General features: G+C 73.5%; 195 protein-coding genes, 1 other RNA gene, 5 pseudogenes and 3 riboswitches (2 of these 204 running past the window's edge). Of the genes and pseudogenes, 111 read left to right on the top strand and 90 right to left on the bottom strand.

Features of this window, described 5'->3' with window-relative positions; translation table 11 throughout:
* A protein-coding gene (locus tag ACFC0B_RS09920; RefSeq protein WP_376084354.1) for an alcohol dehydrogenase catalytic domain-containing protein crosses the window boundary here: on the top strand, positions 1-643 show its 3' portion. The gene continues 473 nt to the left of window position 1, outside the view; only the last 643 of its 1116 coding nucleotides appear in the window; its start codon lies beyond the left edge, outside the window; the stop codon is at positions 641-643.
* A gap of 80 nt (positions 644-723) precedes the next feature.
* On the opposite strand, the gene ACFC0B_RS09915 is transcribed toward ACFC0B_RS09920, so the two are convergent.
* The 4 genes from ACFC0B_RS09915 to ACFC0B_RS09900 form a co-directional block, all read right to left on the bottom strand.
* On the bottom strand, positions 724-906 hold the full coding sequence (locus tag ACFC0B_RS09915) for a hypothetical protein (RefSeq protein ID WP_376084353.1): 183 nt from the start codon (positions 904-906) through the stop codon (positions 724-726).
* Between the two features lie 354 nt (positions 907-1260).
* On the bottom strand, positions 1261-1404 hold the full coding sequence (locus ACFC0B_RS09910) for a VenA family class IV lanthipeptide (RefSeq protein ID WP_376084351.1): 144 nt from the start codon (positions 1402-1404) through the stop codon (positions 1261-1263).
* A 171-nt stretch (positions 1405-1575) separates the two neighbouring features.
* Complete coding sequence (locus ACFC0B_RS09905; protein WP_376084349.1) at positions 1576-3591, bottom strand: alpha/beta fold hydrolase; 2016 nt, start codon at positions 3589-3591, stop codon at positions 1576-1578.
* Positions 3588-7238 carry a lanthionine synthetase LanC family protein gene (locus ACFC0B_RS09900; protein WP_376084347.1) on the bottom strand — a complete coding sequence of 1217 codons (3651 nt, stop codon included), beginning with the start codon at positions 7236-7238 and terminating at the stop codon, positions 3588-3590. Before ACFC0B_RS09900 ends, ACFC0B_RS09905 begins: the two co-directional genes overlap by 4 nt.
* A gap of 659 nt (positions 7239-7897) precedes the next feature.
* Between ACFC0B_RS09900 and ACFC0B_RS09895 the strand changes: the two genes are divergently transcribed.
* Genes ACFC0B_RS09895 through ACFC0B_RS09885 form a run of 3 tightly spaced genes read left to right on the top strand, consistent with a single transcriptional unit; the run spans position 7898 to position 10654 of the window.
* Positions 7898-8734 carry a Nif3-like dinuclear metal center hexameric protein gene (locus tag ACFC0B_RS09895; RefSeq protein ID WP_376084345.1) on the top strand — a complete coding sequence of 279 codons (837 nt, stop codon included), beginning with the start codon at positions 7898-7900 and terminating at the stop codon, positions 8732-8734.
* Between the two features lie 23 nt (positions 8735-8757).
* A complete protein-coding gene (locus ACFC0B_RS09890; RefSeq protein ID WP_376084343.1) occupies positions 8758-9501 on the top strand; it encodes a zinc ribbon domain-containing protein in 744 nt (247 codons plus the stop codon).
* A 4-nt stretch (positions 9502-9505) separates the two neighbouring features.
* Positions 9506-10654, top strand: coding sequence for a bifunctional RNase H/acid phosphatase (locus tag ACFC0B_RS09885; protein WP_376084341.1), 1149 nt, complete (start codon positions 9506-9508; stop codon positions 10652-10654).
* A 69-nt stretch (positions 10655-10723) separates the two neighbouring features.
* Here ACFC0B_RS09885 and yaaA read toward each other — a convergent pair whose 3' ends face one another.
* Complete coding sequence (yaaA, locus tag ACFC0B_RS09880; RefSeq protein WP_376084339.1) at positions 10724-11509, bottom strand: peroxide stress protein YaaA; 786 nt, start codon at positions 11507-11509, stop codon at positions 10724-10726.
* A gap of 223 nt (positions 11510-11732) precedes the next feature.
* Between yaaA and ACFC0B_RS09875 the strand changes: the two genes are divergently transcribed.
* Positions 11733-13250: an MFS transporter gene (locus ACFC0B_RS09875; RefSeq protein ID WP_376084337.1), complete on the top strand. Its 1518-nt coding sequence runs from the start codon at positions 11733-11735 to the stop codon at positions 13248-13250.
* 13 nt (positions 13251-13263) lie between these two features.
* An RNA gene (gene rnpB, locus ACFC0B_RS09870) (RNase P RNA component class A) lies at positions 13264-13662 on the top strand.
* Between the two features lie 70 nt (positions 13663-13732).
* Here the strand turns inward: rnpB and ACFC0B_RS09865 are convergent.
* Together ACFC0B_RS09865 and ACFC0B_RS09860 are read right to left on the bottom strand one after the other, a co-directional pair.
* Positions 13733-13990, bottom strand: coding sequence for a Prokaryotic metallothionein (locus tag ACFC0B_RS09865; protein ID WP_376084335.1), 258 nt, complete (start codon positions 13988-13990; stop codon positions 13733-13735).
* A 117-nt stretch (positions 13991-14107) separates the two neighbouring features.
* Positions 14108-14515: an ACT domain-containing protein gene (locus ACFC0B_RS09860; RefSeq protein ID WP_376084333.1), complete on the bottom strand. Its 408-nt coding sequence runs from the start codon at positions 14513-14515 to the stop codon at positions 14108-14110.
* A gap of 249 nt (positions 14516-14764) precedes the next feature.
* Here ACFC0B_RS09860 and ACFC0B_RS09855 point away from each other — a divergent pair, with 249 nt between their 5' ends.
* On the top strand, positions 14765-15355 hold the full coding sequence (locus ACFC0B_RS09855; RefSeq protein ID WP_376084332.1) for a PadR family transcriptional regulator: 591 nt from the start codon (positions 14765-14767) through the stop codon (positions 15353-15355).
* A gap of 33 nt (positions 15356-15388) precedes the next feature.
* Here ACFC0B_RS09855 and ACFC0B_RS09850 read toward each other — a convergent pair whose 3' ends face one another.
* A complete protein-coding gene (locus ACFC0B_RS09850; protein ID WP_376084331.1) occupies positions 15389-15586 on the bottom strand; it encodes a hypothetical protein in 198 nt (65 codons plus the stop codon).
* A gap of 29 nt (positions 15587-15615) precedes the next feature.
* Positions 15616-15846 (bottom strand): hypothetical protein, encoded by a 231-nt coding sequence (locus ACFC0B_RS09845; protein ID WP_376084330.1) that lies wholly within the window; start codon positions 15844-15846, stop codon positions 15616-15618.
* A 412-nt stretch (positions 15847-16258) separates the two neighbouring features.
* Between ACFC0B_RS09845 and ACFC0B_RS09840 the strand changes: the two genes are divergently transcribed.
* On the top strand, positions 16259-16960 hold the full coding sequence (locus ACFC0B_RS09840) for a bifunctional DNA primase/polymerase (RefSeq protein ID WP_376084329.1): 702 nt from the start codon (positions 16259-16261) through the stop codon (positions 16958-16960).
* A 24-nt stretch (positions 16961-16984) separates the two neighbouring features.
* On the opposite strand, the gene map is transcribed toward ACFC0B_RS09840, so the two are convergent.
* Entirely contained in the window at positions 16985-17830 is an 846-nt protein-coding gene (gene map, locus ACFC0B_RS09835) for a type I methionyl aminopeptidase (protein WP_376084327.1), read from the bottom strand.
* A gap of 169 nt (positions 17831-17999) precedes the next feature.
* Here map and ACFC0B_RS09830 point away from each other — a divergent pair, with 169 nt between their 5' ends.
* Complete coding sequence (locus ACFC0B_RS09830; protein WP_376084325.1) at positions 18000-18233, top strand: hypothetical protein; 234 nt, start codon at positions 18000-18002, stop codon at positions 18231-18233.
* 4 nt (positions 18234-18237) lie between these two features.
* Here ACFC0B_RS09830 and ACFC0B_RS09825 read toward each other — a convergent pair whose 3' ends face one another.
* Positions 18238-19599: an MFS transporter gene (locus tag ACFC0B_RS09825; protein WP_376084324.1), complete on the bottom strand. Its 1362-nt coding sequence runs from the start codon at positions 19597-19599 to the stop codon at positions 18238-18240.
* An 87-nt stretch (positions 19600-19686) separates the two neighbouring features.
* Positions 19687-20319 (bottom strand): hypothetical protein, encoded by a 633-nt coding sequence (locus ACFC0B_RS09820; protein ID WP_376084323.1) that lies wholly within the window; start codon positions 20317-20319, stop codon positions 19687-19689.
* Positions 20320-20365: 46 nt separating this feature from the next.
* Between ACFC0B_RS09820 and npdG the strand changes: the two genes are divergently transcribed.
* Positions 20366-21058, top strand: coding sequence for an NADPH-dependent F420 reductase (npdG, locus tag ACFC0B_RS09815; RefSeq protein ID WP_376084321.1), 693 nt, complete (start codon positions 20366-20368; stop codon positions 21056-21058).
* Positions 21059-21154: 96 nt separating this feature from the next.
* Positions 21155-21340 carry a hypothetical protein gene (locus ACFC0B_RS09810; RefSeq protein ID WP_376084320.1) on the top strand — a complete coding sequence of 62 codons (186 nt, stop codon included), beginning with the start codon at positions 21155-21157 and terminating at the stop codon, positions 21338-21340.
* Positions 21341-21346: 6 nt separating this feature from the next.
* Here the strand turns inward: ACFC0B_RS09810 and ACFC0B_RS09805 are convergent, their stop codons facing one another.
* Entirely contained in the window at positions 21347-22162 is an 816-nt protein-coding gene (locus ACFC0B_RS09805; RefSeq protein ID WP_376084318.1) for a site-2 protease family protein, read from the bottom strand.
* A 214-nt stretch (positions 22163-22376) separates the two neighbouring features.
* On the opposite strand from ACFC0B_RS09805, the gene ACFC0B_RS09800 reads away from it, so the two are divergent.
* The gene (locus tag ACFC0B_RS09800; protein WP_376084316.1) at positions 22377-25766 is read left to right on the top strand and encodes a BTAD domain-containing putative transcriptional regulator; all 3390 of its coding nucleotides are present in this window, start codon (positions 22377-22379) and stop codon (positions 25764-25766) included.
* 69 nt (positions 25767-25835) lie between these two features.
* On the opposite strand, the gene ACFC0B_RS09795 is transcribed toward ACFC0B_RS09800, so the two are convergent.
* The 3 genes from ACFC0B_RS09795 to panB all read right to left on the bottom strand — a co-directional run bounded on the left by ACFC0B_RS09795 (position 25836) and on the right by panB (position 28751).
* Positions 25836-26648 (bottom strand): ABC transporter permease, encoded by an 813-nt coding sequence (locus tag ACFC0B_RS09795; protein ID WP_376084314.1) that lies wholly within the window; start codon positions 26646-26648, stop codon positions 25836-25838.
* Positions 26645-27673, bottom strand: coding sequence for an ATP-binding cassette domain-containing protein (locus ACFC0B_RS09790; protein WP_376084312.1), 1029 nt, complete (start codon positions 27671-27673; stop codon positions 26645-26647). Before ACFC0B_RS09790 ends, ACFC0B_RS09795 begins: the two co-directional genes overlap by 4 nt.
* Positions 27674-27878: 205 nt before the next feature.
* Positions 27879-28751, bottom strand: a complete 873-nt coding sequence (gene panB / locus ACFC0B_RS09785; RefSeq protein ID WP_376084311.1) for a 3-methyl-2-oxobutanoate hydroxymethyltransferase — start codon at positions 28749-28751, stop codon at positions 27879-27881.
* Positions 28752-29110: 359 nt separating this feature from the next.
* On the opposite strand from panB, the gene ACFC0B_RS09780 reads away from it, so the two are divergent.
* The 3 genes from ACFC0B_RS09780 to ACFC0B_RS09770 all read left to right on the top strand — a co-directional run bounded on the left by ACFC0B_RS09780 (position 29111) and on the right by ACFC0B_RS09770 (position 32799).
* Positions 29111-30751: an MFS transporter gene (locus ACFC0B_RS09780; protein ID WP_376084309.1), complete on the top strand. Its 1641-nt coding sequence runs from the start codon at positions 29111-29113 to the stop codon at positions 30749-30751.
* Between the two features lie 121 nt (positions 30752-30872).
* Entirely contained in the window at positions 30873-31511 is a 639-nt protein-coding gene (locus tag ACFC0B_RS09775) for a TetR/AcrR family transcriptional regulator (protein WP_376084307.1), read from the top strand.
* 238 nt (positions 31512-31749) lie between these two features.
* The gene (locus ACFC0B_RS09770; RefSeq protein WP_376084305.1) at positions 31750-32799 is read left to right on the top strand and encodes an endonuclease/exonuclease/phosphatase family protein; all 1050 of its coding nucleotides are present in this window, start codon (positions 31750-31752) and stop codon (positions 32797-32799) included.
* A 24-nt stretch (positions 32800-32823) separates the two neighbouring features.
* On the opposite strand, the gene ACFC0B_RS09765 is transcribed toward ACFC0B_RS09770, so the two are convergent.
* Positions 32824-34578 carry an NAD+ synthase gene (locus tag ACFC0B_RS09765; RefSeq protein WP_376084304.1) on the bottom strand — a complete coding sequence of 585 codons (1755 nt, stop codon included), beginning with the start codon at positions 34576-34578 and terminating at the stop codon, positions 32824-32826.
* A 97-nt stretch (positions 34579-34675) separates the two neighbouring features.
* On the opposite strand from ACFC0B_RS09765, the gene ACFC0B_RS09760 reads away from it, so the two are divergent.
* From ACFC0B_RS09760 to glnA (ACFC0B_RS09750), 3 genes are all read left to right on the top strand, one after another.
* Positions 34676-34954, top strand: coding sequence for a type II toxin-antitoxin system Phd/YefM family antitoxin (locus ACFC0B_RS09760; RefSeq protein ID WP_376084302.1), 279 nt, complete (start codon positions 34676-34678; stop codon positions 34952-34954).
* Complete coding sequence (locus ACFC0B_RS09755) at positions 34954-35370, top strand: type II toxin-antitoxin system VapC family toxin (protein ID WP_376084300.1); 417 nt, start codon at positions 34954-34956, stop codon at positions 35368-35370. The genes ACFC0B_RS09760 and ACFC0B_RS09755 overlap by 1 nt, the downstream gene beginning before the upstream one ends.
* Positions 35371-35454: 84 nt before the next feature.
* Complete coding sequence (glnA, locus tag ACFC0B_RS09750) at positions 35455-36816, top strand: type I glutamate--ammonia ligase (protein ID WP_376084298.1); 1362 nt, start codon at positions 35455-35457, stop codon at positions 36814-36816.
* A gap of 76 nt (positions 36817-36892) precedes the next feature.
* On the opposite strand, the pseudogene ACFC0B_RS09745 reads toward glnA (ACFC0B_RS09750), so the two are convergent.
* Positions 36893-37276 (bottom strand): annotated as a pseudogene (locus ACFC0B_RS09745) (tyrosine-type recombinase/integrase); the annotation flags it as partial.
* Between the two features lie 5 nt (positions 37277-37281).
* Between ACFC0B_RS09745 and ACFC0B_RS09740 the strand changes: the two are divergent.
* Positions 37282-37935 (top strand): annotated as a pseudogene (locus ACFC0B_RS09740) (XRE family transcriptional regulator); the annotation flags it as partial.
* A complete protein-coding gene (locus tag ACFC0B_RS09735; RefSeq protein ID WP_376084296.1) occupies positions 37932-38405 on the top strand; it encodes an NUDIX domain-containing protein in 474 nt (157 codons plus the stop codon). The pseudogene ACFC0B_RS09740 and the gene ACFC0B_RS09735, both read left to right, overlap by 4 nt.
* Here the strand turns inward: ACFC0B_RS09735 and ACFC0B_RS09730 are convergent.
* The 4 genes from ACFC0B_RS09730 to ACFC0B_RS09715 form a co-directional block, all read right to left on the bottom strand.
* Positions 38402-38947: an HD domain-containing protein gene (locus ACFC0B_RS09730; RefSeq protein ID WP_376084294.1), complete on the bottom strand. Its 546-nt coding sequence runs from the start codon at positions 38945-38947 to the stop codon at positions 38402-38404. The two genes, ACFC0B_RS09735 and ACFC0B_RS09730, sit on opposite strands and share 4 nt — an antisense overlap.
* 28 nt (positions 38948-38975) lie before the next feature.
* Positions 38976-39410, bottom strand: a complete 435-nt coding sequence (locus tag ACFC0B_RS09725; protein ID WP_376084292.1) for a GntR family transcriptional regulator — start codon at positions 39408-39410, stop codon at positions 38976-38978.
* Between the two features lie 433 nt (positions 39411-39843).
* On the bottom strand, positions 39844-40440 hold the full coding sequence (locus ACFC0B_RS09720) for a hypothetical protein (protein ID WP_376084289.1): 597 nt from the start codon (positions 40438-40440) through the stop codon (positions 39844-39846).
* Positions 40441-40442: 2 nt separating this feature from the next.
* Positions 40443-41630, bottom strand: coding sequence for an AAA family ATPase (locus ACFC0B_RS09715; protein WP_376084288.1), 1188 nt, complete (start codon positions 41628-41630; stop codon positions 40443-40445).
* Between the two features lie 427 nt (positions 41631-42057).
* Here ACFC0B_RS09715 and ACFC0B_RS09710 point away from each other — a divergent pair.
* Together ACFC0B_RS09710 and ACFC0B_RS09705 are read left to right on the top strand one after the other, a co-directional pair.
* Positions 42058-42144: pseudogene (locus ACFC0B_RS09710) on the top strand (glutamine synthetase); the annotation flags it as partial.
* 175 nt (positions 42145-42319) lie between these two features.
* Positions 42320-43534: a hypothetical protein gene (locus ACFC0B_RS09705; RefSeq protein WP_376084286.1), complete on the top strand. Its 1215-nt coding sequence runs from the start codon at positions 42320-42322 to the stop codon at positions 43532-43534.
* Here ACFC0B_RS09705 and ACFC0B_RS09700 read toward each other — a convergent pair.
* The gene (locus ACFC0B_RS09700) at positions 43501-44646 is read right to left on the bottom strand and encodes an acyltransferase family protein (protein WP_376084284.1); all 1146 of its coding nucleotides are present in this window, start codon (positions 44644-44646) and stop codon (positions 43501-43503) included. The two genes, ACFC0B_RS09705 and ACFC0B_RS09700, sit on opposite strands and share 34 nt — an antisense overlap.
* A gap of 170 nt (positions 44647-44816) precedes the next feature.
* Between ACFC0B_RS09700 and ACFC0B_RS09695 the strand changes: the two genes are divergently transcribed.
* On the top strand, positions 44817-47849 hold the full coding sequence (locus ACFC0B_RS09695) for a bifunctional [glutamine synthetase] adenylyltransferase/[glutamine synthetase]-adenylyl-L-tyrosine phosphorylase (protein ID WP_376084282.1): 3033 nt from the start codon (positions 44817-44819) through the stop codon (positions 47847-47849).
* 112 nt (positions 47850-47961) lie between these two features.
* On the opposite strand, the gene ACFC0B_RS09690 is transcribed toward ACFC0B_RS09695, so the two are convergent.
* Positions 47962-48873 (bottom strand): phosphatase PAP2 family protein, encoded by a 912-nt coding sequence (locus ACFC0B_RS09690; RefSeq protein ID WP_376084280.1) that lies wholly within the window; start codon positions 48871-48873, stop codon positions 47962-47964.
* Positions 48874-49204: 331 nt separating this feature from the next.
* On the opposite strand from ACFC0B_RS09690, the gene pulA reads away from it, so the two are divergent.
* From pulA to ACFC0B_RS09675, 3 genes are all read left to right on the top strand, one after another.
* On the top strand, positions 49205-54709 hold the full coding sequence (gene pulA / locus ACFC0B_RS09685; RefSeq protein ID WP_376084278.1) for a pullulanase-type alpha-1,6-glucosidase: 5505 nt from the start codon (positions 49205-49207) through the stop codon (positions 54707-54709).
* 581 nt (positions 54710-55290) lie between these two features.
* A complete protein-coding gene (locus ACFC0B_RS09680; RefSeq protein WP_376084276.1) occupies positions 55291-57627 on the top strand; it encodes a M4 family metallopeptidase in 2337 nt (778 codons plus the stop codon).
* A 160-nt stretch (positions 57628-57787) separates the two neighbouring features.
* Positions 57788-57946, top strand: coding sequence for a hypothetical protein (locus ACFC0B_RS09675; RefSeq protein ID WP_376084274.1), 159 nt, complete (start codon positions 57788-57790; stop codon positions 57944-57946).
* 24 nt (positions 57947-57970) lie between these two features.
* Here ACFC0B_RS09675 and ACFC0B_RS09670 read toward each other — a convergent pair whose 3' ends face one another.
* Positions 57971-58714: an SDR family oxidoreductase gene (locus tag ACFC0B_RS09670; RefSeq protein ID WP_376084272.1), complete on the bottom strand. Its 744-nt coding sequence runs from the start codon at positions 58712-58714 to the stop codon at positions 57971-57973.
* Positions 58715-59247: 533 nt separating this feature from the next.
* Here ACFC0B_RS09670 and ACFC0B_RS09665 point away from each other — a divergent pair.
* The gene (locus tag ACFC0B_RS09665) at positions 59248-60378 is read left to right on the top strand and encodes an alpha/beta hydrolase (protein WP_376084270.1); all 1131 of its coding nucleotides are present in this window, start codon (positions 59248-59250) and stop codon (positions 60376-60378) included.
* Positions 60379-60408: 30 nt separating this feature from the next.
* Here ACFC0B_RS09665 and ACFC0B_RS09660 read toward each other — a convergent pair whose 3' ends face one another.
* Positions 60409-61281, bottom strand: a complete 873-nt coding sequence (locus tag ACFC0B_RS09660) for a hypothetical protein (RefSeq protein WP_376084268.1) — start codon at positions 61279-61281, stop codon at positions 60409-60411.
* 36 nt (positions 61282-61317) lie between these two features.
* Positions 61318-61851, bottom strand: coding sequence for a sigma-70 family RNA polymerase sigma factor (locus ACFC0B_RS09655; protein ID WP_376084266.1), 534 nt, complete (start codon positions 61849-61851; stop codon positions 61318-61320).
* A gap of 257 nt (positions 61852-62108) precedes the next feature.
* Here ACFC0B_RS09655 and ACFC0B_RS09650 point away from each other — a divergent pair, with 257 nt between their 5' ends.
* Positions 62109-62873, top strand: a complete 765-nt coding sequence (locus ACFC0B_RS09650; RefSeq protein WP_376084264.1) for a hemerythrin domain-containing protein — start codon at positions 62109-62111, stop codon at positions 62871-62873.
* Between the two features lie 81 nt (positions 62874-62954).
* Here the strand turns inward: ACFC0B_RS09650 and ACFC0B_RS09645 are convergent, their stop codons facing one another.
* Positions 62955-64502 (bottom strand): FAD-dependent monooxygenase, encoded by a 1548-nt coding sequence (locus ACFC0B_RS09645; protein WP_376084262.1) that lies wholly within the window; start codon positions 64500-64502, stop codon positions 62955-62957.
* Positions 64503-64611: 109 nt separating this feature from the next.
* Here ACFC0B_RS09645 and ACFC0B_RS09640 point away from each other — a divergent pair, with 109 nt between their 5' ends.
* On the top strand, positions 64612-65268 hold the full coding sequence (locus tag ACFC0B_RS09640; protein WP_376084260.1) for a TetR/AcrR family transcriptional regulator C-terminal domain-containing protein: 657 nt from the start codon (positions 64612-64614) through the stop codon (positions 65266-65268).
* Between the two features lie 117 nt (positions 65269-65385).
* On the top strand, positions 65386-65823 hold the full coding sequence (locus tag ACFC0B_RS09635) for a hypothetical protein (RefSeq protein ID WP_376084258.1): 438 nt from the start codon (positions 65386-65388) through the stop codon (positions 65821-65823).
* A gap of 78 nt (positions 65824-65901) precedes the next feature.
* Here the strand turns inward: ACFC0B_RS09635 and ACFC0B_RS09630 are convergent, their stop codons facing one another.
* The gene (locus ACFC0B_RS09630; protein ID WP_376084256.1) at positions 65902-66504 is read right to left on the bottom strand and encodes a DUF6891 domain-containing protein; all 603 of its coding nucleotides are present in this window, start codon (positions 66502-66504) and stop codon (positions 65902-65904) included.
* Positions 66505-66630: 126 nt separating this feature from the next.
* Between ACFC0B_RS09630 and ACFC0B_RS09625 the strand changes: the two genes are divergently transcribed.
* The gene (locus ACFC0B_RS09625) at positions 66631-67593 is read left to right on the top strand and encodes a DUF1152 domain-containing protein (RefSeq protein WP_376084254.1); all 963 of its coding nucleotides are present in this window, start codon (positions 66631-66633) and stop codon (positions 67591-67593) included.
* A 59-nt stretch (positions 67594-67652) separates the two neighbouring features.
* On the opposite strand, the gene ACFC0B_RS09620 is transcribed toward ACFC0B_RS09625, so the two are convergent.
* Genes ACFC0B_RS09620 through ACFC0B_RS09610 form a run of 3 tightly spaced genes read right to left on the bottom strand, consistent with a single transcriptional unit; the run spans position 67653 to position 70290 of the window.
* Complete coding sequence (locus ACFC0B_RS09620) at positions 67653-68198, bottom strand: FHA domain-containing protein (RefSeq protein ID WP_376084252.1); 546 nt, start codon at positions 68196-68198, stop codon at positions 67653-67655.
* Positions 68195-69697, bottom strand: a complete 1503-nt coding sequence (locus ACFC0B_RS09615; protein WP_376084250.1) for a hypothetical protein — start codon at positions 69695-69697, stop codon at positions 68195-68197. The genes ACFC0B_RS09620 and ACFC0B_RS09615 overlap by 4 nt, the downstream gene beginning before the upstream one ends.
* 29 nt (positions 69698-69726) lie before the next feature.
* Complete coding sequence (locus ACFC0B_RS09610) at positions 69727-70290, bottom strand: DUF1697 domain-containing protein (RefSeq protein ID WP_376084248.1); 564 nt, start codon at positions 70288-70290, stop codon at positions 69727-69729.
* Positions 70291-70358: 68 nt separating this feature from the next.
* Here ACFC0B_RS09610 and ACFC0B_RS09605 point away from each other — a divergent pair, with 68 nt between their 5' ends.
* Positions 70359-70829, top strand: coding sequence for a pyridoxamine 5'-phosphate oxidase family protein (locus ACFC0B_RS09605; protein ID WP_376084246.1), 471 nt, complete (start codon positions 70359-70361; stop codon positions 70827-70829).
* Between the two features lie 9 nt (positions 70830-70838).
* Here the strand turns inward: ACFC0B_RS09605 and ACFC0B_RS09600 are convergent, their stop codons facing one another.
* Complete coding sequence (locus ACFC0B_RS09600) at positions 70839-71195, bottom strand: ArsC/Spx/MgsR family protein (RefSeq protein ID WP_376084244.1); 357 nt, start codon at positions 71193-71195, stop codon at positions 70839-70841.
* Between the two features lie 154 nt (positions 71196-71349).
* Between ACFC0B_RS09600 and ACFC0B_RS09595 the strand changes: the two genes are divergently transcribed.
* Entirely contained in the window at positions 71350-72567 is a 1218-nt protein-coding gene (locus ACFC0B_RS09595) for a cytochrome P450 (protein WP_376084242.1), read from the top strand.
* Here ACFC0B_RS09595 and ACFC0B_RS09590 read toward each other — a convergent pair.
* Positions 72554-73207 (bottom strand): exonuclease, encoded by a 654-nt coding sequence (locus tag ACFC0B_RS09590; RefSeq protein WP_376084240.1) that lies wholly within the window; start codon positions 73205-73207, stop codon positions 72554-72556. The two genes, ACFC0B_RS09595 and ACFC0B_RS09590, sit on opposite strands and share 14 nt — an antisense overlap.
* A gap of 83 nt (positions 73208-73290) precedes the next feature.
* Positions 73291-76041 (bottom strand): LuxR C-terminal-related transcriptional regulator, encoded by a 2751-nt coding sequence (locus ACFC0B_RS09585; protein WP_376084239.1) that lies wholly within the window; start codon positions 76039-76041, stop codon positions 73291-73293.
* Positions 76042-76158: 117 nt separating this feature from the next.
* Between ACFC0B_RS09585 and ACFC0B_RS09580 the strand changes: the two genes are divergently transcribed.
* The 3 genes from ACFC0B_RS09580 (at position 76159) to ACFC0B_RS09570 (ending at position 77823) form a co-directional block, all read left to right on the top strand.
* A complete protein-coding gene (locus tag ACFC0B_RS09580; RefSeq protein WP_376084237.1) occupies positions 76159-76608 on the top strand; it encodes a pyridoxamine 5'-phosphate oxidase family protein in 450 nt (149 codons plus the stop codon).
* A gap of 66 nt (positions 76609-76674) precedes the next feature.
* Positions 76675-77127, top strand: a complete 453-nt coding sequence (locus ACFC0B_RS09575) for an iron chaperone (RefSeq protein WP_376084236.1) — start codon at positions 76675-76677, stop codon at positions 77125-77127.
* Positions 77128-77352: 225 nt separating this feature from the next.
* On the top strand, positions 77353-77823 hold the full coding sequence (locus tag ACFC0B_RS09570; RefSeq protein WP_376084235.1) for a hypothetical protein: 471 nt from the start codon (positions 77353-77355) through the stop codon (positions 77821-77823).
* A 186-nt stretch (positions 77824-78009) separates the two neighbouring features.
* Here the strand turns inward: ACFC0B_RS09570 and ACFC0B_RS09565 are convergent, their stop codons facing one another.
* The 3 genes from ACFC0B_RS09565 to ACFC0B_RS09555 form a co-directional block, all read right to left on the bottom strand.
* Positions 78010-78225, bottom strand: a complete 216-nt coding sequence (locus tag ACFC0B_RS09565; RefSeq protein ID WP_376084233.1) for a helix-turn-helix domain-containing protein — start codon at positions 78223-78225, stop codon at positions 78010-78012.
* Between the two features lie 29 nt (positions 78226-78254).
* Positions 78255-79013, bottom strand: coding sequence for a hypothetical protein (locus tag ACFC0B_RS09560; RefSeq protein WP_376084231.1), 759 nt, complete (start codon positions 79011-79013; stop codon positions 78255-78257).
* A 200-nt stretch (positions 79014-79213) separates the two neighbouring features.
* Positions 79214-79369, bottom strand: a complete 156-nt coding sequence (locus ACFC0B_RS09555) for a hypothetical protein (RefSeq protein WP_376084230.1) — start codon at positions 79367-79369, stop codon at positions 79214-79216.
* Positions 79370-79606: 237 nt separating this feature from the next.
* On the opposite strand from ACFC0B_RS09555, the gene ACFC0B_RS09550 reads away from it, so the two are divergent.
* Positions 79607-82357: a tetratricopeptide repeat protein gene (locus ACFC0B_RS09550; RefSeq protein WP_376084228.1), complete on the top strand. Its 2751-nt coding sequence runs from the start codon at positions 79607-79609 to the stop codon at positions 82355-82357.
* Between the two features lie 19 nt (positions 82358-82376).
* On the opposite strand, the gene ACFC0B_RS09545 is transcribed toward ACFC0B_RS09550, so the two are convergent.
* A complete protein-coding gene (locus tag ACFC0B_RS09545; protein WP_376084226.1) occupies positions 82377-83288 on the bottom strand; it encodes a serine/threonine-protein kinase in 912 nt (303 codons plus the stop codon).
* Between the two features lie 87 nt (positions 83289-83375).
* On the opposite strand from ACFC0B_RS09545, the gene ACFC0B_RS09540 reads away from it, so the two are divergent.
* From ACFC0B_RS09540 to ACFC0B_RS09525, 4 genes are read left to right on the top strand one after another with little or no spacing between them, the layout of a single operon-like run.
* Positions 83376-84947 (top strand): PD-(D/E)XK nuclease family protein, encoded by a 1572-nt coding sequence (locus ACFC0B_RS09540; RefSeq protein WP_376084225.1) that lies wholly within the window; start codon positions 83376-83378, stop codon positions 84945-84947.
* A complete protein-coding gene (locus ACFC0B_RS09535) occupies positions 84944-86017 on the top strand; it encodes a hypothetical protein (RefSeq protein WP_376084223.1) in 1074 nt (357 codons plus the stop codon). Before ACFC0B_RS09540 ends, ACFC0B_RS09535 begins: the two co-directional genes overlap by 4 nt.
* Before the next feature lie 12 nt (positions 86018-86029).
* Entirely contained in the window at positions 86030-89509 is a 3480-nt protein-coding gene (locus ACFC0B_RS09530; RefSeq protein WP_376084221.1) for a hypothetical protein, read from the top strand.
* A gap of 48 nt (positions 89510-89557) precedes the next feature.
* Positions 89558-92173: a pPIWI_RE module domain-containing protein gene (locus ACFC0B_RS09525; RefSeq protein ID WP_376084219.1), complete on the top strand. Its 2616-nt coding sequence runs from the start codon at positions 89558-89560 to the stop codon at positions 92171-92173.
* Positions 92174-92297: 124 nt separating this feature from the next.
* Here ACFC0B_RS09525 and glnA (ACFC0B_RS09520) read toward each other — a convergent pair whose 3' ends face one another.
* Entirely contained in the window at positions 92298-93710 is a 1413-nt protein-coding gene (glnA, locus tag ACFC0B_RS09520) for a type I glutamate--ammonia ligase (protein ID WP_376084217.1), read from the bottom strand.
* A gap of 280 nt (positions 93711-93990) precedes the next feature.
* On the opposite strand from glnA (ACFC0B_RS09520), the gene ACFC0B_RS09515 reads away from it, so the two are divergent.
* Entirely contained in the window at positions 93991-94458 is a 468-nt protein-coding gene (locus tag ACFC0B_RS09515; protein WP_376084215.1) for an RDD family protein, read from the top strand.
* A gap of 141 nt (positions 94459-94599) precedes the next feature.
* Here ACFC0B_RS09515 and ACFC0B_RS09510 read toward each other — a convergent pair whose 3' ends face one another.
* The 6 genes from ACFC0B_RS09510 to ACFC0B_RS09485 form a co-directional block, all read right to left on the bottom strand.
* Positions 94600-95298 (bottom strand): DUF4191 domain-containing protein, encoded by a 699-nt coding sequence (locus ACFC0B_RS09510; protein ID WP_376084213.1) that lies wholly within the window; start codon positions 95296-95298, stop codon positions 94600-94602.
* Positions 95299-95368: 70 nt separating this feature from the next.
* The gene (locus ACFC0B_RS09505; RefSeq protein ID WP_376084211.1) at positions 95369-95593 is read right to left on the bottom strand and encodes a hypothetical protein; all 225 of its coding nucleotides are present in this window, start codon (positions 95591-95593) and stop codon (positions 95369-95371) included.
* Positions 95594-95789: 196 nt separating this feature from the next.
* Positions 95790-96743, bottom strand: a complete 954-nt coding sequence (lipA, locus tag ACFC0B_RS09500; protein WP_355361863.1) for a lipoyl synthase — start codon at positions 96741-96743, stop codon at positions 95790-95792.
* A gap of 203 nt (positions 96744-96946) precedes the next feature.
* A complete protein-coding gene (gene lipB, locus ACFC0B_RS09495; RefSeq protein WP_376084399.1) occupies positions 96947-97717 on the bottom strand; it encodes a lipoyl(octanoyl) transferase LipB in 771 nt (256 codons plus the stop codon).
* 162 nt (positions 97718-97879) lie between these two features.
* Positions 97880-99820, bottom strand: a complete 1941-nt coding sequence (locus ACFC0B_RS09490; RefSeq protein WP_376084397.1) for a helix-turn-helix domain-containing protein — start codon at positions 99818-99820, stop codon at positions 97880-97882.
* Positions 99821-99947: 127 nt separating this feature from the next.
* Positions 99948-101342 carry an MFS transporter gene (locus ACFC0B_RS09485; RefSeq protein WP_376084209.1) on the bottom strand — a complete coding sequence of 465 codons (1395 nt, stop codon included), beginning with the start codon at positions 101340-101342 and terminating at the stop codon, positions 99948-99950.
* A gap of 489 nt (positions 101343-101831) precedes the next feature.
* Here ACFC0B_RS09485 and ACFC0B_RS09480 point away from each other — a divergent pair, with 489 nt between their 5' ends.
* The gene (locus ACFC0B_RS09480; RefSeq protein ID WP_376084207.1) at positions 101832-103649 is read left to right on the top strand and encodes a regulator; all 1818 of its coding nucleotides are present in this window, start codon (positions 101832-101834) and stop codon (positions 103647-103649) included.
* Between the two features lie 13 nt (positions 103650-103662).
* On the opposite strand, the gene ACFC0B_RS09475 is transcribed toward ACFC0B_RS09480, so the two are convergent.
* From ACFC0B_RS09475 to ACFC0B_RS09465, 3 genes are all read right to left on the bottom strand, one after another.
* Positions 103663-104895, bottom strand: a complete 1233-nt coding sequence (locus ACFC0B_RS09475; protein WP_376084205.1) for a cation:proton antiporter — start codon at positions 104893-104895, stop codon at positions 103663-103665.
* Between the two features lie 124 nt (positions 104896-105019).
* Entirely contained in the window at positions 105020-106348 is a 1329-nt protein-coding gene (locus tag ACFC0B_RS09470) for an FAD-dependent oxidoreductase (protein ID WP_376084203.1), read from the bottom strand.
* Positions 106349-106762: 414 nt separating this feature from the next.
* Positions 106763-107668 carry a TIGR01777 family oxidoreductase gene (locus ACFC0B_RS09465; protein WP_376084201.1) on the bottom strand — a complete coding sequence of 302 codons (906 nt, stop codon included), beginning with the start codon at positions 107666-107668 and terminating at the stop codon, positions 106763-106765.
* Between the two features lie 107 nt (positions 107669-107775).
* Here ACFC0B_RS09465 and ACFC0B_RS09460 point away from each other — a divergent pair, with 107 nt between their 5' ends.
* Positions 107776-108276, top strand: a complete 501-nt coding sequence (locus ACFC0B_RS09460) for a GNAT family N-acetyltransferase (RefSeq protein ID WP_376084199.1) — start codon at positions 107776-107778, stop codon at positions 108274-108276.
* Between the two features lie 128 nt (positions 108277-108404).
* A complete protein-coding gene (locus ACFC0B_RS09455; protein WP_376084197.1) occupies positions 108405-109448 on the top strand; it encodes a DUF2510 domain-containing protein in 1044 nt (347 codons plus the stop codon).
* A 31-nt stretch (positions 109449-109479) separates the two neighbouring features.
* Here ACFC0B_RS09455 and ACFC0B_RS09450 read toward each other — a convergent pair whose 3' ends face one another.
* The 7 genes from ACFC0B_RS09450 to cobU form a co-directional block, all read right to left on the bottom strand.
* Positions 109480-109995, bottom strand: a complete 516-nt coding sequence (locus ACFC0B_RS09450; RefSeq protein WP_376084195.1) for a DUF4240 domain-containing protein — start codon at positions 109993-109995, stop codon at positions 109480-109482.
* A 180-nt stretch (positions 109996-110175) separates the two neighbouring features.
* Positions 110176-111987, bottom strand: a complete 1812-nt coding sequence (gene sucB / locus ACFC0B_RS09445; protein WP_376084193.1) for a 2-oxoglutarate dehydrogenase, E2 component, dihydrolipoamide succinyltransferase — start codon at positions 111985-111987, stop codon at positions 110176-110178.
* A gap of 57 nt (positions 111988-112044) precedes the next feature.
* Positions 112045-113451, bottom strand: coding sequence for a dihydrolipoyl dehydrogenase (lpdA, locus tag ACFC0B_RS09440; protein ID WP_376084191.1), 1407 nt, complete (start codon positions 113449-113451; stop codon positions 112045-112047).
* Between the two features lie 389 nt (positions 113452-113840).
* Entirely contained in the window at positions 113841-115349 is a 1509-nt protein-coding gene (locus ACFC0B_RS09435; protein WP_376084189.1) for a leucyl aminopeptidase, read from the bottom strand.
* A gap of 298 nt (positions 115350-115647) precedes the next feature.
* The gene (locus ACFC0B_RS09430; RefSeq protein WP_376084187.1) at positions 115648-116427 is read right to left on the bottom strand and encodes an adenosylcobinamide-GDP ribazoletransferase; all 780 of its coding nucleotides are present in this window, start codon (positions 116425-116427) and stop codon (positions 115648-115650) included.
* 80 nt (positions 116428-116507) lie between these two features.
* The gene (locus ACFC0B_RS09425; protein ID WP_376084185.1) at positions 116508-117623 is read right to left on the bottom strand and encodes a nicotinate-nucleotide--dimethylbenzimidazole phosphoribosyltransferase; all 1116 of its coding nucleotides are present in this window, start codon (positions 117621-117623) and stop codon (positions 116508-116510) included.
* Between the two features lie 124 nt (positions 117624-117747).
* Positions 117748-118320: a bifunctional adenosylcobinamide kinase/adenosylcobinamide-phosphate guanylyltransferase gene (gene cobU, locus ACFC0B_RS09420; protein ID WP_376084183.1), complete on the bottom strand. Its 573-nt coding sequence runs from the start codon at positions 118318-118320 to the stop codon at positions 117748-117750.
* A gap of 106 nt (positions 118321-118426) precedes the next feature.
* Here cobU and ACFC0B_RS09415 point away from each other — a divergent pair, with 106 nt between their 5' ends.
* Entirely contained in the window at positions 118427-118630 is a 204-nt protein-coding gene (locus tag ACFC0B_RS09415; protein ID WP_376084181.1) for a hypothetical protein, read from the top strand.
* A gap of 40 nt (positions 118631-118670) precedes the next feature.
* Here ACFC0B_RS09415 and ACFC0B_RS09410 read toward each other — a convergent pair whose 3' ends face one another.
* Positions 118671-119450 carry a class I SAM-dependent methyltransferase gene (locus tag ACFC0B_RS09410; RefSeq protein WP_376084395.1) on the bottom strand — a complete coding sequence of 260 codons (780 nt, stop codon included), beginning with the start codon at positions 119448-119450 and terminating at the stop codon, positions 118671-118673.
* Positions 119451-119605: 155 nt separating this feature from the next.
* Positions 119606-120205, bottom strand: coding sequence for a DUF3043 domain-containing protein (locus ACFC0B_RS09405; RefSeq protein WP_376084179.1), 600 nt, complete (start codon positions 120203-120205; stop codon positions 119606-119608).
* A gap of 299 nt (positions 120206-120504) precedes the next feature.
* Between ACFC0B_RS09405 and ACFC0B_RS09400 the strand changes: the two genes are divergently transcribed.
* Both ACFC0B_RS09400 and ACFC0B_RS09395 read left to right on the top strand, forming a co-directional pair.
* Positions 120505-121314, top strand: coding sequence for a PspA/IM30 family protein (locus ACFC0B_RS09400; protein WP_376084177.1), 810 nt, complete (start codon positions 120505-120507; stop codon positions 121312-121314).
* Between the two features lie 58 nt (positions 121315-121372).
* Positions 121373-121666, top strand: coding sequence for a hypothetical protein (locus tag ACFC0B_RS09395; protein ID WP_376084176.1), 294 nt, complete (start codon positions 121373-121375; stop codon positions 121664-121666).
* A gap of 91 nt (positions 121667-121757) precedes the next feature.
* Here ACFC0B_RS09395 and nadA read toward each other — a convergent pair whose 3' ends face one another.
* Entirely contained in the window at positions 121758-122942 is a 1185-nt protein-coding gene (gene nadA / locus ACFC0B_RS09390) for a quinolinate synthase NadA (RefSeq protein WP_376084174.1), read from the bottom strand.
* 201 nt (positions 122943-123143) lie between these two features.
* Between nadA and ACFC0B_RS09385 the strand changes: the two genes are divergently transcribed.
* From ACFC0B_RS09385 to ACFC0B_RS09375, 3 genes are all read left to right on the top strand, one after another.
* Positions 123144-124067, top strand: a complete 924-nt coding sequence (locus ACFC0B_RS09385) for an NADP-dependent oxidoreductase (RefSeq protein WP_376084172.1) — start codon at positions 123144-123146, stop codon at positions 124065-124067.
* Positions 124068-124252: 185 nt separating this feature from the next.
* Positions 124253-124717, top strand: coding sequence for an Lrp/AsnC family transcriptional regulator (locus ACFC0B_RS09380; RefSeq protein WP_350566788.1), 465 nt, complete (start codon positions 124253-124255; stop codon positions 124715-124717).
* Positions 124718-124904: 187 nt separating this feature from the next.
* Positions 124905-126287 (top strand): pyridoxal phosphate-dependent decarboxylase family protein, encoded by a 1383-nt coding sequence (locus tag ACFC0B_RS09375; RefSeq protein ID WP_376084170.1) that lies wholly within the window; start codon positions 124905-124907, stop codon positions 126285-126287.
* Positions 126288-126352: 65 nt separating this feature from the next.
* Here ACFC0B_RS09375 and ACFC0B_RS09370 read toward each other — a convergent pair whose 3' ends face one another.
* Positions 126353-127204 carry a GNAT family N-acetyltransferase gene (locus tag ACFC0B_RS09370; RefSeq protein ID WP_376084168.1) on the bottom strand — a complete coding sequence of 284 codons (852 nt, stop codon included), beginning with the start codon at positions 127202-127204 and terminating at the stop codon, positions 126353-126355.
* Positions 127205-127448: 244 nt separating this feature from the next.
* Between ACFC0B_RS09370 and erpA the strand changes: the two genes are divergently transcribed.
* Positions 127449-127802: an iron-sulfur cluster insertion protein ErpA gene (gene erpA, locus ACFC0B_RS09365; RefSeq protein ID WP_376084166.1), complete on the top strand. Its 354-nt coding sequence runs from the start codon at positions 127449-127451 to the stop codon at positions 127800-127802.
* A gap of 69 nt (positions 127803-127871) precedes the next feature.
* Here erpA and ACFC0B_RS09360 read toward each other — a convergent pair whose 3' ends face one another.
* Positions 127872-128579, bottom strand: coding sequence for a hypothetical protein (locus ACFC0B_RS09360; protein WP_376084164.1), 708 nt, complete (start codon positions 128577-128579; stop codon positions 127872-127874).
* Positions 128580-128706: 127 nt separating this feature from the next.
* Positions 128707-128922: a hypothetical protein gene (locus ACFC0B_RS09355; RefSeq protein ID WP_376084162.1), complete on the bottom strand. Its 216-nt coding sequence runs from the start codon at positions 128920-128922 to the stop codon at positions 128707-128709.
* A 265-nt stretch (positions 128923-129187) separates the two neighbouring features.
* On the opposite strand from ACFC0B_RS09355, the gene ACFC0B_RS09350 reads away from it, so the two are divergent.
* Positions 129188-130165 (top strand): carbohydrate kinase family protein, encoded by a 978-nt coding sequence (locus tag ACFC0B_RS09350; RefSeq protein WP_376084161.1) that lies wholly within the window; start codon positions 129188-129190, stop codon positions 130163-130165.
* On the opposite strand, the gene ACFC0B_RS09345 is transcribed toward ACFC0B_RS09350, so the two are convergent.
* Positions 130158-131627, bottom strand: a complete 1470-nt coding sequence (locus ACFC0B_RS09345; RefSeq protein ID WP_376084159.1) for a cysteine desulfurase/sulfurtransferase TusA family protein — start codon at positions 131625-131627, stop codon at positions 130158-130160. The two genes, ACFC0B_RS09350 and ACFC0B_RS09345, sit on opposite strands and share 8 nt — an antisense overlap.
* 335 nt (positions 131628-131962) lie before the next feature.
* On the opposite strand from ACFC0B_RS09345, the gene coxB reads away from it, so the two are divergent.
* From coxB to ACFC0B_RS09325, 4 genes are all read left to right on the top strand, one after another.
* Positions 131963-132817 (top strand): cytochrome c oxidase subunit II, encoded by an 855-nt coding sequence (gene coxB, locus ACFC0B_RS09340; RefSeq protein WP_376084157.1) that lies wholly within the window; start codon positions 131963-131965, stop codon positions 132815-132817.
* On the top strand, positions 132814-134589 hold the full coding sequence (ctaD, locus tag ACFC0B_RS09335) for a cytochrome c oxidase subunit I (protein ID WP_376084156.1): 1776 nt from the start codon (positions 132814-132816) through the stop codon (positions 134587-134589). The genes coxB and ctaD overlap by 4 nt, the downstream gene beginning before the upstream one ends.
* On the top strand, positions 134589-135005 hold the full coding sequence (locus ACFC0B_RS09330; RefSeq protein ID WP_350566773.1) for a cytochrome c oxidase subunit 4: 417 nt from the start codon (positions 134589-134591) through the stop codon (positions 135003-135005). The genes ctaD and ACFC0B_RS09330 overlap by 1 nt, the downstream gene beginning before the upstream one ends.
* Positions 135006-135176: 171 nt before the next feature.
* Positions 135177-136436, top strand: a complete 1260-nt coding sequence (locus ACFC0B_RS09325; protein WP_376084154.1) for an Ig-like domain-containing protein — start codon at positions 135177-135179, stop codon at positions 136434-136436.
* Between the two features lie 9 nt (positions 136437-136445).
* Here the strand turns inward: ACFC0B_RS09325 and ACFC0B_RS09320 are convergent, their stop codons facing one another.
* From ACFC0B_RS09320 to ACFC0B_RS09300, 5 genes are all read right to left on the bottom strand, one after another.
* Complete coding sequence (locus ACFC0B_RS09320) at positions 136446-136829, bottom strand: GntR family transcriptional regulator (RefSeq protein ID WP_376084152.1); 384 nt, start codon at positions 136827-136829, stop codon at positions 136446-136448.
* A 120-nt stretch (positions 136830-136949) separates the two neighbouring features.
* Positions 136950-138608, bottom strand: coding sequence for a cytochrome bc complex cytochrome b subunit (locus tag ACFC0B_RS09315; RefSeq protein WP_376084150.1), 1659 nt, complete (start codon positions 138606-138608; stop codon positions 136950-136952).
* Positions 138605-139663 carry a Rieske 2Fe-2S domain-containing protein gene (locus tag ACFC0B_RS09310; RefSeq protein ID WP_376084148.1) on the bottom strand — a complete coding sequence of 353 codons (1059 nt, stop codon included), beginning with the start codon at positions 139661-139663 and terminating at the stop codon, positions 138605-138607. The genes ACFC0B_RS09315 and ACFC0B_RS09310 overlap by 4 nt, the downstream gene beginning before the upstream one ends.
* 8 nt (positions 139664-139671) lie before the next feature.
* Positions 139672-140481, bottom strand: a complete 810-nt coding sequence (locus tag ACFC0B_RS09305; RefSeq protein WP_376084146.1) for a c-type cytochrome — start codon at positions 140479-140481, stop codon at positions 139672-139674.
* A gap of 187 nt (positions 140482-140668) precedes the next feature.
* On the bottom strand, positions 140669-141289 hold the full coding sequence (locus ACFC0B_RS09300) for a heme-copper oxidase subunit III (RefSeq protein ID WP_350566761.1): 621 nt from the start codon (positions 141287-141289) through the stop codon (positions 140669-140671).
* A gap of 392 nt (positions 141290-141681) precedes the next feature.
* Here ACFC0B_RS09300 and ACFC0B_RS09295 point away from each other — a divergent pair, with 392 nt between their 5' ends.
* The 3 genes from ACFC0B_RS09295 to ACFC0B_RS09285 all read left to right on the top strand — a co-directional run bounded on the left by ACFC0B_RS09295 (position 141682) and on the right by ACFC0B_RS09285 (position 144977).
* Positions 141682-142107, top strand: coding sequence for a hypothetical protein (locus ACFC0B_RS09295; RefSeq protein ID WP_376084144.1), 426 nt, complete (start codon positions 141682-141684; stop codon positions 142105-142107).
* A 152-nt stretch (positions 142108-142259) separates the two neighbouring features.
* The gene (trpD, locus tag ACFC0B_RS09290; RefSeq protein ID WP_376084143.1) at positions 142260-143336 is read left to right on the top strand and encodes an anthranilate phosphoribosyltransferase; all 1077 of its coding nucleotides are present in this window, start codon (positions 142260-142262) and stop codon (positions 143334-143336) included.
* A gap of 107 nt (positions 143337-143443) precedes the next feature.
* A riboswitch (SAM riboswitch) is annotated at positions 143444-143561 on the top strand.
* Positions 143562-143612: 51 nt separating this feature from the next.
* Positions 143613-144977, top strand: coding sequence for an aminotransferase class V-fold PLP-dependent enzyme (locus ACFC0B_RS09285; protein ID WP_376084141.1), 1365 nt, complete (start codon positions 143613-143615; stop codon positions 144975-144977).
* Positions 144978-144997: 20 nt separating this feature from the next.
* On the opposite strand, the gene ACFC0B_RS09280 is transcribed toward ACFC0B_RS09285, so the two are convergent.
* Together ACFC0B_RS09280 and ACFC0B_RS09275 are read right to left on the bottom strand one after the other, a co-directional pair.
* Positions 144998-145279 (bottom strand): Lrp/AsnC ligand binding domain-containing protein, encoded by a 282-nt coding sequence (locus ACFC0B_RS09280; protein ID WP_355361788.1) that lies wholly within the window; start codon positions 145277-145279, stop codon positions 144998-145000.
* Positions 145276-146124: a rhomboid family intramembrane serine protease gene (locus ACFC0B_RS09275; RefSeq protein ID WP_376084139.1), complete on the bottom strand. Its 849-nt coding sequence runs from the start codon at positions 146122-146124 to the stop codon at positions 145276-145278. The genes ACFC0B_RS09280 and ACFC0B_RS09275 overlap by 4 nt, the downstream gene beginning before the upstream one ends.
* Before the next feature lie 201 nt (positions 146125-146325).
* Between ACFC0B_RS09275 and ACFC0B_RS09270 the strand changes: the two genes are divergently transcribed.
* From ACFC0B_RS09270 to ACFC0B_RS09245, 6 genes are all read left to right on the top strand, one after another.
* Complete coding sequence (locus ACFC0B_RS09270) at positions 146326-146589, top strand: hypothetical protein (protein ID WP_376084137.1); 264 nt, start codon at positions 146326-146328, stop codon at positions 146587-146589.
* Positions 146590-146899: 310 nt separating this feature from the next.
* Positions 146900-148237 carry an NYN domain-containing protein gene (locus ACFC0B_RS09265; protein ID WP_376084393.1) on the top strand — a complete coding sequence of 446 codons (1338 nt, stop codon included), beginning with the start codon at positions 146900-146902 and terminating at the stop codon, positions 148235-148237.
* 210 nt (positions 148238-148447) lie between these two features.
* Entirely contained in the window at positions 148448-149491 is a 1044-nt protein-coding gene (locus ACFC0B_RS09260) for an NlpC/P60 family protein (RefSeq protein WP_376084135.1), read from the top strand.
* 335 nt (positions 149492-149826) lie between these two features.
* A riboswitch (cyclic di-AMP (ydaO/yuaA leader) is annotated at positions 149827-149990 on the top strand.
* A gap of 10 nt (positions 149991-150000) precedes the next feature.
* Positions 150001-151158 (top strand): NlpC/P60 family protein, encoded by a 1158-nt coding sequence (locus tag ACFC0B_RS09255; protein ID WP_376084134.1) that lies wholly within the window; start codon positions 150001-150003, stop codon positions 151156-151158.
* A gap of 250 nt (positions 151159-151408) precedes the next feature.
* The gene (locus ACFC0B_RS09250) at positions 151409-152473 is read left to right on the top strand and encodes an NlpC/P60 family protein (RefSeq protein WP_376084132.1); all 1065 of its coding nucleotides are present in this window, start codon (positions 151409-151411) and stop codon (positions 152471-152473) included.
* A 137-nt stretch (positions 152474-152610) separates the two neighbouring features.
* Positions 152611-153645 (top strand): hypothetical protein, encoded by a 1035-nt coding sequence (locus ACFC0B_RS09245; protein ID WP_376084130.1) that lies wholly within the window; start codon positions 152611-152613, stop codon positions 153643-153645.
* A gap of 45 nt (positions 153646-153690) precedes the next feature.
* Here the strand turns inward: ACFC0B_RS09245 and ACFC0B_RS09240 are convergent, their stop codons facing one another.
* Complete coding sequence (locus ACFC0B_RS09240) at positions 153691-155127, bottom strand: glycosyltransferase 87 family protein (RefSeq protein ID WP_376084128.1); 1437 nt, start codon at positions 155125-155127, stop codon at positions 153691-153693.
* Between the two features lie 264 nt (positions 155128-155391).
* Between ACFC0B_RS09240 and ACFC0B_RS09235 the strand changes: the two genes are divergently transcribed.
* On the top strand, positions 155392-156528 hold the full coding sequence (locus ACFC0B_RS09235) for a glycosyltransferase family 4 protein (RefSeq protein WP_376084126.1): 1137 nt from the start codon (positions 155392-155394) through the stop codon (positions 156526-156528).
* A gap of 64 nt (positions 156529-156592) precedes the next feature.
* Here the strand turns inward: ACFC0B_RS09235 and ACFC0B_RS09230 are convergent, their stop codons facing one another.
* Positions 156593-158386, bottom strand: coding sequence for an AMP-dependent synthetase/ligase (locus ACFC0B_RS09230; protein WP_376084125.1), 1794 nt, complete (start codon positions 158384-158386; stop codon positions 156593-156595).
* Between the two features lie 345 nt (positions 158387-158731).
* Between ACFC0B_RS09230 and ACFC0B_RS09225 the strand changes: the two genes are divergently transcribed.
* The 5 genes from ACFC0B_RS09225 (at position 158732) to ACFC0B_RS09205 (ending at position 162965) form a co-directional block, all read left to right on the top strand.
* Positions 158732-159187, top strand: coding sequence for an SRPBCC family protein (locus ACFC0B_RS09225; protein WP_376084123.1), 456 nt, complete (start codon positions 158732-158734; stop codon positions 159185-159187).
* Positions 159188-159224: 37 nt separating this feature from the next.
* The gene (locus ACFC0B_RS09220; RefSeq protein WP_376084121.1) at positions 159225-160400 is read left to right on the top strand and encodes an ArsA family ATPase; all 1176 of its coding nucleotides are present in this window, start codon (positions 159225-159227) and stop codon (positions 160398-160400) included.
* Between the two features lie 166 nt (positions 160401-160566).
* Positions 160567-160941, top strand: a complete 375-nt coding sequence (locus ACFC0B_RS09215; protein WP_376084119.1) for a DUF5304 family protein — start codon at positions 160567-160569, stop codon at positions 160939-160941.
* A 192-nt stretch (positions 160942-161133) separates the two neighbouring features.
* Positions 161134-162078, top strand: a complete 945-nt coding sequence (locus ACFC0B_RS09210; protein WP_376084118.1) for an ROK family glucokinase — start codon at positions 161134-161136, stop codon at positions 162076-162078.
* 143 nt (positions 162079-162221) lie between these two features.
* A complete protein-coding gene (locus ACFC0B_RS09205; protein WP_376084117.1) occupies positions 162222-162965 on the top strand; it encodes an endonuclease/exonuclease/phosphatase family protein in 744 nt (247 codons plus the stop codon).
* 15 nt (positions 162966-162980) lie between these two features.
* Here the strand turns inward: ACFC0B_RS09205 and ACFC0B_RS09200 are convergent, their stop codons facing one another.
* Together ACFC0B_RS09200 and ACFC0B_RS09195 are read right to left on the bottom strand one after the other, a co-directional pair.
* On the bottom strand, positions 162981-163763 hold the full coding sequence (locus ACFC0B_RS09200) for a hypothetical protein (protein WP_376084115.1): 783 nt from the start codon (positions 163761-163763) through the stop codon (positions 162981-162983).
* Positions 163764-163773: 10 nt separating this feature from the next.
* On the bottom strand, positions 163774-164568 hold the full coding sequence (locus ACFC0B_RS09195; RefSeq protein ID WP_376084114.1) for an alpha/beta hydrolase: 795 nt from the start codon (positions 164566-164568) through the stop codon (positions 163774-163776).
* A gap of 268 nt (positions 164569-164836) precedes the next feature.
* Between ACFC0B_RS09195 and ACFC0B_RS09190 the strand changes: the two genes are divergently transcribed.
* From ACFC0B_RS09190 to ACFC0B_RS09180, 3 genes are read left to right on the top strand one after another with little or no spacing between them, the layout of a single operon-like run.
* Positions 164837-165661 carry a lysophospholipid acyltransferase family protein gene (locus tag ACFC0B_RS09190; RefSeq protein ID WP_376084391.1) on the top strand — a complete coding sequence of 275 codons (825 nt, stop codon included), beginning with the start codon at positions 164837-164839 and terminating at the stop codon, positions 165659-165661.
* Between the two features lie 37 nt (positions 165662-165698).
* Entirely contained in the window at positions 165699-166943 is a 1245-nt protein-coding gene (macS, locus tag ACFC0B_RS09185; protein ID WP_376084112.1) for a MacS family sensor histidine kinase, read from the top strand.
* Between the two features lie 40 nt (positions 166944-166983).
* Positions 166984-167682 carry a response regulator gene (locus ACFC0B_RS09180; protein ID WP_376084111.1) on the top strand — a complete coding sequence of 233 codons (699 nt, stop codon included), beginning with the start codon at positions 166984-166986 and terminating at the stop codon, positions 167680-167682.
* Between the two features lie 56 nt (positions 167683-167738).
* On the opposite strand, the gene ACFC0B_RS09175 is transcribed toward ACFC0B_RS09180, so the two are convergent.
* Complete coding sequence (locus tag ACFC0B_RS09175) at positions 167739-169697, bottom strand: anthranilate synthase family protein (protein ID WP_376084109.1); 1959 nt, start codon at positions 169695-169697, stop codon at positions 167739-167741.
* A gap of 307 nt (positions 169698-170004) precedes the next feature.
* On the opposite strand from ACFC0B_RS09175, the gene ACFC0B_RS09170 reads away from it, so the two are divergent.
* On the top strand, positions 170005-171342 hold the full coding sequence (locus ACFC0B_RS09170) for a class II 3-deoxy-7-phosphoheptulonate synthase (protein ID WP_376084107.1): 1338 nt from the start codon (positions 170005-170007) through the stop codon (positions 171340-171342).
* Between the two features lie 170 nt (positions 171343-171512).
* Positions 171513-171794 carry a bacterioferritin-associated ferredoxin gene (locus ACFC0B_RS09165; RefSeq protein ID WP_376084105.1) on the top strand — a complete coding sequence of 94 codons (282 nt, stop codon included), beginning with the start codon at positions 171513-171515 and terminating at the stop codon, positions 171792-171794.
* Between the two features lie 13 nt (positions 171795-171807).
* Here ACFC0B_RS09165 and bfr read toward each other — a convergent pair whose 3' ends face one another.
* A complete protein-coding gene (gene bfr / locus ACFC0B_RS09160; RefSeq protein ID WP_376084104.1) occupies positions 171808-172287 on the bottom strand; it encodes a bacterioferritin in 480 nt (159 codons plus the stop codon).
* Between the two features lie 248 nt (positions 172288-172535).
* On the opposite strand from bfr, the gene ACFC0B_RS09155 reads away from it, so the two are divergent.
* Positions 172536-173165 carry a sulfite oxidase-like oxidoreductase gene (locus ACFC0B_RS09155; protein ID WP_376084102.1) on the top strand — a complete coding sequence of 210 codons (630 nt, stop codon included), beginning with the start codon at positions 172536-172538 and terminating at the stop codon, positions 173163-173165.
* 24 nt (positions 173166-173189) lie between these two features.
* Here the strand turns inward: ACFC0B_RS09155 and pknB are convergent, their stop codons facing one another.
* From pknB to thiO, 4 genes are all read right to left on the bottom strand, one after another.
* Positions 173190-174980, bottom strand: a complete 1791-nt coding sequence (gene pknB, locus ACFC0B_RS09150) for a Stk1 family PASTA domain-containing Ser/Thr kinase (RefSeq protein WP_376084389.1) — start codon at positions 174978-174980, stop codon at positions 173190-173192.
* A gap of 127 nt (positions 174981-175107) precedes the next feature.
* The gene (locus tag ACFC0B_RS09145) at positions 175108-175905 is read right to left on the bottom strand and encodes a thiazole synthase (protein ID WP_376084101.1); all 798 of its coding nucleotides are present in this window, start codon (positions 175903-175905) and stop codon (positions 175108-175110) included.
* A gap of 3 nt (positions 175906-175908) precedes the next feature.
* On the bottom strand, positions 175909-176130 hold the full coding sequence (gene thiS, locus ACFC0B_RS09140) for a sulfur carrier protein ThiS (RefSeq protein ID WP_376084099.1): 222 nt from the start codon (positions 176128-176130) through the stop codon (positions 175909-175911).
* A complete protein-coding gene (thiO, locus tag ACFC0B_RS09135; RefSeq protein WP_376084097.1) occupies positions 176127-177290 on the bottom strand; it encodes a glycine oxidase ThiO in 1164 nt (387 codons plus the stop codon). Before thiO ends, thiS begins: the two co-directional genes overlap by 4 nt.
* Positions 177282-177394, bottom strand: a riboswitch (TPP riboswitch). Its footprint overlaps the gene before it by 9 nt.
* Before the next feature lie 105 nt (positions 177395-177499).
* Here thiO and ACFC0B_RS09130 point away from each other — a divergent pair.
* The 3 genes from ACFC0B_RS09130 to thiE all read left to right on the top strand — a co-directional run bounded on the left by ACFC0B_RS09130 (position 177500) and on the right by thiE (position 179823).
* The gene (locus tag ACFC0B_RS09130) at positions 177500-178729 is read left to right on the top strand and encodes an NAD(P)/FAD-dependent oxidoreductase (protein ID WP_376084095.1); all 1230 of its coding nucleotides are present in this window, start codon (positions 177500-177502) and stop codon (positions 178727-178729) included.
* Between the two features lie 72 nt (positions 178730-178801).
* Entirely contained in the window at positions 178802-179167 is a 366-nt protein-coding gene (locus ACFC0B_RS09125; RefSeq protein WP_376084094.1) for an Rv2175c family DNA-binding protein, read from the top strand.
* Positions 179164-179823, top strand: a complete 660-nt coding sequence (thiE, locus tag ACFC0B_RS09120) for a thiamine phosphate synthase (RefSeq protein WP_376084387.1) — start codon at positions 179164-179166, stop codon at positions 179821-179823. The genes ACFC0B_RS09125 and thiE overlap by 4 nt, the downstream gene beginning before the upstream one ends.
* A 58-nt stretch (positions 179824-179881) precedes the next feature.
* Here the strand turns inward: thiE and ACFC0B_RS09115 are convergent, their stop codons facing one another.
* Positions 179882-180988 carry a polyprenyl synthetase family protein gene (locus ACFC0B_RS09115; RefSeq protein WP_376084092.1) on the bottom strand — a complete coding sequence of 369 codons (1107 nt, stop codon included), beginning with the start codon at positions 180986-180988 and terminating at the stop codon, positions 179882-179884.
* A gap of 221 nt (positions 180989-181209) precedes the next feature.
* On the opposite strand from ACFC0B_RS09115, the gene metF reads away from it, so the two are divergent.
* Complete coding sequence (metF, locus tag ACFC0B_RS09110; protein WP_376084090.1) at positions 181210-182124, top strand: methylenetetrahydrofolate reductase [NAD(P)H]; 915 nt, start codon at positions 181210-181212, stop codon at positions 182122-182124.
* Between the two features lie 123 nt (positions 182125-182247).
* The gene (locus ACFC0B_RS09105) at positions 182248-183159 is read left to right on the top strand and encodes a hypothetical protein (protein WP_376084088.1); all 912 of its coding nucleotides are present in this window, start codon (positions 182248-182250) and stop codon (positions 183157-183159) included.
* Positions 183160-183609: 450 nt separating this feature from the next.
* Here the strand turns inward: ACFC0B_RS09105 and ACFC0B_RS09100 are convergent, their stop codons facing one another.
* Positions 183610-185115 carry a phytoene desaturase family protein gene (locus ACFC0B_RS09100; protein ID WP_376084086.1) on the bottom strand — a complete coding sequence of 502 codons (1506 nt, stop codon included), beginning with the start codon at positions 185113-185115 and terminating at the stop codon, positions 183610-183612.
* Between the two features lie 10 nt (positions 185116-185125).
* Complete coding sequence (locus tag ACFC0B_RS09095) at positions 185126-185764, bottom strand: DUF4126 domain-containing protein (protein WP_376084084.1); 639 nt, start codon at positions 185762-185764, stop codon at positions 185126-185128.
* Between the two features lie 501 nt (positions 185765-186265).
* Between ACFC0B_RS09095 and ACFC0B_RS09090 the strand changes: the two genes are divergently transcribed.
* From ACFC0B_RS09090 to ACFC0B_RS09080, 3 genes are all read left to right on the top strand, one after another.
* A complete protein-coding gene (locus ACFC0B_RS09090; RefSeq protein WP_376084082.1) occupies positions 186266-186865 on the top strand; it encodes an SAV_6107 family HEPN domain-containing protein in 600 nt (199 codons plus the stop codon).
* A gap of 63 nt (positions 186866-186928) precedes the next feature.
* Entirely contained in the window at positions 186929-187681 is a 753-nt protein-coding gene (locus ACFC0B_RS09085) for a methyltransferase domain-containing protein (RefSeq protein WP_376084080.1), read from the top strand.
* Between the two features lie 408 nt (positions 187682-188089).
* Complete coding sequence (locus ACFC0B_RS09080; protein ID WP_376084078.1) at positions 188090-188479, top strand: DUF3040 domain-containing protein; 390 nt, start codon at positions 188090-188092, stop codon at positions 188477-188479.
* An 87-nt stretch (positions 188480-188566) separates the two neighbouring features.
* Here the strand turns inward: ACFC0B_RS09080 and ACFC0B_RS09075 are convergent, their stop codons facing one another.
* The 4 genes from ACFC0B_RS09075 to ACFC0B_RS09060 form a co-directional block, all read right to left on the bottom strand.
* Positions 188567-191014: a transglutaminaseTgpA domain-containing protein gene (locus ACFC0B_RS09075; protein WP_376084076.1), complete on the bottom strand. Its 2448-nt coding sequence runs from the start codon at positions 191012-191014 to the stop codon at positions 188567-188569.
* Positions 191011-192333, bottom strand: coding sequence for a DUF58 domain-containing protein (locus tag ACFC0B_RS09070; RefSeq protein ID WP_376084074.1), 1323 nt, complete (start codon positions 192331-192333; stop codon positions 191011-191013). The genes ACFC0B_RS09075 and ACFC0B_RS09070 overlap by 4 nt, the downstream gene beginning before the upstream one ends.
* Position 192334: 1 nt before the next feature.
* Complete coding sequence (locus ACFC0B_RS09065) at positions 192335-193384, bottom strand: AAA family ATPase (protein WP_376084072.1); 1050 nt, start codon at positions 193382-193384, stop codon at positions 192335-192337.
* Positions 193385-193665: 281 nt separating this feature from the next.
* Positions 193666-194205: a beta-class carbonic anhydrase gene (locus tag ACFC0B_RS09060; RefSeq protein WP_376084070.1), complete on the bottom strand. Its 540-nt coding sequence runs from the start codon at positions 194203-194205 to the stop codon at positions 193666-193668.
* A gap of 507 nt (positions 194206-194712) precedes the next feature.
* Here ACFC0B_RS09060 and rsmH point away from each other — a divergent pair.
* The 16 genes and pseudogenes from rsmH to ACFC0B_RS08980 all read left to right on the top strand — a co-directional run.
* The gene (rsmH, locus tag ACFC0B_RS09055; RefSeq protein WP_376084069.1) at positions 194713-195687 is read left to right on the top strand and encodes a 16S rRNA (cytosine(1402)-N(4))-methyltransferase RsmH; all 975 of its coding nucleotides are present in this window, start codon (positions 194713-194715) and stop codon (positions 195685-195687) included.
* A 129-nt stretch (positions 195688-195816) separates the two neighbouring features.
* Positions 195817-196347, top strand: coding sequence for a hypothetical protein (locus ACFC0B_RS09050; protein WP_376084067.1), 531 nt, complete (start codon positions 195817-195819; stop codon positions 196345-196347).
* A complete protein-coding gene (locus tag ACFC0B_RS09045; protein WP_376084065.1) occupies positions 196344-198584 on the top strand; it encodes a penicillin-binding transpeptidase domain-containing protein in 2241 nt (746 codons plus the stop codon). The genes ACFC0B_RS09050 and ACFC0B_RS09045 overlap by 4 nt, the downstream gene beginning before the upstream one ends.
* Positions 198585-198590: 6 nt before the next feature.
* Positions 198591-200243: a UDP-N-acetylmuramoyl-L-alanyl-D-glutamate--2,6-diaminopimelate ligase gene (locus tag ACFC0B_RS09040; protein WP_376084063.1), complete on the top strand. Its 1653-nt coding sequence runs from the start codon at positions 198591-198593 to the stop codon at positions 200241-200243.
* The gene (gene murF, locus ACFC0B_RS09035) at positions 200240-201640 is read left to right on the top strand and encodes a UDP-N-acetylmuramoyl-tripeptide--D-alanyl-D-alanine ligase (RefSeq protein ID WP_376084061.1); all 1401 of its coding nucleotides are present in this window, start codon (positions 200240-200242) and stop codon (positions 201638-201640) included. Before ACFC0B_RS09040 ends, murF begins: the two co-directional genes overlap by 4 nt.
* Positions 201640-202701, top strand: a complete 1062-nt coding sequence (gene mraY / locus ACFC0B_RS09030; RefSeq protein WP_376084060.1) for a phospho-N-acetylmuramoyl-pentapeptide-transferase — start codon at positions 201640-201642, stop codon at positions 202699-202701. The genes murF and mraY overlap by 1 nt, the downstream gene beginning before the upstream one ends.
* On the top strand, positions 202698-204146 hold the full coding sequence (murD, locus tag ACFC0B_RS09025; protein ID WP_376084058.1) for a UDP-N-acetylmuramoyl-L-alanine--D-glutamate ligase: 1449 nt from the start codon (positions 202698-202700) through the stop codon (positions 204144-204146). Before mraY ends, murD begins: the two co-directional genes overlap by 4 nt.
* Before the next feature lie 89 nt (positions 204147-204235).
* Positions 204236-205612 (top strand): putative lipid II flippase FtsW, encoded by a 1377-nt coding sequence (gene ftsW, locus ACFC0B_RS09020; RefSeq protein ID WP_376084056.1) that lies wholly within the window; start codon positions 204236-204238, stop codon positions 205610-205612.
* A 6-nt stretch (positions 205613-205618) separates the two neighbouring features.
* Positions 205619-206725 (top strand): undecaprenyldiphospho-muramoylpentapeptide beta-N-acetylglucosaminyltransferase, encoded by a 1107-nt coding sequence (murG, locus tag ACFC0B_RS09015; RefSeq protein WP_376084054.1) that lies wholly within the window; start codon positions 205619-205621, stop codon positions 206723-206725.
* Positions 206718-207494, top strand: a complete 777-nt coding sequence (locus ACFC0B_RS09010; protein WP_376084052.1) for a cell division protein FtsQ/DivIB — start codon at positions 206718-206720, stop codon at positions 207492-207494. The genes murG and ACFC0B_RS09010 overlap by 8 nt, the downstream gene beginning before the upstream one ends.
* A gap of 409 nt (positions 207495-207903) precedes the next feature.
* The gene (ftsZ, locus tag ACFC0B_RS09005; RefSeq protein ID WP_376084050.1) at positions 207904-209136 is read left to right on the top strand and encodes a cell division protein FtsZ; all 1233 of its coding nucleotides are present in this window, start codon (positions 207904-207906) and stop codon (positions 209134-209136) included.
* Entirely contained in the window at positions 209133-209864 is a 732-nt protein-coding gene (pgeF, locus tag ACFC0B_RS09000) for a peptidoglycan editing factor PgeF (protein WP_376084048.1), read from the top strand. The genes ftsZ and pgeF overlap by 4 nt, the downstream gene beginning before the upstream one ends.
* On the top strand, positions 209864-210670 hold the full coding sequence (locus tag ACFC0B_RS08995) for a YggS family pyridoxal phosphate-dependent enzyme (RefSeq protein ID WP_376084046.1): 807 nt from the start codon (positions 209864-209866) through the stop codon (positions 210668-210670). Before pgeF ends, ACFC0B_RS08995 begins: the two co-directional genes overlap by 1 nt.
* A 227-nt stretch (positions 210671-210897) precedes the next feature.
* The gene (locus ACFC0B_RS08990; protein WP_350544118.1) at positions 210898-211500 is read left to right on the top strand and encodes a cell division protein SepF; all 603 of its coding nucleotides are present in this window, start codon (positions 210898-210900) and stop codon (positions 211498-211500) included.
* A gap of 93 nt (positions 211501-211593) precedes the next feature.
* Complete coding sequence (locus ACFC0B_RS08985) at positions 211594-211875, top strand: YggT family protein (protein WP_030301231.1); 282 nt, start codon at positions 211594-211596, stop codon at positions 211873-211875.
* A gap of 59 nt (positions 211876-211934) precedes the next feature.
* A pseudogene (locus tag ACFC0B_RS08980) lies at positions 211935-212057 on the top strand (DivIVA domain-containing protein); the annotation flags it as partial.
* An 833-nt stretch (positions 212058-212890) separates the two neighbouring features.
* Here the strand turns inward: ACFC0B_RS08980 and ileS are convergent.
* A complete protein-coding gene (gene ileS / locus ACFC0B_RS08975; RefSeq protein WP_376084044.1) occupies positions 212891-216298 on the bottom strand; it encodes an isoleucine--tRNA ligase in 3408 nt (1135 codons plus the stop codon).
* 580 nt (positions 216299-216878) lie between these two features.
* Here ileS and ACFC0B_RS08970 point away from each other — a divergent pair.
* The 6 genes from ACFC0B_RS08970 to ACFC0B_RS08945 all read left to right on the top strand — a co-directional run bounded on the left by ACFC0B_RS08970 (position 216879) and on the right by ACFC0B_RS08945 (position 223519).
* Complete coding sequence (locus ACFC0B_RS08970; protein WP_376084042.1) at positions 216879-217397, top strand: TraR/DksA family transcriptional regulator; 519 nt, start codon at positions 216879-216881, stop codon at positions 217395-217397.
* Positions 217398-217479: 82 nt separating this feature from the next.
* On the top strand, positions 217480-218244 hold the full coding sequence (gene lspA, locus ACFC0B_RS08965; RefSeq protein WP_376084040.1) for a signal peptidase II: 765 nt from the start codon (positions 217480-217482) through the stop codon (positions 218242-218244).
* Between the two features lie 64 nt (positions 218245-218308).
* The gene (locus ACFC0B_RS08960) at positions 218309-219247 is read left to right on the top strand and encodes an RluA family pseudouridine synthase (protein ID WP_376084038.1); all 939 of its coding nucleotides are present in this window, start codon (positions 218309-218311) and stop codon (positions 219245-219247) included.
* Positions 219248-219258: 11 nt separating this feature from the next.
* Positions 219259-219735, top strand: a complete 477-nt coding sequence (locus ACFC0B_RS08955) for a GNAT family N-acetyltransferase (RefSeq protein WP_376084036.1) — start codon at positions 219259-219261, stop codon at positions 219733-219735.
* 77 nt (positions 219736-219812) lie between these two features.
* A complete protein-coding gene (locus tag ACFC0B_RS08950) occupies positions 219813-222656 on the top strand; it encodes an alpha/beta fold hydrolase (protein WP_376084034.1) in 2844 nt (947 codons plus the stop codon).
* Positions 222653-223519: an ABC transporter permease gene (locus ACFC0B_RS08945; protein WP_376084033.1), complete on the top strand. Its 867-nt coding sequence runs from the start codon at positions 222653-222655 to the stop codon at positions 223517-223519. Before ACFC0B_RS08950 ends, ACFC0B_RS08945 begins: the two co-directional genes overlap by 4 nt.
* 73 nt (positions 223520-223592) lie before the next feature.
* On the opposite strand, the gene ACFC0B_RS08940 is transcribed toward ACFC0B_RS08945, so the two are convergent.
* Positions 223593-225227 (bottom strand): alkaline phosphatase D family protein, encoded by a 1635-nt coding sequence (locus ACFC0B_RS08940; RefSeq protein ID WP_376084385.1) that lies wholly within the window; start codon positions 225225-225227, stop codon positions 223593-223595.
* 151 nt (positions 225228-225378) lie between these two features.
* Between ACFC0B_RS08940 and ACFC0B_RS08935 the strand changes: the two genes are divergently transcribed.
* The 3 genes and pseudogenes from ACFC0B_RS08935 (at position 225379) to ACFC0B_RS08925 (ending at position 227589) form a co-directional block, all read left to right on the top strand.
* Positions 225379-225996, top strand: coding sequence for a dienelactone hydrolase family protein (locus tag ACFC0B_RS08935; protein WP_376084031.1), 618 nt, complete (start codon positions 225379-225381; stop codon positions 225994-225996).
* Positions 225997-226021: 25 nt separating this feature from the next.
* Positions 226022-226552, top strand: a pseudogene (locus ACFC0B_RS08930) (GNAT family N-acetyltransferase); the annotation flags it as partial.
* Positions 226553-226917: 365 nt separating this feature from the next.
* Positions 226918-227589, top strand: a complete 672-nt coding sequence (locus tag ACFC0B_RS08925; protein ID WP_376084029.1) for a hypothetical protein — start codon at positions 226918-226920, stop codon at positions 227587-227589.
* Here ACFC0B_RS08925 and ACFC0B_RS08920 read toward each other — a convergent pair.
* Positions 227586-227679: the 3' portion of a DUF2252 domain-containing protein gene (locus ACFC0B_RS08920; RefSeq protein WP_376084027.1), read on the bottom strand. Its footprint extends 1235 nt past the window's final position; the window shows 94 of its 1329 coding nt (coding positions 1236-1329); its start codon lies beyond the right edge, outside the window — the gene reads right to left on this strand; it ends in the stop codon at positions 227586-227588. The genes ACFC0B_RS08925 and ACFC0B_RS08920 overlap by 4 nt on opposite strands.

Raw genomic sequence — 227679 nt, 5'->3', positions numbered from 1 at the left:
CCCGGTGCCCGCCGACCTCCCGTACGAACTGGCCGCGCTGATCGGCTGCGGCGTGACCACCGGCATCGGCGCGGCCGTCCACACCGCGCAGGTCGAGCCGGGCGCGTCGGTCGCGGTGATCGGCGCCGGCGGCGTGGGCGTCGCGGCCGTGCAGGGCGCACGGGTCTGCGGCGCGGGGCGGATCACCGTGGTCGACCCGGTGGTCTCCCGCCGGGAGCGGGCACTCTCCTTCGGCGCGACCGAGGCGCTCGCCCCGGAGGAGCTCAAGGCGGTCGCCAAGGGCCTGCCGGGCGGCGGCTTCGACTACGTCTTCGAGGCGGTCGGCCGCTCGGCCACCGTCCGGGCGGGGTACGGCGCGGCCCGGCGCGGCGGCGCCGTCGTGGTGATCGGCGCCGGGGCGCAGGACGACCTCGCCAGCTTCAGCATGGGCGAGCTGTTCTTCAACGAGAAGCGGCTGCTGCCCTCGCTGTACGGCGGCGCGCCGCTGGTGCGCACCGTCGGGCTGGTGGTGGAGCTGTGGCGGGCCGGGCGGATCGACCTCGCGGGGATGATCACGCACCGGGTCGCGCTGGCGGAGGTCAACGACGCGCTCGCGCAGATGCGCAGCGGCGAGGCGCTGCGGACGGTCGTCACGCTGGGCTGAGCGCCCGCGGGACCGAACGTGGTGGGACCGAACGCGGTGGGGCCCGCCGGACGCGCCGACGGGCCCCACCGCGCGGTTGATCAGCCCTGGCCGCCGGCGGCGCGGTGACGGCCGTGCGGGTCGGCCTCGGGGCTGTCGTCGGCGGCGGACCGGCCGCGGTGGCGGCCGTGCGTCGCGGTGTCCTCGGCCGTGGTCTCGTCGGCGTCGGTCCCGTGGACGGGTCCGGTGGTGTCGGTGAGGGTGTCGGACATCAGAATCGTCATTTCCTTGCGAGGGTGCAGGTGCTTCCGCGCCCGGCCGGCGCACATCGCGGGCGCGGTCGGGGCGTGGCCGGTGATCGCGGCCCGTGCCCCGGCCGTCACCTTAACCGCCGGGGCGGGCGAGATCCTATCGAGATCATGACGGCCGTCCGGGGAACGGCGCGGCCCCCGGCCGACCCGAACGTGCCGCCGGTGCCGGTGCCGGTGCCGGTGCTGGTGCCGGTGCCGAGCGCGGTGCCGACGGCACGGCGGGGGTGGCCGGAAGGGCGGGGGCCGGAACGGCAAGGTGCCGTCTTCGCCTGTCCGGACAGGCGAAGACGGCACCTTTGCGCGTGCGCTACCGGCCGATCGCCACCACTAGCTGATGGTGAAGATCAGACAGGTCAGGATGAGACAGGTGAACTGGCAGCCGCCGCCGTGGCCGCTCAGCTCGACCGACTCGGTCTCCGGCAGCTCCTGCAGGGCCGCGAGGTCGGTCTCGAAGTCCACCATGTTCTCCATGATCGGTTTCCTCCCCTTGACGGTCGCGCCCGCCGCGACCTGCGGTACGGGCGCCGGGTGGTGCTCCCCGGGGGCGGCTCGGTACGCCGCCGCGGGGTGTTCCCGGCCGCGCAGGGCCGGGTGCCCGGGCCGTGCAGGCCCGGGAGTCTCGGTTCGGCGGAAACCGGGGGGCTACCCCGGGCGCCCGGTGCGCAGGAACGTCGCGAGCAGCTCGTGCAGCACCGCGCCGCCCTCCTCGGCCAGGAGCTCGTGCCCGGACCCCGCCGCCTCGACGTAGCGGAAGTCCGCCCCCTCCGTGCGCCCGATCCGCAGCAACTCGTGCCGCAGCGAACGCGATTGGCTCACCGGGACGACCTCGTCCCGGTCGCCGTGCAGGATCAGCAGCGGTGCGTCGATCCGGTGCGCGAGCTGGAGCACGTCGCGCGGCCCCCGGGCGTCCGCGATCGGCTCGCCGCCCCCCAGTCGGGTGGTCAACGCCCTGACGGGGGAGGCGGCTTCGGCCAGGAGCCGGGCACCCGACAGGAACGGCGCGACCACCGCGCAGCGCGTCACGTGACCGGCCGGGGCGTGCGCCGCCGCCAGCAGGGCGAGGAACGCGCCGTAGCTGACCCCGAACAGGGCCGGCGGCTCCAGGCCGAGCGCGGCGCGCTGACCGGCGACGGCCTCCAGCAGGTGCAGCACGTCGTCGAGGTCGGGACCGCCCCAGGCGCCCCGGATGGCCATCGCATGCGCCAACCCGTAGCCCGTGGAGCCGCGTTGGTTCGGCGCGAGCACGGCCAGACCCTCGGCCGCCATCCGTTGCAGCGCAGGGTCGAACTCCAGCCGCCAGGCGTCGGCCGGGCCGCCGTGCAGCGCCAGCACCAGGTGCGGGCTGCTCAGCCAGGCCTCCCCGCCGTACACCACCGCCTCCAACGGACCGGCCGGGCCCGCGAGTTCGAGGCTCTTTGCGGGATGCCAGCGGCCCCCGTCGCCCGGCTCAGCGGATCCGTCGATCCGCCAACCGTCGGGCGGTGCGGTGGAGTTGAAACGTCCGACGGCGCCAGGCCGCCAGGGCAGGACGGTGTCCCGCCACGGCCCGGGCAGCCCCGAACCGAGCGGTGCCAGTTGCAGGGGAAGCGGCACCGGCGCCGGGCCGGGCGCGGGGGCGGCCGGGCCGTGCGCCAACAGCGCGTCCACGTCCAGGGTGGCGAGCGCGGCCGGGTGGTCGGGCGCCGAGTACGGCATCCGCAACCCGCCCGCCGACCAGTGCCCCACCGCGCCGAGCCGCCCCGGCGGGACGGGCAGCGGGTCCAGCCGCCCGGCGGCCGGCCGCCACACGGCGAGCGAGCAGCCCGCGCCGTGGTCGATCTGGATGGCCACCCGGGCCCCGTCGGCTCCCGGGAGCATGGCCACCGGCCGCAGGAACATGCCCGCGACGTGCAGGGCCTCGGGGAACCGCAGCGGTTCGCCGCCGCCCAGCACGCCCCAGCCGATCCGGTCGGTACCGGGCGCGTCGCTGCGCACCATCGCGAACCGGCTGTCCGGGTCGAACAGCACCAGCCGGTCGTTGCTGTGCTCGCCGATCTCCAGCAGCGGGGTGACGGTGCCGCTGCGCAGGTCGAGCGCCACCGTGCGGACCAGTCCGTCGCGCACCCGGTCGAGCGCCAGCAGCGCGCCGGCCCGGTCCAGCCAGACGCCGCCGCCGTGCAGGCCCGGGATCTCGGCGACCTGCTGAGGTGCGGAGCCGTCGGCCCGCACCAGCCAGACCGTGGTGGCGGGCCGGGTGTCGCTGCCCAGGGCCAGGGCGACCGGCGCCCCGGGGCCGGACGGCGCGCCCGCCGGGAGCGGCAGGAGGCGCAGGCCGGGCATCCGCAGGGCGGCCAACGGCTGCTCGGCGGTGACGGGTCGGCCGTCGGGGCCGGTGCCGGAGCGGAGCGCCACCAGGTCGTGCCGTTCGCCGTCGTGGCGGCAGACCAGCACCGTGCCGTCCGGCAGGGCGACGAGTTGCGAGCGGAAGCTCTCGAAGCGGTTGCCCGGCAGGTGCAGTCCGGTCGGGACGGCGGGGCCGTCCGCCGGGAGGTGCCAACTCTCCACGTACCAGCCGCCGTCGGCCGCGGAGGCGAGGCAGGCGGCGTGGCCGCCGTCGGCGGCGAAGGCGAAGCTGAGCCGGCGCAGTGCCTGGGTGGTGGCGCGGGTGGCCACGTTCACGGCGTCACCGCCCCGGTCGACGGTCCGCCGCCGTAGGGGGCCGGGTCCACCCAGAGCCGCGGACCGCCGTGCCGCAGCCGCAACAGGAAGGCCAGCGCACCCGCCGTCCCGGTGCCGTACGCGGGGGCGGACCCGGTGCCGGTCTCGTCCGGCAGTACCAGCAGGCCGTCGCACAGGGCCGACCGGGCGGCGATGAGGGAGCCCAACTCGGTGGCGGTGGAGCGGAATTCAGGATCGCCGGTGGCCTCGGCGAGGTCGAGCAGGAACTCGCCGTTCCCGGCCAGGCCGTGGCAGGCGGTGGTGCCGCTGTGCCAGCGTCCGGCGATCACCGCCCGGCCGGCGGCCAGGGCCAGCCGGTGCGCGTCGGTGTCGCCGGTGGCGCGCCAGAGCCGGAGGAGGAAGGTTCCGGCGCCGGAGGAACCGCTGCACCAGTGCGCGAGCCGGACGTGTCCGGGGTCGTCGGCGCTCTGCGGCCACCAGGCGGTCGGGCCGGCGGGGGCCGGGCCGTCCGGGGCCAGGCGGTCCGCGGCCGGGTCGAGGCGGGCGGTGGCGGCGAGCGTGCGGCCCGCCGCGAGGGCGCCGTCGAGCAGCGCGCGGTCGCCGGTGGCCCCGGCGGCGGCCAGCAGGAACGCGCCGACCCCCGCGACACCGTGCGCGAAGCCGAGGTGGGTGATCCCGGCCAGCGCCGAGTCGAAGTCCTGCGGCACCGGCCACACCGCGCCGTACGGCGCCTGCCGCGCGGCGGCCAGCAGGCCGTGGCCGCAGCGTGCGGCCCGGTCGAGGAACGCCGTCGAGTCGAGCGATGCGTCGGGCAAATCCTCGGGCAATTCCTCGGCGGCGAAGCGGAGTTGGAGGAATCCTGCACCGGCCGCGCCGTGGCAGACGTCCGGGTTGGGCCACTCGACGGCTATCCGGGCCGCCAGCCCGACCGCGCGGCCGGCCAGGGCGCGGTCGTCCAGCGCCCGGGCGGCGTCCAGCAGCGCCCAGGCGGCGCCCGAGCGGCCGAAGTGCAGGCCGGGCAGGACCACCGGCTCGGCGGCGCACCGGCGCTCGATCCACTCGGCGGCGGTCCGGGCGGTCGTCCGGGCGCTCTCCCGGACGTCCCCGGGCAGGTCGGCGGTCGCGGCCGCCCGGGCGAGCACGGCCAGCACCCCGGCCGCGCCGTGCTGCACATTGCACGGGTCCGACCGCTCACCGGCCGGCACCACGGGCCAGAGCCGGTCGCGCCGCGACGGCGTGGCGGTGACGGCGAGGTGCCGCAGTCCGTCGTGCAGCACCCGGTCGAGGACGGCCGCCTCCTGGTCGGCGCCCGGGCCGGGCCTGCGCTCCCCGGCGGCGGCGGGCAATCCGGCGGCCCGGACCTGGGACGGGGCGGCGCTCGCCGCGGCAGCGCCGGTGCGCAGGCGGCGTGCGGAGGACGGGCCGTCGTCCGGGGACGGCTCCGTGGTGTCGGCGCCCGGGCCGCCGTTGTCGTTCCCGGCGGTGTCCGGGGCCCGGGTGTCCCAGAACGAGGAGGGGGTCCCGGCCTCGCCGCCGTCGTACGGCACGGCTTCGACGGGCGATGTGCCGCCGTCGCCGTGGGCGGCCGGGTCCGCGGCGGGGTGGTGCGGGGCGCCGGGGTCCGGCAGCCGCCGGGCGCCCTCGGCCCGGGTGTCCCAGAACGAGGAGGGGGTCCCGGCCTCGCCGCCGTCGTACGGTGCGGCTGCGGTGGGTGATGTGCCGCCGTCGCCGTGGGCAGCCGGGTCCGCGGCCGGACGGTGCCGGCCGTCGGGGCCCGGCAGCCGTCGGACGGCACCGGCATCCGCGGCGCCCGTGTCCCAGAACGAAGCGGAGCCCCCGCCCCCGCCCCCGCCGCCGAGCGCCGCCGTGCCGGGCGCCTCGGGGCGCCGGCCCCCGGCGGAGCCCTGCACGCTCCGTGTCTCCTGTGCCCCCGGTGCCCCCGGTGCCCCCGGTGTCTCCGGCCCGTGGCCGGTCGCGCCGGCCAGGGACGCCCGCACCCGGGCCGGGCTCCAGCGGTGGCGCGGGTCCTCGGCGCGGAGGCCGAGGACGGCCGGGGCGAGTCGGCGGGCGGTGCTGCCGCAGCGGGCGGCCAGGGCGAGCCAGCGGCCCAGCCGGTCGGCGACCGGGCGGGCCTGCGGGAGGTCCTCGGGCAGCAGCGGGTCGTGGCCGGTGGCGAGCAGGAAGAACAGCCCGCCGAGCGCGTACAGGTCCGCCTCCGGTTCCGCCGTGCGGACGCCGTCGCCGCTGCGGCCCGCCGCGAGGCCCGCGAACGGCCCGCCGACCCGTCGGCCCCGCGCGACGGAACCGGCCCCGGCGGAACCGCCCGGGGCGACCCCGTCCCCGGCGGCGTCGTCCTCGACGACCAGCGCGAGCCGCCCCGGGCCCTGCTCGGGGGCCCGGTAGCCGGGCGTGCCGGCCGAGCCGGCGCGGCTGCCGGCCTCGGCGGCCAGCTCCAGGTCGACCAGCCGCAGCGAGCCGTCCGGCTGCACGAGGACGTTGCCGGGGGAGAGGTCGCGCAGCACGAGGCCCTGCTCGTGGACCCGCTCGACGAGGTCGAGCAGGGCGTGGGCCATCGGTCCGGCCTCGGCCCAGTCGACGTCGGGGCTGCCGTCGCGGCGCAGCCGGGCCGCGACCCAGCTGCCCAGCGGCTGCCCGGCGATTCGTTCCTGCACGAGGAAGAGCGAGTCGTCCTGCTCGACGAGTTCGACCGGGCGCGGCGCCAGTTCCTGGCCCTCCAGCCGGGCGAGCAGGGCGGCCTCGTGCCGCAGCGCGGCGCGCGCGTCCGTGCCGGCGCGGTCCACCTCGATGTGCGCGCGGGCCTGCTTGACCACGACCTCGGCGCCCCCGTCGGTGTCCCGGCCGAGGAAGACGCCGCCCTTGGCGCCGTGCCGGATCGCCCCGGTGACCACGTACCGCCCGGCGAGCAGCACCCCGCCGCTGCCGCGCCGCCGCGGTGCCGGCCGGCCCGCCCCCGGCCGGTACCCGGGCGCGGAGCCGTACCCGCCCCGTCCCCCCGGGACGTCGGGGCCGTCCGGGCCGTCCGGGGCCCCCGGCCCGTCGGCGGCCAGCGGGTCCCGCGCCCACGGCGGGCACCGGTACGCGGCCCCGCGCACGTCCTCGACCCGCTCGCCGCCCGGCCCGCGCAGCATCGACCGGTACCCGCCGTCGTTGCCCAGCTCGGCGCGGGCCGCGATGGCCCCGTACCGGTAGTGGACGAGGCTGCCCGGCTGGTACGGGCGGTCGGAGAGCACCACCGGGCCGGGCAGCCCGTCGGTGGCCCGGTGCAGCGCGGCGGCCAGCCGCCGGAACTGCGGTTCGCCGCCGGGGTAGACGGTGATGAACTTCCCGGCCGAACCCCGGTCGCTGTTGCGTGAGTTGAGCTGGTGGAGCTGCGCCGGCCCGGCGGCGAACTTGAACGCGCACGGGTCCTCGGCCAGCACCTCGGTGACGGCCGCGAGCACCGCGCCGCCGACCGCCGAGGCGGCGCTGACGTGGAGCTTCCAGCCCTCGTCGGGCAGCTCGCCCGCGGACGGCCCGGCCGTGCACCAGAAGCCCTCGACGGTGACCCGCCAGCCGACCTGCCCGTCGGTCCGCGCGTCCCCGCCGCCTCCCCGGCCTCCGGCGGCGGCCAGCGCCGTCCGCGTCATCTCCGGCCACCGGCCGGCCGCGTCCGGCCCGTGGTCCGCTGCGTCCGGCCCGTGGTCCGACGAGTCCGTCCCTCCGGCCGCACGCAGCGATGTGCCCGCCCCCATTCGCCACCACATCCCTTCGTCCGGTGCCGGCGCGCCCCTCCGGCGCCCACTGCTCCGGCGCCGGGGCGCGCGGCCACGGCCTGACATCGGTTCCTCGGATATGCGCGGGTGCGCCGCCCGGCGGCCGCCGACACCCGTCGGCACCGCCCCGGCCGCGTCCGCCGCGGGCCCGGTCCGTCCTGCTCACCTGGGCCCGTACGTCCGGCGGAGCGCCTCCCGACCCCTGGCCGGGCAACTCCCGTTCGCAGAAGTGAAGTTACTTTCGGTAGCGAGGGATGCTCAATCCGAAGCCGGTCACTTCACTCGTAAGGGTGATCCGGGCGCCGTTTCGAATTCGTGCGAACGGCCCGGTGTGCGCGGCGTACGCCCCGTCGCCCGGCGCGAACCACCCCCGTGCGCCGGTCGAACGGGGCCGCGCCGCCCGCCCGCGCCCGCCGCTCCGCAGGTTGACGCGCATCCGTGCGCCCCGCCCGCCGCGGTGCGCCGCCCCCGGGGAGCGCGGTGGGGGGAGCCGGGCGGACCGCCTCCACCCGCGCGCACGGTAGTCTCGACAGGTGCCGAAACTGTCCGACGTCATCACCGCCCTCGAAGAGCTGTACCCGCCGCAGTGGGCGGAGTCCTGGGACGCCGTCGGCCTGGTCTGCGGAGACCCTCAGGCCGAGGTCCGCCGCGTGCTGTTCGCCGTCGACCCCGTGCAGGCGGTCGTCGACGAGGCCGTCGCGTGGGGGGCCGACCTGGTGGTCACCCACCACCCGCTGTACCTGCGCGGCACCACCACCGTCGCCGCGACCACCTTCAAGGGCCGCGTCGTGCACACCCTGATCCGCAACGGGATCGCCCTGCACGTGGCGCACACCAACGCCGACCACGCCGACCCGGGCGTCTCGGACGCGCTCGCCGAGGCGGTCGGCGTGACCGTCACCGGCCCGCTCGTCCCGGACCCGACCGACCCGCTGGGCCGGCGCGGCACCGGGCGGGTCGGCCTGCTGGAGCCCCCGCTGACCCTCGCCGCGTTCGCCGCGAACGTCGCCAAGGGGCTCCCGGCCACCGCCGCCGGCGTGCGGATCTCCGGTGACCCGAACCGCCTGATCAGCCGGGTCGCGGTGTGCGGCGGCTCCGGCGACAGCCTGTTCGCCGAGGTGCGCGCGGCGGGCGTGGACGCCTACCTGACCGCCGACCTGCGCCACCACCCGGCCTCCGAGGCCGCCGAGGCGGCGCCGGTCGCCCTGGTCGACGCCGCGCACTGGGCCACCGAGTGGCCCTGGCTGCCGCTGGCCGAACGGGCGCTGCACGGCGCCGCCGAGACGCACGGCTGGACCGTGGAGACCCGCGTCTCCCGCACGGTCACCGACCCGTGGACCGCGCACGCCCCCATGTCCTTCCCCGCCTGACCCGATTCACAGGAGCTCTCCGCTTGAACGCCGCGCCCGCCGACCAGATCCGCCTGCTCGACCTCCAGGCCATCGACTCCAAGCTCGACCAGCTGGCCCACCGGCGGCGCAGCCTGCCCGAGCACGCCGAGATCGACAAGGTCAACGCCGACCACACCGCCCTCAAGGACCTGGTGGTCGCCGCCCAGGCCCAGCACGGCGACACCACCCGCGAGCTCACCAAGGCCGAGCAGGACGTGGAGCAGGTCCGCGCCCGGGCCGCCCGCAACCAGCAGCGCCTGGACTCCGGCGCGGTCTCCTCGCCCAGGGACCTGGAGAACCTCCAGCACGAGATCGGCTCGCTGGCCAAGCGCCAGGGCGACCTGGAGGAGGTCGTGCTGGAGATCATGGAGCGGCTGGAGTCCGCCGAGACCCGGGTCTCCGAGCTGACCGCGCGCCTGGAGCACTCCACCGTCGTGCTGACCGAGGCCGAGGGCCGCCGCGACGCCGCGTTCGCCGAGATCGACGCCGAGGCGGAGAAGGTCAAGCGCGACCGCGAGGCCGTCGCCGCCGTCATCCCGGCCGACCTCATGAAGGTCTACAGCAAGCTGCGCGAGACCCAGGGCGGCGTCGGCGCGGCCCGGCTCTACCAGCGCCGCTGCGAGGGCTGCCGCACCGAGTTCTCGATCACCGAGCTCAACTCCATCAAGGCCGAGCCGGCCGACAAGGTCGTCCGCTGCGAGAACTGCTCGCGGATCCTGGTCCGCACGGCCGACTCCGGCGTCTGATCCGGTGGCGGCGCGCAGGTTCGTCGTCGAGGCGGACGGCGGGTCCCGGGGCAACCCGGGGCCGGCCGGCTACGGCGCGGTGGTCCGCGACGGCGACACCGGGCAGCTCCTCGCCGAGGCGGCCGAGTTCATCGGGCACGCGACCAACAACGTGGCCGAGTACAAGGGGCTGATCGCCGGGCTGCGCGCGGCCCGGGAGATCGACCCGGACGCCTCGGTGGACGTGCGGATGGACTCCAAGCTGGTCGTCGAGCAGATGTCCGGACGCTGGAAGATCAAGCACCCGGACATGCAGCCGCTCGCCGCCGAGGCCCGTGAGGTCTTCCCGCGCGGGCGGGTCCGGTACAGCTGGATCCCGCGCGAGAAGAACAAGGACGCCGACCGGCTCGCCAACGAGGCGATGGACGCCGGCAAGGCCGGCCGCCAGTGGGAGCCCAGGTCGGCCGCCGCGTCCGTGCCCTCCGCCGCGGAACCGGAGCCGCTGGAGACCGCCGCGCCCAAGGCGGGCTGGGCGGCCCCGGCGGACCTCGGCACCCCGACCACGTTCGTCCTGCTCCGGCACGGCGAGACGCACCTCACCCCGGAGAAGCGCTTCTCCGGCAGCGGCGGCACCGACCCGGAGCTCTCCGAGAAGGGCCGCTGGCAGGCCGACCGGGCCGCCGAGGCGCTCGCCGCGCGGGGCTCGATCCAGGCCGTGGTCGCCTCGCCGATGCGGCGCACCCGGCAGACCGCGGAGGCCGTCGCCGCCCGGCTGGGCCTGGAGGTCCGGTACGAGGAGGGGCTGCGCGAGGTCGACTTCGGCGCCTGGGAGGGGCTGACCTTCGCCGAGGCGCGGGAGCGCCACCCGGACGACCTCACCGCCTGGCTCGGCTCCACCAAGGCCCGGCCGACCGGCGGCGGCGAGAGCTTCGCGACCCTCACCCACCGGGTCGGGGTGGCCCGGGACAAGATCCTCGCCCGCTACCCCGGCAAGACCGTGCTGGTGGTCTCGCACGTCAGCCCGATCAAGACGCTGGTCCGGCTGGCGCTCGGCGCCCCGCCGGACTCGCTGTACCGGATGGAGCTGTCCGCCGCCTCGTTCTGCGCCGTCCAGTACTACGCGGACGGCAACGCCTCGCTGCGACTGCTCAACGACACCGGGCACCTGCGCTGAGGAACGCCGCGGGCCGGTCGGATCGGCCGACCGGCCCCCGGCGTGCGCCGTACCCGGCGCGCCTCCTGCTCAGTGCACCTCGGTGACCACCACGTCCAGCTGCCACGGCTTGCGCGCGGTGCCCTCGGCGGCGACCTCCACCCGGTGGCCCAGCCCGGTCAGCGCGTCCAGCAGCTCGCCGGGGGTCTTCGGCTCGGCGCCCGCCACCAGCAGGTCGCGGACCAGCCGGCCCTTGGTGGCCTTGTTGAAGTGGCTGACGACGGTCCGCCGGCCGTCCCGCTCCTGGAGCACCCGTACGGTCGCCGTCCGGGAGACCACCTCGCCGGCCGGCTTCCACGCCGCCGCGTAGGCGGAGGAGCGCAGGTCCAGCACCAGGCCGTCGGCGACCTCCGGCAGCACATCCGCCATCGCGCGCCGCCAGTACGCGCCCAGCGCCCCCGGGCCGGGGAGTTTCACACCCATCGAGCAGCGGTACGGCGGGATCCGGTCACCGATCCGCACCGCGCCCCAGAGCCCGGAGAAGACCAGCAGGCTCCGCTCGGCCCGGCCGTACGCGGCCTCGTCCAGCGTCGCCAGACCGAGGTTGTCGAACAGCACGCCCGTGTACACCTGCCCGGCCGGGAGCGCCCCGGCCGTCGGCAGCGAGGCGTTGCGCGCGACCTCGCCGCGCAGCCCCGGGCTGAGTCCCAGCACCCCGGCGGCGACGTCCTCGTCCCCGCGGCAGAGCGAGACCAGCGCCTCCAGCACCTCCGCCCGGGCCGCCGTCAGTCCGGCCAACGACAGCCCGTCGAGCGCCACCGGCACACCGTCCCCGGACGCGGCCTTCCCCTCCGAGGGCGGCAACAGCACCAGCACGACGGACTCCTCCACACTTCGGGGCAGCGACCACGCCACCCTACGCAACCGGCCCCCGCCCCCGGAAACGGCCGGTGACCGGCGGCGGGCGTCCCGACCGGCGCCGACGTCCGCGCCGGGCGCCCGGCGCGCGTCCGGGCGGCGGGCTCGCGCGTGCCGCCCCGCCACCCGGACGGTCCGCTCCGCCACCGCCCGACGCCCACCCGGGTGGGAGGATCGACCCGTGCCCGAAGCGACCCCCGCGAGTCCGCCGTCCGCCGGCCCCGGTCCCGGTCCCGGCCCCGACCGGCGCCACCGGCAGCTGATCCTGGCGATCTGCTGCCTGAGCCTGTTCATCGTCGGGCTCGACAACACCGTGGTGAACATCGCCCTGCCGCAGATCCAGCGGGACCTGGACGCCCCCGCCTCCGGCCTGCAGTGGATCATCGACGCCTACACCCTGGTGCTGGCCTCGCTGCTGATGCTGTTCGGCTCGCTGGCCGACCGCTTCGGCCGCCGCCGGGTGTTCCAGACCGGCCTGCTGGTGTTCGTGCTCGGCTCGCTGCTCTGCAGCCTGGCGCCCGGCCTGGGGTGGCTGGTGGCGTTCCGGGCGCTGCAGGCGGTCGGCGGCTCGATGCTCAACCCGGTGGCGATGTCGATCATCACCAACACCTTCACCGAGCCGCGCGAACGCGCCCGGGCGATCGGCGTCTGGGGCGGCGTGGTCGGCATCTCGATGGCGCTCGGACCGCTGCTCGGCGGCTTCCTGGTGCACGCCGCCGGCTGGCCGGCGATCTTCCTGATCAACGTCCCGGTCGGCCTGCTGGCCTGCCTGCTGACCGCCCGCTACGTCCCCGAGTCGCGCGCGCCGCGGGCCCGCCGGCTGGACCCGGTGGGCCAACTGCTGATGATGGTGCTGCTCGGCTGCGGCACCGGCGCGATCATCGAGGGCCCGGCGAACGGCTGGACCTCCCCGCTGATCCTCGGCCTGGCCGCGGCGGCGCTCGCCGCGCTGGTGGCCTTCCCGCTGTGGGAGCGGCGGGTCGCCGAGCCGCTGGTCGACCCGCGGTTCTTCCGCAGCGCGCCGTTCACCGGCGCCACCGTGACGGCCGTCTGCGCCTTCGCCTCGCTCGGCGGCTTCCTCTTCCTGAACACCCTCTACCTCCAGGACGTCCGCGGCTACAGCCCGGTGGAGGCGGGCCTGTGGACGCTGCCGATGGCCGGGATGATGCTGGTCTGCGCGCCGGTCTCGGGCCGGATCGTCGGCGCCCGGGGCCCGCGGCTGCCGCTGGTGCTGGCCGGCCTCGGCCTGGTCGCCAGCGGCCTGCTGCTCACCCGGCTGGCGGCGGACTCCCCGCCGGGCCTGCTGCTGGCCGCGTACGGGCTGTTCGGCTTCGGCTTCGGCTTCGTGAACGCGCCGATCACCAACGCCGCCGTCTCCGGCATGCCGCGCGCCCAGGCGGGCGTGGCGGCGGCGGTCGCCTCCACCAGCCGGCAGGTCGGCCAGTCGCTCGGCGTCGCGGTGATCGGCACCGTGGTCACCTCGTCGGTGGTCGGCACGGTCGCCACCGGCTTCGCCCCGGCCAGCCACGCGGGCTGGTACATCGTGGCGGGCCTGGGTGCCGCGATCGGGCTCCTCGGCCTGGTCACCACCTCCGCCTGGGGCACCGCCACGGCCACCCGGGTGGCCGCCCGCCTCGGCGGCGACCCGCCCCTCACCCGCCCCGGGGTTCGGGAGGCCCCGCCTGAGCGGCTACCATGACCACTACGGCGGAAGAGTCGGCCGGGCGGTCGCGACGGGTCCTCAGGGCCCGCCGAGGAACGTCCGGGCTCCACAGAGCAGGGTGGTGGGTAACGCCCACCCGGGGTGACCCGCGGGACAGTGCCACAGAAAACAGACCGCCCGCCGCTTCGGCGACGGGTAAGGGTGAAACGGTGGTGTAAGAGACCACCAGCGGCCGGGGTGACCCGGCCGGCTCGGTAAACCCCACCTGGAGCAAGGTCAAGATCGGCGCCTCAGGGCGCTGTGCGCGGATGACCGAGGGCTGCTCGCCCGAGTCCGCGGGTAGACCGCACGAGGCTGTCGGCAACGGCAGTCCTAGATGGATGGCCGCCTCCCCGGCTCGCGCAAGCGGCCCGGGAGACAAAACCCGGCGTACAGGCCGGCTCTTCCGTCGCCGACGTGAACGAAGGCCCTCCGGCCCGCGAAGCAGCGGGTCGGAGGGCCTTCGTCGTGCTGACGGGTCACCCCGGGTGGGTGCCGACGGCGTCGCGGACCTGGTCGCCGAGGCCGCCGCTGACGCGGGCGCAGTGGGCGCCGCAGAAGAACATGCCGGCGACCTCGACGCCGTGGCCGACGATCCGGACGGTGCACTGCTCGCAGCGCGGCGCGAGCTTCTCCATCGCGCACTCGAAGCTGTCGAAGGTGTAGACGTCGCCGGTGATCGTCTTGATCTCGAAGGCGAGCCAGTAGTCGTTGCCGCAGGTGACGCAGATGGCCATGGCGGCGCACTTCCTTCCGGGCGGTGGGGGAGGGGCGGGAGGGGCCGGGCGCGGGTGCCCGGCCCCTCCAGTCTCCGGGGCCCCCGGCGGGGCGGCCACCCGGCGGGGCCCGTCCGGTCAGCCGCCGGAGGCGGCGCGGGCGGAGAGGTCCTCCAGGGCCCGGACGGCCCGGTCGGCGTCGTCGGCGGCGACGAAGAGGTGGTCGTGGTGGAAGCCGGCCATCAGGTTGCAGCTGATCCCCTCCTCGGCCAGCCGGGTGGCGACGGCGGCGGTCAGGCCGACGGCCTCCAGCGCCGAGTGGACCCGCAGGGTGATCCAGGCGGCGACGTACGCGTAGCGCAGGCCGAGCGCGTCGGCCTCCTCCTGGGCGACCACCACCGTCACCCCCTCGGGTTCGGCGACCGTGGCCACCGGCCGCAGTCCGGCGGGCACCTTGGTGGGCAGCGTGCAGTAGACGTACCGCCCCGGGTTGAGCTGGGGGCGCAGGTCGCGCAGCAGTGTCGCGAGGTCTCGTTCTCCGGCCATGCCCCGCACCGTAGCGGCCGGGCGCCGGGCAGTGGTGGACGGTGTATCGGAAAGCGTTGACGGTCGATAGTCACCGATATATCGTCGAGATATCGAGACAGTGACTCGACTGCCTCGAACGATCGTCTGGTGATCGACTAGTGGGCCGCCTCGGAGCGGCCCGATCGGGAGGTGGGTGCGATGCGCCCAGGACGATTCCGTGGAGAGGGAGGTCCCGGCGGCTGCCGCCCGGGGCCGGAGTTCGTCGGGATGCCCGGCGAGCGCTACGAGGGCCGGGGGGCGTTCGGCCCCTTCGGTCCGCCGCCGTTCGGCGGCGGGCCGGGCGGACGGCCGGGCCCGCCGTGGGCCCGGGGCGGCTTCGGCGGGCCGCCGCCGTGGGTCCGCGGCCGGCGCGGTGGGCGGGCCCGGCGCGGGGACGTGCGCGCCTCGCTGCTGGCGCTGCTCAGGGAGCGGCCGATGCACGGCTACGAGATGATCGCCGAGATCGCCGAGCGGTCCGGCGGGGCATGGCGGCCGAGCCCCGGTTCGGTCTACCCGACCCTCCAGCTGCTGGAGGAGGAGGGCCTGGTCACGGCCGAGGAGACCGGCGGCAAGCGGCTGGTCTCGCTCACCGAGGCGGGGCGGACCGAGGCCGAGGCCGGGCCGGACGAGCCGTGGGCCGAGGCCGGCCAGGAGGTCGACTGGGCCGCGGTCCAGGAGGTCGGCCAGGCGCTCGGCGCCGTGGAGAACGCCGTCCGGCAGGTCATGGGAACGGGCAGCGAGGCGCAGCGGGCCAAGGGCCTGGAGGTGCTCAACGAGGCCCGCAAGAAGCTGTACCTGATCCTCGCCGAGGACGCCTGACCGGTACCGCCGGCAGGTGCGGGGTGCTGCTGCTCAGGGGCGGACGGCGAACAGCGCCACGCACGCGAGCAGCAGCACCGTCCAGCCGAACCAGAGCCAGCCGTTGGAGCCGAGCACCGCGCTGTAGACGCTGACCACCACCAGCAGGCCGGCCGTGACCGCGGCCACCTGCCGGTTGTGGTGCGCCACGGCCTCGGCCCGGGTCCTGGGGTGCCGTACGGTTCTCGCCATCGCCGTCCTCCCGCGCGGGGAGGCGGCCGTCACCCGGAGGCGAGGGCGGTGGCCGCCTCGTCGTACTCGTAGCGCCAGTACCAGCGGGCGCCCCGCTGCTGCTTGGCCCGGACGTACACCAGTGTGCGCGCCGGGGTGTCCCCGTGCGAAGGGACCGGCACGGTGTACTTCTTGGGCACGCCGTACATCGGTCCCAGCGGGATGGGGAGGATCCGGCCGTCCAGGGGGCCGCCGACGAATTCGGTGTCCGCGCTCTTCACCCCACCAGGGTCTCACCCCGCGGCGGTGTGCCGCGGCGGCGGAGGCGGTGTGGGGGCCCGGTGGCCGGGGTGTGACCGGAGAGGCACCGACCCCGGTCATCCACAGGGTCCGCGCACCCTTATCCTTCCTGTTACGCCCTCGGGGTCCACCCGGGTCAGCGGGCCCGTACGGGCCGGGCGAGGCGCACCTCACCGTGCCCGCCGGGCCGCCGAGCCGCAGCCGTCGTGCCGCAGTGACTCCGTACCGTGACCCCGGCGTCGGCCGTCCGGCAACCCCGGCTCCGGCCGGCAGGGCGCGGGACTGCAGGGCCGAGCACCACCCGGGAAGCAGCGGGGGGCGCCGTGCGTTGCGTCGGAGTGGTACGTCGAACGCTGTGTCACACCAGGCACGGCCATGCGCGGAAGGGGCCCGATGGAATCCGGCGGCAGGTGGACGGCCTGGTGGCAGAAGCGTGATCGTGAGCGGGGACGGCCGGCGGCCGCGGACACCCCCGCCGCCAGACTGGACCAGCTGCTCGGCGCGGTCCGCGCCGGGTTCCCGCTCGCCCCCGCCGCCCATCCGGCCGGCTACCGCTGTTCCTGTGACCGGGTCGCCTGTCCGGCCCCCGCCCAGCACCCGGTCTCCTTCGCCTGGCAGACCCAGGCCACCACCGATCCCGAGCAGCTCGCCCGCTGGATCTCCCGCGATCCGCAGGCCAACTTCATCACCGCCACCGGCCGCGTCCACGACGTGCTGGACGTGCCGGCCGAGGCGGGGCGGCTCGCCCTGGAGCGGCTGACCGCGCTCGGCGTCGAGGGCCCGGTGGCCGCCGTCGGCGAGGACCGCTACCTCTTCTTCACCGCCACCCGGGGCACCCCGGTGGACGAGGACGAGTGGTGGCCGAGCGCCCTGGACTCCACGCCGGACACCATGTCCGAGCACCCCGGGCTGCGCTGGCACTGCCGCGGCTCGTACACCCTGCTGCCGCCGGCCGCGCTGCCGGACGGCTCCGAGGTGCGGTGGCTGCGCGCGCCCGAGCAGCCGCTGCCCGACCCGCTGCGCGTGCTGGACGTGCTGACCGACGCCTGCACCGAGGTGGGCGCCGTCGCCGAGGAGCAGTGGCTCATCGGGTGACGGCGCCCGCCGGAGCGGCCGGGGCTACGGCAGGGTGAGGACCTCCGCGCCGTCCGCCGTGACGACCAGGGTGTGCTCGAACTGGGCGGTGCGCTTGCGGTCCTTGGTGACGACGGTCCAGCCGTCCGGCCAGATCTCGTAGTCGTAGGTGCCCAGGGTCAGCATCGGCTCGATGGTGAACGTCATCCCCGGCTTGATCACCTCGGTGGCCCGCTCGCTGTCGTAGTGCGGGACGATCAGGCCGGAGTGGAACGACGTGTTGATGCCGTGGCCGGTGAAGTCCCGCACCACGCCGTAGTCGAAGCGCTTGGCGTAGGACTCGATGACCCGTCCGATGACGTTGATCCGGCGGCCGGGCTTGACCGCCTTGATCGCCCGGTCGAGCGATTCCCTGGTCCGCTCGACCAGCAGCCGGGACTCCTCGTCCACGTCGCCGACCAGGTAGGTGGCGTTGAGGTCGCCGTGCACCCCGTGGATGTACGCGGTGGCGTCGATGTTGACGATGTCACCGTCCTGGAGGACGGTCGAGTCCGGGATGCCGTGGCAGATGACCTCGTTGATCGAGGTGCAGACCGACTTGGGGAAGCCCCGGTAGCCGAGGTCGGACGGGTAGGCGCCGTGGTCGCACATGTAGGCGTGGGCGACCGCGTCCAGCGCGTCCGTGGTGACGCCGGGCGCGATCAGCTTGGCCGCCTCGGCCATCGCCCGGGCGGCGATCCCGCCGGCGATCCGCATCTTCTCGACGGTCTCGGCGGTCTGCACCTCGGGCCCGGTGTACGGCGCCGGGGCGGGCCGGCCGACGTACTCGGGACGCGCGATGTGCGCCGGGACCTTGCGGGTGGGGGACTGGATGCCGGGAACGAGTGCCATGGCGGCGAGTCTAGTTGGCGGGGCCCGCAGGCCGTGGCCGGGCGCCGGGGCCGGGCCCCCGCCCCGGGCGCGGTGCCGGGGCGGGTGTGCGGACGGCGCCGTCGCGGGGAATGATCGGGACGACGCGGGGAACGCGCGCCGCGACCGCCGACACGGAGGTGACCACACCATGCCCCTGGGATTCCGTCGCAGCAAGCCGACCGGCCGGCCCGGTGAGTGGTTCTACTGCATCAAGCACGGCAAGGTCGAGGAGGGGCCGGAGTGCCCGGCGAAGGACCGCCTCGGCCCGTACGCCACCCGGGAGGAGGCGGCGCACGCGCTGGAGACCGCCGAGCTGCGCAACCGGGAGTGGACGAACGACCCGCGCTGGACCGACAAGCCGGACGGCGCGCCCGGCGAGTAGCGGGTCAGGACGCGCCCGCCGCCTGCTCCGCCGCCGCCCCTTCGGCGGCCTCGCGCTCCGCCGCCGCCCGCGCGTGCTCGGCGCGGACGGCGGCCGCGTGCGGATCGGTGCGGTCGTCGTAGGAGAGCAGCCGGGGCAGCGCGGTGGCCAGCGCCAGCACGCCCACCACGCAGGCGACGCCGCCGACCCACACCGAGGCCCGGACGCCGACCAGCCCGGCCATGCCGCCCGCCCGGACCTGGCCGAGCTGCGGCCCGACCGAGTAGCTGAGCAGCTCGACCCCGGCCATCCGGCCGCGCAGCCCGTCCGGGATCGACTGGTTCCACAGCGTGGAGCGGGCGATGCCGCTGATCTCGTCGGCGCCCCCGGCCAGCGCCAGGCAGAGCAGCACCCACCAGACCGAGCCGGACAGCCCCGCCAGCGCGATCGCCGCGCCCCAGCCGAGCGCGGCGGCCAGCAGCAGCCGGCCGTGCCGGTGGATCCGGGACGTCCAGCCGCTGGTGACCGAGACCAGCAGGGCGCCGGCCGCCGAGGCGGCGTACATCGGGCCGAGCGCCCAGTCGGCGTGCAACTCGGTGGCCAGGAACGGGAAGATCGCCACCGGGAAGGCGAACAGCATCGCGCACAGGTCGATCGCGTAGGTGCCCAGCAGGTCCTTGCGGCTCCACGCGTACCGGATCCCGGTGAGCACCGCCCGCACCGACGGCTTGTCGGCACCGGTCGGCGGCGGGACGGCGCGGATCCGGGCGAGCAGCAGCAGCGAGGCGCCGAAGGTGGCGACGTCCAGCGCGTACGCGGTCTGCACCCCGGCGAAGGTCACCACGACGCCCGCCAGGGCCGGGCCGGCCACCGAACCGACGTTGCGGTAGAGGGAGTTGAGGGCGAAGGCGGCGGCCAGCTGGTCGTGCCGCACGACCCGCGGGGTCAGCGCGTCCAGCGACGGGCGCTGCAGGCCGTCGGCGGCGGCGACCAGCGCGGCCACCAGGTAGACGGGCCACAGCACCGGCGTCGGCAGCAGGGCGTTCACCAGCAGCAGCACGCTGAGCAGGCCGAGGGCCGCCTCGGCGAACAGCACCAGGCGTCGGCGGTCCAGGGCGTCGGCGAGGGCGCCGCCCCAGAGGCCGAAGACGATCAGCGGGACCAGCTCGAAGGCGCCGACCAGGCCGACCGCGAAGGACGAGCCGGTCAGCTCCTTGATCTGCAGCGGTACCGCGACGTACGTGAGGAAGCTGCCGAAGCTGGTCACACAGCCGGAGATCCAGAGCAGGCGGAAGTCCCGGGAGGAGCGCCAGGGCGAGAGATCGGGGGTGACCGCGCGCAGCAGGGAGTTCGCCCGACCGGTCGGGGGCGGGTCGGCGTTGTTCACGAGCGACCATCCTGCGGGGGCGTCCGGCCGGGCCGCAACGGATTTTCCCTCCTCCCGCCCCGCCGCACCCGCCCCGCCGCACCCGCCCTACCAGCGGCCGGCCGTCGGCCCCGCCGTCAGCAGTGCCACCAGCCGGTCCAGCACCGGGCGCCGCGCGGGCCGCTCCCCGGCGGCGGCGCTGAGCAGGTGCTGGGCCAGGTCGAACGGCTCCTCCTCGGCCGTGCCGACGGACAGCCGGCGGTGCGCCAGCCCGGCCAGGTCGGCGAGCCCGGCGGGTGCGGCCGGACCGCCCGGCCCGGCGGCCCCGTCCGGCGCGGCGCCGTCCAGCGCCAGCACCGCCGCGCCGTGCCGGCGGGCGTCGTGCACCCGTTCCAGCAGCGTCGCCCCGGCCGCCGTCGGCGCGACCACCAGCACGGTCGCCCCGCGCCCGGCCTCCGTCAGCAGCCCCAGGCCGTGCGCCAGATGGGCCGGCGCCTGGGCCGGGACCCGGTGCCGCAGCAGGGTCGGGGCCAGCCGGGGCACGTCCGACCAGGCGGCCTCGTCCTTCAGGTGGGCGGCCAGGTGCCAGGGCTCGTACGCCTCGGTGCCGACCAGCAGCAGGCGGCCCGCGCCGCGCCGGGAGACCGCCTGCCGCAGCTCACCGGCGAAGTCGCCGACGGCTTCCGGCCAGCCGCTCCCGGCCAGCCGCTCCCGTAGTGCCGAAACTCTCACCGCGTCCATGGCCGACAGGATGACGCGGAGGGGCGGAAGTTGGCAGGATCGGCCCATGACTTCCCTCGATTCAGCGACAAACCCGGCCCATGAGCTGCCGGACGTCTCGCAGCTCGTGGTCGGTGTCCTCGGCGGCACCGGCGACCAGGGGCGGGGGCTGGCCCTGCGGCTGGCCAAGGCGGGCCAGCAGGTGATCATCGGTTCGCGCGACGCGGCCCGCGCGCAGGCCTCGGCGGACGCGATCGGCCACGGCGTGCGCGGCGCCGACAACGCCGCCACCGCCCGCGAGAGCGACATCGTGATCGTCGCCGTGCCCTGGGACGGCCACGGCGCCACGCTCACCGCGCTCCGCGAGGAGCTGGCCGGCAAGATCGTGGTGGACTGCGTCAACCCGCTGGGCTTCGACAAGCAGGGCGCCTACGCGCTCGTCCCGGAGGAGGGCAGCGCCGCCCAGCAGGCCGCCGCCCTGCTGCCGGACTCCCGGGTGACCGCCGCCTTCCACCACCTGTCGGCGGTGCTGCTGCAGGACGAGTCGATCGAGCGGATCGACACCGACGTGATGGTGCTCGGCGAGGAGCGGGCCGCCACCGACGTCGTGCAGGCGCTGGCCGGGCGGATCCCCGGGATGCGCGGCGTCTTCGCCGGCCGGCTGCGCAACGCGCACCAGGTGGAGTCGCTGGTGGCGAACCTCATCTCGGTCAACCGCCGCTACAAGGCCCACGCCGGTCTGCGGATCACCGACGTCTGAATCACTGGCGCGCCGACCTCACCCCTGGACCCGGTCCGGAGGTGAGGTCGGCGACAATGGGGGCCGTCCGTCCACCGGCCCCAGGAGTCTGCCGCCATGCCCCGCACGTCCGTCCTCGCCTCGATCGTCGCCGTTCTCGCCCTGGCCGCCGCCGTGGTCTCGCTGGTGCAGGGCTGGTGGATCGGCCTGATCTGGCTGCCGATGGCGGGCATCGCCAGCAACGTGCTCTGGATGAACATGCGCCGCGAGAAGCTGGCCCGGGCGGCCGCCGAGCAGTCCTGACCCCGGTCAGTCCTTCCAGAACGTGAACAGCTCGTGGCCCACCTGCGGGTAGGCGCGGTCGACGCCCAGCAGGTCCATCACGCCGTACACGGCCTCGAAGAACCAGTGGTTCACCTCCGGCTGCCAGAGCAGCGCGAAGACGGCCAGCATGCCGTACGGCGCGAACGGCTCGATCGCCCGCCGGGTCTTGTGCGACAGCCACGGCTCGACGATCCCGTAGCCGTCCAGGCCGGGCACCGGCAGCAGGTTGAGCAGGGTCGCGCTCAGCTGCAGCATCCCGAGGAAGCCCAGCGCCAGCGCGAACGGCGAGACGTTCAGCTCGTAGCCGTTCCAGACCGCGTGCACCGCCGGGTCGTCCAGCCAGCCCGCGCCGACCGGGACCAGCAGCAGCACGGCGGCGAGCAGGTTCACCAGCGGGCCGGCGGCCGAGATCAGGCTGTGCTTGAGCCGCCCGTGCACCCGGTGCCGCTCGATCCAGACCGCGCCGCCGGGCAGGCCGATGCCGCCGAGCAGCACGAAGACGATCGGCAGCACGAAGCTGAGCAGCGCGTTGGCGTACTTGAACGGGTTGAGGGTCAGGTAGCCCTTGGCGCCGACGCTGATGTCGCCGCCGTGCAGCGCGGTCCGCGCGTGCGCGTACTCGTGCAGGCAGAGCGAGACCATCCAGCCCGCCACCACGAACAGGAAGACGCCGAACCGGGCGTTGCCGTATCCCTGGTAGACCGCCACGGCGGAGGTGACGAGGATCGCGAGCAGCGCCCAGAACACCGGACTGATCCGGCGGTCCTCGCTGCGGGAGCGCTGCGTGGCGGCGAAGGTCATGGTGTGGGTGCTCCGGTGGTCGGGGTCGCATGGACTGGGCAGAGGCCGATCATGCCGGGCGGGCCCGCCGCGGACAAGCCGCCCCGGATGAACGGACGGAAGCCGGCACCGGTTCCGGCCGGGCCCGGGAATCAGGGGCGGGTCAGGGTCGGGTCAGGGTGGAGGACCGGACAAATGTGCGTGGGGGACGGCGCCGATCCACCAGAATGGAGCGGTGCACTACGGCATCCTCGGCACCACCACCGCCCACCACGACGACGGCACCCCGGTCCCGCTCGGCGGTGCACGGCTGCGCGCCCTGCTCACCGCGCTGGCCCTGCGGCAGGGGCGGCCGGTGCCGGCCGACCTGCTGGTCGACGAGGTGTGGGACGCCGAGCCGCCGCAGGACTCCTCGGCGGCGCTGCAGACCCTGGTCGGCCGGCTGCGCCGGACCATCGGCCGTGACCGGGTGGGCTCCGGCCCGGCCGGGTACTGGCTGACCGACCCGGTGACCGACCTCGCCGAGTTCCAGCGGCTGGCCGACGAGGGCCGCCGGGCGCTGGAGCGGGGCGAGCACGCCGAGGCCGCCGGGCGGCTGCGGGCCGCGCTCGCGCTGTGGCGCGGCCCGGCGCTCGCCGACCTGCCGGACCGCAGCGGCCCGGCCACCCGGCTGGAGGCGCAGCGCGAGGAGGTCCGCCGGCACCGGATCACCGCCGACCTCGGCCTCGGCCTGGCCGCCGACCTGGTGGCCGAGCTCGCCGAGCTGTGCGAGGGGCAGCCGCTGGACGAGCCGCTGCAGTACCTGATGGTGCGGGCGCTGCACGAGAGCGGCCGGACGGCCGAGGCGCTGCGCCACTACGAGCGCACCCGGCGCGCCCTGGCGGACGAGCTCGGCGTCGACCCGGGGCGCCGGCTCCAGACCCTCTACGCCGAGCTGCTGGCCCCCGTCGAGGCTCCCGTTCCGGTGCCCGCGCGGCCGGCGGCACCCGCGGAGCCGGTACCCGCGGAGCCGGTACCCGCGCCCGCGGCGCCCGCCGCCCCGGCCCCGCAGGCCCGCGCCGCGGGCAACCTGCGCGGCCGGCTCACCAGCTTCGTCGGCCGGGAGAGCGACCTCGCCGCCCTGCGCTCGGTGCTGGCCGCCAGCCGGCTGGTCACCCTGACCGGCCCCGGCGGCTCCGGCAAGACCCGGCTGTCGGTCGAGGCCGGCCGGCTGGAGCAGGGCGCCGGGCACTGGCCGGACGGTGTCTGGCTGGCCGAGCTGGCCCCGGTGGAGCGCCCGGACGCGGTGCCCGGCGCGGTGGTCTCGGCGCTCGGCCTGCGCGAGACCGTCCTGCACACCGGCGGCAGCATGGTCGTCGAGGTGATCGAGGCCCGCAACGACGACCCGGTGCGCCGGCTGATCGAGCACTGCGGACGGCGCCGGATGCTGCTCGTCCTGGACAACTGCGAGCACCTGATCCAGTCCGCCGCGGACCTCGCCGACCGCCTGCTCACCGAGTGCCCCGGCCTGACCGTGCTGGCCACCAGCCGCGAGCCGCTGGGTGTGCCGGGGGAGACCGTGCTGCCGGTGGAGCCGCTGCCCGACCCGGTCGCGCTGCGGCTGCTGGCCGAGCGGGCCGCCGCCGCCCGCCCCGGCTTCGACCCGCAGAGCGATCCGGAGGCCTGTGCCGAGATCTGCCGCCGGCTGGACGGCCTGCCGCTGGCCATCGAACTGGCCGCCGCCCGGCTGCGGGTGATGACGGCCCGGCAGATCGCCGACCGGCTGGACGGCCGGTTCGCCCTGCTCACCGCGGGCAGCCGCACCCTGCTGCCGCGCCAGCAGACGCTGCGGGCGGTGGTCGACTGGAGCTGGGACCTGCTCGGCAAGCAGGAGCGCGCGGTGCTGCGCCGGCTGGCGGTGTTCGCCGGCGGCTGGACGCTGGAGGCGGCCGAGGCGGTCTGCTCGGACGGTGCCGAGGTGCCCGGGGAGGAGGTCGCCGACCTGCTGCTCTCGCTGGTCGACAAGTCCCTGCTGGTCGCCGACCTGGACGGGGACGGCCCGCCGCGCTACCGGATGCTGGAGACCATCCACGAGTACGCGGTCGAGCGGCTGGCCGAGGCAGGGGAGACCGCCGGGACCGAGGGGCGGCACGTCGAGCACTTCCGCGAGCTGGTCCGCGCCGCCCACCTGAACGTCCACGGCCCGGCGCAGCTGCACTGGCTGGCGGTGCTGGAACGGGAGCACGACAACATCCGGATCGCGTTGCGCCGGGCCGTCGACCGCCGGGACGAGGGCGAGGCGCTGGTGCTGGCGCTGGGCATGAGCTGGTACTGGTCGCTGCGCGGCTTCAGCCAGGAGGCCCGCCGCTGGTACGAGGCGGTGCTGGAGCTCGGCCCGGACCCGTTCGGCCCGGACGCCCGGCCGGTGCCGCTGGACCGGCACGTGCTGGAGTACCCGCCGCCGATGCCGCCGGAGGCCGCCGCGGAGGCCCGCCGGGCGGTCGTCATCTACCGGCTGATCAGCCTGTTCGAGGGCAACCTGGACGTGCTGGCCGACCCGGACGCGGTCGCGATGGCCCGCAAGATCACCGAGGCCTACACCCCGGACCTCCCGCAGGCCTACCGCTTTCCCGGGCTGATGCGGGTCTTCGGCGCCTTCCTGGTCGGGCAGCTGGACGCCATGAAGGACCTGCTGGACGACGCGGTGGAGGGCTGCCGGCGCTACGGCGACTCCAGCGACCTGGCCTTCATCCTGCAGATCCGGGCCAAGATGATGAACGACTGGCCGAACGGGGCGGAGCAGAGCACCCGGGACGGCGAGGAGTCGCTGGAGCTGTACCGCCGGGCCGGCGACCTCTGGGGGATGTCCCAGGCGCTGTCCGCGCGCGGCGAGTCGCTGGCCAACCAGGGGCGCTCGGCGGAGGCCGTCGAGGCCTACCGGCGGGCGATCGAGCTGGCCGAGGAGCTGGGCGCGCCGCAGGAGGTGCCGATGCTGCGGGTGCACCTGGGCGCGGCGATGCTGGACGAGGACCTGGACGAGGGGGAGCGCCGGATCCGCGAGGCGCTGGAGGGGATCCGGCCGGGCGACAACCAGGCGACCAACGGGGCGCTGCTCTTCGGGCACCTGATGCTCTGCGGCATCCAGGGCGTGCGCGGCGACCACGGGGCGGCGCTGGCCGAGCTGGAGGAGCTGAGCTGGACGCGGGTCGGCGCGTTCGCCCCGGACGTGGTCGGCGGGATGCTGACCGTCACCCGGGGCTGGATCACCGCCCGCGGCGGCGATCCGGACCGCGGGCTCGAACTGGTCCACGAGGGGCGGCGGTTGCTGCGGGCGGTGCAATCGAGCGCGAGCGGGTTCGTCGAGCAGCTGTCGGTGATGCTGCTGCCGCCGGTGGTCGGGGTGCTGGAGATCTTCGCCCGGCGCGACGGGGACCTCGACACGGCCCGGCGGGCCGCCGTGCTGTTCGGCGCGCACTCCGCGATGAACGGGCCCCACAACAACTTCCTCGACCGGGTGGAGCGGGAGCGGGCCGAGGAGAGCCTGCGCGAGCTGCTCGGCGATCCGGTGTTCGAGGCGGCCTGCACCGAGGGGCGGGGGATGTCGGTGCTGGAGGCCAGTGTGCTGCTCGACCGGCTGCTCGACTGACCGGCGGAACGGGGCGGACCCCGGGGTGCTCCCCTCGCGCACCCCGGGGTCCCGCCGTCCGGCCACCGCTCAGGTCCGTTTGCGGAACCGGGCGACGGCGAGCGGCGCGAAGACCGCGGTGATGCCGACCGACCAGGCCAGCACGACGAAGGTCGGGTGCGCGACCGCGCCCTCACCGTTCATCAGGGCCCGGCAGGCGTCGGCCAGCGCCGAGAGCGGGTTCACCTTCGTGAAGGACTGCAGCCAGCCCGGCATGGTGTCGGTCGGGGCGAAGATCGAGCTGCCGAACTGCATCGGCATCAGCACCAGCATGGCGACTCCCTGGACGGCCTGGGCGCTGCGCAGGGCCATGCCCAGCAGCATCGAGATCCACACGATCGACATGCCGAAGACCAACGACAGGCCGATCGCCGCCAGCAGCTCCAGCAGGCCGCCCTTCAGCTCGAAGCCGAGGATCAGCGAGAAGCCGATCAGGATGGTGAAGGAGAGCATGGCGCGGCAGGTCTCGGCCGCGATCTTGGACAGCAGCACCGAGGAGCGGCCGATCGGCAGGGTGCGGAAGCGGTCCATCACGCCGGTCTGGAAGTCGCTGTTGAGGCCGGTGCCGACGGCCATCGCCAGGGTGAGCCCGGTCTGCCCGAGCAGGCCGGGGATCATGTACTGCTTGTAGGCGTCCTGGCCGCCGGAGATGGCGCCGCCGAAGACGTAGACGAACAGCACCGTGAAGATGATCGGCATCAGGACGGCGTCGAACATCGACTCCGGGTCGGCCTTGATCCGCATCAGGTTGCGGCGGGTCAGCGCGCCGACGTGCCGCAGGTGGCCGGCCAGGCCGATCCCGGTGTCCTCGGCCCGGACGGGGGCGAGCGTGGCGGTGGTCATGCGACGGGCTCCTTGGCGAGGCTGGGGGCGGCGGCCGCGGGCGCCGGGTGGTCCGCGGGCTTGCCGGTGATGGCGAGGAAGACCTCGTCGAGGCTGGGCAGCTTGGTGTCGATGCCGGCGACCCCGAAGCCGCGGGTGCCGAGCACGCCGATGACGGTGGTCAGCTGCTCGTCGGCGGTGATCGGCACCGAGAGCAGGCCGGTGTCGGCGGAGAAGGTCGCGGTGACGCCGGTGTCCTGCAGGCAGCGGGCCATCTCGGGCAGCTCGGCCGGGTGCACCGGGCGGACCTGCAGGGTGCGGCCGCCGACCTGGGCCTTGAGTTCGGTCACGCCGCCGGCCGCGATCACCCGGCCGCGGTCGATGACGGTCAGCTCGCCCGCGAGCTGCTCGGCCTCCTCCATGTACTGGGTGGTGAGCAGCACGGTGGAGCCCTCGGCGACCATCCGCTGCACCTCGTCCCAGACCTCGTTGCGGGTGCGCGGGTCGAGGCCGGTGGTGGGCTCGTCCAGGTAGAGCACCTTGGGCCGGCCGATCATCGAGGCGGCCAGGTCGAGGCGGCGGCGCATGCCGCCGGAGTAGGTCTTGGCGGGCCGCTTGGCGGCCTCGGTGAGGGAGAAGCGCTCCAGCAGTTCGGCGGCGCGGGCCTTGGCGTCCCGGCGGGAGAGGTCGAGCAGCCGGCCGATGAGGTAGAGGTTCTCGTAGCCGGAGAGCAGTTCGTCGACGGAGGCGTACTGGCCGGTGAGGCCGATGGTGCGGCGCAGCTGCTTGGGCTGGCGCAGCACGTCGTAGCCGCCGACGAAGGCGGTGCCGGCGTCGGGCTTGATCAGCGTGGACAGGACGCGGACCAGGGTGGTCTTGCCCGCGCCGTTGGGGCCGAGCACGCCGAGGACGGTGCCCTCGCGCACGGTGAGGTCGACTCCGTCGAGTGCCTTGGTGGTGCCGAAGTGCTTGACGATGCCGTGGACCTCGACGGCGTTCCCCGCGGCGGGCCCCCGGTCGTTCGGGGCGGTGGAGATTCGTGTCATGCCCCCAAGACTGTCCGCCCCGGCTGTCAGCCCGCTGTCAGGGGTGCGCCGGGGCGGAGCTGCGCTGTCGGTCCGCTGTCACGCCGCTGTCATCCGGGCCCGGCCCGGCCGTGGCCGGGGCCCGGACGACGCGCGCCGGGGACGCGCCGGGGCGGCGCGTCGGCGGGGGGGCGTCAGCGGAACGCGGGCGTCAGTGGAGCGCGCGTCAGTGGAAGGTGTGCTCCGCCGCCGGGAAGGCGCTGGTGCGCACGTCCTCGGCGAAGGCGCGGGCGGCGTCGCCGAGGACGGTCCGCAGGTCGGCGTACTGCTTGACGAACTTGGGCACCCGGCCCGCCGTCATCCCGGCGAAGTCGGTCCAGACCAGGACCTGGGCGTCGCAGTCCGCCCCGGCGCCGATGCCGACGGTAGGGACGGCGAGCTGCTCGGTGACCTGCGCGGCCAGCTCGGCGGGCACCGCCTCCAGTACGACCGCGAAGGCGCCGGCCTGCTGCACCGCCTTCGCGTCGCGCAGCAGCTGGTGGGCGGCCTCGTCGCCGCGGCCCTGGACGGGGTAGCCGCCGAGGGCGTGCACGGACTGCGGGGTGAGGCCGATGTGGGCCATCACCGGGACGCCGGCCTCGACCAGCAGCTCGATCGAGCGGGCGCTGCGCTCGCCGCCCTCCAGCTTGACCGCGCCGACCCCGGCGTCCTTCATCAGCCGGGCCGCGTTGTGCATCGCCTGGGCCGGGGACTCCTGGTACGAGCCGAACGGCAGGTCGGCGACGATCATGGCGCGCTTGGTGCCGCGGACGACGGCGGCGGCGAGCATGACCATCTGGTCCATGGTCACCGGCACGGTGGTCTCGTAGCCGAGGTGGCAGTTGCCGGCGGAGTCGCCGACCAGCAGGACGGGGGTGCCGGCCTCGTCGAAGACGCCGGCGGTGAGGGCGTCGTAGGCGGTCAGCATGGACCACTTCTCGCCGCGCTGCTTGGCGGCGGCGAGGTCGCGGACGGTCACGCGTCGGTTGGTGACCCCGCCGTAGAGGGTGGCGGGCGTCGTCGCCTGCTTCTGGGCAGGCGAAGGCGAAGAAGCGTTCATCGAACAGGCTCCTGAAAGGTTGTCGTCTCGTGGCGCCGTGCGGCGTCCCCGGATCACCTCCATGCTTGCACGGCCCGGCGCGGCTGCAAAAGGGGCGGGTGCCACTCCGCTTGCGCGGCCCGCCCCCGGGGGGGTCGGCGGGTCTTTGCCACCGCTTTACGATACGGATTCGTCTCGTATCGAAAATCCCGCTACGCTGACCGCGGGGGGTTTACGAGACGAACGCGGCTCGAAATGCCCGCCCGTGCCACGCCGCACCTGCGCCACGCCGTGCCCGTGCCATGCCGCACCGCGCCGTACCGGTGCCGATCGGCACCGCGCCGTACCAGTGCCACGCCGTACCACGACGGGAAGAACCCATGACCACCGCAGCCGCGCCACCCCGTGTGCCGGAAGCCATCCACCGCCGCCGCTGGGCGATCCTGTGCACCCTGGTGCTCGCCCTGCTCGTCGTCGTGCTCGACAACTCGATCCTCAACGTCGCGATGAAGACCATCGCGTCCCCGGCGCCCACCGGCATCGGCGCCAGCCAGAGCGATCTGGAGTGGGCGATCAACTCCTACACGCTGGTCTTCGCCGGGCTGCTGTTCACCTCCGGCCTGCTCGGCGACCGGTTCGGCCGCAAGCGGGCCCTACTGGCCGGCATGGCCGTCTTCGGCCTCGCCTCGCTGCTCTCCGCGCTCGCCAGTACGCCGGGCGAGCTGATCGGCTACCGCGCGCTGATGGGCGTCGGCGGCGCGCTGGCCATGCCGGCCACGCTCGCCATCATCATGAACGTCTTCGAGCGCTCCGAGCAGCCCAAGGCGATCGGCATCTGGGCCGGCGCCGTCGGCCTGGCCATCGCGATCGGCCCGATCACCGGCGGCCTGCTGATCGAGCACTTCTGGTGGGGCTCGGTCTTCCTGGTCAACGTCCCGATCGTCGTCGTGGCGCTGATCGCGATGACGCTGCTGGTCCCCGAGTCCAAGGACCCGAACCCGGGCCGGATGGACCCGGTCGGCGTGCTGCTGTCCGTCATCGGCCTGGTGGCGCTGATCTACGGCATCATCAAGGGCGGCGAGCTGGCCGACTTCACCGCCGTCGAGGCCTGGGGCCCGGTGCTCGTCGGCGTGCTGGCGCTGACCGCCTTCGTGCTCTTCGAGCGCCGCACCGCGCACCCCGCGCTGGACGTCGACTGGTTCCGCAACAAGGTGTTCAGCGCCTCGGTGGTCGTGATCGGCGTGGTCTTCTTCGCGCTGATGGGCGTCTCGTTCTTCGGCGTCTTCTACACCCAGAGCGTGCGCGGCTACAGCGCGCTGGAGGCCGGCGTGCTGATGCTGCCGCTGGCCGCGGCCCAACTGGTGTTCGCCCCGCGGGCCCGGCTGGTGGTCGACCGCTTCGGCGTCCGCGCCACCTGCGCCGTCGGCATGCTGTTCATCGCGGCCGGCTTCCTCGGCTACCTGCTGCTGGGCGCCACCACCCCGATCTGGGTGCTGGTCGTACTGGGCCTGGTGATGGGCACCGGCATGGCGCACGTCATGCCGCCGATCACCGTCGCGATCATGGGCTCGCTGCCGCGCGAGAAGGCGGGCGCCGGCTCGGCGGTCAACAACACCTTCCGCCAGGTCGGCGGCTCGCTCGGGGTCGCGGTGCTCGGCGCGGTGCTCTCCACCGTCTACCGCGACGGGATGTCCGACGAGCTCGCCCGGCTGCCCGGCCCGGAGCTGCGCGAGAAGGCCGGCGAGTCGCTGGAGGCCACCCTGGCGATCGCCGCCCGGCTCGGCGACCGGGGCAAGGAGCTGATCGCCCCGGCCAACGACTCCTTCATCCACGCCATGCACGTGGTGGCCGCGCTCTCCGCCGGGATCACCGTGGTCGGCGCGCTGCTGGCCTGGTTCCTGCTGCCCGGCAGGGTCCCGGCCGGCGGGCCCGCCGGACCGTCCGGCGCGGAGCCGGCCGGCCCGCAGTCGGCCGCCCGGCCCGACGGGACGGCCCGCACGGCGGCGGTGGCGGACGCCTGACCCGCGACCGCGCTGAGCGAGAATGGGGCCCTGGCACCGGGAACCCGCCGGTGCCAGGGCCCAACGAGCGCGTGCGACCCCCGTCCTCCCTCCGGACGGGGCCCCAACCGGGAGATGTGAGATGAAGACCGAGCCGACGGCCGCGCCGCCCTGCACCGGCCCGCGCCGGGGCAGGCCCCGCAGCGAGGCCGCCGAGCAGGCGATCTTCGCCGCCGTCGAGGAGCAGATGGCGACCGGCACCAGCCTGTCCGAGCTGACCATCGAGGGCATCGCCACCGCCGCCGGCGTGGGCAAGGCCACCATCTACCGGCGCTGGCCCAACAAGGAGGCTCTGCTGGTCGACATGGTCAGCAGACTGGAGGAGCCGCTGCCCGCCGCCACCGGCTCGATCCGCGGCGACCTGGTCGCGATGATCGAGTACATGCGGCTGCGCGGCCTGGCCAAGCGCTCCCGCTGGGTGCTCAAGGCGGCGCTCGGCCAGATGCAGAGCTGGCCCGAGCTGCACGCGGCCTACCGCGAACGGGTGATCGTGCCGCGCCGGGAGGCCGCCCGGGACGTCATCCGCCGGGGCGTCGCCGAGGGCCAGCTGCGCGCCGACCTCGACGAGGAACTCCTCGCCGACCTGCTGATCGGCCCGATCCTCGCCCGCAGCATCCTGTGGGACGACTCCGATCTGGACGACCCCGAGCTGGCCGAGCGGATGGTCGACGCGCTGCTGGGCGGCCTGGCCGGCCCGGCCCTGCGACCCGTGGCCGCCTGACCGCCCGCCCCCGTCCCCCGACCGCCCTCCGCGCAGTGGTCTGGCTCACCAAACCGGGCCACGCCGGAACCCCGGTCCACCGGCCGGACGTCTGTCCCGGCATAGGCTGAGCCGGGAATCCGACCAAACCCGCACCAGTCCGGCACGCCCTCCGCCCACCCGGCGGCGGCCCCGCACCGGACCGACCGCGCGGGGCGGACGTCGGCGGACGGCGCGAACGAAGGACGGGAGCCACGGCATGGCGCAGGCGGACAGGGCGGACCGGGTGTCCACGGCGGAGGCCGGCGACCCGGGAACCGGCCCGCGCCCCGCGCCCGGACTCCTCGGCGTACGGGGCTGGGGCCGGGACGCCCGCGGCGCCACCACCTGGCGCCGCGGCCTGGTGCTCGCCGTCCTGGCCCTGCTCTCCGGCGCCCTGCTGGCCTTCCACTCCGAGGTGCCGAACAGCGTCGGCAACCTCGGCAGCCTGCTGGAGACCTTCCTGCCCTGGGTGGGCCTGGCCGTGCCGGTGCTGCTCGTCCCCGCCCTGCTGCGCCGCTCCGCCACCGCGCTGATCGCCCTGCTGGTGCCGGTGGTGGTCTGGGCCAACATGTTCGGCGGCCTGCTCACCGACAAGAGCGGCGGCACCGGCGACTTCACGGTGGTCAGCCACAACGTGGCGGCCGCCAACAGCGACCCGCAGTCCACCGTCCGGATGCTGGAGAAGTCCGGCGCGCAGATCGTCGCGCTGCAGGAGCTGGCCGGCCGGCCGCTGCGCGCCTACGAGTCCGGGCTGGCCGAAAGCTACCCGTACCACGCGGTGGAGGGCACCGTCGGGCTCTGGTCCAAGTACCCGATCGGCGACGTCCGGGTGGTGGACATCAAGATGGGCTGGACCCGGGCGTTCCGGGCCGAGGTCAGCACCCCGAAGGGCCCGCTCGCGGTGTACGTCGCGCACCTGCCGTCGGTCCGGCTCAGGGCCGAGGGCGGCTTCACCGTCAACCAGCGGGACGTCAGCGCCCAGGCGCTCGGCGACGCCATCGAGGCCGAGCCGGTGAAGAAGGTGCTGCTGCTCGGCGACCTCAACGGCACCATGAACGACCGCAGCCTGGCGCCGGTCACCTCGCAGATGCGCTCCGCCCAGGGCGCGGCGGGCGACGGCTTCGGCTTCAGCTGGCCGGCGTCCTTCCCGATGGCCCGGATCGACCAGATCATGAGCAAGGGCGGGCTGAAGCCCACCGACTCGCGGACCCTGGAGCGGGACGGCAGCGACCACCTCGCGGTGGCCGCCACCTACCGCTACCAGTGACGGCGTCCTCCCCGGCCCCGCCGGTCAGCCCCGGCGCCACCGGTTGGTGATCGGCAGCCGGCGGTCCCGGCCGAAGCCCTTGACCGAGATCTTCGGGCCCGGCGGGTACTGCCGCCGCTTGTACTCGGCGGTGTCCACCAGCCGCACCACCCGGTCCACCACGGCCGGGTCGAAGCCGGCCGCCACGATCGCGTCCCGGCCCTGGTCGCCCTCGACGTACAGGTCGAGGACGGTGTCCAGCAGGTCGTAGTCGGGCAGCGAGTCGGTGTCCTTCTGGTCCGGCCGCAGCTCGGCGGACGGCGGCTTGGAGATGGTGTTCTCCGGGATCGGCGGCACCTCGCCGAGCCGCTCGGCCTCCTCGTTGCGCCAGTGGGCCAGCCGGAAGATCAGCGACTTGTAGACGTCCTTGATCGGGCCGAACGCGCCGACCGAGTCGCCGTACAGGGTCGAGTAGCCGACCGCGAGCTCGCTCTTGTTGCCGGGCGCGAGCACGATGTGCCCCTCCTGGTTGGAGATCGCCATCAGCAGGGTGCCGCGCAGCCGGGACTGCAGGTTCTCCTCGGCCAGGCCGGTCAGCTCGGTGGCCGCCATGTAGGCGTCGAACATCGGGGCGATCGGCACGGTGCGGAAGTTCAGCCCGGTGCGGCGGGCCAGCTCGGCCGCGTCGTCCCGGGAGTGCTGGGAGGAGTAGCGGCTCGGCATCGAGACGCAGTACACGTTCCCGGCGCCGAGCGCGTCCACCGCGAGGGCGGCCACCACGGCCGAGTCGATGCCGCCGGACAGGCCGATCAGGACCGAGCGGAAGCCGTTCTTGCGCGCGTACGCCCGGGTGCCGGAGACCAGCGCGGACCAGATCTCCGCCTCGTCGCTCAGCCGCGGCGCGACCCCGGCGGACAGCGGCGCGGCGGGCGCCGGGGCGGGCTCGCCGCCCAGGTCGGCGCGGACCAGGTGCAGGCCGTCGGCGAGCAGCAGCCCGTCGGTGTGGTCGCTGCCGGCGGCCGGCAGGTCGAGGTCCAGCACCAGCAGGTGCTCCTCGAACTGCGGCGAGCGGGCCAGCACCTCGCCGTCCGGGGTGACCACGATCGAGTCGCCGTCGAAGACCAGCTCGTCCTGGCCGCCGACCATGTTCACGTACGCGAGCGTGCAGCCCGCCTCGGCGGACCGGCGGCGGACCAGCTCCAGCCGGGCGTCGTCCTTGTTCCGCTCGTACGGCGAACCGTTGATCACCAGCAGCAGGCCGGCCCCGGCCTCGCGGGCGGCGGTCACCCGGCCGCCGTCCTGCCAGATGTCCTCGCAGATCGCCAGCGCGACGTCCACGCCGTGCAGCCGGACCACCGGCAGCTGGTCGCCGGGGACGAACCAGCGGTACTCGTCGAACACGCCGTAGTTCGGCAGGTGGTGCTTGGCGAACCGGGTGGCCACCTCGCCCCGGAACAGCACCGCGGCGCAGTTCTGCGGCGATCCGGCCGGCCGCCCGAACCGCGGCGAGGCCTGCTCGGAGCGCCCGAGGTACCCCACCACCACGGGCACCTCGCCGAGCCCCTCCGCGGCGAGCCGCGCGGCCAGCTCGACCAGCCCGGCCCGCGACGCCTCGACGAACGAGCGGCGCAGCGCGAGGTCCTCGACCGGGTACCCGGTCAGGGCCATCTCGGGGAACGCGACCAGCTGGGCACCGGCCTCGACGGCCTGCTTGGTCCAGCGCACCACCTCATCGCTGTTGCGTGCGATGTCACCGACCCAGGGGTCGGTCTGGCAGAGGGCGAGACGGAGATTGGGCATGCCACCGAGTCTAATCGTCGATCTGACGCAATGTCTCGGCCGGGGTAGTGTGGGAGAACGGTCTGGACAGTCTGGACAGAGTTGGAGTGATGATCACATGAGATGGCAGGTGCAGGAGGCGAAGCAGAAATTCAGCGAGGTGCTCCGCCTCGCCGAGTCGGAGGGTCCGCAGGTCGTCACCCGCCACGGGGACGAGGTCGCCGTCGTCATCGACATAAGGGAGTACCGGCGGCTGCGGGGCCAGGAGGTCTCCTTCGAGGACTTCCTGCTGCGCAGGGAGGAGCCGTACTTCGACGACGAGCTCGCCGCCGAGCTCGACGCCATCGCCGACCGGCGGGGAATGCCTCGCCCGGTGCCCTTCGGAGAGGACGACTGATGGGATACCTGCTCGACACCAACGTGCTGTCCGAGCTGCGCAAGCGCAAGCCGGACCCGGCGGTCGAGACCTGGGCGGCCGGAGTGCGCGGCGGCAGTCTCTTCGTGAGCGTGCTGGTCATCGGGGAGATCCGGCAGGGTGTGGAGTCGATCCGCCGCCGCGACCCGGCCCAGGGCGAGCGACTGGCCGACTGGCTCTCGTCGGTGAAGCTCGGGTACTCCGACCGGATCCTGCCCGTGACGCAGGAGATCGCCGAGGCATGGGCGCGGCTGACCGTGCCGGACCCGCTGCCCGTCGTCGACGGCCTGCTCGCCGCGACCGCGAAGGTGCACGGGCTGACGCTGGTCACCCGGAACACCAAGGACGTGGCCCGGACCGGCGTTCCGGTGGTGAACCCGTTCGAGCCGGAGGGGTGAGGCCGTCCCCCGGAGGGCATCCCCGGCTTGATCCGCCATGATGGGCGTAACACGGGCGTAAAGAGCAGAGGTGAGACTGTCCCCATGGGCAAGCAGCAGGAGTTCGTGCTTCGGACGCTCGAAGAGCGTGACATCCGGTTCGTCCGGCTCTGGTTCACCGACGTCCTGGGGTTCCTGAAGTCGGTCGCGGTGGCGCCGGCCGAGCTGGAGCAGGCGTTCGAGGAGGGCATCGGCTTCGACGGATCGGCGATCGAGGGGTTCGCCCGGGTCTACGAGTCCGACATGATCGCCAAGCCGGACCCGACCACTTTCCAGATCCTCCCGTGGCGCTCGGAGACCCCGGGCACCGCCCGGATGTTCTGCGACATCCTGATGCCGGACGGTTCGCCCTCCTACGCCGACCCGCGGTTCGTGCTGAAGCGCACCCTGGAGAAGGCCTCCGCCCAGGGCTTCACCTTCTACACCCACCCCGAGATCGAGTTCTTCCTGCTGAAGAACCTGCCCGGTGACGGCACCGCCCCGATCCCCGCCGACCAGTCCGGCTACTTCGACCACACCCCGCGCGGGGTGGGCCACGACTTCCGCCGCCAGGCGATCACCATGCTGGAGTCGATGGGCATCTCGGTGGAGTTCTCCCACCACGAGGGCGCCCCCGGGCAGCAGGAGATCGACCTGCGGTACGCCGACGCGCTGTCCACGGCGGACAACATCATGACCTTCCGGCTGGTGATGAAGGAGGTCGCGCTGGAGCAGGGCGTCCACGCCACCTTCATGCCCAAGCCGTTCTCCGACCACCCCGGCTCGGGCATGCACACCCACCTCTCGCTGTTCGAGGGCGACCGCAACGCCTTCCACGAGTCCGGTGCCGAGTACCAGCTCTCCAAGGTCGGCCGCTCCTTCATCGCCGGGCTGCTGCGCCACGCCGCCGAGACCGCCGCGGTCACCAACCAGTGGGTGAACTCCTACAAGCGGATCTGGGGCGGCTCCCAGCGCACCGCGGGCGCCGGCGGCGAGGCCCCGTCCTACATCTGCTGGGGCCACAACAACCGCTCCGCGCTGATCCGCGTCCCGATGTACAAGCCGGGCAAGCAGGGCTCCACCCGGGTCGAGGTCCGCTCCCTCGACACCGGCTGCAACCCCTACCTGGCCTACGCCGTGACCCTGGCCGCCGGCCTCAAGGGCATCGAGGAGGGCTACGAGCTCCCGCCCGGCGCCGACGACGACGTCTGGGCGCTCACCGACGCCGAGCGCCGCGCCCTCGGCATCCAGCCGATGCCGCAGAACCTCGGCGAGGCCATCGACCTGATGCAGCGCAGCGAACTCGTCGCCGAGACCCTCGGCGAGCACGTCTTCGACTTCTTCCTGCGCAACAAGAAGCAGGAGTGGGAGGAGTACCGCTCCGAGGTCACGCCGTTCGAGCTGCGGAAGAACCTCCAGGTGCTGTGACCGCAGGTCAGGGTGGGTTTCGGGCCGAGTGAGGTCCCCGGGCCGGCGGCGTGCAGCCGCCGGCCCGGGGACCGCTTCAGTCCTCCCGGGCCGTCTGTGGGCCGTCAGGCATCGGATCGGCGGCCCATCCGAGCGTTTCGTAGAGCCTGTCGACGGCCCGGCGGGTCCGGCCGTCGCTGCTCGGCATCAGGTGCGTGTAGACGCGGAGCGTGAACCCGGGGTCGCTGTGCCCCAAGTACTTGCTCAGCGCCTTCACGTTCTCGCCGGCGTCCAGCAGGACGGTGGCGTAGAAGTGCCGGAGGGCGTGCATGCCGTCCTCCCGGGACGTCTGGTGCGTCGGGTTCGGGGATGATCCCGGCCGCGACGAGAGCGGGCTTCCACGCGTACGTGTTGAAGTCGGTCCGCAGCACTGGCCCACCCCTTCTTGGGAGAACAGCAGCCGTTTCGTCACCAGGGGGCCAAGGACGGGCGGCCTATCGGCGCTTCCGGTACGCGCTCGCCAACCTGTTGCAGCGGGACCTGTTGGAGCTGTGGTCGGACGAGCAGACCAGCAGCGCTACGGCCGAGGCCGGCCGGGCAGAGTTGGTGAAGCTTTACCCCCACCGGGCCGTCGTTCCGAAGGAGCTGTGGACCTCGCTCTACGCGAAGGCCACGCGGCACTTCGACCTGGTGGTCTACGCGGGCTTCTGGCTCTCCGAGGACCCGCTGTTCTTCCGGCTCATCCGGGAGAAGGCGCAGGCCGGTGTGCCTGTGCGGCTCATGCTGGGCGACCCCGACAGCCCCGGGGTGGCTCAGCGGGGCGAAGAGGAGGGGATCGGGCCTGCCATGGCGGGCAAGATCCGGAACGCGCTGGCCAACTACGCGCCGCTGTTCGGGCTTCCCGGGGGCGAGTTCAGGCTCCACTCGACGACGCTCTACAACTCGCTTTACCGTGCCGACGATGACCTGCTCGTCAACGGGCATGTCTACGGGGTCGGCGCCTATCTGGCCCCAGTCCTGCATCTATCGCAGGTGCCTGGGGGAGAGCTGTTCAGTGCGTACGCGGCGAGCATCGAACGCATCTGGGAGGGTTCCCGGACCATTACCTCGCCCCAGCTCGAAAGTGAGGCCGCCGTATGAGCCGGATCGACTACTTCCAAGACCCGGCCGCCCCGCCGGCGAACTCCGTCGTGCCGTCCGTCACCGCGGTGGTGACGGACGAGGCAGGACGACTACTGCTGATCCACAAGACCGACAACGACCTCTGGGCGCTCCCCGGCGGCGGCCACGACATCGGGGAATCCGTCGCAGACACGGTGGTCCGTGAGGTGCGAGAGGAGACGGGAATTGACGTCGAGGTCGACTCCGTCGTGGGCCTGTACACGGACCCCGGGCACGTCATGGCGTACGACGATGGGGAGGTCCGGCAGCAGTTCTCCATCTGTTTCAGTGCTCGGCCTGTCGGCGGCGCGTTGCGGACGAGTTCAGAGTCGAAAGAGGTCCGCTGGGTGGCCCCGGCGGACCTCGACGACCTGGACATTCACCCGTCCATGCGGCTGCGGATCACACACGGCTTGGACGCCACCCGGGTGCAGCCGTACATCGGTTAGGCCGTGGCGCGGGCCTGAATCAGCCGGCTGTCGATCCGGCGTGCGGCTGCGTCGATCTCCGGCTCGGCCCGCCGGATGAACCGGCCGACGATGCTGTCGGGCCCGTACCGGCCCACTATCTCCGCGATCCGGTCGGGCGCCGTTGTCGGTGTGCCGTCCGGCGTCGTCGTCATGTTGCAGTAGATCAGCGCGTCCACCAGGTGCGGCTCCTCCAGCGGGAACTCCTCCTCCAGCTCCCGCCGCAGGCCGCGCTCCTCCGCTTCGAGCAGCGCGCACGAGTGGTGGGCGACCAGCCGCACCACGCGCTCGTCGACGTTCTCCGCGCGCAGAAACCGCGCGCCGTCGAGCGGATGGAAGCCGGTGTCGACGATCCGCGGCGAGTAGCCGACGTCGTGCAGGACGGCGGCGGCCTCCAGCAGCTCCGCGTCCGGGCCGAGGATGCCGGCGAGGATGCGCGCTTTGTTGGCCACCCCCTTGGAGTGGGACCAGCGGCGGGGAAGGTCGGTGGACAGGAGGGACTCGGCAAGCTCGTAGGCCCGCACGGTTGTATCTGCTCCTCGTTGTTCGTGGTCAGGAGTGATCGGAGGGGAGGGCACGGACGCGCCGGCCCTTCCCATGTCGGACTTCGAGAACGCCAGCGCCCTCCAGTTGCGCGAGGGCCCGCCGGACGGTGCCTCTGGCGGCGCCGGTTGTCTCGGTGAGTTCCTTCTCCGAAGGGAGGTCGGCTCCGACATCGAGCGTCCGCACCAGAGCGGTGAGCTGGTCGAGCACCGGCGGCTTGCGCTCGGCGCCCACAACGACCCACCCGGCTCCGGGACGCGACGTGATGAGGCCCTTCGCCGCAAGGGAGTCCAGGGCGCGACGAACCGTGGTACGGCCAACGCCGTGGGTCTCCATCAGTTGGGCTTCGGAAGGAAGCGACGTCACTGTGGAGCTCCCGCTGATCTCGGTCTCGATCGCGTCGGCGATCCGCAGGTACGTACCGCGCGGGCTCCGCTCCGGCACTAGCCGCTCCCTTCTCCAGGCAGATACCTAGCCAGGACGAACGATCGTAGGGGTCAGGTGCCAGCGGCCAGGACGGAAGCCACAGATGGCAGTTGCCCAAGCCGTGGTTAGTGCCCACTCCGGGTGTCGAGTTTCCCTACCGGTTCAAGGGCGCGCCCAGCCGCTCGCCGCCGCTCCTGTCTTCGCCCCGCTCCGGCGGCGGCCGGCCGCGCAGAGCGGCTGAGGTCAGAACCTGCGGTGGCTGGGGCGAGCGGCTCCGCGGTTTTACCCACCTCTCCGGACCGGGACCAGCGTCGAGCAAGACCGGGGTCCACTCGGCCAAATTGCGGTCAGGCCCAAAAGCCCTGACCGAGTCGCAACAGCTTACGGCCCCCCGATCATGCTCGACCCCAGACCAGACAGGACACCGGCCAAAACCGCTCCGCCGCCGACGCTATCCCTGCAGTCTCTGGCGAAATTCATCCAAACGCAAAATGCAGCGGGCTAGGCTCGGGGACTCCTCTGCCGCTATTCGAGGTCGCCACATCGTGCGGCCGAATTCTCGAATATCAGACACATATGTAGGGCCGATCGAGGTTCCGCTATTGGGGCGTGGAACCAACCCTTCTCGAATATCCCTCTTGCGGGACCTTCGGGCAAGATTGATTAGATCCTGCTTGGGATCGGTCAGGAAATCCGGATTCCTGGGAATGGTGGACTCTGCAACGCCAAGAAATGAAGCAATGGCTTGCCTGTCGGCCAGCAGCCAGGCCTCAAGCTCGGTGACGGCCACGCGAAAAATCATAAACTCGGAAGGGTTGGGAAGCCATTGCTTTGTGCTTGAAACGACACAGCTATCCGAGTCGAGATCGACGAGGACGAACCAAGGGGAGAGTCGGGCGGCTTGATTGTAGGCGGCGAGCTTTTTCAGGACCTCGGCTCGACCTCGTTTTCCCTGGAACATTGAAGGAGCGAAGTCGCACTCCCGTAGAATTGAGAGAACGGCCCCCTCGTCAGACATGCCTTCAACGACGGCGGTGATTGAGATCACGCCTACCCCACAAAGAAGCTGAGTTGGCCAGCTTCGACAGGGGCTGTCAAGCCTCGTAGGACATCACCCAATGGTACGCCAGCATCCCTGAGCGCCTGGAGATCCGGACGATCGATCAGCGGAACGACTGAGGTTCCTTCTGATTCCGGCAGTAGCGCAAGAACTTCGTCACTCGCCACGCCCGGGTCATTGAGAATTTCTGGCGAGTGTGAGCTGATGAGAATCTGACGACCTGACTTTCGCTGTACGCGAGAGAACATCTGAGGAATGTAGCTTACTACCTCGGGGTGCAGTGAAAGTTCTGGTTCCTCAAGCAGCAGTGGGCCGCTCGATTCAGAGACGGCCCACAGCAGCCCTAGGAGGCGAAGCGTTCCGTCGGAGAAATGGTCTTCTGTCTGCCAGGCTCCATTGGGTCGCCAGTGTTGATATTTCCCGCGCAGGTGCGGAACGCCACGAATATCGGCTTGAAGCTCCAATTCCTTCAGTTGCGGGACTGCGACCTTCAGTGCATCAACAATTCTTCGAAGGCGAGCATCGCGCGTCTTCTTTGGGGTGCGAGCGATCTGTTCCAAAAAGTCGCCACCATAGGGATCATTACGCTTCCCGACGGATCTATCGGGCTCCCGTACCAATTGTGGGACGATGTGCATATATCGGAGGCTTGCGAGAAAGTCCGCTACTGGCCTGAACTCGCGATTAACGTTTACCTGCTCCAGGTGCGTCTGCCGAAGGCGCTCAGAGTCAATCTCGTCGCCAGCGTCGGGGCGATTCAGGATCTCCTTTCCTCGGTACTCGACCCGCTCAGATTCGATCACGGGCCGCCTCTGGTTATCTTGCTTGAATGTCAACTCATAGAGCCATTCATTCGGAATGCTGTCATTGCCGAGTGTGACTCGAATTGATACTGATGGGTAGCGACGGGCGGCGAATGATCTAATCATGCTGACGCCGCCACGCTTGGCAATCGCCGCTTCGAATCCGCCGCCGACTGACACGATGTCATGAAGGAATCGGAAGCAGTCTAGGAAATTCGACTTCCCTGCCGCATTGGGTCCGACGAGAAATACGCGCTGCTGGAGCTCCACGGTGAAACGTGTGTAGTTTCTCCAGTTTCCAACTTGTAGGCTCGTGAATCGCAGCGAGCGACGATCCAGTGGCTCGACCGGATCTTCCTTGGATTCATCATTCATCGAATTCTCCGCTGTCCTGGCCGGATCTACCTGCGGCCGCGGTTCGAAGCCTAGTGCAGCCGGCCCGGTGATGTCGGTGATCGCCCCAGACTGCGTTAACCACCGCTGAGGAAGCGCGGGCCCCGACCGTTGCAGTACGCTCTTCGGCCTGCTGTCAGGAGGGTGCCGCCCGTGCCACAGGCGTGCCAGACCAGGCGGTACGTGGCGGTGAGTCGTGGGCGCTGGCGAGCTGATGGGTGGCAGCGGGCCGGTCGGGTGGGGCGCAGGTCATCGCGAGCAGGCGGACGCTGCTCTTACAAAGAAGGTGTGCGCCTGGGCCGCCTGTGGGCCGTCCGGGGCTGGTCGGCGGTGGCCAATGGCGCTCGCCAGTGGCCGCTCCGCAGGCGATGATCAGAGACTGAGTGACTCTGGGTGGGGTGGGCATCAGTTCCTCAGGAACAAGAAGCAGGAGTGGGAGGAGTACCGCTCCGAGGTCACGCCGTTCGAGCTGCGGAAGAACCTCCAGGTGCTGTAGCGCCACCGGGGTTGGCGAGTCGTCAAGAGCGCCCGGGCCCGCCGTCGTCCCAATGGATGACGGCGGGCCCGCCGTTTGGGTTGGCGCGCTCACTGATGGCTGTATGTGTGGGGATTGTGACGTTGCGTTGTGATCCGATAAGTGAGATCGATCCCCCTCCCCCTGAGAGGACCTCATGCCCTCCTCCACCGTCAGCCGCGCCGTCACCGCCCGCCTGCTCGCCCGCCGGATCGGGATCACGGGTGTGGCCGCCGTCGCCATCGCGGGACAGTTGCTCTCCGCCCCGCTCGCGGACGCCCGGGGCTCGGGCCCCAAGGGGCCGCTGCAGCGCAACGCCGCCACCCTCGCCGAGAACCAGCTGGAGTTCACCACCCGCTTCGAGGGCGACTTCCACGGGTCCATCACCCGGATCAGCAACTCCCTGATGACCTGCGACGAGACCCAGCCGCCGGTCGACCCGGCGCAGCCGCCGTGCGTGGACGCCCGGACGGGCCAGGGCAGCCGGCCGATCAACAACAACTACCAGATGAAGTACATCAACATCGACCCGGGCAGCGTCGGCCCGCTCGGCGACGAGATCTACTCGGCCAGCTCGGCGGATCTCGGGCTGCTCGAGGGCTCCAAGGTCAAGTACGCCCGGCTGTACTGGGGCGGCACCCGGGGCATCGGCGACACCGTGCTGCCGGAGAGCCAGATCGACGAGATCTACCTGAAGGTCCCGGGCGAGAGCCAGTACCGGAACATCGCGAACGACCAGCCGTCCATCGGCTACATCACCACCAGCGAGGAGAGCAGCTACCAGGCCTCCGCCGACATCACCGACCTCGTCAAGAGCGCCGGCAACGGCACCTACACCGCGGCCAACATGGACTCGGTGGTGAAGCCGCACAGCTGGGGCGGCTGGTCGATCGTCGTCGCCTACGAGAACGACTGCAAGCCGCTGCGCCACGTGCACCTGTGGGACGGCTTCCGGGTGGAACTGCCGGACAGCCCGCCGCGCGAGTTCGACCTCACCGGGCTGCAGACCCCGGCCACCGGGCCGGTCGCGGGCAAGCTGGGCTTCATCGTCTACGACGGCGACCTGAAGTGGACCGGGGACACCCTGGCGATGAAGTCCACCAACGGGCCCGAGGCGATCTTCTCGGACCCGAACCACGCGTCCAACGACGCGTTCAACTCCACCATCGAGGAGCTGACCCCGGCCGACCAGTTCGTCCGCAACCCGTACAACCGCAACAACTTCGGGTACGACTCCAACCGCTGGGACATCTCGCCGTACCTGCGCAACGGTGACACCGACATCATGATCAAGTTCGACACCGACAAGGACGGCTACGACCTCGGCGTCTTCTACGCCTACGTCAACCTCGACGGCTCGCTGGAGGGCTGATCCCGCCTCGCCGACGAACGCCGCTGCCGCACCACCCGCACCCGGGGGTGCGGCGGCGGCGTTCCGCGCAGCAGCCGCTCGCAGGGGCGCTCGACCCACCGGTGGAGCGCGCCCGCCGCGGCCAGGGTCGTGGCACCGAGCAGCAGGTCGACGGTGAGCAGCGCCGGCGTCCCGGACGGCCGCCCGACCGTCCACAGCCAGCAGCGGATGCCGATCTCGTGCACCAGGTACCAGGCGTAGGACCACTCGCCGAGGCGCACCGCCGTCCGCCCCGCCAGCAGCCGCGGCCCGCCGCCCGGCCCGAGGTCGCGCCGGGCCGCGGCGGCCAGCAGGGCGGCGAACAGCGGCGCCGGGACGAGCTGGGCGGCGCTGTACGGGCCCCACCACAGGGTGTCGGGCACGGCGGTGTGCCAGGGCACCAGTAGCGCGTGCCAGCCGGCCACCGCCGCCGCGGCCGCCCCCAGCGGCACCCGGGGCAGCAGCCCGTGCCGGACCGCCAGGCCGGTGGCCACCCCGAGCACGAACTGCGGGGTGCGGGTGAGCGGCAGGTAGTCCAGCAGCCAGCCGCGCAGCGCCGGGTCGGCCGGCAGCAGCGCGCCCGCCGCCCAGAGCACCGGTCCCAGCGCGGCGCACCCGGCCGCCAGCGGCAGCCAGCTCCGGCGGCGCGGTGCCAGGACCCGCAGCAGCAGCGGAAACAGCAGGTAGAACCAGGCCTCGGCGCCCAGCGACCAGGACGCCGGATTGCCGCCGAGGACCGTTCCGGGCGCCCAGGTGTGCAGCAGCGGCAGCGAGCAGAGCGCGGCCACCGGGAGGACGGCCCGGCCGATCGCGGCGTCCGCGCCCAGGGAGAGCGCGGTGGCCAGCGCGTGCAGCGGCCAGATCCGGGCGAACCGGCGGCGGAGGAAGGACCGGGCGGGGGCGGGCGAGGCCTCGTACGTCCAGGCGAGGACGAAGCCGGAGAGGACGAAGAAGAAGGTGACGCCGGAGCGGCCGTACCAGGTGAGCGGTCCGAGCACCGGCAGCTCGCCGAGCTTGCGCGACAGGTGGTAGAGCACCACCAGCAGCGCGGCCCAGAAGCGCAGCCCGGTGAGCGAGGGCAGACGGCTGGGCATCGGGCGCTCCGGGTCGCGAGGGGGCGGGCGGGGGCTGGGCGGGGGCTGGGAGGGGCGGGAGGGTGGGGCGGAGAGGGGACGACGCCGGGTGAACGAGTGCGGCGGGCGCGGGGTCACGGACCGGACGCGCAACAGCGCGTAGCCTGCTGGGGCGGACCGACGGAGGGGCGATGGCGGTGGAGGAACAGCGGGCCGGCAGCCGGGTGAGCCGGCCGGAGATCAGGTTGGTGCGGCGCGGGTTCACCGATCCGGCGCGGGCGCTGCGGCTGCTGGCCGAACCGGCGCTGGAGGGCCTGGCCGTCGACCCGCTGCTGCTGGACGCGCTCGCCGCCACCGCCGACCCCGACCTCGCGCTGCTCGGCCTGTCCCGGCTGCTGGAGGCCGCCGACCCGGTCGACCGGCAGACCCTGCGGGACACCCTCACCACCTCCAAGCCGCTGCGCGACCGGCTGCTCGGCGTGCTCGGCGCGTCCACCGCGCTCGCCGACCACCTGGCCCGGCACCCGCACGACTGGCACGTCCTGGTCACCTTCGAGCTGCGCGACATGCACCCCGGCCCGGAGGACTTCCGCCGCGCGCTCGCCGAGGCCGTCGCCGCCGCGGCCGCCGACCCGGACGGCCGCCCGGCCGACGCGCTGCGCGTCGCCTACCGCCGCTGCCTGCTGGCCGTCGCCGCCCGCGACCTCACCGGCACCACCGACCTCGCCCAGACCGCCGCCGAACTCGCCGACCTCGCCGGCGCCACCCTGCAGACCGCCCTGGACCTCGCCGCGGCCCAGGACCCGGACGCCGCCGCGGCCTGCCGGCTCGCCGTCATCGGCATGGGCAAGTGCGGCGGGCGCGAACTCAACTACGTCTCCGACGTGGACGTCATCTACGTGGCCGAGCCGCGCGAGGGCGTCGACGAGCAGGAGGCGGTGCGGGCCGCCACCCGGCTGGCCGCCGCGCTCACCCGGCTGTGCGCCGACACCACCGGCGAGGGCACCATCTGGCCGGTCGACGCCAATCTGCGCCCCGAGGGCCGCAACGGCCCGCTGGTCCGCACCCTGGCCAGCCACCTGGCGTACTACCAGCGCTGGGCCAAGACCTGGGAGTTCCAGGCGCTGCTCAAGGCCCGCCCGGTGGCCGGTGACCAGGAGCTCGGCGAGGCGTACACCGCCGCGCTGGCGCCGATGGTCTGGCAGGCCGCCGCCCGGGAGAACTTCGTCGCGGACGTGCAGCAGATGCGCCGCCGGGTGATCGACTCGATCCCCGCCACCGAGCTGGACCGCCAGCTCAAGCTGGGCCCCGGCGGGCTGCGCGACGTCGAGTTCTCCGTCCAACTGCTCCAGCTGGTGCACGGCCGCACCGACGAGGCGCTGCGCAGCGGCAACACCCTGGAGGCGCTGGCCGCGCTCTCCCGCGGCGGCTACGTGGGCCGCGCCGACGCCGCCTCGCTGGACACCGCCTACCGGTTCCTGCGCTCGCTGGAGCACCGGATCCAGCTGCACCGGCTGCGCCGCACCCACCTGATGCCCACCGGCGAGGAGGACCTGCGCCGGCTCGCCCGCTCGCTCGCCCCGCTGATCAACGACGACACCCGGGCCGACCCGGTCGCCGCCCTCCAGCGGGAGTGGAAGCGGCACGCGGTCGAGGTGCGCCGGCTGCACGAGAAGCTGTTCTACCGGCCGCTGCTGGACGCCGTCGCCGAACTGCCGCCCGGCGCGGCCGGCCTGCGTCCGGACGCCGCCCGGGCCCGGCTGGAGGCGCTCGGCTACGCCGACCCGGCCGCCGCGCTGCGCCACCTGACCGCGCTCGCCTCCGGGGTCAGCCGCAAGGCGGCCATCCAGCGGACCCTGCTGCCGGTGCTGCTCGGCTGGTTCGCCGACTCCGCCGATCCGGACGCCGGGCTGCTCAACTTCCGCCAGGTCTCCGACGCGCTCGGCCGCACCCCCTGGTACCTGCGGCTGCTGCGGGACGAGAGCGCCGCCGCCGAGCAGCTGGCGCGGGTGCTGTCGGCCGGCCGGCTCGCCCCCGACCTGCTGCTGCGCGCGCCCGAGGCGGTCGCGGTGCTCGGCGATCCGCAGGGCCTGGTGCCGCGCGGGCGGGCCGCCGTGGAGCGGGAGGTGCTGGCCGCCGTCGGCCGGGCCGACTCGACCGCCGCCGCGGTGGCCGCCGTCCGGGCGGTGCGCCGCCGCGAGCTGTTCCGCACCTCGGCCGCCGATGTGCTCGGGCGGCTCGGCGAGGACCCGGCCGAGGCGCTGGACACGGCCGGCGAGGCGCTCACCGCGCTCAACGCCGCCACCCTCCAGGGTGCGCTGCGGGCCTGCGTGGCCGGCTGGGAGGACCGCAACGGCGCGCTGCCGACCAGGATCGCGGTGATCGCGATGGGCCGGTTCGGCGGGCACGAGCTGGGCTACGGCTCGGACGCGGACGTGCTCTTCGTCCACGAGCCGCTGCTCGGCTCGCTGGAGGAGGAAGCCGCCCGGGCGGCCCGGGCGGTCTGCCTCGAACTGCGCGCCCTGCTGGCCGCGCCGTCCACCGAGCCGCCGCTGGAGGTGGACGCCGACCTGCGGCCGGAGGGGCGCAACGGCCCGCTGGTGCGCTCGCTCGCCTCGTACGCGGCGTACTACCGGCGCTGGTCGCACGCCTGGGAGAGCCAGGCGCTGCTGCGGGCCGAGCCGGTGGCGGGGGACCCGGAGCTGGGGGAGCGGTTCCGGCAGCTGATCGACCCGCTGCGCTACCCGGGCGCCGGGGTGCCCGAGCGCGACCTGCTGGAGATCCGCCGGATCAAGGCGCGGATCGAGGCCGAACGGCTGCCGCGCGGCGCCGACCCGACCACCCACACCAAGATCGGCCGGGGCGGGCTGGCGGACGTCGAGTGGACCGTCCAACTGCTCCAGCTCCAGTACGGCCACGGGCTGCCGGGGCTGCGCACCACCCGGACCAGGGCGGCGCTGGCGGCGGCGGCCGCGGCCGGGCTGGTCGGGGCGGAGGACGCCGAGGTGCTGGACGGGGCCTGGGTGCTGGCCTCCCGGGTGCGCTCGGCGGTGATGCTGGTGCGCGGCCGGGCGGGCGACTCCTTCCCGGCGGACGCCAGGGAGCTGGCGGGGGTGGCCCGCTACCTGGGGTACGGGGCCGGGCACAGCGGCGAGCTGGTGGACGACTACCGGCGCACCACCCGGCGGGCCCGGTCGGTGGTGGAGCGGCTGTTCTACGGGTAGCGGGTTCTACGGGTCACGGGTTCCGCGGGTCACGGGTTCCACGGGTCGCGGGCAACGGAAGAGGGGCCCCGGTGGTCCGGGGCCCCTCTTCCGCTGTCCGTGCGGGCGCGGGCTAGCGCCGTGCGCTGCTCACCGCGGGTTCGCTCCACTGCTCGGGGACGACGACCGGCTCGTCCGGCCGCTCCTCCCGGGCGGGCACCTGCGGGAGCCGGTAGACCCAGGAGTGGTAGAGCCAGCGGGCGGCGAGGAAGCCCACCGCCAGGCAGAGCAGGCCGCCGACGGCGTCCATCCAGAAGTGGTTGGCCGTCGCGACGATCACCACCAGGGTGGCCACCGGGTAGAGCAGGCCGAGCACCCGCACCCAGGTCCGGCGGGCCAGGAAGAAGATGGTCAGACCGCACCACGTCGACCAGCCGATGTGCATCGAGGGCATCGCGGCGAACTGGTTGGAGACGTGGGTGGCCGGGCCGGAGGCCATCGAGCCCCAGGTGCCGTGGGTCTTCACGGTGTCGATGAAGCCGCCGTCGGTCATCAGCCGGGGCGGCGCCAGCGGGAAGAAGTAGAAGCCGACCAGGGCGATCGCGGTGGTGACGAACAGCACCGTGCGCACCGCGCCGTAGCGGCCCGGGTGCCACCGGTAGAGCCAGACCAGGACGCCGATGGTCACGACGAAGTGCAGCGTCGCGTAGTAGTAGTTCATCCCGGTGATCAACCAGCCGACGCCGTCGACCGCGTGGTTGACCGAGCGCTCGACGGCGATGCCGAGCGAGTGTTCGAGGTCCCAGATCCAGCCGGCGTGCTTCTGCGCGACCGACTCCTGCTCGGGGACGGCGTTACGCACCAGTGAGTAGATCCAGTAGCTGAGGCCGATCAGCGCCAGCTCGAACCAGATCCGCGGCCGCGCCGGCGAACGGCGCTGCTCGCGGACGCGGGCGCGCAGGGCGGCGGTACGGGTCTGGGCGGCGCGGGTGGCTCCGTCGGGCATGCGGCCGCCGTTCTCCTGGATCTCGGTCGGTTCCCCCATGGACGAGAAGTCTGCCAGACGTCCCGTAGCCGTCCGCTCATCCTCCGGAAGTGGATTCTTCACCGGCTGTCCCCCTTGAGAGGTAGGGGGTGGCTCCCACCGGGGGAGGGGGTGCGATCGGGTCTGGTGCGGACCGGTGGGACGGGCATACGTCCCATTGTCATGCCGGGAGGGCCGGGTGACGCAATCGGGGGTGGGCAAGCAGCAGGGAACGGGACACCGCCCCGATCGAAACCCTTTCTGCATCTTGCTGAAACATATTGCAGGCCGCTAGCGTCTCGGCAGCCTCTCGGCAACCCGACCACCCTCACCCCCCGCAAGGGAGCCCTCCGTGGCCGAACTCCCGCCCCGCCCGAGGCGGAGCACCCCTCGCAGGCCCGGCCGCACGGCGGTGCTGCTCGCCGCCTCGCTGACCGCCGCCACCCTCGGCACCGCCGGCCCGGCCGCGCTCGCCGCCGCCCCGCCCGGTCCGCCCTCCGACTCCGCGCTCGCCGCCACCGCCGGGCGCCACGACCTCACCCGCGAGCAGTTCTACTTCGTCCTGCCGGACCGCTTCGCCAACGGCGACCGGGGCAACGACACCGGCGGCATCGGCGGGACCCGCCTGGAGCACGGCCTCGACCCGGCCGACAAGGGCTTCTACCACGGCGGCGACCTCGCCGGGCTGATTCAGCGGCTCGACTACATCCAGGACCTCGGCACCACCGCGATCTGGATGGCGCCGATCTTCGCCAACAAACCGGTCCAGGGCACCGGCGACAATGCGAGCGCCGGCTACCACGGCTACTGGATCACCGACTTCACCCGGGTCGACCCGCACTTCGGCACCAACGAGCAGTTGAAGGAGCTGATCACCAAGGCCCACGCGCGCGGCATCAAGGTCTTCTTCGACGTCATCACCAACCACACCGCCGACGTCATCGACTACCGGCAGCAGCAGTACGGGTACCGCAGCACCGGCGCCTACCCGGTGCTGGACGCCGACGGCAACCCGGTCGACGAGACCGCGCTCGCCGACAGCGGAAGCGCCTGGCCGAAACTCACCGGGGACTCCTTCCCCTACAGCCCGGTCTTCCGCAAGCCGGCCGACGCCACCGCCAAGACCCCGGCCTGGCTCAACGACCCCGCGCTCTACCACAACCGGGGCGACTCCACCTTCGCCGGCGAGTCCGCCACCGAGGGCGACTTCTCCGGCCTCGACGACCTCGACACCCAGAACCCCAAGGTGGTCAAGGGCTTCGAGAAGGTCTACCGGCAGTGGGTCGAGGACGCCGGCGTGGACGGCTTCCGGATCGACACCGTCAAGCACGTCAACCTGGCCTTCTGGCAGCAGTGGGCGCCCGCGCTCAAGGACTTCGCCGCCAAGCGGGGCAACAAGAGGTTCTTCATGTTCGGCGAGGTCTACTCCGGCGACCCGGCCGTCACCGCGCCGTACGTCACCAAGGGGAAGCTGCAGGCCACCCTCGACTTCCCGTTCCAGAACGCCGCCCGCACCTACGCCTCCCGGGGCGGCTCGGCGCGCACCCTCGCCGAGCTCTACGCCCAGGACCACCGCTACACCACCGCCGGCACCGACGCCTACGAGCTGCCGACCTTCCTCGGCAACCACGACATGGGCCGGTTCGGCTCCTTCCTGCTCGCCGACAACCCGGGCGCCGACGAGGCCGCCCTGCTGAAGAAGGACCGGCTCGGCAACGAGCTGATGTTCCTCACCCGCGGCCAGCCCGTCGTCTACTACGGCGACGAACAGGGCTTCACCGGCGCCGGCGGCGACAAGGACGCCCGGCAGGACCTCTTCGCCTCGCAGACCCCCTCCTACAACACCGACCGGGTGCTCGGCGGCGCCTCCGGCTCCGCCGACCGCTACGGCCGGGACGGCGCGCCCTACCGGGACATCGCGGCGCTGGCGAAGCTGCGCCGGGACCACCCGGCGCTCGCCGACGGCGCCCAGATCGAGCGGTACGCCGCCGACGGCCCGGGCGTCTACGCCTTCTCCCGGATCGACGCGGCCCAGCAGATCGAGTACCTGGTCGCGGTCAACAACGCCACCGAGGCGAAGACCGTCACCCTGGACACCTTCTCGGCCGGCCAGGGCTTCGACCGGATCTACCCGACCGCGGGGGAGCGGACCACCAGCGGCGCCGACCGCAGGGCCACCGTCACCGTGCCCGCGCTCTCCTCCGTGGTGCTCAAGGCCGCCGGGAAGGCCGCGCCCGCCACCGCCGCGCCCGCGATCACCCTCCGCGCGCCCGCCGAGGGCTCCACCGGCACCGTGACCGTCGGCGCCGACGTGTCCGGCGGCGGCTTCGGCCGGGTCACCTTCGCCGCCCAGGTCGGCGACCGGCCCTGGCAGGTGCTCGGCACCTCCGACACCGGGCGCTACGCCGCCACCCAGGACCTCGCGGGCGTCGCCCCCGGCACGCCCGTCCGCTACAAGGCCGTCGTCGAGGACGCCGACGGGCGGCTGCGCTCGGCCACCGGCGGCTTCACCACCGGCACGCCGGCGCCCGCGCCGGTGCCCACCGCCACCACCCGCCCGTACGCGGTCGTCCACTACCAGCGCAAGGACGGCGACTACGACGGCTGGAACCTCTACGCCTGGGGCGACCTCGCCGACGGCGAGAGCACCCCGTGGCCGGCCGGGCACCCCTTCACGGGCCGGGACGCCTACGGCGCCTTCGCCTACGTCAAGCTCAAGCCGGGCGCCTCGGACGTCGGCTTCGTCGTCGAGAAGAACGGCGTCAAGGACGTCGAGGCCGACCGGCACGTGGACGTCGGATCCACCGGCGAGATCTGGGTCGCCGAGGGCGACCCCGCCGTCCGCACCGCCAACCCCGGCCCGGTGAACACCCAGCCCGCCGGCACCGCCGTCCTCCACTACAACCGGGCCGACGGCGACTACGACGGCTGGGGCCTGCACACCTGGACCGGCGCCGCCGCCCCCACCGACTGGGGCAACCCGCTGCAGCCGGTCCGCCGCGACGCCTTCGGCGCCGTCTTCGAGGTCCCGCTCGCGACCGGCGCGACCGGCCTGAGCTACATCCTGCACAAGGGCAACGACAAGGACCTGCCCGACGACCAGTCCCTCGACCTGGCCGCGAACGGCCGCGAGGTCTGGATCCTCGGCGGCCGCGCCGGCTACCTGCTGCCGCAGACCGCCGCCGCCTCCTCCCAGCTGGACCCCGGCACGGCCAAGGCGCAGTGGATCGACGCCCGCACCGTCGTCGTCCCGCCGGGCTACGGCGCCGGCGACGCCGCCCTGGCGAGCGGCACCAGCGCCCAGCTCCTCTTCGACCCGGCCGGCGGCATCCGCGTCGAGAACGGCGCGCTCAGCAAGCCCGGCCGGTGGATCCGGCTGGAGCCGGCGCCGGGCGGGCTGACCGACGCCCAGAAGGCGAGGTACCCGCACCTGGCCGGCTACCGCGCCTTCACCGTCGACGCCCGCGACACCGCCCGGGTGCCCGCCGCGCTGCGCGGCCAGCTGCTCTTCACCGAGCACCTGCCCAGCGGCGCCGTCCTGGCCGCCACCGGCGTCCAACTGCCCGGCGTGCTCGACGACCTGTACGCCCGCCGCACCGGCCGGGTCGACTTCGGCCCCGCCCACTACCGCGGCAAGGTCGCGCTGTCGCTCTGGGCGCCGACCGCCCAGGAGGTCTCCGTCCAGGTCTTCGACACCGCCGCCGGCGGCACCCCGAGGACCCTGCCGCTCAAGCGCGACGACGAGACCGGCGTCTGGGAGGTGGTCCGCGACCGGGCGGAGCTGGACGGGAAGTACTACCTGTACCAGGTGAAGGTCTGGGCGCCGTCCGTCCAGCAGCTGGTGGTCAACACCGTCACCGACCCCTACTCCGTCGCGCTCTCCACCGACTCCCGGCGCAGCCTGGTCGCCGACCTCGCCGACGGGCGGCTCAAGCCCCCGGGCTGGGAGGACCACACCGTCCCGCCGGCCGTCCCGCTCGGCCGGGAGCAGATCCAGGAGCTGCACGTCCGCGACTTCTCGGTGGCCGACGACACCGTGCCCGCCGCCGAGCGCGGCACCTACCTGGCCTTCACCGAGTCCGAGGCGGCCGGGACGAAACACCTGCGCGAGCTCGCGCAGGCCGGTGTCACCACCGTCCACCTGCTGCCGACCTTCGACATCGCGACGATCCGGGAGAACCGGGCCGAGCAGAAGCTGCCGGCCTGCGACCTCGCCGCGCTCGCCGCCGACAGCGAGAAGCAGCAGGAGTGCGTGGCCGCCGTCGCCGCCGAGGACGCCTACAACTGGGGCTACGACCCGCTGCACTACACCGTGCCGGAGGGCTCCTACGCCACCGACCCCGAAGGGACCGCGCGCACCGTGCAGTTCCGGCGGATGGTGCAGGCGATCCACGCGGCGGGCCTGCGGGTGGTGCTGGACGTCGTCTACAACCACACCGCCGCGTCCGGCCAGGACGGACACTCGGTGCTGGACCGGGTCGTCCCCGGCTACTACCAGCGGCTGGACGCCAACGGCAAGGTGACCACGGACAGCTGCTGCGCCGACACCGCGCCCGAGCACGCCATGATGAACCGCCTGGTGGTCGACTCGGTCACCACCTGGGCCCGGGAGTACAAGGTGGACGGCTTCCGCTTCGACCTCATGGGCCTGGACCCGAAGTCCACCATGCTGGACGTGCAGGCCGCGCTGCGCCGGATGACCCCGGCCTCGGACGGCGTGGACGGGAAGAACATCCTGCTCTACGGCGAGGGCTGGAACTTCGGCACGGTCGCGGACAACGCCCGGTTCGAGCAGGCCACCCAGGCGAACATGGCCGGCACCGGCATCGCCACCTTCGACGACCGGCTCCGGGACGCCGCCCGCGGCGGCAACTTCCAGCTCTCCTCGGCGCCGCGGCAGGGCTTCGCCTCGGGCCTGTTCACCGACCCGAACGGCTCGCCCGACAACGGCACGCCGCAGGAGCAGCGGGCCCGGCTGCTGCGGCAGATGGACCAGTTGAAGGTGGGGCTGACCGGCAACCTGGCCGGCTACTCCTTCACCGACAGCTCCGGACGGACCGTCACCGGCAAGGACGTCGACTACAACGGCGCCCCGACCGGCTACGCGGCCCGGCCCGGCGAGGCGGTCGCCTACGTGGACGCGCACGACAACACCGACCTGTTCGACGCGCTCGCGTACAAGCTGCCGGCCGGCACCGCGCCCGCCGACCGGGCCCGGATGCAGGCGCTGGCGCTGTCGCTGACCGCGCTCTCCCAGGGCTCCGGCTTCGCCCAGGCCGGCAGCGACCTGCTGCGCTCCAAGTCGCTGGACGCCAACTCCTACGACTCCGGCGACTGGTTCAACGCCATCCACTGGGACGCGGCGCAGGGCAACGGCTGGGGCCGGGGCCTGCCGCCGGCGGCGGACAACCGGGAGATGTGGCCCGCCGCCGCGGCCCTGCTGGCCGATCCGCGGCGGGCCGTCGGCGCCGCCGACATCCGGGCGGCGAGCGCGCAGTACCAGGACTTCCTGCGGATCAAGCGCTCCTCGCCGCTGTTCGCGCTGCCCACCCTGGCGGCCGTCCAGCAGCGGCTCTCCTACCCGCTGTCGGGCACGCCCGGCGAGCAGCCCGGGGTGATCACCCTCCACCTCGACGGCACCGGGCTGCCGGGCGCCGAGAAGGGCGTCACCGTGGTGTTCAACGCGACGCCGGGCGCGGCGAGCCAGACCGTGGCGTCGCTCGCCGGGACGTCCCAGGCGCTGCACCGGGTGCAGGCCCAGGGCGCCGACCCGGTGGTGAAGCGGGCCGGCTTCGACCCCGCGACCGGCACCTTCACCGTGCCGGGCCGCACCGTGGCGGTGTTCACGCAGAACTGACGGACGCTGACGCGGCGTCGTCGTCCGGGCCCCGTGCCGCCTCCGGCGGTTCGGGGCCCGGACCGTTCCGCGTTCCTTCCGGTTCCATTCAATGTATGGAGTTGTCCGAAAACCGCCCATGGCACGGCCGGAAAGGTGACGTGCCGTGCCCGTCCGGCGCTGTCCGCCGCCGTCCGGGCCGGGCGCGGGCCCTGAGCGCTGGTCAGTGCCCGCCGGGGGTGACCGAACCGTCTCGGTGGGAATGAAAACGATCTTCGGAAGTTCTTACCGCCGTAACACTGCCGCCGTCCTGGCGGATGTACGGGCCGGTAGCTAATCGGCCAATCCATGGCATGCATCTGTCATTAACGGCTCGTTTGCTGCCACGATTCCTCCGGCTGCAGACGAGGGGACCCCACCCCCCGGTGCAGCTGTCCGAGGTGAGGAACAGCGCGTCCCCTGCCGGAAAACCGCTCGACCACCTTGCTCCGCAACCGCACCCGCGCCGCGTATCGGCGGCGGGGGCCCCCACTGAGTCGCAACCCCGCGGCCAGGTTCTCTCCACCGCCGCGAACCCCGCGGAGGTCGGAAAAGGAGTCCGCATGTCCCGTTACGCCCACGCCCGGAAGGCAGCGGTTGTCATGGCCGCTACCACCGCGCTGCTGGTGACCGGTATCCCGGTCATCGCGCAGGCGGCCACCCCTGACGCGCCGGCGGCCGTTGCCGCGCAGCAGGCGAGCCGGGCCGAGCTGATCGCCTCCGCGAACCAGCAGACCGCCGGCATCGCCCAGACCCTGGGCCTGACCGGCGACGAGAAGCTGGTCACCAAGGACGTCGTCCAGGACGCCAACGGCGCCCGCCACCTGCGCTACGAGCGCACCTACGCCGGCCTGCCGGTGCTCGGCGGCGACCTGATCGTCCACCAGGACGCCACCGGCGCCACCACGGGCGTGACCAAGGCCAGCCAGGCCGTGCTGAGCGGCGTCACCACCACGCCGAAGCTCGCCGCGCCGAAGGCCCAGGAGGCCGCGCTGGCCGCCGAGGCCGGCTCCGCGCTCGACACCGCCCCGCGCCTGGTCGTCTGGGCCGCCGACGGCACCCCGAAGCTCGCCTGGGAGACCGTCGTCTCCGGCAAGGAGTCGGACGGCACCCCGAGCCGGCTGCACGTCGTCACCGACGCCGCCACCGGCGCCGTGCTCAGCAAGGTCGAGGGCATCAAGACCGGCACCGGCAACGGCGTCTTCGTCGGCACCGTGTCGCTGACCACCACCCAGAGCGGGTCCTCGTACCAGCTCAAGGACGGCACCCGCGGCGGCCAGTACACCACCGACATGGGCAACCGGACCACCGGCAACGGCACGCTGTTCTCGAAGTCCACCGACTCCTGGGGCAACGGCTCGGCGAGCAACCGCGAGTCCGCCGCCGTCGACGCCCAGTACGGCGCCGCCGCCACCTGGGACTTCTACAAGAACACCTTCGGCCGCAGCGGCATCCGCAACGACGGCGTCGGCGCCTTCAGCCGGGTCCACTACGACACCGGCTACGTCAACGCCTTCTGGGACGACGGCTGCTTCTGCATGACCTACGGCGACGGCTCGGGCGACACCCACCCGCTGACCGAGCTGGACGTGGCCGGCCACGAGATGAGCCACGGCGTCACCTCCGCCACCGCCAACCTCAACTACTCCGGCGAGTCCGGCGGCCTCAACGAGGCCACCTCGGACATCTTCGGCAACGCGGTCGAGTTCTACGCCAACCTGCCGAAGGACAACCCGGACTACCTGGTCGGCGAGCTCATCGACATCAACGGCAACGGCACGCCGCTGCGCTACATGGACAAGCCCTCCAAGGACGGCCGCTCGGCCGACTCCTGGTACTCGGGCGTCGGCAACCTGGACGTGCACTACTCGTCCGGCGTCGCCAACCACTTCTTCTACCTGCTGGCCGAGGGCAGCGGCGCCAAGGTGATCAACGGCGTCAGCTACAACAGCCCGACCGCCAACAACGTCACCGTCACCGGCATCGGCCGGGACAAGGCGCTGCAGATCTGGTACAAGGCGCTGACCTCGTACATGACCTCCACCACCAACTACGCCGCGGCGCGCACCGCGACGGAGAACGCCGCCAAGGACCTCTACGGCGCGGGCAGCCCCGAGGTGATCGCGGTCGGCACCGCCTGGGCGGGCGTCAACGTCGGCACCGTGCCCCCGAACCCGGGCGGCGTCACCGTCACCAACCCGGGCAACCAGAGCACCAAGGCCGGCACCGCCGTCAACCTGGCGATCAACGCGAGCGGCGGCACCGGCGCGCTGACCTACTCGGCCACCGGCCTGCCGGCCGGGCTGTCGATCAACGCCTCCACCGGCGCGATCACCGGCACCCCGACCACCATCGGCAGCTCCAGCGTCACGGTCACCGCCAAGGACTCGGCGGGCAAGACCGGGACCACCAGCTTCACCTGGGCGGTCACCGACCCCAACACCAGCTGCACGCCGGCGCAGCTGCTCGGCAACGCGGGCTTCGAGACCGGTACGGCCGCGCCGTGGACCGCCTCCAGCGGTGTGGTCGACAGCTCGTCCTCGCAGGCGCCGCACGGCGGGACGTGGAAGGCGTGGCTGAACGGCTACGGGTCGACCCACACCGACACGCTGTCGCAGACGGTGTCGATCCCGGCGGGCTGCAGGGCGACGCTGAGCTTCTACCTGCACATCGACACCGGCGAGTCCGGCTCGACGGTGTACGACAAGCTGTCGGTCCAGGTCAACGGCACCGCGCTGAAGACCTACTCGAACGTCGACGCGGCCGCCGGCTACCAGCTGCGGACCTTCGACCTGTCGGCCTACGCGGGCCAGACGGTGACCCTCAAGTTCACCGGCACCGAGGACGCCTCGCTGCAGACCAGCTTCGTGATCGACGACACCTCGATCGCCACGAGCTGACCCGGCGCCGGTGAGGCCGGCGACAACCGAGTGAGACAGGGACAGGGCCCGGCGGGTGCGACCGCCGGGCCCTGTGTCGTGCGCGGGGTCTTGACGGTCCATCGCCGCCGCCGACCTCGCCGCCATCAGGGCGAAGACGGCCGACCCCCGGGCCCACTGGGTGCAGGAGGTCGTCCACGGCGCCGGCGAGCCGGTCCGGCCCGCCGAGTACACCGGCGCCGGCGACGTCGACGGGTTCCGCTCCGGCACCTGGCTGAAGAGGACCGCCACCGTGCCGGCCTCGGGCAAGGTGACGCCGAACGACACCTGGCGCCCGTAGCCCGCTTCCCTGTCCGGCGCGGGATCAGCCGCGGCCGATGTAGGGCATGGCGCTCGCCATCACCGTCGCGAACTGCACGTTCGCCTCCAGCGGCAGCTCGGCCATGTGCCGCACCGTGCGGGCCACGTCGGCGACGTCCATCGTCGGCTCCGCCGCGACCCGCCCGTCCGCCTGCGGCACGCCGCCGCTCATCGCGGCCGTCATCTCGGTGGCGGCGTTGCCGATGTCGATCTGCCCGCAGGCGATCCGGTACGGGCGGCCGTCGAGGGAGAGGGACTTGGTCAGCCCGGTGACGGCGTGCTTGGTCGCCGTGTACGCGGCCGAGCGCGGCCGCGGGGCGTGCGCGGAGATCGACCCGTTGTTGATGATCCGCCCGCCCTGCGGCTGCTGCGCCCGCATCTGCCGGAACGCGGCCCGGGCGCAGAGGAAGGCACCGGTGAGGTTGAGGTCGACCACCGCCCGCCACGCGTCGACGTCCAACTCGTCCACGGTGGCCGCGGGGCCGAACGTCCCGGCGTTGTTGAACAGCAGGTCCACCCGCCCGAAGCGCTCGACGGCGGCCCCGAACAGCGCGTCCACGGCCGCCGGATCGGTGACATCGGTCGGCACCGCGGCTGCTCCGGTGCCGATCTGCGCGGCGGTCTCCCGCAACGCCTCCTCCCGCCGCCCTGCCAGCACCAGGCGCCACCCTCCGGCGGCGAGCTCGGTGGCCACCGCCCGCCCGATCCCGCTCCCGGCTCCGGTGACGACGGCGACGCGTTCCAGCATGGCGGGCTCCTCGGTTCGGCGCTGCGGACTCGGACGGACCGCTCGATCCGCTCGACCGTAACCGGTGCGGCCCAGAACGCCCCGGCCGATCACACGTCACTGCCGTGAGCGATCGGCTGGGGCGTCACCGGTTCCGGCGCCGCTCGGGGCGTTCGCGGGTGGGCGGGGGTGGTTCCGCACAGGCCGCCGCCGTGCGCGTGCGCGCTCGCTCGTTCGGGCGGTGCCGGGGGTGGTCCGGTGGACGGTTCCCGGCCGGACCCGCCGATCGGCGGGGGAGGGGCCCGCCGGTTGGGAGGGGCGGTCGGCGGGCTTTACCCGATCGGGAACAAACATTGGATCGGTGCTGGCCAACGCGCAACCGGGGCACGGCCGACCACGTCATAAGATCGCAGGACGGCGTGCCCCCGCGAGGGCGGCGCGCAGCCTCCCGGGGGTCCCGCACACAGTCGCGCCCCGGGCCTGTCCGGCCCCACCCGGGGGCCACCGCCCGGCTCCGTGGGAGCGGGCGCGACACCGGTCGGAGAGTCCTCACCGTGCAGCCGCAGTCCTCCCGTTTCCGCGCCGTGCTGACCGGCGCCACCGTCCTCACCCTGGCCGCCGCGCTGGCGGCCTGCGGCAGCGCGGACGGCGGGAACGCGGGGAAGTCGGGGGACGCGGCGAAGGGCGGCACGGCCTCGGCGGCGGCCGGCGGCTCCTCCTCGTCGTCCGCGCCCGGGTCCCCGGCGGCGGGTTCGAGCTCGTCCACGACCGCTCCGGCCACGACCGCTCCGGCCACGACCGCTCCGACGACGACTGCGCCGCCCGCGCCGTCCGCGCCGTCCGGCAAGGTGCTGATGCCCACCGGCCCGCAGGCCGCGTTCACCAAGGCCAGGGACACCGCCGCCGGGCAGATCACGATGACCACGCTGACCGGGCCCAAGTCCGGGGTCACCGGCAAGGTCTGGGTCTGGCTCCCGCCGGAGTACAACGACCCCAAGTACGCGAAGACCGGCTTCCCGGTGCTCACCCTGTACGCGGGCGGCCAGAGCGCCGGCTACAACACCTGGACCGACAACCAGCTGCCGATCCAGGAGGTCGACGCCGACCTCGCCAAGCAGGGCAAGGCGCACCCGTTCATCATGATCATGCCGGTGCAGAACCTGGACTCCAACGAGGCCAAGGCCCTGGAGTGCGCCGACATCCCCGGTCAGCCCAAGATGGGCACCTGGATGGCCGAGGACATCCCCGACTTCGTGCGCGCCAACTTCCGCACCGTGAAGGGCCGGGACGGCTGGGGCCTGATGGGCGCCTCCACCGGCGCGTTCTGCAGCGCCAAGCTGGCCCTCCAGCACCCGGACAAGTTCAAGGCCGCCGTCCCGATCGACGGCTACTTCAACCCCGACTCGCCGCTCTGGAAGGGCTACGACGGTGAGCGCCAGGCCAACAGCCCCGATCTGCTGGTCGCCCAGGGCAAGGCCGACGTGCGGATGCTGGCCACCGCCGGCGGCGCCAACGCGTACGAGATGAAGCTGGTCAAGGCCTGGGCCGCCAAGGCCGCGCCGCCGCTCACCGTCGAGTACTGGGAGCAGCCCGGCGGGAAGCACCTGACCAGTGACTTCAAGAAGATGATCCCGGACACCCTGCAGTGGCTCAGCAAGAACCTCGCGGGGCCGCAGAGCGACTGAGCCCGCAGGGGCCCGAACGGCGGGGCGGGCTCAGCGGACCGCCGAGTCCCGCCAGCCCTCGTCGACCGCCCGGACGAACCCGGGCGTCGCGGCCAGGTCCCGTACCGCCTCCAGCGGCAGGGTGGTGTAGATCCCGTTGACCGGGGCCGAGTCGAAGCTCAGCGTGAACTTCCGCCCCTGCGCGGTGACGAGCCGGATCCAGACCGACGTCGGCCGGTCGCGGTACATCGGGTGCAGGACCCACGCCAGCGCGCCGTCGGGGAGCGGCACCTCAAGGCAGTCGGTGCCGTAGGGGTCCGCCGTTTCGCCGTTCGGGAGGGTCCGGGCGGCGCAGGGCGACGTCCGCTCGTCGGGGGAGGCGGCGGGTCCGTCGAACTCCCGCATGAACCTGACCCGGCCGTCGTTCGCGCGGTGCATCGTGAACTCGCGGGAGCTCGCGCCCGCGTCGGTCCCGGTGACGCCCGGCAGCGGGTGGTCGCGCAGGAACCGCAGCAGGTCGGCGTGGCCCGCGGCGTTGAGCCGCCAGTCCTCGGCCACGAGGCTCCCGGAGGCCTGCGCGGTCAGGGAGGCCTGCGCGGTCGGGGTGCCCGAAGGGGGCGGGGTGTCCGACGCGCTCGGCGTACCGGGTGTGCCCGGTGTGCTCGGGGCGCCGCTCGCGGTCGGGGCCGCGGCCGGGGCGCCGGCTCCGGAGCGGCCGGTCACCGCGATCCCCGCGGTGGCGACCGCCGTCACCGCGACCGCCGCCGCCGTCACGGTCAGCAGGCGCCGCCGCAGCCGCAGCCGGGCGCCGGCCCGCCTCACCTGCGGGCCCACCGCCGGTACGGCGGGCTCCGGCTGCTCCAGCACCGTGCGGAACAGCGCGCCCACCTGCTCGGCGCCGAACTCCCGGTCCTCCTGGCCCATGGCCCTCCCTCTCCTCGTCAGCTCGCGGTGGTCGGGTCAGCCCGCGGCGATCTCGTGCACCGAGTCGCCGAGGATCGCCCGCAGTTGGGTCAGGCCGCGGTTGGTCGCGGACTTCACGGCGCCGGCGCTCTGCCGCAGCGCGGCCGCCGTCGACTCGATCGACTGGTCCTCCCAGAACCGCAGCACCAGCACCGCCCGGTAGGCCGGGCTGACCTGGGCCAGTGCCGCGAGCAGGGCCAGCCGCCGCTCCGGGTCGGGCTGCGCCCCGGCCGACCGCTCGCCGTTCCGGCCGTCCTCGACGAGCAAGGCCGGCTCCGGTGCGGTCAGCTCGTGCGAACCGCGCCGCCGCCGGGTGTCGATGTAGGCGCGGACCAGCGTCGTCCGGGCGTAGCCGTACGCAGCCTCCGGTTCGCGGAGCCGCGACCAGCGGGCGTAGAGCTTCACCAGCGTGGTCTGCACGAGATCCTCGGCGAGGTGCCAGTCGCCGCAGAGCAGGTACCCGGTGCGGCGCAGCGCGGCGTACCGGCCCGCGACGAACTCGTCGAACGTCCGCTCCTGATCCGGTGACATCCGGCGCCTCGCTGTTCCTCGTCGGCTCCCCGGTGCGGCGTGTGACGCACCCTCGTCCTGATACACGGGACGGGAGCGGCGGAATGTTGCGCCGCGTTCGCCGACGCGTCCGCCAGGACGGGGCGAACGGCCGCTGAGCTGCACGTCAATCGGACATTGATTCGCCTCTGATGTCCTCCCATCACTGTGGTGGGAGCACCGTCCCGCCTGGTGTGCCAGGCCGAGCCAAGCCCTTGTCCGAGCGTGAAAAGAGTGCCATGCCCCTCCACCTGCTGCCCGTAGCGTCCCCGGCCTCGCCGGCCGTGCCCGCCCAGGGCGGGCCCGTGCACGAGCACATCGCCGACGAGGAACCGCAGGACGTCCGCTTCGCCGGACTTCGGCTGGTGCACTCCGCGCTCCGCCGGGACCTCGCCAGACTGCCCAACGCGCTGCGCCTGCTGCAGCCCGGCGAGGACGAGAAGGGGGCCGCCCTGCTGCGGCACTGGACCTTCGTCACCGCCATGCTGACCTGCCACCACGAGCAGGAGGACACCCGGATCTGGCCGATCGTGCGCCGGTTCGCGCCCGAGCTGCGGCTGCTGCTGAACTGGTTGGAGTCGGACCACCACAACCTCGACCACTCGTTCACCCGGGTCACCACCCTGGTCCGGATCGCCAGCCGGGACACCGGCTCGGTCTGGCCGGTGGCCTACGCCATCGAGGACCTGGCGGCCCGGCTGGAGACCCACCTGCGGATCGAGGAGCGCCAGTTGCTGCCGCGGATGGAACAGGTCTTCGCGGACAACTCGCGGGTCGGCAGCCTGCCCGAGCTGCTGGACGTGCTGCACTCGGCCGAGGGGCCGGGCAGCCCGGACGCGCTCGCCTGGCTGCTGGACGGCGTCGAGCCGCCGGTGGTCGAGCGGCTGCTCGCGGACTGCGACGACCTGGTGGCCCGGCACTGGCCGCACTGGCAGGCGACCTACCAGCGGTGCACGGCGCCGCTGTGGGGCGCGCCCGGTGCGTGGGAGGTGACGGGCGAGTGAGCGGCGGGCTTTTTCGCGGGCGTTGATCTACGCGCGTGGCACATGCCGGTGGCGCATGTCCGGCAGCCCGGGGGCGCGGGTTCAGCGCAGGCCGAAGCGGGCCAGGTATCCCGGCAGGTCGGCCGGGTCGTGGGTGGCCAGGCCCAGGTAGCCGTCCGGCCGGACGACGAACAGGCCCTGTCCGTACGCCTGCTCCGCGACGCCGCCGTCGACGCGGTGTCCGCGCACTCCGGCGGGCAGCCGCGGCAGGGCGCGGCCGATCGCGAGCACGGTGACGTGCGGGCCGCGCAGCAGCTCGAAGAGGCGGCGCCCGGCCAGGGCGTTCACCGGCGCGCCGTCCAGCGCGGCGCCGTCCAGCGGGGCGTCGGGGGCGCGCTCGCCGGCCCGTAGCGCGTCCTCGGGCAGACCGGGGCGCGCCTCCACGGTCAGCGGGCCGTCCTCGTAGCCGAGCCCGAGCTGCTCGGTGCGCGGGCCGCGCCGCAGCCCGCCGGCCCGGACCCCGCCCGCGCGGTGCAGCCGGGTGGAGATCTCCAGCACCTCGGCGGCGATCGGCAGGCGCTCCTGCTCGTAGCTGTCCAGCAGTGCCTCGTCGGCGCCGTGCCGCAGCACCTGGCCGAGCTTCCAGCCCAGGTTGTACGCGTCCTGGACGCTGGTGTTGAGGCCCTGGCCGCCGGCCGGGGAGTGGATGTGCGCCGCGTCGCCGGCCAGGAAGACCCGGCCCTCCCGGAACCGCTCGGCGAGTGCCGCGCGCGGCTGGAAGGCGGAGGCCCAGTGCACGGCGCCGACCGCGGACTCCGGCAGGTGGGTGCGGGCGGCGACGGTCCGTCGGACGCCCTCCGCCGAGGTGTCGGGAGCCGCTGAGGTGCCGGGGGCTGCCGGGCCGCCTCCGCCGGGGGTGTCGCCGTCCGGCGCGTCGAACCGGGCGAACAGCTGGAACGCGGTGGTGCCCGGCAGCGGGCAGAGCAGCAGCGGACCGCCGGGCGCCTTCGGCCAGACGTGCCAGTTCTCGCGGTCCAGGCCGTCGATCTCGACGTCGGCGACCAGGGCGGGGTGCGGGTCGACCCGCTCGCCCGCCATCGGGATGCCGACCGCCCCGCGGACGGTGGAGCGGCCGCCGTCGGCGGCGACCAGGTAGCGGGCGGTGACCGTGCGCGCGGTGCCGTCGGGGCCGGTCAGCCGGGCCTCGACCCGGTCGGGGTGCTGCTCCAGGCCGCTCAGCGCGGTGCCGAAGGCGACCTCGCCGCCGAGTTCGCGCAGCCGCTCGTGCAGCAGTTCCTGGGTGCGCCACTGCGGGATCATCCAGACCGCCGGGAACGGCACGGTCGGGTCCGGCTCGGTGCGCCCGACGAGGTCCCACTCGCCCTGTCGCTCGCCGTGCTCCCAGTTCACCATACGCGGGTAGGGGCGGCCGGCGGCGTGCACGGCGGCGAGCAGTCCGAGGTCCTCGAAGACCTCCTGGGTGCGGGGCTGGAGGCCCTTGCCGCGCGAGCCGGGGAACAGCGCCGGGGCCTGCTCGACCAGCAGCGCGGACACCCCGCGCCGGGCCAGGTCGCAGGCGAGGGTCAGTCCGGTCGGCCCGGCGCCGACGATCAGGACGTCGGTCTCGTTCCGGTTCTGGGCGTGCGCCATCGCACACTCTCCTTAACGTTGTTAAGTGGCGGACGTCCAGAAGCATCGACTTAACGGTGTTAAATTGTCAATGCCGGAACGACAGCAACCACCTGGAGGGACGTGCGGCATGCCGCCGAAGCTGGACCGCGCCCAGGTGGTCGACACCGCCCTGCGCCTGCTCGACGAGACCGGGCTGGACGGGCTCACGCTGCGCCGGATCGCCACCGAGCTGGGCGTCAAGGCGCCCGCCCTGTACTGGCACTTCGCCAACAAGCAGGCGCTGCTCGACGAGATGGCCACCGAGATGCTCCGCCGGATGTCCGCGGGGTCGTCCGGCGTCCCGGACGACTGGCGGGAGGCGGTCGCCGGTACGTGTCGCGCCCTGCGCGCCGCGCTGCTCGGCTACCGGGACGGCGCCAAGGTCTTCAGCGGCACCCGGCTCACCGACTCCGGCCACGCCGAGCAGCAGCACGCCCTGCTCGCCGTGTTCGACCGGGCGGGCTTCGAACTCGGCGACGCCGTCCTGGCCTTCACCACCGCGTACGCGTTCACCATCGGCTTCGTGATCGAGGAGCAGGCCGTCCACCCGGTGCCGGGGGAGCGGGCGCCCGGCTACGAGCCGGAGCGGCGGGCCGCCGGCATCGACCCCGAGCACGCCCTCGCCGCCGCGGCGAGCCGGGAGCTCTTCGGCGACTTCGAGCAGCGCTTCGAGCGCGGCCTGGCGATCGTCGTCGCCGGCATCGGCGTCTCGCTGCCGTCCGCGTCAACTCCCTTGAACCCCTAAGGGTTCACCCCTCGGGTCCGAGGGCGGCCGGAGGCTCGGGGCCTCCGGGGCGGGCCAGGGGCCGGGTACCGCCGGGGGCTGATGCCCGGCGTCCGGCGCGCACCTACCGTCGGAGCCATGACCAGCGCGCCCACCGCCACGCACCAGGAGCACCGTCCGACCTTCCCCTCCACCCGCCGCCCCGGTCCGAGGCCCGGCCGCAGCCGGGTGCCGGCCGTCCGTTCGGCCGCCCTCGCGGCCGGCGCCGTGCTGCTGCTCGGCGCCGGACTCGCCGCCTGCAAGGGCGGCGTCGCGCTCTGCCTCGACGACAACAGCTGTGACGTCGCCGTCCGCACCGAGAACGCCGACTCCACGTACAGCGCCGAGGTCTTCGGCGGCGACAAGACCCTCAAGCTGACCGTCGGCCGGATCACCGACACCACGGCCGAGGTCAGGCTCGGCGACGAGACCAAGACCCTCACCGAGGGCACCGCGACCGTCATGGGCTCCGCGACGGTCACCCTGCGCCACGCGAACGCGCGCGAGCACACCGCCGAAGTCCGCGTCGTCCGCTGACCTCACCCGCGGCGCCCGGAACCGGCCCGCCCGGAACGGACCCTCCCGGGACCGGTGGCGCGGGAGGGCGTGCGGCCGCTACTCCGGCAGCCGGTTGAGCCAGGTGATCGGCGTGACCGAGATCGCCGCCTCCGGCGAGCCGTCCCACTCCACCGGAAGCCCGGCCGCCGTCAGCGCGGCGGCGACCTCGCGTCCGACCTCGGCCGTCCGCCGCACGGCCGCCTCCGTCGGCTCGCCGTCCACCTGGAACCCGCCGTACCGCAGCATCAACGCACCGCCCCCGGCGGCCCGTTCGGTGTCCTGCTGATGGAAGAACACGAAGCCGCGCGAGCCCTCCTCGGCCTCGCCCCCGATCTCGGCGTAACCGCAGTTCGCGCAACAGGTGAAGTCCATCGCGGCGACGATGCCCAGTTCCTCCAGGGCGTCGAAGGCGGCCTCCAGCCGGTCGACGTCGGTCGTCTCCGGCCAGGCGGCCTGCTCCCGCAGACGCTCCCGCCACAGCGGAGCGACGATCCGCTCCGCCTCCTCCACCGTCAGTCCCTGGTCGTCGAGGAAATCGACCAGGGACTCGGCTATCTCGTCCGGCTCCTGGAAGCCGCACCGGATCAGCTCACGGGCCCGCTCCTCGGCGTCCCGCAGTACCTCGGCGGCAAGGGTGCTCTGCACGGTGTCCTGGTCCATACCGGCATCCAAGCACCCGGCACCGACAGTCCGGCCCGCACCGCCGCCGTCCCGCTCCCGCCGCGCCGCCGTCCCGCTCCGCCTCCGCCCCGCTCCCGCCGCCGTCGGCGGTGCTACCGTCCCCCGGTGACCTCCCTCCTCCAGCCCCCGCTGATCACCCGTCTGCTCGCCGCCGAGCGCATCCTGATCGCCGGCGCGGGCGGCGGCTTCGACGTCTACGCGGGCCTTCCGCTCGCCCTCGCCCTGCGCGCGGCCGGCAAGGAGGTGCACCTCGCCAACCTCTCCTTCAGCGCGCTCGACGCCCTGCCCGCCGACGTCTGGCAGGAGCCCGACCTGGCCCTCGTCGGCCCCGACACCCCCGCCCCCGAGGGCTACTTCCCGGAGCGGACGCTGGCCCGCTGGCTCCGGCTGCACCGCATGCCGGCCGAGGTCTGGGCGTTCCCCAGGACGGGTGTGCGGCCGCTGCGTGCCGCCTACCGGGCGCTCACCGACCGGCTGGGCATCGACGCCGTCCTGCTGGTCGACGGCGGGACCGACATCCTGATGCGCGGCGACGAGTCGGGCCTCGGCACGCCCGAGGAGGACATGGCCAGCCTCGCCGCGGTCGCCGGCCTGACCGGGATCCCCGAGCGCCTGGTCGCCTGCCTCGGCTTCGGCATCGACGCCCACCACGGCGTCAACCACTCCCTGGTGCTGGAGAACCTGGCCGCGCTCGACCGGGCCGGCGGCTACCTCGGCGCCTTCTCGGTCCCGCGCGACAGCCGCGAGGGCGCCCTCTACCTGGACGCCGTCGAACACGCCCGGGCCGCGTTCCCGGAGCACCCGAGCATCGTCCAGGGCTCGGTGGCGGCCGCGCTGCGCGGCGAGTTCGGCGACGTCCGGTTCACCGCCCGGACCAAGGACAGCCGCCTCTTCGTCAATCCGCTGATGACGCTCTACTTCGGCGTCACGGTGGAGGCGCTGGCCGCCGAGCACCGCTATCTCGACCGGATCGAGAGGACCGTCCTGATGCGCCAGATCAGCAGCGTCATAGCGGAGTTCCAGGACTCGCTACCGGCCCGGCGCCCGCCCCGCCAGTTCCCGCACTGACGCCGCGCGAGCGTCGTACGGGCGCCGCACGAACGTCGCGGGGCGCTCGCGCCGACCGCTCAGCCCGAGGCGAGCCGGAACTCCAGGTTGCCGAACCGCACCTGGTCGCCCGGCCGCACCCGCACCCCGCCGGCGATCCGGAACCCGTTGACGTGGGTGCCGTTGGTCGACCCGAGGTCGTACAGCACCCAGCCGTCGCCCTCCCGGCGCAGCTCGGCGTGGTGCCGGGAGACCGACGCGTCGTTCAGCCGCAGCCCCGCCCCGGGGATCCGCCCTATCGTCAACTGCCCGGCCCCGGCCTCCGGGAGGCTCAGCCCCGGCAGCCGCTCGGCCCGCCACGCCTCGCCCAGCCGCACCCTGAACGCGGAGACCCGTCCGACCGCGCGCAGTACGAAGCGCCCCACCGGGTTCCCGGCGGGCAGGTCCGCCGTCACCGCGTTCAACTCGGCGCGGCTGCCCGCGTGGAGCACGAGGTCCAGCCGCCCGAGAAAGGTGTCGTGCGACAGCCGGCCGTTCCCCGCGCCCTCCCGCAGCACCCCGAGCGCCCGTTCCCGCTCGGCCTCGGACGGCCGGACCACCCGGGTACGGTTCTCACGCGACGTCATGGACCGATTCTCGGCCGCCCCCCGCCCACCTGTCCAGATTCCCCGGAGCGCCACTCCAGCGCGAAGTCGGCGCCCACCGCCAGCCGTCGGCCGTGCTCTCCTCCACCGTCCGTCCGGACCGCCCCCGCCGGGCCGAACGCCGCGGGGCCGATCCGGAACCGCTCCAGCCGCTCGGCCCGCACCACGGCCAGCCCCCACGGCCCGGCCCCCGCGGGCGGCACCGCGAGGTGGACGACCGCCGAGGCGGGTTCCTCCGGACCGTGGCCGTGGCCGTCGAAGCGGACCGCGAGCAGTCGCACCGCCGCCCGTTCGGGCCGAGGCCGAGGCCGGGTCCGGGTCCGGGTCCGGGGCCGCGGCTCGACGGCGGGCCCCGGTGCCGCCCGCAGCCGGCCGGCCAGGTGCTCCGCCCACTCCCCGGTCCGGCCTGGTCGGCTCCGCGAGGTGAGCTGCTCGGCGAACCAGTCCGCCCAGGCGTCGCCGCCGCGCGCCACCCACCGCTCGATCAGGGCGTGCCCGCCCGCCTCGCCCCGCCGCGCCGCCGCCAGCAGGTCCGTCCCGGCGCCCTCGAAGATCCGGCAGAGTTCCAGGGTCGTACGGCGGGAGACCGATCCGGGGTACCGCGCCATCCGGATGTCCAGCATCGCGCGCTGCACGAGGACCGCCGCCAGCCGGTGCGCCCCGTCGTCGAGGACGGTGAGCGGCGGGCCGGGCGTCCGGCTGCGCCCGAGTCGCCCGAGTCGCCCGGGCGGCTGGTACGCCGGTGTCGCGGCGTCCGCCGCCCGCCCGGCCGCGGTCAGGTGCCAGAGGTGGTCCTCGACGGTCAGCACGGCCCGGGCCGCCCGCAGCAGCCCGACCCCGGCCACCCGCAGCTCCACCCCGTCCGCGTCCGCCCGCCACTCCAGCGGGCCCGCCACGGCCGGTCCGGCGTCGAACTCCGCCACCGACACCTCGTCCAGCCGCAGGTACATCCGCGGCGCCGGCCGTCCGGTCCCCCCGTCCCCCTCGGGCAGTCCGTACGCGCGCGGCACCTCCACGTCCAGGGCCGCGCGCAGCCGGGTGCCGGACAGTTCGGCCTCCAGCCGCAGCAGGCGGACGCGGGAGAGGTCGTACCCGTCCACGGCCGTCGCCGTCAGCGGCCCGGCCACCGGGAAGAGCGTCCCGCCGTACCCCCGGTAGGGGCCGCGGTCGTCCGGTGGCGGCGGCGGTATCAGCCCCTCGACCGGGTGCCTGGCCGCCGCCGACTGCTCCAGCATCCACGCGTACCGCGCCTCGCCCAGCCCGGCCATCCACCGCAGCCCGGCCCGCGCGGCCCGCTCCCGGCGCAGCGCGGTCCGGCGGACCGCAGTGGCGGACAGCGGGAAGGTGTTGTTGTCCCAGACGTCCGCGCAGCGCACGACCGTCGCCCGGTCGAAGGTCCGGCCGTCCGCCGCCGCCTCCGCGATCCGGACGAACGAGCGGTCGAGCAGCGCGGCGTAGGCGAACAGCGCGGATCGGGCCAACGGGGCCTCCGGGGTGTCGTGGGCGGAGGTCAGGCCTTCCGCGCGGCGGCCAGGATCTTGACCGTGGTGTGCAGGAACCGCGAGGTCGCCGATCCCCGGTAGGACTTTCCGAAGAGCGCACCGCTGGTGACCCACTTGCCGTCCTTCAGGTGCACCACGACGTACGCGGTACCGGGGTCGGCGCCGATCACCTCGTAGTCGCCCTTGGGCGAGGTGTACGGGACCGGGAAGTCGGCGGGCAGCGGCTCGGAGAGGAAGTTCACCGTGAGCCGCACCTCCGGGGTCACCTCGACGCCCGCGAACGGCTCGGCGTCCAGCAGCGCCTGGACCTCGTCCACCGTCCGCAGCAGCACCGGCACCGGGTAGCCCAACTGCTCCTCCAGGTGGCGCTCGATCCGTCCGGTCAGCGCCGCCCGGCCCGCCGCGTCGACGGCGTCGGCGGTGAAGAAGACGTTCCCGCTCTGGATGTAGGAGCCGACGCGCTCCAGGCCGAGCTCGCCGAACAGCGCCCGCAGGCGCTCCATCCTCACCGTCCGGCCGCCGACGTTCACGGCCCGCAGGAAGGCGATGTAGGTGGTGCTGGTGGAGGTCACCCCGCCAGTGTGGCACCGGGCACCGACACCGGACGGCGGCCGTCGGCGCCCGGTGCCACACTGGCGCCATGGCTACCTGGCAGGATTTCGAGCACGAGGCACCGGACCTGGCTCCCGCCGTGCGGGCCCGCTTCGAGGCCAACAAGCACCACGTCCTGGCGACGCTCCGCAAGGACGGCTCGCCCCGGGTGAGCGGCACCGAGGTGGACTTCATCGGGGCCGACGTGATGCTCGGGTCGATGCGCGACGCGGTCAAGGCGCTGGACCTGCGCCGCGACGCCCGCTTCGCGCTGCACAGCAACCCGAGCGACGCGACGCTGGCCGAGGGCGACTCCAAGCTGTCCGGCCGGGCGGTCGAGCTGACCGACGCGACGGACATCGCCGCCTACGAGGCCGAGCTGTCCGAGCCGCCGCCCGGCCCGTACCACGCCTTCCGGCTGGAACTGGAGCAGGTCGTGCACACCACCGTCGAGGGCGACGCGGTGCGGATCAGCTCCTGGCGCCCGGGCGAGCCGGTGCGGCGGTTCGAGCGCCGCTGACGGCGGCCGTCAGGGCAGGACGGACCGCAGCGCCTCGGGGGTGCGGGCGACCACGGCGTACCCGTCGTCGGAGGTGATGATCGGGCGCTGGATCAGGATCGGGTGCTCGGCCATCGCCGCGAGCCAGCGCGGCCGGTCGCCCGCCTCCCGGCCCCACTGCTTCATGCCGAGGTCCTTGGCGACCTGCTCGTCGGCCCGGGTGATGTCCCACGGCTCCAGGCCCAGCCGCTCCAGCACCCGCTCCAGCTCGGCGACGCTCGGCGGGTCCTCCAGGTAGCGCCGCACGGTGTGCGTGACGCCGGCGCCGTTCAGCTCGCTCAGCGCGGTGCGGCACTTCCCGCAGCGGGGGTTGATCCAGATCTCCATCCCGCCAGCCTACCGACCCGCCCCGGTCCGCCCCCGCCCGCGTGCCACCCGCCGCCCGTCCCCGGTCCGGCCGGTTCCGCCCCTGCCGGGGAACTCCCGCCCGGCCACCAGCAGTTGTCCGTCAGGGAGTTGGATCTACGGAGGGGAAGGCCGGATGGACGGCGCGTCGATCATCGAGCAGCTCATGACGACCGAGGGGCGGTTCGACCCCTACCCGCTGTACGCGCGGGCGCACGAACTCGGCGCGGCCGCCCCGGCGGGCCCCGGGGCGGTCCTGGTGGTCGGGCACGCCGCCGTCAACCAGGTGCTGCGCAACCCCGCCTTCGCCCTGGAGGACACCAAGAGCCTCGCCGCCGACCACGCGGAACTGCTCGCCCACCCCTCCGTCGAGCTCTTCGGCCGCTCGATCCTCCAGCGCAACGCCCCCGACCACGGCCGGGTCCGCTCGCTCATCACCTCGGCCTTCAACGCCCGCCGGGTCGCCTCGCTGCGGCCGGCGGTCGAGGCGACGGTGCAGCGGCTGCTCGACGAACTGGCCGGGCGGGGCGCCGACGGCTCGCCCGTCGACTTCATGGACGCCTTCGCCTTCCGCCTCCCGGTCGAGGTGATCTGCGAACTGCTCGGTGTCCCCGCCGCCGACCGCCACCGCTTCCGCGGCCTCGCCTCCGACCTCACCATCGCCCTGGAACTCATCCAGGACCTCGGCGAACTGGCCGCCGCCGACCTCGCGGCCGAGGAACTCTCCACCTACTTCGCGGAGTTGACCGCTGAGAGGCTGGCCCGCCCGACCGGTGACCTGGTCAGCGACCTGGCCCGGATCGCCGCCGACTCCCCGGACCGGATCTCCGGCGAGGAGTTGCTGAGCAACCTCGCCCTCCTCCTGGTGGCCGGCTTCGAGACCACCACCAACCTCCTCGGCAACGGTCTCGCCCTGCTGTTCCGCCACCCGGAGGCCGCCGAGGGCCTGCGCACCGGAGCCCTCGACCCCGCGCTCTTCACCGACGAGGTGCTGCGCTACGACTCCCCGGTGCAGGTGACCTCCCGGATCTCCACCGCCCCCGATCTCACGGTGGCCGGCCTGCCCGCCCCGACCGGCACCGTCCTGTTCACGATGCTGGGCGCCGCCAACCACGACCCGGCCCGCTACCCCCGCCCGGACCGCTTCGACCCCACCCGCACCGACAGCCAGCCGCTCAGCTTCGGCGGCGGTTCGCACTTCTGCCTCGGCAGCCAGCTCGCCCGGCTGGAGGCCGACATCGCCGTCCCCGCCCTCCTCGACCGGTTCCCCCGGCTCGCCTCCGGCGGCGTTCCCACCCGCCGTGACCGCCTCGTCCTGCGCGGCTACGAGACGCTCCCCGTCACCGTTCGCTGACCCGCTCGCGGGGCGGGCCACCCGGCCCGGCCCACTCCATCAGGTTGGCGAACAGCACGGCCTGCTCCCGCGCGTCGTCGAGGGCGTGGTGGGTGTGCGGGAGGTCGGGGAGCAGCTCCTTCGGCATCGAGCGCTTGCCGATCCCGGCGAACGGCACGCCCGCCCGCGCCGCGTACAGCGTCTTGACGTCCAGGCAGCCCGAGTGGCCGAACGGGCTGGAGCCGGTGAACCGGACCAGGTACCAGTAGAGGAACTGCCAGTCGTAGACGGCCGGGTAGCCGACCATCACCGGCCGGTACCGCCGCCCGTCAGGCCCGGTCCGCACCTGCTCCAGCCAGCGGGTGAACTGGCCCATGGCGACGGCCGGATCGGTGCCGCCGGCGATCAGTGCCGCCCGGTCCAGCCCCGAGACGGCCAGCGCCTCGGGCACCCAGTCGTCGGAGACGGGCCGCAGCTCCCGGTAGAAGCCCGCCGCCGCGGCCGGGGCCCGGCGGAAGCCGTCCGCGTCGTGCCACCCGGCCACCGCCGCACCGAAGCTGACCATCGAGTACGGGCCGGGGATCGGCCCGTCCGCTTCGACGTCCACCGACACGTACACCGTCGGTGTGACCTTGCCCGTCGCCCCGCTCGTCGTTCCCATGCGCCAAGTCTCGGACTCCGGAGCGGCCTTGACCACCCGGTTTCGCCGTCAGCCCTCCCGTCCGCCGTGCCGTCCGCCGTTCGTCAGCCGTCCGCTCCCCGCCGACCGTCCGCGAGGTGCCGGGTCCGGGCGGACTGGTAGCCGCAGCCGGCGGCGTCGAAGGCCGCCGCGACGGCGTCGAGGCACGCGAGGTCGCCGTCCAGCAGGGCCCGCGCCCGGTCGAGCTGCGCGGTGGCGACCGGGTTCCCGGCGACCACGGGGCGGGCCCCGGCGAGGCGGGCCCGGGCGTCCGGGTGGCCGGCCAGCACCGACGCCTCGACACGGAGCGCCGTGTACCAGTGCAGCCAGACCCAGGAGACCCACTTCCACACCTCCTCGGGCGCCGGCGCGATCCGCGCCAGGGCGGCCTGGGCGTCCCCGCGGTGCAGCAGCACCAGGGCGTCGAACACCGCGCCGTAGCCGTACCGGTGCTCCTCCTCGGGGCCCGCGCGGCCGGCGACGGCGCACCAGGCGGCCCGGGCGCCGTCGTCACCGCGCAGGCCGTGGACCGCGGCGACCGCCGCGGCGGCCGGTCCGAGCGAGAACGACCGCGGCCGCCCGCCCTGCTCCCACGCGTCGAGGAACCGCACACCGGTCGCCGCCACCTCCTCGGTCCGCCCGGCGAACGCGTCCGCGACCAGCAGCCAGGACGTGGCGTGGTGGCCGACCTCGGCCAGCAGCGGGTGCCCGGCGAGCTGCCCGCCCCACCGCCGGGCGAGGTCCAGCTCGCCGACGCCGATCGCGGTGGCGGCCGCCATCGCGAGGGCGTCCACCCGCTCGTGCGTCCCGGCCGGGGTGGGCGGCAGCGAGGGCGGCAGGTCGACCCGGCGGCGGGCGGCCGCGGCGGCCGCGAACGGCTCGCCGGCCCAGCTGCGCGCGCCGGAGAGGGCGTCCAGGGCGGCGGACTCGGCCACCGGGTCGCCGGCCCGCCGGGCCAGCTCGACGGCCCGTTCGGCGAAGGCGACCGTCTCCCGCGCGGTGTTGTCCGGGCTGCCCTGGACGGAGCCGTAGGCGTCCGCGAGCACCGCCGCCTCGGCCAGCGCCAGGGCCGCCCCGGTCGCGGCGGAGCCGTCGGCCGACTCCCGGGCCCGCCCGAGCAGGGCGGCCACCTCCTCGGCGGGGGGAATGCGGGCGAACGTGCTGGAGAAGCGGTACGCGACGGTGGCGGCGGCCGCCAGGTCACGGGCGCCGCCGCCGTCGTCCCCGGCCCGGCGGGCGGCCTCGGCGGCGGCGCGGTGCAGGCGGTACAGGTCGTCGCCGAGCCCGCGGCACCCGGCCACCCCGGCGGCCTCCCGCAGCGCCGCCGCGGCGGCCGCCGGGCCGTCGGCCAGGGCGGCCGCCTGCTCGAAGCGCTGCTGCGACTCCCCGAGCAGGTTGCGGGCGAACGCCGACTCCGCCAGGGCCCGGGCGAGCCGGTGCGCCCGCGCCCGCAGCTCCGGCCGGCCGGCGGCCCGGTCGAGGGCGGCCCGCAGCTCGTCCGCCACCGCGTCGAACCGGGCCCGCCAGCGCGGGCCGTCGGTCCCGGCCAGCTCGTCCGCGCCGACCAGGCACCAGGCGAGGTGCCGGGAGCCGGCCTCGGCCTGCTCCCCGGCCTCGGCGAGCCGCTCGGCCCCGTACTGGCGGATGGTCTCCGGGGCCCGGTACCGGGTGCCCTCCGCCGCCGGGTCCGCGGTGAGCAGGCTCTGCTCGGCCAGCCGCCCGAGCCCGTCGGCGACGGCCGCCGGATCCAGCGGGGCGAACCCCGCCACCGCGACCGCCGCCCCGGCGGTGAACGGCTGGACGAACGCCGACACCCGGCGCAGCAGTGCCCGGTCGGCGGGCTCCAGCAGGTCGTGGCTCCAGTCCAGCACGGCCCGCACCGACCGGTGCCGGTCGCCCGCGCGCGGACCGCCGGCGAGGATCCGCAGCTGGTCGGAGAGGCCGGCCGTCAGCCCGTCCAGGCCGAGCGTCGGCCAGCGGGCCGCCGCCAGCTCGATCGCCAGCGCCATGCCGTCGAGCCGTTCGCAGACGGCCGCGATCCGCTCCCGGAGCGCCGGGTCGGGGGCCGCGCCGGCCGCCGTCGCCCGTTCGACGAACAGCGCCACCGCCTCCGACGAACCGCCGCCGTCCCGGGACAGCGGCGGGACGGGGAAGACCCGCTCGAACGGCACCATCAGCCGGGCCCGGCTGGTCGCCAGCGCCCGGACCTGCGGACAGTCCGTCAGCAGCCGTTCCAGGAAGGGCGCGACGCCGTCCCGGACCTGCTCGCAGTTGTCCAGCACCAGCAGCGCCCGGTGGTCGGCCAGTGCGGCGGACACCGCCTCCTCGTGGCCGCGCCCGGGCTGCTCGCCGACCCCCAGCGCGGCCGCGACCGCCGCCGCCACCCGGCCCGGATCCCGGACCGGCGCCAGGTCGACGAACCGGACGCCGTCCGCGAAGTCGCCCGCCAGGTCCGCCGCCACCGCCAGCGCCAGCCGGGTCTTGCCCACCCCGCCCGGACCGACCGCGCTCACCTGCCGGTGCGCGGCCAGCGCGGCGGCCAGCTCCGCGCGGTCCCGCTCCCGGCCGACGAACGCCGTGAGCGGCGCCGGCAGGGCGGGCGCCGGACGCGACCGCCCGGCGCCGGCGAGTTCGGCCGCGCGCCGGGAGAGCGCCCGGCGGTCCGGCAGCTCCAACTTGCGCAGCAGCGCCGAGGTGTGGGACTCGACCGTGCGGACGGAGATGAACAGCCGAGCGGCGATCTCGGCATTGCTGAGGTGCTCGCCGAGCAGCGCGAGCACATCGGCTTCACGGGGCGAGATCACGGACGCGGACACCGCGCCATTATGCGGGGCGTCTCCGTGGTGCTTTCCGTAGTGGCCACGGATGCCGCCCGGACCCCGTCCGCGGGAGGCTGTGACCAACAGCGCCGGACCCGACAGGAGTGAGTGACCATGGCCGAACCGCGTTCCCGCGCCCAGCGCCGGCACGACGCCGAGCGGCGCCTCGCCCAGGACGTGGACGTCTGGGTGGCCACGGCCTCGCCGGACGGCACGCCCCACCTCGTCCCGCTCTCCTTCGACTGGGACGGTGCGGCGCTGCTGCTCGCCACCCCGTCCGGCAGCCCGACCGGCCGCAACCTCGCCGCCACCGGCACCGCCCGCCTGGCCCTGGGCCACACCCGGGACGTCTGCCTGATCGAGGGCGCGGTCGAGGTCCTGGACCTCGACGCCCTCCCGGCCGACCGCGGCGACCGCTTCGCCGCCCGCACCGGCTTCGACCCGCGCGCCTCGGCCGAGTCCTACAGCTGGTTCCGGGTCACGCCCCGCGGCGTCCGGTCCTGGCGCGAGTCGAACGAGATGGCCGGCCGCGAGCTGATGCGCGACGGCCGCTGGCTCGACTGACCCGCACCGCAGCCCCGCACCGCAGTCCCGACCGACCGGCACCTCACACCGCAAAGGCCTACCACCATGACGAACACCACCACCACCCAGACCTTCGACGGCTTCACCGACGACGAGCGCGCGGCGATGAAGGAGCACGCCAAGGAGCTCAAGACCGCCGCCCGCCGCAGCCCCCGCACCGCCAAGGCCGACGGCGAGAAGGACGTCCTCGCCAAGATCGCCGAGATGGAGCCCGCCGACCGCGCCCTCGCCGAACGCCTCCACGCCCTCGTCAAGGCCGCCGCCCCGTCCCTGGCCCCCAAGCTCTGGTACGGCATGCCCGCCTACGCCAAGGACGGCAAGGTCCTCTGTTTCTTCCAGAGCGCCCAGAAGTTCAAGTCCCGCTACGCCACCCTCGGCTTCAGCGACGCCGCCGCCCTCGACGACGGCCCCCTGTGGCCCACCACCTACGCCCTCACCACCCTCACCCCCGCCGTCGAGTCCCAGATCACCGCCCTCCTCACCCGCGCCACCGCCTGACCGCCCCCGGCCCAACAGTGACCGCCGGGACCAGCCACCGCCCGGTCCCGCCCGGGTGCTGATTGGCCGTGACCCTAGATCGATGCCTGCCCGCCGGCCTCGGACCCGGCCGACGTGGTGTTGTCGGAAACCGTCGCCCCCATTTCCTGTCCCCTCCTGTCTGTTTCGAAGGTGCCACCGGACCAGGTCTGGCGGGAACGTGCTGCTGATGCCTACTGTCCTCGGATGACATGGCCATCGCTTGTCGCAACTCTTCTCGGGGCCGTCATCGCGCTGAGCTCTGCGCTCCTGGTGGAGCGCCGCCGCGAACGCAAGGAGGAGCGCATTGAGCGCCATCGGATCAAGCGGGAAGTGTACGTACGCTACCTGGCCGCCCATGCCGATGCCCGAACGGAACTGAGGGTTCTCTCCGTCTCTGCGGACGTACCCGATGAGGAGCGCCATCATCGGGCCTTCACTGCCTACGCTGCCTGCTATGCCGCCCGCTATGAACTGGCAATCCTGGCCCCTGAGTCGGTGCTGGCGTCGACAAGGGAATTCGACAGGTGCGCTCGGGAACTGCGTGACCTGGTCATCGATGGTACGAATATGCGGGCGCCTGCCGGGGGGCTCCCGCGTATGCAGAGGTATCTCGAGGCCATGAAAGCTGCGCAGTCGGCCATGCGGGTCGATCTGGGCGTTGACCCTAGCGTCTGACGCAGCGATCGCCACGAAAGAAATCCGCCAGCAGCTTGCCACGGACGATCGCCGACACACCGACCGGGAAGGCCACCGAGACCGCTCGGAACTGGCGCTGACGACCTCTGTGCAGGTCAGCGCTATCGCTGACCTGCACAGACGCAAGTCACCAACTCGCTCCCCTGTGAATGGGGTGGTTCAGGCTCAGGTGTTGTGGTCCAGGGTGTACACGGCACGTTCGTCCACGCCGATGGCTCGCATCAGCTCGATGGTGGGCACGCGGTACCGATTGCCGATCCGCAGGACCTTGCAGGGGAAGGCGTCCTGCCGGGCCAACCGGTAGGCAGTCGCCAGGCAGATTCCCAGGGCTCTGGCCGCGGTGGGCACATCGACCACGACCGGCAGGTCGAAGGCCTCCATGAAGCTCAGCGGACCGTGCGTCGCGGGGCTCACAGGTTCCCTCCGTCGCGGGGCGGAGAGACGCTGGTGACGTGTCGCTGCCGTCCGGTGTGCCGCGTCCGGCGGTCGTGTCGCTGCCGTTCGGCCTTCTCGGTGATCGCAGTCAGGGCCTGCCGGCCAAGGTGCTCGGGAGAGACGGTGAAACGCAGCTGGGCTCGCAATCCATCGGCCCGCTCGTGTCGGGTGACCTCGATCTGGACCGGCCGCACCCGGTCGTTCTTCTCCGGTCCGTCGCACGCCGCCGTGACACCGCTTTCGTCCTCCAGTTGCTCCAGCGTGGCGCACGCGGTTTCGCGCCACCCGTCGCGGGCGAGTCGCCACGCCTTGCTGCGCACCTCCTTGAGCAGGGCATCGACCGAGCGCGCCGACGGCGGTTCGCCAGTCCGCAGCCCTTCCAGGAGGCCCAGCACCATTTCCGCCTCCACATCGGCTCGGTCGGCGCGCAGCCGGTGGCAGATGCGGAAGGCAGTTCCGGTCAGCCTCGGCATGGCCAACCAGATCAACAGGAGCCGCGACTCGTCCGCGGACCCCTGCTCGGCCTGTCCGCCGCGCAGCGCCGCCTGCCAGATCTCGGTGACCAGCGCGGGGTCCTGGACCTCTCCGTAGAGGGCATCGCGAGCTTCAGCGGGGCTCAGGAGGACCGGCGTCTCGCCGTCCGGTCGGAGGGCCAGCCGGGCCTCCTGCGCCCGAGGGTTGTCGAAGTATCGTGCTACAGCAGCGAACACGCTGCTGGTGCCGGCAACGGTCAAGGTGCAGTCCTCTCTCGCCGCCCGTGTGGACCCGGGGCGGCTACTCTGCGGAACTGTTACTGAGTGGTACCGAGTGCTACGCAGTGGTAGCGCGTGCCAGCCCGTGAACTGGGTGGGCTCAAGCGGTAGGAAGGGCGAAAGGTCCCCCAAGGGGTGCCCGCCCACAGGCGGGCACCCCGATGCGGCCTGGGCCGGAAAACTCAGACCTCCGTCGTCGGCTGGTTGTCCGGAACAGGGTCGGGCGCCGTCGGCGGCGGCAGCGCCTTCTCGCGGGTTCGGCGCATGGCGGTCGGCGGGAACCCGCCGGAGGTCCGCTTGCTGCGACCCCCTCGGCGGGCGGGGAGGCGGTTGGTCATGTCTCGTCCTTCCTTTCCGACATTTCCGTGGTTGCCGTCGTCGACGGGTTCGGCGAGCGGCTGACGCCATGGTGCCCATCTGGAAAGGAACTCGATGGGCGTGGAACTGAGGAATCTCTGAGTTCCATCTGAGGGCGCGACGTAGCACAACCGTGTAAACCGACGCCCGGAAACGCGTAGATTCCCGTGGTGTCGCAGCCCTGGCCGCGATCATCGCTGTGAAGCGGAGGTGTCGAAATGGATGGACGAGTGCTTGGGGTGGTGAGTGTCGGGCCGTCGCTCTCATCGGACGGTCCGGCCGTCATGGGCGTCACAAAACAGGCCGCTCTGTTCGCGTTGCTGGTGACGTCGCCGGGCGGTCGGTGCCCCCTTGACGGGGTCCTCGACTGCCTCTGGCCTGGGGTGGAGTCCTCGCGCGGCCGGCTGGATCAGGTCATGAAACTGTTGCGAAAGTCGCTGGGGAAGGAATCGCTGCGCACCGAATCGGGAATCTGTTCCATTTACCTGCCGAGGGACCGGATCGACCTCTACCGATTCCGTGACCAGGTGCAGCGTGCGGAGAGGCTCTTCGGGAAGGACAAGGTCGATGCTCTGGCCGCGGCCATGAGGGAATGGGGCGGCCTGGTTCCGCTGAGCGGCCTGAAGGGGGAATGGGTCTCACTACGCCGGGCCGAGCTGCGGCGAGAGCGGCGGTCGGTGCTGGAATCCCAGTTGGAGGCCGCTCAGCGGGCCGGCATGGAGGATTGGCTGCGCACGGAGGCAGACCGGTGGTACTGCAGCCTGCCGGAGGAGGACTGGCCCTTGCGGTACTACCTGATCGCACACGGTACCTCGCTGACACGGGTGAGACTGAAGCGGCTGATCAAGGAATGGAGGAGTCGCTTCGGTCGGCCGGACGAGGGACTGCAGGCCGTCATCGACGAACTGGATGGGAAAGCCCCTCGGTCGGCCGCTACCACGCTGTCCTCCGTGCCGAGTCAGTTGCCACCTCCCGGACGACTGGCACTGGGCCGTGGCAGGGTGATCCGTGAAGTGGTGGCCGCGGTGCTGCGACAGCAGGAATCCGGCCGGCCGACCGTGGCCGTGATCAGCGGCATGCCCGGCATCGGGAAGAGCTTGGTGGTGAACCGCGTGGCCCATCGGTTGCGGGAGGCGTTCCCGGACGGGGTGCTCTACGCCGAACTCGGCGGATTCCCAGGGGAAGGGGGACAGCCGGCCGATCCAGAGCGCGTCGTCGACAAGTTCCTGGCGGAGTTCTCGCTGCCCTACTCGCCGGTTGGACTGGAGCAGAAGAGTGCAGCACTGCGCTCGGTGCTGGCGGGCCGTTCCGTGCTCATGGTGCTCGACGACGCCTGGGATGACGAGCAGGTGCTGCCGTTGCTGCCGGGAACCGGGCCCAGTGCGGTGCTGATAACCAGCCGTCGGAGGCCGGAGATGCTCCGTGCCCGCCAGGAGGTGAAGCTGTGGGTCCTTGACGAACTCGACGACGAGAGCGCCTCGGAGCTGCTACAGGAGGACATCTCCCCGTCCGATCGTCGGATGTTCACCCAGGAGGTCGCGGATCTCGTCGAGGTCTGTGGCGGCAACCCGTTGGCGCTGACCGTGGCCGCCCGGCGTCTGGAGGGCCGTCCGGCCAGGGCGATCCGGCACCTGCGCGAACAGCTCGCCAAGGAAGAGGGACGTCTCGACGCCTTGGAACACCCGCCAGCCCGCCTGTCCGTCCGGGCGGCCTTGGCGTGCTCAGTGAACGCCCTGTCCGAAGAGGCCAGGTGCCTGCTCTGGCAACTCGCGGTGCACCCAGGGCCGTCGATCGGCTGGGACGCGGTGATGGACCTCGGGTCGGTGACCGAGGGCGCGAACCCTGACCGGGCGGTGGAAGAGTTGCGGGCGGCACACCTGGTGGAGTTGCAGTCGGGCCGGTACCGCCTGCACAACCTGGTACGGACATTCGCCCGCCAACAGGTGCGACCTCCGGCTCTGACCGCGTCTCCCGGGTTCGAGGAGGCCACCGTCTGGCAGATCCTGGAACACCAGTTGCACTACGTCTGGGCCTGTGACCGCTGGCTGGACGGGCAGCGATGGCTGCCGGTCGGCGAGCCGGAAGGCATCACAGTGGTCCAGCCCGAGGATCGGGAGCGCGCGCTGGCCCTCCTCGATGATGAATACGAAGCGGCCTTGCGCGGAGTCGAATTGTCGAGGGAGCGTGAAAGCCGACGCCACATGTGGCTGCTGCCGATGGCCTTGGTCACCTACCAGTGGCGCCGTCATCTCTTCGAGGACGCTCAGCGGGGTCTCACGTGGGCCAGCGAGGCTGCGGAGCTGAGCGGTGTACCAGCAGTCGATCAGGCCATGATCTTCCGGATGCTCGCGGGGACGCGTTGGCATCAGGACAGCTTCGAGATCGCTGCCGGCCATCTGTCCCGAGCCGTGCGGCTGAGTGAGCGGGACAGCAGCCCGAGCGGCCGACTGAGTCTGGCCCGGTCCCTGCACACCCTGGCGCTCACCCGCCGCAAACAGGGACAGGAGGCTGCCGCGGAGCAGTGCCACCGGTCGGCGTTGGAGCTGTACCGGGAACTGGCTGACGACGCGGGGACGGCGGCCGCACTGAACGGGTTGGGCACGCTCTACCACGACCGCGGGCAGCACGACGAAGCCCTCAGGCTCTGTACCGAAGCCCTCGACCTGGTGTCTCGGACGGCGGACCGCAGCGGCTGGGCCGACGTGCTGCGTACCCTGGCCGGAATCCGGTTCGCCCTGGGCGAGAGGGAGCCGTCGCTGGTGCTGTTCCAGCAGGCGGCCGACATCTACCGCGATCTGGGCTCTTGGACCGATGAGGACAGGGCGTTGTGCTTGTACACCGACGCCCTGGTGGCGCTGGGTCGTACGGCCGAGGCCGTCTCGGCGCTGGAGCGGGTGCTGGTCCTGCGCGAGCTGATGGGTGGAAAGGGAATCGGGGATGCTCGCGACCGCCTGGAGTCGCTGCGGTGACGGCCGACCCGTTGCCGCCTCACCAGCGGGGAGGCGTGGTCCGATAGTACTCCGTAGGGTCGGGCCGGAGCGGTTTCACGGGTCGGGGACCATCGGCCGCGGGAAGATTCGGGCGGAGGTGCTCGAACACCTCGCGCACAGAGGTGGGGCGCTTCTCGGCGGCGAGCTCCACCATCGAGAGGGCGAGTGTGGCGAAGGGCGTCGGTACGAGGGAGAGTCTTTCCTCTGGCAGGACAACTGGATACTCGGCGGTGAGGCCTGCCCTCGACCCTGCGTAGGGGAGCTCCATGACGGTCATCTCCAGGAGCAGACAGCCGAGGGCAAAGATGTCCGCCTGCGCGGTCACTCCGTCGGGGTTTGCGTTGAGTTGCTCAAGGGGTGCGTAGCCGATCGTTCCGCACCCGGCGCGAGTGCGCCGGTGGGCCCGCACGGTGAGCCCGAGATCGATCAGCCGCACCCGTCCGGAGTGCTCCACCATGACGTTCTCGGGCTTCAGATCACGGTGGACGAAGTTTCTCCGGTGGACATCGTCGAGGATCTCGCAGAGCTGGCCGATGATCGAGGCCACGGTGGCCACATCCTTGATCGGCCGAGACGTCGTCATCAGGTCGTACAGCACCACGCCGTCGACATACTCCAGGACGATGCAGCGGCGGTCCTGGTAGTCGCCGATTCCGAACAACTGCAGGGTTCCGCCGGAATCGCCGGTGATCAGGTGGCTGAAGACGCCTTCACCGGTGATTTCACGCGCGAGCTCGGCGAAGCTCCGCTCCGATTGGAAATCCCGCTGCCTCTGGAGCTTGATGGCCACCCGTTCCTCGGTTTTCAGACTCTGGCCGAGGTAGAGGTCCCCTTGGGCGCCTTCGCCGATGTGTTCGACCAGTTCGTAATGGTCTTCGATATTGCCGAACTTCCTGACCCTCCGCGCCATGATCTTCTTCCTGTTGTGCCGCCGTTTCGAGCTCCGGCTGATCTTTGATCAGATCGGCCGGGGTCTGTCTTCATGGATGGAGTCGCAATGCCCGAATCGTGGCTGCCCCCTGAGGGGGTTCGCCGTACTTCCAACGTCATCAAGGTATCGGTCGGCATGTTCAAAGGAGGCGACTTCCGCTGTCCCGCGGCCGATGCGCTCAAGGCACGCGGCTATCGGCCGGTGCAGGCCGTCCGCCGGCGCCAGGAGCAACTGGAGCACTTCGCCTTCGGCCCCTTCATGACCGTCTGCGATGCCCGTGGCCGGGACGGCGACGAGGCTGCCGGGGGGCTGCGGACCGCGAAGCCGCCGCACGACGGACTTCGGCAGTGGACGGTGCATGCGCTCGCGACGTATGCCGCCGCCTTTCCCGAGGACCCGGACCTGGCGCTGTCGGAGGTGGACTCCCCCTGGCGCTACAGCCACGTGGTGACCGGCGCCGATCCTCGGGGGGCGGAGGAGTACCAGCTGACGGTCTGGGGCCGGTGCCTGCAATCGCGGGACGGGACGGTGCGGGAACTGCGGTTGCCGGTGAACAGGCTCGGGCGGAAGCCGCCGCCGGACGGATTTGTCGCGGCGGCAGCGCTGGTACTCGCCGAGGGCGTTCCCGGGCCGTTGCCCGAGCGTGTGCGGATCGTCGAGTTCGCTCTGTTGGACGGCAAGGTCCGTCCGCTCTTCGACGGGACCCGGACGGAGGCTATCGCGCACTACCGTGCGCACGGTCGCGCTGCGTTGGCCGCGCTGTTGGACAGCCAGGAGTACCGCGCGGGTGCCCTGTGCGCGGACTGTCCGTACGCTTCCGTCTGCCCAGTGCTTCGCCGCTCTCCCGGCCTGCTGGGGATCGACGAGCCGGGGCGAAGGAGGCGTTGGTGGTCTGTCACCAATGGGCGGAACTATCGGGTCTGCCCAGCCCGCGATCACATGCGTCGGCTGCACCTGCCGGCCGCGGACGAGGTCGAACACGCCGCGGCGGTCGATCGTGGTCGGGCCCTTCACGCCTACCTCGCCGAGCGTCATGGCGGTGGTTCGCCGCGTCCGTGCACGGCGAGGGTTCCCGAGCAGTGGGTGCCCGAGGGTTTCGAACTGCCCGAGGCCGAGCGTGCGCTAGGTGCGGAGCTGCTGCGGAGCCATGCCGCGGTCTGTCCGATGCGGCTCGCCCGCGCCGCCGCCGATGTCCGCAACGAGCCGCGGATTGTACGCCACGACACCGCTGCCGAGGTGGTGGTGGTCGCCAAGCCCGATCTGCTCTATCGGGATGGCGGTGCCTGGGTGTGGCGCGAGACCAAGACGGCGGCGCGCGATCGGTCCCTTGGTCGCCCGCTGCTGGAACAGTATCCGCAACTGGCCTTGGCCGTGCTGCTGCTCGCTCGTGGCGACCTGGGCGGAGCTCCGGACCGGGGCCGGATCGAGTTCGAGGTGCTGCGGCCGGGTGGGGCGGATCTGGAGATCATCGACCCGTTTGTCCCGGCGGTGCGGGCCATGGCCGAACAGGTTGTGCGCGGGCTGGTGCACTGCTGGTTGCGGGACGAGGAATACCCGGCACGTCCCGGAGCGGCCTGTGCCCGATGCGAGACGGCGCGCTGGTGCTCCAACAGGCCGGCCTTCCAGGTGGCTCGATGATGTCGGACGAAGTAGCGCTGTACTGTGAACTGGCTGAGATTGTTTCCGAGTTGGGGGACGAGTCCGGGCTCAGATCGTTTCTTCTGCCCTATCCGCCCGCCGCGCAGCGAGTGCTGGACCGGGTGGTCCTGCGATGCATCGACCTCGGCCTGCCCCCACCGAAGAGCCTGCCGGAACTGCTTGAGTGGTGCCGTTCTACGCCGATCGGTGGCCGGCTCTTCGAGATCCCGCCCACGCTGGTCCTCCCGGACGCGCCCCTGATCCACCGGAACGGGCTGCTGCCCACCCGGGCCTGTCTGGAGCTGGCCTCTGCCGGAGTGAAGGGCGGCCCGGAGGAGACCGCCCGATCGCTGCTGACGGAGCTGGAAGGCCGGTGCGGCTCGGCGGAGCGGTTTCACAAGGTCCGCCAGTTTCTGGGGCGTAACCCGGTGGTGCACAGAAGAGACCGTCTCCGGCGTGGCTGGAGCAAAGAGATTTGGTGCCGGGTCAAGGACCTCTACCGTCCGGTGCCGGAGTCCCTGACCGTGGAAGGCACTCTGCTGTGCTGTGGTACCTGTCGGCTGCCGGCCCTGCTGGGAGGCCGTCGAGTACCCGACCAGAGGGCGGCGTCCGGGCCGGATACCTGGTGCGAGGGCGAGAGCTGCCCGCGCGGGATTTCGATGGAGCTGACGCGTACGACGGAGGGTGTCCTGCTGCTGAACAAGCCGCTGCGGGCCTTCCTGTCACTCCCGTTCCGGTTGGAGGAGGTGGTCCTGGCGGATCTGGACCGCGCGGGCGTCGGCTACCAAGCCCTGCCGGGTGAGCTGAGCGCATACCGGATCCAAGGCGCCGGGTTATCGGTCTGCAGGCTGCACATCCACGACCGGGTCCAACCTGCGCTGCTGGCTGCCCGGTTCAGCGGATTCACGGAGCCGGTCGTCGTTGTGGCGCCGGAGGAGCTCGCCGGCGCTGCCCGGTACCGAGCCGCCTTCACCCGGGCGTTGGCAGCCCCGGGGCAGGTTCTGCTGGTCGGTTCGGGCGATTTGATCACCCGGCTCCGAGGTGAACGCGCCTTCGATGAACAGAGCTGAGAGGAGAGAGCAGTGCGCAGTCTGACACCGGTCCTGCATAGGACGGTCCGCGAGCTCCAAGGGTACGCCCGATCACAGTTGCCCGGGCCGACGGCGGAGTTCCTCTGTCAGGTCGAGATCGGTCTGTACCTCCAGCACCGCCTGATGCCGAACGCTCCGGCGGCCCAAGCCTGGGTGCTGTTCAGCGGGTACGGGTTCGCCAAGGCGTACCAGGTGCCGCTGCCGCCTGATGCCGATCGGACCCTCAGGATCGCAAGATATTCGCTCTGGACCCTGGCACGGCGCAGGGCCTGGCGGGAGGCCCTGGAACGCTACCAACGGCTGGACCCGGCGCTCCGCGGCTACGACGTGGTGCACGACGACATCAGGGCGGTCCGCCGGGAGATCTCGGTGGCGACGGAGCGGTGGCAGGCCTACGACCAGCTGCTGTCGGTGGCGCCGCCGCTGGCGGGCCGAAGGCTTCCGGTCGCCGGGCCGGGACCGCACGCCTTCCCCGTCGGCCGCTCATTGGCAGTGGTCGACTTGCCGGACGTCTCCCCGGTGCCCATGGTGGCCCACGACGTGGACCTGGTCCCGGCCGGCGGGGGCGAGCCTCTGACGTTCCGGCTGAAGGACCTGGCTCGCACCGCGGCGGCGATGGACGCTGTGGACCGGCGCTGCGAACGGGCGAAGGACCGGAGGTGGGCGGGCCGGCTGCGGGAGTTCGAGATGTCAACCGCGGAGCTCGGAGTCTTCCGACAGTCCGCAAAGTTCACCGTGGACGGCATTCAGCACCTTCTCGGCATCGTTGGGGCGGGTAAGAGCACGCTGCGGGACATCATCGCGGTCCACCTAGCGCGGCACGGGAGACGGACCACGGTCGTGGTCCCCGATGTGGCCGAAGTCCTGAAGCTGGTCGAGCTCTACAACCGGTACACCGATGGCGCGGCGGCGCCTGTGCTGGGCGCGTCCGGTCGGGAGCGCCACGCCCAGCGACTGCACCGCAGGCTGGCCGGCCGTGGCGAACATCGGCTGCTGGCGCACGACGACCCGGCCTTCGCCTATCTGGGAACGTCCTGCGTGCTGAACCTCAAGCTGCGTGGTGGGGACGCCGAGCCGCTTGCCTTCGGCGAGTCGCCTTGCAGCCGGCTACGCCCACCGGCCGATCCGAAGCGGCGGACCAGGCACGCCCATGCATCGGAGTGGCAGAAGCAGAGTCTGGCCTGCCCGTACTGGTCCGCTTGCCCTCGGCACCACGGCTCGCGAGCCCTGGTCGGGGCGGCCATCTGGGTAGCCACGCTGCCCAGCCTGATCGACTCCGCGCCACCGTACCCGCAGAACGGAGAACGCATCCGTTACCTCGAGCTCGCCTGCCGACGGAGCGATCTGGTGATCATCGACGAGGCCGACCGGGTGCAGATGCAACTTGACCAGACCTTCGCCCCTGCGGTGCTACTTGCCGCCGATGAGGAGCGAGGATTGATCGACTGGCTGAGCCGGCACAAGATTCGCGAACTCGCCGCGAGCGGTCGTATCCAGCTCTCCGACCGCGACGTGGCGATTTTCTCCGCAGCAATCAACACCGTGGTGGCGGCGACCGACCGGCTGCACGCCATGCTGGTGGCCCACTACCCACTGCGCCGTTGGGTGGGACGCGGCTACTTCAGTGCCTGGACGCTCCAGCTGAACATCCTGGACGAGCGCTTCGCACTGCCCGAGGACGCGGCGGCGGACCATCCGAACCGCGCTCCGCTGGAGGAACTGCAGAAGCTGCTGGAGGCCTTCCGCGACAATCCGTTCGGCGACCGCGACCGGCGGACCGAGGTGGACATTTCGCACCTCACGGTCCTGCTCAATGAATTGCTGCACACCGGGAATCCGGAGCGGACCCGGGCCCGCCTGTCGGCCGTTGTGGAGTCCCTGCTCCAGCTCGACGACGCCTTCATGGCTGGAATGGAGCAGGAATACCAGCAGCGATTCGCGGCGTGGCAGTCCAAGGTCGAGGCTCGGCAGCGCGGCGGCAAGCGGGTCGGCAAGGAGATCCCGCCACCGCAGACCCCAGGACAGTGGCGCGACAGGATGGCCGATCGATTCGAACTGACCTTGCTGCTGAGTGCTCTGGAACCGCGCCTGGCCTTGATCAACGCCATGTGGCCGCGGGTTGAGGCCGCACTCAGCCTTGGCTTCAGCGAGATGTACCGACGGCCGAACGACTACGCCCCGATGGTGCCCGAGGCGCCGATGGGTAATGTGCTCGGGTTCCAGTTTCTGGTCCAGGGCGAGGACGGCGAAGGTGTCCGCAACGGGGAGCTGACCTTCTTCCGGTGTAGCGGTGTCGGACGTGAACTGCTGCGGGCCATGCCAGGCTTGGCCACAGTGGATGGTCGGCCCGGTGCTCACGTGTTGCTCATGTCCGGCAGTAGTTGGGCGGGGGAGTCCAGCCGGTATCACATCCAGGTCCCGGTTGGCGTGGTGATCGAGCCGCCGCCGGAGGTGATGGAGCGGATCGCTGCCGAGAGTGGCATGCGCTTCGAGTTCATCGACGAGGACCAAGGGAAGCTGCGCGTGTCGGGCAGCGACCCGGCCGATCGGCCGGCCAAGCTGCGCCGCATCGCGAGCTGGCTCGGCGCCGGCGCGGAGGACATCGAGGATGGCGGGCCGCTGGAACAGGAGCTGCTGTCGCTCCCGCCGGAGCGCGACCAGATCCTGCTGCTGGTGGGCAGTTACCAGGAAGCCCGTGTGGTGGCAGACACCCTGCACAACCTCAACAGGCGCTGGCGGAACAAGGTGCTCTGCCTCGTCTCGGACGATGAGGAGATTGAGGAGGAGCAGGAGGCCCCGTCCGCACAGCGGGCTAGGACGCTGCGCCGGGGCGACGTCGAGCGCTTGCGAGATCTCAGGTCGGACATCCTGGTGGCGCCGCTGCTCTCGGTGGAGCGCGGGCACAACATCCTCAATCGCCGGGACGAGGCAGCCATCGGATCGGTCTACTTCCTCGCCCGCCCGAACCCGCACCCCGACGACCTGTCACTGGCGGTGCACGCCGTCAACGACTGGATTGTGCGGGCCCAGGAGGATGGGCGGTTCGCGGGCTGGGTGCGCAACGGGAACAGCCTGGAGGCAGGTGCCGAAGCGGTCCGTCGGGAGGCGAGGTCGTGCTGGTATCGCGTACTTCAGCGGTCCATGGCGTGGAGCCGGCTCAACGAGGACCGCGTACAGGTCACCTGGGACATCCTAGTACTGATGTGGCAGGTCATCGGCCGGCTCGTGCGTGGTGGCGTTCCGGCCCGGGTGGTCTTCGTGGACGCGGCCTTCGCCCCGAACCGCTCGTCGTGTCCGCCGGCCCCGGACACGGCGAAGTCCAGCCTGCTACACAGCATTCTTGAGGTCCTTGATCCGTATTTCCGGGACGGCGCGACACCCGCCGACCAGGAGTTCATCGTCCGCGCCCTCTACCAGCCGCTGTGGAGCATGCTCGGCCGCTGCCTGGCTGAGCCTCTGCAGGCGGCTTGAGGGTGTGTCATTCATCGAATCCGTTCTCTTCCATCGAGGAGTATTGCCATGTACCGCGCCATCCGCGCTGTGGCTTATGAACCGGACCCCGACTTCGGACCCTGGCAGGAAGATCTGCACGTCCTGCGGCTCGGCGACGTCCTGCACGAAGAGCTGATGCACCGGCAGGAACGTTCCAGCGGCTGTGGCCGGCCGCGCCTTCCCGTAGCCCGGCTTCACTCGCTGCTGCGGGCCTGGGCGCCCGGAGTGCTGGCCGCTGCCCGCCACGCCGGAGTCGATGGCCGACTGCCGTGGCTCTATGCGCGCGAGCCCGTCCCGCGACAGGTCCTCGCGCCGCTGATCGGTACCTGGGCTGACGCCACTTTCGGTGACGAGGACGAAGTGGTCAACCTGGAACAGGAGCTCCAAGCCGGCGGCGAGGCTGCTGCGCTGGCTCTGCCCGAGTGGGAGACCGAGCGGGTCGATTTCGCCGAGACGGTCGTGTCTTCCGGTGGGACCGCAGAGCCCCTTCCCAGGCTCTACCGCCTGCTCCCCGAGGCGGTTGCGTTCCGCCTGGCAGGCGCGCCCTTCCGTGCCGGTGGTAACAGCCTCCGTTTCCGCGTCGTCAGCTCCGGAACCGGCGGGGTCGACCTCGTCTCCTGGCCGCCCTTGCGGTACGAGCACCGGAAGCAGACCTGGTACTACTCCGCCCGCCTGACCGTCACTGTCCAGACGGTGCCGTTCGCTGAGCGTTTCCGGGTCCATGTGGCCACCGGCGTGCGCCGCTGGGCGACCCGGTTGGACGTCCCCCGGTGGAAGCTGGGTGGCGCGACCGTGTTGCTGGACACCCCGCTGCCATGGCCGGAGGGGCCGGACCGAGGCTACCGACTGATGGTCAACACCCTTGGGTATGACTGGAGCTCGAAGGAAGTCGACTGGAAGCGGCGCAGCCCTGCCTTGCTCCTGTCCGATCTGGACATCGCCCGCCGCTTCCCGGAGCCGGAGGAACTGTTCACCTCCCCCGAGAAGTGGCTCCAGGGGTGCCAGGACGTTGCTGCGGGAATCGTCTACCACCCGGTGCTGGGGCCGCACGAGGTCGGAGCCGGCCTGATGCCGCGGGAACGTGCTGGACTGGACGAGTGGATTGAGCAGAGGTTGAGTCCCGTCCTGCGCAGGGTAGCGGACCTGAGCCGGGTCACCCGGCGGAACACCCCTTCCTTGCTACCCCGTTCCTCGAAGAAGGCCGAGCCCGGCAGCAGGGAAGTGCAGCAGGCTCTGGCGCGTCGAACCGCGCTGATTCGGGCCCTCGGCGGCCGACCGCTCGACGTGGAGCTCCTCTGGCAGTCACCGCAGACCCGGGACGCCCTTCTCACGGCACTTCCGAAGGTCATCGGTCTTGCGCCAGGGAGTCGGACCGACGGTGACAACACGACCAGCTGGGAGGCTGGCGGTGTCCGGGTCGTAGTCCGGAGCCGGCCGGCAGGCGAGCTGGCGAGCGCGCTGCAGCTCTCCCGCGATCGCAGGCGCCGCCCAGCCGTTCGCCTGGCCGAGGCTATCACTGAGCGCTGTGCTCAAGTGGCGGAATCGGATGACCGGACGCACGACGGGGTCAGTCTGGTGATCGCTGAGATCGCCGGGAAGAGCCGTTTCTCCTCCGTGCCGGACTCCGATCCCAAGCATGCACTGCGCCTGGCGTACGGACGCCAGGGGCGGCTCACGCAGTTCATCAACTTGCCCGAGCCCGGGACGGCAGCCCTGGAGCACCGAGCCAACTGGGCCTGGCTGGATGCCTTTCGGCAGCTCGGCGCGATCAGTCCGCCCGCTCACCGGGCGGGTGCCGGCATCCCAGGGGACCTGCAGTACGCCGCGCTCTGGCTGGTGCGCCACACGAAGGACGGGCCCACCCGGAGCCCGGCACGCCGCCTGGTCGCTGTACGGGTCCGCGCCGGCAATGACTCGGGGATGGTCGAGGGCTGGGACGCGGGACGGGCCGAATGGGTGCCCTACCCCAGCATGCTGTTGTCCCTGGTGAACGCTGGCGGTAGGGCCTCTACGGACCTGGAGCGAGACATCCGCACTGTGCTCTTCCAACTCCGCGACCGGCCGACCCTGTTACTGGTCAACTCGGGAAACCTCCGGCAGTGCTGGCCGCGGCTGTGCAACGGCGCGCTGACTCGCGACATGCTCGCCTTCGGTACCGGCCCGGAACAGCGCCTCACGACCTACGGGGACGACCTGCGGATGGTCCTGGTCCGGGACGACAACGGACGGGGCGAAGTACCCGAGTGGTACGCCCATGACGAGCTCGCCAAGATCGGCTTCTCGGAAGGCGTCTGGGCACCGTCCGGCGATCTCTACAACCGCGTCTTCGCCAGCACGACCGGAACCCCGCCGGCCGCGGCCAGACCAAAGGGACTGATGAAGCTCGCCCCGGCGGCGGGAGGCCGGACCGCACCCGGGACGACGGCCTGGAACCCCCGGCTCCTCGAAGTCACCGTTCTCGGCTGCCGCACCTCGGAACAGGCCGCTGACCACCCCGTCGAGTGGGCCACCCTCACCCACCAACTCCGTTACCACGACGACTACCCGCCCCTGGCCTACCCCCTCCCGTTGCACCTCGCGCAATTGGCGAAGGAGTACGTCCTCCCACTCGCCCCTGCGGGGAGCGGCAGGGCCGCCTGGTGAGTCCGTAACGGGCGTCGCGCCGATCTCCGACATTTGTCGGTGCGACGTTTCCGTAGACCCAAGGGTTGTCGGCCTGCGGAAACGCACATGTGTAAAGGGTACGTTTCCGCAGGCCGGAGAGTCCCTACAGGTCGTAGTAGAGCTCGAACTCGTGGGGGTGGGGGCGGAGGGCGATGGGCGCGATCTCCTGGGTGCGCTTGAAGTCGATCCAGGTCTCGATGAGGTCGGGGGTGAAGACGTTGCCGGCGAGGAGGTACTCGTGGTCGGCTTCGAGGGCCTCCAGGACGGCGGGGAGGGAGGCGGGGACCTGGGGGACGTTGGCGTGGTCCTCGGGGGCCAGTTCGTAGAGGTCCTTGTCGACCGGCTCCAGGGGCTCGATCTTGTTCTTGATGCCGTCCAGGCCGGCCATCAGCATGGCGGAGAAGGCCAGGTAGGGGTTGGAGGAGGGGTCGGGGGCGCGGAACTCGATGCGCTTGGCCTTGGCGTTGGAGCCGGTGATCGGGATGCGGATCGCGGCCGAGCGGTTGCGCTGGGAGTAGACCAGGTTGACCGGGGCCTCGAAGCCGGGGACCAGGCGGTGGTAGGAGTTCACCGACGGGTTGGTGAAGGCGAGCAGCGACGGGGCGTGCTTGAGCAGGCCGCCGATGTAGTAGCGGGCCATGTCGGAGAGGCCGGCGTAGCCCTGCTCGTCGTAGAAGAGCGGCGAGCCCTCGCTCCACAGCGACTGGTGGACGTGCATGCCCGAGCCGTTGTCGCCGAAGATCGGCTTCGGCATGAAGGTGGCCGTCCTGCCGTTCCGCCAGGCGACGTTCTTGATGATGTACTTGAACAGCATCAGGTCGTCGGCCGCGTGCAGCAGGGTGTTGAACCTGTAGTTGATCTCGGCCTGGCCGGCCGTGCCGACCTCGTGGTGCTGGCGCTCGACCTCCAGGCCGGCCTTGGCCAGCTCCAGGGACATCTCGGCGCGCAGGTCGGCGAAGTGGTCGACGGGCGGGACGGGGAAGTAGCCGCCCTTGTACTTGACCTTGTAGCCGCGGACGTCGCCCTCGGTGGAGCCGCTGTTCCAGGCGCCGGCCTCGGAGTCGATGTGGTAGTAGGACGCGTTGGCGCTGGTGTCGAACCGGACCGAGTCGAAGACGTAGAACTCGGCCTCGGGGCCGAAGAACGCGGTGTCCGCGATGCCGGAGGAGGCGAGGTAGGCCTCGGCCTTCTTGGCGACGTTGCGCGGGTCGCGGCTGTAGGCCTCGCCGGTCACCGGGTCCTGGATGAAGAAGTTGATGTTGAGGTGCTTGTCCCGGCGGAACGGGTCCAGCCGGGCCGTGGCGAGGTCGGGGACCAGGGCCATGTCGGACTCGTGGATGGCCTGGAAACCGCGGATCGACGAGCCGTCGAACATCAGGATCTCGGACGGGTCGAACGTCGCCGCGGGTACGGAGAAGTGCTGCAAGACGCCCGGCAGGTCGCAGAAGCGGACGTCGACGAACTTCACGTCGTTGTCCTGGATGAACTGCTTCACTTCGGCGGCGTTGTTGAACATCCATCCTCCTCGGTGTTGCGAATGGGGCACACCCTAGGAACGGGCCGTTTCCGACCGGTGACCCAGTCGTTTCCTGAATGTTAACCGCCGTCGCCGGGCGGGTGGCAAAGCCGTACGGGACGGGACATAACGCCTGGCCCCGGCGGGCGGGACCGGTCGAGTGGTCTAGACCATGAGGGGGAGTCGGGGAAAGCCGGCGGCGGCCGATTCACTCGTCGGTGGCGGGTCCGGCGGGGGAGGCGGTGGCCGTTCCCGGCGTTCGCCCGGTTAGTGTGGATTCGTGGACACCAGAGAAGCGTTGGGATCGTGGATCGACGGCCCGAAGGCGGCCGCCGAGAGGATGGGGGCCGACTTCGGCCACCGCGGTGAGCGCCTCGGACTGCCCAAGGAGGGCCCCGGCTCGATCGCCGGCCCCGCCCGCCGCGTGGGCGCGCTGTTCGTCGACGGCTGGCTGGTCGCGCTGATCGCCTACGGGCTGATCGGCAAGGGCTCGGCGGCCTCGGCGAACCTGTGGACCACCCCGCTGTTCTTCGCCGTCACCGTGCTGCTGCTCGCCACCACCGGGACGACCGTCGGCAAGCGGCTGTTCGGGCTGCGGGTCGTCCGGCTGGACGGCAACCGGGCGACCATCCCGCAGGTGCTGCTGCGCACGGTGCTGCTCTGCCTGCTGGTGCCGGCGCTGGTCTGGGACCGGGACACCCGCGGCCTGCACGACAAGGCGGTCGGCACCGTCGAGGTCCGGATCTGAGCGGGGACCGGCTCTGAGCAGGCACCGGATCTGAGCGGGGCCCCACCCGAGCGCGTCAAGGCAGGGCCCGAGAACGGTGAACGGCCCCGCCGCGGAAGCTTCCGCGGCGGGGCCGTTCTCGTACTGTCGACGGGGAGGGGGTCAGCGAACCTGGCCGCCCTTGGGCATCCGGGCGCCCTTGGGCATCGGGCCCTTGGGGATCGGCGCCTTGGAGAGCAGGTCGCCCAGCGCGCGCAGGCGGTCGTTGGTCTCGGTGACCTGGGCGGGCGTGATGGCACGGGGCAGGCGCATCAGGTGGATCTGCAGCTTCTTCAGCGGGACCTCGCCCTCGCCGTTGCCCACCACGATGTCGTGCACCGGCACGTCGCCGACGACCCGGGCCATCTTCTTCTTCTCCGACGCGAGCAGCTGGCGGACCCGGTTCGGGTTGCCCTCGCCGATCAGCGCGATGCCGGCCCGGCCCACGGCGCGGTAGACCGCGTCCTGGCTGCGGGTGACGGCCACCGGGGTGGAGCTGGCGCTCCAGCCGCGCCGGATGTTGTTCAGCACCGCCGCGACGGCGCCCGGCTGCCCCTCCATCTGCCCGAACGCGGCCCGCTCGGCCCGGCGCCCGAAGACGATCGCCATGGCCAGGACGGCCACGATGAAGCCCAGGATGCCCAGGTAGACAGGGTGCTCGATCGCGAAGCCGATGGCGAGGAACACGCCGAAGGTCAGCAGGCCGACGCCGGCGATGATCAGGCCGATCTTGGTGTCGACCTTCTTGGTCATGGTGTACGCCTGGCGGATCTGCTTCAGCCGCCCGGGGTTCTCGGATGTTTCCCTCGCCATAATGCTCATGGTACGTGGCGTGGGTACGGGATATCCAAGCCCGGGTACCCGTTCGCTCCGAACCGTGACCCGGGTACCGCTACGGAAGCGGCCGCCGGCGCACCGGACGGACCGCCGCCGCCCCCGTCCCGGTCCCCGCCGCGGCCTCCGCCACCAGTGCGTCGTGCCGCCGGTCGGCCGCGTACCGGCGGTTCTCGCAGACCGCCGCCCAGGCGTTGCGCCGGGCCTGGCGCTGCCCGCCGTCCAGCAGGACGCTCTCGGCGAACCGCAGCGCGGCCCCCACCGACCGGATCCGCATCTGCATGCCGCACAGCTCCCCTCGTGACCGCAGCCGTGGCTGAGAAGAATCGAACAATCGTGGCGAGTCCATCGTCACCACCCCGTGTTACCAGCCCGTGACCTGGCAGTCAAAGCGTGATGAACGCGAAAGGGCGGAGCCGAGGCTCCGCCCTTCGAGTGGCGCGAAATGCGCGGGAACGCGCGCGGTGCGGCCGGTCGGCTCAGACCGCGGCCTGCTCGCGGCGCTCCAGCGCCTGCCGGTACAGCCGCCCGGCGCGGTACGACGAGCGGACCAGCGGACCGGACATGACCCCGGCGAAGCCGAGCTCCTCGGCCTCCTCCTGCAGCTCCACGAACTCCTGCGGCTTGACCCAGCGCTCCACCGGGTGGTGGCGCAGCGACGGGCGCAGGTACTGGGTGATGGTGATCAGCTCGCAGCCGGCCCCGACCAGGTCGGCCAGCGCCTGGCTGACCTCCTCGCGGGTCTCGCCCATGCCCAGGATCAGGTTGGACTTGGTGACCAGCCCGGCGGCGCGCGCCTGGGTGATGACGTCCAGCGAGCGCTCGTAGCGGAAGGCGGGGCGGATCCGCTTGAAGATCCGCGGCACCGTCTCGACGTTGTGCGCCAGCACCTCGGGGCGGGACGAGAAGACCTCGGCCAGCTGCTCCGGCACGGCGTTGAAGTCCGGGATCAGCAGCTCAACGCCGGTGCGGCCGCTCTCGCGGCCGGCGGTCATCGCGTGCACCTGGCGCACGGTCTCGGCGTACAGCCAGGCGCCGCCGTCCGGCAGGTCGTCGCGGGCGACACCGGTGATGGTGGCGTAGTTGAGGTCCATGGTGACGATGGACTCGGCGACGCGGCGCGGCTCGTCCCGGTCGAACTCGGCGGGCTTGCCGGTGTCGATCTGGCAGAAGTCACAGCGGCGGGTGCACTGGTCACCGCCGATGAGGAAGGTCGCCTCGCGGTCCTCCCAGCACTCGAAGATGTTGGGGCAGCCGGCCTCCTGGCAGACCGTGTGCAGCCCCTCCTTCTTCACCAGCGACTGGAGGGCGTTGTACTCCGGGCCCATCTTCGCGCGGGTCTTGATCCACTCGGGCTTCCGCTCGATGGGGGTCTCGCTGTTGCGGACCTCCAGGCGGAGCAGCTTCCTGCCGTCGGGTGCGACAGCGGACACGTGCGACTCCTAGAACTAGACGGGGTACCCCCAGGGTACGCCTGTGCTTGTACGGCCTTCGCCGGGGCTGCGGCCCCGCAATCGCAGGGCAACAGGAGTACCGGCGGGTAGATTCCCGGGGGCCGGGTGAGAACCGGGTGAGGACCCGGGGTGGGAACGGCGGCGGGGACGGCGGCGGGGACGGCGGCGGGGACGGGCGGTCCTCAGCGGCCGGGCGCGGGCTCCGGCAGCTCGGCGAGCACCTCGGCCAGGTGCTTCTCGACCAGCGGCAGCGCCTCGGGGACGGGGAAGTCCCGGCCCAGCTCACCGGCCAGCGAGGCGACCCCGGCGTCCCGGATGCCGCACGGCACGATCTTGTCGAACCAGGTCATGTCCGGGTCGCAGTTCAGCGCGAAGCCGTGCATGGTCACCCCGCGCGCGACCCGGACGCCGATCGCGGCCAGCTTGCGGTCGTCACCGCGCTGCCCGGCGTTGGACGGCGCGTACTCGGGGCCGGCCAGCCGCGGGTCGATGCCCAGCGGCAGGCCCATCCGCAGGGTGAGCTTGCCGATGTCCACCACCTGCTCCGGGTCCACCACCGCGTCCGGGATGTCCCGGCCCAGCACCCAGACGCCGCTGCGGCCCTCGACCCGGGTGGTGCCCACGCCGAACGCGCCGCAGGCGCGGATCAGCGCCTCCTCGAGCCGCCGTACGTACGCGATCACGTCGATCGGGTCCGGCAGCTTGACGATCGGGTAGCCGACCAGCTGGCCGGGGCCGTGCCAGGTGATCTCGCCGCCCCGGTTGACCTCGACCACGGGGGTGCCGTCCAGCGGCAGGTCGGCCGGGTTGGTGCGCTTGCCCATGGTGTAGACGGGCTGGTGCTCCAGCAGCAGCACCGTGTCCGGGATCTCGTCCGCGACCCGCAGGGCGTGCAGCCGCTGCTGCTCCGCCCAGGCCTCCTGGTACGGGACGGCGCCCTCGCCGATGCCCATGCGTATGAACCGCACGTTCTCGCTCACCGCTGCTCCTTGCCAGGCGTTCGAGACCAACCTCGCCACTGTACGCCCGCCCGCCGCCGGACCGGCCGGGCCCCTGTCCTGCCCCGGGGCAGGACAGGGGGCGGGACGGGCGCGGGGCAGCGGCCCGGCCGCGGTTCACGGCCCGGACAGCAGCTGGAGCCGCAGCGCCAGCTGGAGCTCCAGGGAGCGCTCCGGGGCGTTCCAGTCCCGGCCCAGCAGCACCTCGACCCGGTCCAGCCGCTGCACCACGGTGTTCACGTGGACGTGCAGCTCGTCCTTGGCCCGGGTGAGGCTGCCGCCGCAGTCGAAGTACGCCCGAAGGGTGCGGACCAGCTCGGTGCCGCGCCGGGCGTCGTACTCCAGCAGCGGGCCCAGCGTCGCGCGCACGAAGCCCGCCACGTCGTGGCCGTCGCCGAGCAGCACGCCCAGGAAGCCGAGCGCCCGCGCCGAGGCGCCCTCCCCGGACCGGCCGAGCACCCGCAGCGCGCGGACGCAGCGCAGCCCCTCGGCGTACGCGGCGGCCAGCGCGACCGGCCCGGCGGCGGGACGCCCGGCGCCCACCGTCACCGGGAACCCGGCCAGCCGGGCGAGCCGCTCGGCGGCCTGCCCGGCCACCCGCTGCGCGGCGTCCCCGGCCCCGGCGTCCCCGTCACCGGCCGCGACGTCCCCGTCCGGGACCAGCAGCACCACCGCCTCCGCGTGCTCCGCGCTGATGCCGCGCGAGCCGAACAGATAGCGCCCCGCCGCTCCCGCCAGCCGGGAACGGGCGCCGGTGTCCCGGGCGTCGCCCGGCTCGGCGACCAGCACCAGGTGCGGGCGGCCGAGGTCGACGCCCAGCCGGCGGCCGCGCGCGGTCAGCCCGGCCGGGTCCCGGTCCGGGGCGGTGAGCAGGTCGGCCAGCAGCTCGCCGCGCACCCGGTTCTCCGTCTCGGCGACCGAGCGCCGCAGCAGCAGGAGCAGCGCGGTGACCACCCCGGCCCGCTCGAACAGCCGGCGGTCGGCGTCGGCGAGGTCCGGGCGCCCGCGCAGCACCAGCGTGCCGAGCTGCTCCTGCCCGGCCAGCACCGCGCAGACCCAGGCTTCGCCGTGGCGCACCGAGCGCCCCTCGGCCCGGGACGCGGCCGCCGCCTCGGCGAGCCCGGCGCCCGGCGCGGCGGCCCGGCCGGCCAGTGGCTCGCCCTCGGCGTCCAGAACGGCTATCTCGCCGCCGAGCAGGGCGGCCACCGCCGCGGCGACGTCCGGCACCTCGGCCCCGCGCAGCACCAGGTCGGTGAGCCGGTCGTGGCCCCGCTCGGCGCGCTGGACGGCGGCGGCGTGGGCGCGGATCAGCTCGTTGGCGCTGTTCAGCTCGGCGAGCGCGGCCCGGGTGTCGGCCAGCGACCTGGCGGTGTCCAGCGCGATCGCGGCGTGCGCGGCCAGCGTGCAGAGCAGCGCGACCTCGTCGGGGGAGAAGGCGCGCGGCGAGCGGTCGGCGGCGAACAGCACGCCGATCACCCGGCCGCCGAGCAGCAGCGGCACGCCGATGATCGCCACCAGGCCCTCGTCCAGCACGCCCGCGTCGATGGTGCCGGTGTGGTGGAACCGCTCGTCGGTGCGGTAGTCGGGGGTGGCGTACGGGCGGGCGGCCTGCGCGACCAGGCCGCCGAGTCCGTCGCCGAGGCTGAGCCGCAGGGTCTGGAAGAGCACCGAGACCGAGCCGTCGGTGACCCGCATGTAGGTGTCGCCGGCGGCCTCGTCCGGGAGGGTCAGGTAGGCGGTGTCGGTGCCGAGCAGCATCCGGGCCCGGCGGACGATCGCCTGCAGCACGGCGTCCAGGTCGCGGGAGGCGGCGAGGTCGCCGGCGGTGTCGAACAGCGCCGTCAGCTCGGCCTCCCGGCGCCGGTGCTGGCGCATCGTGCGGTGGACGCGCAGCGCCTGCCAGGTGGCGCCGTCGATCTCGCTCAGCACCGCGGCCGGCGCGCCCTGCCGGCGGGCGTCGGCGAGCACGTCGGCGAAGTCCTCGGTGGCGGCACCGGAGGCGAGCAGGTCCAGGAGGCGGCGGAGCGCGGGCGCCGAGCTGGTGTGGAGGTCGTTCATGGTGCGGCCGCCCATCGACAGTGGTGTTCGTGCCCCGGGGAGGGAAGCGAGATCGTAGCCGCTCGGCCCGGTCGGTCGTCGGGGGTCGGCGCGCATGCGGTAGTGCGCGCCGACCGCCGACGGCGGGTCAGGCCGCGGCCGCCTTCCCGGCCACCGGGGCCAGGCCCGCCCCGTCCTGCTCCGCGGCCGCCCCCTCGACCTCCGCCAGGTCGTGCCCGCGCGTCTCCCGCCCGCAGAGCACCGCCAGCACCGTGACGACCGCCGCGAGCGCCACGTACACCGAGATCGGCGTCGAGCTGCCGTAGTCCTTCAGCAGCGCGGTGGCGATCAGCGGGGCCGGGGCGCCGGCCGCCACCGAGGCGAACTGGGCCCCGATCGAGGCGCCGGAGTAGCGCATCCGGGTGGCGAACAGCTCGGAGAAGAAGGCGGCCTGGGGCGCGTACATCGCGCTGTGGAAGACCAGGCCGACGGTCACCGCGAGCACCAGCGAGCCGAACGACGCGGTGTCCACCATCCCGAAGAAGACGAACGCCCACACACCGACGCCGACCGCGCCCACCAGGTACACCGGCTTGCGCCCGACCCGGTCGGAGAGCGCCCCGAAGAGCGGGATCAGCGCGAACTGGACGGCGGAGGCGATCAGGACGGCGTTCAGCGCGGTCTGCTTGGGGAGGTGCACGTGCGAGACGGCGTAGGCCAGGACAAAGGTCGTCATCACGTAGTACGAGATGTTCTCCGCCATCCGCGCACCCATCGCGACCAGCACCTCCCGCCAGTGGTGCCGGAACACCCCGACCAGGGGCGGCCGCTCGGCCTTCCCGCGCCGCTCCGCCCGGGCCAGCGCCTCCTTGAACAGCGGCGACTCGTCCACCGCCAGCCGGATCCACATCCCGACCCCGACCAGTACCGCCGACAGCAGGAACGGCAGCCGCCACCCCCACGCCAGGAACGCCGCGTCCGACTGCAGGGCCGTCATCAGCGACAGCACCCCCGCCGCCAGCAGGTTGCCGGCCGGCGCCCCGCCCTGCGGCCAGGACGCCCAGAACCCGCGCCGCCGCGCGTCCCCGTGCTCCGAGACCAGCAGCACCGCGCCGCCCCACTCCCCGCCGAGCGCGAACCCCTGCACCAGCCGCAGCGCGGTCAGCAGCACCGGCGCCGCCACCCCGATCGAGTCGTAGGTCGGCAGGCAGCCGATCAGCGTGGTCGACCCGCCCATCAGCAGCAGGCTCACCACCAGCAGCTTCTTGCGCCCCACCCGGTCGCCGAAGTGACCGAACACCAGGGCGCCGATGGGCCGCGCCGCGAAGCCGATCGCGTAGGTGAGGAAGGACAGCAGGGTCCCGGTCAGCGGATCGCTGTGCGGGAAGAACAGCTTCCCGAACACCAGCGCCGCGGCCGTACCGTAGAGAAAATAGTCGTACCACTCGATCGTGGTGCCGATCAGGCTCGCCGCCACGACTCGGGGCAGCGAACTCCGGCTTGCGCTTGCGCGATCCGATGGATCCGGGACAGCGGCCGTCATGGCTCACCATTTCCAGGCTCGGGGGAGGGTGTCGGCACACGGTAGGAAGCGCGGGAGTCCAGCACTATGTGACCGGCCGCCACATCTCGGCGTCCTGGCATGGGCGCGACACCCACTCCCCGGTGGGCGTCCGGGTGCCGGCGGGAGGGCGGGGCGACGCGGTGTCCGCGGCCGGGAGCGGCGGTGATCCGGCGACTCCACCCCTGTGTGCCGGCTCCCTACAGCACCCCTCTGAACTGTGGTGTTACCCGCTATCGCGGTGGCCTCGCGGCCGATGGCCGGCGAGCGTCCTCCAAGCCAAACCCATCCTGAGGTGTCTTCCCCACAATGGGCGCGGATGCTTCACCCGTTCGGAGGATTGCTCGGTCAGAACCACCCATAGCGCCCGAATGCTCGCTACATTCACGCCGATTCCCGACAGGGGGCGTCGCCACAGGCAGCCGAACCGCTGGTGGAGCCGGTGCGGCGTCCGAGAGGTGTTGACTGACTATGCCCCAAAGGCCTGCAACCGACAGCCCGGCGTACGGACCGCTCGACCCGATCGACCAGCACCGGGGTCCGGTCGGCCGGACCCTTCCGGACGCCCCCGACGCCCCGACCGCCGCCGACGACCTGCGGCTGCCCGAGCAGGCCACACCCGCCGACCGGCACGTGCCCGAACGGCACGAGGTCGAGCGCCACGCCGTCGAGCGGCACGCGCCCGAGCGCCACGCGCCGGAGCGGCACCAGTCGGCCGGCGCCACCCAGAACCTCCAGCTCGCCGCGCTGATCGAGGAGGCCGGCTTCTCGCACGCCGGCCTGGCCCGCCGGGTCGACCAGCTCGGCCTGGAGCACGGCCTCGACCTGCGCTACGACAAGACCTCCGTCACCCGCTGGCTCCGCGGCCAGCAGCCCCGCGGCGCCACCCCGGCGCTGATCGCCGAGGTGTTCACCCGCCGGCTCGGCCGCCGCCTCACCGCCCAGGACCTCGGCCTGGACGCCTGCGCCCCGGTCTACGCGGGCCTGGAGTTCGCCGAGACGCCGCAGGAGGCGGTGGACATCGTGGCGAGCATGTGGCGCAAGGACAACGGGCCGCAGTCCGAGCTGCGCCGGATCGCCTTCACCCCGGCCGGCCTGGTGGTGCCCAGCCGCGACTGGCTGATCGGCCGCACCGACGAGCGGGTCGCCAGGGACGGCTCCACCCTGGCCCGGCCCGACCCCGGACCCGGCGCACCGCTGCCCGCCGGACCGGTGACCCGCGGCCCGGCCGCGGCCGCCAGGACCGGTTCCGCCCCGCCCGCCGGTGCCCCCGCGGCCGGCTCCGCCGCGCTCGGCGCCCGGGTGCCCACCCAGAGCCGTCGCCCGCCGATCGCCGTCGAGCCGCCGTACCACGACCCCGGCCGCGAACAGCGCCCGGCGCTGCGCGTCGGCCGCGGCGACATCGCCGCCATCCGCGCCGTCGGCGACCTCTTCCGGGCGCTGGACCACGCCTACGGCGGCGGCCACGCCCGCCAGGCGCTGGTCCGCTACCTGGAGAGCGAGGCCGAGCCGATGCTGCGCGGCCGCTACGGCGAGCAGATCGGCCGCGCCCTGTTCGGCGCCGTCGCGGACCTCACCCGGCTGGCCGGCTGGACGTCCTTCGACATCGCCGCGCACGGCCTGGCCCAGCGCTACTTCGTCCAGGCGCTGCGGCTCTCCCAGGCCGCCGGGGACCGCGCGCTCGGCGGGTACGTCCTGGTGACGATGAGCCAGCAGGCGGTGCACCTCGGCCACGGCCGGGAGGCCGTCCAGCTGGCCCGGGTCGCCCAGCAGGGCGTGGGCACGGCGGTGCCGCCGACCGTGCAGGCGCTGCTGCACGCCGCCGAGGCGCGCGGGCACGGCCTGCTCGGCGACGTCCGCTCCTGCACCACCGCGCTGGTCCGGGCCGAGCGGGCGCTGGCGGCCGCCCGGACCGGTGACGACCTGCCCGCATGGGCCCGGTTCTTCGACGAGGCGCAGCTCTCCGACGAGTTCGCGCACTGCTACCGGGACCTCCAGCAGTGGCGCACGGCCGCCCAGCACGCCGAGAAGTCGCTGCGGCTGCGCTCGCCCGCGTACGCCCGCAGCCGGATCTTCTGCCGGCTGGTGCTGGCCACCGCCCGGCTCGGCATGGGGGACCTCGACGAGGCCTGCGGCATGGCGACCGACGCGCTGCGGGCGGCGGGGGAGATGCGCTCGGCCCGGTCGCTGGAGTACGTGCGCGACTTCCACCGCCGGCTCACCCCGTACCGCGGCAGCCCAGTGGCGCGCGCGTTCGAGGAAACGGCCCGTCAGGCGGGGGTGATCTGACCGGCCCGAGGTCTCACCAGCTCTCGGCGTTCACCCGCGGCCGGCCGCCCCCGACGGCGGCCGGCGGCCGGACGTCCCCGCGCAGCCGCTGCGCCGTCAGCGGGAACAGCAGCACCGAGAGCATGCCCGCGCCGACCAGGGCGGCCGCGGTCGAGGACCGCAGGTGGCCGGCGTCCACCTCGATCGTGGTGATCACCACGACCAGCGGCAGCGCGGTCGCGCCGTACAGGCCGAGCGCGGCCCGGTCGCGCCGCCCCAGCCCGGCCGGGGCGAGCAGCGCGACCGGCAGCCCGCGCAGGGCCGGCAGCAGGAGCAGGAAGGCCGGGACGAGCAGCAGCGTGCCCGGATCGCCGAGCAGCGCGTCCAGGTCGAAGTTCATGCCGCTGACCACGAAGAACACCGGGACGAGGAAGCCGAAGCCGATGCTCTCCAGCTTGGCGTCGATGACCTCCTCCTCGTGCCGGGGGATGTCGGAGAGCAGCAGCCGGGAGACGATCCCGGCGGTGAACGCGCCGAGCAGCATGTCCAGCTCCAGCCAGAGCGCGGCGGCCACCATGGTGGCGAGCACCAGGATCACGGTGCGCACGGCGAACTGGCCGGAGGTGCGCAGGGTGCGCCGGATCAGCCGGGTCATCCAGGCGGGCCTGGGGCGCCGGGCACCGCCGATCGCGACGGCGGTGATCACCGCGAAGGCGGCCAGGATGACGGCGGTGCGGGCCGGGGTGTTGCCGCTGAGCAGGACGGCGACGGCGATGATCGGCCCGAACTCGCCGACCGCGCCGGTGGCCATGACCAGCGAGCCGAACGGGGTGGGCAGCTCCCCGGAGTCGCGCAGCACCGGCAGGATGGTGCCGAGCGCGGTGGTGGTGAGCGCCAGCCCGGTGAAGGCGCCGTCCAGCGGGTCCGGGTTGACCAGGGCGCCGAGGCCGAGCGCGGCCACCACGGTGACCAGCCACGCGGTGCCGGCGCGGCGGAGCGGGCCGCCGCGCAGCCGGGCGAGGTCGATCTCGTAGCCGGCCAGGAACATCAGTATCGCCAGGCCGAACCGGGAGAGCGCGTCGATCAGGACGTCGACCCGCACCCAGCCCAGGCCGTCGGGGCCGATCAGGATGCCGAGCAGGATCTCGAACACCACGGTGGGCACGGCGATCCACCGCAGCAGCCGGTCGGCCAGCAGCGGGGCGGCGACCGCGGCGGCGGGGACCAGGACCAGCGCGAGCGGCTGGGCCGTGGTGGCGGCGCTCACGCGGCGCCCGGCGGTGGAACGGGAATCATCCGATCAGCGGTCATGTCGGCATAGTGGCACGCGGTCCGTCACCGGTCCGACAGCCGGTCCGGTGACGGACCGCGCGCCCCGTCCTCGCGGCCCGTCAGGCCGCCGCCGCCTCCCGGGCGGTGGCCGGCGCCCCGAGGTCGCGGGCCACCGCCTCGGCCGCCCGCCGCCCGGAGACCAGCGCCCCCTGCACGCTGCTGGTGTCCCGGTGGTCGCCGCAGACGTACAGCCCGGCCAGCAGCCGCACCGGCCGCCGGGTGTTGTGCGGCGGCGGCATGGCGGGCACCGCGTCCGGCAGGTGCCGCACGCTCAGGAACTGCCAGCCACCGGTCGGCGTGCCGTACAGCTCCGCCAGCCGGCCGCGCACGGCCGGCTCCAGCGCGGCCGGCCCGCCGGCGTCGAAGGCGCGGCGGCCGAGCACGGTGGTGGCGACCAGCGCCTGCCCGGGCGGGGCGTACGAGGGGTGCAGCTCGCTGAGCACCAGCGAGTGCGAGACGAGGGACGGCCGTCCGCTCGGCCGGTCGCCGTCCAGCAGCAGGGCGGCCTCGCCCAGCGGGGCCCGGTCGGCCGCGTGGTAGAAGGTCGTAACGGGGTGGAAGTCCGGCAGCCGCAGGCCGGGCAGCAGTTCGGCGGCGGAGCGGGGGTCGGTCGCGACGACCACGGCCTGCGCGCCGATCCGCCCGTGTCCGGCGGTCTCCACGCCGTCCGCCGCGATCGAGGTGACCCGTACCCCGGTGCGGACGGTGCCGGGAGGCAGGGCGGCGGCCAGCTGGGCCGGCACGGCCGCGATCCCCCCGGCGGGCAGACAGAGCCGGCCGCGCGCGTAGCAGCGCAGCACCAGGTCGGCGACCCGGCTGCTGGTGCCCAGGGCGGGGTCGCTGAGCAGGGCGCCGAGCAGCGGCCGCAGCAGGCCGTCGACGGTCCGCGGGGCGAGCCCGCGTTCGCCGAGGGCCCGGGCGGCGGTGGTCTCCGGCCGGGCCTTCAACCGGGCGGGCGGGGTGGCGGCGAGCCGGTTGAGCCAGCCGCCGAGCCGCGCCTTGTCGAGCGGGTTGCCCAGCGGCGCCCGGGCGGCGGCCTGCCGGGCGGTGGTCAGCTGCGGGTCCCCGACCCGGTACCGGCGCCCGCCGCTGTGCACCAGGACGCCCGGGGCGAGCGGACGCAGGTCGAGGCGGTCGAGGTCGAGCACGCGGCGCGGCTCGGGGAAGGCGGTGTTGAGCAGATGGCTGCCGTGGTCGAGTCGGAAGCCGTCGAGTTCGTGGGCGGCGGCGCGGCCTCCGACGAGGTCCGCGGCCTCCAGAACCTGGACGGCGAAGCCGTGGCCGGTGAGCACGCGGGCGGCGGCGAGGCCCGCGAGGCCGGCTCCCACCACGACGACGTCCGGATCGGACTGTCGGCGGGTGCGGCGGGTGAAGTCGTAGGTGGGCACGGGTGGCTCCCTCCCTGGTCCCGGATGTTTCGGGCCGGCGCAGGCAGCGGGGTGCTGGGACACGGTCCGATCGGTGTGATGCCCAGTCAGTGTGAGGGTCAGACAAGCGCATCGGCTTCGATCCGAGGTCGAAAAGGGGAGTGAGCGCATCCATGGGGGCGCCGTCACGGACAGTGCGCCGAAGCGGCCGCGATGCCGGTACGGCGGGCGCGCACGGTCACCGGGTGCGCGCAACGCGCCCCCGCGTGCTCCCGTGCGCCCCCTGCCGGAGCCCCTCCGGAGCTTGCCCACCCTCCGCCCGCCCTCCCTCCGGCATATGCCCCTGGCCAGGGTGAACGTCGTAGCGCGCCTACGCGGCGGGGCCGGACGCGACCGCGCGCCCGGCCCCGCCGCCCCGTCCTCGGAGCGCCGTCCTCAGAGCGCCGCCCGCGCCGCCGAGTCGACGTCCGGGTGCTCGAACCGGAACCCCGCGTCCAGCAGCCGGCGCGGCACCACCCGGTGGCTGCCGACCACCTCGACCGCCAACTCGCCCAGGACGGCGTCCAGCACGGCCTTCGGCACCGGGAACGGCGTCGGCCGGTGCAGCACCCGCCCGAGCGCCGCGGTCAGCTCGGCGTTGGTCACCGGCTCCGGCGCGGTCAGGTTGACCGGTCCGGCGAGCTCCTCCCGGTCGATCAGGAAGCGCAGCGCGGCGACCTCGTCGGCGAGCGAGATGAAGCTCCAGTACTGCCGGCCGTCACCGAGCCGCCCGCCGAGGCCCAGCCGGAACAGCGGGAAGAGCCGGCCGCCCGCGCCGCCGGCCGCGGAGAGCACCAGCCCGGTGCGCGGGTGGACCACCCGGATCCCGGCCCGCTCGGCCGGCCCGGCGGCGGCCTCCCACTCCGCGCAGACCTCGGCCAGGAAGTCGTCCCCGGCGGGCGAGGACTCGTCGATCACCCGGTCGCCGGTCTGGCCGTAGTAGCCGACGGCCGAGGCGCTGACGAGGACCTTCGGCGGCTCGTCCAGCCCGGCCAACGCGGCGGCCAGGGTCTCGGTGCCGAGCACCCGGCTCTCCCGGATCTCCCGCTTGTAGGAGTCGCTCCAGCGGCGGTCGCCGACCCCGGCGCCCGCGAGGTGCACCACCGCGTCCACGCCGGCCAGTCCGGCCCGGTCGACCTGGCCCAGCAGCGGGTTCCAGCCGATGGCGGTGGTGCCGTCCGGCCGCGCCCCGGTTTTCGAGCGGTGCCGGACCAGCCGCACCACCTGGTGCCCGTCCGCCAGCAGCGAGTCGACGAGCGCCGAGCCGATCAGTCCCGTGGATCCTGTGACCGCGATTCTCATGCGCCCATCCTCGCAGCCGGGGGCCCGCGCACCCGGGAGCGCCGGTTCTTCCCGGGGCCGGGCCAATTCCGTGTACGTCCGCGCGGCGTTTCGTTAGCATGCCGCGCATGCGCGAAACCGACCATCTGATCATCCGTCCAGCTCAAGCCGGGGACGAGAAGGAACTCGCCGTCCTCAACCGCGACACCTGGACCCCGCTGGCCGACGTCGGCCCGCGGCCCGCCGAGGACGCGGGGGTGTTCGACGAGCGCCACACCCCGGACCAGTTCCGCCTCGCCCTGCTCGACGGCCGGATCGTCGGCTACGTCCGGGTCGTCCCGCCGACCCCGCTGCCCAGCAACCAGCACGTGCGCCAGATCCAGGGGCTCGCCGTCGACACCTCGGTCCGCGGCCGGGGCATCGGCGCCGCACTGGTCGAGGAGGCCTGCCGGACGGCCCGCGCCCAGGGCGCCCGCAGGATCACCCTGCGGGTCCTCGGCCACAACGCCCCGGCCCGCGCCCTCTACGAGCGCTGCGGCTTCGTGGTCGAGGGCTCGCTCGCCGAGGAGTTCCTGATCGACGGTGCGTATGTCGACGACATCTGGATGGCCCGCCCGCTCGCCGACTGAAACCGCGGCGCGGCCTCCGCACCGCCCCGCCGGACACTGACGTACCGTCAGAGTCGGTCCGCGGGTGGTGCAGAGTCGTGACAGACCCGACCTGTCTGGAGCGTCGCCCGGACGGGTACGGTCTTGCCGTGAGCAACTCGACGCCTCCCGGGTGGTACCCGGTTCCGGGTGCGGACGGCACGGCCGGTCATGAGCGCTGGTGGGACGGCACGGCCTGGACCAGTGACGTGCGCCCCGTCCAGGCGGGCGGCGGCCAGATTGCCGACGCCCCGACGCAGGTCGCCTGGCAGAGCCCAGACGGCAAGTCCGCCGCGCCCCCGCCGCCGTCCTACGGCTACGGCGCGCCGCAGCAGGGGCAGCCCGGCTACGGCTACCCGGCCCAGAACCCGCCGGCCTACGGCTATCCGCCGGCCGCCTACCCGCCGCCCTCCCGGCCGAACCGGATGAAGACCGGCACGGCCGTCGGCATCGGGATCGCGGTCCTGGCCGTGGTCGGCGTGGTCGCCGCCGTCGCGCTCAACAGCGGGGGCGACGGCCCGTCCGCCCGCCCGCCGGTGACCACCGTGACCGTCACCGACACCCCGAGCCCGACCGCCACCACCCCGGCCCCGACCACCACCCGACCGACCTCGCCGCAGCCCACCACCCCGCCGCACCCGGCCCCGGTGCTCAAGGACACCGTGGCGGACCCGCAGCACGCCATCACCGTGCCGGTCTTCGACGGCTGGGAGGCGAACACCAGCGGCTCGCACTCGACGGTCTTCCTCGGCACCGGCCAGTACACCTGCCCCGGCGGCGGCAACTGCATCCGCGGCCAGTTCTCGGTGGAGAAGGAGACCATCTCCGGCAGCACCGCCCGCGCGGCGGCCGAGGCGGCGATGCCGACCTACGCGGCGGCGATCTTCACCAACATCGCCTCGCACACCGACGCCGGCTCGTCCAGCACCACGGTCGCGGGCATCGCCGGGTACGCGGTGCGCTGGCACATCGTGACCTCGGACGGCAGCAAGGGCTACATCCTGATGGCGGCCGTCCCGGCCAAGGGCGGCGGCTACGTGGCCTTCGAGGGAGGGGTGGACGACGCCGCGGGCGCGCCCGACCCCTCGGTCCTGGACCAGATCCTCAAGGGCATCAAGCAGGACACCAGCGCGGCGGACGGCTCGACCACCTGAGCCCTCCCGCCGCGTACGGTGTCGGCCGTCCTCAGTCCCCGTACCGCTCCCAGAGCCTGGGGAACCGTTTCGCCATGACGTCCGGGTCGTCGAAGTCGAAGCCGGCCCCGGACGGCCGCGCGGGCTGCCGCCCGCCCACCTCGGGCAGCGGCAGCCCGGTCAGCTGCTCGTACGCCTCGTCGGCGGCGTAGCCGAGGTCCTCGGCCTCGCCGTCCTCCTCCTCGTCGAATCCTGGCAGCAGGTCCGCCAGGTCGTCCGGCTCCTGCAGGCCGCCCTCGAAGACGTCCCGGCCCTGGCCGATCAGCCAGCACCGGAAGTAGTCGAAGGAGTCCTCGGAGGCGCCGCCCAGCAGCAGGTACGCCGCGCCCCACAGGTCGTAGCGGTAGGCGCGCTGGAAGCGGGCCTCGAAGAGCCGGGCGAAGTCGATGACATCGTCCGGCGCCAGCTCGCCGAGCCGTTCCACCAGGCGGTCCGCCTGCTCGTCCGGGTCGCCCTCGGCGGCCTCCCGGGTCTCGTCGATGATCAGCCAGAAGTCGGTCTCGTCCATCACCGCTCCAGCATCCCTGTTCGGCCGCACGCGCGCATGCGAAGAACGGATGAATCGCCCGGAACGGCACGAAAAACCCGGAACGTCGGGCGGCCGTCCCCGGACGCGCGGAACCCCGCGCCGTCCGGGGACGGCGCGGGGTTCCGGTGCTGCTGGTGCCGGAGGCGGACCTCCGGAGCCCTACAGGCCGAGCTCGACCTCGAACTCGCCGGCCTCCAGGATCTCCTTGACGGCCACCAGGTAGCGGGCGGCGTCGGCGCCGTCCACCAGGCGGTGGTCGTAGGAGAGCGACAGGTAGGTCATGTCGCGGATGCCGATGGCGGTGCCGCCGTCGGCCTCGATGACCACCGGGCGCTTGACCGTGGCACCGATGCCCAGGATCGCGACCTGGTTCGGCGGCACGATGACGGTGTCGAACAGCGCACCGCGCGAACCGGTGTTGCTGATGGTGAAGGTCGCGCCGGACAGCTCGTCCGGGGTGATCTTGTTGCCGCGCACCTTGTTGGCCAGCTCGGCGGTCTTCTTGGAGATGCCGGCGATGTTGAGGTCGCCCGCACCCTTGATGACCGGGGTCATCAGACCCTTCTCCGAGTCCACCGCGATACCGATGTTCTCGGTGTCGAAGTAGGTGATGGTGCCCTCGGCCTCGTTGATCCGGGCGTTGATGACCGCGTGGGCCTTCAGCGCCTGGGCGGCGGCCTTGACGAAGAACGGCATCGGGGACAGCTTGACGCCCTCGCGGGCGAGGAAGCCGTCCTTGGCCTTGGAGCGCAGCGACATGATCTTGGTGACGTCCACCTCGACCACGCTGGTGAGCTGCGCCTGCTCGTGCAGGGCCTTCAGCATGTTGTCGCCGATGACCTTGCGCATGCGGGTCATCTTGACCGTCTGGCCGCGCAGGGCGGACGGCGCGGCGGCGGCCTTCGGCGCGGCGGCCGGGGCGGCGGCGACCGGGGCCGGAGCCTGGGCGGCCTTGGCGGCCTCGGCGGCGGCCAGGACGTCCTGCTTGCGGATGCGGCCGCCGACGCCGGTGCCGGCGACGGAGGACAGCTCGACGTTGTGCTCGGCGGCGAGCTTGCGCACCAGCGGGGTGACGTAGGCGTCACCGGCGTCGGCCACCGGGGCGGCCGGAGCGGCGGCCGGGGCGACCGGAGCCGGAGCGGCCACCGGAGCCGGAGCGGCGACCGGGGCCGGAGCGGCCGGGGCCACCGGGGCCGGGGCGGCCACCGGAGCGGCCGGGGCCGGAGCCGGGGCGGCCGGGGCGACCGGAGCCGGAGCGGGAGCGGCGACGGGGGCCTCCGCGACCGGGGCCGGAGCGGCGACCGGGGCGGCCGGAGCGGCGGCCGGAGCCGCGGCGACGGCACCCGCGGCACCGATCAGCGCGAGCTGGGCGCCGACCTCGGCGGTCTCGTCCTCGCCGACCAGGATCTTCACCAGGGTGCCGGCGACCGGCGACGGGATCTCGGTGTCGACCTTGTCGGTGGAGACCTCGAGCAGCGGCTCGTCGACCTCGACGGTGTCGCCCTCGGCCTTCAGCCAGCGGGTGACGGTGCCCTCGGCGACCGACTCGCCCAGCGCGGGCAGCAGCACCGGGGTGGCGTCGGCGGCCGGAGCGGCGGCCGGGGCGGCCGGAGCCGCGGCGGGGGCCTCGGCGACCGGAGCCGGAGCGGCGGCCGGAGCCTCCGCGATCGGGGCCGGGGCGGCGACCGGGGCGGCCTCCGCGACCGGGGCCGGAGCGGCGACCGGGGCGCCCGAGCCGTCGTCGATGATCGCCAGCTCGGCGCCGACCTCGACGGTCTCGTCCTCGCCGACCTTGATCGAGGCCAGAATGCCCGAGGCCGGGGCCGGGATCTCGGTGTCGACCTTGTCGGTGGAGACCTCGAGCAGCGGCTCGTCGACCTCCACGCGCTCACCCTCGGCCTTCAGCCAACGGGTGACGGTGCCCTCGGAAACGCTCTCGCCCAGCGCGGGCAGTGTTACTGAGACCGCCATGGTTTCAGCGACTCCTATCAAGTCTTGCGAACTGGAATGGGGGGTGTGGGGGCGCGATCAGTCGTGCGCGTGCAGCGGCTTGCCGGCCAGCGCCAGGTGCGCCTCGCCGAGGGCCTCGGACTGGGTCGGGTGCGCGTGGATGAGCTGCGCGACCTCGGCCGGCAGGGCCTCCCAGTTGTAGATCAGCTGAGCCTCGCCGACCTGCTCGCCCATGCGGGCGCCGACCATGTGGACGCCGACCACGGCGCCGTCCTTGACCTGGACGAGCTTGATCTCGCCGGCGGTCTTCAGGATCTTGCTCTTGCCGTTGCCGGCCAGGTTGTACTTGAGGGTGACGACCTTCTCCTTGCCGTACAGCTCGACGGCCTTGGCCTCGGAGATGCCGACGGAGGCCACCTCGGGGTTGGAGTAGGTCACGCGCGGGACGCCGTCGTAGTCGATCGGCACCGGCTTGAGGCCGGCCAGGCGCTCGGCGACCAGGATGCCCTCGGCGAAGCCGACGTGCGCCAGCTGCAGGGTCGGGGCGAGGTCGCCGACGGCCGAGATGGTCGGCACGTTGGTGCGCATGTACTCGTCGACGAGGACGTAGCCGCGGTCCATCGCGACACCGTTCTCCTCGTAGCCGAGGCCGGCCGAGACCGGGCCGCGGCCGATGGCGACGAGCAGCAGGTCGGCGTCGATCTGCTTGCCGTTCTCGGTGGAGACGCGCACACCGGTCTCGGTGTACTCGACGCCCGAGAAGCGGGCCTTCAGCTCGAACTTGATGCCGCGCTTGCGGAAGGCGCGCTCCAGCAGCTTGGAGGAGTTCTCGTCCTCCAGCGGGACCAGGTGCGGCAGGGCCTCGACGATCGTGACCTCGACGCCGAACGACTTCCAGACCGAGGCGAACTCGACACCGATCACGCCGCCGCCGAGGATGACGGCCGACTTCGGGATGCGGTCGAGCTTGAGGGCGTGGTCCGAGGAGATGACGCGGTTGCCGTCGATCTCCAGGCCCGGGATCGAGCGCGGCACGGAACCGGTCGCGAGGACGATGTGGCGGCCCTCGATGCGCTGGCCGTTGACGTCCACCGAGGTCTGCGAGGAGAGCTTGCCCTCGCCCTGGATGAAGGTGACCTTGCGGGACGCCACCAGGCCCTGCAGGCCCTTGTACAGGCCGGCGATGACGTCGTCCTTGTACTTGTGGACGCCGTTGATGTCGATGCCCTGGAAGGTGGCCAGCACGCCGAACTCGGCGGCCTCCTTCGTCTCGTCGGCGATCTCGGCCGCGTGCAGCAGCGCCTTGGTCGGGATGCAGCCGCGGTGCAGGCAGGTGCCGCCCAGCTCACCCTTCTCGACCAGGGCGACGCTCAGGCCCAGCTGGGCGCCGCGGAGCGCCGCGGCGTAACCGCCGCTTCCGCCTCCGAGAATGACTACGTCGAAAACGGTGCTGGCGTCGTTCGCCACGTCACGTCCTCCAAGCAAGGGGTGTGGATCGCCGGGCCGGTCGCGGTCCGGTGGTTCGGAAGCCTTTGTGGGGCGCCCAGTCGTGCCGGAAATACATCTTCGCACTTGTTCGCGGCGGCTGATGTCCGGGTCCGCCCCAGGGGTGTCCCCGAGGGCGGTCGCAGGGGTGGGAACACCCCGGACGGAGGGGCATCGTCGCAGCTCACGGCGGGGTTGACAGGAGGCCGGGCGGGGGTGGGCGGCGCCTGCGGCACCCCCGGTTCCGCACTGCGGAACAAAGTTTCGCCCGCAGCGAACAGGGGTGCGGCGGCGCTCCGGGGCCCTTACCCGCAGGTAACCCGCCCCGGGAAGCCGGACGGGGTCCGGCGCGTGCGCGCCGGACCCCGTCCTTCGGTCGTGCCCGGCCGTCAGGCCTTGCCGCCCGCCGCCTTCTGCTCGGCGAAGCGGACCAGGGTGCGCACCGCGGAGGCGGTGCCGCCCTTGGGGGTGTAGCCGAACGGCGCGCCCTCGTGGAACGCCGGGCCGGCGATGTCCAGGTGTGCCCAGTCGATGCCCTCGGCCACGAACTCCTTGAGGAACAGGCCGGCCACCAGGCCGCCGCCCATCCGCTCACCCATGTTGGCCAGGTCGGCGACGGTCGACTCGGTCATGCCCTTGCGCAGCTCGGCCGGCAGCGGCATCGGCCAGGACTGCTCGCCCACCTCGCCGGCGGCCGCGTGCAGGGTGCCGCGCAGCTCGTCGGCGTTGGCCATCACACCGAAGGTGCGGTTGCCCAGCGCCATCATCATCGCGCCGGTCAGGGTGGCGACGTCGACGATCACGTCCGGGTTCTCCTCGCCGGCCCGCACGATGGCGTCGGCCAGCACCAGGCGGCCCTCGGCGTCGGTGTTCAGCACCTCGACGGTCTTGCCGCCGTACATCCGCAGCACGTCGCCCGGACGGGTGGCCGAGCCGGACGGCATGTTCTCCGCCAGCGCCAGCCAGGCGGTGACGTTGACCTGCAGGCCGAGGCGCTTGGCGGAGACCACGGCGGCGAACACCGCGGCGGCGCCGGCCATGTCGCACTTCATGGTCTCGTTGTGGCCGGCCGGCTTCAGCGAGATGCCGCCCGAGTCGTAGGTGATGCCCTTGCCGACGAACGCCAGGGTGGCCTTGGCCTTCGGGTGGGTGTAGGCCACCTTCACCAGGCGCGGCGGGTTGACCGAGCCGTTGCCGACGCCGAGCAGGCCGCCGAAGCCGCCCTTGAGCAGCGCCTTCTCGTCCAGCACCTCGACCTTGAGGCCGTGCTCCTTGGCGGCGGCCTGGGCGATCGCGGCGAAGGACTTCGGGTTCAGCTCGTTCGGGGCGGTGTTGACCAGGTCGCGGGCGCGGTTCATCTCCTCGCCGACGACCAGGGCGCGCTCGACGGCGGCCTTGGCCTCCTTGCTGCCCTTGCGGGTCGACAGCAGCACCAGCTCGCCGACCGGCTCCTTGCCGCCGTTGCCGTTGCTCTTGTAGGTGCCGAACACGTAGGTGCCGAGCAGGGCGCCCAGCGCGACCGCCTCGATCTCGTCGGCCGACTCGGCCGGCAGGGCCAGCGCGACCTTCTTGGCGCCGGCCAGGGTGCGGGCGGCGACGCCGGCGGCGCGGCGCAGGGCCTCCAGCTCGTACCCGCCCTCGGCGGCGTCGCCGAGACCGACCGCGAGCACGAGCGCGGCCTTCAGGCCGGCCGGGGCGGGGACCTTGACGGTCTCGCCCTCGGCGCCGGTGGCGCCCAGCGTGCCGAGAACCTCGGCGAGCTTGCCCTCGAACGCCTCGGCCACGGCCTCGGCGCCGGGGGCCAGCACGATGCCCTTGGGGCCCTTCGCCACGCCGATCACCAGGGCGTCCGCGCGCAGCGCGGCGGCGGCGGAGGTGCTCACAGACAATGCAGTCACGTAAAACGTCCTGTTCTTTCGCGGTCCACGACCGGTCGCGGCGCGTGTGCCGCACCGGCGCAGCCCGGACCGCCGGCCAGGCCGACCGGCCGGCGTCCGCCGGACCCGGGGCCCCTGGCTGCGCGCGCCCACCGTCGCGGCGGTCGCGCACACCAGAGGCCCCGGCGCCTCGACGTGCGCCGGACGGGCAGGACCTGCGACGGTGCAGGGCTGCGGTGCTCCCCGCATGGTAGTCCGCATGGTGGGATCACGCGCCGCCCGGTGTACCGCCTTTCGGCACAGGGCTTCGGCGTCCTCCTCAGCGCAGCAGCGCGAGTGCCAGCAGCGTCCCGGTCGCGGCGGTCTCCGCCATCGCGCCGAGCACGTCCCCGGTGACCCCGCCGAACCGCCGTACACAGCGCCGCAGCAGCAGCCGGGATCCGCCGGTGCCCAGCACAACGGCCGCGGGGAGCAGCAGGGCTGATGATCCGTCGGCGAGCCCGGCGAGGGCGAGCAGGGCCGCGGCGGCACCCGTCGAGGCGACGGCCGCGCCCGGCGCCACGGTGCTCGCCACCATCGCGCCCAGCCCGCCCGGCCGGGCCGCCGGCACCGTCCGCAGGCACCCCCAGGCGAGCGCGCACCGCGCGGCCACCGCCGCCGCGAGCACCGCGAGCGCGCCGCGCAGCGGGGAGGCGGCGAACTGTCCGGCCAGCGCGGCGGCCTGGGCCAGCAGGACGAGGACGAGGGTGAGCACCCCGAACGGGCCGATGTCCGACTGCTTCATGATCCGCAGCGCGTCCTCGGCGGGCTTCCCGCTGCCCAGGCCGTCCGCGACGTCCGCGAGCCCGTCCAGGTGCAGCCCCCGGGTGAGCACCGCGAGCACCCCGACCGCCGCCACCGCCCCGAGCGGTCCGCCCGCCCGCCAGGCGACCAGCGCCCCCGCACCCGCCGCGACCGCCCCCAGCACCACCCCGACCACCGGCGCGAGCACCATCGCCCGCCCGCCGGCCTCCCGGTCCCACCGCCGCACCCGCACCGGCACCACCGACAGGGTCCCGAACGCGAACCGCGCCCCGTCCCACACACCGACCACCCGCACCCACTCAGCGCGCCGGGACCCCGCGCACAGCCGAAGGGGCCCGGACCCGCCGTCACCGACGGGCCCGGGCCCCACTCCTCCTACAGCTTCCCCAGCAGCTCCGCCGCGGTCGGCAGCCGCGCCGGCTGCCTGGGCGCCGCCGGGGCGGAGGGCTCCGGCACCTCCTCGGCCAGCGTGTCCGCCGCGGCCTGGAGCAGCGGCAGCGCCATCAGCGCGCCGACCCCCTCGCCCATGGTGATCCCCTGCTCCTGCAGCGGCGTCAGGGTCAGCCGGTCGTACGCCTTCGCCTGCGCCGGCTCACCGCTGGTCTGCCCGGCCCGCCACCACTCCGGCGCCCGGAACGCGATCCGCTGCGCGACCAGCGCGCAGGCCGCCGAGACCACACCGTCCAGCACCACCGGCAGCTTGCGCACCGCGGCCTGGAGCAGGAAGCCGGTGATCGCCGCGAAGTCCGCCCCGCCGGTGGCCCCGAGCAGCGCCAGCTGGTCGCCCAGCACCGGCCGGGCCCGCCGCAGCGAGTCCCGCACCGTCGCGCACTTGACCATCCACACCCGGTCGTCGATGCCCGAGCCGCGCCCGGTGACCGCCGCCGCGTCCGTGCCGCAGAGCGCGCCGACCAGCACCGCCGCCACCGTGGTCGCGCCGACCCCGAGGTCGCCCAGCACCACCAGGTCGGTCCCGGCGTCGGCCTCCTCGTCGGCCACGGCCATGCCGGCCCGGAAGGCCTTGGCGGTCTCCTCGGGGCTCAGCGCGTCCTCGACGTCGATCCGCCCGGAGCCGCGCCGCACCCGGTGCTCGGTCACCTCGCCGGGGAAGTCGGCGGCGTCGGCGTCGACCGCCACGTCCACCACCCGCACCCCGGCACCGAAGCGCCGGGCGAGCAGGGCGACCGGCGCGGTGCCGTCGAGCACCGCCCGCACCCGCGCCGCCGTGCCGCCCTGCGCGGGCAGCCGGGACACCCCGAGGCGGGCCACCCCGTGGTCGGCGGCGAACAGCACCACCTTGGGCGCCGACAGCGGCCGCACCGGGGAACGCCCCTGCACGGACGACAGCCAGGCGCCCAGCTCCTCCAGCCTGCCGAGGCCGTTGCGAGGCCGGTCCAGCTCCTGCCACCGCTCCTCGGCGGCGCGCCGGGCGCTCTCGTCGGGGCGCTCGACGAGCGAGGAGAACGTATCGAGATCCACGGTCGTGTCCATCGTCCGGAAGGCTACACGCCGCGGGTGTGCACCGGAGGGGTGCGTCGGTGCCGAGAGCGCGGGTCCCCGCCCCCGGCCGTCGGCGCCGGGTCGGAGCGCCCCGGCGGCGAGCGGGCGGGGGTGTTCAGCCGACGGCGGGCTTGACCGTGAGGACCTGCCCCGCCACCACCAGCAGCACCCGCTCGGAGGCGTCGGCGACCGCCATGTTGAGCCGGCCCAGGGTGTCGCGGAACCGGCGGCCGGCCGCGGTGGCCGGGACGACGCCCATGCCGACCTCGTTGCTGACCGCCACCGCCGGCCGCCGGGTGCCGGCCCAGGCCGCCGCCAGCGCCGCGCAGCGCCGCTGCACCGCGGCCTCGCCGCCGTCCGCCCAGACCGCGTCGTCCCAGGCGCCGCACTCGTCCATCACCGCGGTGAGCCACAGCGCCAGGCAGTCGACCAGCATGGGCGCCGGGTCGGCGGCGTCGCCGAGCACGGCCTCCAGGTCGCAGGTCTCGGCGGTGCGCCAGCTCGCCGGGCGCCGCTCCCGGTGCAGCGCGACCCGCTGCGCCCACTCGGCGTCGCCGTCCCGGGTGCCGCCGGTGGCGACGTACAGCACGTCCTCGTGGTGGGCGAGCAGCTGCTCGGCCCTGGTGGACTTGCCGGACCGGGCGCCGCCGAGGAGGAGGGTGCGGGGGAGCGGGGCGTCAGCTGTCATACTCCCCATCCTCGCGCACCGCGCATACCGAAGATCCGGCCGGGCAACCTGAGGGCTTAGGGTGCGCACACAGCGCATCGCTGATCGTCGGTGGGAGGAGCCGGGCATGGTCTGGACGTGGCGGTACGAGAAGGCGGACGGCACCGTGGTGGCCCCGGACGGCGGCCAGGCGGAGGAGTTCGCCGGCCAGGGGGACGCGGAGACCTGGATCGGGGAGAACTGGAAGCAGCTCACCGAGGACGGCGTGGACCGCGCCGTGCTGGTGGACGACGGCCGCGAGGTCTACACGATGGGCCTGCACGAGGACTGAGCCGCCGGGCGGTGGCCCCGGGGCCGGGCCGGCTCCGGGGCTACTTCATCCCGACGACGTGCAGCAGCGCGGCGACCTGCCGGTACGGGTCGGTGCGGCAGGCCCGCTCCTCGGCCTCCAGCAGCTGGGCGAGCTGCCGGCCGTCGACCGGCGGGGCGTCGTCGGGGGCGTGGTCGGTGAAGACCCGCACGCCGTACCAGTGCCGCAGCGGCACGGACACCTCGGAGAGGGTGACGGCGAGGTCCGCGATCCGGTCGGCGCGGGCCGCCAGCCCGAGCCGGTTGTAGTACCGGTCGCTCTCGAAGGCGTCCAGGGCGGCCCGCCAGTCGCCGGCGGCTGCGGGCCGCAGGGCGAGCGCGTCGCGGTTGCGCACCACCAGCGAGAGCAGCCCGGCGGGGGCGAGCAGCCGGGCCAGCGAGGCGATCATCGGGTCGGGGTCCGGCAGGTACATCAGCACGCCGTGGCAGAGCACGACGTCGAAGCTGCGCGCCCCGAACCAGCGCCCGCACTGGTGTCCGTCGCCGATCAGCAGCTGGACCCGCTCCCGCACCGCCCCGGGCTCCTCGGCGAGCGCCTCCTGGGCGGCGCCGAGCGCGGCCGGGTCGGAGTCGATGCCGGTGACGTAGTGGCCGGACCGGGCCAGCCGCAGCGCCTGGGTGCCCTGGCCGCAGCCGATGTCCAGGACGCGCTGCGCGTCGCGGCCGGCGAGCTGCTCGGCGAGCTGCCGGGCGACCATCTCCTGCCGGACGAGGTTGCGCAGCGAGCCGGCCCGCCCGGGGTGCGCGCCGGCGCCGGCGAAGGAGCCGCTGCGCGAGGGCAGCCGCCGCTCGTACCCGGTCAGCCCGTACCCGCCGCGGTCGTGGCCGCGCTCTTGGGCGGCCCGGTCGTGGCCGCCGCCGCCCTGGCCGGGGAGCGCGTACAGGCCGGGCCCGTCCCAGACGGGAGGGGCCCAGCCGGAGTCCACCGGTTCGGCGGTCAGGGCTTCTCCCCGCGCCGCACCTGCGGCTTGGGCAGTCGCAGCCGGCGCATCTGCAGGATGCGCATCAGGCCGTAGGCGACCGCGCCGCGGGTGTTCTGCCCGGCGAAGCGCTCGGCGAGCTGCTTGCGCAGGCCGAAGCCGAGCCGGACGAAGTCCAGGACCACCAGGACGAAGAAGAGCAGGAACAGCAGCGTGGAGAGCAGCTGGAGGGCCGGCACCTTGACGATGCTGAGCACCAGGATGAGCACCGCGGCCGGCAGGAAGAACTCGGCCAGCGACCAGCGGGCGTCCACGTAGTCGCGGGTGAACTTGCGCACGGGGCCCTTGTCGCGGGCCGGAAGGTGGCGCTCGTCGCCCTCCAGCAGCGCGGTGCGCTGCTTCTCGCGCTCGGCACGCATCCGCTCGCGGGCCTGGCGGGAGGCCTCCTTGCGGTCCTTGGGCACGGTCACCCGGGTGCGCCGGTTGGCCTCGGCCTCACTGCGCTTGGGCGTGGGCCGGCCCTTCTTCGCCTGCGGGTCGCGGGGCTGGGTCGTCTCGTCCTGCTTCTCCAGCACGGCGGCGGAGGCAGCGGCATCATCTGAACGGCGTCGGAACACACCACCAGCGTACGGGGTGCGGGGCGGCTTCCTCCGGCCGCCCGGGAACCAAACGCATATCGATCGCGTCCCGGGAGCACGCTCCCGGGTTTCCCCGGGGTTCCCCGTAGGGGATCACTCCGCTGACCGGCGGGTGGAACGAGGGCGGGATCCACCCCGCGGAGGAGGCTTTGCGGGACCGACCTGTAGCAGGCTTGTTGCAGGCAGGTGCACTGCGGCGACGGGCTCGCTGCACATACACTCGTCGTGTCTGGTAACGAGATAGAGACCGCAGGCCGGAGAAGGGGGCACCCAGGCCCATGAGCGACGGAATCATGAAGCGTATGGGGCTGATCTTCCGCTCCAAGGCGAACAAGGCCCTGGACCGGGCGGAAGACCCGCGCGAGACGCTGGATTATTCGTACCAGAAGCAGTTGGAGCTGCTGCAGAAGGTGCGTCGCGGCGTCGCGGACGTGGCCACCTCGCGCAAGCGCCTGGAGCTCCAGCTGACCCAGCTGCAGCAGCAGTCGTCGAAGTACGAGGACCAGGGGCGCAAGGCGCTCTCGCTCGGCCGGGAGGACCTCGCCCGCGAGGCCCTGACCCGCAAGGCGAACATGCAGTCCCAGATCAACGACCTGCAGGTGCAGTACCAGCAGCTCCAGGCCGAGGAGGAGAAGCTCACGCTCGCCTCCCAGCGCCTGCAGGCCAAGGTGGACGCCTTCCGCACCAAGAAGGAGACCATCAAGGCCACCTACACCGCGGCCCAGGCGCAGACCCGGATCGCCGAGTCCTTCTCCGGAATCTCGGAGGAGATGGGCGACGTCGGCCTCGCGATCCAGCGGGCCGAGGACAAGACCGCCCAGATGCAGGCCCGGGCCGGCGCGATCGACGAGCTGCTGGCCTCCGGCGCGCTCGACGACGCCAGCGGTCTCGGCCGCAAGGACGACATCGAGGCCGAGCTGGAGCGGGTGGCCGGCGGCTCCGACGTCGAGCTGGAGCTGGCCCGGATGAAGGCCGAGCTGACCGGCGGCTCCCCGGCCTCCGGCCCGCAGGCGATCGAGCAGGGCCGTTCGCAGGACACCGCGCCGCCGCAGCAGCAGGACACCCCGAGGATCAACTACAACAAGTGATCTGAGCTCCGCCCCGGAGCACTTCCGGGACATCCCGAGGAACAGGGAGACGCACGGCATGATCATGAGGGTCATGGGTGAGGGGCAGTTCGAGGTGGGCGAGTCCCACCTCAACCGGCTCAACGAGCTCGACGAGGAGCTCCTCACCGCACTGGATTCGGGGGACGAGGAACACTTCCGCCGCGCGCTCGGCGAGCTGCTGGGGGCCGTGAAGACGTTCGGCACGCCGCTGCCGGTCGACTCCCTGGAGCCGTCCGACCTGATCCTGCCGGACGCCGAGGCCACCATCGACGACGTCCGCGAGCTGCTGCGGGCCGAGGGGGACGGCCTCATCCCGGGCGTTCCCGAGTAGCCGCCGTCTCGGCCAGACACCGGGGCGGGCCCCCTCCCACCGGGAGGGGGCCCGCCCTTCGTCCGTGCCGCGCCCCGCGCGGCGGGGACCGCTACGGCAGGGCCAGCATCCGGTCCAGCGCCGCCTTGGCGTACTTCTCGGTCTCCGGGTCGACGGTGATCACGTTCGGCACCCGGCCCTCGACCAGCGACTCCAGCGCCCAGACCAGGTGCGGCAGGTCGATCCGGTTCATGGTGGAGCAGAAGCAGACCGCCCGGTCGAGGAAGACGATCTCCTTGTCCGGGTGCGCCTTGGCGAGCCGGCGGACCAGGTTCAGCTCGGTGCCGATGGCCCACTTCGAGCCGGGCTCGGCGGCGTCCAGCGCCTTGATGATGTACTCGGTCGAGCCCACCATGTCGGCGGCCGCGACGACCTCGTGCCGGCACTCCGGGTGCACCAGGACGGTCACGCCGGGGATCCGCTCGCGCACGTCGTTCACCGAGTCCAGGGTGAACCGGCCGTGCACCGAGCAGTGGCCGCGCCAGAGGATCATCTTCGCGTCCCGCAGCTGCTCGGCGGTCAGGCCGCCGTTCGGCCGGTGCGGGTTGTAGACGACGCAGTCGTCCAGCGAGAAGCCCATGTCCCGCACCGCGGTGTTGCGCCCGAGGTGCTGGTCGGGCAGGAAGAGCACCTTCTCGCCCTGCTCGAACGCCCACTCCAGCGCCCGCTGGGCGTTGGAGGAGGTGCAGATGGTGCCGCCGTGCCGGCCGGTGAAGGCCTTGATGTCGGCGGAGGAGTTCATGTACGACACCGGGACGGTGACGTCGGCTATACCGGCGTCGGTCAGCACGTCCCAGCACTCGGCGACCTGCTCGGCGGTGGCCATGTCGGCCATCGAACAGCCGGCCGCGAGGTCCGGCAGCACGACCCGCTGGGCGTCGCCGGTGAGGATGTCGGCCGACTCGGCCATGAAGTGCACACCGCAGAAGACGATGTACTCGGCCTCCGGGCGGGCCGCCGCGTCGCGGGCGAGCTTGAAGGAGTCGCCGGTGACGTCGGCGAACTCGATCACCTCGTCGCGCTGGTAGTGGTGGCCCAGGATGAAGACGCGGTCGCCGAGTGCGGCCTTGGCCGCCCGGGCGCGCTCGACGAGGTCCGGGTCGGAGGCCGGGGGGAGGTCGCCGGGGCACTCGACGCCGCGCTCGCTGTTCGGGTCGGCCTCGCGGCCGAGCAGCAGCAGAGCGAGCGGCGTCGGGGTGGGGTCGACGCCGTAGGTCTCGGTGATGGTGGTGGTCACGGGCGGGCGCCCTTCTGTGCGGCCGAACGAGCGGTGCAGCCTTTTCGTCTATCTGACGCAATCTATGATAACCGGTTAGCGTCAGAGTGACGATGGCCATCCTGTCGATGTGACGAGAACCGCTCGCCGGTTCGGAGCCTTCCCGCGCGCCCGCGGCGTGGCCGAATCGAGATCCCGGCCGGTCCGGGTTTCGCTGGTGGCATGAAGGCAATCGCGATCCACCGCTACGGCGGCCCCGACGTGGTCGAGTACACCGACCTGCCCGACCCGAAGGTCGGCCCGGACTCGGTCCTGGTGCAGGTCAGGGCGGCCGGGGTGAACCCGGTCGACTGGAAGGTGCGGGAGGGGCGGCTGGACGGCCTGCTCGACGCGCACTTCCCGCTGGTGATGGGCTGGGACGCGGCGGGGGTGGTCCGCGCGGTGGGCGGCGGGGTCACCGAGTTCGCCCCCGGCGACGAGGTGTACGGCTACGTCCGCAAGGACGCGGTCGAGCACGGCACCTACGCCGAGCTGGTCGCCGCACCGGTCCGCACCCTGGCCCGCAAGCCGGCCGCGCTGGACTGGGCCCAGGCCGGCGGACTGCCGCTGGCCGGGCTCACCGCCCTCCAGACGCTGCGCGCGGTGGGCGCCGGCGCGGGGGACACCGTCCTGGTGCACGCCGCCGCCGGCGGGGTCGGCCACCTGGCCGTCCAGCTCGCCAGGGCCTTCGGCGCCCGGGTGATCGGCACCGCCGGCGAGCGCAACCACGACTACCTGCGCTCCCTGGGCGCCGAGCCGGTCCGGCACGGCGAGGGACTGGCCGACCGGGTCCGGGCGCTCGCCCCGCGGGGCGTGGACGCCGCGGTGGACCTGGTCGGCGGCGACGCCGTCGAGGTCTCGGCCGGGCTGGTCGCCGATCCGGCGCGGATCGCCTCGGTCGCCGACTTCGGGGTCAGGGCGCGCGGCGGCCGCTACGTCTGGGTCCGCCCGGACGCCGCCGGACTGGCCGAACTGGCCGCGCTCGCCGACGACGGGCGGCTGACGGTGACCGTCGCCTCCACCTTCCCGCTCGCCCAGGCCGCCTCGGCGCAGGCGCTCAGCGCGGAGGGCCGCACCCGGGGCAAGATCGTCCTGCTGGTGGACTGACCGCGCACCGGCCGCGCACCGACCGCGGAGCGACCGCCGGCGGACGCGCGGACATCCCGCCTGCGTCATCCGCCAGCGGTGGACTCACTCCTGACATCCGCCAGAATGGTTGCCGAACCGTTTCGGCGGGCCGCCGCCGTCCGCCGCCGTTCCCGACGCCGCACGACCCGTGGAGCCCCGCACCGATGAGCAGCAGCCGAGCGCACGAGACGGTCGGGGCCTCCCTGGACGAGACCGACCGCCTCCTCCTCGCCCGGCTGGCGGGGGACGGCCGTGCCTCCTACGCGGAGATCGGCCTCCAGGTGAACCTCTCCGCCACCGCCGTCCGCCGCCGGATCGACCGGCTGCGGGCCCGCGGGGTGGTCCGCGGCTTCACCGTGGTGCTCGACCCCTCGGTGCTCGGCTGGCAGACCGAGGCCTTCGTCGAGGTCTACTGCCGCGAGCGGACCGCCCCCGAGGAGATCCTCGCCAGCCTGCGCCAGTTCCCCGAGGTGATCGCCGCCTGGACGGTCACCGGCGACCCGGACGCGCTGGTCCACCTGCGGGCCGCCGACATGCGGCACCTGGAGGCGGTCATCGAGCGGATCCGCCGCGAGCCCGGCGTCCAGCGCAGCCGCTCCTCCGTGGTCCTCTCCCAGCTCATCGGCTGACCTCCTCGGGGGCCCGCGCAGGATTCCTGCGCGCGGCCCGCCGAAGACGCCCGAATCCTGCCTGACCAGCCGCGTTCCGACGCGCGGAGCGGGCCCGTCGCTGCCTACGCTGATCACGTCCGGCCGTGCGGTGGCGACCCCCGCGCCCCGGACCCTCCCCGACACCCCACAGCCGAGAGGGACCCCCGTGTCCGCAGCCCCCGACCGCATGCACCGGCCCGACAGCGACCTGGTCGACCTGGTTTTCGACTACATGCGCGATCGGCTGCAGTACGACCCCGTCCCGCTCGACCACCCCGGCGACGGCGAGCACCTGCGCGCCCAGCTGTCCGGCCTGCTCAACCAGGACGGCAACAACCCGGCCGACGTGCTCAAGCTCTACGACCACGAGCTCTCCCGCGCGGTGATCTCCGCCGACAGCCCGCGCTACCTGTCCTTCATCCCGTGCGCCCCGACCAAGGCCGCGCTGCTCTTCGACATGGTCGTCTCCTGCGCCTCCCTCCAGGGCATCTCCTGGCTGGAGGCGGCCGGCGCGATCGCCGCCGAGAACCAGGTGCTGCGCCTGATAGCGGACCGCGCGGGCCTGCCCGCCTCGGCCGGCGGCACCTTCGTCTCCGGCGGTTCGGCCGGCAACCTCTCCGCGCTGGTGGTCGCCCGCGACACCGCCCGCCGCCGCCTCGCCGAGGAGGGCCGGCCCAGTGGGCCGGAGGTCCGGCTGCGGGTAGCCGTCGCCGACCAGGTGCACTCCTCGGTCAAGAACACCTTCAACATCATCGGCGTCGAGGCGTTCAAGGTGCCGACCGTCGACCGGCGCTTCACCGGCGAGGCGCTGCGCGCGGCGCTGGCCGCCGACCCGAACCCGGAGACGGTGATCGCCGTCGTCGGCACCGCCGGCACCACCAACGAGGGCATCGTCGACGACCTCCAGGGCCTGTCCGAGGTCGCCCGCGAGCGCGGGCTCTGGTTCCACGTGGACGGCGCCTACGGCGGCGCGGGCCTCTTCGCCCCCTCCGTCCGGGAGCGCTACAACGGCATCGAGCACGCCGACTCCTTCGTCGTCGACCCGCACAAGTGGCTCTTCGCGCCGTTCGACTGCGCCGCGCTGATCTACCGCAACCCCCAGCTCGCCCGCGCCGTGCACACCCAGGACGCCTCCTACCTGGACGTCCTGCACACCGAGGGCGACGAGTGGAACCCCACCGACTACGCCTACCACCTGACCCGGCGCGCCCGCGGCCTGCCGCTCTGGTTCTCGCTCGCCGTGCACGGCGTCCAGGCCTACACCGACGCCATCGAGGCCGGCCTCACGCTCGCCCGGGAGACCGCGCAGCTGATCCGCGACACCGACCACCTGGAGCTGCTGTTCGACCCGCAGCTCTCCGCGGTCTGCTTCAAGCGCAAGGGCTGGACCAACGACGACTACTACCGCTGGTCGCAGCAGCTGCTCGCGGACCAGATCGGCTTCGTCACCCCCACCGGCTGGGACGGCGAGACGGTCGCCCGCTTCGCCTTCCTGCACCCGGGCACCACCATGGAGATGGTCCGGGAGATCCTCGACACCATGGCGTGACCGCGACCTGACGCGCGCACCGACGGACCCCCGCCCGGCCCCGGCCCGGCGGGGGTCCGCCGTTCTCACAGCAGCGCCGGATCCGGCACGTACGGCGCCGGGGGGCGCATCCCGCGCAGGCCCACGAAGCCCCCGCTCTCCACGGTCAGCCCCACCTCCAGGCCGACGTCCAGCGCCCACTCCTGCTCCGCGGTCAGGTACGCCACCCGGGCCTCGACGCCCTCCGGCACCCGGGCCAGCGCCTCGCGCAGCAGCCGGGTGGCGATCCGCTTCGAGGTGGCCGCCAGCAGCCGCACCTCACCGCCGTCCCGGTAGCAGTAGCCGGTGCCCGCCAGCGCGTCCGCGACCAGCAGCTCCTCGCAGTGCGCCAGCAGCAGCTCGTGGTCCGGCCCGTGCGCCGAGCCGCGCAGCCGCCGGTCCACCGAGTCCAGCAGGTGGAGCTGGGTGGCGTTGCCCGGGTGCACCGGGATGTCCCCGGGATCGACCAGCCCGGCCCGGTCCACCCGCCCGGTCAGCCGCATCGCCGGGTGCAGCGTGAACCCGGCGAGCCGGAAGCGGCGCACGGCCGCCGGGGAGGACGGCGCGCGCAGCATCCCGCGCAGGCAGCCGCGCCCGTACGCGGCGGCCCGCTCCAGCAGCAGCCGGCCCAGACCCTTGCCCTGCGCCCGCGGGGCCACCGCCAGCAGCGCCAGCACCCAGACTCCCTCGCGGCGCAGCGAGAGCACCGCGCCGACCGGCTCGCCGTCCTGCTCGGCCAGCCAGCAGCCCTGCGGATCGGTGCGCGCCAGGTGTCTCGTCCGGGCCCGCTGGTGGACCGGCGGCCGGTCCGCGGCGGCCGGGGAGCCGGAGGCGGCGCGGGCGAGGTGCTGGACGGCCTCCGCGTCGGCGGCGGTGTCCTGGACCGGGCGCAGGATCATGCCCACCATCCTGGCCGCCGGGGCGCCGCCGCGTGGCCCGTTCACTCCGATCGGTGCGCTCGGGCGGTGACCGGGGTCCGCCGGTGTGCGAGCATGGGGAGCGTAGAGGGAGCGGGTGCACGCCCGGCCCACCGAAACGCGCCACCGCGAGGCCTCCGAGAACAACACGCCGTCCGGGAAATGAAACCGGGCGGCCGTCGGTTGGTACTGGCGGTAGACCGTCGTCAAGACCGGGAGAAAGCAGATGACCGTCCAGGACGAGACCACTGTCGAGAGTGGCATCCTCCTCACCGATGCCGCCGCGGGCAAGGTCAAGGCCCTGCTGGAGCAGGAAGGCCGGGACGACCTCGCGCTGCGGGTCGCCGTCCAGCCCGGCGGCTGCTCCGGCCTGCGTTACCAGCTGTTCTTCGACGAGCGCTCGCTCGACGGCGACGTGGTCAAGGACTTCGACGGCGTCAAGGTCGTCACCGACCGGATGAGCGCCCCGTACCTGGGCGGCGCCACCGTCGACTTCGTCGACACCATCGAGAAGCAGGGCTTCACGATCGACAACCCGAACGCCACCGGCTCCTGCGCCTGCGGCGACTCGTTCAGCTAACGGCCTGACGCGGAGGCGGCCCCGGATCCCCGGGGCCGCCTTCGTCGTGTCCGGGCGCCGGTCAGGCCGTCACGGGGCGCCCGGGATGTCCGGGGCCGCCGGGTCCGGGCCGACCTTCGGGTCCGCCTCCAGCGGCACCTCCTGCCCGGTCGCCAGGTCGGTCACCGTCCGGCCCTGCAACGGCTGTTTCAGGTCGGCCGCGACCGTCTGCCGCTTGGCCACTGCAATGCAGTCCTGCCCCGCGGGCACCGGGGCCGTCGTCACCCGGACGTCCACCCGGCCCGGCTTGGACTCGTCCGCCTTGAGCGCGTACCGCTCGCAGACCCCGCCGTAGAACCAGACCGTCAGCCGCTTGCCGTCCACCCGGTAGGTCATCGCCGGGTGCACCGGCGAGCCGTTCCCGGACCCGTTCGGCGGTGGCTCGCCCACCGCGATGCCGTTGCCGTCCGCACCCGGGGGAGTGGGCGCCGGGGTCGGGGTCAGGGCCGGGCGCGGGGCGCCGGTGGCCGGGCCCGGACTGGCCGGCCGCGGGTCCGGCGCGGTGGCCGAGGGGTCGGACGGCGGCGGGGTGGTCACCGGAACCGGGACGGCCGGGTCGGCCGGGGCGGATGTCGCGGCCGGCTCGGGCGTGGCCGCCGCGCTGGCCGGCGCCGAGTCCGAACCCGCCTTCGTCCCGCCGTCGCACCCGGCCAGGACGGCCACCGCCGCCAGCGCCAGGCCGGCCAGGGCCGTCGCGCGCACCCGGCCGGAACGCCGGGGCATGGTCTCCAGATCCATCTGCACATCCTCCCGAGGGCTCAGCGGCGCGCCGTGCCGGCCGCACCGCGCGGATGTGACGTGCGCCGGACGATTCCGGTTCCCGTCCACCCGCCGCACCCCCGGGCCCGGTGCGGGGAGCTCCGCCTCAGGGGCCGTACTCGGGCATCGCCGCGACCAGCCGCTGCGCCCCGGAGGGGACGCGGAACCCGGACCTCACCGGCGCGATGTCCGGCTGGCCGGTCGCCAGCAGCGGCCAGAACCGCCGCAGCCGGCGCGAGGTGTCCACCAGCGCGTCCAACGACTCGCCGTCCGCGTCGCCGAGCGGGGCGGGCGGAACCCGCAGAGGGTGGTGACTGGGCATCATCGGCCATCACTCCGATCCACCGGTGCCGTGGCAGCGGCGCCACGGGCCTGGGCGGGGCCGGAAAGGCCCCTTCCTGCGACCCTAGGCCGGGCGCACCGGAGCCCACCAGAGCTACCCCTTGGTAGTACACCTTCGGGGCCGACGGGTGTCGGCGGACGGGGGACGGCGCCCCGCTGTCTTGCTGGGGCCCCGCCCCCGCCGGGTACCGTGGGTGGGTTCCACCCGTTGTCCCATGGCCCCGCCGCCATCCAGAGGAGACCCCGTGCGTATCGCCGTCGCCGGCTCGATCGCGACCGACCACCTGATGACCTTCCCCGGCCGGTTCGCCGACCAGCTGGTCGCCGAGCAGCTGCACACCGTGTCGCTGTCCTTCCTGGTCGACACCCTCGACATCCGCCGCGGCGGCGTCGCGCCGAACATCGCCTTCGGCATGGGCGTGCTGGGCCTGCGCCCGATCCTGGTCGGCGCGGCCGGCGCGGACTTCGCGGAGTACCGCAGCTGGCTGGAGCGCAACAACGTGGACTGCCGCTCGGTCCACATCTCCGAGACCCGGCACACCGCGCGCTTCATGTGCACCACGGACGAGGACCACAACCAGATCGCCTCGTTCTACACCGGTGCCATGGCCGAGGCCCGCAACATCGAGCTGGAGCCGATCGCCGACCGCGTCGGCGGCCTCGACCTGGTGCTGATCGGCGCCGACGACCCGCAGGCGATGGTCCGCCACACCCAGGAGTGCCGGACCCGCGGCTACGCCTTCGCCGCGGACCCGTCCCAGCAGCTGGCCCGCCTCGACGGCCACGACATCCGCCAGATCGTCGACGGCGCCGCGTACCTCTTCACCAACGAGTACGAGGCCGCGCTGATCGAGTCCAAGACCGGCTGGGACTCCGAGGAGATCCTCACCCGGGTCGGCACCCGGATCACCACGCTGGGCAGCAAGGGCGTCCGGATCGACCGCAAGGGCGAGTCCCCGGTGCTGGTCGGCTGCGCCCCCGAGACCGCCAAGGTGGACCCGACCGGTGTCGGCGACGCCTTCCGCGCCGGCTTCCTGGCCGGCCTCTCCTGGGGCCTGGAGCTGGAGCGCTCCGCCCAGCTGGGCTGCATGCTCGCCACCCTGGTGATCGAGACCGTCGGCACCCAGGAGTACGAGCTGCGCCCGCACGACTTCCTGAAGCGCTTCGTCGCCGCCTACGGCGACGAGGCCGGCGCCGAGGTCCGCGCGCACCTGGTCAACTGACCCGCCGCACCAGATAGGCCGAACCCCGGTCGCCGCCGTACTCGGCGGCCGGGGCCTCGCCCAGGTACTCCTGGCCGCGCATCCCGCACCAGGCCGGCACGTCCAGCCGGGCCGCCTCGTCGTCGGCCAGCACCGCGACCGTCCCGCCCACCGGCACCTCGCCGATCCGCCTGGCCAGCTCGATCACCGGCAGCGGGCACCGCTTGCCGAGGGCGTCCAGGACGAGCGTGGCAGCGGCCTCCCCGCTCGCGGGGAGGCCCTCCCCGGCGGCCGGCGGCAGCGCCAGGTCCAGCCCCAGCGGGGCGCGGACACCGGCCACCACCTCCGGCAGGACGGTCAGGAACCGCTCGACGTCCGCCTCGGCGGCGCCGAACGGCAGCGAGACCCGGACGTTGCCCTCGGTGAGCACGCCCATCGCGGCCAGCACATGGCTCGGGGTCAGCGTGGAGGAGGTGCACGAGGAGCCGGAGGAGACGGCGAACCCGGCCCGGTCCAGCTCGCCCAGCAGCACCTCGCCGTCCACGTAGAGGCAGGAGAAGGTGACGAGGTGCGGCAGCCGCCGCACCGGGTCGCCGACCACCTCGACCTCGGGCACCAGCCGCGGCACCCGGGCCCGGATCCGCTCGACCAGCTCGTGCAGCCGGGCGTTCTCCCGCTCCGCCTCGGCCCGCACCGCCCGCAGCGAGGCCGCCGCCGCGACGATCGCCGGGACGTTGACGTACCCGGGCACCCGGCCGCCCTCGCGCTCGTCGGCGGGCAGCGGCGAGGCGTACCGCACACCCTTGCGTACCGCGAGCACCCCGACCCCGGCCGGCCCGCCCCACTTGTGCGCGCTGGCGGCCAGCAGCGACCAGCCGGCCGGCACGTCCACCCGCCCGGCGCTCTGCGCCGCGTCCACCAGCAGCGGCACCTCCCTGCAGTGCGCGGCCGTCTCGGCGACCGGCTGCACCGTGCCCACCTCGTGGTTGGCGGACTGCAGCACGGCGAGCGCGGTGTCCGGCCGCAGCGCCGCCGCGAACACCGCCGGGTCGACCCGGCCGTGCCGGTCCACCGGCACGGCGGTGACCTCGCCGCTCGCGCCCCCTCCACCGGCCTCCGGCCGGGGGGACCCCCATCGCTCCGCGGTGTGCAGCACGCTGGAGTGCTCGACGGCGGAGTGCACCAGGTGCCGGCCGCGCCGCCGGTTGCCGTGCAGCGCGCCCAGCATCCCGAGCTGGACGGCCTGGGTGCCGCTGGCGGTGAAGGAGATCTCGTCGGCCCGGCAGCCGAGCACCTCGGCCACGGTCTCCCGGGCCGCGTCGAGCAGCATCCGGGCCTGCCGTCCGGAGCGGTAGAGCCGGGCGGGGTCGGCCCACCCCTCGTCGAGGGCGGCGGTCAGCGCCTGCCGGGCGACGGGGTGGAGCGGTGCGGTGGAGGCCACATCGAAGTACACGGTCACATTTAACGACACTCCCGGGTGCATTCCGGGCTCCGGCGGCGGCTCACCGGCCGTCAGTCGATCACCCCGAATGTCCGGATCGTCCGCGTCCGACGGGGCGTCACACACGTTGTCCGAGGTCATCCCCCGATCGGGCGTACGGACCCCGAATGCCTAGGATGACCTGCGGCGCAGCCCCTGCCGGGCCTGATCGGGTGCTCGGGCGGCGCGTTACCGGGACCTGCCCGTCAGCAGCGCATAAGGCTGGAGTAGGGTTTGGCCCGCATAAGCATTCAAACCGTGCCCGTGGACGGGTCGCCGAGGAGGGGAAGCCTCCCCGGGGCGACGCGAAGGCGGGCGAGACTTCGGGAAGGCGCTACGTGAGTCCCAACGGCTCCGACCGCTCGCCGCGGCGCACGATGCGGCGGAAGCTGCCTCAGGCGCTGGCACTGGGCCTCGTCATCGCGACCGCCACCGGCTGCTCGGCCAACGACCTCCCCAGGCTTGGCCTCCCGAGCCCCGTCACCAAGGAAGGGCCGATGGTCCTCCACATGTGGCAGGGCTCCTGGATCGCGGCGCTGGTGGTCGGCGTACTGATGTGGGGTCTGATCATCTGGAGCGTGATCTTCCACCGGCGCAGCCGCACCGGTGTGCAGGTCCCCCCGCAGACCCGGTACAACGTGCCCATCGAGGCGCTCTACACCGCGGTCCCGATCATCATCGTGTCGGTCCTCTTCTACTTCGTCGCCCGCGACGAGTCGAAGCTGATCGCCGTCTCCGAGAAGCCGCAGCACACCGTCAACGTGGTGGGCTTCCAGTGGAGCTGGGCGTTCAACTACGAGAACACCGAGAACCCGGACCCGGCCAACCAGGAGGCCGCGTACGAGGTGGGTACCCCCGGCGAGCCGCCGACCCTGTACCTGCCGGTCGACGAGACGGTGCAGTTCCGCCTCACCTCTCGTGACGTGATCCACGACTTCTGGCCCATCAACTTCATGATGAAGATGGACGTCGTGCCGGGTGTGGTCAACAAGTTCGAGGTCACCCCGACCGTCAAGGGTGAGTACATGGGCAAGTGCGCCGAGCTCTGCGGCGTCGACCACTCGCGCATGCTGTTCAACGTGAAGGTCGTCGACCGTGCCGAGTACGACCAGCACCTGAAGGACCTGCGGGCCAAGGGTCAGACCGGCGCGGTGCCCTCCGGCATCACGACCATGGGAAGTGAAGAGAAGTGACCATCCTCAACGAGCCCGCCGCGGCCGGCGGGGGCGCCGGGGCCGTCACGGTCGGGGCGCAGCGGACCCGGAAGCCGGGTTCCACCATCATCAAGTGGCTGACCACCACTGACCACAAGACGATCGGCACGCTGTACCTGGCGACGTCGTTCGCGTTCTTCCTGATCGGCGGCATCCTCGCGCTGGTCATGCGTGCCGAGCTGGCTCGTCCCGGGACCCAGATCCTGTCGAACGAGCAGTTCAACCAGGCGTTCACGATGCACGGCACGGTCATGCTGCTGATGTTCGCGACGCCGCTGTTCGCCGGCTTCGCGAACTGGATCATGCCGCTGCAGATCGGCGCGCCGGACGTCGCGTTCCCGCGTCTGAACATGTTCGCCTACTGGCTGTACCTGTTCGGCTCGCTGATCGCCGTCGCCGGCTTCCTCACCCCGCAGGGCGCCGCCGACTTCGGCTGGTTCGCCTACGCGCCGCTGTCGGACGCGGTCCGCTCGCCGGGCATCGGCGCCGACATGTGGATCATGGGTCTGGCCTTCTCCGGCTTCGGCACCATCCTCGGTGCGGTCAACTTCATCACCACGATCATCTGCATGCGGGCCCCCGGCCTGACGATGTTCCGGATGTCGATCTTCACCTGGAACGTCCTGCTGACCGCGGTGCTGATCCTGCTGGCCTTCCCGGTCCTGGCCGCCGCGCTGTTCGCCCTGGAGGCGGACCGCAAGTTCGGGGCGCACGTCTTCGACCCGGCCAACGGCGGGGCGCTGCTCTGGCAGCACCTGTTCTGGTTCTTCGGCCATCCCGAGGTGTACATCATCGCGCTGCCGTTCTTCGGCATCGTGTCGGAGATCATCCCGGTCTTCAGCCGCAAGCCGATGTTCGGCTACTCCGGCCTGATCGCGGCCACCATCGCGATCGCCGGTCTGTCCGTGACGGTGTGGGCCCACCACATGTACGTCACCGGCCAGGTGCTGCTGCCGTTCTTCTCCTTCATGACCTTCCTCATCGCCGTCCCGACCGGTGTGAAGTTCTTCAACTGGGTCGGCACCATGTGGAAGGGCTCGCTCAGCTTCGAGACCCCGATGCTGTGGACCGTCGGCTTCCTGGTGACCTTCCTCTTCGGTGGTCTGACCGGTGTCCTGCTGGCCTCCCCGCCGATCGACTTCCACGTCTCGGACTCGTACTTCGTCGTCGCCCACTTCCACTACGTGGTCTTCGGCACCGTCGTCTTCGCCATGTTCGCCGGCTTCCACTTCTGGTGGCCGAAGATGACCGGCAAGATGCTGGACGAGCGCCTCGGCAAGATCACCTTCTGGACGCTGTTCTTCGGCTTCCACACCACCTTCCTGGTGCAGCACTGGCTCGGCGCGGAGGGCATGCCCCGCCGCTACGCCGACTACCTGGCCGCCGACGGTTTCACCACCCTGAACACCGTCTCGACCATCGGCTCGTTCCTGCTCGGCCTGTCGATCCTGCCGTTCCTCTACAACGTCTGGAAGACCGCCAAGTACGGCGAGAAGATCGAGGTCGACGACCCGTGGGGCTACGGCCGCTCGCTGGAGTGGGCGACCTCCTGCCCGCCGCCGCGCCACAACTTCCTCACCCTGCCCCGGATCCGCTCCGAATCCCCGGCCTTCGACCTCCACTACCCGGAGATCGCCGCGCTGGACTACCTGGAGAACCACGGTGAGCCGGCCAAGCACCTCGCCGGCGTGACGCCCGCGAAGTACGACGCCCCGCAGCTGGGCAAGGGCAAGAAGGAGGGCGACGCCTGATGAAGGAACAGGGAAAGATCTTCCTGGGCCTCTCGGTCTTCGTGCTGGCCATGGCGATCACCTACGGCCTGTGGACCAACAGCTCCGAGCACGGCATCGAGGCCGCCGGTACCACCGCGCTGTTCCTCGCCTTCGCGCTCTGCGCGTTCATCGGGTACTACCTCGCCTTCACCGCCCGCCGGGTGGACAGCGGCGCGGGTGACAACCCCGAGGCCGAGGTCGCGGACGACTCCGGCGAGCTGGGCTTCTTCGCCCCGCACAGCTGGCAGCCGCTCTCGCTCGCGGTCGGCGGCGCGCTCGCCTTCCTCGGTGTGATCTTCGGCTGGTGGCTGATGTTCTGGTCGCTCCCGATCATCCTGATCGGCCTGTTCGGCTGGGTCTTCGAGTTCTACCGGGGCGAGAACCAGAACCAGTAGGCACTGGCTCCCTCGCACAGGGCCGGGCATCCCGCACGGGATGCCCGGCCCTGTTGCGTCCCCGGAGTGACGGCCTCACCCTGCCGGCCCAACCCCGCCCCGTTCGGTTGTCGCTCCGCCGGACGCGGTTCCTACGATCTGACCAATCGTGCGAAACCCCGGGAGGCGGTCATGGCCGACAGGCGCGGAATCGCGGGTCTCGGCGGCATCACGCTGGCCCTCGTCGTACTGGTCCCGCTGGCGGGCTGCACCTCCGGCGGCGAGGAGGGCGCCGGGGCGGTCCGCAGGGTCGACGCCGCCGAGCTGGTGCACCTGTCCGCCACCGAGCAGGCGGACCCGTCCCAGCCGCTCACGGTGACCGCCGAGCCCGGCAGCCGGCTGACCGACGTCACCGTGGTCGGCCCGGACGGCCGGGTGGTCGCCGGAAGGCTCTCGGACGACCAGCTCAGCTGGCAGACCACCGGCCGGCTCAAGGCCGCCACGGCCTACACCGTGCGGATCGCCGCCGACGACGGCCGTGGCGGCCGCGGCGAGACGACCGCCGGCTTCTCCACCCTGGCCGCCCAGCACCTGCTGACCGCCAAGCTCGGCCCGGACTCCTCCGGCAGCGGCGTCTACGGGGTGGGCCAGCCGCTCACCGTCCAGCTCTCCGAGGCCGTCAAGGACCCGCAGGCCCGCCAGGAGGTGGAGCGCGCGCTGACGGTCACCTCGCAGCCCGCCGTCGCCGGCGGCTGGTACTGGGTGGACGACAAGAACCTGCACTTCCGCCCCCAGGAGTACTGGCCCAACGGCACCACCGTCAGCCTGGCCTTCGAGGCCACCGGCAGCCGGATCTCCGACGGCCTGTACGGCGGCGACCGGGCCGCCCTGGCCCTGCGGATCGGCCAGCGCGTCGAGACGGTGGTGGACGCGGCCGCGCACGAGCTGACCCTCAAGCGCGACGGCCAGGTGGTCCGCACGATGCCGGTGACCACCGGCAAGCCCGGCTTCGACACCCGCAACGGCGTCAAGGTGGTGCTGGGCCAGGAGCGCAAGGTCCGGATGAGCGGCGAGACGATCGGCATAGCGGCCGGCAGCCAGGAGGCCTACGACCTCGACGTCGAGTGGGCCACCCGGGTCACCTGGAGCGGCGAGTACGTGCACGCCGCGCCCTGGTCGGTGGGCTCCCAGGGCGTGGAGAACGTCAGCCACGGCTGTACCGGGATGAGCACCGAGAACGCCCGCTGGTTCTACCAGAACACCCGGGTGGGGGACCTGGTGACGGTGGTGAACAGCCGCGGCAAGTCCATGGAGCCGTTCGGCAACGGCTTCGGCGACTGGAACATCGCCTGGAGCGACTGGATCGGGCACAGCGCCCTCGGCGCCCCCGTCGACACGACCGCCCCGGCCACCCGGGCGCCTGCCACCGGGATGATCGCCCCGCAGCTCTGAGCGGCCCGCTCAGCCCGCCGCGGAGCCGTCCCGGTACGCCACCCGCAGCGCGCCGTCCACGGCCGCCAGGGCGTCCGCCGGCGGGACGCCGAGCCGGCGGGCCCGCTCGGCGTACTCGGCGGCGGCCGCGGCGACCAGCCGGTGCGCGGAGTCGCCGACCGCGGCGATCAGGGTGCCGCGCCGGCCGTGCGTCTCCACCACCCCGTCCGCCTCCAGCTCCCGGTAGGCGCGGGCGACCGTCCCGGCGGCCAGCCCGAGCCGTTCGGCCAGCGCGCGGACGGTGGGCAGCCGCAGCCCGGTGGCCAGCTCGCCGCTGCGGGCCTGCTCGGCGATCTGGGCGCGGATCTGCTCGTACGGGGGAGTGGCGGAGGCCGGGTCGACGGACAGCTGCACGGTGCGCTCCTGACGGTTCGCTGCGGACGGGGGAAGCGGGTACGGCAAAGCCCGAGGGCCGCCGACCAGATGAACTCTGGTCAGCGGCCCTCGGGTGCGACGCGGGGGGCGCGTACGGGATCAGTGGTGGCCGTGGCCGCTGGTGATCTCGTGGTGCTCCTCGGAGGTCGGCTTGGGGATCTGGCTGCCCTCGCCGTAGAAGCCGCGGGAGAGCTTCGCCCGGGTCCGGGTGAGGACGCCGGCCTTGCGGGCCACGCCGTTCTCGTCCGTCTCGGCCGGCAGCTCGAACGGCTGCGGCTGCTCGTGCGCGGTGAGCTTGTGCAGGTCCTTCTGCGGCAGCTGGGCGTGCACCTCGATGAACTCGCCGTGCGGCAGGCGCTTGATGACGCCGGTCTCGCGGCCGTGCAGCACCTTCTCCTTGTCGCGGCGCTGGAGGCCGAGGCACCAGCGCTTGGTGACGATGAAGGTCACGACCGGGACGACGAAGAAGCCGACGCGGACGAAGTAGGTGACCGAGTTGATCGACAGGTGCAGGTGGGTGGCGAACAGGTCGTTGCCGCCGGCCACCAGCAGGAGCAGGTAGAGGCTGATCCAGGCGGCACCCAGGGCGGTGCGGACCGGGGCGTTGCGCGGGCGGTCCAGGATGTGGTGCTCGCGCTTGTCGCCGGTGATCCAGCCTTCGATGAACGGGTAGACCGCGATCGAGACCAGGACCAGCGGGAAGATCGCCAGCGGAACCATGACACCCAGGTTCAGGGTGTGGCCCCACAGGCCGATCTCCCAGCCCGGCATGACGCGGATCAGACCCTCGGAGAAGCCCATGTACCAGTCGGGCTGGGCGTCCGTGGAGACCTGGTCCGCGCGGTACGGGCCGACCGACCAGATCGGGTTGATCGTGGCGATCGCCGAGATGACGGCGATGAGGCCGAACACCAGGAAGAAGAAGCCACCGGCCTTGGCCATGTAGACCGGCATCAGCGGCATGCCGACGACGTTCTTCTCGGTCTTGCCCGGGCCCGCCCACTGGGTGTGCTTGTGGTAGAAGACCAGGATCAGGTGCGCCACCAGCAGGCCGAGCATGATGCCCGGGATCAGCAGCACGTGGATGGTGAAGAACCGCGGCACGATGTCGTGGCCGGGGAACTCGCCGCCGAACAGGAACATCTGGACGTAGGTGCCCACCAGCGGGACGGCGAGGATCGCGCCTTCCATGAACCGGATACCGGTACCGGAGAGCAGGTCGTCCGGCAGCGAGTAGCCGAAGAAGCCGTCGAACATGCCCAGGACCAGCAGCAGGAAGCCGAAGACCCAGTTGATCTCGCGCGGCTTGCGGAACGCGCCGGTGAAGAAGACGCGCAGCATGTGCACGAGCATCGCCGCGACGAAGACCAGGGCGGCCCAGTGGTGGATCTGGCGGACCAGCAGACCGCCGCGCACCTCGAAGCTGATGTCGACCGTCGAGGCGTAGGCCTCGGACATCGGGAGGCCCTTGAGCGGCACGTACGAGCCGTCGTAGATGACCTCGCCCATCGAGGGCTTGAAGAACAGCGTCAGGTAGACGCCGGTCAGGATGATGATGATGAAGGTGTAGAGGCAGATCTCGCCCAGCATGAAGGACCAGTGGTCCGGGAAGATCTTGCGCAGGTTGGCCTTGGCGAGGGAGTAGATCCCCAGCCGGCCGTCCGTCCAGTCCGCGGCCTGTTCCCACTTGTTCGCGGGCTTGGCACGCGTGCTGGCGGGCTTGGCGGCGCCGGAGGTGGTGCTGCTCGCACTGCTCATCGAGCACGCTCCCAGAAGCTCGGGCCGACGGCTTCGTCGAAGTCGCCGTGGGCGACCAGGAAGCCCTTCTCGTCAGTGGTGATCCTCAGCTGCGGCAGCGGGTGGCCGGCCGGGCCGAAGATGACGCGCGCGCCGTCCGCCAGGTCGAAGGTCGACTGGTGGCAGGGGCAGAGCGCGTGGTGGGTCTGCTGCTCGTACAGGCTGATCGGGCAGCCGACGTGGGTGCAGATCTTGGAGTAGGCGAGGATGCCCTCGAAACCCTTCTCCTTGGACTTCTCGTCCTTGATGTCCTCCGGCGCGATGCGCACCAGCATGAGGGCGTCCTTGGCGATGCGAACCTGGAAGTCCTCGGAGTGCGTGGTCAGGCCCTCGGGCATCGCGAAGACCAGGGACCCCTGGATGATGTCCTCGGCCTTCATCGGCAGGTTGGTGTTCATGTTGATCAGCTGCAGCGGCTTGACGTCGGTGGCCTCGTCCCAGCCGGTGTGCTGCAGCTTGTCCTCGGGCAGCGGGCCCAGGTCGCGGAGCAGGACCACGCCGGAGAGCGGGACCAGCGCCATCGAACCGATGAGGGTGTTGCGGATCATCTTGCGGCGGCCGAAGCCGGACTCCGCGGCACCGGTCTTGAACTGCTCGATGACGTCGGCGCGGACCTCGTCGTCGGCCTCGATCGGGTGGCGCTCGGCCGGGATCTCGTGGTCCGACATCAGGGTGCGGGCCCAGTGGACCGCGCCCGCGCCGATGAGGAACAGCGCCAGGCCCAGGGTCATGCCGAGCGCGAAGTTCAGCGCGCTGACGTGGCCCAGCGGCCAGATGTAGACGATCTTGTCCGGGTCGATGGCCACGTACGAGGCGATGAAGCCGATGGTGGCGATCATCGACAGGACGAACATCAGCGACACCTGGCGCTCGGCGCGCTTGGCGGCCCGCTCGTCGATGTCGGTGCGGCGCGGCTCGTGGGCCGGGAGGCCGGGGTCGGCGAACGGGTCGCCGTGGGCGGCCACCTCGTGGTGCCCGGCGGAGCCGTGCGACTCCGGGAGCTTCTCTTCTGACATGTCGTGGCTCATGACTTCTTGGCCTTGGTGGTGTGGGCGGCGACCCAGATCGCGACCGCGATGAGCGCGCCGAGACCGAAGATCCAGCCGAACAGGCCCTCGGTCACCGGACCGAGGCTGCCGAGCGTGAGACCGCCGGGGTTGGGCTCATCGTTGGTGGTGTGGCGGACGAAGGCCACGATCTGCTTCTTCTGCTCCTCGGGCATGATGCTGTCCGGGAACGACGGCATGTTCTGCGGGCCGGTCTGCATGGCCTCGTAGATGTGCTTGGCGTCCACGCCCTCCAGCGACGGGGCGTACTTGCCCTGGGTCAGGGCACCGCCCTGGCCGGCGAAGTTGTGGCACTGGGCGCAGTTGGTGCGGAACAGCTCGCCGCCCTTGGAGAGGTCCTCGGGGTTGGTCGAGGTGAACTGCTCCTCGGTCGGCGTCACCGGACCGGGGCCGAGCGAGGCGACGAAGGCGGCGAGCTGGTCGATCTCCGCCTGCGAGTAGATGTTCGGCTTGCGCGGCACCTGGGCGCCGGGCTGCTGGGCCGGCATGCGGCCGGTGCCCACCTGGAAGTCGACCGCGGCGGAGCCGACGCCGACCAGGCTCGGACCGTCGCTGCTGCCCTGGCCGTTCAGGCCGTGGCAGGAGGAGCAGCCCACGGCGAAGAGCTTCTTGCCCTCGTCGATCGCGAGCGACTGCGCGGCGACGTCGGCCTGCGCCTTGTCGGCGGGCGCGAACGCGGCGTACAGCCCCCCGGTTGCCGCCAGGGCGAGAAGTAGGACGACCAGCGCCGCCAGTGGGTGGCGCCGTCGTGCGGAGAGCTTTTTCACGGAATAACCCCGGTGTCAGGATCTGGTCGACTGGTGGGTGCACCCGGCGGCCGGTCTGGCCGGCACGAGGCTGCCTGTCTAGGGCTGCGCGCGCGGTCGGTCGGTGGGAGCGTCGGCACCGGCGAAATCGGGCCGTCGCCGGTGAGGGCGGGACCCGAGGCCGGTGGCCAGCGACCTGATCAGCTGGTTACTTGATCAGGTAGATGGTCGCGAACAGGCCGATCCACACGACGTCGACGAAGTGCCAGTAGTACGACACCACGATCGCGGCGGTGGCCTGCTCGTGAGTGAAGCGCTTGGCTGCGTACGTCCGTCCCAGGACCAGCAGGAAGGCGATCAGACCACCCGTCACGTGCAGACCGTGGAAGCCGGTGGTCAGGTAGAACACCGTGCCGTACGGGTCGGAGGACAGCGAGAGGCCGTCCTTCTTGACCAGCTCGGTGTACTCGAAGATCTGGCCGCCGATGAAGATCGCGCCCATCACGAAGGTGATGATGAACCACGAGCGGAGCTTCTTCACGTCCCCGCGCTCGGCGGCGAAGACGCCGAGCTGGCAGGTGAGCGAGGAGAGCACCAGGATCGTGGTGTTGACCGAGGAGAAGGGCACGTTGAGGGCGTGCGCCTTCTCGGTCCAGAACTCCGGCCCCTTGACGGAGCGGAGCGTGAAGTACATCGCGAAGAGGGCCGCGAAGAACATCAACTCGGAACTGAGCCAGACGATCGTTCCGACGCTGACCATGTTCGGCCGGTTGACCGATCCGTGCGCGTGCCCGGTTTCTACTGCTGTTGCTGTCGCCACGACGGACATTATGTCGGTCCCTTATTCCGTCTTCACGCCGGGGGGTGTCCCTCGGAGTGTCCGGTGCGTGCGGTATGCCCCCCTGGCACCCGTCCGGCCGTCCTCACCCTTGCTGAGCAGCGGCGTGTCCCTTTTCTGACGGTTCCTCGAAGGCCTCCGGAGGGGCCTCTGCGGCGTGTCGGGCCGGGCCCGTGGGGCCGTCCGTAGTAAGGGGAGAGACCACTCGTCCGCCGTACGGGTGGTCCGCGCGGGCGGGGGTGACGCGCCGTGCTCCGCCCGGACCAGTCGCGGGCGGACCGGCGCGAGGGGGATCTCCCGGGAAGGGCTCGGCGGCGGGTGATCGGGAGTAGCATCCGGGGAGAGGCGAACGTGGTCCGGATCACACGCGAGGGAGCAGGCCCATGGCGAGCACGACCGACGAGACGTTGACCGTTCTGGTCTACAGCCACGACCGCACCACCCGCGAGCAGGTGCTGACCGCTCTCGGCCGGCGGCCCGCGGAGGACCTGCCGGAGCTGTCCTACCTGGAGTGCGCGACCACTCCCGCGGTGCTCAAGGCGCTGGAGAAGGGCGGTGTCGACCTCTGCGTCCTGGACGGCGAGGCGGTGCCGGCCGGCGGGCTCGGGCTCGCCCGGCAGCTGAAGGACGAGATCTACGGGTGCCCGCCGCTGCTGGTGCTGATCGGCCGGCCGCAGGACTCCTGGCTGGCGGCCTGGAGCCGGGCGGACGCGGCGATCTCCCAGCCGGTGGACCCGGTGGCGCTGGCCGAGGCCGTCGCGGCGCTGCTGCGGGCCCGGCTGGCGAAGCGGGCGCCCGCCGTGAGCTAGCCGCCGCGGTGTCCGGCCCCGGCGTCCCACCCCCGCGTCTCAGGACGAGAGAAGAAGGGTGAACGGCCGCGCCCCGGCACCCCGCCGCTCGATAGGCTGACTCCGTCCCTACGTCCTTCCCCGTCCGCGGGGAGCGAGAGCTGGAGTCAGCCATGGTGAACGTGCACCCTGCGAACGGCGGTAGCGAGCCCGCGCAGGTGGTCCGCACCTGGCCCGACATCCTGTCGGCGCTGCTGAGGGGGGAGGACCTCGACCGCTCGGCCACCGCGTGGGCGATGGACCGGATCATGAGCGGGGAGGCCTCCCCGGTGCAGATCGCCGGCTTCATGGTGGCGCTGCGGGCCAAGGGCGAGACGGTCGACGAGATCTCGGGTCTGGTCGACTCGATGTACTCGCACGCCGAGCCGCTCTCCATCCCCGGCCCGGCGGTGGACATCGTCGGCACCGGCGGCGACCGGGCCAAGACCGTCAACATCTCCACCATGTCGGCGATCGTCGCGGCGGCGGCCGGCGCCAAGGTGGTCAAGCACGGCAACCGGGCCGCCTCCTCGGCCAGCGGCTCCTCGGACGTGCTGGAGAAGCTGGGCATCAGCCTGGACCTGGCGCCGCGCCGGGTCGCCGAGGTCGCCGAGGAGGTCGGGCTGACCTTCTGCTTCGCGGCCAGGTTCCACCCGTCGATGCGGCACGCCGGCCCGGCCCGCAGCGAGCTCGGGGTGCCCACCGCCTTCAACATCCTCGGCCCGCTCACCAACCCGGCCCGGGTGACCTCGCACGCCATCGGCTGCTTCGACACCCGCCTCGCCGGGCTGATCGCCGGGGTGCTGGCGCAGCGCGGCGCCAGCGCGCTGGTCTTCCGGGGCGACGACGGGCTGGACGAGCTGACCATCACCACCACCTCGCGGGTCTGGATCGTCCGGGACGGCGCGGTCACCGAGACCTCCTTCGACCCGCGCGAGGTCGGCATCGAGCCGGTCGGCATCGAGACGCTGCGCGGCGGGGACCCGGCGTACAACGCGGAGGTCGCGCGCCGGCTGCTGGCCGGGGAGCACGGGCCGGTGCGGGACGCGGTGCTGCTGAACTCGGCGGCCGCGCTGGTGGCGCTCGACCAGACCGGCGCGCCGCTCGCCGAGCAGCTCGGGGCGGCCATGCGGCGCACCGCCGCGGCCATCGACTCGGGTGCCGCCCGTGATCTGCTGAAGCACTGGTCGGAGGCCACCAGCCGGGCGTGACGCCGCAGTTGGGGCCCACCGGGAATCCTCCCGGTGGGCCCCGACGCGTGTCCGGGATGCGGACCGCTGTTTGACCGCGGGGCGGACGCGACCTAGAGTCTTCGCCAGGTCATGAGCGACAGCGTCAAGCCCCAGCTGGCTGTCCGGCAACCCTCCGTCCGTGGCGGGGTGCCCTGGGTGAGGACCGGGTCACGTGGCGAGCCGTCCGCGTGGCAAGCGCGGACGCCGGACGCATCGCACTCCCGGGGTCCCAGACCCGTACAGGAGTGCATCCTCATGTCCCTCGCCACCTCCCTCTGCGCGCCCCTCGCCGTCCTCGGCCACGACGTCCAGGTCCCGCTCGCCAACGGCGACAAGGTCGGCTACGCGGCGCTCGACTACGCCGCCAGCTCCCCGGCGCTCCAGCGGGTCTGGGACGACGTCGCGGCCTACGCCCCCTACTACGGCAGCGTGCACCGCGGCGCCGGCTACCTGTCGCAGCTCTCCACCGACCTGTTCGAGCAGAGCCGCCGGACCGTCACCGAGTTCCTGGACCTGCGCGAGGGCGACCAGGTGGTCTTCACCCGCGCCACCACCGACTCGCTCAACCTGCTGGCCGGCGCCGTCCCGGCCGGGACCCGGGTGTTCGCCTTCGAGACCGAGCACCACGCCTCGCTGCTGCCCTGGGCGCACGCCGGTCTGGACGTCACCTACCTGCGCGCCCCGCGCTCGCACGCCGAGGCGGTCGCCGCCTTCGACGCCGCGCTCGCCGAGGCGCCCGAGGGCCCGAAGCTGCTCTGCGTCACCGGCGCCTCGAACGTCACCGGCGAGCTGTGGCCGGTCGCCGAGCTGACCCGGACCGCCCACCGGCACGGCGCCCGGGTGGTGCTGGACGCCGCGCAGCTGGCCCCGCACCACCGGGTCTCGGTGCGCGAGCTGGACGTCGACTGGATCGCCTTCTCCGGCCACAAGCTGTACGCGCCGTTCGGCTCCGGGGTGCTGGCCGGCCGGGCCGACTGGCTGGACGCGGCCGACCCGTACCTGGCCGGCGGCGGCGCCACCCGCACGGTGGCCCGGGAGGCCGACGGCTCGGTGGCCGTGCAGTGGCACACCGGCCCGGCCCGGCACGAGGCCGGCTCGCCCAACGTCATCGGCGCCTACGCGATCGCCTCGGCCTGCCGGGCGCTCACCGAGGCCGGGTTCGACGCGCTGGAGGCCCGCGAGCGGGCCCTGGTCGCGCGGCTGAAGGCCGGGCTGGCCGAGATCCCGGAGGTCCGGGTGCTGAACCTGTTCGGCTCCGACTCGGACCGGGTGGGCGTGCTCTCCTTCGTCGTCCGCGGCTGGAACAGCTCGCACTTCTCGGCCGCGCTGTCCGCCGAGTACGGCATCGGGGTCCGCGACGGCCTGTTCTGCGCCCACCCGCTGGTGCGCACCCTGCTCGGCGACGAGGAGGCCGCGCCCTCGGAGTGCGGCGCGCCGGAGCCCTCGCTGCCCGGCGAGCGCAGCCTGAACGCGATCCGGGTGAGCTTCGGCGCGGGCACCCCGGACGAGCACGTGGACCGGTTCCTGAACGCCGTCCGCGAGCTGGTCACCGACGGCGCGGCCTGGACCTACCGCAACGAGGGCGGCCGCTGCGTCGCGGACACCCGCCGGGAGGGCTGAGCGGTCCCGCTCGCCCGGTCCTACTCGTCGAGGCCGATCGAGAAGGCGGCCTCCAGGTCGTGCTGGGAGTACGTGCGGAAGGCGATCTGGGTCTCGGTGTGGGCCACGCCCGGGACCTTGTTGAGCCGACCGGGGATCACCTCGGCGAGGTCGTCGTGCCGGCCGACCCGCACCATCGCCACCAGGTCGTAGCCGCCGGTCACCGAGTAGACCTCGCTGACGCCCTCGATGGCGGCGATCGCCTCGGCGATCTCCGGGATGCGGTCGACGCTGGTCTTGATCAGGACGATGGCGGTGATCACGGTGGCGTACTCCTTTGTGAGGTGCCGCCAGGGTATCGGGCGTCGGCGGCACCGTCGCGGGGGCGGGTGGCCCGGGGCCGGCGCCCGGTCAGGGTGCAGGCGTGGAGGAAGCCCGCCGCGAAGCCGATCACGTGCACCAGGTACGCCACACCGGGCCCGGCGGAGTGCACCGACCACCACTGGAGCGCGAACCAGAGGCCCAGCACCAGCCAGGCCGGGAAGCGCAGCGGCAGGAAGAGCAGCAGCGGGACGAGCGTGGTGACCCGGGCCCGCGGATGGAACCGCAGGTAGGCGCCGAGGACGGCGGAGATCGCCCCGGAGGCGCCGATCAGCACCCGGGCGGCGTCCGCCGAGTGCGCCTCGGCCAGCGCGAAGCCGTAGGTGGTCAGCGCCCCGGACGCCAGGTAGAAGAGGAGGAACCGGGAGCGCCCCAGCCGCCGCTCCACGGTCGGGCCGAAGACGTGCAGGAAGAGCAGGTTGCCGAGCAGGTGCAGCCAGCCGCCGTGCAGGAAGAGCGCGCTGAGCACGGAGAGCGCCGGGTGCTTGCCCGGGGTGGGCGAGGCCGGGCAGCCGGGCACCGGGGCGGGGGCCTCGGCGAGCCGGTCGGCGGTCAGCGGGCGTCCGGTCAGCAGCTCGGCGGGGACCGCCCCCCAGCGCTGCTCGTAGCGCTGCTCCGCGCAGACCCGGGCCTGGCCCCGGCCGTAGAGCGGGTTGACCCCGGCGGCCGGCCCGAGCAGGAAGACCGCGGTGTTGAGCGCGATCAGCGCGTAGCAGACGGCCGGGGCAGTGTCGGGCGGCCGGCCGCGGCGCGCGCCGGTGCGGGCGGGGAGGACCGGGATCGCCATGGGCCCCAGCATCCCCCCGGCGCCGGGCGGCCACCGCGCGGTTACGGCAGGTGGGCTACCGGTGGGGGCCGGTCGGCCGGTGGCCGCGAAGGTTGCCCCAGGCAATAGGCTTGGGGCGGGCAATCCCGCCTCCCGCCGCCGACGCCGGGGCTCCGGGGGGAGCGCCTGAGCCCGTTCCGGGACCACCCGAGAGGACCCCCGATGACCGTCCCCGCCCTGACCGCCGAGACGCGCTGGCGCTGCACGCTCTGCGGCAACCTGACCCGCTTCGACGTGACCCGGACCGCCCGGGTCACCGAGTTCCTCCACTTCGACCTGGCCGGCGAGTCGAAGATCGAGGAGACCCAGGTGCTCAGCGAGACCGTCGAGTCGGTGCGCTGCCGCTGGTGCAACGCGGTCGACCAGGTCGAGCTGGTCGCCCGCCCGGGCGCGGCCGACGGTGCCGAGGCTCCCGAGCAGGCCTGACCGCCTGACGCGTGCGGCGGGCGGTGCAGGGCACGGCCGGCCGCCGCACGGGACAATGCAGAGAGAAACGCGCGGAGTGTGACGGGGGTGGCGGCCGGGGGCCGTACTCCGCTGGACCAGGATCGGAGCCGAGGACGTGGTGGACGCAGCGAGGGAGCCCGCGGGGCCGCAGGGGCCGCAGCCCGCTGTGGACGCGCAGGCGCCGGACGCGGCAGGGGCCGCCCCCTCCGGCAGCGGCACCCCGGCCGAGGCGGCCGCGGGGGAGGAGTCCGGCGGCGGTGACGAGCCGGCGGCAGCCGTCGACGGATCGGTGCGGGGCGCCGACGGGGCCGGTGGCGCCGAGGTGCTGGACCGGCCGCTGCCCGAGGGCGTGCGCCGGCGCGTGGTGGGGCTCGCCTCCGACGCGCTCGGCGGGCTGCCGCTCGCGGAGCTGCCCCAGTCGCTGCGCCAGTACGCCAAGTTCACCCCCGCGCGCCGGGCCAAGTACGCGGCGACCGCGCTGGCGGCGGCGCTGGAGGCCGAGCCGGCCTTCCGGTCGCGGATAGCGGAGCGGCTGCGGCTGGGCCAGCCGGACCTGGTCAGGGCGCTGGAGTCGGGCACCGTGCCGGGCGCCGCCGACCCGATGGACGTGGCGGCCGCCGCCTATCTGGTGCGCTCCGCCGGGTGGAGCCGGCTGGTCACCGAGGCCGGCGAGGAGGCCGAGCGGGCGGGCGCCGAGGGCGCGGCGGCCGAGGCGGCCCGGCTGGTGGAGAAGCTGCAGGCCGAGCTGGCCGAGGTGCGCTCCGCGGCGCGCTCCGACCTGGAGCGGCAGCGGGCCGAGTCGGAGGACGTCCGCCGGGAGGCGGACTCGCTGCGCCGCAGGCTGCGGTCGCTGGAGAGCGACACCCGCCGGGCGCAGGCCGAGACCCGCAAGGTGGCCGCCGAGCTGGAGGCGGCCAGGGCGCAGGCGGCGGCCGAGCGGAGCACGGCGGAGAGCGAGGCGCGCCGGCTGCGGCACCGGGTCACCGAGCTGGAGAACGCCGCCGAGCAGGGCCGCCGGTCGGCCCGCGAGGGGCGCAGCGTCGAGGACATGCGGCTGCGGCTGCTGCTGGACACCGTGCTGCAGTCGGCGCAGGGGCTGCAGCGGGAGCTGGCGCTGCCGGTCTCCCAGATCCGTCCGGCGGACCTGGTGGAGGCGGTGGAGCCGGGCTCGGCCTCGCCGCACGACGTGGCGCGGAGGGGTCTGGCCGAGGACGATCCGGCGCTGCTGGACCAGCTGCTGGCGATCCCGCAGGTCCATCTGGTGGTGGACGGCTACAACGTGACCAAGACCGGCTATCCGACGCTGCCGCTGGAGCAGCAGCGGATCCGGCTGCTGGGCGGGCTGGCCATGCTGGCGCAGCGCACCCAGGCGGAGGTCACCTGTGTGTTCGACGGCCAGGACCTGGACGTGCCGGTGATCATGGCGCCGCCGCGCGGGGTGCGGGTGCGGTTCAGCCGGACCGGGGAGACGGCGGACGAGCTGATCCGCCGGCTGGTGCGGGCCGAGCCGCAGGGGCGCCCGGTGGTGGTGGTCTCCACCGACCGGGAGGTCGCGGAGGGCGTGCGGAAGGCCGGCGCGCGCCCCGTCGCGTCGGTGCTGTTGCTGAACCGGCTGGCCCGCCCGTAACCCCTCCCGGGCGCCGGCCGGCCGGCATGACGGCTGGTCAGCGCCTGGATTGCGATGTTGTGGGAGTTCTGTGAAGTCAGGTGGGCGGTCGGGGTTCACGCGATCGGGGGAGTGGCGCGAAACGTGGATCTTCACTAGGGTCTGGCGTCAAACCTATTTTCCGGATTCTCACCCGTTCGGGTGAGGCCATTGGAAGAAGGAGCCGGTCCCTTGGCCTCCCACCGCCGTCCCAAGCAGCCGAGCCGCGCGCGGGTCTCCGTGCTCACCGCTGCCGCTGCGACCGCGGTCGCTCTCTCCGCCCAGGTCGCCGCCCACGCCGCGCCCAGCCCGTCGCCGAAGAAGGACGACGTCAAGGCGCAGATCGACCAGCTGCAGGAAGAGGCCGAGCAGGCCACCGAGAAGTACAACGGCGCCAAGGAGCGTGCCGACCAGCTGCGCAAGCAGGCGGACCAGCTCCAGGACCAGGTCGCCCGCGGCCAGGAGCAGATGACCCAGCTTCAGGCCGGGCTGGCCGAGGTGGCGGGCGAGCAGTACCGCACCGGCGGCATCGACCCGTCCGTCCAGCTGATGCTCACCTCCGACCCGTCCGGCTACCTGGACAAGGCCTCCAGCGTGCAGCAGGCCAGCTCCAGCCAGGCCGAGGCGCTCAAGGGCCTGCAGGACCAGCAGCGCCGGCTCGACCAGCAGAAGGTCGAGGCGGCCGCCGTGCTGGCCTCGCTGGACAGCACCACCAAGGACCTGAACCAGACCAAGGCCGAGGTCAACAAGAAGCTCCGGGAGGCCCAGGAGCTGCTGAACTCGCTCAGCGCCGCCGACCGGGCCGCCCTGAAGGCGGCTCAGCAGCAGGCCGACCGCGCCTCGCGCGGCAGCGAGCGCACCGACCTGGGCAGCCTGCCGCAGGCGAGCGGCATGGCCGGCGCGGCGGTCGCCAACGCGATGAGCAAGCAGGGCTCGCCCTACGGCTGGGGCGACACCGGCCCGAGCACCTTCGACTGCTCCGGCCTGATGGTCTGGGCCTACGGGAAGGCCGGCGTCTCGCTGCCGCGCACCTCGCAGGCGCAGGGCAACTACGGCACCCGGGTGCCGTCGCTGGCCGAGGCCCAGCCGGGCGACCTGATCATCTACCGCGACGACCGCAGCCACGTCGGCATGTACATCGGCAACGGCATGGTGGTCCACGCGCCGCGCACCGGTGACGTGGTGAAGGTGATGAAGGCCGACGCCATGAAGATCAACACGATCCGCCGGGTCTGACGGACCGGCACGACACGCCCGAGGGGGCCGTCGAGGCCCCTGTGATCAGCGCCACTCCCGGACGGGGGTGGCGCGGGGCGTTTCCGGCGGGGTTCGGCCACCTGACGGAGAATGATCAGCCCGACGTGGGGCTGCGATCACACTCAGTCATATTCACAAAAGAACTTGGGTATTCTTCCGACTTTTTTCTGACAAGGATTTGAACGGATCACGGATCTGTTACTAGGGTCGTGCCTCGAACCACGCACAGTCGATCACCCAGCCTGGGTGGCGGCGGGGTTCGCCGCCGAGTTCGCGAAGCAGCGGGGCGGGGCCACGAGTGGCCCGTCCGAGTGAGGACCCAGTCGTCGGGGGTCCGCTGTGGAACGGAGCCGGGGAACCACGTTCCTCCGGGGTGAATCGGCGCCAGGCCGGCCGCGCGAGCGGCGGGTGAGGCGTCGTAGGGCACGCTTCCGCCCGAACCCGTCAGCTCACCCGGTAGGCGGATGAGGAAGAAGGAGTCCGCCTTCGTGGCGTCCCATCGTCGTCCCAAGCCCGCCGGCCGCACCCGTGTCTCGATCCTGACCGGTGTCGCCGCCGCTGCCGTCGCCCTCTCCGCGCAGTCCGGCGCCCACGCCGACCCGGCACCGACCAAGGACCAGGTCAAGGAGCAGGTCGACCAGCTCAACGAGCAGGCCGAGGTCGCCACCGAGAAGTACAACGGCGCCCAGGCCAAGCAGCAGGAGCTGCAGAAGCAGGTCGCCGAGCTGCAGGACAAGGTGGCCCGTCAGCAGGCTTCGGTGACGGAGGCGCAGGGCGGCCTCGCCGAGATCGCCGGCGAGCAGTACCGCACGGGCGGCATATCGCAGACCGTCCAGCTGATGCTCTCCGCCAGCCCGGACAACTTCCTCAGCCAGGCCGACGCCCTGAACCAGGCCGGCTCCACCCAGTCCGGCGCGCTGAAGGAGCTCCAGGAGCAGCAGCGCAGGCTGGACCAGGACCGCACCGAGACCCAGGCCAAGCTCGCCGAGCTGGAGTCCACCACCCAGCAGCTGAAGAGCTCCAAGGAAGACGTCCAGGGCAAGCTGCAGAAGGCCCAGGACCTCCTCAACACGCTCACCGAGCAGGAGCGCCAGGCCATCCGCGCGGCCGAGGAGAAGGCTGCCGCCGAGGCCAAGGCGAAGGCGGACGCCGCCAAGGCCGAGGCCGCCAAGGCCAAGGCCGAGGCCGAGCGCGCCTCCCGCGACACCAACCGCAGCAACCTGAGCGCGCCGTCGTCGGCCTCCTCGGCCCCGGCCGCTGAGGCCGCCAAGCCGGCCGCGCCCGCCGCCAACGGCTCGCGCGCCGCCGCGGCGATCGCCGCCGCCGAGAGCAAGCTCGGCTCGCCGTACGTCTACGGCGCCACCGGCCCGAACTCCTTCGACTGCTCGGGCCTCACCGGCTGGGCGTACGCCCAGGCGGGCGTGTCGCTGCCGCGCACCTCGCAGGCGCAGGCCAACGCCGGCACCCAGATCGGCTCGGACATCTCCAAGGCCCAGCCCGGCGACCTGGTGATCTTCTACGGCGACCGCCACCACGTGGGCATCTACGTGGGCGGCGGCCAGGTCATCCACGCCCCGAAGCCGGGCGCGTCGGTCCGCTACGAGTCGGCCTCCAACATGCCGGTCAACACCATCGTGCGCCTCTGACCGACGGTCGGCAGGTTCCGTCAGGCCCGGTCCCCCGCGCGGGGGGCCGGGCCTGCGGCTTTCCCCGGGGCCGCCGGGGCGCTCGGTCCGCGAACCGATCTGATGTCCGACAGGTGTCCGAATATTCGGGTTCGGAGGGGTTTGGAATCGGTTGCCCGGACTCGCTAACGTCTGCCAGCGGACGCCCGCTTTCGACAGCCGCCCGCCCCGGTGCGGTGGCGGGCCGGCCCAGGATCGGAGCCGAGGTCGCATGGCCGTGCACCGCCGTTCCCCGCTGTCAGGTGCGCAGACGCTCGCCCGGGCGCTGGTGCTCACCGCGGCGGCCACCACCGCGCTGGGCGTGGCGACCTGCGGCAGCGCCCGGGCCGTTCCCGGCGCGCCGGACGCCCCGGCCGACCGCAAGGACGTCAAGGCGCAGGTGGAGCAGCTCTACGACGAGGCCGAGCAGGCCTCCGAGCGGTTCAACGCCGCCCAGGAGACCCAGCGGCGGCTCCAGCACGAGACCGGCACGCTCCAGCAGCAGATCGTCCTCGCCCAGGACGAGCTCAACCGGCTGCGCGGGGACCTCGCCACCGTGGCCGGCGCCGAGTACCGGGGCGGCGGGATGACCCGGACCGTCCAGCTGATGCTCTCCACCGACCCGGAGGGCTACCTCTCCCGGGCCCGCACCCTCGACCAGGCCGCCGAGCGGCAGAACGAGACCCTGCGCGAGCTGCTGGGCCGTCAGCGGGCGCTCGACCAGCGCCGGGCCGAGGCCACCGCCAAGCTCGCCGAGCTGGAGCAGATCCGCAAGGCGCTGGCCGAGAGCAAGCAGCAGATCCAGCAGCGGCTCGCCACGGCGCAGCGGCTGCTCAACAGCCTCGGCACCGCCGAGCGCGCCCGGCTCGCCGCCCAGGACGCCCGCGACGCGGAGCAGCGCGCCACCCGAGGCACCGACCGGCTGGACTTCGGCAGCACCCCGCCCGCCTCCGAACGCGGCGCCGCCGCGCTGGCCGCCGCGGTGCGGATGATCGGCTCGCCCTACGTGTACGGATCGACCGGGCCCAAGGCGTTCGACTGCTCCGGTCTGATGTACTGGAGCTGGCGGCAGGCCGGAGTGACCCTGCCGCGCACCTCGCAGGCCCAGGCGTACGCCGGGCAGCGGGTCAGCCTCTCCGAAGCGCGGCCGGGAGACCTGGTGATCTTCTACCGGGACATGCACCACGTCGGGATGTACGCCGGCGGCGGGGTGATCGTGCACGCCCCCTACCCGGGCGCCAAGGTCCGCTACGAGAGCGTCACCACGATGCCCGTCGCGGGGGTGATCCGGCTCTGAGCCGCCCGGATACCGCCGGCCGGCGCCCGTCCCGGCGCACCGCCCTGCTGCTCGCGGCCGGCGGGCTGGCCCAGCTGTCGCTGCCCGGGGCCGCCCCGGCGCGCCCCGCCGCCGCGGCCTCGGACGAGCACGCCGCCGTGCTGGCGCTGCTGGACGGGCGGGCCCTGGCGCTGACCGCCGGTCCGCCCGCGCTGCCGCTGCGGGCCGGGTACCGGAACCTGCTGCTCGGCCCGGTGGACGGGGCCGGGCGGTGCACCGCCACCGCCGAGCTGACCGTCGCGGTGACCGGGTACGACCGGCAGCCGGTGGTCCATCCGCGCCGGCTGGCGCTGGCCCGCTCCGCCGCCGGATGGCGGGTCGAGCGCGAGGAGGCCGCGGGGGGACCGCCGCCGCTGTGGGACCTCGGCGCCGTCCGGGCCGAGGCCGGAGCGCGCTGCCTGGTGCTCGCGGTGGACGCCGCGGACACCCCCGCCCCCGCCGGGCTCGCGGCCGTCGGCGACCGGGCGGTGGCCGCCGTCGAGGCCCTCTGGGGCACCGCCTGGGCCGGCCGGCTGCTGCTCGAACTGCCCGCCACCGGGGAGCAGTTCTCCCGGCTGCTGGCGGAGGAGCGGCCCGGCTGGTCCGGCATGGCCGCCGTCACGGTGGCCGCGCCGGGAGCACCGCTGAACGCCCCGGCCGACCGGATCCTGGTCAATCCGCAGACCTACGCGGGCCTGAGCGACTTCGGCCGGCAGGTGGTGGTCACCCACGAGGCGGTGCACGTGGCGACCCGGGCCGACACCCGCGCCTGGACGCCGCTCTGGCTCTCCGAGGGCGTCGCCGACTGGACCGGCTACGGCGACACCGGCCGGACGGCCCGGCAGATCGCCCCGGAGCTGGCCCGGGACGTCGCCGCCGGGCGGCTGCCCGCCGCGCTGCCCGAGGACGCCGCCTTCACGGCCGGCGGGGAGGGCCTGGCCCAGGTCTACGAGCAGGCCTGGCTGGCCTGTGACCTGATCGCCCGCCGGTACGGGCCGGAGCGGCTGGTGGCCCTCTACCGGGCGGTCGGCGCGGCGGGCCCGGGCGCGGACCGGCAGGCGTGGCTGGACGGGCTGCTGCGGGACCGGCTGGGCCTCGGCCTGGCCGGGTTCACCGGCCTCTGGCTGGCCGAGCTCCGGACGCTGGCGCCGTAGCGTCCCGGTGCCTCCTGGTACGTCCCGGCGCGGTCCAGAGCGCGGTCAGGGCCGGGCGCGCCGACGCTGCTCGGGCGGGGTCCGCGGTCGGTCGATGCCGTCCAGCAGGTCCTGCTCGTAGGCAATGCCCGGCCGCACCGAGAAGGCGGCCGCCGGCACCGGCTCCCGGCGGGTCAGCACCACGGTCTCCGGCAGCCGCTCGGCGCGCCGGGTGGAGCGCCAGAGCCGGACGCAGGACACCACGGTGGCGGCCAGCAGCAGCAGGTTGCGCAGGGTCAGCACGGCGATCGCGCCCGGCTTGCTGGCGACCACGTCGCCGAAGACCAGCGGGAACTCCACCAGGGTCAGCGGGGTCGCGGCCAGGATCAGCAGCGCCACCGGCCGCTGGCTGGTGCCGCGCACGGTCAGGCAGACCGCCGCCGCGCCGACCAGCCAGACCAGGTACTGCGGGCTGATCACCCGGCTGGTCACGGTGAAGATCAGCAGCGCGGCCAGCGCCGCGTCGTACATGGTGGCCGCGTTGCGCCGCCGGGCGGTGAAGCGCCACAGCAGCAGCCAGCCGAAGCCGAGCACGGTGCCGGCCAGCATCACCTTGCTGACCACGTCCACCCACGGCCCGAGCATCTCCACCGAGCCGTAGTTCATCATCACCTTGCCGTCCCAGGCCCCGGCGATCCGGGCGAAGTGGATCGGCAGCGCGCCGACCGACTCCACCTCGATGCCGCGGTCCTTCTGGAACGTCAGGAACTCGAACGCGCCGTTCATCCCGGCGGCCAGCAGGAAGCCGATCGCGGCGGTCGAGGCGGCCGCGGCGGTCCAGGAGCGGCGGGTGCGCCGGCCGGAGGGGGTGCCGATGAGGCCGAGCAGCGGCCAGATCTTGACGATGCCGCCGAGGCCCAGCAGCACGCCGCCGATCGCCGGGCGGCGGATCAGCGCGAGCAGGCCGGCCACCGCGATCGCGGTGACGATCACGTCGTAGCGGTTGTAGATCATCGGGCCGAGCAGCGGGACGCCGGCCATCCAGACCCAGGCGCCGGTCAGCGCCCGGCCCTTGCGCAGCCCGGTGCGGACCAGCAGGGCCATCGCGGCCGCGTCGGCGATCCCGCAGATCACCCAGAACGACACCAGGTACGACCAGGGCAGCAGGCCCGGCAGCAGGATCACCAGGGCGGCGCCGGGCGGGTACTGCCAGGTGACGTCGTCCAGCGGGAAGGTGCCGGTCTGCAGCACGCCGTACCAGCCGTGGTAGATCAGCCAGACGTCGGCGGTGATGTCCCCGCCGGGCATCCGCAGCACACCGGTGACCAGCAGCACCAGGAGCGTCCGGGTGGCCACCCAGCTCGCGCCGAGCGCCAGGAGCGCACCCGAGCGGCCCGAGGGGCGCGCGGTGCTCTGCGCCGGCTCGCGGCGGACGGCGAGCGCCGTGCCGGAGCCCTCGGCGCCGCTGGATGTACCGGGCTCGGTGGCCGGGGCCAACTCCACTGCGCTCCCTCGTTCGTCTCGGACGTCCCGCCGGCGGCGCCGTGCGACGGGCGCCCGGGCGGTTCGGGCGGGTCTGGCGGGTCGGCGCCGGGCCGCCGCCACGGGGCCGGACCGGCCGCGCCGACCACCCGGGTACTAGGACAGACCCGGGGGTGGAACGGTTGCCGTGTGGGGAACCGTTCCCGGCGGGTCGTGGTGTTGACCTATCGTACGGATCACCCAGCGGTACACCGAGCACCCCCCGACCGAGCGAGCCGTGGCCTGATGCACAAGACCTTGATCGTGACCAACGACTTCCCGCCGAGGCCCGGCGGCATCCAGGCCTTCGTGCACAACATGGCCGTCCGTCAGCCCGCAGGAAGCATCGTGGTGTACGCCTCCACGTGGCGCGACGGCACCGAGGTGGCACGCTTCGACGCCGAACAGCCGTTCCCCGTGATCCGCGACCGGACGAAGGTGATGGTTCCCACACCGCGGGTCACCCGGCGGGCCGCCGAGATCCTGCGGGCCGAGGGCTGCGACTCGGTCTGGTTCGGCGCCGCCGCGCCGCTCGGGCTGATGGCGCCCGCGCTGCGCCGGGCCGGCGCCGGGCGGCTGCTCGGCATGACCCACGGCCACGAGGCCGCCTGGGCCCAGCTCCCGGCGGCCCGGCAGCTGCTGCGCCGGATCGGCACCGGCACCGACGTGCTCACCTACCTCGGCGAGTACACCCGCTCCCGGATCGCCTCCGCCGTCGGCCCGGAGGCGGCCGCGCGGATGGTGCAGCTGCCGCCCGGCGTGGACGAGCGGAGCTTCCACCCGGACTCCGGCGGCGCCGCGGTGCGCGAGCGGCTCGGGCTGGCCGACCGGCCGGTGGTGGTCTGCGTCTCCCGGCTGGTGCCGCGCAAGGGCCAGGACACCCTCATCGAGGCGATGCCGCAGATCCTCGCCGACGTTCCGGACGCCGTGCTGCTGATCGTCGGCGGCGGCCCCTACCGGGCGGATCTGGAGAAGCTGGTGGACGCCCGGGGCGTGCGCTCCGCCGTCCGGTTCACCGGCTCGGTTCCCTGGGAGGAGCTGCCCGCGCACTACGGCGCCGGGGACGTCTTCGCCATGCCCTGCCGCACCCGGCGCGGCGGGCTGGACGTCGAGGGGCTCGGCATCGTCTACCTGGAGGCCTCGGCGACCGGCCTGCCGGTGGTGGCCGGGGACTCCGGCGGCGCGCCGGACGCGGTGCTGGAGGGCGAGACCGGCTACGTGGTGCCGGGCGGCACGCCCGCGGCGGCGGCCGAGCGGATCGTGCGGCTGCTGAAGGACGAGGAACTGCGCCGGCGGATGGGCGAGGCCGGTCGGCGCTGGGTGGACCGCTCCTGGCGCTGGGACCTGCTGGCCGGGCGGCTGACCTCGCTGCTGGCGGGCTGAGGGTGTGCCGGTACGGCCCGCCCCGCCGTTCCGGGAGCGGGCCGCACCGGCGGCTCGGGGGAGGCTACTTCCGGTAGATCGCCTCGACGTCGGCCGCGAAGTCCTTCAGCACGACGTTGCGCTTGAGCTTGAGCGAGGGCGTCAGGTGGCCGCTCTCCTCGGAGAAGACGGTGTCGAGCAGGCGGAACTTCTTCACCGCCTCGGCGTGCGAGACGGCCGCGTTGCCGTCGTCCACCGCCGTCTGCAGGGCGGCGAGCAGGTCCTTGTCCTCGCGCAGGTCGGCCACCGTGGCGCCGGCCGGCTTGCCGTTCAGCTCCTTCCACTTCGGGAAGAAGTCCTCGTCGACCGTGATCAGGCAGGCGACGAAGGGCTTGCGGTCGCCGACCACCATGACCTCGCCGACCAGGGCGTGCGCCCGGATCCGGTCCTCGATCACCGCCGGGGCGACGTTCTTGCCGCCCGCCGTGACGATGATCTCCTTCTTGCGGCCGGTGATGGTGAGGAAGCCGTCGTCGTCCAGCGAGCCGAGGTCGCCGGTGGCGATCCAGCCGTCCTTGAGCGTGTCGGCGGTGGCCTGCGGGTTGTTCCAGTAGCCGGTGAAGACGTGCGGGCCCTTGAAGAAGACCTCGCCGTCCTCGGCGATCCGCACCGAGGCGCCGGGGACCGGCTGGCCGACCGTGCCGATCTTCTGCTTGTCCCACGGGTTGAAGGCGGTGGCCGCGCAGGTCTCGGTCAGGCCGTAGCCCTCCAGCACGGTGAAGCCGATGCCCCGGTAGAAGTGGCCGAGCCGCTCGCCGAGCGGGGCGCCGCCGGAGATCGCGTGGGTGGCCCGGCCGCCGAGCGCGGCCCGCAGCTTGCTGTAGACCAGCTTGTCGAAGACGGCGCGCTTGGCCCTGAGCAGCAGCCCGGGGCCGCCCGCGTCCAGTGAGCGGCTGTAGGCGATCGCGGTGTCGGCGGCCTTGTCGAAGATCTTGCCCTTGCCGTCGGCCTGCGCCTTGGCCCGCGCGGTGTTGTACACCTTCTCGAAGACCCGGGGCACGCCCAGGATCAGGGTCGGCCTGAACGCGGCCAGCTCGGCGGTGACGTCCCGGATGTCGGAGACGTGGCCGAGCTTGATCGGGGCCATCGCCGGGGTGATCTCGACGATCCGGGCGAACACGTGGGCCAGCGGCAGGAAGAGCAGGACGGAGCTCTCGCCGGTGCGGAACAGCGGGGCCAGACGCTCCCTCACGTTGCCGCACTCGGCCAGGAAGTTGCCGTGGGTCAGCTGGCAGCCCTTGGGGCGGCCGGTGGTGCCCGAGGTGTAGACGATGGTGGCGATCGACTCCGCGCCGGCCGTCGAGCGGCGTTCGGCGACGGTGGCGTCGGTGACCTCGCGGCCCGCCTCGGTCAGCGCGGCGAGCGCGCTGCCCTCGATCTGCCAGATGTGCCGCAGCTCGGGCAGGCCGCCCCGGACCTCGGTGACCGTCGCGCTGTGCGCGTCGGTCTCGGTGAACACGGCGACCACCCCCGAGTCGCCGAGGATCCACTCGACCTGCTCGGCGGAGGAGGTCTCGTACACCGGCACGGCGATCGCGCCGGCCGTCCAGATCGCGAAGTCCAGCAGCGTCCACTCGTACCGGGTGCGGGACATGATCCCCACCCGGTCGCCCGGCTCGATGCCCGCGGCGATCAGGCCCTTCGCGGCGGCGTGCACCTCGACCAGGAACTGGGCGGCGGTCAACTCCTGCCACTGGCCGTCCACCTTGCGGCTGAGCACCGCGACGTCGGGGTGCCGCTCGGCGTTCTGGACCACGAGGTCGGAGAGGTTACCGCCGCTCGGTACCTGGTAGAGGGCCGGAAGGCTGAAGTCGAGCAAGACTGCTCCTCGTTCGCGACGCTGCGGGACGGCAGGACGTTACTGCCCGGTAGGCAGCTTCGACCAGGGGGGTCGGCTCCGGTGTTCGAAGTGTCACACCTTGGCCCGTCCGACCAGGTCGGGACCGGGTCGTTCGATTGGCACCCTACGGCAGCCCGCCGGTGACCGGCCGGTAGCCGGCGGCTCCCTTCCCCGGCGGGCCCGTCGCGGTGGCGGACCGGCCCCGCTCCGGGGGTGCACCGAAGGACGGGGCGGATCCCGGGGCGCGATAGCCTGCTCCGGGCGCACCCGGTCGAGCAGGCTCGGCCGGGACCAGCGGCAAGGGACGACGCGGAGGGCCATTCCATGGCGGAGCACACCAGGTCGAGCATCACCATCGACGCGACCCCGGCGACGGTCATGGCCGTGATCGCCGACTTCGCCGCCTACCCGGCCTGGACCGGTGAGGTCAAGGAGATCGAGGTCCTGGAGACCGCGGAGAACGGCCGCGCCGCCCAGGTCCGGCTGGTGCTCGACGCCGGCGCCATCCGCGACGAGCACGTGCTCGCCTACACCTGGGACGGCGACCGCGAGTGCGGCTGGACCCTGGTGCGCAGCCAGATGCTCCGTTCGCTCGACGGCTCCTACACGCTGGCCCCGCTCGGCGCCGACCGCACCGAGGTCACCTACCAGCTCGCCGTCGACGTCAAGATCCCGATGCTCGGCATGATCAAGCGCAAGGCCGAGAAGGTCATCATCGACCGGGCCCTGGCCGGCCTGAAGAAGCGCGTCGAGGACACCGCCGCCGACAAGGCGCTCTGAGCGCGTCGGCGGCACGGACGAACGGGGGCGGCACGGCATGACGGCGACACGCACCATCCTGGTCAGCGGCGACCACGCGGCGCCCGCGGTGGCCGCCGCCACCGCCCTGCACGCCGCCGGACGGGGCCGGCGCACCCTGCTGCTGGCGGCCGACGACCCGCACCGCACCCTGGACGCCGCACTCGGCGTCCGGCTGGAGGCCGCGCCGACCGCGTACGCGCCCGGCCTGACCGCGGCCCGGACCGACGAGCAGGCCGCCTTCCGGCACGCCCTCGACGAGATCGGCGGCCGGCTCAAGCCCGCCCTCGACCTGCTCGGCGCCGACCCGCTCGACCCCGAGGAGCTCACCGCCCTCCCCGGCACCGCCCGGCTCGCCCTGCTGCGCGCGCTGCCCGCGGCCGACGCCGACGTCCTGGTGGTGCTCGCCCCGCCGCCCGCCGAGCTCATCGCCACCCTCGCGCTGCCCGAACAGCTGGAGCGCTACCTGGCCCGGCTCGTCCCCGAGCAGCGCCAGGCCGCCCGGGCGCTGCGCCCGCTGCTGGCCGGCCTCGCCGGGGTGCCGATGCCCGCCGACTGGCTGTACGAGACGCGCGCCAAGGCCGCCGGCGCGCTCGCCGCCGCCCGCGCCGCGATCACCGCGCCCGGCACCAGCGTCCGGCTGGTCACCGCGGCCGACGCCCACCCCTTCGACGAACTGCGCCGGATCCGCACCGGACTGGCCCTGCACGGCCACCGCCCGGACGCCGTGGTGGTGCACGGCGTGCTGCCGGACGCCGCCGCCGACTCGCCCGACCCGTGGCTGGCCGCCCGGGCCCGCCGCGGCCGGGACGCACTGGCCGCGCTGGCCGCCGGCTGCGAGGACGTCCCGGTGCTCACCACCGGGCCCGCCGAGGCCACCCTGGAGGCCGTCGCCGACCGCCTCTACGGCCCCGGCCCCGGCCCGGAGCCGCGCCCGGCCGGACCGTGGGCGGTCGAGGACCGGCTGGCGGCGGACGGCCTGCTGGTCTGGCACCTCGCCCTGCCCGGCGCCGAGCGCGCCGACCTCGACCTCGTGCGGCGCGGCGACGAACTGGTGGTCGGCCTCGGCGCCCATCGGCGGGTGCTCGCCCTGCCGTCGGCGCTGCGCCGCTGCACGGTCGCCGGCGCGGGCCTGAACGACGGCGTCCTCGCCGTCCGCTTCGCCCCCGACCCGGCCCTCTGGCCCCGGGGCTGACGGTACGGTCGCCTGCTCGGGAGGGGGCGCCCGCCCGCCTCCGGGGCGCTCGTCCCGGCGCTCGGGGCGGGGGCGCCCGCTCGCCGTCCGGGCGGCGGTGCGCGGTCCGGTAGCGTCGGGGCGGGTGGCCGCGGGCGCGGTCGCCGCCGCTGAGGAGGCCTGCGCGATGACCACCACCGACCGGACCGAGCCCGCCGCCGAGCAGGACGGGAGCCCGCACCCGTTCGGCCCGGAGCTGGGCCCGCTGGTGGACGAGGTGCGCCGGTTCGCCGCCGTCGTCGGCGAGAAGGCCCAGGAGGCGAGCGCCGAGACCCTGCTCTCGCTGGCCGGGCTGGCCGACCGCCTGCGCGACAAGCAGCCCGAGGTGTACGGCCACCTCACCGCCGCCGGCACCGGCCTGGCCGCCGCCGGGTCCGAACTGCTGGCCGCCTACCGGGCCGCCGTGGCCGGCCACGAGCACCGCTGGACCGCCGGCGCTGCGGCCCGCACCGAGCGGGTGGACCTGGACGACACGCCTGAAGGTCCGTCCGACAAGCAGTGAACCCCTGATGCTCCTCAGGTCGTGTTCTCGCTTCACTCTGGAATGCGACCGGTGAAAATGTACGACTTTTGAAGGGAGTCGGCCGGGTTGGCGGCGGATTGTCTTCGGTTAATGTAGGCGGCGGTGTGTACGGGGGCATGGTTGGGCGGTAGCGTTCCGTCCAGCGGGAACGAGTGAATAGCTGAGGGACACATGGCTCTGACCATCGGCGTCGACGTCGGCGGGACCAAGATCGCGGCAGGCGTGGTCGACGAGGCCGGCGAGATCCTGGCCCGGACCAGGGTGCCCACCCCGGCCGACCCGCAGTGGGCGGTCGACGCGATCGCGCAGGCCGTGCGCGAGCTCAAGGAGCAGTACCCCGACGTGACCGCGGCCGGCGTCGGCGCTCCCGGCTTCGTCGACCGCAACCGCTCGACGGTGATCTTCGCCCCCAACATCGACTGGGAGGACGAGCCGCTGCGCGGCCGGATCGAGGAACTGACCGGCCTGTCCGCGGTCATCGAGAACGACGCCAACTGCGCCGCCTGGGCCGAGTACCGGTTCGGCGCCGGCGCCGGGCACACCGACATGGTGCTGATCACCGTCGGCACCGGCATCGGCGGCGGCCTCGTCCTGGACGGCCGGCTGCACCGCGGCCGGTTCGGCGTGGCCGGCGAGATCGGCCACCTCAACATGGTCCCGGACGGCCTGCCCTGCGGCTGCGGCGGCAAGGGCTGCTGGGAGCAGTACGGCTCCGGCCGGGCGCTGCGCCGCTACGGCCGCGAGCGCGCCGCCGCCGACCCGCTGCGCGGCGAGCGGATGCTGGAGCTCAACGACGGTGTCGCCGAGACGATCCGCGGCATCCACATCACCCAGGCCGCCGAGGAGGGCGACCCGCTCGCCCTGGAGTGCTACGCCGAGCTGGCCGACTGGCTGGGCCGGGGGATGGCCGACCTCGCGGCGCTCTTCGACCCGGGCGTCTTCGTGCTCGGCGGCGGGGTCTCCGACTCCGGCCGGCTGCTGCTCGACCCGGTCGCCAAGGCGTTCGAGCACTACCTGACCGGCGGGGTGCACCGCCCGCGCGCCGAGGTGGTGCTCGCCTCGACCGGCTCGGCCGCCGGCATCGCCGGTGCGGCGGACCTGGCCCGCACGGTCTGACCCGCCCGGGCCGGACCCGGCCCGACCCGCGGCCCGTCCCGGCCCGCCCCTCCGCCCGGAGGGGCGGGCCGCGTCGTCTTCCCCCGCCCCGGCCCCGTCCTGCCGTACGGTCGTCACCGAGGACGTCCAGGGGAGGAACCGCGATGACCACCGCACCGGCCGAACTGCCGCCGCCCGCGCCCGGCCGGCTGCGGCTGCTCAGCTACAACGTCCGCTCGCTGCGGGACGACCGGCGCGCGCTGGTCCGGGTGATCCGGGCCTGCGCCCCCGACCTGGTCTGCGTCCAGGAGTCGCCGCGCTACTGGCGCCCCGAGGGGCAGGCCGGCCGGCTGGCCCGGCGGACCGGCACCGTGATCCTCGCCGGCGGCGGCCGGGCCGCCGCCGGGCCGCTGCTGCTCGGCCGCCCCGGCATCCGGGTGGCGGCCGTCCACGACCGGCTGCTGCCGAAGACCCGCGGACTGCACGCCCGGGGCTTCGCCACGGCGCTGGTCGACCTGCCCGGCGCGGCGCCGTTCACCGTCACCAGCTGCCACCTCAGCCTGGACGCGGACGAGCGCCGGCGGCAGTTCGACCTGCTGGCCGGGCAGCTGCGGCACGCCGAACTCGGTGTGATCGCGGGGGACTTCAACGAGCACCCGGACGGGCCGGGCTGGCGCTCGCTGGCCGGGCGGCTGCAGGACGGGCACGTGGTGGCGCCCTGGGGCGGCGAGATGACGTCCGTCCCGGAGAACCCCTACCAGCGGCTGGACGCCGTCTTCGCCACGCCGGGCATCGAGGTGCTCGCCTGCGGCGTCCCGCACGGGCTGCCCGGTGTCACCGGGGCCGACCTGCGGGCCGCCACCGACCACCTCCCGGTGCTCGCCGTCCTCCAACTGCCCCCGGGGTAGCCGGCGGGGCGGCCGTCAGACGACCGCGCCGCCGTGCGGGTCCTCCGGCTCGTCCTCGTCGTGGTCCTTCATCCGGACCACCAGCGTGGCGAAGCCGCCCAGGAAGGCGGCCACCCCGACCCAGGCGGGCCAGCCGGAGACCTCGCGCCAGACGACCGCGTCGAAGAGCAGCAGCGCGGGCCCGCCGAGCACCGCCAGCCAGGCGAACTTGGCGGTGGTGTCGGCCTCCGGCAGCGGCGGCGGCTCCGGCGGCTCGAAGTGGCCCTCGTCGGTCTCCTCGGCCAGCTCGAAGTCGCGCGGGCCGGAGCCGCCGGCCGGCATCACCGGCCGGCCGGAGCGCGGGCGCGGCTGGGGCGCCAGGTCGGAGAGGTCGCCGGCCTCGCCCGGGAGGCCTTCGCCGGGGTCCTTGAAGCCCTTGAGCTCGCCGCGCGCCCGGAGGTTCTCGATCTCCGGCCAGTTCGGGTTGTTGAGGTCGACCGGGTCGTCGAACTGGGCGATCAGCGCGGCGAAGATCTCGTCCTGCTCGGCCTGGCTGCGCTCGGGCGCGCGCCGGGCCCGGGGCTGGCCGGCCGCGGTGCCCGCGCCGCCCTCGCCCGCCGCTCTCTCGCCCGCCGGAGCTCCTTCGCCCGCCGCCGGGGCGTCGCCGGAGCCGGGAACGTCGGCCACCGTCTCGCCGGCCGGTCCGCGGCCGGTCTGCTCGCCGTCCGCCCGCCCGGCGCCCGGCCGCGCGCCGCCGGTGGCCGCACCCTCCTCGCGGGGCGTCTCGTCCTCGCCGCCCGCCGTGCTGCTCTCGTGCACTTCCGGCCCTTCAGCCTTGGTGGTCGTCGGATTTCACCGGGGTGGCGCCCGCCGCGTGCGCGGGAGCCAGCCGTCGGATGAAGTCCTGGGCGGCCGCGAATATTTCCGCCGCGTCGTGGTCGAGCGTCGCGACGTGGTAGCTGCGCTGGCACAGCCGCTCCGTCACATCGGTCGAGGATATCCGGGCCAGCACCAGCTCGGAGTTGGCCGCGGAGACCACGTGGTCCTGCGGGCTGCGGAAGAGCAGCACCGGCTGGGTCACCCGCGGCAGCCGCGCCTGGACGTCCTTCCACAGCCGGGCCAGCGACCAGGCGGCGTGCAGCGGCGTCCGGTCGTAGCCCAGCTCGACCGCGCCGGGCCGGGCGATGTCGTTGGCGACCCCGGGCAGGCTCGGGAGGAGGTGGCGCAGCACCGGCAGAATGACACTCGCGGGGTTGTCCGAGCGCACCGACGGGTTGACCAGCACCAGTCCGGCGACCGCGGGACCGTGCACCGCGGCCAGCCGCAGCGCCAGGCCGCCGCCCATCGACAGCCCGACCACGAACACCCGCTCGCACTCCGCCGACAGGGCCAGCAGCTCCCGCTCGACCTCGGCGTACCAGTCCTCCCAGCGGGTCAGCTGCATGTCCTGCCAGCGGGTGCCGTGGCCCGGCAGCAGCGGCAGGGCGACGGTGTACCCGGCGGCGGCGAGGTCCTCCGCCCACGGCCGCAGCGACTGCGGCGAGCCGGTGAACCCGTGGCAGAGCAGGACGCCCACCGGCCCGCCCCGGTGGCGGTACGGTTCGGCGCCGGGCAGCAGCGGCATGGCGGACTCCTTCGCGGGCGAGGACGCTGGAGGGTGACGCTGGTACGGACGGGGGCGTGCGGGGGCGGGCCGGTGCGGGCGGCTGCGGAATTCGCATCGTCCCACGTGCCCGCCCGCTCCGTACACCCCCGCCGGAAAGCCGGTCCGACGGCCCGTCACCCCGGGGGCGGGACACCCCGGCGGGGCGGGGCGGGGCACGGGCGGCCACCGCGGGGCATTAGGATCGACCGGTCCGCAATACAGGAGGCCCGGGTTGTTCTACCGACTGATGAAGATGATCGTCGCGCCGCTGCTGCGGATCTTCTTCCGGCCGTGGATCGAGGGTGAGGAGAACATCCCCACCGAGGGTGCCGCGATCATCGCGAGCAACCACCTCTCCTTCTCGGACTCCTTCTTCTTCCCCGCGCTGATCAAGCGCCGGGTGACGTTCATCGCCAAGGCGGAGTACTTCACCACGCCGGGCATCAAGGGCCGGCTGACCGCCGCCTTCTTCAAGGGCGTCGGCCAGCTCCCGGTGGACCGCTCGGGCGTGCGCGGCGCCGGCGAGGCGGCGATCCGCTCGGCGATCGCCGTGCTGGACCGCGGCGAGCTGTTCGGCGTCTACCCGGAGGGCACCCGCTCGCCCGACGGCAAGCTCTACCGGGGCAAGGTCGGCGGCCTGGCCCGCGTCGCGCTGGCGACCGGTGCGCCGGTCATCCCGGTCGCGATGATCGACACCGAGAAGGTGCAGCCGCCCGGCCAGGTGGTCCCGAACTTCGGCATCCGCCCGGGCATCAGGATCGGCCGCCCGCTGGACTTCTCCCGCTACCACGGCATGGAGAACGACCGCTTCATCCTCCGTTCGGTGACGGACGAGGTGATGTACGAGATCATGCGGCTCTCCGGCCAGGAGTACGTGGACATCTACGCGACCGCCGCCAAGCGGCAGATCGCCGACGACAAGAAGAAGGCCGACGCCGAGCGCAAGGCCGTCCAGAAGGCCGAGCAGGCCGCCGCCAAGGCCGAGAAGGCCGAGGAGAAGGCGGAGGCGGAGAAGGCGGCCGAGGCCGCGAAGGCCGAGCAGGAGCAGCAGAAGGGGACCGGGTCGGCCTGAACGGGGGCCGGCCGGGCGCCGGGGGGAGGACGGCAGGATGACGGACGGCGGTAGAACCGGGCCCGGCGCGGCCACGGTCGGCGCGGCGGTGGCGGCGGGCGGCATGTCCGTCGAACTGCCGCTCTGGCGGGCCATCTCCTTCTTCCGGGTGCTGGCGCTCTGCTACGCGCTGCTCCGGTACTTCGACTCCTACCTGCAGTTCGTCCACCCGGTCGCCGGCTGGATCTACCTCGGCGCGCTGACGCTCTGGACGCTCGCCTCCACCCGGGCCTTCTCCGGCCCGCACCGCTGCACCTGGTACGTGCTGGCCACCGACCTCCTCCTCGCCGTCACCGGCATCGTGATGAGCGGTCTGGTCGACGCGCCGTCCCGGATCAGCCACGGCGCGCCGACCCTTCCCACCATCTGGGCGGCCGGCACCGTGCTCGGCTTCGCCGGGCGGGGCGGCTGGCGCTGGGCGGCGGCGGCCGGGTCGGTGATCGGGGTGGCCAACATCCTCGGCCACGGCGGTCCGACCGGGGACAACATCCACAACATCGTGCTGCTGATGCTGGCCGGCTGCGCGATCGGCTACGTGATGGAGCTCGCCCGGGCCAGCGAGGCCACGCTCACCCGGGCCCTCCAGGTCGAGGCGGCCACCCGGGAGCGCGAGCGGCTCTCCCGGGACATCCACGACGGCGTGCTCCAGGTGCTCGCGCTGGTCCAGCGCCGGGGCGCCGAGGTGCCGTCCGGCGCGTCCGGCGGTCCGTCCGACGGCGCGGACCTCGCCGAGCTGGGCCGGCTGGCCGGTGAGCAGGAGCGCGCCCTGCGCGCGCTGATGAGCGGCGGCCCGCTGCCCGGTCCGCGCGGGGCGCGGCAGCCGGAGCAGCCGCAGGACCTGCGGGCCCTGCTCGCCCCCTACGCGGACGAGCGGGTCACCCTGTCCGCCCCCGGCACCCCGGTGCTGCTGCCGGCCCCGGCCGCCGGCGAGCTGGCCGCGGCCGTCGGCGCCGCGGTGGACAACGTCCGCCGGCACGCCGGGCCCGCGGCGCGCGCCTGGATCCTGGTGGAGGACGAGCCGGGGGCCGTCACCGTCTCGATCCGTGACGACGGGCCGGGCTTCGCGCCCGGGCGGCTCGGCGAGGCGGAGCGGGCCGGCCGGCTCGGCGTCTCCCAGTCGATCCGCGGCCGGCTGCGGGACCTCGGCGGCACGGCCGAGCTGTACTCGGCGCCCGGCGAGGGCGTCGAGGTGGAGCTGACGGTCCCGCGCGCCGGCTCCGACGCCCCGGCCGGCGCGCTGTGAGAACCTCCCCGCCGACACCTCCCGCGAAAGGGCCCCGAGCATGACCACCCAGCAGCCGATCGACCAGCAGGCGCCCGCCGGGCGACCGGTGCGGGTCATGGTGGTGGACGACCACCCGATGTGGCGCGACGCCGTCTCCCGCGACCTCGCCGAGGCGGGGCTGGACGTGGTGGCCACGGCCGGCGACGGCGAGGAGGCCGTCCGCCGGGCCCGCGCCTGCTCCCCGCAGGTCGTGGTGCTCGACCTCAACCTGCCCGGCCTGCCCGGCGCCGAGGTCTGCCGCCAGGTGGTCGCGCACGACCCGACGGTGCGCGTCCTGGTGCTCTCCGCGAGCGGTGAGCACGCGGACGTGCTGGAGGCGGTGAAGTCCGGCGCGACCGGCTACCTGGTCAAGTCGGCCGGGCGGGAGGAGCTGCTGGACGCGGTGCGCCGCACCGCCGTCGGCGACGCGGTGTTCACCCCGGGCCTGGCCGGCCTGGTGCTCGGCGAGTTCCGCCGACTGGCGGCCGAGCCGCCCGCCCCGGCCGCGCCGGTGGTCCCGCAGCTGACCGCCCGGGAGACCGAGGTGCTGCGGATGGTCGCCAAGGGCCTGTCCTACAAGCAGATCGCGGACCGGCTGGTGCTCTCGCACCGCACGGTGCAGAACCACGTCCAGAACACCCTGGGCAAGCTGCAGCTGCACAACCGGGTCGAGCTGGTCCGGTACGCCATCGAACAGGGGCTGGACGACGAGATCTGACGGCCGGCCGGGCGGGGTTCGCGAGGGCGCCCCGCCCGGTGCGGCGGTCCGGCGGTTCAGCGCGCGGCGGCCACCGCGCCGCGCAGCAGCCCGGCGACGATCTCCACGCCCTCCCGGGTGAGCACCGACTCGGGGTGGAACTGAAGCCCGGCGAAGCCCGGCCCGCGCAGCGCGTGCACGTCCCCGGTCAGCGGGTCGCGGGCCACCTCGACGCCCTCGGCGGCCAGCCGGGCGGCGTCGGCCTCCGTGCAGCGGGCGGTGAAGGTGTTGTAGAAGCCGACCGTGCGCCGCGTCCCGAACAGGTCGACGCTCTCCTGCGCGCCCTGGTACGGCACCGCCTTGCGGGCCAGCGGCAGGCCGAGCGCGGCGGACAGCAGTTGGTGGCTGAGGCAGACGGCGAGCAGCGGGGCGGTGCGGCGGCCGTCGCGGACGGCGGCCAGCGCGTCGGTGACGATCGGGCGCAGCACGGCCATCTTGGGGTCGTCCTCGGCGGCCGGGTCGCCCGGGCCGGGGCCGAGCACCAGCGGGCCGGGGTGGGCGGCGACCCGCTCGCGCAGGCCCGGCTCGTCGTAGCGGACCACGGTGACCCGGTGGCCGAGCGAGGTCAGCAGGTGGGCGAGCATCGCGGTGAAGGTGTCCTCGCCGTCGACGACCAGGGTCTCCAGCGGCTCGGTGGCCCGGGCCGGCTGCTGCATCCGCAGCCAGAACGGGGCGAGGCCGGCCCGCCGGGAGTCCAGCGCGGCCTGGACGCGGTGGTCGTCGGCCAGCCGCCGGCCGCCGGGGCGGGCCGTGTGCGCGGGGGCCGGGCGGGCGCCGATCGCGGTGAGCACCCCGGCGGCCTTGGCGTGCGTCTCGGCGACCTCGGACAGCGGGTCGGAGTGGCGCACCAGGGTGGCGCCGACCCGGACGGCGAGCCGGCCGGTGGCGGTGTCGATGTCGGCGGTGCGGATGCAGATCGGCGAGTCGAGCAGCTGGCCGCCGCTGGCCGAGCGGCCGATCAGGGCGAGCGCGCCGGAGTAGTAGCCGCGGCCGCCGCGCTCGTAGCGCTTGATCACCCGGGTGGCGTTCTGCACCGGGCTGCCGGTGACGGTGGCGGCGAACATCGTCTCCTTGAGCACCTCGCGGACGTCCAGCGAGGTGCGGCCGCGCAGCTCGTACTCGGTGTGCGCGAGGTGGGACATCTCCTTGAGCCGCGGGCCGAGCACCTGGCCGCCGAGGTCGCCGACGGTGCACATCATCTTGAGCTCCTCGTCGACCACCATGGTCAGCTCCTCCAGCTCCTTGGGGTCGTGGAGGAAGGAGAGCAGCGAGTCGAGGTCCGCGCCGGCGGCCGGATAGCGGTAGGTGCCGGAGATCGGGTTCATCACGACGGTCCCGCCGCTCTGCCGGACGTGCACCTCGGGGGATGCGCCGACGAGCACGCGTTCGCCGGTGTGCACCAGGAAGGTCCAGTAGGCGCCGCGCTCCTGCTCCAGCAGCCGGCGGAACAGGGTCAGCGCGAGCGCGGGGGAGCAGTGTCCGCCGCCGGATCCGCCGGGGGCCTCCAGCGTCGCGGTGAAGTCGCGGCGGATGACGAAGTTGGCGCCCTCGCCGCGGCCGATCTCCTCCTCGATCACCCGGCGCACGATCGCGGCGTACTCGTCGTCGTCGATGTCGAAGCCGCCGTCGCTCAGCGCGAACGGCAGCCGGGGGAGCGCGGCGGCGACCTCGGCGAGCGGCAGGGCGTACTGCTCGGTGACGGCGAGGGCCTGGAGCGGGGTGGCGTCGTCGTGCGCCTCGAAGCCGCGCTCGCGGATCTGCCGGTAGGGGACGAGCGCGAGCAGGTCGTGCGCGGGGCCGTCGGCGGGGACGCCGTGGCGGACCGGCAGGTCGGCCAGCCGCTCGTAGCTGTCGACGGTGCCGAGCAGGACCTCGACGGTGTCCGGGGCGGTGCGCGGGGTGCGGCGGTGCAGCAGGGCGAAGGCCGGTGCGTCGGCGGCGGTGAGGCGGGCGAGCAGGTCGGCGGCGCTGGTCACGGTGGCGGTGGTCCTTCCGGGTGGCGTGCGGCGGATGTGGTTCCGCTCCCGGGAGGGCTGTCGGCCGGCTGGAGAACGCCGACGGCCGCCCCGAGGGGCGGCCGGTCGTCTGCGTCTAGGAACGCGCGGGCTGTGGGCCACCCAGGGGGTCGGCCCACCACCAGGAGAAGGTGTGCGGCGTGTTCACGGGCCCGAGCCTAGCGGATACCCGGCCGGGCGTGAGGACCGTCACCCGAATGTCCGCCAGATGTCTCACCCCTCGGGCGGTGGTCACAAATCGGTTGTCGCACCCCGTAGCCTTGAGCGCGTGACCGTGACGAATCTCCACTCCTGGCAGTCCCTGCCCGCGGCGCAGCAGCCCGAATGGCCGGACCAAGAGGCTCTGCGCAAGACCCTTGCCGAGCTTGCCTCGTATCCGCCGCTCGTCTTCGCGGGCGAGTGCGACCAGCTGCGCGCCCGGCTCGGTGCCGTGGCCCGTGGTGAGGCGTTCCTGCTGCAGGGCGGTGACTGCGCCGAGGCCTTCGACGGTGTCTCGGCGGAGCACATCCGCAACAAGCTCAAGACCCTGCTGCAGATGGCGGCCGTGCTGACGTACGCGGCCTCGGTGCCGGTCGTCAAGGTCGGCCGCATCGCCGGCCAGTACTCCAAGCCGCGCTCCAAGTCGACCGAGACCCGCGACGGCGTGACCCTGCCGGTCTACCGGGGCGACTCGGTGAACGGCTTCGAGTTCACCCCCGAGTCCCGGATCCCGGACCCGGAGCGGCTGAAGCGGATGTACAACGCGTCCGCCGCGACGCTCAACCTGGTGCGCGCCTTCACCACCGGTGGCTACGCCGACCTGCGCCAGGTGCACGCCTGGAACCAGGACTTCGTGCGCAACTCGCCGGCCGGCCAGCGCTACGAGCAGCTCGCCCGCGAGATCGACAACGCGCTGGCGTTCATGAACGCCTGTGGCGTGGCGCCGGAGGAGTTCAAGACGGTCGAGTTCTTCTCGTCCCACGAGGCGCTGATCCTGGACTACGAGACCGCGCTGACCCGCGTGGACTCGCGCACCGGCGAGCTGTACGACGTCTCCGGCCACATGGTGTGGATCGGCGAGCGCACCCGCCAGCTGGACCACGCGCACATCGAGTTCGCCTCGAAGGTCCGCAACCCGATCGGCGTGAAGCTCGGCCCGACCACCTCGGTCGACGAGGCGCTGACCCTGATCGAGAAGCTGGACCCGGAGCGCGAGCCCGGCCGGCTCACCTTCATCACCCGGATGGGCGCGGGCAAGGTCCGCGAGCACCTGCCCGCCCTGGTGGAGAAGGTCACCGCCTCCGGCGCGCAGCCGGTCTGGATCTGCGACCCGATGCACGGCAACACCTTCGAGGCGTCCAGCGGCCACAAGACCCGTCGCTTCGACGACGTGCTCGACGAGGTCAAGGGCTTCTTCGAGGTGCACCGCGCGCTCGGCACCCACCCGGGCGGCATCCACGTGGAGCTGACCGGTGACGACGTCACCGAGTGCGTCGGCGGCGGCGACGAGGTGCTGGTCGACGACCTGCACCAGCGCTACGAGACGGCCTGCGACCCGCGGCTCAACCGCAGCCAGTCGCTGGACCTGGCGTTCCTGGTCGCCGAGATGTACCGCGGCGGCAACTGACCGGCGCCCTCCGCACGTGTGTGAGAAAAGCCTCTCCGGCCCGGGGTTCTCCCGGGCCGGAGAGGCTTTTGCGTACCCGGTTCACCGGGTAAGGTGAGGCTTAGTGAACTAAGGCTTGCCTTAGTCAAGATCCACTCCGCTTCACCGCTTCACCCCCGGGAGAGACCGCGATGTACGTGTGCATGTGCCATGCGGTCACCGAGGACCAGGTGAAGCAGGCGATCGACGGCGGTGCCAACACCCCGCGCCAGATCGCCAAGGGCTGCAAGGCCGGAACCGACTGCGGCTCCTGCGTGCGGCGGATCCAGGCCCTGCTCGGCGAGCACGGCGCCCGGCCCTGCCCGACCGCCCGGCTCGCCGCCAGGCTGGGCCTGGCCGACCCGGCGGCGGAGGAGGCCGCCGGGCCCACGGCAGCCCCGGCCCCGGTGCCGGCGCCGCTGCGCGCCGCCTGACCGGGGCCCGGACTCAGGACTCCGGCTGCTCGATCAGCTGGGCGAGGTAGAGCGCCTCCCCGAGCTTCTCCACCAGGGCGAGCTGGGTGTCCAGGTAGTCGATGTGCTCCTCCTCGTCCGCCAGGATCGACTCGAAGATGTTGGCCGAGGTGACGTCGTTCTTGGCCCGCATCACCACGATCCCGCGCTTGAGCCGGTCGATCGCCTCGACCTCGACCTGCCGGTCGGCCTCGAACATCTCCTTGACCGTCTGGCCGATCCGGACGTGGAAGAGCCGCTGGTAGTTGGGCAGCCCGTCCAGGAAGAGGATCCGGTCGGTGAGCACCTCGGCGTGCTTCATCTCGTCGAAGGACTCGTGCCGGGTGTACTTCGCGAGCTTCGTCCAGCCGAAGTTCTCCTGCATCTTGGCGTGCAGGAAGTACTGGTTGATTGCGGTCAGCTCGGCGGTGAGCTGCTCGTTGAGGAACTCGATGACCTCTGCGTCACCCTTCATGGCGGTGCCTTCCTGCTCTGCGTGCGGGATCGCGGCCGTTCACCCTCCGGCCCCGGCTGCACGCATCCTGGCACCGCTATGGGAGGAAATTCCAGTAAGTTCACACTCACTAGGACATGTGTCGGAATATCCGATTTGCCCCGCGCAAGGGAAAGCCACCGCTCCGTCGTTGGCCCGTACGAGCGGGGCGGGTGAGGCGGCGAAGGGGCGTGCACCGGGCGTCGCGCGCCGTCTGTCACCATGGATCCATGGGTCAGTCCGAACAAGAACCGTCGCCGCCGTCTGACCCCGGGCTCCCGCCGGGCCAGCGCGTCCAGCGCGGCTGGCCCGCTCTGCACTACGGTCCGGTGCCCCGCTTCAAGCCGCTGACCTGGGATCTCCAGGTGTTCGGCGCGACCGCCTCGGCGGAGAAGCGCAGCTGGGACTTCGCGGGCTTCAACGCCCTGCCGCGCACCACCGTCCGGGCCGACCTGCACTGCGTCACCCGCTTCTCGGTGCTCGACGGCGAGTGGACCGGCGTGGCCGCCGCCGTCCTGCTCGGCCTGGCGCCGCCGGACACCGGTGTCACCCACGTCATGGTCTGGGCCGAGTACGGCTACAGCGCCAACCTGCGGCTGGAGGACTTCGCCGCCCCCGACACGCTGCTCGCCACCCACCGCGACGGCGAGGCGCTCACCGCCGAGCACGGCTTCCCGGTCCGGCTGGTCGTGCCGCGGCTGTACGCCTGGAAGGGGCCCAAGTGGGTCCGGGCGATCGAGTACATGCGGGCCGACCGGCGCGGCTTCTGGGAGGAGCGCGGCTACCACAACCGGGCCGACCCGTGGCGGGAGCAGCGCTACTCCTACCAGGAGGAGCCGGGCGACGGCCCGCTGCGCTGATCCGCCCCGGCCGGGCCGGTCCGCCTACAGGAACGGGAAGGTGACCGTGACCACGGTGCGCTGCGGGCGGCGCTCGCCGGCCGCCGGGGACTGGCCGGTCACCTTGCCGGTGCCGAACAGATTGACCCCGCTGCTCTGCATGGCGAACCCGGCCGCCTGGAGCGCCTTCTCGGCGGCCTCCTTGGACATCCCGGTGACGTCCGGGACCGGCACCATGCCCTTGCTGACCACCAGCGCGACCGGCGTGTTCTCCGGCACCTGCTGCCCGGCCGCCGGCGCACTGCTGATCACCGAGCCCTCCGGGACGGTGTCGCTGTAGGTCTCGGTCACCGTGCCGGCCGTCAGCTGCGCCCCGGTCAGGGCCGAGGCGGCCTGCGCGGACGGGCGGCCGACCACGTCGGGGACGGCGATCCGCTTGGGCCCGCGCGAGACGGTGAGGGTGACGGCGTCGCTCTTCCTGGCCCGGACGCCCACCCCGGGGTCGGCCGCCATCACCTGGCCGACCGGGACGGACTCGCTGTACACCTCGGAGACCCGCCCGTGCATGCCGGCGGCGTCCAGGATCCGCTCGGCCTCCGCCCGGTCCTTGCCGAGCACGCCCGGCACCGTGCCGTAGACCGCGCCGGAGATGGCGTACGTCGCCCCGCCGACCAGCAGGACCAGGGCGGTGACGACGGCCGCCCAGATCAGCGGCCCGCGCGGCAGCCGGCGGGCGGCGGAGCGCGAGCGGCGGGCGCGCGGCGGGCGCGCGGCGCGCTCCGGCGGCGGCTCGTCGTACGGGCGCGGCTCGGTGAGCAGCTGGTCCATGAGCTCCGGCGGCACGTCCAGCACGCTGGTGCGTTCGACCGGGGGAGCGGGCCGCAGCACCGGGGTGAGCACCGAGGTCGCCTCGCCGGCCGGCGACCGCGGGCCGGGCCGGGTGGCGGCGGGCGGTTCGGCGTCCAGCTGGGCCGGGGTGAGCCCGCGGCGGACCCGCTGGAGCGCGGCGAGCAGCTCGACCGCGTCGTGCGGGCGGTCGGCGCGGTCCCGGGCGCAGGCGCCCGCCACTATGGCGTCCAGCCCCGGCGCCACGCCGGGGACGGTGGCGGACGGCGCCGGGACGTCCTCGTGGAGGTGGCGGTACATCACCTGGACGGGGTTCTCGCCGGTGTGCGGCCGGGAGCCGGTGAGCATCTCGTACAGCAGGATGCCGGCCGCGTAGACGTCCACCCGCTGGTCGGTCTCGGCGCCGGGGCGGATCTGCTCGGGCGCGAGGTAGGAGACGGTGCCGAGCACGGTGCCGGCGGTCGCGGTGGTGGAGGTGGTGGCGCCGTCGGCGGCGTTCAGCACCCGGACCAGGCCGAAGTCGGCGACCTTGACCAGGCCGTCCTCGGTGATCAGCACGTTCTCGGGCTTGACGTCGCGGTGCACCAGGCCGGCCCGGTGGGCGGAGCCGAGGGCGGCGAGCACCGGTTCCAGGATGTCCAGGGCGGCCCGGATGGAGAGCGCGCCGCGGTCGCGGAGCAGGTCGCGCAGGGTGCCGCCGGGGACGTACTCCATGGCGAGGAAGACGTGCCCGCCGTCGGCGCCCTGGTCGAAGACGTTGACGACGTTGGGGTGGGCGAGCCGGGCGACGGCCTTGGCCTCGCGGATGAAGCGGGTGGTGAACGCGGTGTCGCCGGCCAGCGAGGGGTGCATCACCTTGAGCGCCACGACCCGGTCGAGCCGGGTGTCGGTGCCCTGGTAGACGGTGGACATCCCGCCGGTGGCGATCCGCCGCTCGACCCGGTACCGGCCGTCGAGCAGGGTACCGATCAGGGGGTCGCGCAGTGCCATGTCCACCCGGCGAGTCTAGGGCGTGGCGGTTCACGGCCCCGGGGAGACACCGCTCCCGGGGCCGCTCTGTGCCCGGTTTGTGACACCAGGCCGATGATCGGACCGGTTTATCCGGAATGACCCGCTCTCAGAAGGCCGGGTGCTCGCGGGTGTCGAGGTCGGCGCGGCCGGCCATCGCGGAGGAGGCCTCGGCGTGGAACCGGCGCGGGATCCGGCCCGCCCGGTGGGCCAGCCGGCCCGCCTCGGCGGCGTGCCGCATCGCGTCGGCCATCAGCACCGGGTCCTGGGCGCGGGTGACGGCGGAGGCCAGCATCACCGCGGCGCAGCCCAGCTCCATCGCCAGGGCGACGTCCGAGGCGGTCCCGGCGCCGGCGTCCAGGATCACCGGGACCCCCGCGCCCTCCACGATCAGCTGGAAGTTGTGCGGATTGCGGATGCCGAGGCCGGAGCCGATCGGCGAGCCCAGCGGCATGATCGCCGCGCAGCCGACGTCCTCCAGCTTGCGGGCCAGCACCGGGTCGTCGTTGGTGTACGGCAGCACGGTGAAACCGTCGTCGACCAGGGTCTCGGCGGCGTCCAGCAGCTCGATCGGGTCCGGCAGGAGGGTCCGCTCGTCGGCGATCACCTCCAGCTTCACCCAGTCCGTGCCGAGCGCCTCGCGGGCCAGCCGGGCGGTCAGCACGGCCTCGCCGGCGGTGAAGCAGCCGGCCGTGTTGGGCAGCACCCGGATGCCGTTGCGGGTCAGCACGTCGAGCACCGAGCCCTGGGTGGTGGCGTTCACCCGGCGCATCGCCACGGTGGTCAGCTCGGTGCCGGACACCTGGAGGGCCTGCTCCAGGACCTCCAGGCTGGGGGCGCCGCCGGTGCCCATGATCAGCCGGGAGGAGAAGGACGTCCCGGCGATGGTGAGAAGGTCGTCGGCCATCGGTCAGCCTCCCTGGACGGCGGTGAGGATCTCGATCCGGTCGCCCGCCGACAGCGGCGTGCGCGGCCACTCGGCGCGCGGCACCACGGCCTCGTTCAGGGCGGCGGCGACGCCGGAGTGCGCCTGGCTGAGGGTGGCGACCACCTCGGCGAGAGTGGTCGCGGCGGGCACCGCGCGGGGCTCGCCGTTGACGCTCAGGGGGATGTCGCTGGTGCGGGGGCTCATGCCGGGACCTTCGTGAATCGGGTGGGGGAGAACGGGCGGGCGAGCTCCGGCAGGGTGCCGGTGGCCAGGTACTCGGCCACCAGGTCGCCGGTGACGGGCGTCAGCAGGACGCCGTTGCGGTAGTGGCCGGTGGCGGCGACCAGGCCGGGCAGCGCGGTCGGGCCGAGCAGCGGCGCGTTGTCCGGGGAGCCGGGGCGCAGCCCGGCGCAGGTCTCCACCAGCGGCAGCTCGGTGATGCCGGGGACCAGCTCGTGCGCGTCGCGCAGCAGCTCGTACACCCCGCCGGCGGTGACCGTGGTGTCGTAGCCCTGCTCCTCGGTGGTCGCGCCGACCACCAGCTCGCCGTTCTCGCGCGGCACCAGGTAGAGGTGGCCGCCGCGGACGACGGCGCGCACGTTGCGGGAGAGGAACGGCCGGTACGCCTCGGGCACGCTCAGCCGCAGCACCTGGCCCTTGACCGGGCGGATCGCCGGCAGCACGCCCGGGGGCAGGCCGGGCAGCAGGTGGCTGCGCGAGCCGGCCGCGAGCACCACCCGGTCGGCGGTGACGCGCTCGCCGCCGGCCAGCCGGACGCCGGTCGCCCGGTCGTGCTCGACCAGCAGCTCGGCGGCCTCGGCGCGGTGCAGCACCGCGCCCGCCCGCTCGCACGCCCGCACCAGGGCCGCGGCCAGCCGGCGGCCGTCCACCTGGTGGTCGTCGGTGACGTGCAGGCCGCCGCGCACGCCCGGGGCGAGCATCGGCTCCAGCCGGCGGGCCTCGCGGCCGGTGAGCCACTGCGAGTCGAGGCCGAGCCGCTGGTGGAAGGCGTGCAGCTCGCGCAGTTCCGCGCGGTCGTCGGAGTCGAGGGCGACGGCGATCGTGCCGCACTGCCGGTAGCCGGTGTCGTGGCCGCCGCTCGCCTCGGTGAGCTCGGCCGCGAAGGCCGCGTAGCGCTCGTTGGAGGCCATCCCGAGGCGGAGCAGCGGCTCCTCGCCGTACTGGAGTTCGGTGACCGGGGCGAGCATGCCCGCCGCCACCTGGGCGGCGCCGCCGCCGTGCCGCGGGTCGACGACGACGACGCGCAGCCCGCGCTGGGCCGCCCGCCAGGCGACGGCGAGTCCGATGATCCCACCGCCGACGACCAGGACATCGGCGTGGGCGCCCGGTGCCGAGCGTGTCAAAGCTGCTCTCCCTTCGCCGGTATGACCCGGATCAGGTTCGGACGGTCGCAGGCCGTGCCAGCCCGCCTCTCAGCCCGGTCCGCCGGGCTCCCGTGATGGTGCCCCCACCTTAACTCCGGGGGGTGCGCCCCCTGAAGGTGCCTGCTACGGGGCGGGACGGGGCGGCCTGGGTCCGGAGGCCCGGGACCGGGCTCAGTACAGTGACGGACGTGGCTGAGCTGAACGGAACGGGACAGACGGATCGGGTGGTCGTGGTCGGCGCCGGGCTGGCCGGGGCGCAGTGCGCCGCGGTGCTGCGGCGCGACGGCTGGCAGGGGCGGATCACACTGGTCGGCGAGGAGCCGCACGCGCCGTACGACCGGCCGCCGCTCTCCAAGGACGTCCTGCTCGGCAAGGCCGACAGCACCGCCCTCGACCTCGACTTCGCCGGGCTCGGCGTCGAGCTGCTCACCGGTCGCCGCGCCACCGGTCTCACCCCCGGCGGCCCCGGCGGCGCGGGCACGCTGCACACCGACGCCGGCGACGAGCCGTACGGCGCGCTGGTGATCGCCACCGGCGCCGAGCCGCGCGCCCTGCCCGGCGCGGACCGCGCCCACCTGCTGCACACCCTGGACGACGCGCTGGCGCTGCGCGCCCTGCTCCGCCCCGGCCTGCGCCTGGTGCTGGTCGGCGCGGGCTGGATCGGCGCCGAGGTGGCGACCGCCGCCCGGGCGGCCGGCTGCGAGGTGACCGTCGTCGAGGCGGGCCCGGCGCCCGTCCCCGGCGCGCTGCCCGCCGAGGTCGGCCGGGCGATGGCCGCCTGGTACGCCGAAGCCGGCGTGGACCTGCGCTGCGGCACCGGCGTCGCCGCCGTCGAGCCCGGCGCGGTGCTGCTCGCCGACGGCTCCCGCCTGCCCGCCGACGAGGTGGTGGTCGGCATCGGCGCCCGCCCGGCCACCGGCTGGCTGGCCGGCACCGGGGTCGCCCTGGACGCGGCCGGCGCCGTGCTGGTCGACGAGCGGCTGCGCACCACCGTCCCGGGCGTGCTGGCGGCCGGCGACTGCGTCAGCTACCCCTCGGCGCGCTCCGGCACCCGGCTGACCGTCCAGCACTGGGACCACGCGCTGCGGTCCGGGGAGGCGGTGGCCGGCACCCTGCTCGGCGCGGACGCGCCGCCGTACGACCCGGTGCAGTACTTCTGGTCCGAGCAGTTCGGGCGGATGGCGCAGTACGCCGGGCGGCACGGAGCGGACGACGAGCTGCTGTGGCGCGGCTCTCCGGACGACGCCGACTGGTCGGTGCTCTGGCTGCGCGACGGCACCCTGCACGCGCTGCTCGCGGTCGACCGGCCGCGCGACCTGACCCAGGGACGGCGGCTGATCGAGCGCGGCGCCGTCCTCGACCCGGCCCGCGCCGCGGACCCGGCGGTGCCGCTGAAGTCGGCCCTGGCCGCCGGGTAGCGCCCCCGGGCGGCGCCGGGCGGCCGACCCGATTGGTGCGCGGCGGGCCGCCGAGGTGGCAGTCTGGTGCGTGTGAGTGAGATCGAAGCCAAGATTGAATCCCTGGTCCCCGCGTGGCTCTACCTGCCCGACATCTCCGAGAGGTGGGGTCTGGTGGTCACCGAGGTCCGCAACATGGTCAAGAAGGGTGACCTGATCGCCGTCCGCCGCGGCCCCAACAAGTCGCTGCAGGTCCCGGCGGCGTTCATCGACGAGACCGGCCCGGTGAAGCACCTGATCGGCACGCTGACGGTGCTGCGCGACAGCGGGTTCAGCGACGACGAGATCCTGGTGTGGATGTTCACCGAGGACCCGTCGCTGCCCGGTACCCCGATGCAGGCGCTCTGCGAGAACCGGGCCACCGAGGTCAAGCGGCGCGCCCAGGCGATGGCGTGGTGACGGACCCGGCCGCGACCGACCGCCGGGCCCGGCTCGCCGACGCCCGGCTGTACCTGTGCACCGACGCCCGGCGCGAGCGCGGCGACCTCGCCGAGTTCCTGGACGCCGCGCTGGCCGGCGGCGTGGACATCGTCCAGCTCCGGGACAAGGGCCTGGAGGCCAAGCAGGAGCTGGCGGCGCTGGAGGTCTTCGCCGACGCCTGCCGCCGGCACGGCAAGCTGCTCGCCGTCAACGACCGCGCCGACGTCGCCCACGCGGCGGGTCCGGACGTGCTGCACCTCGGGCAGGACGACCTGCCGGTGCCCGCCGCCCGGGCGATCATCGGCGAGGACGTGCTGATCGGGCGGTCCTGCCACGCCGAGTCCGAGGTGGACGCGGCCGCCGCCGAGCCCGGCGTCGACTACTTCTGCACCGGCCCGGTCTGGCCGACCCCGACCAAGCCGGGCCGCCCCGCGCCGGGCCTGGGCCTGGTCGAGTACGCGGCGAAGCTGGGGACCGCGCGGCCGTGGTTCGCCATCGGCGGAATCGACCTCGGCAACCTGGACGAGGTGCTGGCCGCCGGCGCCCGCCGGGTCGTGGTGGTCCGGGCCGTCACCGCCGCGGAGGACCCGGGGGCCGCGGCCGCCGAGTTCGCCCGGCGGCTGCGCGCGCTCTGACCGGACTCGACCGACCGGGGCCGCCGCCGTCCGTCCCTCCCGTGCCGTCGTGCGCGGGTCAGTACTTGCGGACGGTGGCGGCCTCGGCCAGCGCCAGCAGCGTCACGCGGGCCCGCGGGTCCGCCAGCGGCGCCTCCTCCAGCGCGGCCAGCGCCTGGCGCAGCAGCTCCTCGATCCGCTGCTCCACCCGCTCCGGCGCGCCGCTGCGGGCCACCAGCTCGCGCAGCCCGGCGACCTCCCCGGCGGTCAGGTCCGGCGCGCCCAGCCGCTCGTCCAGCCGCCGCGCCTCGGCGGCCGGCAGGCCCCGCATGGCGTGCGCGACCAGCAGCGTCCGCTTGCCCTCGCGCAGGTCGTCGCCGGCCGGCTTGCCGGTGACCGCCGGGTCGCCGAACACGCCCAGCAGGTCGTCCCGCAGCTGGAACGCCTCGCCCAGCGGCAGGCCGAACGCCCCGTACGCCTCCACCAGCCGGGGCGGGGCGCCCGCCAGCAGCGCGCCGACCTGGAGCGGCCGCTCGATCGTGTACTTGGCCGACTTGTAGTGCAGGACGGTCTGCGCGCGCTCCAGCGCGCCCTCGTCGGTGGAGTCCCCGGCGACCGGCTCCAGCACGTCCAGGTACTGGCCGACCATGACCTCGGTGCGCATCAGGTCGAACATCGGCTTGGCGGCCAGCACCGCCGCCGGGTCCAGGCCGGAGTTCAGGAACAGCTCGTCGCACCAGATCAGCAGCAGGTCGCCGAGCAGCACCGCCGCCGAGGCGCCGTACTGCTCGCGGTCGCCGCGCCAGCCGCGCTCGCGGTGCATCGCCTCGAAGCGGCGGTGCACGGAGGGCAGGCCGCGCCGGGTGTCGCTGCGGTCCATCAGGTCGTCGTGGACGAGCGCGCTGGCCTGCAGCAGTTCCAGGGCCGCCGCCGCCCGGGTGATCCCCTCGCCGGCCGCCGGGCCGCCGGCGCCGCGCCAGCCCCAGTAGCAGAACGCCGGGCGGAGCCGCTTGCCGCCGTCCAGGAGGAAGTCGCGCAGCGCCTCGGTGACCGGCTCCAGCTGCGCGGAGACCTTGCCGAGCAGGGCCGACTGGCCGTCCATGAAGCCGACGAGGGCGGCGTTGACGCGCTCGCGCACGTCCTCCACGTCAATCGGGTTGGCCGGCCGGTGGCTGGACGAGGTCACGATGGGACTCCGGAGGTAGCTGGGGTGCGCAGCAAGCGTATCCGGGGCGGAGGGGAACAGCCGTACGCACGAGCCCCGGCCGGGCGCGCCGACCGCTGTTCGCGCGGACGCCGCGCCCGCCCCCGGCGCCGTCCACCCGGAGTCCACCGGTCGTCCACCCGGCGTCTCACAGGCTGGGACCGAGTTGTCCGCGCCCTTCCGCCGACGGCTAACCTGCCAGCATGGCACTCGGTATCGCTTCGACCAGACCGGACCGCGCACAGACGGTCCGCGACCTCCTGGCAGCCGGAAAGCGGTCCTTCTCCTTCGAGTTCATGCCGCCGCGCAGCGAGGCCGGCGAGCAGAAGCTCTGGGACGCCATCCGGCGGCTCGAACCGCTCGACCCCAACTTCGTCTGCATGACGTACGGCGCCGGAGGCTCCTCGCGCGAGCGCACGGTGAACATGGTCGGCCGGATCGCCACCGAGACCACGCTCACCCCGGTGGCCCACCTGACCGCCGTCGACCACTCGATCGCCGAGCTGCGCAACATCATCGGCCAGTACGCCGACCAGGGCGTGCGCAACGTCCTCGCGGTGCGCGGCGACCCGCCCGGCGACCCGCTGGGCGAGTGGGTCAGCCACCCGCAGGGCGTCACCTACGCGTACGAGCTGGTCGAGCTGATCAAGGGCATCGGCGACTTCTGCGTCGGCGTGGCGGCCTCGCCCAACATGCACCCGCGCTCGACCGACTGGGACGACGACATCCGGCACTTCGTGGCGAAGATCCGCTCGGGTGCCGACTACGCCATCACCCAGATGTTCTTCGAGGTCGACGACTACCTGCGGCTGCGCGACCGGGTGGTGGCCGCCGGCTGCGAGACGCCGATCATCCCGGAGATCATGCCGGTCACCAACGCCAAGCAGCTGGAGCGCTTCCCGCAGCTGAGCGGCTCGGCCTTCCCGCCGGACCTGGAGGCCAGGCTGCGCGCGGTGATCGACGACCCGGCGGCGCTGCGCGCGATCGGCATGGAACACGCCACCGCGATGTCCGAGCGGCTGCTGGCGGAGGGCGCCCCCGGGCTGCACTTCATCACGCTGAACCACTCGACGGCGACCCTGGAGATCTACCAGAACCTCGGCCTGCACCGGCGCTGAGCTGCGGCGCATCGCGTTCCCGCGGCCGGCGGGAACGCGATGCGGTACCCGGGCCGTTGAACCGGTACAGTCGCCGCACACGCGCGGCGGGCGCGGGCACGCGACTGGGAGGTAGCGGGCGGGATGGGCATCGGATACCTGCTGCTGTACGCCGCGTTGGCGGTGGTGGCGCTCTGGCTGGTCGCCGAGCTGCTGTTCCAGAACCGGGCCCCGCTGCACTGGCGCGGCCTCGCGCTGGCCGGCTTCCTCGCGGTGGCCGCCGGGATGGCGATCGGCTCCGTGCCGGTGATCGGCGCCGGCGCCGCGATGTTCGCCGTCGGCCAGACCTTCGTGACGCTCTCGGTCAAGCGCGGCTACGCGGCCGGGTGGTCGCTGCGCGCGGCGGACGGGAGCCTGCCCGGGCCGCTCGCCAAGGTGCCGCTGCTCGGTGCGCTCACCGGCGGTGGCGCGGTGGCCGCCGCGGCGGTCGCGGTGGAGCAGGTCGGCGAGGTCGGCGCGGTCGAGGAGGCCCCGGCCGCGGCGCCGGCGGCGGAGGAGGCGGCCGTCGAACGGACCGCCGCGTTCGAGATGCAGGAGCTGGCCGCCGACGGCGTGTACGCGCCGGCGTACTACGAGCAGCAGCAGACCGAGCTGCTCCAGGCGGTCCCGCAGCAGGACGCCTACACCGAGGCCTACCAGGCCGGCTACGACCCGGCGCAGCAACAGCAACAGCAACAGCAGCAGCAGTACGGCTACGACCAGCAGCAGTGGCAGCCCGCCCAGCAGCAGCCGGTCTTCGGCTACGACCAGGGCTACGGCGGCTACCCGCAGCAGGAGCAGTACGGCGGCTACCCGCAGCAGCCCGACCCGTACGGCGGCTACCAGCAGCAACAGCAACAGCAGCAACAGCAGCAGTACGGCTACGACCAGCAGCAGTGGCAGCCCGCCCAGCCGGAGGAGCAGCCCATCACCGGCATCCCCCAGCAGCCGCAGCAGCCCCAGTACGACCAGTACGGCTACCAGCAGCAGCACCCCACCTGGCAGCAGCAGTCCTGACCCGGGCGCGGAACAGGAAGTCGGCCCGTCCGACTTCCCACTCCGCGCACGTTCCCCACGGCCCCACCGCCTGCCGGCATCCGCGCACGTAGCAGCCCGGCCCCGCGCGCACGAGAAGTCGGCGGGGCCGACTTTCCACTCCGGGCGTGGCTCGCGGCGCTGTGTCCGCAGGTGTATCTATGCGCGTAGATTCCGGGTGGTGCGCACAGGAAGTCGACGGGGTCGACCTTCTGTTCCGCGCGCAGCCTCCTTGCGGCCTCATGTCGGGCGTCCGTGCGGACGTTTCTGTGTGCCGGTATCGGCCCGCGCGCGCGAGAAGTCGGCGGGGCCGACTTTCCACTCCGGGCGTGGCTTGCGGTGCCGTGTCCGCGAGGGAGTCTATGCGCGTAGATTTCGGGTGGTGGGCGCAGGAAGTCGATGGGGCCGACTTCCTGCGCCGGCGGGGGTGGGTCAGGCGGGGCCGATGAGGTTGGCGACGATGCAGGCGGACATGCCGACGCGGGCGAGGCCGCCGCCGGGGTGGGCGGCGCCGCCGGTGAGGTAGAGGCCGGGGTGGTCCTCGTTGGGGGCCTGGAGGAGGTCGCCGTCGAGGCCGGCCAGGGCCGGGGGCGGGACGGAGCCGAAGAAGGAGCCGGTCTCGCGCTCGGTGTGCTCGGGGGTGCGGACCACCCGCCAGAGCATCCGCTCGCGCAGGTTCAGGCCGGCCGCCTCGACGTGGTCGAGCATCCGGTCGGCGAAGGCGTCCGCGACGCCGGGCTCGCCCCAGTCGAGGTCCAGGGACGGGGTGGTCGCGGTCAGCACCACGGCCTCGTGCCCCTCCGGGTGCAGCGAGGGGTCGTCCGGCCGCAGCACTTGCACGGTCGGCCGGTCGGTCGGCCACACGCCCGGGTCGAAGACGCCGGCCAGCTCGGCGGCCGGGTCGCCGGCGTGCACCACCGTGCGGTGCGCCGTGCCCTCGGGCCGGGCGCCGCGCAGTGCGAGCAGCACGCTCACCCGCCCCGGCACGCCGTGCAGCCGCTCGGCGGCGGCGGGCCAGTCGTCCGAGCTCTCGGCCGGGCCCATCCACTGGGTGTGCAGCACCCGCGCGTCGATCGACGAGACGACCAGGTCGGCGTCGATCCGGTCGCCCTTGGTCTGCACGCCGCACACCCGGCCGTCGCGCAGCACCACCTTGGCGACCGGCGTCCCGAAGCGGAACTCCACCTTGCGCTGCTCGCAGCGGCGGTACACCGCGTCGGCCAGCGCGCGCAGGCCGCCCTTGACGTACCAGACGCCGAAGGACTGCTCCATGTACGGCAGCACGGTGGCCCCGGCGGGGGCGGTGCGCGGGTCGAGGCCGAACCGCAGCGCGTGCTCGTGCAGCAGGGCGGTCAGCCCCGGGTGCCCGCCGAGCTGTTCGGCGGCGACGTCGGCGAGAGTCCACTGGCGCGGGCCGCGCCGCCGGCCGAACAGGCCGCGCCGGGGCACGGCGGGCTGGGGGTACGGGTCGGTGTGCAGCGGCCTCCGGTCGGCCGGCAGCGGCTCCTCCAGCAGCGGGCGGCGGGTGGCCTCCCAGACCGTGCGGCCGTGGTTGAGTACCTCGGCCCACCGCTCGCCCGCGCCCGGGCCGAAGGCCTGGTCGAGGGCCTGGACCACGCCGCCCCGGGAGGCGTTGGGGAGCGAGACGGCCGTCCCGTCGGGGAACAGGTGCCGGCTCTCCGGGTCGACCGGGCCCAGCTCGACCAGCTGCTCCAGCGGCTCGCGCCCGGTCTTCAGCGCGAGGTCGCGGTAGACGGCGGGCAGGGTGAGCAGTCCGGGACCGGTGTCGAAGGCGAAACCGTCGCGCTCGTAGCGGCCGACCATGCCGCCGTAGGTGTCGCGCGCCTCGCAGACCGTCACCTTGTGCCCGATGGTGGCCAGCCGGGAGGCCGCCGCGAGCCCGCTCATACCTGCGCCGATGATGACGATCCGTGCCATGCTCCCGATCCTAGGTCCGCGGGACGGATCCCCCGGCCACGGGCCGCCCGCCCGCCGTCCCGGCGGCCCGGGCCGCCCGGCGTTCGCGCCGCCGGGCGCGGAAGGCGCGGATCCGGTTGATCGCGAACCACACCAGCAGGACGCCGATCAGCAGCAGGACGGTGGCGATCGAGGCGGCCAGCCACGGGTGGAAGATCGCCAGCGTGATCAGCCCGGCCACCGAGACGTCCTCGGCCAGCGAGACCACGATGTTGCTGGCCGGCTCGGGCGAGGTGTTGACCGCCATCCGCAGCGAGGCCTTCACCAGGTGGCTGACCAGCGCCGTCGTGCCGCCCATCGCGCCCGCCGCGACCTCGCCCAGCGAACCGGGGTCGGTGGAGGCGATCAGCGCGCCGACGGTGGCGCCCGCGACCGGCCGGATCACGGTGTGGGCGACGTCCCAGACGCTGTCCACGTAGGGGATCTTGTCGGCCACCGCCTCCAGCAGGAACAGCGCGGCGGCCGCGATCAGCACATCGGTGCGCTCCAGGGCCGCCGGCACCGAGTCGGCCCCGGCGAACCGGCCCAGCAGGCCGAGCAGCAGGACCACCGCGTAGGCGTTGATCCCGCTCGCCAGTCCGCTGGTGAAGATCAGCGGGACGATCGTCATCCGTTTCCCCGTCCGTTCCTGCTCGCAGTCCCCGCCGGAGTCGGCCCGGCTCGCCGTACCGTACCGGGACCGACGTCGGCGGCGGGGCCGCCGGTTCCCGTCCGCACGGTGCGGGCCGTCTGAGTACGGATACTCAGATCACCGATTGAGTATCTGCGCGGATGGCCTTTGACCTGCGAAGACGCCAAAGTTGTGGCACCGGGACGGCGGCGCGTCGGGCGCCCCGCCCCGGAGGAGCGGACGGCCGGCGCGCGCGCACGGGACCGTCCGCACCGGAGCCGGCCGGAGGCCGCGCACCGCCGGCACGGGGCGGCGGTGCGGGCCACGGGGGAGCCGGTGCCCGGGGGGAACCGGGGAGTGCCGAAGCGCCGTTCGTGGGGGGACGGCGCTTCGGCGGCCGGCCCGGCGGGGCGGCGGTCCGGCCCGATTGTCAGTGGTGCCGTTCACGATGGAGGGGCACGGGCCACCCGGCCCGCGCGCTGCCTCGGAACGGGGGAGACCATGACCACCAGCCACCCGGAGCCCGTCACCGCCCGCCTCCACTCCGCCGCCCACCGACCGGGGAGCGCCCCGCGCTCCGCCGCCCACCGGCCGTCCGCCGGTGCCGACGTGCATCCGGTGCTGCTCCGCGCCGGCGCCCCGCCCGCCGCGCTCGACCTGCTCGCGGAGGCCCACCGCACCCTCGCCCGGGCCCGCACCCTGGAGGACCCGCTGGAGCGGTACGCCGCCGCGCACCTCGCGGCGCTGCGGACCGTCGCGGCCGTGCTCGCCGTGCGCGGGCGCCCGGAGAAGAGCGAGCGCCGGCGCCGGGCGATCCGCAGCGCCTGGGAGGTGCTGCCCGAGGTGGCTCCCGAACTCGCCGAGTGGGCTCCGTACTTCGCGGCGGGCGCGCGCCGCAGGGCGGCCGCCGAGGCGGGCATCCGGGGCTCGGCCTCGGCCCGCGACGCGGACGACCTGGTCCGCAACTCGGCCCTGTTCCTCCGCCTGGTCGAGCGCCTGCTCGGCCTGCACGCCGCCCCGCCCGCCCCGCGGCTCCCGCTGGACGGCGCGGACGGCCGACAGGAGGACGGGCGGCAGGAGGAGGTGCGCGAGGCCGGGTGAGGGAAGGGGAGGGCCTAAGGTGGAGGCAACCTGATCGACACTGCACGTCCAAGGAGCCTCGTCTTGTACCCGACGCGTCCCCGCAGCGCCCTGCGTACCGCCGTGGTGTGGGAGGTGGTGCGCGCCGCCCTGGAGAAGCGGGTGGCCGAGCTGGACCAGCCGGTGCTCGACGTGGTCGACACCGGCGGCGGCACCGGCAACTTCGCCGTGCCGGTGGCCCGGCTGGGCCACCGCGTCACCGTGGTCGACCCGAGCCCGGACGCGCTGTTCGCGTTGGAGCGGCGGGCCGCCGAGGCCGGCGTGACCGACCTGGTCCGCGCCGTGCAGGGCGACACCCAGACGCTTCCCGAGCTGGTCGCGCCCGGCACCGTCGACGCGGTGCTCTGCCACGGCGTGCTGGAGGTCGTCGACGACCCGGCCGAGGCGCTCGGCAGCCTGGCCGGCACCCTGCGCCGGGGCGGCTTCGTGAGCCTGCTGGCCGCCAACCGCAACGGAGCCGTGCTCGCCCGCGCGCTCGGCGGACACTTCGACGACGCCCGCGCCGTCCTGAGCGCCGCCGACGGCCGCTGGGGCGCGAACGACCCGATGCCGCGCCGCTTCACCGGCGAGGAGCTGGACCGGCTGGCGTCCGGCGCCGGACTGCGGGTGGAGTCGGTGCACGGCGTGCGGGTCTTCGCCGACCTGGTGCCCGGCGTCCTGGTGGACACCGAGCCGGGCGCGCTGGACGCGCTGCTGAAGCTGGAGGAGGCCGCCGCCGGGCAGCCGGCCTTCCACGCCGTGGCGACCCAGCTCCACCTGCTGGCCACCCTGGGCTGACCGGGCGGCCCACCGCCGTTCGCCGACGGACTTCCCCCCGTTCGCCAGCGGATCTTCGGCGCGTCCCCCGCCCGTCTCCCCGCCTTCTCCCGGGGATCTCCCCAGGTCCGGGCCGATTCCAACGGGTCGGGCACTTGTCCGCCCCCCTCCGCGTTGAGGAGGGTGCGGCGAGGAGCCGCCGAAGTGGCCGGGCCCACGCGTGGTCGACCACTCCGCGAAGGGTCCGTGGACCGTATGATCTGGGTAAAGCCGGAAAGCATGAGCGCCGGATGCTCGGGGCATATGGACGACACGGGCCCGGGCCCCCGCACAGGCGTCCGACCGCGTGTTCTGAAGGCTGATTGGACTTGCCACCCCGACCGGGGCGGCGGACCGGTCGCACCCGCGACCGACGAGTAGGAGGACTCCGTGCCGCTCTCGGAGCACGAGCAGCGACTGCTCGACCAGATGGAGCGAGCGCTGTATGCCGAAGATCCCAAATTCGCGTCGGCGCTTGAGGGAACCGGTCTGCGCACCTACACCCGTCGACGGGTCTATCTGGCCGTCGGCGGCTTCGTGGTCGGCATCGGCCTGCTGATGGGCGGCATGGTCGTCGACCAGATCTGGGTCAGTGTGGTCGGCTTCCTGGTGATGCTCGGGTGCGCCGTCTTCGCCGTGACCGGCTGGCGCCGTGGGCCCGCCGGCCAGGCGCAGCAGTCCGGTGGCGCGGCCGCCGCCTCCCGCCGCAAGGCCGGGATGATGGACCGGGTCGAGCAGCGCTGGCAGCGTCGGCGGGACGAGCAGACCGGCGGGTTCTGAGACCTCACGCCCGTACCGGCGGACGGTACGGGCACGACGAGGGCGGGCAGTCGATCGACTGCCCGCCCTCGTCGTGCCCGGGCGCCGTCAGGACGCCGGGTCGTCGCCCCCGCCGCGGGGGCGACGCCGGGTCAGCGCGCGGCGGACCGGTCCGGTGACCGCTCCCACTGCCCGCCCCACCGCGGCGCCCGTCGTCAGCCGGGCGGTCAGCAGCGCGTCCGAGACGCGCCACCGCAGCTGGGCGGAGGACGGCGGCATCAGCACCGCCCTGATCCGCTCCCGCCGTCCGCGCCGGGCCCGCAGGCCGTCCCGGGCGGTCCGGACGTCCGCCGCCAGCGGCTCGCCGATCTGCGCGGAGCGGGCGTAGAGCACCCGCTCGGTGGCCAGCGCGACCCGGCCGGCGGCGGCCGCCGAGGCCTCGTCCAGCTCACCGGTCTCGGCGATCCGGCGGGCGGCGGCGCGCGGGGTGCGCGACTCGTCCGGCGGGATGCCGAGGTCCCAGGCGGAGTCGATCAGCTCGTCCCAGGCGGCCAGCACCTGGGCGTCGGTGAGCCCGTCCGGACCCGGTCCGCCGGGGCGGCGCCGCCCGCCCGCGCCGAGCCGGCGCCGGCGCAGCAGGGCGCGCCAGACCATCGGCACCAGCAGCAGCGCGAACAGCAGCACCCCGACGACCAGGCCGGCCAGGGCCTTGCCGGAGGGCAGCCGGAATCCTTCGTGGGCGCCGGTCGCGGTGCCGCGCTGGTCGCCGCAGTCGCCGGTCCGGCGCAGCTTGGCGTCGCAGTCGGGGTTGGCGGACGGCACCTGGACCGGTGCGGTGGTCTGCGGCTGCGCGGTCGGCGCGGTGGTCGGCTGGGTGGCCGGCGAGGAGACCGGGTCCGAGTAGTCGGGCTGGACGCCGCGGGTCGGGGTCGGCTCGAAGCGCAGCCAGCCGTAGCCCTCGAAGTAGAGCTCGGGCCAGGCGTGGTACATCGCGTCGGTCACCGAGTAGACGTTTCCGCCCTTGGTGTTGCCGGGGGTGAAGCCGAGCGCGACCCGGGAGGGGACGTCGAGCATGCGGGCCATCACCGCCATGGTGGAGGCGAAGTGGACGCAGAAGCCGCGGCGGCGGGCCAGGAAGTCCGCCATCGCGTCGCTGCCGCTGTCCGTCCTGGTGGTGACGTCGTAGGTGAAGTCCGGGCCGGTGAACCAGGCGCGCAGCGCCTCCATCTTGTCGTACGAATTCTTGGCGTTCTTCGTCTTGGCGATCGCGGTCTGCCGGACCACCTCGGGCACGCCGGGCGGCACGGCGAGGTACCGCTGGCGGATCCGCTCGGGCGCCGTCGGCGCGGTGCGCAGGGCGTTCGCGGCGGGCTGGACCTCCAGCCCGGTGACCGTGTACTTGAGGCCCTTGATCGCCTTCTCCTTGGCGGGGATCAGGCTGGCGGTGGCCTCGTCGAGCTGCCAGGCGCCGTTGTCGCGCAGAGCGACGTTCCGCGCCGGGTAGGGCAGCGGCAGCCAGGCCTCGTCCAGCCGGTTGCCGATCAGGACCTCGGTCCTGGCCTCGGGCGTGTCGATCGGGCCCAGGCCCTCGGGGGCGGGCAGGGCGCCGGTGAACGGCACCGTGTTCAGCGCGCTGCGCTTCCAGGTGGTGCCGTCGAAGGCGTCCAGCGCGCCGGTGCGCAGATAGGTGGAGCCGGCGGACGGGCTCTCCGAGGAGTAGGTGAACAGTTCGACGTTGCGGGGGCTGGGGAGCGTCCCGGTCAGGGCGACCAGCGGGTCGAGGCTGCTGACGCCCGCGCCGCCGCGGCCGGAGGCCGTGCCGGAGCCGGTGTGCAGCAGGCCGGAGCCCCAGCTCGGCAGGAAGGCCGGCAGCAGCAGGGCGAGCGCGAGGGCCATCACGCCGACCTGGCGGCCGTTCTGGCCGAGCGCGCCCAGGCCGCCGCCCTCGCCGCGTTCGGAGCCGCGGAAGATCCGGCCCCAGCGGGAGACCCGGTCCTGGCCCTCGGCGAACAGCAGCACCAGGTAGCCGGTGGCCGCGGTGGCGAACCAGAGCCAGCTGCCCTGGTCGCCGGCCAGGCCGTTGCCGACCGAGTAGAGCGCGAGCAGCGGCAGCCCGGCCAGGGCCGAGCGGCGGTAGGTGACCGCGATGGTGTCCACCGCGACGGCGATCAGGCCGACCGCGCCGACCAGGATCAGCCGCAGGCCGGGGTTGGGCGGGGCGGGGATGGCGTAGTCGCGGACGTCGTCGAACCCCTGGCCGAGGACCCGGCCGAGGGTGCGGACCGACTCGGAGCCGGGCACGACGCCGCCGAAGACCGCCGCGGAGGAGGCGAAGCCCAGCAGCAGCATGACGAACAGCGCCAGCAGCTGGCCGATCGGGACGGTCCACCGGTAGAAGGGCGTGCGCCGCAGCCCGGCGCCGACCGCCGCGAGGACCGCCACCACCAGGGCGGCGTTGACGATCCAGCCCTTGGTGGTCAGCAGCGGGGTCAGGCAGAGCGCGGCCAGGAAGGTGGCCAGCGCCGAGTACACGGTCAGTTTGGCCCGGGTGGTCACGCGCCGGCCTCTTCTCGGTAGGGGGCGGGCGACTCGGCCCGGTCGGCGGCCCGCCACAGCTCGGGGACGGAGTCGCCGGCGCGGACGGTGAGCACCGTCCAGCCGGCCTCGCGCAGCCGGCGCGCCCGGTCGCGGAACTCCTCGCCGCCGGTGTCGGGGGCGAGCATCCGCAGGCCGGCCCAGGTGCCGGTGTCGAGCAGGAAGACGACGGCGCCGCCGGTGCGGCCGCGCAGCCGGGCCAGCCGGGCGGTCTGCTCCTCGTCGAGTTCGCCGAGGACGGCCACCAGCAGGCCCTCGCCGCCGGCCCGCAGCGGCTCCTCGGCGCGGGAGAGTCCGGCCCCGTCGGAGAGGTCGACGACCGCGAGCGCGTCCAGGATGACGCCGGAGGTGTCGGCGGCGTTGTGCCCGCCGTCTCCCTCGGTGCCGGGGACGGCGTGGCCGGTGTCGGTGAGCAGGCGGGTCTGGTAGCCGCGCTCCAGCAGGTGCGCGGCGACCGAGGCGGCGCAGCTGACGGCCCATTCGAAGGAGGAGGCCGGGCCGCTGCCCCGGTGGCCGGTCTCCCGGGTGTCCAGCAGGACGGTGGCGCGGGCCCTGCGGGGCTGCTCCTCGCGCCGGACCATCAGTTCGCCGTAGCGGGCGGTGGACTTCCAGTGCACCCGGCGCAGGTCGTCGCCGGCCCGGTACTCGCGCAGGATGACGTCGTCGTCGCCGGCGAGCGCGAGGGCGCGGGTGTGGCTCTCGCCCTGCCCGGCCCACTCGCCGCTGAGCCGCACGTACGGCAGCGCCAGCACCTGCGGGACGACGGTGAGCACGTCGGAGGCGGCGAACGCGCGGTTCAGCTCGCACATTCCGAACGGGTCGGAGAGCCGCAGCTGGAGCGGGCCGAGCGGGTAGCGGCCGCGCAGGTCGGAGCGGACCCGGTAGGAGACCTCGCGGTGGCCGCGCGGTTCGACCCGGTCCAGCACGAACCGCGGGCGCGGTCCGAGCACGTACGGGACCTTGTCCTCCAGGAGCAGCAGGCCGGTGGGGACCCGTGAGACGTTGTCCACCCGCAGGTGCACCCGGGCCTCCTGGCCGGCCACCGCGCGGTGCGGGGTGAGCCGGCGTCCGCTGGCGACCCGGTAGCGGGTGTTGGCCAGCAGCAGGACGGCGGCCAGCGGCAGCACGGCGAGCAGCACGCCGACGCGCAGCAGCGCGTCCTGGCCGAGCAGGTACGCGCAGACCACCGCGGTCAGCCCGGCGGCGAGGAAGGACCGCCCCCGGGTGGTGAGGCCGCGCAGGCCGGCGCGCAGGCCCGACGGTTCGTCGGACGGGCCCACCTCAGCCCCTCCGGACGGCGGTGCCGCCCTGCTGCGGGCGCGGCAGCGGCAGGCGGGCGACCAGGTCGGCGACGATCTGCTCGGCGGTGCGGCGGCTGAGCTGGGTCTCCGCGGTCGGCATCAGGCGGTGGGCGAGCACCGGGACGGCGAGGCGCTGGATGTCGTCCGGGGTGACGTAGTCGCGGCCGTCCAGGGCGGCGGCGGCGCGGGCGGCCCGGACCAGGTGCAGGGTCGCGCGCGGCGAGGCGCCGAGCCGCAGTTCGTGGCTGCTGCGGGTGGCGGCGACCAGGTCGACGGCGTAGCGGCGGACCGGGTCGGCGACGTGCACGGTGCGGACCAGCTCGACCAGCTTGAGGATGTCGGCGGCGTGCGCGACCGGCTGCAGGTCGTCCAGCGGGCTGGCGCCGGCGTGCACGTCGAGCATGGCGAACTCGGCCTCGGGGCTGGGGTAGCCCATCGAGATCCGGGCCATGAAGCGGTCCCGCTGGGCCTCCGGGAGGGGGTAGGTGCCCTCCATCTCGACCGGGTTCTGGGTGGCGACCACCATGAACGGCGAGGGCAGCTCGTAGCTGGTGCCGTCGATGGTGACCTGGCGCTCCTCCATCGACTCCAGCAGTGCGGACTGGGTCTTCGGCGAGGCCCGGTTGATCTCGTCGCCGACCACGATCTGGGCGAAGATCGCGCCGGGGCGGAACTCGAAGTCGCGCTGCTGCTGGTCGAAGATGTTGGTGCCGGTGACGTCCGAGGGCAGCAGGTCGGGGGTGAACTGGATGCGCCGCACGGTGCAGTCGACGGACCGGGCGAGCGCCTTGGCCAGCATCGTCTTGCCGACGCCGGGCACGTCCTCCAGCAGCAGGTGGCCCTCGGCGAGCAGCACGGTCAGGGCGATCCGGACGGCTTCCGGCTTGCCCTCGATCACGTTCTCGATGTTGGCCCGGATCCGGTCGACGACGGCGGCGAGTTCCGGCAGGCCCACCGGGCCGTACCTCGGTGCCTCCTGGCCGCCCCCCGCACGACCGTTGAGACCGGCCTGATCGCTGTAGCTCGTCACCCGTTCGCTCCCTGGCACACCACGACCGGCTCCGTCCGAGCCCGGCCCCACCCCATGCTGGACGCGGCCCCTCCGGGAGCGGTTCCGCGTGCGGGAGCCGGTGCCGGGGTACGGCCTGCGGCTGGCCGCCCCAGGTGGTTCGAGGTCAGACCGGCAGGCGCATTCTCCCCCCTGCGGATGCCAGAAGTCACCACTTGGAAGGGCTGCCCAGGTCGGGGGAGGGGCCGGGGGCACCCGGTGGGCCCGGACGGCGTCGGCCGGGCCGGTCGGGCGGCGGGGGATCAGTCGATCTCGCGCAGCAGGCCGGTGTGGACGTCGAACACGAAGCCGCGCACGTCGTCGGTGTGGAGCAGGAAGGGCGAGGTGCGGACCCGCTGCATGGACTGGCGGACGTCGCCGTCCAGGTCGACGAAGGCCTCGACCGCCCACTGCGGACGCTGGCCGACCTCCAGCTCCAGCTCGCGGCGGAAGTCCTCGGTGAGGCCGAGCAGGCCGCAGCCGGTGTGGTGGATCAGCGCGATCGAGCGGGTGCCGAGGGCGCGCTGGCTGATGGTGAGGGAGCGGATGGTGTCGTCGGTGACCACGCCGCCCGCGTTGCGGATGACGTGGGCGTCGCCGAGTTCGAGGCCGAGCGCGGCGAACAGGTCGAGACGGGCGTCCATACAGGCCACCACGGCGATCCGCTGGACCGGGCGGGCGTCCATGCCGCCGTCGCGGAAGGTCAGCGCGTACGCGCGGTTGGCCGCGACGAAGCGGTCGATGATGGTCGGGGTGGGGTCGGCAGCGGCGGTCGGCGTGGGCCGGTCGGGAGTCACTGTCATGGTGAAGACGTTAGTGCGATTTCGGTGTGCGCGGTGGGGCTGATTGCGACAGAGCGGACGCCTGTGACCGAGGGCATCCCCACAACGCCGGGGCGGCCGGGAGTCCGCCGTCCGGGTGGCCCCGCCAGGCCCCTGGCATGTGCCACCAGCACCGTCGCGACCTGCGGAGATCCGTACCGCCGCCCGGGTGGTGCGCCGGAGCGGGCCATTGACTGACGGGGCGTGCGCGATAGAGTTGCGGCGCAGTGGAGCACACCCGCCGGGGCCCGTCAACCGGGCCGTTCCGGCCGTGCGGTGACCGACGCGGCCCGTGGCCTCCACCCGCTCTCCGTGCCACCTGGCGCACCTTCCCCGGTGCCGGGCGGTCACGACCTTCCCCCTGAGCGGGCGGGGACCACGGGCCGCGCGGCCCGGCCCGTGCGACGGCTCCGCCGCGTGGTGGGACAGAATGGTCGGAGCTCCCCGGACGTCGGGCGGCTTTCGCACCGAGGAAGGGCGCCACAGCGCATGACCACCAACGATCCGGCACCCAAGCACGTCCCGGTGATGCTGCAGCGGTGCATGGACGCGCTGGCTCCGGCGATCTCCCGGCCCGGCGCGGTGGTGGTGGACGCCACCCTGGGCCTCGGCGGCCACAGCGAGGCCCTGCTCACCCAGTTCCCGGACGTCCGGCTGATCGCGGTGGACCGCGACCCGGCGGCGCTGAAGCTCTCCGCCGAGCGGCTGGCCCCCTTCGGGGACCGGGCCACCCTGGTGCACGCCGTCTACGACGAGATCCCCGAGGTGCTGGAGCGCCTCGACGTCCCGAAGGCCGACGGCATCCTCTTCGACCTCGGCGTCTCCTCGATGCAGCTGGACGAGGCCGACCGCGGCTTCGCCTACGCCCAGGACGCGCCGCTGGACATGCGGATGGACCAGACCCGGGGGATCAGCGCGGCCGAGGTGCTGAACACCTACAGCCACGGCCAGCTGGCCCGGATCCTCAAGGTGTACGGCGAGGAGCGGTTCGCCGGCAAGATCGCCTCGGTCATCCTCCGGGAGCGGGAGAAGGAACCGTTCACCACCAGCGCGCGTCTGGTCGATCTGGTGCGCAACGCCATCCCGGCCGCCACCCGCCGGACCGGCGGGAACCCGGCCAAGCGGACGTTCCAGGCGCTGCGGATCGAGGTCAACGGCGAGCTGGAGGTCCTCGACCGGGCGATCCCCGGGGCGCTGGACGTCCTGGCGCTCGGCGGGCGGATCGCCGTGATGTCGTACCAGTCGCTGGAGGACCGCCTGGTCAAGCAGTACTTCGCGGCCGGGGCGACCAGCACCGCTCCGCCGGGGCTGCCGTTCGTCCCCGAGGAGCACCAGCCCTGGCTGAAGCTGATCACTCGCGGTGCCGAGCTGGCCACGGAGGAGGAGATCGAGGAGAACCGGCGCGCCGCGCCCGTGCGGCTGCGGGTGGCGGAGAGGATCAGGGACCGAAGCACCCGGGGCTGACCGGCACCGGGGCGGTCCGAAGGGCGGAGGAACGAAGTGGTGGGGCCGGTGGCCGGAGGCGGGGCGGGGGGCCGGGTGCTCCCCGGGCAGAGCGGCAGGGCGCGGATCACCGTGCGCCCGGGTCGGCCGGTGCGGGGGCGCACGCCGTTCGCGGTGCTGGTGGTGCTGCTGCTCGGAGCCGGGCTGCTCGGACTGCTGGCACTGAACACCGCGCTCAACGAGGGCTCCTTCGAGCTGTCCCGACTGCAGCGGCAGACCACGGTGCTGACCGACGAGCAGCAGGGGCTGCAGCACCAGATCGACCAGAACTCCGCGCCGGACGCGCTGGCCCGCCGGGCCGCCGAGCTGGGCATGGTGCCCGGCGGCGGGATGGCCTTCCTCGACGTGCCGAACGGCGGCGCGGTGGTCGGCACGCCCAAGGCGGCCCAGGACAGCCCGCCGGTGAAACGGTCCACCGCGGAACCGTGGCCCGGGACGCAGCCCGCGCCGGGCGCCCAGCCCAGCGGTCAGCCGACCCCGGCGGCGACGGCTCCGGCCGCCCCGCCGCCGCCCGCCGCGGCCCCGCCGACCGGTCCGGTGTCGGGCGGCGACGTCACCGTCCAGGTCAACCCGGGCACGGCGAAGCCGTCGCCGCACGCGAGCGGGGGTGCCGGCCGATGAGCACGCCCCGTCAGCCCTCCGGCGGCGGTGCCGGCGGGCGCCGGCCCGTCAAGGGCGCCGCGCCGCGTCCGGACGCCCCGCGCGGACAGTCCGCCGGCCGTGCCCAGAGCCCGAAGGCGCCGAACCCGAAGGCCCAGGCCCCCAAGGCCCAGCCGCCCAGGGCGCAGAGCCCCCGGCCGCAAGGTCCCAAGGCGCAGCCCGCCGCACCGCAGCCCGCCAAGCAGTCGGCCGCCAAGGGGCAGGGCGTCCGGCCCCGCCCCGCGGGCGCCCCGCAGCAGCGCCGCTCCGACGGCCGCCCGCCGGCCCCCCGGCTGCGCCCGCAGCGCCGCCCGCCGGCCCGCCGGCCCGCCTCCCGGGGGATCCGGCTGGCCGATCCGCGCCGCCGCCTGCGGGTGATCACCATCGCGCTCTCGGTGGTGTTCTCGATCTTCGCCGGGCGGCTGGTCCAGCTCCAGCTGCTGGACTCCGACGCGCTGGCCGCCGACGCCAACACCAACCGCTACCTGAACATCCCGATCACCGCCGAGCGCGGCTCGATAACGTCCTCCGACGGCGTCGCCCTGGCCGCCACCGTCGACGCCTACGACATCACCGCCGACCCGGCGATGTTCACCCCGGAGGCGACCGGCCTGCCCGACGCCCCGGAGCAGGCCGCGGCGCTGCTGGCGCCGATCCTCGGCGTGCCCAAGGAGAAGATCGCCGCCGATCTGCACACCCCCAAGTCCCGCTACAAGCGGCTGGCCGCCCAGCAGAGCCCGGACGTCAAGAACCAGATCAGCGACCTCAAGTCCGGCCTGGAGAAGCAGGCCGGCTCGCGCGCCTGCCAGGCCCAGAAGCGGCTGCTGAACAAGCCCGCCGAGGAGGGCGGCCGCACCCGGGTGGACAACGAGTGCGTCAACCCGCTGGCCGGCGTCTTCAACCGGGAGACCCAGAAGCGGGTCTACCCGTCCGACGGACTGGCCGCCAACCTGGTCGGCTTCGTCAACGCCGAGGGCGAGGGCGCCGGAGGGCTGGAGCAGCAGTATCAGAAGCTGCTGGCCGGCAAGGACGGCCGCAGCAGCTACGCCCAGGCCGGCGGCCGGCTGGTGCCCACCGCGGGCGGTTCGCTGGACCCCGCCGTGCCCGGCACCGACCTGCGGCTGACCATCAACCGGGACATCCAGTGGGCGGCCCAGCGCGCCATCACCGACCAGGTCGCCAACGCCGGGGCGGAGAAGGGCTACGTGATCGTCCAGGACGTGCGGAACGGGGAGGTGCTGGCGATGGCCACCTCGCCCGGCTTCAACCCGAACGACCTGAGCACCGCCAAGAACTCGGAGCTCGGCAACGCCGCCCTGCAGGACGCCTACGAGCCCGGCTCCACCGCCAAGCTGATGACCATGGCGGCCGTCCTGGACACCGGCAAGGCCACCTGGGACACCAAGGTCACCGTGCCGTACCCGCTGGTCCGCGGCGATGTGGCGTTCAAGGACGACATCGAGCACGAGACCTGGTACCTGACCCTGGCCGGCGTGCTCGCCAAGTCCTCCAACATCGGCACCATCGAGGCCGCCCAGACCCTCGGCGCCACCCAGCCCGAGGCGAACCGGGTGCTCTACGACTACCTGCGGAAGTTCGGCATCGGCCAGCAGACCGGCCTGGGCTTCCCCGGCGAGACCGCCGGACTGCTCGACAAGCCGGAGGACTGGAAGGCGTCCAAGCAGTACACCATCCCGTTCGGCCAGGGCCTGTCGGTCAACGCGCTGCAGGCGACCTCGGTGTTCTCGACCATCGCCAACGGCGGGGTCCGGGTGGCGCCCAGCGTGGTCCAGGGCACCACTGCGCCGGACGGCAAGTACACCCGGTCCCCGGCGTCCGAGCAGTCCCGGGTGGTCAGCGAGCAGACCGCCAAGACCCTCACCGAGATGCTGGAGTCGGTCGTCTCCGACGAGCAGGGCACCGGCGGCAGGGCCGCGATCCCGGGCTACCGGGTCGCCGGCAAGACCGGGACCGCCAACCGGGTGGACCCGAAGGTCGGCGGCTACCGCGGGTACACCGCCTCCTTCATCGGCTTCGCCCCGGCCGACCAGCCCCGGGTCACCGTCTCCTGCGTGATCCAGGACCCGGTCAACGGCCACTTCGGCGGCCAGCTGTGCGGTCCGGTCTTCAAGCAGGTGATGGAGTTCACCCTCAAGACCCTCCAGGTCCCGCCGAGCGGCAGCGAGGCGCCCAACCTGCCCGTCGAGTGGAAGCCGTGATCGACCATGAGCAACGACCGGGCGGGTGCGGCCGCCGGTGCGGAAAAGGGCCGGTTTGGCCCTGGACGCCCTTCGGCGGATAGCCTCTCCGCCGTGCCGAAACCCGATCAAATCACCGTGAGCCCGCCCCGCCCCGTCCGGACCGGCGCCCGTCCGCTCGCCGAGGTCGCCCGCCTGCTGGGCCTCGACCCCGTCGAGGGGCCCGAGGTCACCGGCGTCACCCACAACGCCCGCGAGGTCCGACCCGGCGACGTGTACGTGGCGTTCCCGGGCGCCAACCACCACGGCGCCTCGTTCGCCGGACAGGCCGCCGAGGCCGGTGCGGTCGCGGTGCTCACCGACCCGGCCGGCGCCGAACTGGCGGCGGGCACCGGCCTGCCGCTGCTGGTCGTCGACCGGCCCCGCGCCCGGATGGGCGAGCTCGCGGCCGCCGTCTACGACCGGCCGTCCGAGCGGCTCCTGATGATCGGGCTCACCGGAACCAACGGCAAGACCACCACCTCCTACCTGGTCGAGGGCGGCCTGCGCGGCGCCGACCGCCACCCCGGTGTGATCGGCACCGTCGAGATGCGGGTCGGCGACGAGCGGATCAAGAGCGAGCGGACCACCCCCGAGGCCACCGACCTGCACGCGATCCTCGCCGTGATGGGCGAGCGCGGCGCCGACGCGGTGACCATGGAGGTCTCCAGCCACGCGCTGGTCTACGGCCGCACCGACGGCGTGGCCTACGACGTCGCGCTGTTCAACAACCTCACCCCCGAGCACCTCGACTTCCACCCGGACATGGAGGACTACTTCCAGGCGAAGGCCCGGCTCTTCCAGCCCGGCAAGTCCCAGGCCGGCGTGGTCAACCTGGACGACGCCTACGGCCGCCGGCTCGCCGCCGAGGCGAAGATCCCGGTCGCCACCTTCTCCGCCACCGGCGCCCCCGAGGCGGACTGGCGCGCGGTGGACGTCCAGCTCGGCCCGATCGGCTCGACCTTCCGGGTGCTCGGCCCCGACGGCGCCGAGGCGGACGCCTCCGTCCCGCTGCCCGGTCCGTTCAACGTCGCCAACGCGCTGGCCGCGATCGCCGTGCTCGCCACCGCCGGGCTCCCGCTGGAGCGGGTCGTGGCCGGTGTCGCCGCCGTCCCCGGGGTGCCCGGCCGGCTGGAGCGGGTGGACGCGGGCCAGCCGTACGTCGCGGTGGTCGACTACGCGCACAAGCCGGACGCCCTGGAGGCCGTCCTCGGCTCGCTGCGCGAGGTCACCAAGGGCCGGCTGCACGTGGTGGTCGGCTGCGGCGGCGACCGCGACCCGCACAAGCGCGCCCCGATGGGCGGCATCGCCGCCCGCCTGGCCGACACCGCTCTGCTGACCAGCGACAACCCGCGCAGCGAGGACCCGCTGGCGATCCTCGCCACCATGCTGAACGGCGCCGCCGCGGTGCCCGAGGCCGAGCGCGGCGCCGTCCTGGTCGTGCCCGACCGCGCCGAGGCGATCGAGCTGGCGGTCGCCCGCGCCCAGGCCGGCGACACCGTGCTGGTGGCCGGCAAGGGCCACGAGCTCGGCCAGTACGTACGAGACGAGATCCGCCCCTTCGACGACCGGGAGGTGCTGCGCGAATCCATCGCGCGGACCACGGCCGCCCGGGGCACCGGAGGAGTAGAGCAGTCGTGATCGCACTGACCCTCGCCGAGGTGGCCGCCGCAGTCGGGGGAACCCTGTCCGGCGCCGACCCCGGCGCCCTGGTGACGGCCCCGGTCGAGGTCGACTCCCGAAAGGTCCGCCCCGGCGGGCTGTTCGCGGCCTTCGTCGGCGAGCACGTGGACGGCCACGACTACGCGGCCACCGCGGTCGGGGCCGGCGCCGTCGCGGTGCTGGCCTCCCGCCCGGTCGGCGGGCCCACCGTGCTGGTCGACAGCGTGGTGGACGCCCTCGGCAAGCTGGCCCGCACCGTCGTGGGCCGCTCCGACGCCGCCGTGGTCGCGCTGACCGGCTCGGCCGGCAAGACCAGCACGAAGGACCTCATCGCCCAGCTGCTGGAGCGCCTGGGCGACACCGTCTACCCGCCCGGCTCGCTCAACAACGAGATCGGGCACCCGATGACCGCCCTGCGGGTCGAGGACGCCACCCGGCACCTGGTGCTGGAGATGGGCGCCCGGCACAAGGGCGACATCGAGTACCTCACCTCGATCACCCCGCCCCGGATCGGCCTGGTGCTCAACGTCGGCACCGCGCACGTCGGCGAGTTCGGCTCCCAGGAGGCGATCGCCGAGGCCAAGGGCGAACTCGTCGAGGCGCTGCCCGCCGACGGCGCGGCGATCCTCAACGCGGACGACCGCCTGGTGCGCGCCATGGCCGCGCGCACCAGGGCGAAGGTGGTGTTCTTCGGCGAGTCCGCGGAGGCCGACGTCCGGGCACAGGATGTTCGCCTGGACTCCACGGGACGTCCATCCTTCACGCTGAGCACCCCGGCCGGTTCCGCACCCGTGCAGCTGCGCCTGTACGGTGAGCACCACGTCTCGAACGCCCTCGCCGCCGCCGCGGTGGCGATGGAGCTCGGGATGACCGTCGACGACACCGCCGAAGCACTGAGCCAGGCGGGTGCGCTGTCCCGCTGGCGCATGGAGGTCGTCGACCGGGCCGATGGTGTCACCGTCGTCAACGACGCCTACAACGCGAACCCCGACTCGATGCGGGCCGCGCTGCGGGCGCTCATCTCGATGGGGGGGCGCGGCCCGGAGCGCCGCCGCACCTGGGCGGTGCTCGGCGAGATGCGGGAGCTCGGCGAGGACAGCCTGGCCGAGCACGACGCCATCGGACGGCTCGCCGTCCGGCTGGACGTCACCAAGCTGGTGGCAGTCGGCGGACGCGAGGCGGCCTGCATGGAACTGGGCGCGAGGAACGAAGGTTCGTGGGGTGAGGAGTCGGTGCTGGTGTCCGACGCGGACGCGGCGGTCGAGCTGCTGCGCAGTCAGCTGCGGCCGGGGGATGTGGTGCTGGTGAAGGCCTCCCGTTCGGTGGGGCTGGAGAAGGTGGCCGAGGCCCTCCTCGCGGACGGTGCGGCCGAGTAATGAAGCAGATCCTCTTCTCCGGCATGATCGGCCTGATCCTGTCGCTGGCCGGCACCCCCGCGCTGATCAAGCTGCTCGCCCGGCAGGGCTACGGCCAGTACATCCGCGACGACGGCCCCAAGGCGCACCACAGCAAGAAGGGCACGCCCACCATGGGCGGCATCGCGTTCATCCTGGCGACCCTGGTCGCCTACTTCGCCACCAAGGCGATAACGCGCGAGAGCCCGACCGCCTCCGGGCTGCTGGTGCTGTTCCTGACCACCGGTCTGGGCCTGGTGGGCTTCCTCGACGACTACATCAAGGTCGTCAAGCGCCGCTCGCTGGGCCTGCGGGCCAAGGCCAAGCTGGCCGGCCAGTCGATCGTCGGCCTCGCCTTCGCGGTCCTGGCCCTGCAGTTCCCCGACAACGCGGGCCGCCGCCCGGCCTCCGAGCACCTGTCCTTCGTCCGGGACTTCGAGTGGGCGATCGGCCCGGTGCTGTTCGTCATCTTCGCGTACTTCCTGATCGCGGCCACCTCCAACGGCGTCAACCTGACGGACGGTCTGGACGGCCTGGCCACCGGCGCCTCGGTGATGGCCTTCGGCGCCTACACCTTCATCGGCGTCTGGGAGTACGGCCAGAGCTGCGCCTACGTGGCCTCGGCCACCTCCAACTGCTACGACGTCCGCGACCCGCTGGACCTCGCGGTGGTCGCGGCGGCCCTGATGGGCTCCTGCTTCGGCTTCCTGTGGTGGAACACCTCGCCCGCCAAGATCTTCATGGGCGACACCGGCTCGCTGGCCCTCGGCGGCGCGCTGGCCGGTCTGGCGATCTGCTCGCGCACCGAGATCCTGCTCGTCCTGCTGGGCGGCCTCTTCGTGATCATCACCCTCTCGGTGATCATCCAGGTCGGCTCGTTCCGGATGACCGGCAAGCGCGTGTTCAAGATGGCCCCGCTGCAGCACCACTTCGAACTCAAGGGCTGGAGCGAGGTCCTGGTCGTGGTCCGGTTCTGGATCATCCAGGGCCTGTGCGTGGCCGTCGGCCTCGGCCTCTTCTACGCGGGATGGGTGACCGGATGACCGCCGCCGAACCGACCGGCCCGGACTGGGCCGGTCTCCCGGTCGCCGTCGCCGGGCTGGGCGTCTCCGGCATCAGCGCCGCCCGCGTCCTGCACGGCCTCGGCGCGCACGTCACCGTCGTGGACGGCGGCTCCGGCGAGGGCCTGAGGGCCCGCGCCGCGGAGCTGGAGGCCCAGGGCGTCACCGTCCGCCTCGGCGACGGCGCCACCCTGCCCGAGGGCACCCGGCTGGTCGTCACCTCGCCCGGCTGGCCGCCGAGCAGCCCGCTGTTCGCCGCGGCCGCCGAGGCCGGAGTCGAGGTCTGGGGCGACGTCGAGCTGGCCTGGCGGCTGCGCAGGCCGCTGCCCGCCACCGGCGAGCCCGCCCCCTGGCTGGCCGTCACCGGCACCAACGGCAAGACCACCACCGTCCAGATGCTCGCCTCGATCCTCACCGCCGCCGGCCGGCGCACCGCCGCCGTCGGCAACGTCGGGGTCTCGGTGCTGGACGCGGTGCTCGCCGAGGAGCCCTACGACGTGCTCGCCGTCGAGCTCTCCAGCTACCAGCTGCACTGGGCGCCCTCACTGCGCCCGTACGCGGCGGCCGTGCTCAACCTGGCGCCCGACCACCTCGACTGGCACGGCTCGATGGAGGCGTACGCCGCCGACAAGGGCCGGATCTACGAGGGCAACGTCGTCGCCTGCGTCTACAACCTGGCCGACCCGGCCACCGAGGCGCTGGTCCGCGAGGCGGACGTCGAGGAGGGCTGCCGGGCGATCGGTTTCGGCCTCGGCGCGCCCGGCCCGTCGAGCTTCGGCGTGGTCGACGGCCTGCTGGTGGACCGCGCGTTCGTGGCCGACCGGGCCAAGAACGCCGCCGAGCTGGGCTCCGTCGAGGACGTGTTCCCGTCGGCCCCGCACAACATCGCCAACGCCCTCGCCGCCGCGGCGCTGGCCCGCGCCTACGGCGTGGAGCCGAAGGCCGTCCGCGAGGGGCTGCGGGCCTTCCGCCCGGACGCGCACCGGATCGCCGAGGTCGCGGTGGTCGACGGCGTCACGTACGTCGACGACTCCAAGGCGACCAACACCCACGCCGCCGCGGCCTCGCTCGCCGCGTACCGGCCGATCGTCTGGATCGCCGGCGGCCTGGCCAAGGGCGCGACCTTCGACGACCTGGCCCGGGGCGCCGCCGAACGGCTGCGGGCCGCCGTGCTGATCGGCGAGGACCGCGCGCTGATCCGCGAGGCGCTGGCGCGACACGCGCCGGATGTCCCGGTGATCGAGGCGGTCGAGGGCCAGACTGGCGCGGTGGCGATGACCGAGGTGGTCCGTGCGGCCGCGTCGCTCGCCCGAACGGGTGACACGGTGCTGCTGGCCCCGGCCTGCGCCTCGATGGACATGTTCACCAACTACGGCGAGCGCGGCGACCTGTTCGCCGCGGCCGTCCGGGAGCTGGCGGACCGGTAGGGACGCGGACGGGCTCCGGCCACCGTTGCCGCGTCCCGCCTCGTGAGCGGCGCGGAGGCGAACGAGGCACGACAGAAGGAGAGCGGAGCGTGGCCGGGAGCGGCAGGGCGGGCGGTTCGAGCGCGCCGGAGAAGGGCCGCCCGGCCGAGCCCCTGCGGGTGATCTCGGCCACCACCACCGCCTACAAGTCGGCCGGTCCGGTGGCCCGTCTGCAGGCCTTCCGGGCCCGCGCGCGGTACGCCCTGGACCGGCCGCTCACGCCCTACCTGCTGATCGCCGGCACGGCGCTGCTGCTGGTCGTGCTCGGGCTGATGATGGTCTTCTCGGCCTCGCAGATCCTCGCGCTCGGCCAGCACCGCTCGACCCAGTTCTACTTCTACAAGCAGCTGCTCGCGGTGGTGCTCGGCTTCGCGCTGCTGCTCGGCTTCGCCCTGGTACCGGTGGCCGTGCTGCGGGTGATCGTCTACCCGGTGATGTTCGCGGTGATCGGCGCCATGGTGCTGGTCGCGATCCCGGGCATCGGCATGGAGGTCAACGGCAACCGGAACTGGCTGGATTTCGGCGTGTTCCAGTTCCAGCCGTCGGAGTTCGCCAAGCTCGCCCTGGTGCTCTGGGGCGCCGACCTGCTGGCGCGCAAGCACAAGACCGGCATGCTCGACCAGTGGAAGCACCTGCTGGTCCCGCTGGTGCCGGGCACCCTGCTGCTGCTCGCGCTGATCATGCTCGGCGGCGACATGGGCACCACGATGATCCTGGTGGCGATGCTGTTCGGCCTGCTGTGGATGGTCGGCGCGCCGATGCGGCTGTTCGTCGCCACCCTGGGCGTGGCCGTCGTGGTCTGCACCGCCCTGGTGGTCACCGTCCCGCACCGCGCCGAGCGGCTCTCCTGCATCGGCGTGACCAAGCTCGACCCGGCCGGCGCCTGCTTCCAGGCGCTGCACGGCGTCTACTCGTTCGGCCTCGGCGGTCTGTTCGGCTCCGGACTCGGCGCCGGCGTGGAGAAGTGGGGCCAGCTGCCGGAGGCGCACACCGACTTCATCTTCGCCACCACCGGCGAGGAACTGGGTCTGGTGGGGACGCTGTCGGTGATCGGTCTCTTCGCGGCACTAGGCTACGCGGGTATCCGTGTGGCCATCGGCACGAAGGATCCCTTCGTCAGGTACGCCGCGGGAGCCGCCACCACGTGGATCATGGCGCAGGCCGTGATCAACCTGGGGTCGGCGCTGGGACTGCTGCCCATCGCGGGCGTCCCGCTCCCGCTGTTCTCCTACGGCGGTTCCGCCATGCTGTCGGCCATGTCCGCGATCGGGGTGCTGCTCTGCCTGGCACGCAGCAGCTCGGGCGCGAAGGCGGCCCTGGCCGCCCGGAGCAAGAACTCCCGGATCAGGAAGCAGCTGGCCCGGGTGCTGCCACGACGACGAACCACAGCGCGCCCGGCCAGCGGGCCGGCACGCAGGGAGCGGTGAATTTCGGTGCATGTCGTACTCGCCGGCGGGGGGACCGCCGGTCACATCGAGCCGGCCATGGCCCTCGCGGACGCCCTCCGCAGGCATGACCCGTCCGTCGGGATCACCGCCCTCGGCACCGAGCGCGGCCTGGAGACCCGGCTGGTCCCCGAGCGCGGCTACCAGCTGGAGCTGATCCCGGCCGTCCCGCTGCCCCGCAAGCCCACCCCCGAGCTGATCACCGTCCCGGGCCGGCTGCGCGGCACCGTCCGGGCCGCCCAGGAGATCATCGAGCGGGTCAAGGCGGACGCCGTGGTCGGCTTCGGCGGCTACGTCGCGATGCCCGCCTACCTGGCCGCCAAGCGGGCCGGTGTGCCGATCGTGGTGCACGAGGCCAACGCCCGGCCCGGGCTGGCCAACAAGATCGGCGCCCGGTACAGCGACTTCGTCGCCGTCTCCACGCCGGACAGCAAGCTGCGCGACTCCCGGTACATCGGCATCCCGCTGCGCCGGACCATCGCGACCCTGGACCGCAACGCGGCCCGCCCGGAGGCCCGGCACTACTTCGGCCTCGACCAGCGGCTGCCCACCCTGCTGGTCTCCGGCGGCTCGCAGGGCGCCCGCCGGCTGAACGAGACGATCGCCGCGATCGCCCCCCGGCTCCAGCAGTACGGGGTGCAGATCCTGCACGCGGTCGGCCCGAAGAACGAGCTGCCGCAGGTGGACGAGATCCCCGGGATGCCGCCGTACCGCCCGGTGCCGTACCTGGACCGGATGGACCTCGCCTACGCGGCGGCCGACATGATGCTCTGCCGGGCCGGCGCCATGACGGTGGCCGAGCTGGCCGCGGTCGGCCTGCCCGCCGCGTTCGTGCCGCTGCCGATCGGCAACGGCGAGCAGCGGCTGAACGCCCAGCCGATGGTCAAGGCCGGCGGCGGCCTGCTGGTCGACGACGCCGAGCTGACCTCGGACTGGGTGCTGCAGAACGTGCTGCCGGTGCTCACCGACCCGCAGCGCCTGTGGGACATGAGCAGGGCCGCCGCCGAGTTCGGCCGCCGGGACGCCGACGACCTGCTGGTCGGCATGGTCTACGAGGCCATCGAGGCCGCCCGGGGCGGCCGCCGTCGTGGCTGACGCCCGGCTCGCCGATCCCCTCGACGAGGAGTTCGAGGCCGAGGAGTACGCTCCTCGGCTCCGGCTCTCCCGGCGGGGGACGGTGGTGCTGGGCGCGCTGACGGTGGTGCTCCTCGGCACGCTGTCCTGGCTGGTGTTCCTCTCCTCGGTGCTGGAAGTGCGCTCGGTCTCGGTGCAGGGGATGCGGGACGACCGGCTGACGGCCGACGAGGTCCGCTCGGCGATCGGCGGGGTCGGGTCCGGCCCGCTGGCCCGGGTGGACCTCGACGAGGCCCGCCGACGGGTGGAGGCGATCCCCCGGGTGGCGCGGGCGGAGGTCTGGCGCGGCTGGCCGAACACCCTGCGGGTGAAGGTCGCCCAGCGCACGGCGGTGGCCGTGGTCAAGGGCGAGGACGGGCAGTTCACCCAGGTCGACGCGGGCGGCGTGAGCTTCGCCACCGAGCCGGCCGCCCCGGAGGGGGTGCCGGTGGTCGAGCTGAAGCTCAGCCAGCAGGCCTTGGACGTCGAGTCGGTGATCGGCCGTCCGCAGCTGGTGCAGGGCGCCGTGGCGGTGGCCGCCGGCCTGCCGGCGGACGTGCGCCAGCGGGCCGGGGCCGTTCTCGTGCACTCGTACGACGACATCCAGCTGCAGCTCGGCGGCGGGGTGACGGTGCGCTGGGGGAGTCCCGAGCAGATCGATCGAAAAGCCCGGGTGCTGGTGGCGCTGCTGACTCAGAAGGGTACGAACTTCGATGTGAGCGCCCCGGACTCGCCGACGGTGTCCGGATGATCCGGTAGGTTTCTGGGGCACAAGGGTTTCACGCGAAGCACGTCGCCGAAAGGTGGCGGCGGGCGACGGTGGGCTTGACGCGGTTTCGTGTCGGCCTGACGCTTGGTGGTCACCCCGGTTTCATGCGCCGGTCGATGATCACATAGGCTCAAAAGAAAAAGGGAAGCTCGGCGTGTTCGTTGAAACACGTGGCCGGAGCCACCTAGTGTCCTGTGTCACCAGACTGTGTTCCCTGGTGATGTGACAGAGGCACAGCACTAACCCTAAAGGTCAAGTTTAGGGTTGGGGTCGGCGGTCGGCATTTCGGACATTACGTCAGAAACCAGGCTCCCTACCCATCGACATCCGTCGGTTCGGCCCGCACCGGGCCTCGGGCCGACCCGGAAATTCGAGGCGAGAGGCCTTCGACGTGGCAGCACCGCAGAACTACCTCGCAGTCATCAAGGTCGTCGGTATCGGCGGCGGTGGTGTCAACGCCATCAACCGGATGATCGAGGTCGGTCTCAAGGGCGTCGAGTTCATCGCGATCAACACCGATGCGCAGGCCCTCCTCATGAGCGACGCCGACGTCAAGCTCGATGTGGGCCGTGAACTCACCCGGGGCCTCGGCGCCGGCGCCAACCCCGAGGTCGGCCGGAAGGCCGCCGAGGACCACCGCGAGGAGATCGAGGAGGTCCTCAAGGGGGCCGACATGGTCTTCGTCACCGCCGGCGAGGGCGGCGGCACCGGCACGGGCGGCGCTCCGGTGGTCGCCAACATCGCCCGCTCGCTGGGCGCGCTCACCATCGGCGTGGTCACCCGTCCGTTCACCTTCGAGGGCCGGCGGCGTGCCAACCAGGCCGAGGACGGCATCGCCGCCCTGCGCGAAGAGGTCGACACCCTCATCGTGATCCCCAATGACCGACTGCTGTCCATCTCCGACCGCCAGGTCAGCGTGCTGGACGCGTTCCGCTCGGCCGACCAGGTCCTGCTCTCCGGTGTCCAGGGCATCACCGACCTGATCACCACCCCCGGTCTGATCAACCTCGACTTCGCCGACGTCAAGTCGGTCATGTCGGACGCCGGTTCGGCGCTCATGGGCATCGGCTCGGCCCGCGGCGAGGACCGCGCCAAGGCCGCCGCGGTGATGGCGATCTCCTCGCCGCTGCTGGAGGCCTCGATCGACGGCGCCCGCGGCGTGCTGCTCTCCATCTCCGGCGGCTCCGACCTCGGTCTGTTCGAGATCAACGAGTCCGCCCAGCTGGTCAGCGAGGCGGCCCACCCCGAGGCCAACATCATCTTCGGTGCCGTCATCGACGACGCCCTCGGCGACGAGGTCCGGGTCACCGTCATCGCGGCCGGCTTCGACGGCGGTCAGCCGCCGGCCATCGTCCGCGAGCCGGTGGTCAAGGCGAGCGCGGCCGCGGCCAACCCGCCGGCCTCCGCGTCCGGCGGCGCCCCCGAGCGCCCGGCCGGCCGGCCCTCGTACGGCGGCATCGGCTCGGTGACCTCCCGTCCGGAGGGCGACGCCGCCCCGGCCCGCCCGGCCGAGGCCCCGGCCACCGCGACCGCGGCCCCGGTGCCGCCGCAGGTGCAGCCGGTCCGCCAGCCGTTCGTGGAGAGCCCGGCCGAGGAACTCGACGTTCCGGACTTCCTTAAGTGATCGACCACGCGGTCCGCGACGGTGCTCACTTCGCCTCCACCACCCGGTGGGGCGGGGTGAGCACTTCGCCGTACGGGGAGCTGAACCTCGGCGGCGGCGTCGGGGACGACCCGGCGGCCGTCCGGGAGAACCGGGCGATCGCGGCCCGCGCGCTCGGCCTCGACCCGGCCGACGTGGTCTGGATGAACCAGGTGCACGGCGCGGACGTGGCCGTGGTGACGGAGCGGCAGCCGGCGGGGGAGGCCCCGACCGTCGACGCGGTGGTCACCGACCGGCCGCTGGCGCTGGCGGTGCTCACCGCCGACTGCACCCCGGTGCTGCTGGCCGACCCGGTCGCGGGCGTGGTCGGTGCCGCCCACGCCGGACGGCCCGGCCTCGCCGCCGGGGTGGTCCCGGCGGTGGTCCGGGCGATGTTGGAACTCGGTGCCGAACCCGGGCGGATCATCGCCGCCACCGGCCCCGCCGTCTGCGGCCGCTGCTACGAGGTGCCCGCACAGCTGCGCGCCGAGGTCGCCGACCGGGTGCCCGCCGCGTACGCGCGGACCTCCTGGGGGACCCCGGCGCTGGACGTGCCGGGGGGAGTCGCGGCCCAGCTGGCCGCCGCGGGGGTCACCGGGCTGGTGCGCTCACCGGTCTGCACCCTCGAATCCGCCGATCACTACTCCTACCGCCGCGAGCAGCGCACGGGCCGGCTCGCGAGCTACGTCTGGTTGGGCTCTGAACACTGATGACGAATGACATCTACGGACCGTTCCCGGGCGGCTCCGATCGGTTTCCGGACAAGGACTGGCTGGACGCGCTGACGGAGGGGCAGCGCGCCCGCTACGAGGAACTGGGCACCAACCTGGAGGTCGTCGAGCGCCGGATCGCCGACGCCTGCGCCGCCGCCGGGCGGGCGCGCGACGAGGTCCGGCTGATCGTGGTCACCAAGACCTACCCCGCCGAGGACACCGCGCTGCTGGCCGGGCTGGGCGTCACCGACGTCGCGGAGAACCGCGACCAGGACGCCGCGCCCAAGGCGGAGCAGTGCAGAAACCTTCCGCTGGCCTGGCACTTCGTCGGGCAGCTGCAGACCAACAAGGTCCGCTCGGTCGTCCGCTACGCCGACCACGTCCACTCGGTGGACCGGCCGCGGCTGGTGGAGTCGCTCGGCGCGGCGGTGCGCAAGGCCGAGCGCGCCGACCTCGGCTGCCTGGTGCAGATCGCGCTGGACAAGGAGCACGGAGAGGGCGAGCACCGGGCCGGGGTCGCCCCGGCGGACGTCGCGGCGCTGACCGACGCGATCGCCGACACGCCCGGGCTGCGCCTGGACGGTGTGATGACGGTCGCTCCGCTCGCCGGGCCGCTGGCCGGCGACCCGGCCGCGGCCTTCGATCGGCTGGCGGAAATCGCAACCGCCGTACGGACCGCCCATCCGGCTGCCACCATGGTGTCGGCAGGGATGAGCGGTGACCTTGAGCAGGCCATTGCCGCCGGAGCGACACATGTGCGCGTCGGAACGGCGGTACTCGGAGTGCGGTCACCCCTCGGGTAACGTCACCGGGTAGTAGATCAGACTGCAGGACAAAATAGGACAGAAGCTAGCAGCTTATCTGAGCGCTAGCCAACCGTGGATCGCAGCTCCGCGGCCCTCATCCACGAACTTTGATCGGCCGTCGGCCTGACGAAGCGTCGTGGGCGGACCGCGGAATCCGCAGGCGGGGCCGCACGGCCCGGCCGCCGGGACGGAGCCGGTCCACCACAAGCGGAGGAGACAGGAGCATGGCCGGCGCGATGCGCAAGATGGCGGTCTACCTCGGCCTCGTGGAGGACGAGACGTACGACGGCCAGGGGTACGACCCCGATGACGACTACGACGCGGACCCCGAGCCGATCCGGACCGGGCGGACCGAGGACATCCCCCGGCCGGCCGCGCCGGCGCCCGCGCCGGTCTCCTCGATCACCCCGCAGCCGGTGCCGGCCGCCGTCCCGATCCGCCAGGAGACCCCGAGGATGGCCCCAGTGTCGTCCATCACACCCGAACGCCGCCACAACCTGGAGAAGAGCGCCCCGGTGATCATGCCCAAGGTCGTGAACGAACGAGAGCCCTACCGCATCACCACGCTGCACCCGAGGACCTACAACGAGGCCCGTACCATCGGCGAACAGTTCCGTGGCGGCACCCCCGTGATCATGAATCTCACGGAGATGGACGACACCGACGCGAAGCGGCTCGTAGACTTCGCGGCTGGACTCGTCTTCGGTCTGCACGGCAGTATCGAGCGCGTGACGCAGAAGGTGTTCCTGCTGTCGCCTGCTAACGTCGATGTCACGGCGGAGGACAAGGCTCGGATCGCCGAGGGTGGGTTCTTCAACCAGAGCTGACCCGGCCACGACTTTACGTGTGGATCTGATCGACAGTGAGTTAGCAACAGGAGAGCGGCCCCCGGGGCCGAGAACAGGGGAGAGGGAAGCGCGATGGAGATCGTGTGGGCAGTGCTCTACTACGCACTGACCGTCTTCCTGGTGTTCCTGCTCGTGCGGTTGGTGATGGACTGGGTGTTCCAGTTCGCACGTTCGTGGCGGCCGGGCAAGGCCATGGTCCTGGTCCTGGAGGCCACGTACACTGTCACGGATCCGCCGCTCAAGCTTCTGCGGCGGTTCATTCCGCCGCTGCGTCTCGGGGGCGTGGCGCTCGACCTGTCCTTCTTCGTACTGATGATCATTGTGTATGTCCTGATCTCGCTTGTGCGGCCCTAGTCGTAGGTGAGCGATGCGACAGGATGCCGGTGTGCCGACGATCACGTTGAGGTGAAGAGATGCCATTGACCCCCGAGGACGTTCGGAACAAGCAGTTCACGACCGTCCGCCTGCGCGAAGGCTATGACGAGGACGAGGTCGATGCCTTCCTCGACGAGGTCGAGGCGGAGCTGACCCGTCTCCTCCGCGAGAACGAGGACCTGCGCGCCAAGCTGGCCGCGGCGACCCGGGCCGCCGCGCAGAACCAGGCCAACATGCGCAAGGAGCCGCCGCAGGACGCCCGTCCCGGCGCCCCCGTGCCGGCCGCCATATCCGGCCCGCCGGTCCCTGGCCAGCAGGGCGGCCCCGGTGGCCCGCAGCAGATGGGCCCGGGTGGTCCGCAGCAGCAGATGGGTCCCGGCCCGCAGCAGCAGCAGATGGGCAACCAGCCGCTCGGCCTGCCGTCCGGCGCCCCGCAGCTCCCCGCCAGCCAGGGCGGTCCGATGGGCGGCCCCGGCGGCCCGCAGCAGCAGATGGGCCAGACCATGGGCGGCCAGCAGCAGCTGGTCCAGCCGATGGGCGGTCAGATGCTCCAGCCGATGGGCGGCCCCGGCGGCCCGCAGGGCATGGGCAACCCCATGGGCCAGGGCATGGGCCAGCAGCAGATGCAGCAGATGGGCGGCCCCATGGGCGGCCCGCAGCAGCAGATGGGCGGCCCGCTCGGCGCCCCGATGCAGCAACAGCAGCAGGGTCCCGGTGGCGACAGCGCCGCCCGCGTCCTGGCGCTCGCCCAGCAGACCGCCGACCAGGCGATCTCCGAGGCGCGCTCCGAGGCCAACAAGATCGTCGGCGAGGCCCGCAGCCGCGCCGAGGGTCTGGAGCGGGACGCCCGCGCCAAGGCCGACGCGCTGGAGCGGGACGCCCAGGAGAAGCACCGGGTCGCGATGGGCTCGCTGGAGTCCGCCCGCGCCACGCTGGAGCGCAAGGTCGAGGACCTGCGGGCGTTCGAGCGTGAGTACCGGACGCGCCTGAAGTCCTACCTGGAGACCCAGCTGCGCCAGCTGGAGTCGCAGGCGGACGACTCGCTCGCCCCGCCGCGGATCCCGGCCACCGCGTCGCTGCCGCCGGCCGCGTCGTCGATGGCTCCGGCCGGTGCGAGCGCGATGAGCAGCCCGTCGCCGAGCTTCGGCGGCAGCCAGCCGGCGTTCGGCGGGAACCAGCCCTCCTTCGGCGGGCAGAGCTCCTTCGGCGGGAACTCGGGTGGGCAGGGCTTCGGCGGGCAGCCCTCGGGTGGCAACTCGGGTGCGCCGCAGATGCAGCCGGCCGGGATGACCCAGCCGATGGCGGCCGTGCGTCCGCAGCCGCCGCAGCCGATGCAGCAGGCGCCGGCGGCGAAGTCGGTGGCGAGGACCTCCTCGGCGACGAGGGCGCCGTGCTCGGCGATGGCCTCCGCGGTCTCGTCGCTGGTGGCCCGCCAGCGCAGGACGATGCGGTCGGCGACGTCCAGGCCGGAGTTCTTGCGGGCCTCCTGGATCTGGCGGATCGCGTCGCGGGCGATGCCGAGGCGCTTGAGCTCGGGGGTGATCGCCAGGTCGAGGGCGACGGTGGCGCCGGACTCGTTGGCGACGGCCCAGCCCTCGCGCGGGGTCTCCGTGATGATCACCTCGTCGGGGGAGAGGGCGACGGTCTCGCCGTCCAGCTCGACGGAGGTGGTGCCCCGGGCCCGCAGTTCGGCGGCGAGCTCGGCGGCGTCCGCGGCGGCGACCGCCTTGGCGACGTCCTGCACGCCCTTGCCGAAGCGCTTGCCCAGCGCGCGGAAGTTGGCCTTGGCGGTGGTGTCGACCAGCGAGCCGCCGACCTGGGCGAGCGACTCCAGGGTGGAGACGTTGAGCTCCTCGGCGATCTGCGCGCGCAGATCGGCGGGCAGCTCGTCCCAGCCCTGGGCGGCGACCAGCGCGCGGGACAGCGGCTGACGGGTCTTCACCCCGGACTCGGCGCGGGTGGCCCGGCCCAGTTCGACCAGGCGGCGGACCAGTGCCATGTGCCGGGAGAGGTCGGCGTCGACCAGCGACTCGTCCGCCTCCGGCCAGTCGGCCAGGTGGACCGAGGCCGGCGCGTCCGGGACGACCGGGACGACCAGGTCCTGCCAGACCCGCTCGGTGATGAACGGGGTGAGCGGGGCCATCAGCCGGGTGACGGTCTCCAGCGCCTCGTGCAGGGTGGCGAGCGCGGCGGCGTCGCCCTGCCAGAAGCGGCGGCGGCCGCGGCGCACGTACCAGTTGGAGAGGTCGTCGACGAAGCCGGAGAGCAGCTTGCCGGCGCGCTGGGTGTCGTACGCCTCGAAGGCCGCGTCGACCTCGCGGACCAGGGTGTTCAGCTCGGAGAGCACCCAGCGGTCCAGCTGCGGGCGGTCGGCCGGGGCCGGGTCGGCCGCGGACGGCGCCCAGCCGGAGGTGCGGGCGTAGAGGGCCTGGAAGGCGACGGTGTTCCAGTAGGTGAGGAGGGTCTTGCGGACCACCTCCTGGATGGTGCCGTGGCCGACCCGGCGGGCCGACCAGGGCGAGCCGCCGGCGGCCATGAACCAGCGGACGGCGTCGGCGCCGTGCTGGTCCATCAGCGGGATCGGCTGCAGGATGTTGCCCAGGTGCTTGGACATCTTGCGGCCGTCCTCGGCCAGGATGTGGCCCAGGCAGACGACGTTCTCGTAGCTGTTCCGGTCGAACACCAGGGTGCCGACGGCCATCAGGGTGTAGAACCAGCCGCGGGTCTGGTCGATCGCCTCGGAGATGAACTGCGCCGGGTAGCGCTTCTCGAACAGCTCCTTGTTCTCGTACGGGTAGCCGTACTGCGCGAAGGGCATCGAGCCCGAGTCGTACCAGGCGTCGATGACCTCGGGCACCCGGGTCGCGGTGCCGCCGCAGTCACGGCAGGCGAAGGTGACCTCGTCGATGTACGGGCGGTGCGGGTCGAGGCCGCTCTGGTCGGTGCCGGTCAGCTCGCTCAGCTCGGCCAGCGAGCCGACGCAGGTGAGGTGGTTCTCCTCGCAGCGCCAGATCGGCAGCGGGGTGCCCCAGTAGCGGTTGCGGCTGAGCGCCCAGTCGATGTTGTTGTTCAGCCAGTCGCCGAAGCGGCCGTGCTTGACGTTCTCGGGGAACCAGTTGGTGGCCTCGTTCTCCCGGATCAGAGCGTCCTTGACCGCGGTGGTGCGGATGTACCAGGACGGCTGCGCGTAGTAGAGCAGCGCGGTGTGGCAGCGCCAGCAGTGCGGGTAGCTGTGCTCGTACGGCAGGTGGCGGAAGAGCAGGTCGCGGGCCTGGAGGTCCTTGACCAGGGCCTCGTCGGCCTTCTTGAAGAACTGGCCGCCGACCAGCGGGACCTCGGGGGCGAAGGTGCCGTCGGCCAGCACCGGGTTGACCACCGGCAGGCCGTACTTGCGGCAGGTCGCGAGGTCGTCGGCGCCGAAGGCGGGCGACTGGTGGACGATGCCGGTGCCGTCCTCGGTGGTGACGTACTCGGCGTTGAGGACGTAGTGCGCGTTCTCGATCTCGACCAGGTCGAACGGGCGGCGGTAGGCCCAGCGCTCCATCTCGGCGCCGGTGAAGGACTCGCCGGTCGGCTCCCAGCCCTCGCCGAGGGCCTTGGCCAGCAGCGGCTCGGCGACCACCAGCTGCTCGGTGCCGTCGGTGGCCACCACGTAGGTGACCTCGGGGTGCACGGCGGCGGCGGTGTTGGAGACCAGGGTCCACGGGGTGGTGGTCCACACCAGCAGGGCGGCCCGGCCGGCCAGCGGGCCGCCGGTCAGCGGGAAGCGGACGAAGACCGAGGGGTCGACGACGGTCTCGTAGCCCTGGGCCAGCTCGTGGTCGGAGAGGCCGGTGCCGCAGCGCGGGCACCAGGGGGCGACCCGGTGGTCCTGGACCAGCAGGCCCTTGTCGAAGATCTGCTGGAGCGACCACCAGACGGACTGCACGTAGGACGGGTCCATGGTGCGGTAGGCCTGGTCCAGGTCGACCCAGTAGCCCATCCGGGTGGTGAGCTCGGCGAACGCGTCGGTGTGGCGGGTCACCGACGCGCGGCACTTGGCGTTGAACTCCGCGATGCCGTACGCCTCGATGTCCTGCTTGCCGGAGAAGCCCAGCTCCTTCTCGACGGCCAGTTCGACCGGGAGGCCGTGGCAGTCCCAGCCGGCCTTGCGGGCGACGTGGTAGCCCTTCATGGTCCGGTAGCGCGGGAAGACGTCCTTGAAGACGCGGGCCTCGATGTGGTGGGCGCCGGGCATGCCGTTGGCGGTCGGCGGGCCCTCGTAGAAGACCCACTCCGGGCGGCCCTCGGACTGCTCCAGGCTGCGCTGGAACACCTTGTTGTCCTGCCAGAAGGAGAGGATCTGGTGTTCGAGGGCGGGCAGGTCCACCTGGGCGGGGACGGGGTTGTATGAGCTGGCCATCGCGGGCGTCTACCTCCGGCGGATGCGTGGACGGGATCCGACGGAGGGACGAGACGGCGCGCCGTCCCGCGGTACCACCCTCCTTGGCCGCGGTACTGGCTGCGGCCCTCTTGTTTGGGCTTGCTGCCGGGTCTAGCGGGCCGGCGACCGAGGTCGCGGACCGTTCTTCCGGCGGCTCCGGGGTGATCTTCGCGCCGTGCACACCCCCGGGCTCGCACCGTCCCCGGGTCGCTGGTGGCTGCGTACTGCGGTACTCGTCCCCATCTGCGCCTTGCAGGCCCAGTGTATCGGCCGTCGCAAGTCGGTTTCGGCGCGCCGGGGCCGGGGGCACAACTCTGTTCGGCGTGCTGGGCGTGGCGCCTGTGACGTCTGCCCGGGTGGGATCATTGTGGGGCGCCGGTATGTCATGTTGTGACCGTTTTTGATCGGGATTATCGTTCCGGCACTGGAGGCCGCCGGGAACCGGCGGCTCGATTCGTTCGTAGATGGGGTCGAAGCCATGGCTGAGAAGGCAACCGGCGCGGGTACCGCCACCAAGCGGGCACGCAAGGCCGTGGCAGGCGACCCAGGGGAGGGGACCGTGACCACTACCGCACGGCGAAAGAACAGCACCGATACCGCCCTCGTGGCCCCGGGCCGCACCCGCACCCCGGCCGCGGCCGGGAGCACCGCCCGGTCCGCCGGCGGCGCCGAGTCGGTCGACCCGGCCGACCTCCCGGTCCGGCCCGGCGAGGACCCGTGGACCTCCGAGGAGGTGCACGAGCTGCACGCGGAGCTGATCGGCGAGCTGGACCGGCTCCAGCGCGAGATCGACGCGGCCGAGGCGGCGATCACCGGTCTGATGCGCGACTCCAACGACGGAGCCGGCGACGACCAGGTGGACGCCGGTACGAAGAACATCTCGCGGGAGAGCGAGCTGGCGCTGGCCAACAACGCCCGCGACAGCCTGGCCCAGACCGAGCACGCGCTGGCCCGGCTGGAGGGCGTCGGCTTCGGCACCTGCGAGTCCTGCGGCCAGGCCATCGGCAAGGCGCGGATGCAGGCCTTCCCGCGGGCGACGCTCTGCGTCCAGTGCAAGGCGAAGCAGGAACGCCGCTGACGGCTCCCGGGCTACCGACCGGGGCGACGCGGGGGGTCGGGCTTGCCGTAGGCTCGACCCCGTAACGTCGCCCGATCCCTCGGTGGATCGGGATTTCCACCGGCCCTCGGCCCCCCACGTCACGGCAGCGGAGCGGATCATCAGTACGCAAGGTTCCCCCCAGACCCGGGACGAGTCCGTCCCGACGCCCGCCGGCGACGCGGCCGGGGCCCCGGCCGACGGGAAGACGCCCGCCGCCGAGCCGGAGGCTCCCGCGCAGCCGGAGGCTCCCGTGCAGACCGAGGAACCGGCCCCGACCGGGGAGGCCGCGCCGGCCGAGGCGCCCACGGGGCCCCGGCGGGTCGGCGTGCTGCTGGTCGTCGCCCTGCTCGCCTTCCTGATCGACTTCGGCAGCAAGCTGCTGGTCGTGGCCCGGCTGGAGAACCACGCGGCGATCAAGGTGATCGGCGACGTGGTGACCTTCCAGGTGATCCGCAACTCCGGCGCCGCCTTCGGCATGGGGCAGGCGCTGACCGTCGTCTTCACCATGATCGCCTCGGCCGTCATCGTGGTGATCTGGCGGATCGCCCGGCGGCTGTACAGCCTGCCCTGGGCGATCGCGCTGGGCCTGCTGCTCGGCGGGGCGCTCGGCAACCTCACCGACCGGCTGTTCCGCTCGCCCGGCGTCTTCCGCGGGCACGTGGTGGACTTCATCTCGGTCCAGCACTTCGCGGTCTTCAACCTCGCCGACTCGGCGATCGTCTGCGGCGGCATCCTCGTCGTCCTGCTCTCCTTCCGCGGCAGCAACCCGGACGGCACCGTGCACCAGCAGGCGGACAAGGCCGACAAGGCCGACAAGGCCGAGTAGCGCCCGCACCCGCCCGGGACGGGAGCGGACGGCGGGGCGGCGTGCGTCCGGCATACTCGTACGGGTGAGTACCGCAGCGCAGATCCGCAGCCTCCCCGTTCCCGACGGCCTGGAGGGCGAACGCCTCGACGCCGCCCTGGCCCGGATGTTCGGCTTCTCCCGGACCAAGGCCGCCGAGCTGGCCGCCGACGGGAAGGTGACGCTCGACGGCGCCGTCGCCGGCAAGTCGGACCGGGTCACCGCCGGCTCCTGGCTGGAGGTCGAGATCCCGGCGCCCGCCGCGCCGGTGCAGATCGTCGCCGAGCCGGTCGACGGCATGCGCATCGTCCACGACGACGAGGACATCGTGCTCGTCGACAAGCCGGTCGGCGTCGCCGCGCACCCCAGCCCCGGCTGGACCGGCCCCACCGTGATCGGCGGGCTCGCCGCGGCCGGCTACCGGATCTCCACCTCGGGTGCCGCCGAGCGCCAGGGCATCGTGCACCGGCTCGACGTCGGCACCTCCGGGCTGATGGTGGTCGCCAAGTCGGAGCGCGCCTACACCGACCTCAAGCGGCAGTTCCACGACCGGGTGACCGAGAAGAAGTACCACACGCTGGTCCAGGGCCACCCGGACCCGCTCAGCGGCACCGTCGACGCGCCGATCGGCCGGCACCCCAGCGCCGACTGGAAGTGGGCGGTCACCCGGGAGGGCAAGCCGTCGGTCACCCACTACGACCTCATCGAGGCCTACCGGGCCGCCTCGCTGCTGGACATCAAGCTGGAGACCGGCCGCACCCACCAGATCCGCGTCCACATGTCCGCGCTGCGCCACCCCTGCGTCGGCGACCTCACCTACGGCGCCGACCCGACGCTCGCCAAGCGGCTGGGCCTGACCCGGCAGTGGCTGCACGCGGTGTCGCTCGGGTTCGAGCACCCGGCGGACGGCGAGTGGGTCCAGTTCTCCAGCGAGTACCCCGCAGACCTGCGGAAGGCGCTGGACATCATCGCCTCGGAGAGCTGAGGAGCACGGGGATGGCGGCGACGATCCGGGTGGCGCGGGGAGAGGCCGACCTCGCGCTGGTGCACGGTGTCCGGCGGGACGTCTTCATCGTCGAGCAGGGGATCGCCGAGGAGGAGGAGTGGGACGACCTCGACCCCACCTCGGAGCACCTGCTGGCGCTCGGTCCGGACGGCCGGCCGCTCGGGACCGCGCGGCTGATCTTCGGGGAGCAGGCGCTGAAGATCACCGGCGGGATCGAGGGGCGGGTGCTGCTCGGGCGGCTCGCGGTGCTGAGGACGGCCCGGGGGACCGGGCTCGGCGCGGACCTGGTCCGGGCGGTGGAGGCCGCGGGGCTGGCGCGCGGGGCGCGCGAGGTGGAGCTGCACGCGCAGGTGCAGGCGCTCGGGTTCTACGAGCGCCTGGGCTACGCGGCCGAGGGGCCGGTGTACGACGACGCCGGCATCCCGCACCGGACGATGACCCGGGTGCTGCGGGCCGGGGTGTCGTAGGCCGCGGCGCCGCGGGCCCTTGCGGGGGCCGGTGATTTTATCGGACGCCTACTCCGGTGGCGGCTACGATCACCGCCATGGAGCTCGGAGGGGCATGGCGCCGGTGGCGAGGCCGTGGGACGGCCGCCGGACGGAGACTGGTGGCCAGCGCGGTCGCCCTGGTGGCCGTGGCCGGGGTGGGGACGGTGGCCGTCGCGGCCGGCGGTGAGCAGTCCGTCCGCCAGGAGGACCGTTTCCTCGCGATGCCCGAGACGCCCGGCAGCGCGCAGGTCGTCCAGCTGGACACGTCCTTCTTCACCACCGGCGACAGCCCGCGCCCGGCCGTGCTGCTCGGGCACGGCTTCGGCGGCTCCAAGGAGGGCGAGCGGGAGCGCGCCCAGGAGCTCGCCCGGCGGGGGTACGCGGTGCTGACCTGGTCGGCGCGCGGCTTCGGGCGCTCCGGCGGGCAGATCGGGTTGAACGCGCCGGACCGCGAGGTCGAGGACGTCAAGCACCTGGTCGACTGGCTGGCGCAGCGCCCCGACGTGCGGCTGGACGGCCCCGGCGACCCCCGGGTGGGGATCACCGGGGCCTCGTACGGCGGCGCGGTGGCGCTGCTCGGCTCGGCCCACGACAGCCGGATCGACGCCGTCGCCAGCGCGATCACCTGGTGGAACCTGGCCGACGCGCTGTTCCCGCAGGGGGTGCAGGGCTCCGGCGCGGCCGACGGCGTGTTCAAGAAGCTGTGGGCCGGGATCTTCTTCACCACCGGTTCGGTGGGCGAGCTCGGACCGTCCGGCGGTGCGGCGCGGCCGGCCATGGCGCCCGAGCAGGGCGCCGGGAAGGTCGGCTGCGGCCGGTTCCTGGACGAGCTGTGCCGGATGTACGACCGGGTGGCGACCTCCGGGCACGCCGATCCGGAGGCCGTCGCGCTGCTCGACCGCTCCAGCCCGTCCTCGGTCGCCGCGCAGCTGAAGGCGCCCACACTGGTGGTCCAGGGCCAGCAGGACTCGCTGTTCCCGCTGGACCAGGGCGACGCGATCGCCCGGGCGGTGGCCGCCAACGGCGCCCCGGTGGCGGTGGACTGGTTCGCCGGCGGGCACGACGGCGCGACCGACACCAGCGACCGGGTGGACGCCCGGGTGGCGGAGTGGTTCGACCGGTTCCTGAAGAGTGACGGCGTGAAGAGCGACGGCTCGACGGGCGACGGCGGCGGTGTCCCCGGTCCGGCGTTCCGGGTGACCCGGACCGGCGGGGTCGACTCGACGGGCTTCCAGGCGGTGCTGCGCGGAGCGACCGCGGACGCCTACCCGGGCCTCGGCGGCACCGGCTCGCGGCAGGTCGAGCTGAAGGCGCCCAGCGGCGAGCCCGAGCAGGCCTTCGCCAACCCGGCCGGCGGCTCGCCGCCCAACATCTCCGCGCTGCCGGGCTTCGGCGGTGCGCTCAGCCAGGCGTCCTCGCTGGGCGCCGGGATCTCGCTGGACTTCCCCGGGCAGTTCGCCGCCTTCGAGTCGGCGCCGCTGGACGGCTCGGTGCACCTGACCGGACAGCCGACCGTGCCGGTCAGGGTGCGGGCGGACCGGCCGGACGCGGTGCTCTTCGCCAAGCTGTACGACGTCGCCCCGGACGGCAAGCAGAGCCTGCCGCAGCAGTTGTCCGCACCGCTGCGGGTGACCGGCGCGGACGCGCCCCAGGGGAGGAGCGTCACGGTGGCGCTGCCCACCCTCGACCACACCTTCGACGCCGGGCACCGGCTGCGGCTGGTGCTCGCCTCGACCGACCTGGCCTACGCCTCGCCCGTCGAGCCCGCCACCTACCGGGCGGCCGTCACCGGACCGGTGACCCTGCCGACCGTGGACGGGCTGGTCACCGAGGCGGCGCCGCTGCCGTCCCGGACCTGGGTGCTGCCGCTGGTGGCGCTCGCGCTGGCCGCCGCGCTGGTGCTGGTGCCGCGGCTGCGTGCGGCCCGGTCCGCGCGCCGGGCGCACGGGCCGGCGTTCGACCCGGAGCTGGCCGGGGTACCGCTGCAGATCACCGGCCTGAGCAAGCGCTACAAGGGCGCCGCCGACCGGTACGCCGTCCGCGACCTGGGCTTCCGGGTGGAGCAGGGCCAGGTGCTCGGCCTGCTCGGGCCCAACGGCGCGGGCAAGACCACCACGCTGCGGATGCTGATGGGCCTGATCCGGCCGGACGCCGGCGAGATCCGGATCTTCGGCCACCGGGTGCGGCCCGGCGCGCCGGTGCTCTCCCGGGTCGGCGCCTTCGTCGAGGGCGCGGGCTTCCTGCCGCACCTCACCGGGCGGGCCAACCTGCGGCTCTACTGGCAGGCCACCGGCCGCCCGGAGGCGGACGCGCACCTGGAGGAGGCGCTGGCCATCGCCGGGCTCGGCGAGGCGCTGGACCGGGCGGTGCGCACCTACTCGCAGGGCATGCGGCAGCGCCTGGCGATCGCCCAGGCCATGCTCGGCCTGCCGGACCTGCTGATCCTCGACGAGCCGACCAACGGCCTCGACCCGCCGCAGATCCGCGAGATGCGCGAGGTGATGATCCGGTACGCGGCGGCCGGGCGGACCGTCATCGTCTCCAGCCACCTGCTGTCCGAGGTCGAGCAGAGCTGCACCGACCTGGTGGTGATGGACCGGGGCCGGCTGGTCACCACGGGCGCGGTCGCGGAGATCGTCGGCGCGGGCGCGCAGCTGCTGATCGGCACCGACGCCTCGTTCGGGGCGGCGGACCTGGCGGCGGCGGCCGACAAGGTGGCCGCGCTGGACGGGGTCGGTTCGGCCGAGGCCGTGGAGGGCGGGCTGCTCGTCCGGCTGGACGGCATGGCGGGCAGCCAGCTGCTCGCCGAGCTGGTGCGGCTCGGGGTGCCGGTGGAGTCGGCCGGGCCGCAGCGCCGGCTGGAGGACGCGTTCCTGTCGCTGATCGGAGGTGCGGCGTGAGCGCCGTGATTGCTGACGCGTCGGCCGACCACGCGGCCGGCTACCGGGCCGGGCGGACGCTGCCGTTCCGGGTCGAGGTGGTCCGGCAGCTGCGGCGGCGCCGGACGCTGGTGGTCGGCGGGGTGCTGGCCGCGATGCCGCTGCTCGTCCTGGCGGCGTTCGCGGTCGCGGGCACCCCCGGGCGGACCGACCGGACCACCTTCATCGAGCTCGCCACCGCCTCCGGGCCGAACTTCGCGGCGACCATGCTGTTCATGGGCACCGGCTTCCTGCTGGTGATCCCGGTCGCGCTGTTCTGCGGCGACACGGTGGCCTCGGAGGCCAGCTGGTCCTCGCTGCGCTACCTGCTGGCCGCGCCGGTGCCGCGGGCGCGGCTGCTGGTGCGCAAGTTCCTGGTGGGTCTGCTCTTCTCGGCGGTGGCCGTGACGCTGCTGCCGCTGGTCGGACTGGCGGTCGGCACCGCGGCGTACGGCTGGGGGGACCTCCAGCTGCCCGCCGGGGCGAGCCTGACCGCCGGGCAGGCGCTGCCCCGGTTGGCGGTCGCGGTGGTGTTCGTCCTCCTGAGCGAGATCGTGGTCGCCGCGGCGGCGTTCTGGCTCTCCACCGCCACGGACGCGCCGCTGGGGGCGGTCGGCGGGGCGGTGTTCGCCTCGATCGTCACCGGGGTGCTGGACGCCATCACGGCACTCGGGGACCTGCGGGCCTGGTTGCCGGCGCACTGGCAGTACGCGTGGGCGGACGCCCTGCAGCCGCGGGTGGAGTGGGGCGGCATGGTGCAGGGCGTCTCGCTGTCGCTGTCCTACGCGGTGGTGCTGCTGGCGCTCGCCTTCCGGGGGTTCACCCGCAAGGACGTGGTGTCGTAGCGCCGTCTCCCGTGAGGGCGGGGGCCCCGCCCCCCCGGGGGTGGCCGGAGGGCGGGGCCTGGTGCGGTGGTGGCTACTTGACGGGGGAGTGGACCCGCTCGACCTGCTGGGTGCCGGACCTGGTGCGGTAGGAACGCGTCCACTTGCTGGTGGCGTCCTTGCGGGTCCGGTCGGAGAGGATGTAGTAGTCCATCTGGGTCTGGGCCGGGGTGATCTCCAGGACGCCGTAGCCGTGCGAGTCCAGGTCGACCCACTTGATGTGCGGGTTGGCGGCCTTGACCGCGGCGGCGGCGACCAGCGAGAGGGTCTGCGGCGCGACCTTCAGCACGTCGTCGATGTTGTCCGAGGTGACCGAGGTGACCACGAACTCGGTGGCGGCGCTGCCCGACAGCGGGTAGGTCGCGGCCTCGTTCGGGACGTCCGAGGCCCAGGCCGAGTGGATGTCGCCGGTGAGGAAGACGGTGTTGGTGATGCCGTTCGCCTTGAGGTGGCCGAGCAGCTCGCGGCGGTCGTGGGTGTAGCCGTCCCACTGGTCGGTGTTGATCGCCAGGCCCTCGCCGGGCAGGCCGAGCAGCTTGGCCAGCGGGCGCAGCAGGTAGTCCGGCAGCGAGAAGAGCGCGACCGGGGAGATCATCACCTCGTTGCCGATCAGGCGCCAGGCGGTGTCGGAGGCGGAGAGGCCGGACTTCAGCCAGTCCATCTGGGCGCGGCCGGTGATGGTGCGGTCGGCCGAGTCGACCTCGCCGTTGCCGACCTTGACCTGCTGGGAGCGGAACGAGCGCTGGTCCATCAGGTGCAGGTCGGCGAGCTTGCCGTAGCGCAGGCGGCGGTAGGTGGTGCCGGCGATGGAGGGGCGGACCGGCATCCACTCGAAGTAGGCCTGCTTGGCGCCGGCGACCCGGGCCGCCCAGTCGCCCTCGGTGCCCGGGGTGTGGTTCTCGGCGCCGCCGGACCAGGCGTCGTTGGCGAACTCGTGGTCGTCCCAGATCGCGATGGTCGGGACCTGGGCGTGCAGCGCCTGGAGGTCCTCGTCCGTCTTGTACCGGCCGTGGCGGGTGCGGTAGTCGGCGAGGGTGAGGATCTCGTGGGCGGGCGCGTGCGGGCGGACCACGGAGCCGGCGGCGCAGAACTCGCCGGTCTTGTACTCGTAGATGTAGTCGCCGAGGAAGAGGAAGGCGTCGAGGTCGCCGCGGGCCGCCAGGTGGCGGTAGGCGGAGAAGTAGCCGGCCTCCCAGTTGGCGCAGGAGGCCACGCCGAAGCGGAGCCGGTCGAGGGCGGCGTCGGCGGCCGGGGTGGTGTGGGTGCGGCCGGCCGGGGAGGTGGTGGCGCCGGCGGTGAAGCGGTACCAGTAGGCGGTGTCCGGGGCGAGGCCGCGGACGTCCGCCTTGACGGTGTGGTCGGTGGCGGCGGAGGTGGTCACGGTGCCGCTCGCCGCGATCCGGGTGAAGCCCTTGTCGGCGGCGAGCTCCCAGCGGACCTCGGTGTCGGCGCCCAGGCCGGAGCCGGGGACGGCCTCGGGGGCCGGGGTGACGCGGGTCCAGAGCAGGATCCCGTCGGGCAGCGGGTCGCCCGAGGCGACGCCGTGCAGGAACTGCGGGGCGGTGGCGGCCTGGGCCGAGGCGCCGAGGGTGAGCGGCAGGGCGGCGGCTCCCGCCACGACGGCGGTGGCCTTGAGCACCTGGCGGCGGTGGGGGCGGGCGGCGGTCATGTCATTGACAAGGTCAGTCACGGCCGACAGGCTACCGGTGGGTAACGATGTGTTCCATAGGGTGAACTGACTGTTCGTCGCCGATTCACCGGTGCGTGACGTCCCGCCACTCCGCCGGGTGGGCGCGGTCACCTGGCGGCCATGCGCGATGATGGGACGGTCCCCGCCCGCTGCAAGGAAGTTCCCCGTGGCCCAGATCCTGCTCCTGCACTCCGCCTACGGCCTGCGCCCCGCCGTCCACGCCGCCGCCGACCGGCTGCGCGCCGCCGGGCACACCGTGCACACCCCCGACCTCTACGAGGGGCGCACCTTCGACGACGTCGAGGAGGGCATGGCGTACAAGGAGGAGCTGGGCAGCGACGAACTCCTGCGCCGGGCGGTCGGCGCGGCCGCCCCGCTGCTGGCCTCCGGCGACGCCCTGGTCTACGCCGGCTTCTCGCTCGGCGGCTCGCTCGCCCAGAACCTCGCCCTCGCCGACGAGAACGCGCGCGGCCTGCTCCTGCTGCACGGCACCTCCGACATCCGCGAGGACGCGGCCACCTCGATCCCCGTCCAGCTGCACGTCGCCGAGCCGGACCCGTTCGAGCCGGAGGACTGGCTGAACGCCTGGTACCTCAACATGCGCAGGGCCGGTGCCGACGTCGAGATCCACCGCTACCACGGCGCCGGCCACGTCTTCACCGACCCGGACCTGGCGGACTACGACGCCGAGGCCGCCGAGCGGACCTGGGCCGTCGCCCTGGACTTCCTCGCGGAGCTGGACGCGTAGAACGGGGGCGCCTACGGTGTCCGCCATGACCGAACCCGGCCCCGGCGCTTGGCCCCCTGCCCCGATCAGGACCGAGCGGCTGGTGCTCCGTGCGTCCGAGGCCCGGGACCGCGCGGCGTTCATCGAGCTGTTCGCCTCGCCGGAGGTGGGTGCGTACACCGGTGGCGCCCGACCGCGTGACGAGCTTGAGTGCATGGTGCCCGCGGTGCCGGGGCGGCGTCCCGGCCTCTTCGTGATCGAGCTCGACGGGGCGATGATCGGCACCGTCGAGCTCAACCGGCGGGCGGCGGAGCACCGGAGCCGGGTCCGTCCGGACACCGGGGAGGCCGAACTCGGCTACCTGTTCCTGCCGGAGGCATGGGGGTGCGGGTACGCCGCCGAGGCGTGCGAGGCGGTGCTCGGCTGGTACGCCGACGCGCTCCCCGGCGAGCCGGTGGTGCTCACCACCCAGACCGCCAACGACCGCTCGATACGCCTTGCGGCGAAGCTGGGGTTCACCGAGGTGCAGCGGTTCGAGGAGTGGGGCGCCGAGCAGTGGTTCGGCATGCGGCCGCCCAGCGGGCTGCACGGCTACCTCGCACGCCGCTGCGAGGACGTCGCCAAGGTGGGCTTCACCTGCCACGACGGGCGGGAGTTCCTCGGCTGGATCGCGGAGGTCGCCGAGGACCGCGTCCTGTTGACCTGGGCACCCGGCCCCCTCGACGACCGCGACCCCGACGACGAGTGGCTCCCCCTCACCGCCCTCCGCCCCGAAACCGCGGCCCACTACGACGCCTCCACCCCGGGCTGGGTCCCCTACCCGGGCTGAGCGAGCGTGGGAAGTCGGTGGGGCCGACTTCCCACGCCGGCGGGGAAGCGGTCGAGGAGGGCGCGGGAAGGTGGTCTGCGCCTTGGTGGACCTGGGCGGGGGAGGATGGGGGTGTGACGAGGATGAGTGACGGGCGGTATGCGCCGGCGGGGTCGTTGATCGGGATGGTGCAGCGGGGGCGGGGGCTGGGGGCGCGGATGGTGGCGGAGGATCCGCGGGGGACGGCCGAGGTGGTGGCGGGGTGCTTGCGGTGGGACTGGCGGTGGGACGACGCCGATCAGCGGGCGGTGTACCTGGCGCGGTTGGTGCGGGATGCCGGGGTGCGGGTGGAGACGGCGGGGGAGGCCGAGGTGGGGCGGCGGCACGAGGACGGCGTCGAGGCGGAGGGGGACGTCGAGGCGTTGGTGGGGCGGCTGGAGCGGGAGTGGGTGGAGCGGCGCTGGTGCGGGCCGGTGCGCACGGCGCGGGCTCTGGCGGGGTTCGGGGGCGAGGCCGGGGGTGCGGTGTCGTTGCTGCGGCGGTTCTGGTTGTGGACGCCGCATTCGCATGAGCGCGTGGGGTATCTGGAGGCGTTGGCCGCCATTGATCCCGCGGGGTTGGGCGGGATCTATGAGGAGTGTCTCTGGGACTGCGAGGAGGGCGCCCGGTTGCTGGGGGTGGAGCGGGCTCCGGACGGGGTGGAGATGAGGGAGAGGTTGAGGTATCTGGAGGGGGACGAGGTGGAGACGGCGGAGGTCAGGGCCGCCGCGCGGGAACGGTTGGCGGCCCTGACCGGGAAGGGCTAGAGGCCCGGGATGCGGTTGTTGCGGTAGAGGTCGACGAAGAGCTGGTGGTCGGCGCGGGCCCGGGCGCCGTAGGTGTGGGCGAAGTCGACG

Source organism: Kitasatospora sp. NPDC056184 (genome assembly GCF_042268405.1).
In the GTDB taxonomy this organism is placed as follows: Bacteria; Actinomycetota; Actinomycetes; order Streptomycetales; family Streptomycetaceae; genus Kitasatospora.
Note: the sequence above shows the minus strand (reverse complement) of the source record. Positions and strands in the feature narration are given on the sequence as shown.

Coding starts and splice junctions, on each gene's coding strand:
- ACFC0B_RS09510 (WP_376084213.1), bottom strand. CDS start 95,298: ATGAGCATTATGGCGAGGGAAACATCCGAGAACCCCGGGCGGCTGAAG.
- ACFC0B_RS09190 (WP_376084391.1), top strand. CDS start 164,837: ATGAAGATGATCGTCGCGCCGCTGCTGCGGATCTTCTTCCGGCCGTGG.
- map (WP_376084327.1), bottom strand. CDS start 17,830: ATGGCACTCGTTCCCGGCATCCAGTCCCCCACCCGCAAGGTCCCGGCG.
- ACFC0B_RS09755 (WP_376084300.1), top strand. CDS start 34,954: ATGGGATACCTGCTCGACACCAACGTGCTGTCCGAGCTGCGCAAGCGC.
- ACFC0B_RS09650 (WP_376084264.1), top strand. CDS start 62,109: ATGCCCCTCCACCTGCTGCCCGTAGCGTCCCCGGCCTCGCCGGCCGTG.
- ACFC0B_RS09705 (WP_376084286.1), top strand. CDS start 42,320: ATGCCCTCCTCCACCGTCAGCCGCGCCGTCACCGCCCGCCTGCTCGCC.
- ACFC0B_RS09060 (WP_376084070.1), bottom strand. CDS start 194,205: ATGACAGTGACTCCCGACCGGCCCACGCCGACCGCCGCTGCCGACCCC.
- glnA (WP_376084217.1), bottom strand. CDS start 93,710: ATGTTCAACAACGCCGCCGAAGTGAAGCAGTTCATCCAGGACAACGAC.
- ACFC0B_RS09360 (WP_376084164.1), bottom strand. CDS start 128,579: ATGGATCTGGAGACCATGCCCCGGCGTTCCGGCCGGGTGCGCGCGACG.
- ACFC0B_RS08990 (WP_350544118.1), top strand. CDS start 210,898: ATGGCCGGCGCGATGCGCAAGATGGCGGTCTACCTCGGCCTCGTGGAG.
- ACFC0B_RS09830 (WP_376084325.1), top strand. CDS start 18,000: ATGCCCCTGGGATTCCGTCGCAGCAAGCCGACCGGCCGGCCCGGTGAG.
- panB (WP_376084311.1), bottom strand. CDS start 28,751: ATGAACGCTTCTTCGCCTTCGCCTGCCCAGAAGCAGGCGACGACGCCC.
- ACFC0B_RS09505 (WP_376084211.1), bottom strand. CDS start 95,593: ATGCAGATGCGGATCCGGTCGGTGGGGGCCGCGCTGCGGTTCGCCGAG.
- ACFC0B_RS09425 (WP_376084185.1), bottom strand. CDS start 117,623: ATGGACACGACCGTGGATCTCGATACGTTCTCCTCGCTCGTCGAGCGC.
- erpA (WP_376084166.1), top strand. CDS start 127,449: ATGACCGTCCAGGACGAGACCACTGTCGAGAGTGGCATCCTCCTCACC.
- ACFC0B_RS09540 (WP_376084225.1), top strand. CDS start 83,376: ATGCCCGAATCGTGGCTGCCCCCTGAGGGGGTTCGCCGTACTTCCAAC.
- ACFC0B_RS08995 (WP_376084046.1), top strand. CDS start 209,864: ATGACGAATGACATCTACGGACCGTTCCCGGGCGGCTCCGATCGGTTT.
- ACFC0B_RS09180 (WP_376084111.1), top strand. CDS start 166,984: ATGACCACCCAGCAGCCGATCGACCAGCAGGCGCCCGCCGGGCGACCG.
- ACFC0B_RS09840 (WP_376084329.1), top strand. CDS start 16,259: ATGGAATCCGGCGGCAGGTGGACGGCCTGGTGGCAGAAGCGTGATCGT.
- ACFC0B_RS09145 (WP_376084101.1), bottom strand. CDS start 175,905: ATGGCCGACGACCTTCTCACCATCGCCGGGACGTCCTTCTCCTCCCGG.
- ACFC0B_RS09620 (WP_376084252.1), bottom strand. CDS start 68,198: ATGACGTCGCGTGAGAACCGTACCCGGGTGGTCCGGCCGTCCGAGGCC.
- ACFC0B_RS09195 (WP_376084114.1), bottom strand. CDS start 164,568: ATGCCGCTGCTGCCCGGCGCCGAACCGTACCGCCACCGGGGCGGGCCG.
- ACFC0B_RS09900 (WP_376084347.1), bottom strand. CDS start 7,238: ATGACGCGGACGGCGCTGGCCGCCGCCGGAGGCCGGGGAGGCGGCGGG.
- ACFC0B_RS09655 (WP_376084266.1), bottom strand. CDS start 61,851: ATGTCACCGGATCAGGAGCGGACGTTCGACGAGTTCGTCGCGGGCCGG.
- ACFC0B_RS09235 (WP_376084126.1), top strand. CDS start 155,392: ATGCACAAGACCTTGATCGTGACCAACGACTTCCCGCCGAGGCCCGGC.
- ACFC0B_RS09525 (WP_376084219.1), top strand. CDS start 89,558: ATGTACCGCGCCATCCGCGCTGTGGCTTATGAACCGGACCCCGACTTC.
- ACFC0B_RS09100 (WP_376084086.1), bottom strand. CDS start 185,115: ATGGCACGGATCGTCATCATCGGCGCAGGTATGAGCGGGCTCGCGGCG.
- ACFC0B_RS09760 (WP_376084302.1), top strand. CDS start 34,676: ATGAGATGGCAGGTGCAGGAGGCGAAGCAGAAATTCAGCGAGGTGCTC.
- ACFC0B_RS09330 (WP_350566773.1), top strand. CDS start 134,589: ATGAAGGAACAGGGAAAGATCTTCCTGGGCCTCTCGGTCTTCGTGCTG.
- ACFC0B_RS09635 (WP_376084258.1), top strand. CDS start 65,386: ATGACCAGCGCGCCCACCGCCACGCACCAGGAGCACCGTCCGACCTTC.
- ACFC0B_RS08985 (WP_030301231.1), top strand. CDS start 211,594: ATGGAGATCGTGTGGGCAGTGCTCTACTACGCACTGACCGTCTTCCTG.
- ACFC0B_RS09395 (WP_376084176.1), top strand. CDS start 121,373: ATGATCATGAGGGTCATGGGTGAGGGGCAGTTCGAGGTGGGCGAGTCC.
- trpD (WP_376084143.1), top strand. CDS start 142,260: ATGGTGAACGTGCACCCTGCGAACGGCGGTAGCGAGCCCGCGCAGGTG.
- ACFC0B_RS09275 (WP_376084139.1), bottom strand. CDS start 146,124: ATGGCGATCCCGGTCCTCCCCGCCCGCACCGGCGCGCGCCGCGGCCGG.
- ACFC0B_RS09450 (WP_376084195.1), bottom strand. CDS start 109,995: ATGGACGAGACCGACTTCTGGCTGATCATCGACGAGACCCGGGAGGCC.
- ACFC0B_RS09670 (WP_376084272.1), bottom strand. CDS start 58,714: ATGCTGGAACGCGTCGCCGTCGTCACCGGAGCCGGGAGCGGGATCGGG.
- ACFC0B_RS09300 (WP_350566761.1), bottom strand. CDS start 141,289: ATGTCCGTCGTGGCGACAGCAACAGCAGTAGAAACCGGGCACGCGCAC.
- ACFC0B_RS09775 (WP_376084307.1), top strand. CDS start 30,873: ATGAAGACCGAGCCGACGGCCGCGCCGCCCTGCACCGGCCCGCGCCGG.
- ACFC0B_RS09315 (WP_376084150.1), bottom strand. CDS start 138,608: ATGAGCAGTGCGAGCAGCACCACCTCCGGCGCCGCCAAGCCCGCCAGC.
- ACFC0B_RS09860 (WP_376084333.1), bottom strand. CDS start 14,515: ATGGCCGGAGAACGAGACCTCGCGACACTGCTGCGCGACCTGCGCCCC.
- murD (WP_376084058.1), top strand. CDS start 202,698: ATGACCGCCGCCGAACCGACCGGCCCGGACTGGGCCGGTCTCCCGGTC.
- ACFC0B_RS09210 (WP_376084118.1), top strand. CDS start 161,134: ATGGCTCTGACCATCGGCGTCGACGTCGGCGGGACCAAGATCGCGGCA.
- ACFC0B_RS09250 (WP_376084132.1), top strand. CDS start 151,409: ATGGCCGTGCACCGCCGTTCCCCGCTGTCAGGTGCGCAGACGCTCGCC.
- ACFC0B_RS09095 (WP_376084084.1), bottom strand. CDS start 185,764: ATGACGATCGTCCCGCTGATCTTCACCAGCGGACTGGCGAGCGGGATC.
- ACFC0B_RS09575 (WP_376084236.1), top strand. CDS start 76,675: ATGACGAACACCACCACCACCCAGACCTTCGACGGCTTCACCGACGAC.
- macS (WP_376084112.1), top strand. CDS start 165,699: ATGACGGACGGCGGTAGAACCGGGCCCGGCGCGGCCACGGTCGGCGCG.
- pknB (WP_376084389.1), bottom strand. CDS start 174,980: ATGGCACTGCGCGACCCCCTGATCGGTACCCTGCTCGACGGCCGGTAC.
- thiS (WP_376084099.1), bottom strand. CDS start 176,130: ATGAGCCCCCGCACCAGCGACATCCCCCTGAGCGTCAACGGCGAGCCC.
- ACFC0B_RS09735 (WP_376084296.1), top strand. CDS start 37,932: ATGAGCCGGATCGACTACTTCCAAGACCCGGCCGCCCCGCCGGCGAAC.
- ileS (WP_376084044.1), bottom strand. CDS start 216,298: ATGGCCAGCTCATACAACCCCGTCCCCGCCCAGGTGGACCTGCCCGCC.
- ACFC0B_RS09700 (WP_376084284.1), bottom strand. CDS start 44,646: ATGCCCAGCCGTCTGCCCTCGCTCACCGGGCTGCGCTTCTGGGCCGCG.
- ACFC0B_RS09630 (WP_376084256.1), bottom strand. CDS start 66,504: ATGGACCAGGACACCGTGCAGAGCACCCTTGCCGCCGAGGTACTGCGG.
- glnA (WP_376084298.1), top strand. CDS start 35,455: ATGGGCAAGCAGCAGGAGTTCGTGCTTCGGACGCTCGAAGAGCGTGAC.
- ACFC0B_RS09555 (WP_376084230.1), bottom strand. CDS start 79,369: ATGACCAACCGCCTCCCCGCCCGCCGAGGGGGTCGCAGCAAGCGGACC.
- ACFC0B_RS09490 (WP_376084397.1), bottom strand. CDS start 99,820: ATGAACGACCTCCACACCAGCTCGGCGCCCGCGCTCCGCCGCCTCCTG.
- ACFC0B_RS09045 (WP_376084065.1), top strand. CDS start 196,344: ATGAGCACGCCCCGTCAGCCCTCCGGCGGCGGTGCCGGCGGGCGCCGG.
- ACFC0B_RS08955 (WP_376084036.1), top strand. CDS start 219,259: ATGGCGGCGACGATCCGGGTGGCGCGGGGAGAGGCCGACCTCGCGCTG.
- ACFC0B_RS09270 (WP_376084137.1), top strand. CDS start 146,326: ATGACCGTCCCCGCCCTGACCGCCGAGACGCGCTGGCGCTGCACGCTC.
- ACFC0B_RS09345 (WP_376084159.1), bottom strand. CDS start 131,627: ATGCACCCGGGAGTGTCGTTAAATGTGACCGTGTACTTCGATGTGGCC.
- ACFC0B_RS09595 (WP_376084242.1), top strand. CDS start 71,350: ATGGACGGCGCGTCGATCATCGAGCAGCTCATGACGACCGAGGGGCGG.
- rsmH (WP_376084069.1), top strand. CDS start 194,713: ATGACCACCAACGATCCGGCACCCAAGCACGTCCCGGTGATGCTGCAG.
- ACFC0B_RS09640 (WP_376084260.1), top strand. CDS start 64,612: ATGCCGCCGAAGCTGGACCGCGCCCAGGTGGTCGACACCGCCCTGCGC.
- ACFC0B_RS09480 (WP_376084207.1), top strand. CDS start 101,832: ATGCCCCAAAGGCCTGCAACCGACAGCCCGGCGTACGGACCGCTCGAC.
- ACFC0B_RS09415 (WP_376084181.1), top strand. CDS start 118,427: ATGGTCTGGACGTGGCGGTACGAGAAGGCGGACGGCACCGTGGTGGCC.
- npdG (WP_376084321.1), top strand. CDS start 20,366: ATGACTTCCCTCGATTCAGCGACAAACCCGGCCCATGAGCTGCCGGAC.
- ACFC0B_RS09385 (WP_376084172.1), top strand. CDS start 123,144: ATGAAGGCAATCGCGATCCACCGCTACGGCGGCCCCGACGTGGTCGAG.
- ACFC0B_RS09465 (WP_376084201.1), bottom strand. CDS start 107,668: ATGAGAATCGCGGTCACAGGATCCACGGGACTGATCGGCTCGGCGCTC.
- ACFC0B_RS09600 (WP_376084244.1), bottom strand. CDS start 71,195: ATGGAGATCTGGATCAACCCCCGCTGCGGGAAGTGCCGCACCGCGCTG.
- ACFC0B_RS09805 (WP_376084318.1), bottom strand. CDS start 22,162: ATGACCTTCGCCGCCACGCAGCGCTCCCGCAGCGAGGACCGCCGGATC.
- ACFC0B_RS09770 (WP_376084305.1), top strand. CDS start 31,750: ATGGCGCAGGCGGACAGGGCGGACCGGGTGTCCACGGCGGAGGCCGGC.
- ACFC0B_RS08940 (WP_376084385.1), bottom strand. CDS start 225,227: ATGACCGCCGCCCGCCCCCACCGCCGCCAGGTGCTCAAGGCCACCGCC.
- ACFC0B_RS09765 (WP_376084304.1), bottom strand. CDS start 34,578: ATGCCCAATCTCCGTCTCGCCCTCTGCCAGACCGACCCCTGGGTCGGT.
- ACFC0B_RS09865 (WP_376084335.1), bottom strand. CDS start 13,990: ATGGCCATCTGCGTCACCTGCGGCAACGACTACTGGCTCGCCTTCGAG.
- bfr (WP_376084104.1), bottom strand. CDS start 172,287: ATGAAGGGTGACGCAGAGGTCATCGAGTTCCTCAACGAGCAGCTCACC.
- ACFC0B_RS09325 (WP_376084154.1), top strand. CDS start 135,177: ATGGCCGACAGGCGCGGAATCGCGGGTCTCGGCGGCATCACGCTGGCC.
- ACFC0B_RS09810 (WP_376084320.1), top strand. CDS start 21,155: ATGCCCCGCACGTCCGTCCTCGCCTCGATCGTCGCCGTTCTCGCCCTG.
- ACFC0B_RS09155 (WP_376084102.1), top strand. CDS start 172,536: ATGGGTCAGTCCGAACAAGAACCGTCGCCGCCGTCTGACCCCGGGCTC.
- ACFC0B_RS09645 (WP_376084262.1), bottom strand. CDS start 64,502: ATGGCGCACGCCCAGAACCGGAACGAGACCGACGTCCTGATCGTCGGC.
- ACFC0B_RS09780 (WP_376084309.1), top strand. CDS start 29,111: ATGACCACCGCAGCCGCGCCACCCCGTGTGCCGGAAGCCATCCACCGC.
- ACFC0B_RS09040 (WP_376084063.1), top strand. CDS start 198,591: ATGAGCAACGACCGGGCGGGTGCGGCCGCCGGTGCGGAAAAGGGCCGG.
- ACFC0B_RS09090 (WP_376084082.1), top strand. CDS start 186,266: ATGACCACCAGCCACCCGGAGCCCGTCACCGCCCGCCTCCACTCCGCC.
- ACFC0B_RS09605 (WP_376084246.1), top strand. CDS start 70,359: ATGGCTACCTGGCAGGATTTCGAGCACGAGGCACCGGACCTGGCTCCC.
- ACFC0B_RS09820 (WP_376084323.1), bottom strand. CDS start 20,319: ATGGACGCGGTGAGAGTTTCGGCACTACGGGAGCGGCTGGCCGGGAGC.
- ACFC0B_RS09580 (WP_376084237.1), top strand. CDS start 76,159: ATGGCCGAACCGCGTTCCCGCGCCCAGCGCCGGCACGACGCCGAGCGG.
- metF (WP_376084090.1), top strand. CDS start 181,210: ATGGCACTCGGTATCGCTTCGACCAGACCGGACCGCGCACAGACGGTC.
- ACFC0B_RS09105 (WP_376084088.1), top strand. CDS start 182,248: ATGGGCATCGGATACCTGCTGCTGTACGCCGCGTTGGCGGTGGTGGCG.
- ACFC0B_RS09570 (WP_376084235.1), top strand. CDS start 77,353: ATGACATGGCCATCGCTTGTCGCAACTCTTCTCGGGGCCGTCATCGCG.
- ACFC0B_RS09565 (WP_376084233.1), bottom strand. CDS start 78,225: ATGGAGGCCTTCGACCTGCCGGTCGTGGTCGATGTGCCCACCGCGGCC.
- ACFC0B_RS09220 (WP_376084121.1), top strand. CDS start 159,225: ATGACGGCGACACGCACCATCCTGGTCAGCGGCGACCACGCGGCGCCC.
- ACFC0B_RS08935 (WP_376084031.1), top strand. CDS start 225,379: ATGGGACGGTCCCCGCCCGCTGCAAGGAAGTTCCCCGTGGCCCAGATC.
- ACFC0B_RS09915 (WP_376084353.1), bottom strand. CDS start 906: ATGACGATTCTGATGTCCGACACCCTCACCGACACCACCGGACCCGTC.
- ACFC0B_RS09715 (WP_376084288.1), bottom strand. CDS start 41,630: ATGAATGATGAATCCAAGGAAGATCCGGTCGAGCCACTGGATCGTCGC.
- ACFC0B_RS09550 (WP_376084228.1), top strand. CDS start 79,607: ATGGATGGACGAGTGCTTGGGGTGGTGAGTGTCGGGCCGTCGCTCTCA.
- lipB (WP_376084399.1), bottom strand. CDS start 97,717: ATGGGCATCGGCGAGGGCGCCGTCCCGTACCAGGAGGCCTGGGCGGAG.
- mraY (WP_376084060.1), top strand. CDS start 201,640: ATGAAGCAGATCCTCTTCTCCGGCATGATCGGCCTGATCCTGTCGCTG.
- ACFC0B_RS09370 (WP_376084168.1), bottom strand. CDS start 127,204: ATGATCCTGCGCCCGGTCCAGGACACCGCCGCCGACGCGGAGGCCGTC.
- ACFC0B_RS09910 (WP_376084351.1), bottom strand. CDS start 1,404: ATGGAGAACATGGTGGACTTCGAGACCGACCTCGCGGCCCTGCAGGAG.
- ACFC0B_RS09795 (WP_376084314.1), bottom strand. CDS start 26,648: ATGACCACCGCCACGCTCGCCCCCGTCCGGGCCGAGGACACCGGGATC.
- ACFC0B_RS09855 (WP_376084332.1), top strand. CDS start 14,765: ATGCCCGGCGAGCGCTACGAGGGCCGGGGGGCGTTCGGCCCCTTCGGT.
- ACFC0B_RS09285 (WP_376084141.1), top strand. CDS start 143,613: ATGTCCCTCGCCACCTCCCTCTGCGCGCCCCTCGCCGTCCTCGGCCAC.
- ACFC0B_RS09355 (WP_376084162.1), bottom strand. CDS start 128,922: ATGCCCAGTCACCACCCTCTGCGGGTTCCGCCCGCCCCGCTCGGCGAC.
- ACFC0B_RS09205 (WP_376084117.1), top strand. CDS start 162,222: ATGACCACCGCACCGGCCGAACTGCCGCCGCCCGCGCCCGGCCGGCTG.
- sucB (WP_376084193.1), bottom strand. CDS start 111,987: ATGGCGGTCTCAGTAACACTGCCCGCGCTGGGCGAGAGCGTTTCCGAG.
- ACFC0B_RS09590 (WP_376084240.1), bottom strand. CDS start 73,207: ATGGGAACGACGAGCGGGGCGACGGGCAAGGTCACACCGACGGTGTAC.
- ACFC0B_RS09545 (WP_376084226.1), bottom strand. CDS start 83,288: ATGGCGCGGAGGGTCAGGAAGTTCGGCAATATCGAAGACCATTACGAA.
- ACFC0B_RS09295 (WP_376084144.1), top strand. CDS start 141,682: ATGGCGAGCACGACCGACGAGACGTTGACCGTTCTGGTCTACAGCCAC.
- ACFC0B_RS09690 (WP_376084280.1), bottom strand. CDS start 48,873: ATGGGGGAACCGACCGAGATCCAGGAGAACGGCGGCCGCATGCCCGAC.
- ACFC0B_RS09695 (WP_376084282.1), top strand. CDS start 44,817: ATGGCGGTGGAGGAACAGCGGGCCGGCAGCCGGGTGAGCCGGCCGGAG.
- ACFC0B_RS09460 (WP_376084199.1), top strand. CDS start 107,776: ATGCGCGAAACCGACCATCTGATCATCCGTCCAGCTCAAGCCGGGGAC.
- cobU (WP_376084183.1), bottom strand. CDS start 118,320: ATGACAGCTGACGCCCCGCTCCCCCGCACCCTCCTCCTCGGCGGCGCC.
- ACFC0B_RS09310 (WP_376084148.1), bottom strand. CDS start 139,663: ATGTCAGAAGAGAAGCTCCCGGAGTCGCACGGCTCCGCCGGGCACCAC.
- ACFC0B_RS09680 (WP_376084276.1), top strand. CDS start 55,291: ATGTCCCGTTACGCCCACGCCCGGAAGGCAGCGGTTGTCATGGCCGCT.
- ACFC0B_RS09660 (WP_376084268.1), bottom strand. CDS start 61,281: ATGGGCCAGGAGGACCGGGAGTTCGGCGCCGAGCAGGTGGGCGCGCTG.
- ACFC0B_RS09850 (WP_376084331.1), bottom strand. CDS start 15,586: ATGGCGAGAACCGTACGGCACCCCAGGACCCGGGCCGAGGCCGTGGCG.
- ACFC0B_RS09400 (WP_376084177.1), top strand. CDS start 120,505: ATGAGCGACGGAATCATGAAGCGTATGGGGCTGATCTTCCGCTCCAAG.
- ACFC0B_RS09485 (WP_376084209.1), bottom strand. CDS start 101,342: ATGACGGCCGCTGTCCCGGATCCATCGGATCGCGCAAGCGCAAGCCGG.
- ACFC0B_RS09535 (WP_376084223.1), top strand. CDS start 84,944: ATGATGTCGGACGAAGTAGCGCTGTACTGTGAACTGGCTGAGATTGTT.
- ACFC0B_RS09165 (WP_376084105.1), top strand. CDS start 171,513: ATGTACGTGTGCATGTGCCATGCGGTCACCGAGGACCAGGTGAAGCAG.
- ACFC0B_RS09380 (WP_350566788.1), top strand. CDS start 124,253: ATGAGCAGCAGCCGAGCGCACGAGACGGTCGGGGCCTCCCTGGACGAG.
- ACFC0B_RS08950 (WP_376084034.1), top strand. CDS start 219,813: ATGGAGCTCGGAGGGGCATGGCGCCGGTGGCGAGGCCGTGGGACGGCC.
- ACFC0B_RS09215 (WP_376084119.1), top strand. CDS start 160,567: ATGACCACCACCGACCGGACCGAGCCCGCCGCCGAGCAGGACGGGAGC.
- ACFC0B_RS09790 (WP_376084312.1), bottom strand. CDS start 27,673: ATGACACGAATCTCCACCGCCCCGAACGACCGGGGGCCCGCCGCGGGG.
- ACFC0B_RS09225 (WP_376084123.1), top strand. CDS start 158,732: ATGGCGGAGCACACCAGGTCGAGCATCACCATCGACGCGACCCCGGCG.